This is a genomic window from Novosphingobium olei, assembly GCF_037076535.1.
In the GTDB taxonomy this organism is placed as follows: Bacteria; Pseudomonadota; Alphaproteobacteria; order Sphingomonadales; family Sphingomonadaceae; genus Novosphingobium; species Novosphingobium olei.
In genome coordinates, this window is record NZ_AP029021.1 from 1 (window position 1) to 220,114 (window position 220,114).

General features: G+C 66.6%; 221 protein-coding genes, 1 tRNA gene and 1 pseudogene (1 of these 223 cut by a window edge). 97 read left to right on the forward strand and 126 right to left on the reverse strand.

Annotation, left to right across the window (positions count from 1 at the left end; genetic code table 11):
* Positions 1-1,386 (forward strand): chromosomal replication initiator protein DnaA, encoded by a 1,386-nt coding sequence (gene dnaA / locus AACH40_RS00005; RefSeq protein ID WP_169493976.1) that lies wholly within the window; start codon positions 1-3, stop codon positions 1,384-1,386.
* Positions 1,387-2,405: 1,019 nt separating this feature from the next.
* On the opposite strand, the gene AACH40_RS00010 is transcribed toward dnaA, so the two are convergent.
* Positions 2,406-3,692 (reverse strand): glycosyltransferase family 39 protein, encoded by a 1,287-nt coding sequence (locus tag AACH40_RS00010; protein ID WP_338643692.1) that lies wholly within the window; start codon positions 3,690-3,692, stop codon positions 2,406-2,408.
* A gap of 67 nt (positions 3,693-3,759) precedes the next feature.
* On the opposite strand from AACH40_RS00010, the gene AACH40_RS00015 reads away from it, so the two are divergent.
* The 5 genes from AACH40_RS00015 to AACH40_RS00035 all read left to right on the forward strand — a co-directional run bounded on the left by AACH40_RS00015 (position 3,760) and on the right by AACH40_RS00035 (position 12,728).
* Complete coding sequence (locus AACH40_RS00015; RefSeq protein ID WP_338643693.1) at positions 3,760-4,518, forward strand: alpha/beta hydrolase; 759 nt, start codon at positions 3,760-3,762, stop codon at positions 4,516-4,518.
* Positions 4,519-4,539: 21 nt separating this feature from the next.
* A complete protein-coding gene (locus AACH40_RS00020; protein WP_338643694.1) occupies positions 4,540-5,514 on the forward strand; it encodes a tetratricopeptide repeat protein in 975 nt (324 codons plus the stop codon).
* Positions 5,511-6,503 carry an LLM class flavin-dependent oxidoreductase gene (locus tag AACH40_RS00025; RefSeq protein WP_169494514.1) on the forward strand — a complete coding sequence of 331 codons (993 nt, stop codon included), beginning with the start codon at positions 5,511-5,513 and terminating at the stop codon, positions 6,501-6,503. The genes AACH40_RS00020 and AACH40_RS00025 overlap by 4 nt, the downstream gene beginning before the upstream one ends.
* A gap of 206 nt (positions 6,504-6,709) precedes the next feature.
* Positions 6,710-11,413, forward strand: coding sequence for an NAD-glutamate dehydrogenase (locus AACH40_RS00030; protein WP_338643696.1), 4,704 nt, complete (start codon positions 6,710-6,712; stop codon positions 11,411-11,413).
* Between the two features lie 88 nt (positions 11,414-11,501).
* A complete protein-coding gene (locus tag AACH40_RS00035; protein WP_338643697.1) occupies positions 11,502-12,728 on the forward strand; it encodes an NAD(P)/FAD-dependent oxidoreductase in 1,227 nt (408 codons plus the stop codon).
* 111 nt (positions 12,729-12,839) lie between these two features.
* Here the strand turns inward: AACH40_RS00035 and queG are convergent, their stop codons facing one another.
* The gene (gene queG, locus AACH40_RS00040; protein WP_338643698.1) at positions 12,840-13,907 is read right to left on the reverse strand and encodes a tRNA epoxyqueuosine(34) reductase QueG; all 1,068 of its coding nucleotides are present in this window, start codon (positions 13,905-13,907) and stop codon (positions 12,840-12,842) included.
* Positions 13,908-13,954: 47 nt separating this feature from the next.
* Here queG and AACH40_RS00045 point away from each other — a divergent pair, with 47 nt between their 5' ends.
* The 5 genes from AACH40_RS00045 (at position 13,955) to AACH40_RS00065 (ending at position 19,508) form a co-directional block, all read left to right on the forward strand.
* Complete coding sequence (locus AACH40_RS00045) at positions 13,955-14,989, forward strand: ABC transporter ATP-binding protein (protein ID WP_338643699.1); 1,035 nt, start codon at positions 13,955-13,957, stop codon at positions 14,987-14,989.
* Positions 14,989-16,206, forward strand: coding sequence for an ABC transporter permease (locus AACH40_RS00050; protein ID WP_338643700.1), 1,218 nt, complete (start codon positions 14,989-14,991; stop codon positions 16,204-16,206). Before AACH40_RS00045 ends, AACH40_RS00050 begins: the two co-directional genes overlap by 1 nt.
* 83 nt (positions 16,207-16,289) lie before the next feature.
* Positions 16,290-17,627, forward strand: a complete 1,338-nt coding sequence (locus AACH40_RS00055) for a cytochrome P450 (RefSeq protein WP_338643701.1) — start codon at positions 16,290-16,292, stop codon at positions 17,625-17,627.
* 244 nt (positions 17,628-17,871) lie between these two features.
* The gene (msrB, locus tag AACH40_RS00060) at positions 17,872-18,378 is read left to right on the forward strand and encodes a peptide-methionine (R)-S-oxide reductase MsrB (RefSeq protein WP_338643702.1); all 507 of its coding nucleotides are present in this window, start codon (positions 17,872-17,874) and stop codon (positions 18,376-18,378) included.
* 104 nt (positions 18,379-18,482) lie between these two features.
* Complete coding sequence (locus AACH40_RS00065) at positions 18,483-19,508, forward strand: esterase-like activity of phytase family protein (protein WP_338643703.1); 1,026 nt, start codon at positions 18,483-18,485, stop codon at positions 19,506-19,508.
* A gap of 64 nt (positions 19,509-19,572) precedes the next feature.
* On the opposite strand, the gene rpmB is transcribed toward AACH40_RS00065, so the two are convergent.
* On the reverse strand, positions 19,573-19,863 hold the full coding sequence (gene rpmB / locus AACH40_RS00070) for a 50S ribosomal protein L28 (protein ID WP_169494522.1): 291 nt from the start codon (positions 19,861-19,863) through the stop codon (positions 19,573-19,575).
* 133 nt (positions 19,864-19,996) lie between these two features.
* Here rpmB and AACH40_RS00075 point away from each other — a divergent pair, with 133 nt between their 5' ends.
* The gene (locus tag AACH40_RS00075; RefSeq protein ID WP_338643705.1) at positions 19,997-20,452 is read left to right on the forward strand and encodes a nucleoside deaminase; all 456 of its coding nucleotides are present in this window, start codon (positions 19,997-19,999) and stop codon (positions 20,450-20,452) included.
* On the opposite strand, the gene AACH40_RS00080 is transcribed toward AACH40_RS00075, so the two are convergent.
* The 5 genes from AACH40_RS00080 to AACH40_RS00100 all read right to left on the reverse strand — a co-directional run bounded on the left by AACH40_RS00080 (position 20,436) and on the right by AACH40_RS00100 (position 24,585).
* On the reverse strand, positions 20,436-21,167 hold the full coding sequence (locus AACH40_RS00080) for a ribonuclease T2 (protein ID WP_338643706.1): 732 nt from the start codon (positions 21,165-21,167) through the stop codon (positions 20,436-20,438). The two genes, AACH40_RS00075 and AACH40_RS00080, sit on opposite strands and share 17 nt — an antisense overlap.
* Positions 21,149-21,535, reverse strand: a complete 387-nt coding sequence (locus tag AACH40_RS00085) for a hypothetical protein (protein ID WP_169494525.1) — start codon at positions 21,533-21,535, stop codon at positions 21,149-21,151. The genes AACH40_RS00080 and AACH40_RS00085 overlap by 19 nt, the downstream gene beginning before the upstream one ends.
* A complete protein-coding gene (nadC, locus tag AACH40_RS00090) occupies positions 21,532-22,419 on the reverse strand; it encodes a carboxylating nicotinate-nucleotide diphosphorylase (RefSeq protein WP_338643707.1) in 888 nt (295 codons plus the stop codon). The genes AACH40_RS00085 and nadC overlap by 4 nt, the downstream gene beginning before the upstream one ends.
* Positions 22,420-22,523: 104 nt before the next feature.
* Positions 22,524-23,321 carry a LytR/AlgR family response regulator transcription factor gene (locus tag AACH40_RS00095; RefSeq protein WP_169494526.1) on the reverse strand — a complete coding sequence of 266 codons (798 nt, stop codon included), beginning with the start codon at positions 23,319-23,321 and terminating at the stop codon, positions 22,524-22,526.
* Positions 23,322-23,391: 70 nt separating this feature from the next.
* The gene (locus AACH40_RS00100) at positions 23,392-24,585 is read right to left on the reverse strand and encodes a sensor histidine kinase (protein ID WP_169494527.1); all 1,194 of its coding nucleotides are present in this window, start codon (positions 24,583-24,585) and stop codon (positions 23,392-23,394) included.
* Between the two features lie 92 nt (positions 24,586-24,677).
* Here AACH40_RS00100 and AACH40_RS00105 point away from each other — a divergent pair, with 92 nt between their 5' ends.
* Positions 24,678-25,280: an HD domain-containing protein gene (locus tag AACH40_RS00105; RefSeq protein ID WP_338643708.1), complete on the forward strand. Its 603-nt coding sequence runs from the start codon at positions 24,678-24,680 to the stop codon at positions 25,278-25,280.
* A gap of 9 nt (positions 25,281-25,289) precedes the next feature.
* Here the strand turns inward: AACH40_RS00105 and AACH40_RS00110 are convergent, their stop codons facing one another.
* The 11 genes from AACH40_RS00110 to AACH40_RS00160 all read right to left on the reverse strand — a co-directional run bounded on the left by AACH40_RS00110 (position 25,290) and on the right by AACH40_RS00160 (position 38,571).
* The gene (locus AACH40_RS00110; protein ID WP_338643709.1) at positions 25,290-26,201 is read right to left on the reverse strand and encodes a PDZ domain-containing protein; all 912 of its coding nucleotides are present in this window, start codon (positions 26,199-26,201) and stop codon (positions 25,290-25,292) included.
* Between the two features lie 16 nt (positions 26,202-26,217).
* Positions 26,218-26,952 (reverse strand): DsbA family protein, encoded by a 735-nt coding sequence (locus AACH40_RS00115; RefSeq protein ID WP_169494530.1) that lies wholly within the window; start codon positions 26,950-26,952, stop codon positions 26,218-26,220.
* Positions 26,953-26,963: 11 nt separating this feature from the next.
* Entirely contained in the window at positions 26,964-28,322 is a 1,359-nt protein-coding gene (locus AACH40_RS00120) for a M48 family metalloprotease (RefSeq protein ID WP_338643710.1), read from the reverse strand.
* A 10-nt stretch (positions 28,323-28,332) separates the two neighbouring features.
* Positions 28,333-29,310 (reverse strand): alpha/beta hydrolase, encoded by a 978-nt coding sequence (locus AACH40_RS00125; RefSeq protein WP_338643711.1) that lies wholly within the window; start codon positions 29,308-29,310, stop codon positions 28,333-28,335.
* Between the two features lie 352 nt (positions 29,311-29,662).
* Positions 29,663-31,075: a hypothetical protein gene (locus AACH40_RS00130; RefSeq protein WP_338643712.1), complete on the reverse strand. Its 1,413-nt coding sequence runs from the start codon at positions 31,073-31,075 to the stop codon at positions 29,663-29,665.
* Positions 31,076-31,170: 95 nt separating this feature from the next.
* Positions 31,171-32,073: a CoA ester lyase gene (locus AACH40_RS00135; RefSeq protein ID WP_338643713.1), complete on the reverse strand. Its 903-nt coding sequence runs from the start codon at positions 32,071-32,073 to the stop codon at positions 31,171-31,173.
* Entirely contained in the window at positions 32,051-33,328 is a 1,278-nt protein-coding gene (locus AACH40_RS00140) for an MFS transporter (RefSeq protein ID WP_338643714.1), read from the reverse strand. The genes AACH40_RS00135 and AACH40_RS00140 overlap by 23 nt, the downstream gene beginning before the upstream one ends.
* Positions 33,325-33,774: a DUF2141 domain-containing protein gene (locus AACH40_RS00145; protein WP_338643716.1), complete on the reverse strand. Its 450-nt coding sequence runs from the start codon at positions 33,772-33,774 to the stop codon at positions 33,325-33,327. Before AACH40_RS00145 ends, AACH40_RS00140 begins: the two co-directional genes overlap by 4 nt.
* Positions 33,771-34,514 (reverse strand): sterol desaturase family protein, encoded by a 744-nt coding sequence (locus AACH40_RS00150; protein WP_338643717.1) that lies wholly within the window; start codon positions 34,512-34,514, stop codon positions 33,771-33,773. Before AACH40_RS00150 ends, AACH40_RS00145 begins: the two co-directional genes overlap by 4 nt.
* Before the next feature lie 64 nt (positions 34,515-34,578).
* On the reverse strand, positions 34,579-36,840 hold the full coding sequence (locus tag AACH40_RS00155; RefSeq protein WP_169494537.1) for an NADP-dependent malic enzyme: 2,262 nt from the start codon (positions 36,838-36,840) through the stop codon (positions 34,579-34,581).
* Between the two features lie 123 nt (positions 36,841-36,963).
* Positions 36,964-38,571 carry a hypothetical protein gene (locus tag AACH40_RS00160; RefSeq protein WP_338643718.1) on the reverse strand — a complete coding sequence of 536 codons (1,608 nt, stop codon included), beginning with the start codon at positions 38,569-38,571 and terminating at the stop codon, positions 36,964-36,966.
* Positions 38,572-38,722: 151 nt separating this feature from the next.
* On the opposite strand from AACH40_RS00160, the gene mutS reads away from it, so the two are divergent.
* The 3 genes from mutS (at position 38,723) to AACH40_RS00175 (ending at position 43,118) form a co-directional block, all read left to right on the forward strand.
* A complete protein-coding gene (mutS, locus tag AACH40_RS00165; RefSeq protein WP_338643719.1) occupies positions 38,723-41,293 on the forward strand; it encodes a DNA mismatch repair protein MutS in 2,571 nt (856 codons plus the stop codon).
* Between the two features lie 2 nt (positions 41,294-41,295).
* Positions 41,296-42,288 carry a hypothetical protein gene (locus tag AACH40_RS00170; RefSeq protein ID WP_338643720.1) on the forward strand — a complete coding sequence of 331 codons (993 nt, stop codon included), beginning with the start codon at positions 41,296-41,298 and terminating at the stop codon, positions 42,286-42,288.
* A gap of 74 nt (positions 42,289-42,362) precedes the next feature.
* Positions 42,363-43,118 carry a hypothetical protein gene (locus AACH40_RS00175; protein ID WP_338643721.1) on the forward strand — a complete coding sequence of 252 codons (756 nt, stop codon included), beginning with the start codon at positions 42,363-42,365 and terminating at the stop codon, positions 43,116-43,118.
* A 6-nt stretch (positions 43,119-43,124) separates the two neighbouring features.
* Here AACH40_RS00175 and AACH40_RS00180 read toward each other — a convergent pair whose 3' ends face one another.
* Complete coding sequence (locus AACH40_RS00180; protein ID WP_338643722.1) at positions 43,125-44,396, reverse strand: NupC/NupG family nucleoside CNT transporter; 1,272 nt, start codon at positions 44,394-44,396, stop codon at positions 43,125-43,127.
* A gap of 96 nt (positions 44,397-44,492) precedes the next feature.
* Between AACH40_RS00180 and AACH40_RS00185 the strand changes: the two genes are divergently transcribed.
* The 9 genes from AACH40_RS00185 (at position 44,493) to AACH40_RS00225 (ending at position 51,432) form a co-directional block, all read left to right on the forward strand.
* Positions 44,493-45,200 carry a queuosine precursor transporter gene (locus tag AACH40_RS00185; RefSeq protein ID WP_169494544.1) on the forward strand — a complete coding sequence of 236 codons (708 nt, stop codon included), beginning with the start codon at positions 44,493-44,495 and terminating at the stop codon, positions 45,198-45,200.
* A 52-nt stretch (positions 45,201-45,252) separates the two neighbouring features.
* Entirely contained in the window at positions 45,253-46,173 is a 921-nt protein-coding gene (gene argB, locus AACH40_RS00190; protein WP_338643723.1) for an acetylglutamate kinase, read from the forward strand.
* Positions 46,174-46,226: 53 nt separating this feature from the next.
* Positions 46,227-46,790: a hypothetical protein gene (locus AACH40_RS00195; RefSeq protein ID WP_338643724.1), complete on the forward strand. Its 564-nt coding sequence runs from the start codon at positions 46,227-46,229 to the stop codon at positions 46,788-46,790.
* A gap of 113 nt (positions 46,791-46,903) precedes the next feature.
* Complete coding sequence (locus AACH40_RS00200; protein WP_169494547.1) at positions 46,904-47,197, forward strand: YggT family protein; 294 nt, start codon at positions 46,904-46,906, stop codon at positions 47,195-47,197.
* 16 nt (positions 47,198-47,213) lie between these two features.
* Positions 47,214-48,107 carry a bifunctional methylenetetrahydrofolate dehydrogenase/methenyltetrahydrofolate cyclohydrolase FolD gene (folD, locus tag AACH40_RS00205; RefSeq protein WP_338643725.1) on the forward strand — a complete coding sequence of 298 codons (894 nt, stop codon included), beginning with the start codon at positions 47,214-47,216 and terminating at the stop codon, positions 48,105-48,107.
* 71 nt (positions 48,108-48,178) lie between these two features.
* Complete coding sequence (locus AACH40_RS00210; RefSeq protein ID WP_338643726.1) at positions 48,179-48,970, forward strand: hypothetical protein; 792 nt, start codon at positions 48,179-48,181, stop codon at positions 48,968-48,970.
* A gap of 4 nt (positions 48,971-48,974) precedes the next feature.
* The gene (locus tag AACH40_RS00215) at positions 48,975-49,595 is read left to right on the forward strand and encodes a MarC family protein (RefSeq protein ID WP_169494550.1); all 621 of its coding nucleotides are present in this window, start codon (positions 48,975-48,977) and stop codon (positions 49,593-49,595) included.
* Between the two features lie 111 nt (positions 49,596-49,706).
* Complete coding sequence (locus AACH40_RS00220; RefSeq protein ID WP_338643727.1) at positions 49,707-50,696, forward strand: right-handed parallel beta-helix repeat-containing protein; 990 nt, start codon at positions 49,707-49,709, stop codon at positions 50,694-50,696.
* 436 nt (positions 50,697-51,132) lie between these two features.
* Positions 51,133-51,432 (forward strand): hypothetical protein, encoded by a 300-nt coding sequence (locus AACH40_RS00225; protein WP_169494552.1) that lies wholly within the window; start codon positions 51,133-51,135, stop codon positions 51,430-51,432.
* A 39-nt stretch (positions 51,433-51,471) separates the two neighbouring features.
* Here the strand turns inward: AACH40_RS00225 and ribA are convergent, their stop codons facing one another.
* The 5 genes from ribA to ppk2 form a co-directional block, all read right to left on the reverse strand.
* Entirely contained in the window at positions 51,472-52,539 is a 1,068-nt protein-coding gene (gene ribA / locus AACH40_RS00230; RefSeq protein ID WP_338643728.1) for a GTP cyclohydrolase II, read from the reverse strand.
* A complete protein-coding gene (locus tag AACH40_RS00235; RefSeq protein WP_338643730.1) occupies positions 52,536-53,327 on the reverse strand; it encodes an exodeoxyribonuclease III in 792 nt (263 codons plus the stop codon). Before AACH40_RS00235 ends, ribA begins: the two co-directional genes overlap by 4 nt.
* Positions 53,328-53,622: 295 nt before the next feature.
* Positions 53,623-54,279 (reverse strand): outer membrane lipoprotein carrier protein LolA, encoded by a 657-nt coding sequence (locus AACH40_RS00240; protein WP_338643731.1) that lies wholly within the window; start codon positions 54,277-54,279, stop codon positions 53,623-53,625.
* Between the two features lie 133 nt (positions 54,280-54,412).
* Positions 54,413-54,580 carry a 50S ribosomal protein L33 gene (gene rpmG, locus AACH40_RS00245; protein ID WP_011446825.1) on the reverse strand — a complete coding sequence of 56 codons (168 nt, stop codon included), beginning with the start codon at positions 54,578-54,580 and terminating at the stop codon, positions 54,413-54,415.
* An 85-nt stretch (positions 54,581-54,665) separates the two neighbouring features.
* Positions 54,666-55,445 (reverse strand): polyphosphate kinase 2, encoded by a 780-nt coding sequence (gene ppk2 / locus AACH40_RS00250; protein ID WP_338643733.1) that lies wholly within the window; start codon positions 55,443-55,445, stop codon positions 54,666-54,668.
* Positions 55,446-55,509: 64 nt separating this feature from the next.
* Here ppk2 and phhA point away from each other — a divergent pair, with 64 nt between their 5' ends.
* Positions 55,510-56,499, forward strand: coding sequence for a phenylalanine 4-monooxygenase (gene phhA / locus AACH40_RS00255; RefSeq protein ID WP_338643734.1), 990 nt, complete (start codon positions 55,510-55,512; stop codon positions 56,497-56,499).
* Positions 56,500-56,562: 63 nt separating this feature from the next.
* On the opposite strand, the gene AACH40_RS00260 is transcribed toward phhA, so the two are convergent.
* The 5 genes from AACH40_RS00260 to AACH40_RS00280 form a co-directional block, all read right to left on the reverse strand.
* A complete protein-coding gene (locus AACH40_RS00260; RefSeq protein WP_169494558.1) occupies positions 56,563-56,847 on the reverse strand; it encodes a hypothetical protein in 285 nt (94 codons plus the stop codon).
* 72 nt (positions 56,848-56,919) lie between these two features.
* Positions 56,920-57,186: a GlsB/YeaQ/YmgE family stress response membrane protein gene (locus AACH40_RS00265; protein WP_169494559.1), complete on the reverse strand. Its 267-nt coding sequence runs from the start codon at positions 57,184-57,186 to the stop codon at positions 56,920-56,922.
* Positions 57,187-57,309: 123 nt separating this feature from the next.
* Entirely contained in the window at positions 57,310-58,125 is an 816-nt protein-coding gene (locus tag AACH40_RS00270) for an undecaprenyl-diphosphate phosphatase (RefSeq protein ID WP_338643735.1), read from the reverse strand.
* A gap of 77 nt (positions 58,126-58,202) precedes the next feature.
* The gene (locus tag AACH40_RS00275) at positions 58,203-60,374 is read right to left on the reverse strand and encodes a M13 family metallopeptidase (RefSeq protein WP_338643736.1); all 2,172 of its coding nucleotides are present in this window, start codon (positions 60,372-60,374) and stop codon (positions 58,203-58,205) included.
* Positions 60,375-60,507: 133 nt separating this feature from the next.
* Complete coding sequence (locus tag AACH40_RS00280) at positions 60,508-62,298, reverse strand: ABC transporter transmembrane domain-containing protein (RefSeq protein ID WP_338643737.1); 1,791 nt, start codon at positions 62,296-62,298, stop codon at positions 60,508-60,510.
* Between the two features lie 160 nt (positions 62,299-62,458).
* Between AACH40_RS00280 and AACH40_RS00285 the strand changes: the two genes are divergently transcribed.
* Positions 62,459-63,715 (forward strand): polyhydroxyalkanoate depolymerase, encoded by a 1,257-nt coding sequence (locus tag AACH40_RS00285; protein WP_338646199.1) that lies wholly within the window; start codon positions 62,459-62,461, stop codon positions 63,713-63,715.
* A gap of 127 nt (positions 63,716-63,842) precedes the next feature.
* Here the strand turns inward: AACH40_RS00285 and AACH40_RS00290 are convergent, their stop codons facing one another.
* From AACH40_RS00290 to AACH40_RS00305, 4 genes are all read right to left on the reverse strand, one after another.
* Positions 63,843-64,799, reverse strand: coding sequence for a hypothetical protein (locus tag AACH40_RS00290; RefSeq protein ID WP_338643738.1), 957 nt, complete (start codon positions 64,797-64,799; stop codon positions 63,843-63,845).
* Positions 64,800-64,889: 90 nt separating this feature from the next.
* Positions 64,890-65,351, reverse strand: coding sequence for a MaoC family dehydratase (locus AACH40_RS00295; RefSeq protein WP_338643739.1), 462 nt, complete (start codon positions 65,349-65,351; stop codon positions 64,890-64,892).
* Positions 65,352-65,432: 81 nt separating this feature from the next.
* Positions 65,433-66,794, reverse strand: coding sequence for a putative O-glycosylation ligase, exosortase A system-associated (locus AACH40_RS00300; protein WP_338646201.1), 1,362 nt, complete (start codon positions 66,792-66,794; stop codon positions 65,433-65,435).
* Between the two features lie 7 nt (positions 66,795-66,801).
* Entirely contained in the window at positions 66,802-66,957 is a 156-nt protein-coding gene (locus AACH40_RS00305; RefSeq protein ID WP_169494566.1) for a hypothetical protein, read from the reverse strand.
* 90 nt (positions 66,958-67,047) lie between these two features.
* Here AACH40_RS00305 and AACH40_RS00310 point away from each other — a divergent pair, with 90 nt between their 5' ends.
* The 5 genes from AACH40_RS00310 (at position 67,048) to AACH40_RS00330 (ending at position 77,129) form a co-directional block, all read left to right on the forward strand.
* On the forward strand, positions 67,048-68,289 hold the full coding sequence (locus AACH40_RS00310) for a TIGR04063 family PEP-CTERM/XrtA system glycosyltransferase (RefSeq protein ID WP_338643740.1): 1,242 nt from the start codon (positions 67,048-67,050) through the stop codon (positions 68,287-68,289).
* Positions 68,290-68,342: 53 nt separating this feature from the next.
* On the forward strand, positions 68,343-70,043 hold the full coding sequence (locus tag AACH40_RS00315) for a hypothetical protein (RefSeq protein WP_338643741.1): 1,701 nt from the start codon (positions 68,343-68,345) through the stop codon (positions 70,041-70,043).
* A gap of 205 nt (positions 70,044-70,248) precedes the next feature.
* Positions 70,249-74,889 carry a glutamate synthase large subunit gene (gene gltB, locus AACH40_RS00320; protein ID WP_169494569.1) on the forward strand — a complete coding sequence of 1,547 codons (4,641 nt, stop codon included), beginning with the start codon at positions 70,249-70,251 and terminating at the stop codon, positions 74,887-74,889.
* Positions 74,890-74,902: 13 nt separating this feature from the next.
* Positions 74,903-76,336, forward strand: a complete 1,434-nt coding sequence (locus tag AACH40_RS00325) for a glutamate synthase subunit beta (RefSeq protein ID WP_338643743.1) — start codon at positions 74,903-74,905, stop codon at positions 76,334-76,336.
* 97 nt (positions 76,337-76,433) lie between these two features.
* Complete coding sequence (locus AACH40_RS00330) at positions 76,434-77,129, forward strand: HAD family hydrolase (protein ID WP_338643744.1); 696 nt, start codon at positions 76,434-76,436, stop codon at positions 77,127-77,129.
* 7 nt (positions 77,130-77,136) lie between these two features.
* Here the strand turns inward: AACH40_RS00330 and ung are convergent, their stop codons facing one another.
* The gene (gene ung, locus AACH40_RS00335; protein WP_338643745.1) at positions 77,137-77,820 is read right to left on the reverse strand and encodes a uracil-DNA glycosylase; all 684 of its coding nucleotides are present in this window, start codon (positions 77,818-77,820) and stop codon (positions 77,137-77,139) included.
* A 137-nt stretch (positions 77,821-77,957) separates the two neighbouring features.
* Between ung and AACH40_RS00340 the strand changes: the two genes are divergently transcribed.
* The 4 genes from AACH40_RS00340 (at position 77,958) to AACH40_RS00355 (ending at position 81,190) form a co-directional block, all read left to right on the forward strand.
* Positions 77,958-79,262, forward strand: a complete 1,305-nt coding sequence (locus tag AACH40_RS00340) for a UDP-glucose/GDP-mannose dehydrogenase family protein (RefSeq protein ID WP_338643746.1) — start codon at positions 77,958-77,960, stop codon at positions 79,260-79,262.
* Positions 79,263-79,336: 74 nt separating this feature from the next.
* Positions 79,337-79,954: a ribonuclease D gene (locus AACH40_RS00345; RefSeq protein WP_169494574.1), complete on the forward strand. Its 618-nt coding sequence runs from the start codon at positions 79,337-79,339 to the stop codon at positions 79,952-79,954.
* A gap of 19 nt (positions 79,955-79,973) precedes the next feature.
* Positions 79,974-80,627: an LPS export ABC transporter periplasmic protein LptC gene (lptC, locus tag AACH40_RS00350; RefSeq protein ID WP_169494575.1), complete on the forward strand. Its 654-nt coding sequence runs from the start codon at positions 79,974-79,976 to the stop codon at positions 80,625-80,627.
* Entirely contained in the window at positions 80,624-81,190 is a 567-nt protein-coding gene (locus tag AACH40_RS00355; RefSeq protein WP_338643747.1) for an LptA/OstA family protein, read from the forward strand. The genes lptC and AACH40_RS00355 overlap by 4 nt, the downstream gene beginning before the upstream one ends.
* A 278-nt stretch (positions 81,191-81,468) precedes the next feature.
* On the opposite strand, the pseudogene AACH40_RS00360 reads toward AACH40_RS00355, so the two are convergent.
* Positions 81,469-82,809 (reverse strand): annotated as a pseudogene (locus AACH40_RS00360) (glycosyltransferase); the annotation flags it as partial.
* Positions 82,810-83,192: 383 nt separating this feature from the next.
* Here AACH40_RS00360 and istA point away from each other — a divergent pair.
* The 4 genes from istA to AACH40_RS00380 all read left to right on the forward strand — a co-directional run bounded on the left by istA (position 83,193) and on the right by AACH40_RS00380 (position 87,905).
* On the forward strand, positions 83,193-84,713 hold the full coding sequence (gene istA / locus AACH40_RS00365; protein ID WP_338645891.1) for an IS21 family transposase: 1,521 nt from the start codon (positions 83,193-83,195) through the stop codon (positions 84,711-84,713).
* Complete coding sequence (istB, locus tag AACH40_RS00370; RefSeq protein ID WP_136955033.1) at positions 84,703-85,470, forward strand: IS21-like element helper ATPase IstB; 768 nt, start codon at positions 84,703-84,705, stop codon at positions 85,468-85,470. The genes istA and istB overlap by 11 nt, the downstream gene beginning before the upstream one ends.
* A 126-nt stretch (positions 85,471-85,596) precedes the next feature.
* Complete coding sequence (locus tag AACH40_RS00375) at positions 85,597-86,790, forward strand: hypothetical protein (protein WP_338643748.1); 1,194 nt, start codon at positions 85,597-85,599, stop codon at positions 86,788-86,790.
* Positions 86,787-87,905, forward strand: coding sequence for a glycosyltransferase (locus AACH40_RS00380; RefSeq protein ID WP_338643749.1), 1,119 nt, complete (start codon positions 86,787-86,789; stop codon positions 87,903-87,905). Before AACH40_RS00375 ends, AACH40_RS00380 begins: the two co-directional genes overlap by 4 nt.
* A gap of 30 nt (positions 87,906-87,935) precedes the next feature.
* On the opposite strand, the gene galU is transcribed toward AACH40_RS00380, so the two are convergent.
* Positions 87,936-88,823 carry a UTP--glucose-1-phosphate uridylyltransferase GalU gene (gene galU / locus AACH40_RS00385; protein WP_169494580.1) on the reverse strand — a complete coding sequence of 296 codons (888 nt, stop codon included), beginning with the start codon at positions 88,821-88,823 and terminating at the stop codon, positions 87,936-87,938.
* A 135-nt stretch (positions 88,824-88,958) separates the two neighbouring features.
* Here galU and murA point away from each other — a divergent pair, with 135 nt between their 5' ends.
* Complete coding sequence (gene murA / locus AACH40_RS00390; RefSeq protein WP_169494581.1) at positions 88,959-90,242, forward strand: UDP-N-acetylglucosamine 1-carboxyvinyltransferase; 1,284 nt, start codon at positions 88,959-88,961, stop codon at positions 90,240-90,242.
* A 3-nt stretch (positions 90,243-90,245) separates the two neighbouring features.
* On the opposite strand, the gene AACH40_RS00395 is transcribed toward murA, so the two are convergent.
* Together AACH40_RS00395 and AACH40_RS00400 are read right to left on the reverse strand one after the other, a co-directional pair.
* Positions 90,246-90,554, reverse strand: coding sequence for a DUF1905 domain-containing protein (locus AACH40_RS00395; RefSeq protein ID WP_338643750.1), 309 nt, complete (start codon positions 90,552-90,554; stop codon positions 90,246-90,248).
* Positions 90,544-90,792 (reverse strand): ribbon-helix-helix domain-containing protein, encoded by a 249-nt coding sequence (locus AACH40_RS00400; protein WP_169494583.1) that lies wholly within the window; start codon positions 90,790-90,792, stop codon positions 90,544-90,546. Before AACH40_RS00400 ends, AACH40_RS00395 begins: the two co-directional genes overlap by 11 nt.
* 62 nt (positions 90,793-90,854) lie before the next feature.
* Between AACH40_RS00400 and AACH40_RS00405 the strand changes: the two genes are divergently transcribed.
* Positions 90,855-91,622 (forward strand): helix-turn-helix domain-containing protein, encoded by a 768-nt coding sequence (locus AACH40_RS00405; RefSeq protein ID WP_338643751.1) that lies wholly within the window; start codon positions 90,855-90,857, stop codon positions 91,620-91,622.
* A gap of 60 nt (positions 91,623-91,682) precedes the next feature.
* Here AACH40_RS00405 and phbB read toward each other — a convergent pair whose 3' ends face one another.
* A complete protein-coding gene (phbB, locus tag AACH40_RS00410) occupies positions 91,683-92,405 on the reverse strand; it encodes an acetoacetyl-CoA reductase (protein WP_169494584.1) in 723 nt (240 codons plus the stop codon).
* A gap of 153 nt (positions 92,406-92,558) precedes the next feature.
* On the opposite strand from phbB, the gene AACH40_RS00415 reads away from it, so the two are divergent.
* A complete protein-coding gene (locus AACH40_RS00415; protein WP_169494585.1) occupies positions 92,559-93,251 on the forward strand; it encodes a class I SAM-dependent methyltransferase in 693 nt (230 codons plus the stop codon).
* 37 nt (positions 93,252-93,288) lie between these two features.
* On the opposite strand, the gene AACH40_RS00420 is transcribed toward AACH40_RS00415, so the two are convergent.
* From AACH40_RS00420 to clpB, 5 genes are all read right to left on the reverse strand, one after another.
* The gene (locus AACH40_RS00420) at positions 93,289-94,074 is read right to left on the reverse strand and encodes a hypothetical protein (RefSeq protein WP_338643752.1); all 786 of its coding nucleotides are present in this window, start codon (positions 94,072-94,074) and stop codon (positions 93,289-93,291) included.
* Positions 94,075-94,258: 184 nt separating this feature from the next.
* Positions 94,259-95,302, reverse strand: coding sequence for a hypothetical protein (locus AACH40_RS00425; protein WP_338643753.1), 1,044 nt, complete (start codon positions 95,300-95,302; stop codon positions 94,259-94,261).
* Positions 95,302-96,195, reverse strand: a complete 894-nt coding sequence (locus AACH40_RS00430) for a hypothetical protein (protein WP_338643754.1) — start codon at positions 96,193-96,195, stop codon at positions 95,302-95,304. Before AACH40_RS00430 ends, AACH40_RS00425 begins: the two co-directional genes overlap by 1 nt.
* Positions 96,192-97,205, reverse strand: coding sequence for a hypothetical protein (locus tag AACH40_RS00435; protein ID WP_338643755.1), 1,014 nt, complete (start codon positions 97,203-97,205; stop codon positions 96,192-96,194). The genes AACH40_RS00430 and AACH40_RS00435 overlap by 4 nt, the downstream gene beginning before the upstream one ends.
* Before the next feature lie 123 nt (positions 97,206-97,328).
* Positions 97,329-99,908, reverse strand: coding sequence for an ATP-dependent chaperone ClpB (clpB, locus tag AACH40_RS00440; protein WP_338643756.1), 2,580 nt, complete (start codon positions 99,906-99,908; stop codon positions 97,329-97,331).
* A gap of 163 nt (positions 99,909-100,071) precedes the next feature.
* Here clpB and AACH40_RS00445 point away from each other — a divergent pair, with 163 nt between their 5' ends.
* Complete coding sequence (locus tag AACH40_RS00445) at positions 100,072-102,954, forward strand: pitrilysin family protein (protein WP_338643757.1); 2,883 nt, start codon at positions 100,072-100,074, stop codon at positions 102,952-102,954.
* Here AACH40_RS00445 and AACH40_RS00450 read toward each other — a convergent pair.
* The 4 genes from AACH40_RS00450 to gatB all read right to left on the reverse strand — a co-directional run bounded on the left by AACH40_RS00450 (position 102,938) and on the right by gatB (position 107,058).
* Complete coding sequence (locus AACH40_RS00450) at positions 102,938-103,537, reverse strand: hypothetical protein (protein ID WP_338643758.1); 600 nt, start codon at positions 103,535-103,537, stop codon at positions 102,938-102,940. The genes AACH40_RS00445 and AACH40_RS00450 overlap by 17 nt on opposite strands.
* Before the next feature lie 143 nt (positions 103,538-103,680).
* On the reverse strand, positions 103,681-104,616 hold the full coding sequence (locus tag AACH40_RS00455; RefSeq protein WP_338643759.1) for a hypothetical protein: 936 nt from the start codon (positions 104,614-104,616) through the stop codon (positions 103,681-103,683).
* A gap of 14 nt (positions 104,617-104,630) precedes the next feature.
* Positions 104,631-105,224 (reverse strand): hypothetical protein, encoded by a 594-nt coding sequence (locus AACH40_RS00460; protein WP_338643760.1) that lies wholly within the window; start codon positions 105,222-105,224, stop codon positions 104,631-104,633.
* A gap of 346 nt (positions 105,225-105,570) precedes the next feature.
* Positions 105,571-107,058, reverse strand: coding sequence for an Asp-tRNA(Asn)/Glu-tRNA(Gln) amidotransferase subunit GatB (gatB, locus tag AACH40_RS00465; protein ID WP_338643761.1), 1,488 nt, complete (start codon positions 107,056-107,058; stop codon positions 105,571-105,573).
* 149 nt (positions 107,059-107,207) lie between these two features.
* On the opposite strand from gatB, the gene AACH40_RS00470 reads away from it, so the two are divergent.
* Positions 107,208-108,254 (forward strand): glycosyltransferase, encoded by a 1,047-nt coding sequence (locus AACH40_RS00470; protein ID WP_338643762.1) that lies wholly within the window; start codon positions 107,208-107,210, stop codon positions 108,252-108,254.
* Between the two features lie 117 nt (positions 108,255-108,371).
* On the opposite strand, the gene AACH40_RS00475 is transcribed toward AACH40_RS00470, so the two are convergent.
* The 5 genes from AACH40_RS00475 to rpsU all read right to left on the reverse strand — a co-directional run bounded on the left by AACH40_RS00475 (position 108,372) and on the right by rpsU (position 112,282).
* Positions 108,372-109,280 (reverse strand): FkbM family methyltransferase, encoded by a 909-nt coding sequence (locus AACH40_RS00475; RefSeq protein ID WP_338643763.1) that lies wholly within the window; start codon positions 109,278-109,280, stop codon positions 108,372-108,374.
* A 98-nt stretch (positions 109,281-109,378) separates the two neighbouring features.
* On the reverse strand, positions 109,379-110,863 hold the full coding sequence (gatA, locus tag AACH40_RS00480; RefSeq protein WP_338643764.1) for an Asp-tRNA(Asn)/Glu-tRNA(Gln) amidotransferase subunit GatA: 1,485 nt from the start codon (positions 110,861-110,863) through the stop codon (positions 109,379-109,381).
* Positions 110,864-110,865: 2 nt separating this feature from the next.
* On the reverse strand, positions 110,866-111,168 hold the full coding sequence (gene gatC / locus AACH40_RS00485) for an Asp-tRNA(Asn)/Glu-tRNA(Gln) amidotransferase subunit GatC (RefSeq protein WP_169494597.1): 303 nt from the start codon (positions 111,166-111,168) through the stop codon (positions 110,866-110,868).
* 158 nt (positions 111,169-111,326) lie between these two features.
* On the reverse strand, positions 111,327-111,896 hold the full coding sequence (locus tag AACH40_RS00490) for an FKBP-type peptidyl-prolyl cis-trans isomerase (RefSeq protein WP_338643766.1): 570 nt from the start codon (positions 111,894-111,896) through the stop codon (positions 111,327-111,329).
* 179 nt (positions 111,897-112,075) lie between these two features.
* Positions 112,076-112,282 (reverse strand): 30S ribosomal protein S21, encoded by a 207-nt coding sequence (gene rpsU, locus AACH40_RS00495; protein WP_008070684.1) that lies wholly within the window; start codon positions 112,280-112,282, stop codon positions 112,076-112,078.
* Between the two features lie 218 nt (positions 112,283-112,500).
* Here rpsU and crcB point away from each other — a divergent pair, with 218 nt between their 5' ends.
* The 7 genes from crcB to AACH40_RS00530 all read left to right on the forward strand — a co-directional run bounded on the left by crcB (position 112,501) and on the right by AACH40_RS00530 (position 116,715).
* Positions 112,501-112,902, forward strand: coding sequence for a fluoride efflux transporter CrcB (gene crcB / locus AACH40_RS00500; RefSeq protein ID WP_169494599.1), 402 nt, complete (start codon positions 112,501-112,503; stop codon positions 112,900-112,902).
* Positions 112,899-114,182 carry an RluA family pseudouridine synthase gene (locus AACH40_RS00505; protein ID WP_338643768.1) on the forward strand — a complete coding sequence of 428 codons (1,284 nt, stop codon included), beginning with the start codon at positions 112,899-112,901 and terminating at the stop codon, positions 114,180-114,182. Before crcB ends, AACH40_RS00505 begins: the two co-directional genes overlap by 4 nt.
* The gene (locus AACH40_RS00510; RefSeq protein WP_338643769.1) at positions 114,182-114,784 is read left to right on the forward strand and encodes an FMN-binding negative transcriptional regulator; all 603 of its coding nucleotides are present in this window, start codon (positions 114,182-114,184) and stop codon (positions 114,782-114,784) included. The genes AACH40_RS00505 and AACH40_RS00510 overlap by 1 nt, the downstream gene beginning before the upstream one ends.
* Positions 114,781-115,443, forward strand: coding sequence for an HAD-IA family hydrolase (locus AACH40_RS00515; protein ID WP_338643771.1), 663 nt, complete (start codon positions 114,781-114,783; stop codon positions 115,441-115,443). Before AACH40_RS00510 ends, AACH40_RS00515 begins: the two co-directional genes overlap by 4 nt.
* Positions 115,440-115,661 carry a hypothetical protein gene (locus tag AACH40_RS00520; RefSeq protein ID WP_338643772.1) on the forward strand — a complete coding sequence of 74 codons (222 nt, stop codon included), beginning with the start codon at positions 115,440-115,442 and terminating at the stop codon, positions 115,659-115,661. The genes AACH40_RS00515 and AACH40_RS00520 overlap by 4 nt, the downstream gene beginning before the upstream one ends.
* The gene (locus tag AACH40_RS00525) at positions 115,661-116,356 is read left to right on the forward strand and encodes an ATP12 family chaperone protein (RefSeq protein WP_338643773.1); all 696 of its coding nucleotides are present in this window, start codon (positions 115,661-115,663) and stop codon (positions 116,354-116,356) included. Before AACH40_RS00520 ends, AACH40_RS00525 begins: the two co-directional genes overlap by 1 nt.
* Before the next feature lie 62 nt (positions 116,357-116,418).
* A complete protein-coding gene (locus AACH40_RS00530) occupies positions 116,419-116,715 on the forward strand; it encodes a plasmid stabilization protein (protein ID WP_169494605.1) in 297 nt (98 codons plus the stop codon).
* Here the strand turns inward: AACH40_RS00530 and AACH40_RS00535 are convergent.
* From AACH40_RS00535 to AACH40_RS00550, 4 genes are read right to left on the reverse strand one after another with little or no spacing between them, the layout of a single operon-like run.
* Positions 116,712-117,632 carry a sterol desaturase family protein gene (locus AACH40_RS00535; protein WP_338643774.1) on the reverse strand — a complete coding sequence of 307 codons (921 nt, stop codon included), beginning with the start codon at positions 117,630-117,632 and terminating at the stop codon, positions 116,712-116,714. The genes AACH40_RS00530 and AACH40_RS00535 overlap by 4 nt on opposite strands.
* Complete coding sequence (locus AACH40_RS00540) at positions 117,629-118,054, reverse strand: hypothetical protein (RefSeq protein ID WP_338643775.1); 426 nt, start codon at positions 118,052-118,054, stop codon at positions 117,629-117,631. Before AACH40_RS00540 ends, AACH40_RS00535 begins: the two co-directional genes overlap by 4 nt.
* Positions 118,055-118,074: 20 nt before the next feature.
* A complete protein-coding gene (locus tag AACH40_RS00545) occupies positions 118,075-118,506 on the reverse strand; it encodes a TIGR01244 family sulfur transferase (RefSeq protein WP_169494608.1) in 432 nt (143 codons plus the stop codon).
* A 5-nt stretch (positions 118,507-118,511) separates the two neighbouring features.
* A complete protein-coding gene (locus AACH40_RS00550) occupies positions 118,512-119,348 on the reverse strand; it encodes a TerC family protein (RefSeq protein ID WP_169494609.1) in 837 nt (278 codons plus the stop codon).
* 253 nt (positions 119,349-119,601) lie between these two features.
* Here AACH40_RS00550 and AACH40_RS00555 point away from each other — a divergent pair, with 253 nt between their 5' ends.
* The 6 genes from AACH40_RS00555 (at position 119,602) to AACH40_RS00580 (ending at position 125,885) form a co-directional block, all read left to right on the forward strand.
* Positions 119,602-120,375: a cold-shock protein gene (locus tag AACH40_RS00555; RefSeq protein WP_169494610.1), complete on the forward strand. Its 774-nt coding sequence runs from the start codon at positions 119,602-119,604 to the stop codon at positions 120,373-120,375.
* A gap of 167 nt (positions 120,376-120,542) precedes the next feature.
* Complete coding sequence (locus tag AACH40_RS00560; RefSeq protein WP_169494611.1) at positions 120,543-121,736, forward strand: aspartate aminotransferase family protein; 1,194 nt, start codon at positions 120,543-120,545, stop codon at positions 121,734-121,736.
* Positions 121,733-122,662: an ornithine carbamoyltransferase gene (argF, locus tag AACH40_RS00565; RefSeq protein WP_338643776.1), complete on the forward strand. Its 930-nt coding sequence runs from the start codon at positions 121,733-121,735 to the stop codon at positions 122,660-122,662. The genes AACH40_RS00560 and argF overlap by 4 nt, the downstream gene beginning before the upstream one ends.
* Before the next feature lie 2 nt (positions 122,663-122,664).
* Complete coding sequence (locus AACH40_RS00570; protein WP_169494613.1) at positions 122,665-123,576, forward strand: Hsp33 family molecular chaperone HslO; 912 nt, start codon at positions 122,665-122,667, stop codon at positions 123,574-123,576.
* A 70-nt stretch (positions 123,577-123,646) separates the two neighbouring features.
* Positions 123,647-124,342, forward strand: coding sequence for a 7-cyano-7-deazaguanine synthase QueC (gene queC, locus AACH40_RS00575; protein ID WP_338643777.1), 696 nt, complete (start codon positions 123,647-123,649; stop codon positions 124,340-124,342).
* Positions 124,335-125,885: an MFS transporter gene (locus tag AACH40_RS00580; RefSeq protein WP_338643778.1), complete on the forward strand. Its 1,551-nt coding sequence runs from the start codon at positions 124,335-124,337 to the stop codon at positions 125,883-125,885. Before queC ends, AACH40_RS00580 begins: the two co-directional genes overlap by 8 nt.
* On the opposite strand, the gene AACH40_RS00585 is transcribed toward AACH40_RS00580, so the two are convergent.
* The 20 genes from AACH40_RS00585 to AACH40_RS00680 all read right to left on the reverse strand — a co-directional run bounded on the left by AACH40_RS00585 (position 125,886) and on the right by AACH40_RS00680 (position 141,883).
* Complete coding sequence (locus tag AACH40_RS00585) at positions 125,886-126,413, reverse strand: superoxide dismutase family protein (protein WP_338643779.1); 528 nt, start codon at positions 126,411-126,413, stop codon at positions 125,886-125,888.
* An 89-nt stretch (positions 126,414-126,502) separates the two neighbouring features.
* Positions 126,503-127,597 carry an OmpA family protein gene (locus AACH40_RS00590; RefSeq protein WP_169494616.1) on the reverse strand — a complete coding sequence of 365 codons (1,095 nt, stop codon included), beginning with the start codon at positions 127,595-127,597 and terminating at the stop codon, positions 126,503-126,505.
* Between the two features lie 190 nt (positions 127,598-127,787).
* Positions 127,788-128,246, reverse strand: a complete 459-nt coding sequence (locus tag AACH40_RS00595; RefSeq protein WP_338643780.1) for a DUF2793 domain-containing protein — start codon at positions 128,244-128,246, stop codon at positions 127,788-127,790.
* A gap of 29 nt (positions 128,247-128,275) precedes the next feature.
* Positions 128,276-130,477 carry a phage tail baseplate protein gene (locus tag AACH40_RS00600; RefSeq protein WP_338643781.1) on the reverse strand — a complete coding sequence of 734 codons (2,202 nt, stop codon included), beginning with the start codon at positions 130,475-130,477 and terminating at the stop codon, positions 128,276-128,278.
* A gap of 9 nt (positions 130,478-130,486) precedes the next feature.
* Positions 130,487-130,876 (reverse strand): peptidoglycan endopeptidase, encoded by a 390-nt coding sequence (locus AACH40_RS00605; protein ID WP_338643782.1) that lies wholly within the window; start codon positions 130,874-130,876, stop codon positions 130,487-130,489.
* Complete coding sequence (locus tag AACH40_RS00610; protein ID WP_338643783.1) at positions 130,873-131,703, reverse strand: DUF2163 domain-containing protein; 831 nt, start codon at positions 131,701-131,703, stop codon at positions 130,873-130,875. The genes AACH40_RS00605 and AACH40_RS00610 overlap by 4 nt, the downstream gene beginning before the upstream one ends.
* Before the next feature lies 1 nt (position 131,704).
* Positions 131,705-134,041, reverse strand: a complete 2,337-nt coding sequence (locus AACH40_RS00615; RefSeq protein ID WP_338643784.1) for a DUF2460 domain-containing protein — start codon at positions 134,039-134,041, stop codon at positions 131,705-131,707.
* Positions 134,042-134,058: 17 nt separating this feature from the next.
* Complete coding sequence (locus AACH40_RS00620) at positions 134,059-134,640, reverse strand: tail tape measure protein (RefSeq protein WP_338643785.1); 582 nt, start codon at positions 134,638-134,640, stop codon at positions 134,059-134,061.
* Complete coding sequence (locus AACH40_RS00625; RefSeq protein ID WP_338643786.1) at positions 134,633-134,872, reverse strand: phage tail assembly chaperone; 240 nt, start codon at positions 134,870-134,872, stop codon at positions 134,633-134,635. The genes AACH40_RS00620 and AACH40_RS00625 overlap by 8 nt, the downstream gene beginning before the upstream one ends.
* Positions 134,869-135,183 (reverse strand): gene transfer agent family protein, encoded by a 315-nt coding sequence (locus AACH40_RS00630; protein WP_169494624.1) that lies wholly within the window; start codon positions 135,181-135,183, stop codon positions 134,869-134,871. The genes AACH40_RS00625 and AACH40_RS00630 overlap by 4 nt, the downstream gene beginning before the upstream one ends.
* Entirely contained in the window at positions 135,180-135,587 is a 408-nt protein-coding gene (locus AACH40_RS00635; RefSeq protein ID WP_338643787.1) for a phage major tail protein, TP901-1 family, read from the reverse strand. The genes AACH40_RS00630 and AACH40_RS00635 overlap by 4 nt, the downstream gene beginning before the upstream one ends.
* A 23-nt stretch (positions 135,588-135,610) precedes the next feature.
* Positions 135,611-136,006: a DUF3168 domain-containing protein gene (locus AACH40_RS00640; protein ID WP_338643788.1), complete on the reverse strand. Its 396-nt coding sequence runs from the start codon at positions 136,004-136,006 to the stop codon at positions 135,611-135,613.
* 3 nt (positions 136,007-136,009) lie between these two features.
* Complete coding sequence (locus AACH40_RS00645) at positions 136,010-136,174, reverse strand: hypothetical protein (RefSeq protein ID WP_338643789.1); 165 nt, start codon at positions 136,172-136,174, stop codon at positions 136,010-136,012.
* On the reverse strand, positions 136,171-136,725 hold the full coding sequence (locus AACH40_RS00650; RefSeq protein ID WP_338643790.1) for a head-tail connector protein: 555 nt from the start codon (positions 136,723-136,725) through the stop codon (positions 136,171-136,173). Before AACH40_RS00650 ends, AACH40_RS00645 begins: the two co-directional genes overlap by 4 nt.
* Positions 136,726-136,842: 117 nt before the next feature.
* A complete protein-coding gene (locus AACH40_RS00655) occupies positions 136,843-138,012 on the reverse strand; it encodes a phage major capsid protein (protein WP_338643791.1) in 1,170 nt (389 codons plus the stop codon).
* Positions 138,013-138,078: 66 nt separating this feature from the next.
* On the reverse strand, positions 138,079-138,513 hold the full coding sequence (locus tag AACH40_RS00660) for an HK97 family phage prohead protease (RefSeq protein ID WP_338643792.1): 435 nt from the start codon (positions 138,511-138,513) through the stop codon (positions 138,079-138,081).
* Positions 138,510-138,818, reverse strand: a complete 309-nt coding sequence (locus AACH40_RS00665) for a DUF6127 family protein (RefSeq protein WP_169494631.1) — start codon at positions 138,816-138,818, stop codon at positions 138,510-138,512. Before AACH40_RS00665 ends, AACH40_RS00660 begins: the two co-directional genes overlap by 4 nt.
* Positions 138,815-139,978, reverse strand: coding sequence for a phage portal protein (locus AACH40_RS00670; RefSeq protein ID WP_169494632.1), 1,164 nt, complete (start codon positions 139,976-139,978; stop codon positions 138,815-138,817). The genes AACH40_RS00665 and AACH40_RS00670 overlap by 4 nt, the downstream gene beginning before the upstream one ends.
* Positions 139,979-140,003: 25 nt before the next feature.
* Complete coding sequence (locus AACH40_RS00675; protein ID WP_338643793.1) at positions 140,004-141,353, reverse strand: DNA-packaging protein; 1,350 nt, start codon at positions 141,351-141,353, stop codon at positions 140,004-140,006.
* Positions 141,350-141,883, reverse strand: a complete 534-nt coding sequence (locus tag AACH40_RS00680) for a hypothetical protein (RefSeq protein WP_338643794.1) — start codon at positions 141,881-141,883, stop codon at positions 141,350-141,352. The genes AACH40_RS00675 and AACH40_RS00680 overlap by 4 nt, the downstream gene beginning before the upstream one ends.
* Positions 141,884-142,104: 221 nt before the next feature.
* On the opposite strand from AACH40_RS00680, the gene AACH40_RS00685 reads away from it, so the two are divergent.
* Positions 142,105-142,743, forward strand: coding sequence for a YqaA family protein (locus tag AACH40_RS00685; protein ID WP_338643795.1), 639 nt, complete (start codon positions 142,105-142,107; stop codon positions 142,741-142,743).
* A gap of 184 nt (positions 142,744-142,927) precedes the next feature.
* A complete protein-coding gene (locus tag AACH40_RS00690) occupies positions 142,928-143,212 on the forward strand; it encodes an usg protein (protein ID WP_338643796.1) in 285 nt (94 codons plus the stop codon).
* Positions 143,213-143,231: 19 nt separating this feature from the next.
* On the opposite strand, the gene AACH40_RS00695 is transcribed toward AACH40_RS00690, so the two are convergent.
* The gene (locus AACH40_RS00695) at positions 143,232-144,122 is read right to left on the reverse strand and encodes a MipA/OmpV family protein (protein WP_338643797.1); all 891 of its coding nucleotides are present in this window, start codon (positions 144,120-144,122) and stop codon (positions 143,232-143,234) included.
* 192 nt (positions 144,123-144,314) lie between these two features.
* Between AACH40_RS00695 and AACH40_RS00700 the strand changes: the two genes are divergently transcribed.
* A complete protein-coding gene (locus AACH40_RS00700; RefSeq protein ID WP_338643798.1) occupies positions 144,315-144,938 on the forward strand; it encodes a glutathione S-transferase in 624 nt (207 codons plus the stop codon).
* Positions 144,939-144,947: 9 nt separating this feature from the next.
* Here AACH40_RS00700 and AACH40_RS00705 read toward each other — a convergent pair whose 3' ends face one another.
* From AACH40_RS00705 to AACH40_RS00720, 4 genes are read right to left on the reverse strand one after another with little or no spacing between them, the layout of a single operon-like run.
* The gene (locus AACH40_RS00705; RefSeq protein WP_338643799.1) at positions 144,948-145,283 is read right to left on the reverse strand and encodes a DUF2322 family protein; all 336 of its coding nucleotides are present in this window, start codon (positions 145,281-145,283) and stop codon (positions 144,948-144,950) included.
* Positions 145,280-146,053: an SGNH/GDSL hydrolase family protein gene (locus AACH40_RS00710; protein WP_338643800.1), complete on the reverse strand. Its 774-nt coding sequence runs from the start codon at positions 146,051-146,053 to the stop codon at positions 145,280-145,282. Before AACH40_RS00710 ends, AACH40_RS00705 begins: the two co-directional genes overlap by 4 nt.
* A complete protein-coding gene (gene spt / locus AACH40_RS00715; RefSeq protein WP_338643801.1) occupies positions 146,053-147,252 on the reverse strand; it encodes a serine palmitoyltransferase in 1,200 nt (399 codons plus the stop codon). Before spt ends, AACH40_RS00710 begins: the two co-directional genes overlap by 1 nt.
* 14 nt (positions 147,253-147,266) lie before the next feature.
* On the reverse strand, positions 147,267-147,506 hold the full coding sequence (locus AACH40_RS00720) for an acyl carrier protein (protein WP_169494640.1): 240 nt from the start codon (positions 147,504-147,506) through the stop codon (positions 147,267-147,269).
* Positions 147,507-147,682: 176 nt separating this feature from the next.
* Here AACH40_RS00720 and AACH40_RS00725 point away from each other — a divergent pair, with 176 nt between their 5' ends.
* Positions 147,683-148,252 (forward strand): Pycsar system effector family protein, encoded by a 570-nt coding sequence (locus AACH40_RS00725; protein ID WP_206069671.1) that lies wholly within the window; start codon positions 147,683-147,685, stop codon positions 148,250-148,252.
* 105 nt (positions 148,253-148,357) lie between these two features.
* On the opposite strand, the gene AACH40_RS00730 is transcribed toward AACH40_RS00725, so the two are convergent.
* Positions 148,358-148,720 carry a response regulator gene (locus AACH40_RS00730; RefSeq protein ID WP_169494641.1) on the reverse strand — a complete coding sequence of 121 codons (363 nt, stop codon included), beginning with the start codon at positions 148,718-148,720 and terminating at the stop codon, positions 148,358-148,360.
* A 130-nt stretch (positions 148,721-148,850) separates the two neighbouring features.
* On the opposite strand from AACH40_RS00730, the gene AACH40_RS00735 reads away from it, so the two are divergent.
* The 5 genes from AACH40_RS00735 to AACH40_RS00755 are packed head-to-tail and all read left to right on the forward strand — an operon-like array spanning position 148,851 to position 152,058.
* A complete protein-coding gene (locus AACH40_RS00735) occupies positions 148,851-149,075 on the forward strand; it encodes a DUF3572 family protein (RefSeq protein ID WP_338643802.1) in 225 nt (74 codons plus the stop codon).
* Positions 149,072-149,701, forward strand: a complete 630-nt coding sequence (locus tag AACH40_RS00740) for an HAD family hydrolase (protein ID WP_169494643.1) — start codon at positions 149,072-149,074, stop codon at positions 149,699-149,701. Before AACH40_RS00735 ends, AACH40_RS00740 begins: the two co-directional genes overlap by 4 nt.
* A complete protein-coding gene (locus AACH40_RS00745; RefSeq protein ID WP_169494644.1) occupies positions 149,694-150,161 on the forward strand; it encodes a RidA family protein in 468 nt (155 codons plus the stop codon). The genes AACH40_RS00740 and AACH40_RS00745 overlap by 8 nt, the downstream gene beginning before the upstream one ends.
* Positions 150,133-150,924, forward strand: coding sequence for a glycerophosphodiester phosphodiesterase family protein (locus AACH40_RS00750; RefSeq protein ID WP_169494645.1), 792 nt, complete (start codon positions 150,133-150,135; stop codon positions 150,922-150,924). The genes AACH40_RS00745 and AACH40_RS00750 overlap by 29 nt, the downstream gene beginning before the upstream one ends.
* Positions 150,925-150,930: 6 nt before the next feature.
* On the forward strand, positions 150,931-152,058 hold the full coding sequence (locus AACH40_RS00755) for a GNAT family N-acetyltransferase (RefSeq protein ID WP_338643803.1): 1,128 nt from the start codon (positions 150,931-150,933) through the stop codon (positions 152,056-152,058).
* 294 nt (positions 152,059-152,352) lie between these two features.
* On the opposite strand, the gene rimO is transcribed toward AACH40_RS00755, so the two are convergent.
* The gene (gene rimO, locus AACH40_RS00760; protein WP_338643804.1) at positions 152,353-153,738 is read right to left on the reverse strand and encodes a 30S ribosomal protein S12 methylthiotransferase RimO; all 1,386 of its coding nucleotides are present in this window, start codon (positions 153,736-153,738) and stop codon (positions 152,353-152,355) included.
* Between the two features lie 61 nt (positions 153,739-153,799).
* Here rimO and AACH40_RS00765 point away from each other — a divergent pair, with 61 nt between their 5' ends.
* Together AACH40_RS00765 and AACH40_RS00770 are read left to right on the forward strand one after the other, a co-directional pair.
* Positions 153,800-154,303 (forward strand): hypothetical protein, encoded by a 504-nt coding sequence (locus AACH40_RS00765; protein WP_338643805.1) that lies wholly within the window; start codon positions 153,800-153,802, stop codon positions 154,301-154,303.
* Between the two features lie 91 nt (positions 154,304-154,394).
* Positions 154,395-154,808, forward strand: a complete 414-nt coding sequence (locus AACH40_RS00770) for a DUF1761 domain-containing protein (protein WP_338643806.1) — start codon at positions 154,395-154,397, stop codon at positions 154,806-154,808.
* Here the strand turns inward: AACH40_RS00770 and AACH40_RS00775 are convergent.
* The 5 genes from AACH40_RS00775 to AACH40_RS00795 all read right to left on the reverse strand — a co-directional run bounded on the left by AACH40_RS00775 (position 154,798) and on the right by AACH40_RS00795 (position 159,749).
* Entirely contained in the window at positions 154,798-155,613 is an 816-nt protein-coding gene (locus AACH40_RS00775) for a M23 family metallopeptidase (RefSeq protein ID WP_338643807.1), read from the reverse strand. The two genes, AACH40_RS00770 and AACH40_RS00775, sit on opposite strands and share 11 nt — an antisense overlap.
* A complete protein-coding gene (gene serS / locus AACH40_RS00780; protein ID WP_338643808.1) occupies positions 155,610-156,890 on the reverse strand; it encodes a serine--tRNA ligase in 1,281 nt (426 codons plus the stop codon). The genes AACH40_RS00775 and serS overlap by 4 nt, the downstream gene beginning before the upstream one ends.
* Positions 156,891-157,623: 733 nt before the next feature.
* Positions 157,624-158,022, reverse strand: coding sequence for a hypothetical protein (locus AACH40_RS00785; RefSeq protein ID WP_338643809.1), 399 nt, complete (start codon positions 158,020-158,022; stop codon positions 157,624-157,626).
* A 1-nt stretch (position 158,023) separates the two neighbouring features.
* Complete coding sequence (locus tag AACH40_RS00790; protein ID WP_338643810.1) at positions 158,024-158,485, reverse strand: hypothetical protein; 462 nt, start codon at positions 158,483-158,485, stop codon at positions 158,024-158,026.
* 208 nt (positions 158,486-158,693) lie between these two features.
* Positions 158,694-159,749: a ribonucleotide-diphosphate reductase subunit beta gene (locus AACH40_RS00795; protein ID WP_338643811.1), complete on the reverse strand. Its 1,056-nt coding sequence runs from the start codon at positions 159,747-159,749 to the stop codon at positions 158,694-158,696.
* A 606-nt stretch (positions 159,750-160,355) separates the two neighbouring features.
* Between AACH40_RS00795 and AACH40_RS00800 the strand changes: the two genes are divergently transcribed.
* Positions 160,356-160,631, forward strand: coding sequence for a DUF2171 domain-containing protein (locus AACH40_RS00800; protein ID WP_338646204.1), 276 nt, complete (start codon positions 160,356-160,358; stop codon positions 160,629-160,631).
* Between the two features lie 235 nt (positions 160,632-160,866).
* Here AACH40_RS00800 and AACH40_RS00805 read toward each other — a convergent pair whose 3' ends face one another.
* The 4 genes from AACH40_RS00805 to AACH40_RS00820 all read right to left on the reverse strand — a co-directional run bounded on the left by AACH40_RS00805 (position 160,867) and on the right by AACH40_RS00820 (position 166,046).
* Positions 160,867-161,256: a PepSY domain-containing protein gene (locus AACH40_RS00805; protein WP_338643812.1), complete on the reverse strand. Its 390-nt coding sequence runs from the start codon at positions 161,254-161,256 to the stop codon at positions 160,867-160,869.
* Between the two features lie 152 nt (positions 161,257-161,408).
* Entirely contained in the window at positions 161,409-163,337 is a 1,929-nt protein-coding gene (locus tag AACH40_RS00810) for an acyltransferase family protein (RefSeq protein WP_338643813.1), read from the reverse strand.
* Positions 163,338-163,547: 210 nt separating this feature from the next.
* A complete protein-coding gene (locus AACH40_RS00815; RefSeq protein ID WP_338643814.1) occupies positions 163,548-163,730 on the reverse strand; it encodes a hypothetical protein in 183 nt (60 codons plus the stop codon).
* A gap of 399 nt (positions 163,731-164,129) precedes the next feature.
* Positions 164,130-166,046, reverse strand: coding sequence for a ribonucleoside-diphosphate reductase subunit alpha (locus tag AACH40_RS00820; RefSeq protein WP_240959992.1), 1,917 nt, complete (start codon positions 166,044-166,046; stop codon positions 164,130-164,132).
* 671 nt (positions 166,047-166,717) lie between these two features.
* Here AACH40_RS00820 and AACH40_RS00825 point away from each other — a divergent pair.
* Positions 166,718-166,966, forward strand: coding sequence for a GlsB/YeaQ/YmgE family stress response membrane protein (locus tag AACH40_RS00825; RefSeq protein ID WP_169494770.1), 249 nt, complete (start codon positions 166,718-166,720; stop codon positions 166,964-166,966).
* A 416-nt stretch (positions 166,967-167,382) separates the two neighbouring features.
* Entirely contained in the window at positions 167,383-168,639 is a 1,257-nt protein-coding gene (locus AACH40_RS00830; protein ID WP_338643817.1) for a glycosyltransferase, read from the forward strand.
* 18 nt (positions 168,640-168,657) lie between these two features.
* On the opposite strand, the gene nadB is transcribed toward AACH40_RS00830, so the two are convergent.
* Both nadB and AACH40_RS00840 read right to left on the reverse strand, forming a co-directional pair.
* The gene (gene nadB / locus AACH40_RS00835; protein WP_338643818.1) at positions 168,658-170,241 is read right to left on the reverse strand and encodes an L-aspartate oxidase; all 1,584 of its coding nucleotides are present in this window, start codon (positions 170,239-170,241) and stop codon (positions 168,658-168,660) included.
* A 374-nt stretch (positions 170,242-170,615) separates the two neighbouring features.
* A complete protein-coding gene (locus AACH40_RS00840) occupies positions 170,616-171,554 on the reverse strand; it encodes an ABC transporter ATP-binding protein (protein WP_338643819.1) in 939 nt (312 codons plus the stop codon).
* Between the two features lie 111 nt (positions 171,555-171,665).
* On the opposite strand from AACH40_RS00840, the gene AACH40_RS00845 reads away from it, so the two are divergent.
* The 10 genes from AACH40_RS00845 to AACH40_RS00890 all read left to right on the forward strand — a co-directional run bounded on the left by AACH40_RS00845 (position 171,666) and on the right by AACH40_RS00890 (position 179,291).
* On the forward strand, positions 171,666-171,893 hold the full coding sequence (locus AACH40_RS00845) for a zinc-finger domain-containing protein (protein WP_169494766.1): 228 nt from the start codon (positions 171,666-171,668) through the stop codon (positions 171,891-171,893).
* A 76-nt stretch (positions 171,894-171,969) separates the two neighbouring features.
* Positions 171,970-173,400 (forward strand): metalloprotease TldD, encoded by a 1,431-nt coding sequence (gene tldD / locus AACH40_RS00850; RefSeq protein ID WP_338643820.1) that lies wholly within the window; start codon positions 171,970-171,972, stop codon positions 173,398-173,400.
* 25 nt (positions 173,401-173,425) lie between these two features.
* The gene (locus AACH40_RS00855; RefSeq protein WP_338643821.1) at positions 173,426-173,881 is read left to right on the forward strand and encodes a GFA family protein; all 456 of its coding nucleotides are present in this window, start codon (positions 173,426-173,428) and stop codon (positions 173,879-173,881) included.
* A gap of 91 nt (positions 173,882-173,972) precedes the next feature.
* Positions 173,973-174,398: a hypothetical protein gene (locus tag AACH40_RS00860; protein ID WP_338643822.1), complete on the forward strand. Its 426-nt coding sequence runs from the start codon at positions 173,973-173,975 to the stop codon at positions 174,396-174,398.
* Positions 174,399-174,456: 58 nt separating this feature from the next.
* The gene (locus AACH40_RS00865) at positions 174,457-175,023 is read left to right on the forward strand and encodes a GNAT family N-acetyltransferase (RefSeq protein WP_338643823.1); all 567 of its coding nucleotides are present in this window, start codon (positions 174,457-174,459) and stop codon (positions 175,021-175,023) included.
* 9 nt (positions 175,024-175,032) lie between these two features.
* A complete protein-coding gene (ispG, locus tag AACH40_RS00870) occupies positions 175,033-176,160 on the forward strand; it encodes a flavodoxin-dependent (E)-4-hydroxy-3-methylbut-2-enyl-diphosphate synthase (protein WP_169494762.1) in 1,128 nt (375 codons plus the stop codon).
* Positions 176,160-177,164, forward strand: coding sequence for an amidohydrolase family protein (locus AACH40_RS00875; RefSeq protein ID WP_338643824.1), 1,005 nt, complete (start codon positions 176,160-176,162; stop codon positions 177,162-177,164). The genes ispG and AACH40_RS00875 overlap by 1 nt, the downstream gene beginning before the upstream one ends.
* A gap of 40 nt (positions 177,165-177,204) precedes the next feature.
* The gene (locus tag AACH40_RS00880; RefSeq protein WP_338643825.1) at positions 177,205-178,125 is read left to right on the forward strand and encodes an EamA family transporter; all 921 of its coding nucleotides are present in this window, start codon (positions 177,205-177,207) and stop codon (positions 178,123-178,125) included.
* Positions 178,122-178,625 carry a GNAT family N-acetyltransferase gene (locus tag AACH40_RS00885; protein ID WP_338643826.1) on the forward strand — a complete coding sequence of 168 codons (504 nt, stop codon included), beginning with the start codon at positions 178,122-178,124 and terminating at the stop codon, positions 178,623-178,625. Before AACH40_RS00880 ends, AACH40_RS00885 begins: the two co-directional genes overlap by 4 nt.
* 48 nt (positions 178,626-178,673) lie before the next feature.
* The gene (locus AACH40_RS00890; protein ID WP_338643827.1) at positions 178,674-179,291 is read left to right on the forward strand and encodes a murein L,D-transpeptidase catalytic domain-containing protein; all 618 of its coding nucleotides are present in this window, start codon (positions 178,674-178,676) and stop codon (positions 179,289-179,291) included.
* 58 nt (positions 179,292-179,349) lie between these two features.
* Here the strand turns inward: AACH40_RS00890 and AACH40_RS00895 are convergent, their stop codons facing one another.
* A complete protein-coding gene (locus AACH40_RS00895) occupies positions 179,350-180,780 on the reverse strand; it encodes a L,D-transpeptidase family protein (protein WP_338643828.1) in 1,431 nt (476 codons plus the stop codon).
* Positions 180,781-180,997: 217 nt separating this feature from the next.
* Here AACH40_RS00895 and AACH40_RS00900 point away from each other — a divergent pair, with 217 nt between their 5' ends.
* Complete coding sequence (locus AACH40_RS00900) at positions 180,998-181,894, forward strand: DMT family transporter (RefSeq protein WP_338643829.1); 897 nt, start codon at positions 180,998-181,000, stop codon at positions 181,892-181,894.
* A gap of 31 nt (positions 181,895-181,925) precedes the next feature.
* On the opposite strand, the gene AACH40_RS00905 is transcribed toward AACH40_RS00900, so the two are convergent.
* On the reverse strand, positions 181,926-182,096 hold the full coding sequence (locus AACH40_RS00905) for a hypothetical protein (RefSeq protein ID WP_169494757.1): 171 nt from the start codon (positions 182,094-182,096) through the stop codon (positions 181,926-181,928).
* A gap of 365 nt (positions 182,097-182,461) precedes the next feature.
* Here AACH40_RS00905 and acnA point away from each other — a divergent pair, with 365 nt between their 5' ends.
* On the forward strand, positions 182,462-185,134 hold the full coding sequence (acnA, locus tag AACH40_RS00910; RefSeq protein WP_338643830.1) for an aconitate hydratase AcnA: 2,673 nt from the start codon (positions 182,462-182,464) through the stop codon (positions 185,132-185,134).
* A gap of 199 nt (positions 185,135-185,333) precedes the next feature.
* On the opposite strand, the gene AACH40_RS00915 is transcribed toward acnA, so the two are convergent.
* Positions 185,334-185,417: a hypothetical protein gene (locus AACH40_RS00915; protein WP_240959987.1), complete on the reverse strand. Its 84-nt coding sequence runs from the start codon at positions 185,415-185,417 to the stop codon at positions 185,334-185,336.
* 19 nt (positions 185,418-185,436) lie between these two features.
* Here AACH40_RS00915 and AACH40_RS00920 point away from each other — a divergent pair, with 19 nt between their 5' ends.
* Positions 185,437-186,036, forward strand: coding sequence for a hypothetical protein (locus AACH40_RS00920; RefSeq protein ID WP_338646237.1), 600 nt, complete (start codon positions 185,437-185,439; stop codon positions 186,034-186,036).
* A gap of 463 nt (positions 186,037-186,499) precedes the next feature.
* Here AACH40_RS00920 and ruvB read toward each other — a convergent pair whose 3' ends face one another.
* A complete protein-coding gene (gene ruvB / locus AACH40_RS00925) occupies positions 186,500-187,543 on the reverse strand; it encodes a Holliday junction branch migration DNA helicase RuvB (RefSeq protein ID WP_169494754.1) in 1,044 nt (347 codons plus the stop codon).
* A gap of 1 nt (position 187,544) precedes the next feature.
* Positions 187,545-188,162, reverse strand: coding sequence for a Holliday junction branch migration protein RuvA (gene ruvA / locus AACH40_RS00930; protein ID WP_338643831.1), 618 nt, complete (start codon positions 188,160-188,162; stop codon positions 187,545-187,547).
* Positions 188,163-188,298: 136 nt separating this feature from the next.
* Here ruvA and AACH40_RS00935 point away from each other — a divergent pair, with 136 nt between their 5' ends.
* A complete protein-coding gene (locus AACH40_RS00935; protein WP_338643832.1) occupies positions 188,299-189,747 on the forward strand; it encodes a hypothetical protein in 1,449 nt (482 codons plus the stop codon).
* Between the two features lie 4 nt (positions 189,748-189,751).
* Here AACH40_RS00935 and AACH40_RS00940 read toward each other — a convergent pair whose 3' ends face one another.
* The 4 genes from AACH40_RS00940 to AACH40_RS00955 form a co-directional block, all read right to left on the reverse strand.
* On the reverse strand, positions 189,752-190,306 hold the full coding sequence (locus tag AACH40_RS00940) for a DUF4337 domain-containing protein (protein ID WP_338643833.1): 555 nt from the start codon (positions 190,304-190,306) through the stop codon (positions 189,752-189,754).
* 63 nt (positions 190,307-190,369) lie between these two features.
* Positions 190,370-190,846, reverse strand: a complete 477-nt coding sequence (gene ruvC, locus AACH40_RS00945) for a crossover junction endodeoxyribonuclease RuvC (RefSeq protein ID WP_169494750.1) — start codon at positions 190,844-190,846, stop codon at positions 190,370-190,372.
* Positions 190,847-190,859: 13 nt separating this feature from the next.
* On the reverse strand, positions 190,860-191,210 hold the full coding sequence (locus tag AACH40_RS00950; protein ID WP_338643834.1) for a DUF3147 family protein: 351 nt from the start codon (positions 191,208-191,210) through the stop codon (positions 190,860-190,862).
* A 5-nt stretch (positions 191,211-191,215) separates the two neighbouring features.
* Positions 191,216-191,980 (reverse strand): YebC/PmpR family DNA-binding transcriptional regulator, encoded by a 765-nt coding sequence (locus AACH40_RS00955; protein ID WP_169494748.1) that lies wholly within the window; start codon positions 191,978-191,980, stop codon positions 191,216-191,218.
* Between the two features lie 147 nt (positions 191,981-192,127).
* Between AACH40_RS00955 and AACH40_RS00960 the strand changes: the two genes are divergently transcribed.
* The gene (locus tag AACH40_RS00960; protein WP_338643835.1) at positions 192,128-192,832 is read left to right on the forward strand and encodes a type II CAAX prenyl endopeptidase Rce1 family protein; all 705 of its coding nucleotides are present in this window, start codon (positions 192,128-192,130) and stop codon (positions 192,830-192,832) included.
* Here AACH40_RS00960 and AACH40_RS00965 read toward each other — a convergent pair.
* From AACH40_RS00965 to AACH40_RS00990, 6 genes are all read right to left on the reverse strand, one after another.
* Positions 192,827-193,318, reverse strand: coding sequence for an arsinothricin resistance N-acetyltransferase ArsN1 family B (locus tag AACH40_RS00965; protein ID WP_338643836.1), 492 nt, complete (start codon positions 193,316-193,318; stop codon positions 192,827-192,829). The two genes, AACH40_RS00960 and AACH40_RS00965, sit on opposite strands and share 6 nt — an antisense overlap.
* Positions 193,315-194,613 carry a metal-dependent hydrolase family protein gene (locus AACH40_RS00970; protein WP_338643837.1) on the reverse strand — a complete coding sequence of 433 codons (1,299 nt, stop codon included), beginning with the start codon at positions 194,611-194,613 and terminating at the stop codon, positions 193,315-193,317. Before AACH40_RS00970 ends, AACH40_RS00965 begins: the two co-directional genes overlap by 4 nt.
* A gap of 70 nt (positions 194,614-194,683) precedes the next feature.
* Positions 194,684-195,556, reverse strand: a complete 873-nt coding sequence (locus AACH40_RS00975) for an SDR family oxidoreductase (RefSeq protein WP_338643838.1) — start codon at positions 195,554-195,556, stop codon at positions 194,684-194,686.
* A gap of 88 nt (positions 195,557-195,644) precedes the next feature.
* On the reverse strand, positions 195,645-195,881 hold the full coding sequence (locus tag AACH40_RS00980; protein ID WP_169494743.1) for a DUF2312 domain-containing protein: 237 nt from the start codon (positions 195,879-195,881) through the stop codon (positions 195,645-195,647).
* Positions 195,882-195,971: 90 nt separating this feature from the next.
* A complete protein-coding gene (locus AACH40_RS00985; protein ID WP_169494742.1) occupies positions 195,972-196,670 on the reverse strand; it encodes an RlmE family RNA methyltransferase in 699 nt (232 codons plus the stop codon).
* A complete protein-coding gene (locus tag AACH40_RS00990; RefSeq protein WP_169494741.1) occupies positions 196,667-197,959 on the reverse strand; it encodes a Ppx/GppA phosphatase family protein in 1,293 nt (430 codons plus the stop codon). Before AACH40_RS00990 ends, AACH40_RS00985 begins: the two co-directional genes overlap by 4 nt.
* A gap of 160 nt (positions 197,960-198,119) precedes the next feature.
* Between AACH40_RS00990 and AACH40_RS00995 the strand changes: the two genes are divergently transcribed.
* Positions 198,120-198,193: transfer RNA gene (locus AACH40_RS00995), tRNA-Gln, on the forward strand.
* Positions 198,194-198,288: 95 nt separating this feature from the next.
* On the opposite strand, the gene AACH40_RS01000 is transcribed toward AACH40_RS00995, so the two are convergent.
* Complete coding sequence (locus tag AACH40_RS01000) at positions 198,289-198,567, reverse strand: hypothetical protein (RefSeq protein WP_338643839.1); 279 nt, start codon at positions 198,565-198,567, stop codon at positions 198,289-198,291.
* A gap of 248 nt (positions 198,568-198,815) precedes the next feature.
* On the opposite strand from AACH40_RS01000, the gene AACH40_RS01005 reads away from it, so the two are divergent.
* The 3 genes from AACH40_RS01005 (at position 198,816) to AACH40_RS01015 (ending at position 201,748) form a co-directional block, all read left to right on the forward strand.
* Positions 198,816-199,715, forward strand: coding sequence for an LOG family protein (locus tag AACH40_RS01005; protein ID WP_338643840.1), 900 nt, complete (start codon positions 198,816-198,818; stop codon positions 199,713-199,715).
* A 22-nt stretch (positions 199,716-199,737) separates the two neighbouring features.
* Entirely contained in the window at positions 199,738-200,235 is a 498-nt protein-coding gene (locus AACH40_RS01010; RefSeq protein ID WP_338643841.1) for a GNAT family N-acetyltransferase, read from the forward strand.
* A 208-nt stretch (positions 200,236-200,443) separates the two neighbouring features.
* Positions 200,444-201,748 carry an MFS transporter gene (locus AACH40_RS01015; protein ID WP_338643842.1) on the forward strand — a complete coding sequence of 435 codons (1,305 nt, stop codon included), beginning with the start codon at positions 200,444-200,446 and terminating at the stop codon, positions 201,746-201,748.
* Positions 201,749-201,752: 4 nt separating this feature from the next.
* On the opposite strand, the gene thiD is transcribed toward AACH40_RS01015, so the two are convergent.
* The 3 genes from thiD to glmM form a co-directional block, all read right to left on the reverse strand.
* Complete coding sequence (gene thiD / locus AACH40_RS01020) at positions 201,753-202,499, reverse strand: bifunctional hydroxymethylpyrimidine kinase/phosphomethylpyrimidine kinase (protein ID WP_338643843.1); 747 nt, start codon at positions 202,497-202,499, stop codon at positions 201,753-201,755.
* On the reverse strand, positions 202,496-202,726 hold the full coding sequence (locus AACH40_RS01025) for a DUF1272 domain-containing protein (protein WP_338643844.1): 231 nt from the start codon (positions 202,724-202,726) through the stop codon (positions 202,496-202,498). Before AACH40_RS01025 ends, thiD begins: the two co-directional genes overlap by 4 nt.
* A 76-nt stretch (positions 202,727-202,802) precedes the next feature.
* The gene (gene glmM, locus AACH40_RS01030; RefSeq protein ID WP_338643845.1) at positions 202,803-204,143 is read right to left on the reverse strand and encodes a phosphoglucosamine mutase; all 1,341 of its coding nucleotides are present in this window, start codon (positions 204,141-204,143) and stop codon (positions 202,803-202,805) included.
* Between the two features lie 82 nt (positions 204,144-204,225).
* Between glmM and AACH40_RS01035 the strand changes: the two genes are divergently transcribed.
* Positions 204,226-205,527 (forward strand): dicarboxylate/amino acid:cation symporter, encoded by a 1,302-nt coding sequence (locus AACH40_RS01035; protein ID WP_338643847.1) that lies wholly within the window; start codon positions 204,226-204,228, stop codon positions 205,525-205,527.
* A gap of 158 nt (positions 205,528-205,685) precedes the next feature.
* A complete protein-coding gene (locus tag AACH40_RS01040) occupies positions 205,686-206,300 on the forward strand; it encodes a superoxide dismutase (protein ID WP_338643848.1) in 615 nt (204 codons plus the stop codon).
* Here the strand turns inward: AACH40_RS01040 and AACH40_RS01045 are convergent.
* The 3 genes from AACH40_RS01045 to AACH40_RS01055 form a co-directional block, all read right to left on the reverse strand.
* Positions 206,288-207,487 carry an AI-2E family transporter gene (locus tag AACH40_RS01045; RefSeq protein WP_169494731.1) on the reverse strand — a complete coding sequence of 400 codons (1,200 nt, stop codon included), beginning with the start codon at positions 207,485-207,487 and terminating at the stop codon, positions 206,288-206,290. The genes AACH40_RS01040 and AACH40_RS01045 overlap by 13 nt on opposite strands.
* 89 nt (positions 207,488-207,576) lie before the next feature.
* Complete coding sequence (locus AACH40_RS01050; RefSeq protein WP_338643849.1) at positions 207,577-208,218, reverse strand: sigma-70 family RNA polymerase sigma factor; 642 nt, start codon at positions 208,216-208,218, stop codon at positions 207,577-207,579.
* Positions 208,211-208,369: a NepR family anti-sigma factor gene (locus AACH40_RS01055; RefSeq protein ID WP_169494730.1), complete on the reverse strand. Its 159-nt coding sequence runs from the start codon at positions 208,367-208,369 to the stop codon at positions 208,211-208,213. Before AACH40_RS01055 ends, AACH40_RS01050 begins: the two co-directional genes overlap by 8 nt.
* A gap of 375 nt (positions 208,370-208,744) precedes the next feature.
* Here AACH40_RS01055 and AACH40_RS01060 point away from each other — a divergent pair, with 375 nt between their 5' ends.
* On the forward strand, positions 208,745-210,325 hold the full coding sequence (locus AACH40_RS01060) for a CHASE domain-containing protein (RefSeq protein WP_240959963.1): 1,581 nt from the start codon (positions 208,745-208,747) through the stop codon (positions 210,323-210,325).
* A 59-nt stretch (positions 210,326-210,384) separates the two neighbouring features.
* Here the strand turns inward: AACH40_RS01060 and AACH40_RS01065 are convergent, their stop codons facing one another.
* Together AACH40_RS01065 and AACH40_RS01070 are read right to left on the reverse strand one after the other, a co-directional pair.
* On the reverse strand, positions 210,385-211,185 hold the full coding sequence (locus tag AACH40_RS01065; protein ID WP_169494728.1) for a response regulator: 801 nt from the start codon (positions 211,183-211,185) through the stop codon (positions 210,385-210,387).
* 92 nt (positions 211,186-211,277) lie between these two features.
* Positions 211,278-211,670, reverse strand: coding sequence for a response regulator (locus AACH40_RS01070; protein ID WP_338643850.1), 393 nt, complete (start codon positions 211,668-211,670; stop codon positions 211,278-211,280).
* Positions 211,671-211,809: 139 nt separating this feature from the next.
* On the opposite strand from AACH40_RS01070, the gene AACH40_RS01075 reads away from it, so the two are divergent.
* The gene (locus AACH40_RS01075) at positions 211,810-212,601 is read left to right on the forward strand and encodes a Crp/Fnr family transcriptional regulator (RefSeq protein ID WP_169494726.1); all 792 of its coding nucleotides are present in this window, start codon (positions 211,810-211,812) and stop codon (positions 212,599-212,601) included.
* 220 nt (positions 212,602-212,821) lie between these two features.
* On the opposite strand, the gene AACH40_RS01080 is transcribed toward AACH40_RS01075, so the two are convergent.
* On the reverse strand, positions 212,822-213,259 hold the full coding sequence (locus AACH40_RS01080) for a response regulator (RefSeq protein ID WP_338643851.1): 438 nt from the start codon (positions 213,257-213,259) through the stop codon (positions 212,822-212,824).
* Positions 213,260-213,339: 80 nt separating this feature from the next.
* The gene (locus tag AACH40_RS01085; RefSeq protein WP_338643852.1) at positions 213,340-214,503 is read right to left on the reverse strand and encodes an N-acetyltransferase; all 1,164 of its coding nucleotides are present in this window, start codon (positions 214,501-214,503) and stop codon (positions 213,340-213,342) included.
* Between the two features lie 148 nt (positions 214,504-214,651).
* Here AACH40_RS01085 and AACH40_RS01090 point away from each other — a divergent pair, with 148 nt between their 5' ends.
* Positions 214,652-215,746 carry a fatty acid desaturase gene (locus AACH40_RS01090; protein WP_338643853.1) on the forward strand — a complete coding sequence of 365 codons (1,095 nt, stop codon included), beginning with the start codon at positions 214,652-214,654 and terminating at the stop codon, positions 215,744-215,746.
* Between the two features lie 4 nt (positions 215,747-215,750).
* On the opposite strand, the gene lptG is transcribed toward AACH40_RS01090, so the two are convergent.
* Together lptG and lptF are read right to left on the reverse strand one after the other, a co-directional pair.
* A complete protein-coding gene (lptG, locus tag AACH40_RS01095) occupies positions 215,751-216,851 on the reverse strand; it encodes an LPS export ABC transporter permease LptG (protein WP_338643854.1) in 1,101 nt (366 codons plus the stop codon).
* Positions 216,841-218,079, reverse strand: coding sequence for an LPS export ABC transporter permease LptF (lptF, locus tag AACH40_RS01100; RefSeq protein WP_169494721.1), 1,239 nt, complete (start codon positions 218,077-218,079; stop codon positions 216,841-216,843). The genes lptG and lptF overlap by 11 nt, the downstream gene beginning before the upstream one ends.
* Positions 218,080-218,323: 244 nt before the next feature.
* On the opposite strand from lptF, the gene AACH40_RS01105 reads away from it, so the two are divergent.
* Positions 218,324-218,773 carry a hypothetical protein gene (locus AACH40_RS01105; protein WP_338643855.1) on the forward strand — a complete coding sequence of 150 codons (450 nt, stop codon included), beginning with the start codon at positions 218,324-218,326 and terminating at the stop codon, positions 218,771-218,773.
* Between the two features lie 19 nt (positions 218,774-218,792).
* On the opposite strand, the gene clpS is transcribed toward AACH40_RS01105, so the two are convergent.
* On the reverse strand, positions 218,793-219,128 hold the full coding sequence (clpS, locus tag AACH40_RS01110) for an ATP-dependent Clp protease adapter ClpS (protein WP_206069687.1): 336 nt from the start codon (positions 219,126-219,128) through the stop codon (positions 218,793-218,795).
* Positions 219,129-219,376: 248 nt separating this feature from the next.
* Positions 219,377-220,114: the 3' portion of a phasin family protein gene (locus tag AACH40_RS01115; RefSeq protein ID WP_338643856.1), read on the reverse strand. The gene runs 21 nt beyond the window's last position; the window shows 738 of its 759 coding nt (coding positions 22-759); its start codon lies beyond the right edge, outside the window — the gene reads right to left on this strand; its stop codon occupies positions 219,377-219,379.

The following is a 220,114-nucleotide window of genomic DNA, read 5'->3' on the forward strand; positions in this document are numbered from 1 at the left end:
ATGATCGAGGACCAGGAAGCCCTGGATCTGGCGGCCGATTGGGCGGACATCAGCCAGGGCCTGAAGAAGGACCTGGGTTCGCAGCTGCACAGCCAGTGGATCAAGCCGATCCAGCTTGGCAGCTTCTGCAAGGATACCGGCACGCTCGATCTGTTCCTGCCGACCGAATTCTCGGCCAACTGGGTCGCCGATCGCTTTGCCGATCGCCTCAGCCTCGCCTGGAAGATCGCCCGTTCGGAAGTGCGCCAGGTGCGCATCACGGTCCACCCCCGTCGCCGCGCCATGCCCGATCTGCGCGTGGCCGCCGCGTTCGAACCGGCGGCGCCTGCGCGGCCCGTGGCGCCCGCCATCGCCGAATCGACGCTCGCCGGGCTCGATCCCTCGCTGACCTTCGCCGATTTCGTCTCGGGCTCGGCCAACGTGCTGGCGGTGAACGCCGCGCAGCGCATGGCCGCGGTCGAAACCCCGCAGTTCTCGCCGCTCTACCTCAAGGGCTCGACCGGACAGGGCAAGACGCACCTGCTCCACGCCATCGGCCACGCCTATGCCGCCAACAAGCCGGGCGCGCGGATCTTCTACTGCTCGGCCGAACGCTTCATGATCGAGTTCGTCCAGGCGATGCGCTCGAACGAGATGATCGAGTTCAAGTCGCGCCTGCGCGGCTTCGACATGCTGCTGGTCGACGACATCCAGTTCATCATCGGCAAGGCCAGCACGCAGGAGGAATTCCTCCACACGATCGACGCGCTGATGAGCGCGGGCAAGCGCCTCGTCGTCGCCGCCGACCGTGCACCCCAGGCGCTCGATGGCGTCGAACAGCGGCTGCTTTCGCGCCTGTCGATGGGCCTGGTTGCCGATATCCAGCCGGCGGACATCGAGCTGCGCCGCAAGATCCTCGAACACCGCCTGGCCCGCTTCGGCAACGCACAGGTGCCGGGCGACGTGATCGAGTTCCTGGCCCGTACCATCAACCGCAACGTGCGCGAGCTGGTCGGCGGTCTCAATAAGCTTATCGCCTATGCCCAGCTCACCGGCCAGCCGGTCAGCCTGAGCCTTGCCGAAGAACAGCTGACCGACATCCTGTCGGCCAACCGCCGCCGCATCACCATCGACGAGATCCAGCGCACCGTCTGCCAGTTCTACCGCGTCGATCGCACCGAAATGGCCAGCAAGCGCCGCGCCCGCGCGGTCGTGCGCCCGCGCCAGGTCGCGATGTACCTCGCCAAGGTGCTCACGCCGCGCTCCTATCCCGAGATCGGCCGCAAGTTCGGCGGTCGCGATCACTCCACCGTGATCCACGCCGTCCGCCTGATCGAGGAACTGCGCGCCCGCGACGCCGACATGGACGGCGACGTCCGCACCCTGCTGCGCCAGCTCGAAGACTGAGCTGGAGGGGCCGGGACTGCCCTCCCACACGATCCTCCCCTGACAGGTGAGGGGGACCACCCGCAGGGTGGTGGAGGTGTGCGAGCGCGGCGCGCGGCCCAAAGAAAAGAACAGTCCTTCGACAAGCTCAGGACGGACGGGGTGTGGGAGCGCACAAAACGTCATCCCAGCGAAGGCTGGGATCGCTGGCCACCGAGCGCCGCCCAACAGTCCCGCAAACCGCCAGCGATGCCAGCCTACGCTGGCATGACGTTTAAGGAACGAGCACCCCCTCCCCGCCAAACCGCCTGCCCTGAGCCTGTCGAAGGGCTGCCCTTGTTCTCCCAGGCGCAACCGCCAGACAGCACGCAACGAAGCCCCAAAGCACTGACCTAAGCGCCGGAAGACGTCCCGGGAGCGCGAGGGGGTATCCCCCTCGCATCTGTCTCTTCCCCCTCAAACCTTGACAAAACGTACCATATAGGTTATACGCCATCCCCACGGACCGGGAGCGGCATGGCCGGCTTGCTCTTCGCTCCTTCGGGGTCAGCCGAAAGGTCATACTCCGACGCGACCGGCGCGGGTCGGCGCTGCGGGAGCCGGATCTCTCTCAAGGGATACGGCAGCGAGGGCGTTAAGCCCCAAGTCCCTCAGGGCAGCCCAACGCCACTGCAACGGACGGGCGGATGTGGTGCGGTGGTTCAACCGCGTGGCAGCGCCTCCCTGAAGTCACAGTGCCCCATGACCTGCCGAAGATCCGCTTCCACGCCGATCGAAGCCGTCCGGGCTGATCCTTCAGGGACTTATCGCTACGGACCGGGCCGCCTTGCGAGCCGCCGCCCGGGTTTCGAGCCCCCGTCCGAATTCAGGCTGAGCCGATCCGGGATAGCCAACGCCCCGCCGGCCACTCGCCACAGCGTTCCTCTTGCCCTCCACGCGCAAGCGCCACGCATGGCGCCCGCGCCGGTCGCGCAGGTCCGTACCTTCCCAACGGCGTTATCGTCCGGGCTCGCCGCCGGATGCGGCTCCATGTCTCGCGGTCAGTCCGCGCGTCGCCGCTCCAGCCAGAACACCATCGCGCTCGCCGCCGCCATGAACAGGAAGGGCATGGCGGGGAAGTGGAAGCGCGACTGGCCCGAAAAGACCATCGCGATCGCGCTCGGGTAGGCGGCGATGGCATAGGGCAGGCACCACCAGTCGACCGCACCCAGCCCCGCGCCCCCTCCGGCCCGTAGCCGCGCCAGCAGGGTCAGCGGAATCGCCAGCAGGGCCAGCGCCAGCACCGCCCAGTAGAGCGCCTGGTTGGCGGCGCGGATCAGCAGGAAAGCGCGCGCGTCGTAGTGCTTCGCGCCGGTTTCATAGGCCCAGACGCCTTCGCCGTCGCTGACCCACAGCTTGGCGAGCTTCAGCGGCATCAGCACGGCAAAGCGCATCGGGTGGGCCCTGATCCAGTCGAGGCCGAGCCGCTTCGCCGCGTCGTCGTAGGTCAGTTCGGTCAGGTCGCGCCGCGCATCGAGCGCGCGCACCACCGGGTCTTCGGGGGTGAAGCCGCCGCGCGCGCTGTCGTTGTTGCCGGTCAGCAGGGTGATCCCGCCGTTGGTCGACACCGCGACGAAGCGCCCCAGCTCGCGCTCGTTGCGCATCGACCAGGGCAGCACCACCGCCCCCGCCAGTGCCAGCACGGCAAGCCCGCGCCCCAGCGCGCGCGGCAGCCGGGGCAGGATCGGCCGTTCGCGCAGCAGCGCGATGCCCAGGACCAGCGGCACCACGATCAGCGTCTGCGCCTTGACCAGCGTGGCCATCCCCAGCACCAGCCCGCCCGCCAGCGTGCGCCAGGCCCCGGGCCGCGCCAGCAGCCAGCAACTCGCCAGCAGCAGCAGGGTGTAGAACACCTCGGTCAGCGCGAGCGGGGTGTAGAGCACCGCGTTGGGGTAGACCGCATAGCCCAGCAGCGCGAGGCGAGCGGCGCTTTCCGATCCGGTCACCTGCCGTGCGAGATCGAGCAGCAGCCAGCCCGACAGCGCTGCGGCGGCAAGGTTGGCAAGCCCCACCGTCCAGATCGAGGTGCCGAGCAGGCGGAAGGCGACCGACAGCGCCATCGGCCAGCCCGGCGGCCAATAGGCGGTGGCATGGCCATCATTGGCAAGATAGCCGAGCCCGGCGGCAAGGCTCGCCGCGCGCGAATAGTAGAAATCGGCGTCCGAGGTCGGCGTCACCGCCAGCGCGATCGCGCCCAGCCGCAGCAGCACGAGCAGCGCGAACGCCAAGGCGATGAAGCGCCGGTGGAGCAGCAAGCGCTGGAGCAGGGCAGGGGGCGAAGGGTTCACAAGGGTAGTGTCTCGCAGCTTGGCGTAAACATAGCGTTGTCCCGCCAAAGCCGATAGGCAAGCGGTCATGACCGCCGATGCCATTGCCCCCGTCGCCCACCATACCGGCCCTGACGGCCTGCGCCTTGCCCACCGCTTCCTTTCCGGCGCGGAGCCGGCGCTGGTGTTCCTGCCCGGCTACATGTCCGACATGGCGGGATCGAAGGCCGAAGCGGTGCTCGCCCATGCCGCGGCGCAAGGGCGCGCCTGCCTGCTGCTCGATTATTCGGGCTGCGGCCTGTCCGAAGGCGATTTTGCCGACGGCACGCTGTCGCGCTGGCGCGACGAGGTGGTCGACCTGATCGCGGCCAGGGGCATTGCCCGCGCGGTGCTGTGCGGATCGTCGATGGGCGGCTGGCTGATGCTGCTCGTCGCCCGCGCCATTCCGGACAGGACCGCCGCGCTCGTCGGCATTGCCGCCGCGCCCGACTTCACCGACTGGGGCTTCAGCGAGGCGCAGAAGGCGCAACTCGCCGCCGGGCGCACGATCTTCGAAGACAATCCCTATGGCCCCGAACCCACGCCGACCCACGCCACGTTCTGGCAGGATGGAGAGGCGCAGCGCCAGCTGGGGGACACGATCCCGTTCGATGGCCCGGTGCGCCTGATCCACGGCCAGGCCGATCCGGACGTGCCGTGGGACGTTTCGCTGCGCCATGCCGCCGCCCTGCGTTCAGCCGATGTGCAGGTCCACCTGATCAAGGACGGCGACCACCGCCTGTCGCGCGAGCAGGACATCGCCCTGCTGCTGCGCACCCTCGATGCCTTGCCCGCGGACGGGGGCTGAAATGCTCTCCGCCCGCGGCGCATGAAGGATGCTGACACGCCGATGATCCTGACCCTGCCCCTTCTCGCCGCGATGGCGACGCCTGTTCCGCTGACCCAGCCCGCCCATCTGCAGGTCGGCCCCAATCCTTCGCCGCAGCAGGCATCGCCCCTGCCGATCCCGCGCCGCCGCCGCGTGGTCGAAACCGCGCCGGGCACCGATGGCGCCGCGTCCGAGGAGAAGAAGCAGATGCCAGACCGTCTTGCCGCCTGCCTCGCCACCGGGCGACAGGACCTGACCGCCGGGCTCGCTTCGGCGCGGCTGTGGCGCGATGGTGCCAAGACCGATTTCGAACGCACCCGCGCCAACCAGTGCCTGGGGCTGCTGCTCAACGAAAGCGGCGACTATGCCGGGGCCGAAGGGGCCTTTGCCGCCGCCGTGGCGACGATCCCGCCCGAACAGGCGGCATCGTCGTTCCAGCTGCTCGGCATGGCCGGGAACGCCGCGCTGGCAGGCGGGCATGCCGACAAGGCGGTCGACTGGTTCGACCAGGCGCTGGCGTTGAAAGGCGTGGGCGACAACGCCGCGCGCGCCTCGCTCCAGACCGATCGCGCCCGCGCGCTGGTGGCCGCCGGGCGGATGGCCGAAGCCGGTGGCGCGCTCGATGAAGCGCATCGCCTTGCGCCCGAGGACGCCGAAGGCTGGCTGCTGTCGGCAACGCTCGCCCGCCGGGGTGGCGATCTCGATCGGGCCCAGCGCGATATCGAGGTGGCCGCCGCCAAGGATCCGCGCGATCCCGCCATCGGGCTCGAAGCCGGGGTCATCGCCGTGCTGGCGGGGCGCGACGTCGCCGCGATGAAATCGTGGGATTCGGTGATCAAGGCCGCGCCGAACAGCCCGGAGGCAAAGACCGCGCGCGGCTATCTTGAACAACTCGGCCCTGTTCCCACATCCTCTGCAACGGCATCGGCCCCCGCACCGGGTGGCCCCGCAGCGGAAAAGAAGGCCACGCCATGAAGCTATCCGTCCTCGATCTGGTCCCCGTGGTCGAGGGCGGCACGGTCGGCCAGGCGCTCGCCGATGCGGCGGCGCTGGCGCAGACCGCCGAAGCCTGCGGCTACAACCGCTACTGGGTGGCCGAACATCACGGCATGGAAGGCATCGCCAGCGCCGCGGTCGCGGTCACGCTGGCGCACGTCGGGCACGCCACCAAGACCATCCGCATCGGCGCGGGCGGCATCATGCTGCCCAACCACAACCCGCTGGTGATCGCCGAACAGTTCGGCACGCTGGACGCGCTGTTCCCCGGCCGCATCGACCTGGGGCTGGGCCGCGCGCCCGGTGCCGACCAGCGCATCGTCCAGGCGCTGCGCAAGGACGTGAACCGCGCGGCCGAGCATTTCGCCGACGACGTGTTCGAACTCCAGCTGCAGTTCGCCGGCGACAGCCGCCTGCATCTGCAGGCAACGCCGGGGCTGGGCTCTGCGCCGCAGATGTGGATCCTGGGATCGAGCCTGTTCGGCGCGCAACTCGCGGCGATGCTGGGGCTGCCCTATGCCTTCGCCTCGCACTTCGCGCCCGATCACCTCGATGCCGCGCTCAAGATGTATCGCGAACGGTTCACCCCGTCGGCCACGCTCGACAAGCCTTACTGCGCCGCCGCGATCAACGTGATCGCCGCGCCCACCGACGAGGAAGCGGTGCTGCTCGCCTCGTCGATGGACCAGAGCTTCGTGCGGCTGCGCAGCGGCAATCCGGGCAAGCTGCCGCCGCCGGTGCCGGGCTATCGCGATACGCTGCCGCCGCAGGCCGAAGCCATGCTGGCCCACATGCGCCAGGTTTCGGCGATCGGCAGCCCGCGCACCGTGCGCGAACGGCTCGAAGCGTTCCAGGCGCGCACCGGCGCGGACGAACTGATCGTTTCGGGTTCGACATTCGATCCGGCGCTGCGCCGCCGCTCGCTCGAACTGACGATGGAAGCGGTCTCGGGTCCTGTCCCCGCTTGAAGGCTTGGCTGCGCGACTAAGCATTCGCGCGGAACGGACTCGCCCGCACGCTGTTAACGCGGCCAAGCCTAGCGTGGATTCACGGGCGACGAGCATCTTGAAGTCGCGTAACGAAAAGAATATCACGCGTACGATTGCAACAGTGCAATGACATAAAATTATAACGACGCGACATCGCATCGCGCCGGTCCAGCGGGAAGAACGCCATGGCCACGAGTTCCATCGACCCCACCGCCGCCCCAGCCACGGGCATCGATCCGTCTGGCGCGCTGGCGACGACGCTTGCCAGCCGCTTCGCCGCTTCGCTCCTCCCCGCCGAAAAGGCCGATTTCGACAGCCAGCGCCTGGCCGAAGCGGCGCGCTTCGCGATGATCGCCGCGCACCGCCGGCGCGGCAGCGAAGCATCGATGGCGATCGAAAGCGTGGGCGGCAGCGAAACCAGCGCGCGCTACCTGCGCATCGCGGTGGTCAACGACGACATGCCGTTCCTGGTCGATTCGATCACCGCGACGATTGCCGCGCAGGGCCTGTCGATCGACCGGCTGGTCCACCCGGTGGTGGCCGTCCGGCGCGATGGCGATGGCCACCTGGTGGCGCTGCCCGATGGCGATGCGCCGGGCGAAAGCCGCGAATCGATCGTCTATCTCGAAACCGAACGCGCCGATGCCAAGGCCCGGCGCGACCTGACCAGCGCGCTCGCCGCCACGCTCGACGACGTTCACGCCGCCGTGGCCGACTGGCCGCGGATGCAGGCAGCGATGCAGGAAGATGCGCGCCGCCTGGCCGATCCCGAAGGCGCCGCGCTGCTGCGCTGGCTGGCCGATGGCATGCTGACGCAGCTGGGCCACGTCACCCGCCGCCGCGATGGCAGCGAAGGGGACAAGCTCGGCATCTGCCGCGCCAGCGACCAGACGCTGCTCGCCGCTGCATCCTACGAACGCGCCTTCGCCTGGTTCGACCACGTGGGTGCCGATGGAGCCGGCCGTGCGCCGCTGATCGTCAAGGCCAACCGCATCGCGCGCGTCCACCGCCGCGTGCCGCTCGACCTGTTCATCGTGCCGGTGATCGAACAGGGTCAGGTGGTGGCGATCTCGATCCACGCCGGGGTGTGGACCAGCGCGGCGCTGGCCGCCGCGCCCGATCGCATCCCGCGCATGCGCACCCAGCTTGCCGACCTGATGGACAAGTTCGACTTCGCGCCGCAGGGCCATGCGGGCAAGGCGCTGGTCCATGCGCTGACCGCGCTGCCGCACGACCTGCTGATCGGCTTCGACGACCACGATCTGGAACGCATCGCCACCACGATGATGAGCCTGGTCGACCGCCCGCGGCCGCGCCTCGCGCTGGTCCGCGCCCCGCTCGCCCGCCATCTCTTCGCCTTCGTGTGGCTGCCGCGCGACGTGCAGTCGACCGAGGTGCGCCTGCAGGTGAAGGCGATGCTCGAGGCCGAAACCGGCGCGCAGGTGCTCGACTGGAGCCTGCAGGTCGAAGGCAGCACGCTCGCCATGATGCGCTTCGTGCTCGACATCCGCGACGGGCAGGACGTGCCCGACGAAGCCGCGCTGGATGCGGCGTTGCAGGCGATGGTGCGCGGCTGGGCCGGCGCGGTCGAGGCCGAGCTTGCCCGCACCGAGGAGCCTTCGCGCGCCGCCGCGCTCGCCACCCGCTATGCCGAGGCGTTTCCGGTCGGCTATCGCGCCGCGCAAGGCGCGAGCGAGGCGGCGGACGACATCCGCGTGCTGCGCGGCCTCAACGGCACCAACGCCCCGCGCCGCGCCGCGCGCCTCCACCGTCTGGCCGGTGAGGAAGGGCTGCGCCTGAAGCTCTACCAGCGCGAAGGCGCCATCGTCCTGTCGGACGCGGTGCCGGTGCTGGAAAACTTCGGCTTCCGCGTGCTGGAAGAAGTGCCCACCGCGCTCGACAAGGGGCGGCTGGGCTTCATTCACGATTTCCTCGTCGGCACGCCCGTGGGCAGCAACCCGGACGACCTGCTGGCGCGCGCAGGCGCGATCGAGGCATCGCTTGCCGCCGTGCTCAACGGCCAGGCCGAAGACGATGCGTTCAACCGCCTGATCGTGGCGGTGGGCCTGTCCGCGCCCGAGGCGAACTGGCTGCGCGCGTGGTTCCGCTATCTGCGCCAGACGGGCCTTACCTTCACGATCCAGACCGTGGTCGATGCGCTGCGCAATGCGGGTGCGGTCACGCGCGGGCTCGTCGCGCTGTTCGCCGCGCGGCATGATCCGAAGTTCTCCGGCGACCGCGCCAAGGCCGAAGGCGATGCGGCCGAGGCGATCCGTGCCGGGCTTGCGGGCGTGGCCGCGATCAACGACGACCGCCTGCTGCGCGCCTTCCGCGCCGTGGTCGAAGCGGTGCTGCGCACCAATGCCTTTGCCCCGGCAGCGGAGGAAGCGCTGGCCTTCAAGATCGATTCGTCGCTGGTCCCCGGCCTGCCCCGGCCGGTGCCGTGGCGCGAGATCTTCGTCTATTCGCCACGCGTCGAAGGCATCCACCTGCGCGCCGGGCCCGTGGCGCGCGGCGGCCTGCGCTGGTCGGACCGGCGCGACGACTTCCGCACCGAAATCCTTGGCCTGATGAAGGCGCAGCGCGTGAAGAACGCGGTGATCGTGCCGACCGGGGCCAAGGGCGGGTTCTATCCCAAGCAGCTGCCCGATCCTGCGGCCGACCGCGAAGGCTGGCTGGCCGAAGGCAAGGCCAGCTACCAGGTGTTCATCCGCACGCTGCTGTCGATCACCGACAACATCGTCGAAAACAAGGTGGTCCATCCGGCCGGCGTGGTCATCCGCGATGGCGAGGATCCGTACTTCGTCGTCGCCGCCGACAAGGGCACGGCGACCTTCTCCGACGTTGCCAACGCCATCGCCGCCGAACGCGATTTCTGGCTCGACGATGCTTTCGCCAGCGGCGGCTCGAAGGGCTATGACCACAAGGCGATGGGCATCACCGCCAAGGGCGCGTGGCTGTCGGTGCGGCGCCACTTCCTGGAAATGGGCGTCGACGTGCAGTCCGAACCGGTGCGCGTGGCGGGCTGCGGCGACATGTCGGGCGACGTGTTCGGCAACGGCATGCTGCTCAGCCAGTCGATAAAGCTGGTCGCCGCCTTCGACCACCGTCACGTGTTCCTCGATCCCGATCCCGATCCGGCGGCAAGCTGGGCGGAACGCGCGCGCATGTTCGCGCTGCCGCGGTCGAGCTGGGACGATTACGACAAGAGCCTGATTTCCGAAGGCGGCGGCGTGTTCCCGCGCACGATGAAGGCAATTCCGCTCTCGCCGCAGGTCCAGGCGCTGCTCGGCGTTGCGCTCGACGAGATCGACCCCGACACGCTGATCTCGCTCACCCTGCAGAGCCCGGTGGACCTGCTGTGGTTCGGCGGCATCGGCACGTATGTGCGGGCAAGCCACCAGAACAACGTCGAGGTGGGCGATCCCGCCAACGACACTGTCCGCGTCGCCGCCAACGAAGTGCGCGCCAAGGTGATCGGCGAAGGCGCCAACCTTGGCACCACGCAGGCCGCGCGCATCGAATTCGCGCTCCACGGCGGGCGCATCAACACCGACTTCATCGACAATTCGGCCGGCGTCGATTGTTCGGACAACGAGGTCAACATCAAGATCGCGCTCGCTGCGGCCAAGCGCGCGGGCCACCTCGACGAGGACGGCCGCGTCGCGCTGCTGACCGAGATGACCGACGCGGTCGCGCACCTGGTGCTGGAAGACAACCGGCTGCAGGCGCTCGCCCTGTCGATTGCCGAACGCGGCGGCGCGGGCGCGGTGCCGGCGCAGTCGCGGGTGATCGACGTGCTCGAGGAAGGCGGCGATCTCGACCGCAAGACCGAGGGCCTCGCCAGCGCCGAGGACTATGCGCGCCGTGCGGGCGCCGGGCTGGGCCTCACCCGCCCGGAACTCGCCGTGCTGCTGTCGAGCGCCAAGCTGGTGCTGCAGCGCGCGCTGGAAGACAGCCCCGTGGTCGACGATCCGGTAATGGAAGTCGAACTTGTCGCCGCGTTCCCGCCGCAGATGCAGGAACGCTTCGAAACCGAGATCGTCCACCACCGCCTGCGCCGCGAAATCATCGCGACCAAGCTCGCCAACCGCATCATCAACCGCATGGGCCCGGTCCATCCTTTCGAACTGATGGAAGAGGAAGGCTGCACGCTGGCGCAAGTCGCAGCCGCCTTCGTCGCCGCCGAACGGCTGCTCGACCTGCCCGAAACATGGAGCCTGCTCGATGACACGGCGATGGCCGAAGACCAGCGCATCGCCATGTTCGAACGCGTGGCGCGGGGCCTGCGCGGCCATGTAGCCGATGTGCTGCGCGCCGGGCGCGGCACGCTTTCGCCCGATGCGCTGATCGAGGATCTGGCCGGCGGCGTCGGCCTGCTGTCGCACACCGCGGCCGAACTGCTGCGCGGCGAAGCGCAGGCGCAGGCGGCGCGGATGCGGCAGGACCTTGCGGCCCAGGGCGTGCCCGATGCGATCGTCGATCGCGTGGCGCACCTGTTCGATCTCGACGGCGCGATCGGGCTGGCCCACCTTGCGGGCGAGCTGAACGTCGATGCGGCGCGGCTTACGGGCGCGTTTGCCGATCTGGGCGCGGGGCTGGGGCTCGACTGGGCGCAGCAGGCGGCCAGCCGGTCCAACCCGTCGGACACGTGGGAACGGCTGCTGGTTTCGGGCCTTGCGCGCGATTTCCAGCAGATGCGCTTGGACTTCCTTGCCCGCAACGGCGGCGGCGATCCCGATGGCGGCGTCGCGCGCTGGTTCGCCGCGCACGAAGTGCCGGTGCGCCAGTTCCGCGCGCTGATCACCCGGGCGCAGGCGAATCCGGTGCCCGCGCCCGCCATGCTCGCCCAGATCGCCAGCCAGGCGCGCACGCTGCTGATGCGCTGAGTTTGGCCCAATCCGACTTTTTGACCACGATTAGTTGACGCGTCCGTCTTTTCTGCCAATTCGGCCACCAAACGTGGAGGATCGTGGCATGGATAAGGCGGACGTTGTCATTGTCGGGGCCGGGCACGGCGGGGCGCAGGCGGCGATCGCCTTGCGGCAGAACGGGTTCGAAGGCTCGATCCTGGTGCTGGGGCGCGAACCCGAGCTGCCCTATGAACGCCCGCCGCTGTCCAAGGAATACCTGGCCCGCGACAAGACCTTCGACCGCATCCTGATCCGCCCGGCGCAGTTCTGGGAAGACAAGCAGGTCACCATGGCCCTGGGCCGCGAAGTGACCAAGGTCGATGCCGTGGCCAAGGTCCTGACCCTCGCCGATGGATCGAGCGTCGAATACGGCTCGCTGATCTGGGCAGCGGGCGGCGATCCGCGCCGCCTGTCGTGCGCCGGGGCCGATCTTGCCGGCGTCCACGCCGTGCGCACGCGCGCCGATGTCGATACGCTGATGGGCCAGCTCGATGCCGGCGCGAAGACCGCGGTGGTGATCGGCGGCGGCTACATCGGGCTGGAAGCGGCGGCGGTGCTGACCAAGTTCGGCGTGCACGTGACCCTGCTCGAAGCGCTGCCGCGCGTGCTGGCGCGCGTCGCGGGCGAAGCGCTGTCGACCTTCTACCAGGACGAACACCGCGCCCACGGCGTCGATCTGCGCACCGAGGTCGCGGTCGACTGCATCGAGGGCGACGGCGCCAAGGTGACCGGCGTGAAGCTGGCCGATGGCAGCGTCCTGCCGGCCGAGATCGTGATCGTCGGCATCGGCATCATCCCCTCGGTCGGCCCGCTGCTCAGCGCGGGCGCGGCGGGTGGCAATGGCGTGGATGTGGACGAATACTGCCGCACCTCGCTGCCCGACGTCTACGCGATCGGCGATTGCGCGGCCCATGCCAACGATTTCGCCGATGGCGCGGTGATCCGCCTCGAATCGGTGCAGAACGCCAACGACCAGGGGACGACCGCGGCCAAGGCGATCTGCGGCAATCCGGTGCCGTACAAGGCAACCCCGTGGTTCTGGTCCAACCAGTATGACCTGCGCCTGCAGACCGTGGGCCTGTCGACCGGGCACGATGCCACGGTGCTGCGCGGCGATCCGGCAACGCGCTCGTTTTCGGTGATCTACCTCAAGGGCGGCAAGGTGATCGCGCTCGACTGCGTGAACATGGTCAAGGACTATGTGCAGGGCAAGAAGCTGGTCGAAACGCGCGCCGCCATCGCGCCCGAGAAGCTCGCCGATGCCGCCGTGCCGCTCAAGGAACTTGTCTAGATCCTCGCTCTGATCTCACAGTTCCGTCCGTCCTTGAGCTTGTCGAAGGACCGCTCTTGTTCGTCGCGGGTTGCGCTGCGTTGCAAGGGGAAGGACAGCCCTTCGACAAGCTCAGGGCAGGCGGGGTTGGGGTAATGCGAGCCGCGCGAGCGCCCAGCGGGCGGCTTCGGCCACCGCGGGGTCGGGGTCGTTGAGCAGGGCGGTAACGGGGCCTGCCAGCGCCACATCGCCGCTGTTGCCGGCGGCATATAGGCAGTTGCGCACCATCCGGTCGCGGCCGATGCGCTTGATCGGGGAGCCGGCGAACACCCGGCGGAAGGTCGCATCGTCGAGCGCGAGCAGTTCGGCCAGCTTGGGCGCCACGAGTTCGGCGCGGGGGAGGTAGGCGCGGTTGGCCTGCGCCGCCTTTGCGAACGAGTTCCACGGGCAGACCGCCAGGCAATCGTCGCAGCCGTAGATGCGGTTGCCGAGCCCGGCGCGTAAGGTTTCGGGCACCGGGCCCTTGTGCTCGATGGTGAGGTAGGAAACGCAGCGCCGCGCATCGAGGCGGTAGGGCGCGGGGAAGGCCTGCGTGGGGCAGGCATCCTGGCAGGCGCGGCACGATCCGCAGCGGTCCGCGTGGGGGGTGTCGAACGGCAGGTCGATCGTGGTGAACACCGCGCCCAGGAACAGCCAGCTGCCGTGGGTGCGGCTGACCATGTTGGTGTGCTTGCCCTGCCAGCCAAGGCCCGCCGCCTGTCCCAGCGGCTTTTCCATCACCGGGGCGGTATCGACGAAGACCTTGACCTCCGCCCCCGGCACTTGCGCCACCAGCCAGCGTGCCAGCGCCTTGAGCGCGCGCTTGACCACGTCGTGATAGTCGGCCCCTTGCGCATAGACCGAGATGCGGCCCCGGTCCGGCACGTCCGCCAGCGCCAGCGGATCGTGCGCGGGGGCATAGCTCATGCCCAGCGCGATCACGCTTTTCGCTTCGGGCCAGAGCGACTGCGGCCCGCGCCGGTGGTGCAGGCGGGTTTCCATCCACTCCATGGTGCCGTGGGCGCCTTCGCCCAGCCACTGTTCCAGCCGTTCGCCGCGCACCGGATCGTCGGCGGCGGGCGCAATGCCGCAGGCGGCAAAGCCCAAAGCCTCGGCCTCGGCCCTGATCCTTTGGGCAAGTGCTGCGTGCGCGTTAACCAAACTTGCTGTCCCGCTCGTTCATCGCCTAGGGTTAACGCCTCGCAGTCATGAAGATCCAGCTAGGGGAATGGGCGGTGTCGGGCAATCATGGCGATGCTGCCGCTGTTGACGCTTGCGGAGCGGAACTGGCCATCGAAGCGCGCGCGCTGGTCAAGCGGTTCGACGATTTCACCGCGGTCGACGGGGTCGACATCAGCGTTCCCAAGGGCGCGATCTACGGCATTCTCGGCCCCAACGGCGCGGGCAAGACCACCACGCTGCGCATGCTGCTGGGAATCATCGATCCCGATTCGGGCACCCGCCGCGTGCTCGGCTCCGACCGGCCGACCGAGGTTGCCCGGCGCATCGGCTACCTGCCCGAAGAGCGCGGGCTGTACCCGGCGATGAAGGCGACCGACGCCATCGCCTTCCTCGCCGCGCTGCGCGGGGTGCCGCTGGCCGAAGGGCGGCGCAAGGGGCGCGAACTGCTCGAAGCGCATGGCCTTGGCTATGCCGCCGACCGCCAGATCCGCCAGCTGTCCAAGGGCATGGCGCAGCAGGTGCAGCTGCTCGGCACGCTGGTCCACCAGCCGGATCTGGTGGTGTTCGACGAACCGTTTTCGGGCCTCGACGCGCTCAACCAGGGCAAGCTCGAACGCACGATCCGCGATCTGGCCGCGCGTGGCACCACGGTGATCTTTTCGACCCACGTGATCGCCCATGCCGAGCGGCTGTGCGACCAGGTGGCGATCATCGCCGGGGGCAAGGTGCCCTTTGCCGGGCCCGTGGACGCCGCACGCGATCGGCTGCGCCCGCAGGTGCGGCTGGAAACGCGTGTTGCAGATGGGCCGTGGCGCGCCGCACTGCCCGCCGATGCGCGGCACGAAGGCGCGTTCTGGTACTTCACCCTGCCCGAAAGCGGGATCGAGCCGCTGCTGCGCGCGCTGATCGAAGGGGAGGCGGGGATCCTCAGCCTGTCGATCGAGCGGGCCGGCCTGCACGATGCCTTCGTCGCCATCGCGGGCGAAGCGGCGGCCAGGGCGCTGGAGGAAAGCGTGGCCGACGCGGCGCAAGGGGCGCAAGTGAAAGGAGGGCGCCGCTGATGCTGCCTGAAAAACTGCGCGCGGCCTTCGTCGTCGCCCGGCGCGATTTCGTCGCGGTGATCTTTTCCAAGACCTTCATCTTCTTCCTGCTGGGGCCGCTGTTCCCGCTGGTGATCGGCGCGATGGCGGGGTCGATCGGTGCGCAAGTGCAGCGCGATCTCGACAATCCGTCGATCGGCGTTGCCATGCCCGCGCACCAGGGTGACCGGCTGGTTCGGGCGCGCAACGCCATGGCCGACCGGATGGCGGGGCAGGTGCCCGATTTCGTGGTGCTGGACCGCCTGCGCGATGGCGAGACGTTCGATGCGCGCGCCGAACTCGCCAAGGGCAGCGGCGTTGCCGCCGTGGTCACCGGCACGCTCGATGCGCCGGTGCTGACCGGCCCGCAGGGGCGCATCGGCGATTGGCAGGGCATGATCTCTACCTTCGCCGCACGCGCCCGCACGGCGAGCCCCACCGCCTTTCCAGAAGTGCGCGGCGACGTGGTGCAAACGACCGTCGCAAGCCAGCGCAACGGCCGCATCGCCACCGCGCAGGGCGGGCAGGTGCTGCTGTTCCTGCTGACCATGCTGCTGGCGGGCATGGTGCTGTCCAACCTGGTGGAGGAAAAGGGCAACAAGATCATCGAGGTGCTGGCCGCGGCCATCCCGATGGACGCACTGTTCCTGGGCAAGCTGTTCGCCATGCTGGCGGTCAGCCTTGTCGGCATCGCCGTGTGGGGCACGGCCTATGGCGCGCTGGTGATGGCCGGCATGCGATCGATGCCCGAACTGGCGACGCCGGCGGTCGGCTGGCCGGTGTTCCTGGTGCTGGGCTTCTTCTACTTCGCCATGGCCTATCTGCTGCTGGGGTCGCTGTTCCTGTCGATCGGCGGCATGGCGACGACCGTGCGCGAAGTGCAGACGCTGTCGATGCCGGTGACGATGATGCAGCTGATGGTGTTCTTCTTCGCCAGCTTCGCGCTGGCGCGGCCGGGCACCTGGATCGAATGGGCGGCCATCCTGTTCCCCGTCAGCTCGCCCTTCGCGATGATCGCGCAGGCCGCGCAGAAGCCGGCGCTGTGGCCGCATCTGCTGGCGCTCGGTTGGCAGGCCGCGTGGGTGCTGCTGATCGTGCGGATGGGCGCGCAGCTGTTCCGCCGCACCGTGCTGAAATCGGGGGCGGGTGGGCGTCCGGCGCGGCGTTCGATCTTCGCGATGTTGCGAAAACCGGCCTAATTGACACTCGTGTAGGTTGCGCGGATAGTACGCGCACAAGGCGGCCGTCGGACGGGCGAGTCGCCGCGCATGAGAGGATCCGCATGGCCACGCAACTCGCGCCCGAGGCACCTGCTTTCACCTATCGCCGTTCGCCCACCGCCAACGAAGCGTTCGAGGAATGGCTGCGCAGCAATCCGCAGGCGCTGCCGACGCACACCCACCCGTGGGACGTCAGCCGCTCCGACATCTACGTCAACGACACCTGGGGCCCGATCTTCCGCGAAATGCGCGAGAAGGCGCCCGTCAACAAGGTGACCGGCACGCCCTATGGCGATTACTGGAACGTGGCGAGCCACCAGGCGATCAGCCATGTCGAGGCGCTGCCCGAGCTGTTCTCCTCGTCGTGGCGCCATGGCGGCATCACCATCGGCGATCCGCCGGCCGACATCGATCCCGAAGTGCTCGCCGAACGGCAGCTGCCGATGTTCATCGCGATGGACCGGCCCGAGCACACCGGCCAGCGCCGCACCGTGGCGCCCGCCTTCACGCCCGCCAAGATCGTGGAGATGGAGGCGGAAATCCGCCGCCGCACCGCCACCGTGCTCGATTCGCTGCCTGTCGGCGAAAAGTTCGACTGGGTCGACAAGGTTTCGATCGAGCTGACCACGGGCATGCTCGCGATCCTGTTCGGCTTCCCGTGGGAAGACCGCCGCCTGCTGACGTTCTGGTCGGACTGGGCGGGCGATGTCGAGCTGACGCTGGCGCGCGATCTGGCCGACGACCGCCACGCGATCCTGATGGAGATGGCGCACTATTTCCAGCGCCTGTGGATGGAGCGGATGGGGGCGGCGCCCACGCCCGACCTCATCTCGATGATGATCCATTCCGAGGCGATGAGCCACATGAGCCCGCAGGAGTTCATGGGCAACCTGGTGCTGCTGATCGTGGGCGGCAACGATACCACGCGCAACACCATGTCGGGGATCGTCCACGCGCTGCACACCTTCCCGGACCAGCGCGCGATCCTGGAAGCCGATGGATCGGTGATCCCCAACGCGGTGCAGGAATGCATCCGCTTCGTGACGCCGCTTGCCCACATGCGCCGCACCGCCACCGCCGATGCCGAGCTGTTCGGCAACGAGATCAAGGCCGGCGACAAGCTGGTGATGTGGTACCTTTCGGCCAACCGCGACGAAGCGGTGTTCCCCAATGCCGACAAGCTGCTGGTGGAGCGCGAGAACGCCCGGCGGCACCTGTCGTTCGGCTATGGCATCCACCGCTGCGTGGGCGCGCGCCTTGCCGAACTGCAGCTGCGCGTGCTGCTCGAGGAAATGCGCGAACGCCGCATGCGGGTGCACGTGACGGGCGAGGTCAAGCGGGTGCGCGCGAACTTCGTCCACGGCTTCCGCAAGCTGGAAGTCGAAGTCGAACGGTACTGAACAAAGCGGCCCTGAACGCGCGCGTGATCCCGGTCATCGCGCGTTCAGGGACGAATCGCTAGCCAGACGGGGTCCGGCGGCGGTTTATCCCTCCCCCACCACAGCCGGATCGAACCGCCGGAGGCGGGCACCCAGCCCCCCCCTAGCCCGTCTCCGGCAAGGTTCCATTGCTTCCCGGCAAGCGTTTCCCATATCCGGCCGGGCCACCAGGCCAGACCTCAGGCCGAACATCAGGAAAGCTGCGATGCCCCACGCGCCCTTGTCCGCTCCCGCCAGCCGCCGCCAGATCCTTGGCGGGATCGCCGCGGTTTCGACGCTGGCGCTGGCCAGTGCCTGCGGTGCGACGCCGGTGGCGCAGGGTAACTTCCCGGTGCGCTTCAGCGATGCCGAATGGAAGAAGCGGCTCACCCCGGAACAATACTACATCCTGCGCCAGGCCGGCACGGAGCGGCCATTCACTTCGCCCCTGCTCAACGAACACCGCAAGGGCACGTTCGTCTGCGCGGCGGACGGCAATGCGCTGTTCTCCTCTGCCACCAAGTTCGACAGCGGCACCGGCTGGCCCAGCTTCTGGAAGCCGCTCGACCGCGCGGTGGCGACGACCACCGATCGCAGCTTCGGCATGAACCGAACCGAAGTGCACTGCACCCGCTGCGGCGGGCACCTGGGCCACGTGTTCGACGATGGCCCGAAGCCGACCGGGCTGCGGTATTGCATGAACGGCGATGCGATGAAGTTCCGGCCGGGCTGACGCTTCGGCCAGGCCTGCATCGTCGGGCGGCGTAGCCCTTTTAGGTTGCCGCCCCCCGGCAACGCTATCGCCGCGCGCGGCGCCGTGCCATGAGGCGCCCCGCGATGCGCCTCATCAAGCTGTTCCTGCTGTTGCCGCTGCTGGTGCTCCTGCTGGTGGCGGGCGTCATCCGCGATCGCGATCCGCTGCGCCAGCCCCGGCTCGAGCCGCAGGGCGCGCTGGGGCTCACCGATCTGCTGGGGGCATCGGGCCCGATCGCGGTCGGCCCGGACGTGCAGATCGTCGGTGCCTGGGCGATGCGGGGCGGGTTCCCCTTGTTCGGCAACTATTCGGCGCTGACCTTCCTGCCCGATGGCCGCCTGTTCGCGCTGGGGGACCGCAACAGCTATCTGGTGATGCAGACGCCCGATCGCGGTACGGGGCCGGTCGCCGTGGGGATGCCGTTCCCGGTCACCTGGCCAGACCTGCACATTTCGACCGACGCCGAATCGGTCAGCGCGATTGCCGGCACGGGGCAGCTGCTGGTGGGGCGCGAAGGCACCGATCGCCTGGCGGTGTTCGATCCCGACATGACGCGCTTCCATGAAATCCGGGTGCGCGAGTTGCGCGAATGGGGCTTCAACCAGGGGCCCGAAGCAATGCGCCAGCTGGCCGACGGGCGGCTGGTGCTGATCGCCGAGATGCGCCAGCACTGGTACGACCGCAGCCGCTATCCCGGCTTCGTCTTCCGCGGCATTCCGCAGCCGGGTGAACGTCCGGCGCGCTTCGTGCTCGACATGCCCGAAGGTTTCCGCCCGACCGAGCTGGCGCAGTTGCCCGATGGGCGGGTGCTGGTGCTGGGCCGCAAGTTCACCGTCACCGGCTTCTACAGCGTGATCGTCACCGCCGACCCCGGGGACATCCGCGCCGGGGCCGAAGTGCGCACGCAGGAAATCGCGCGGATCGGCGATTCGCGGGTGCGGGAAAACTACGAAGGGATGGCGGTGCGGCCCGAACGCGATGGATCAGCCACGATATGGCTGGTTTCGGACAGCAACACGATGGTCTGGCTGCAGCGAACGATCCTGCTCAAGCTGCATGTCCGAAAGGCGGGGGAAGCCGCCGGTCGGAGCGATCCCCGGGTGGGCTGAGCCACCCCTGGGACCGTTCGGGAAAGGCCGGCTGCGCCCGTGCGCGCCGGCCCGTTGTCCCGGATCAGGCGGCGGTGGCGACCGCCTTGACCAGCTCGCGCTTCACCTTGAGCGCGCGCGGGGAAAGCTTCGTGTCCGACTGCTTGAGCAGCCAGTTGTCGAGGCCGCCGTTGTGCTCCACCGAGCGCAGGCCATGGGTCGAGACGCGGAACTTGAAGCTGCGGTCCAGCTTCTCGCTCATCAGCGTGACGTTCTGCAGGTTGGGCAGGAACAGACGCTTGGTCTTGTTGTTGGCGTGGCTCACGTTGTGACCGACTTGGCGGCCCTTACCGGTCAGTTCGCAGATACGCGACATGGTCAAAACTCGCTTCGTGTGTTCGATAAACCTATCGGGAAGGCGCGGCCTTTATCGATTCAGGGCGCGAAGTCAAGGATTCGCGGGCGCAGATTGCGTTGCACGGGGCAAGCGGTGCCGGTAGGCCCGCAGCATGACCCGCTGGCCGCTTCCCGTACCCATGCAGGCCGCGCTGGAACAGGCGCGCTGCGCCGCCGATGAAGGCGAAGTGCCGATCGGCGCGGTGATCGTCAAGGACGGCGCGATCATCGCCCGCGCCCGCAATGCGCCGCGCGGCACGTGCGATCCCACCGCCCATGCCGAAGTGCTGGCGATTCGCGCCGCCGCCGCCACGCTGGGCCAGGAACGGCTCGAAGGCTGCGACCTGTGGGTGACGCTGGAGCCCTGCGCGATGTGTGCCGGCGCCATCGTCCATGCGCGGATCGCGCGGGTGTACTACGCCGCGTCGGACCCGAAGGGCGGCGCGGTGGAGCACGGCGGGCGGATCTTCGACCAGCCGACCTGCCTGCACCGGCCCGAAGTCTATTCCGGCATGGGCGAGGGCGCGGCGGCGGCCCTGCTGCAGGATTTCTTCAGGGCGCGGCGATAGACACGGGCGCATCGTTGCCCGGTCCGTCGCGGCCCCTGGGACACGCGACGTAGGCCTTGCTGCGGCCCAGGCAGAGGTGGACTTCCTTCAACTGCCCCTCGCGCCCCAGCAACAGGCGGATGCCGCGCATCGGCAGGCCCGGATTGGCGGCGACGAAGGCGCGGCGCAAGGTGCCGGCATCGAGCGTGGGCCGGCGGGCGAGCGCCGCCATGTCGGGCAGGCGGACGCGCGCCCAGGCTTTCTCCGCCTCGCCGAAATAGACCGCCGGGGTGGCGCTCATGCAAGCGCCGTGCTTGGCCCATTCGTGGGTCAGCAGGTCGGGGCTGGGCGTCATGCACAGATGGCGGCGCAGCGTGGCGACATCGGGCATGGTGCGCGCGGGGCACCATTGCGGCCAGCCGCCGCCGCGCGCCTCGGGCCACAGGCCGTGGAGGACGAAGCCGAAGCGCCCCATCGTGCCGCACTGCATCGATTCGCCGCCACCGGTGCGGCGCGTGCGGCAGAATTCGGGCGACCAGCTGAGCGCCAGCGTATAGCCCGCGATGGCGGTGCGCCGCATCGGGCCATCGGGCGCGGGCGCGGGCGGTTGGGCAAAGGCCGGGGGCAGGCGGCACGAGGGCGCTTCGGCCCGGGCGGCGGCCGAAGTGGCGGTGACAGCGAGCGCCAGCGCCACCAGACGGGCGCGGCGCACGGGCATCAGCGCTTGGCCAGCCATTCGCCGGTTTCGCGCCGGAACAGGAAGACGAGCGCTGCCACCTCGATCGACAGCGCGGCAAGGCTCAGCAGCGCGAAGACCGGGCTGATCGCCTTGGCCAGTGCGGGGATGCCGGCAATGCCGATCAAGTCGAGCACGGCGAGCGCGACGACGAACCAGCGCGCCAGCCCCATCCGCCCGCGCGAGACGACGAGGGCAAGCCCGGTCGAGACGGCGGCATTGGCAAAGGCACCGGTCATGATCGTGGGCGGGGCGGCCTGGGTGAAGGCGGCGAGCGCGCCCATGAAGGCGGCCACGTTGCCAAGGCGCAGCGCCTGCGCGGCAAGGAACAGGCGCTCGAACCAGGTGACCGAAACGGGGCGGTTCATGCGGCTGCTCCTGCGGTTGCTCCAAGCGGGGTGAAATCGAGCCCGATGTCGGCGGCGGGCGCCGACTGGGTGAGGCGGCCGACCGAAACGTAGTCGACACCGGTGGCGGCGATGGCGGCGATGGTGTCGAGCCGGACCCCGCCGCTCGCCTCGCACGGCACGCGCCCGGCGACGACGGCGAGCGCTTCGCGCAAGAGGTCGGGGCCCATGTTGTCGAGCAGCAGGCGGGTGGCCCCGGCGGTGAGCGCGGGCTCGATCTGGTCGATGCGGTCGACCTCGCAGATCACGTCCTTCACACCCGCCGCCAGCGCGCGGCGCACCGCTTCGGCAACGCCGCCGGCGACGAGGACGTGGTTGTCCTTGATCATCGCCGCGTCCCACAGCCCCATGCGGTGGTTGTGGCCGCCGCCGGTGCGCACGGCATACTTTTCGAGGTGGCGCAGGCCGGGGATGGTCTTGCGCGTATCGAGCAGCTTCGCCTTGGTTTCGCCCATGGCGGTGACATAGGTGCGGGTGAGCGTGGCGACGCCCGAGAGGTGCTGCACCGTGTTGAGCGCGGAGCGTTCGGCGGTGAGCATGGCGCGGGCGTTGCCTTCCAGCCGCATCAGCTCGCTGCCCGCCGGAACCTGCGCGCCTTCCTCGACAAGGATGTCGATCGTCATGTCGGGATCGAGCGCGCGGAAGAAGGCCGCCGCGATCGGCAGCCCGCAGACCGCAATCGCATCGCGGCTGTCCATCACGCCCGAAAAGCGCGCGTCGGCCGGGATCACGCTGTCGCTGGTGACGTCGACGCCGCCGCCGGGCAGGCCGTGGCCGAGGTCTTCGGCAAGCGTGGCGGCGACGAAGGCGTCGAGATCGAAACCGGTGAGGGTAAAGCTGCTCATGGCCTGCGCCATACCACCCCGGCGCACCGTGTCGAGCGGGAGTCGCCGCACGGTGCGCGGTGTCTCGACTTCGCTCGACACGAGCGGGATTTAGCGTTCAGCGATCAGTGGACGAAGCGCGCCACCACGTCGCGGTAGGAGCGGCTGACCTTCACTTCCGCGCCGCTTTCCAGCACGAGGAAGCATTCGCCGTTGGTGTGCGGGCGGACCTGGCGCACCTGATCAAGGTTGACGATCTTCGAGCGGTGGACGCGCTGGAATACGCGCGGATCGAGCCGGCGTTCGAGATCCTTCATCGTTTCGCGCAGGATCAGCGAATTGTCGCCGGTGTAGATGCACATGTAGTCGCCCGCCGCCTCGATCCGTTCGATCGAATCGACATCGACCCGGAAGATCTGGCCGCGATCCTTGATGTTGATCAGCTTTTCGAAGCGGCCGGCGGCAGGTTCGCCATCATCGACCATTTCGGGCATCGCATCGGGGGCCACTTCGGCGAGCACGTTCTTGAGCTTTTCCGCTTCTTCCAGCCCGCGCTTTTCGGCAAGGCGGGTGCGCGCGCGATCGAGCGCGTCGGCGAGGCGGTCTTCCTCCACCGGCTTGAGCAGGTAGTCGACGGCGTTGGCTTCGAACGCCTTGATCGCGTGTTCGGAAAAGGCGGTCACGAACACGAACAGGGGCGGATCGATCTCCATCACGCCCTTGACCACCGAGAAACCGTCGAAGCCGGGCATCTGGATGTCGCAGAACACGAGGTCGGGCTTTTCGGTCTTGATCTTGCGAATGGCCTCGCGCCCGTTCGAGCAGGTGTCGATCACCTCCACGTCGGGGAAGGCCTGAAGCCGAAGCTGAAGGCCCTGGATGGCGAGCTTCTCGTCATCGACGAGGATCGTACGGATGGTCATGCGCTACCCTTGTTATGTCTAGAGCAACCGCGACAGAAATGCGTGCCGGGCTCGAGGTTCCCGAACATGGTCAATTTACAGCGAGCCGCGGCGCGCCCGACGAAGCAGCCGATCGCGTGCCAACCGGCAAGGGAGCGGGTTCGCGGGCCTCGAACGGAAGTTCGATGGTCACCACGAAACCGCCCTCGGGCCGGTTGCCGATGTCGAAGCGCTGGTTTTCCCCGTAGGCCTGCGCCAGCCGGTCGCGGATGTTCGCAAGGCCGACGCCGGTCGAGACATGTCCCGACGAGATTGTGTCGCTGCTGTCGCTGGTCACGCCGAACAACTTCGACGGGTCGGTGCCCGCTGGCAACCCCGGCCCCGTATCGGACACGGTAACGCGAAGCATCGAGCCGACGAGTTGCGTCGAAATCGTTATTTCAGCACCATATTCCATCGGGCTGACCGCATACTTGATCGCGTTTTCGACCAGCGGCTGCAGCAGCAGCGAAGGCATCAGCCCGGCGCGGGTATCGTCGTCGATGCGGAATTCGGTGCGCAGCCGTTCTTCGAAGCGCATCCGCTCAATATCGAGATAGAGCTTCAGCGTCTCGATCTCCTGCGCGACGGTGACCCGCGCGGTGGGTTCGTTGACCAGCGTGTAGCGCAGGAACGAGGACAGCCGGCTGAGCATCGCGTTGGCGGGCTCGGTCTGCTTGAGCAGCACCAGCGTGGAGATCGAATTGAGCGTGTTGAACAGGAAGTGCGGATTGAGCTGGTAGCGCAGCATGGCGAGCTGCGCGCTGGTCGCCTGGTTTTCCAGCCGCATCAGCTGGTCGTTCTGTTCTTCGACCTGGATGTAGAAGTTGATCGCATAATAGAGCGCCGACCACGCGCCGAGCAGCGTCAGGTCAAGGTAGAACACGCCCAGGAACAGCTGCGCGAACCCCGCATCGCTGTTGGTGCGATAGAGGCTGATCACCCACGAATCGATGAAGGCGTACAAGCCCACCGCGATGGCGAGGACGAAGGCGGTGACGCCCCAGGTGATCAGCGGCCGCCGGTTGATCAGCGCGCGATAGATCACCGACAGGATCAGCGAGATCGAAAAGCCGGTGATCGTGGCGATCAGCACGATGATCAGGAACGACCATGGCTGGGCGTTGGCGATGCTCGACAACGCGCGCAGCGCCAGCGCGCCGCCCCAGCCGAGGAACTGAAGGCGCCAGAAAGCGCGGTTCTTGTTGCCGAAGAACGGCGCGGGAGTCAGCGGCAGCACGGCCATCGGCAGGGTTGTAGCCCCAAGCGGTCCATTGCGCAAAGCCCTGGGAAGCGTCAGGCTCTGCGCAACAACGACAACGATCGAGGAGAGGGGCCATGAGCCACGATTCGCACGCAGAGGTAGAAGACCGCGCCGTGTTCCGTTCGATGATGGAAGGCACGGCCGAGGACTGGGCGATCATTTCGCGCGATTACAACGCCTTTGCCAGCACCCTGGCGGATCGCGTGCTGACGCACTTGCGGCTGCTCGACGGCGATTTCGGCGGCTTTCCGGTCGACCGGCTGACGCACAGCCTGCAATGCGCGACGCGCGCGCACCGCGATGGCCGGGGCGAAACCTATGTGATCATGGCGCTGCTGCACGACATCGGCGACACGCTTGGCACCTACAACCACCCGGAGGTGGCGGCGGCGATCGTCAAGCCTTTCGTGACCGAGGAGGAGCACTGGATCTGCCAGAATCACGGCGCGTTCCAGGGCTATTACTATTTCCACTTCCTGGGCATGGATCGCAACATGCGCGACCGGTACCGCGACGATCCGCACTATGCCGCCTGCGCCGAATTCTGCGAGAAGTACGACCAGTCGGCGTTCGATCCGGACTACGACACGCTGCCGCTGTCGTTCTTCGAACCGATGCTGCGACGGGTGATGGCAAAGCCGCTGAAGCGCCAGCCGACCTCGGCGGTGGCGGCCTGAGGTGTCGTCTTAGGGCGTGATCTCGCGGCGGAAGCGCAGCGGCCAATTGCGGTCCGGCGCGGCGTTCAGCACGGCGATCTCGCTTTCGATATCGGCCGCGCGAGTGCGCCAGCCGCCGTGCGTGGCCGATACGAAGATGAATTGCTTGCGCGACAGCACGGTGCGGGCAAGACGGGCCTCCGCTTCCGGCGGATAGCCCGCGTTGGCGAGCAGCCAGACGGCAAGGCGATCGGCCTCGCGCTCGGTCTTGCGCACCACCGCGACCGAATCGTTGGCTTCGAGCACGCTCTGGTGATCGAGCGCGGCGTGGGCGAGTTCGTGCGCGGCGAGCGCGGCCACCAGCGTTTCGTCGCCATGTGCATCGTCGAACAGGCCACGCCCGATGCGCACGTCGTCGCGCCCGGAACTGGCGTTGCCGCCACCATCGTCGAGCATGAAGCGCACGCGGCAGGCCGGTTCGCCATGGACGGTGACGGTTCGCCCGCCGGCCAGCGTCAGCGCCACTTCGCCCTTGTTTGCCACGGTGGTTTCGAGCGTGGTCTGCAGCGCCAGCACGCGGGCCCAGCGATCCTTGCGCGCCATCGGCACGGTGGTGACGGGCGTGCCCGCGATGGCGACGATTGTGTCGTTCGCATCGAGCCCGGCCCGTGCGGCGGGGCCACTGGCGGCGACCGCGGCGATGGCGATATCGCCGGTCAGGCCATAGGCCGCGCGCGCGCCGGCCGGGTCGTCGAACGTCTGCGCATCCTGCAAGATCAACCCGATGCCCGGCGCGGCGCGGGTGCAGAAATGCGCGTTGGCGTGCGAAAGCTTCCAGCCCACCGTCTGCACCAGCGCATCGGCGCGCTGCAGATCATCGAGCGGCTTGGCGAATGCCGGCCCGCCGGCCAGCGTCAGCGCGGCGAGCAAGGTGGCTCGCATGGCTTTGGGCGCGCGTTCAGCCCTTGCGCGCGGCATCGATCGCCTGCTGCAGCCGTTCCGGCCCGACCGCGCCGGCGATCATGTCCTTGCCGATCAGCCACGCCGGGGTGCCGTTGATGCCAAGCTGCCGGGCGAAGCCCAGATTGCGCTCAAGCTCCTGCTGCACGTCGCCTCGCGCGGCGAAGGTCTGCGCGGCGGCAAGATCCACGCCGGCGGCCCTGGCTGCGGCGGCGATGCTTTCGCTGCTCGGCCGGGCGCCTGAGAACATGGCCTGGTGGAAGGCGGCGTACTTGCCCTGCGCCGCGGCGGCGAGGCCCATGCGCGCGGCAGGTTCGCTTTCGGGCGCGATGATCGGCAGTTCGCGCACCACCACGCGCAAGTCCGGATTGGCGCGGATCAGCGCGGCGACGTCGGCCACGCTCTTGCGGCAATAGGTGCAGGCGAAATCAGTGAATTCGACCAGCGTCACCTTGCCCTGCGGATTGCCGAGCACCGCGCCGGGGAAGGGGGTTTCGAGCGCGCCGCGCATCGGCGCGATACGCGCCTGGTTCTCGCGCGCCTGCAGCCGGTCCATCGCTTCGGGCAGGATTTCCGGGTGATCGAGGATGTAGTCGTGCACGACGCTTTCCATCGCCGCGCGGTCGCCGGCGCCAAGCGCGGAGCGCCCCTGCAGCCACCAGCCGGCGCCAAGGCCGATGAGCAGCGCGGGGAGCGCGAAAAGCAGGGTCGAGCGAAGGGCGGGGGACGTCATCGCTGCCAGCGCTACTTCTTCTTGCGCTGCCGCTCAATCATCGCGCGGGCGGACATGGCAATATCCTGTGCGCGCAGCCAGTCGGGCGATCCCTTGGGCAGCCCCATCTCCGCGGCTTCGGCGCTGCGCACCGCTTCGGGCAGTTGCAGTTCCATCAGCTGCTGTTCGGCGCTGGCAAGGCGGGCGCGGGCGGTATCGCCGCGCGCTTCGTAGACGACGCCCAGTTGGTACCACGCGAAGGGATTTTCGCGATCGCGCGCGACCGCGTTGCGCAGCACCTTCTCCGCCTCGGCAAAATTGGCCTTGTCCTCGGTCGCTAGCAGGGCGTGGCCGAAGGTCGTGGCGATCAGCGGCGCATTGTCGCTGAGCTGCGTCGCGCGGCGCAGGGGATCGAGCGCATCGGCCGGCTTGCCCGATTCGAGCAGGATCTGGCCCTTGAGTTCGAGCGCATAGGGATCGTTCGGCGTCTGTTGCAGCAGCGCGTCGGTTTCAGCCAGCGCCTTGTCGAGGAACGCTTCCTTGTGGAAGGCATAGGCGCGGGCGTAGTGCGCCGGGCCATCGGTCAGGTATTCGGGATAGGCGGCAAGCGTCGAGGCCGGTTCGGCAAGGTAGCCATAGAGCTTGGCCTTGACCCTGAGGAAGCGGGCCTGCAGCGCGGCGTCCTCGGGCTTGTTCCACGCCGGGTCCTTTTCGTAGGTGTCCTGCAGCGTGGTCAGGCGGTCCGACGTCATCGGGTGGGTGCTGTAGAATTCGGCATCGGCATCGCGCTTGAAGCCGTAGCGGAATTCCTGGTTCTGCAGCTTCTTGAAGAAATCGAGCGAGCCGCGGCCGGAAATGCCCGCCTTGGACAGGTACTGCGCGCCGGCGGCGTCCGCGCTCGATTCCTGCGAGCGGCTGAAGGCGAGGTACTTGCCGAGCGCGGCCTGTTGCCCCGCCATGAAGATGCCCATGCCGGCATCGCCCGCGCCCGCCACGGCGGCTGCCGCGCCCAGCAGCAGGCTGAGCAGGGTGATGTTGGTGGCAGGCTTCACCCCGGCATCGCTGATCACGTGGCCGCCGGTGATGTGGCCCAGTTCGTGCGCGATCACGCCCTGCACTTCGCTGACATGGTCGGCCGCGCCGATCAGCCCTGAATGGATATAGACCGCCTGCCCGCCGGCGACGAAGGCGTTGATCGTGCCATCGTTGAGCAGGACGATGTCGACATTCTTGGGATCGAGCCCGGCAGCGGCGATGATCGGGGCCGACATGTCGCGAAACAGCGCTTCGGTTTCGGCATCGCGCAGCACCGATTGCGCGGCGACCGGCTGGATCGTCAGCGCGACCACCGCCAGCACGGCGGCAAGACGGGACAGGAGCGAGGGCTTCACGGCCGCCACGCTATCGACCCGCCGCCTGAACCGCAGGTGAAGCGGCAGGTGCGGTGACCTTGTCGAGAAAGGCGGTGACGGCATCGAGCGGGCGGGCATCGCGGGTGAACGGGCGGGCAAAGGCCATGATCATGCCTTCGTGGCTGACGTCCTTGAGCAGCACGGCATGGGTCGGCGCTCCCACTGCCGTCAGCGCGCGGGCGAGCGCGACCGAATTGCGCGGGCGCACCCGCGTGTCGGCGCTGCCGTGGACCAGCAGCATCGGCGGCGCATCGCCACGCACATGGGCGATGGGCTGGGTGTCTTCCGGATTGGCGGCATGGCCGAAAGCATCGATCGTGGCCGAATCGTCGAAGGGGTAGAAATCGTACGGGCCCGACAGCCCGACCACGCCGCGCAGGGCATCGGCCGAAAGCCGCTGGTGCGCCAGCCAGCGCCGGTCGAGCGCGAGCATCGCGGCGTTGTAGGCCCCGGCGGAATGGCCCATCAGCACGATTCGCGCCGGATCGCCGCCGTGGGCGCGGGCATGGTCGCTGACCCAGCGCAGCGCGGCCGCGCCATCTTCCAGCATGGCGGGGTAACGGCCGTTGGCGCCAAGGCGATATCCGGCGAGGACGACGGCATAGCCCTTGGGCGCCAGCGCGCGGGCGATGAAGCGGTAGTCGTGCGGATCGCCGGTGCGCCACGCGCCGCCCGGGATGAACACCACGATCGGCAGCGGGCCCTGCGCGGCTGTGGGCACGAACATTTCGACCTTCTGGTTGTCTTGCGCGCCATAGCGCTCTGCCGCGACCAAGCGGATGCCGCCGTCCCCGCCGCGCAGCAGCCGGTCGGCGCTGTCGAGCACCGCCACCGCGTTGGTTTCCATCGCATGGCGCAGCGCGACGAAGCCGGTGAGTGCCAGCGCCAGCAGCGCCACGGCCGTCCAGCCCAGCCACCCGATCTGGGGCCAGCCGTTCTGAAGCCAGCCGACCTGCGAAATGCCCACGCGCCGCCGTTCCTGCCTGCTGCCTGCCGCCATGATGCGGAGTTAGGCGGCGTGGACAAATTCCGCAACGCCACGGTTACCCTGTAAGAGGCCCCGGCAAGGAGCGAGGCCGCAGGTGGAGCGGGCCTCCATCAAGGCTGAGCGACGCCGCAGGGGCCTCTTACAGGGCAACCCCGAAGGGGCTGGACCAAAAAGCGCCATCGCAGCGTCGGCTCGGCTCGCAATATTCCCGATATTGCTCCGCCTCGCCTCCTCGCGCTGGCACTTTTTGCCTCCAGCCGTGGCGCTGTGGAATTTGTCCACGCCGCCTGACAGGCCATTGCCGGTTGGAACAGGCGCTTGTCCGTCCGGATCAGCCGACGAGACGGCGGGCTGCCCTTTCGAACAGGGCGTGGTCTTCGGGCACTTCGCCGACCAGCGCGATTGAGCCGTCGGGCAGGCGACGCACCATCACCAGCGCGAATTCAGCGCCGTCGCCGGGCAGATCGGCCAGCGTTTCGGTCGGTAGCGCGCGCAGTTCCTCGGCGAGCAGGGCGTGCGGATCGCGCCGGTCGCGGCCGATCTCGTCGCGCCGCAGGCGGCGTTCGAGCGCGACCACGCCCTTGAGGCCGCCGGGCGCTTCGGACAGGAACCGCCCGAGTTCGCCGCGCCCCAGGCCAAGGCGCTGGGCATGGCCGAGCGCGGTGGCATATTCGGTGATCCGCGTCTTGTCGTAATCCGCGCCGAACACGAGCTTGACCAGCGGGGTCAGCGGCGCGCGTTCCTGCATGGTCAGGCCGGCTTCTTCGACCATGCGGCGATAGTCCGCAGGGCTTGCCTGCGCGGCGAGCGCGAAGTCCCACGCGCGCCCGATCGCGGTGTAGAGCGCGTTGCGGGTGCGATCCTCGCTCGAATTGGCAAGCGTTGCCATTTCGCGAGCGACGGCGAGCCAGTCGGCGAGCGAGACAGGCGCAGGCGCGGCCGCATCGGCGCCGAATGCCGGCCCGGGAAGATCCGTGCCGGGCAGCGACAGCGCATCGGCGGGGTCTGGAAAGGCGAGAATCTCCGCGCCGAAATCGGCCAGGTCGAGCGGGCCTGCATCGATCATCCCGTTGGCCGGGGCGTCATCCATGGCATCGAGCATGGAGGGGCCATCGGCCCAGTCGGCCAGCATCTGGCTCGCCCGTTTGGGCTTAGGCTTGGGCGTGGGGTCGAGCGCCTGTCCGATTTCGAGCAGGAGTTCGTCGGTCGTGGCCTGGTCGGCCACTTCCTTCCAGTTGATCGCGCCGTAGATGTAATCGATCGAGGTGCCGTTCGAGGTGAAGGGCAGCAGGATGCCGCGATAGAGGATGGTCGAGCCGCGCTGGTTGACGAATTCGGCCTCGAACCCGATCGGGGCCTGGTTGGCGATGATCTGGAGATAGTGATCGGTAATGCGCGAGAGCAGCGACCGGCCGGGGACGTCGCTCAGCCGCTTGAGCGAGGCGTGGGTGCCGCATTCTTCGGCCAGCGCGCGCCCGAGATAGGCGATCGCCGGATCGTCCATGCCGCGATCGAAGCGCAACAGCACCGAATTGGCAGCAAAATCGGGCAGCTTGCCATCGAGCAGCGTCGCCACCGACGGATAGGGACCACTGCCCAGCAGGCTCGCCCAGAAGTTGTAGGCGCGCACCTGCATGCGGCGCTCGTCCTGCCCCACGGCAAGCGGCGGCGGCTCGATCGGGTGATCGTCGTCCGCGAGGTCTAGGTCGCTGCGGTCGCTGTCGAAGCCGCGATAGGTATCCATGCGAAGGTGTCCCTGATCCAGTCAGGCACTCTTGTGGCGCAACGTGGTAAAGGAGTGTTTAAGTTGCGCCGCGACTTCTGCTTGGACAGTCCGTTTCAGCGCGCCGCGATCGCTTCGGCCTTGGCGATCAGCTTGCTGGCGATGTCGCGGTGGAGCAGCTCGGCCATCTTGCCGTTGACGCGAAGCGCGCCTTTCCCGGCGTTTTCCGGCGCATCGAAGGCAGCGACGATGGCGCGCGCCTCGGCCAGTTCTTCTTCGGACGGAGCGAACACGGCGTTGGCGGTGTCGATCTGGCTGGGGTGGATCAGCGTCTTGCCGTCCATGCCGAAATCGCGCGCCTGGGTGCATTCGGCTTCGAGTCGCGCCGGATCGTCGATCGCGTTGCACACGCCATCGAGCAGGACGAGCCCGTTGGCGCGCGCGGCCATCACCGCCTGGCTCAGCACCGGCACGAACACCGCGCGGCCGGGCGCCTGCGCCATGCCGGTTTCCTTGGCCAGATCGTTGAGGCCGAGGACGAAGCCCGCAAGCCGGGTGGTGGCGGCGCAGGCGGCGATTCGTTCGAGCGCAAGGATCGCGCGCGGGGTTTCGATCATCACCCACAACGCGACATTGGCGCCATAGCCCGCCTGATCCATCGCCTGCGACAGCGCGGCCACGTCTTGCGCATCGTCGACCTTGGGCGCGAGCAGGGCGTCGAGCGGTGCGGCGGCGAGGGCCGTGAGGTCATCATGCCCCCACGGCGTTGCCAGCGCATTGATCCGGCCGACCATGCGGCGGTGGCCGAAGCCGCCCGTGGCCAGCTCCTCGATCAGGATGGCGCGCGCCTCTTCCTTCATCTCGGGCGCGACGGCGTCTTCCAGATCGAGCGCGACCGCATCGCAATCGAGCGCGCGCGCCTTGTCGATGGCGCGGCGGTTGCTGGCTGGCATGTAGAGCAGCGAGCGCAAGGGGCGCGCATCGGCGCTGGCGGCTTCAGTTGCTGGCGAGCTTGGCATGGCCTTGCGGTTCCTCCACCGAATCGATCCGTCCTTCTTCGCGGGTCGGCATAGGGGCGAGGATGCGCAGCGCAAGAGTCGCCGCGGTCCAGGCGGCGGCAGTGCGCAGCGCGAAGGGCTGGCCCGCCATGTCGGCCAGGCTGCCCCACAGCCACGCGCCGAAGGCCATGCCGCCGAACGTGACGGCCTGATAGATCGACAGGCAGCGGCCGAGGATCGCTTCGGGCGAGCGCAGCTGCATCGCGACGTTCAGGCTGGTCATCGCCGAGACGAAGCCCGCGCCGCCGAGGAAGGCCGATGCCATCGCGTGCGGCAGGTTCTGCGCGGCTGAAATCGACAGCAGCGCCAGGGCAAAGGCGATCGTGGCGACGGTGACGACGTTTTCGCTGCCGAATCGGCGGCGCGCCTTGCTGACCCACAGTGCGGTGACGATCGAGCCGATCCCGAACGCGCCCAGCATCAGGCCATAGTCGATCTCCGTCCCGTGCAGCATGCCGCGCACCACCGTGGGCATCAGCGCCTGGAATCCGGCAACGCCAAGGCCGAAGCACAGCCCGCGCAACAACACCTTGCGGATCGGCGCCGAGCTCCAGCAGAACACCACGCCGACGCGGATCGAGGCAAGGATCGGCTGGCGCTGCGGCGGCGGCGCGCCCGGCTTCCAGCGCATCAGCACCACGATCATGCCGATGTAGCTGATCGCGTTGAGCGCGAAGGCCAGGCTGACGCTCCAGATCGACAGCAGCATTCCGCCGAGCGCAGGCCCTACGCTGCGCGCCAGGTTGAACGAGATGGAATTGAGCGAAATCGCCTGCGGCAGATCCTCGCGCCCCACCTGCAGCCGCACCGAGGCCTGCCAGGCGGGGCCGTTGAGTGCGGTGCCCATGCCGACCATCAGCGTCAGCGCCAGCAGGACGTAGGGATTGATCCACCCCGCATACGCCAGCGCGGCGAGCACCGCCGAGACCAGCAGCATGCCCGTCTGCGCGAGCAGCATCACGCGGCGCCGGTCGAAGTTGTCGGCAATGGCACCGGCAAGCACGCCCAGCAGGAGGATAGGGATCGTGGCCGAAGCCTGGATCAGCGCGACGAGCACGTGGCTCTGCGTCAGGTCGGTCATCAGCCATGCGGCGGCGACCGACTGGATCATCGAGCCGATGTTGGAGAACAGGTTGGCCGTCCAGATCGACCGGAAGGCGGGATACTGGAACGGCGCAAGCGCACTTCCTGCGCGGCGTTCCGCTGGCGCGTTCACAGCAGGTAACGCACCTTCACCGCGGTGCGCAGCTGCGTCGTCCCCACGGTGAAGGCGGCCGCACGGAAGGTCGGCGGGCCGAAGCGCACCGGGGCATCGCGCGAAAAGCCGTAGCCTTCCTTGGGGACCATCATCATCTTGTCCATCCGTCCGTTGCCGTTTTCATCGTGGAACAGCGCGACTGCATAGCGCCCCGGCATAACGTCGTGGAAGGTCAGGGTTTCCCCATCGTGCGCAGGTACGGTCAGGTGCTGCGCGGCCGGGTCCTTCTGGCAATCGGGGAAGGTGACCGGATCGGCGGTAAGGCAGGCCTGGACGAGCCCGCGGGTCGAGCGCAGGCCGTCGACTTCGACCAGCACCGAGGTCGGCGTGGGCAGGGCCGTGCCCAGCAGCAGGGGCAGCGCTGCGCCCAGCAGCAGGACGGGCGCGAAAGGCATTCGGTTCATGGCGCGCTAAGCCCCTTGTCGGTGCCGCACAGGCGATCCCAGAAGCGGAAGTACAGCCCGTAATTGCAGCGATAGAGTTCGTGATGACGGTGATGGTGGCTCGCCGTTATCAGCCATTGTCCTGCTCTGGAATGAACGAGCCAGTGCGGAAACATCTCCCACCCCATGTGATTGGTCACGCCCATCACCGTCATCACCAGCAGCACGAGGCCAAGCATGCCGACGTGGATCGGGATCACGAAGACGAGGGCAGGGATGAGCAGGCCGACGATGGCCGCTTCGACCGGGTGGAAATTCATCGCCGCCCAGGCCGTGGGCGGGCGGCTGGCGTGGTGGATCGCATGGATGGCGCGGAACACCGCCGGGCGGTGCATCCAGCGGTGCGTCCAGTAGAACCAGCTATCGTGCAGGAACAGGTAGACCAGCAGCGACAGTGGCAGCCACCACAGCGGATAGGCGCGCGGATCGGTGTAGATCTTCGTCCAGCCGTGCTGCTGCCAGCCCCAGGCGACAACGCCTGCGGGCAGGCCATAGATCAGGCAGGAGACGAGGCTCCAGCCGATCTCGCTGCGCATCTGCTTGTCGAGGCCCCGGTAATGGCCCGGCCGCACCCGGCCGGTGATCGCCGCGAACAGGCCGCTGGTCATGACGTAGCGCACCGCGACGATCGCGGTCATCGCCAGCGCGGAGAGCACGAGGCCGGTCCATCCGGCGGCGGCAGGCATGGCGTGCGCGGGCATGCCGGCCGCTATGCCAAGGCCGTGGGGACGGGCACAAGGCCTTTCGTCCCCCCGCGATCCATCGTCAGCCCGCGATGCCCGCCGCGGCGAGCACGGCCAGCGTCAGGATGTCGGGCGCGATCGAGGTCATCGGCGCGATCTGCACGGGCTTTTCCATGCCCAGCAGCATCGGCCCGATCACCGCGTTGCCGGCAAGTTCGCGCAGCAGCTTGGCCGAGATGTTGGCCGACTGCAGCCCGGGCATGATCAGCACGTTGGCCGGCCCCGACAGGCGGCTGAACGGGTAGTTGGCCATGACCTTGGGGTTGAGCGCGGCGTCGGGCGCCATTTCGCCTTCGTATTCGAAGCCGGGGTTCTGCGCATCGAGGATGGAGACCGCGCCGCGGATGCTGTCGAGCCAGCGGCCCGAAGGGTTGCCGAAAGTGGAGAACGACAGGAACGCAACGCGCGGATCGTGGCCCATGCGCTTGGCGACCGCGGCGGTTTCGGTGGCGATATGGGCCAGGTCTTCGGCCGAGGGGCGTTCGTTGACGGTCGTGTCGGCCAGGAACACGGTGTAGTTCTTGGCCACCATCATGTGGATGCCGAACGGCAGGTGGCCCGGCTTGGGATCGAGCACCTGGCGCACTTCCTTCATCGTCTGCGAGAAGGTGCGCGTCATGCCCGAGATCATCGCATCGCCATGGCCCAGCGCGACGAGCAGCGAGGCGAAGACGTTGCGATCCTGGTTGACCATGCGCTTGACGTCACGTTCCAGGAAGCCACGGCGCTGCAGGCGCTGGTAGAGGAACTCGACCATTTCGGGCACCAGCGGCGAAACGTTCGAGTTGTGGATCTCGTAGCTTTCGGGATCGGCAACGCCCAGTTCGTTGAGCTTGTCCAGCACCGGCTGGGTGCGGCCGACCAGCACCGGCGTGCCATAGCCGAAATCACGGAACTGGATCGCGGCGCGGAGCACCACTTCGTTCTCGGCTTCGGCGAACACCACCCGCTTGGGGTTTTCGCGCACCAGCGAGTAGACGTTGGCGAGCGCGGCGGTGGTGGGGTTGAGGCGCGCCTTGAGGCCCTGGCGATAGGCGTCGAAGTCCTCGATCGGCTTCTGCGCCACGCCGGTTTCCATCGCCGCGCGGGCGACGGCGGACGACACGATCTCCATCAGGCGCGGATCGAACGGCGCGGGGATGATGTAGTCGAGCCCGAAAGTGTGGTTGCGGCCATAGGCGGCGGCCACTTCCTCGGGCACCGGCTCGCGCGCCAGTTCGGCGATCGCGGTGGCGGCGGCGATCTTCATCTCTTCGTTGATCGCGGTCGCCTGCACGTCGAGCGCGCCGCGGAAGATGAAGGGGAAGCCCAGGACGTTGTTGACCTGGTTGGGATAGTCCGAACGGCCCGTGGCGACAATCGCGTCGGGGCGCACCGCCTTGGCTTCGGGCGGGGTGATTTCGGGATCGGGGTTGGCCATCGCAAAGATGATCGGCTGCGGGGCCATCGAACGCACCATGTCCTGCGTCACCGCGCCCTTGACCGACAGGCCGAGGAAGATGTCGGCACCTTCGAGCGCTTCGGCGAGCGTGCGCTTGTCGGTGGTGACGGCATGGGCCGACTTGAACTGATCGACGTTTTCGCGGCCGCGATAGATCACGCCCTTGGTATCGCACATGATCACGTTGTCATGGCGCACGCCCATCGCCTTGATCAGCGCGGTGCAGGCGATGGCCGCGGCGCCCGCGCCATTGACCACGACCTTGACGTCCTCCAGCTTGCGGCCGGTCAGGTGGCAGGCATTGAGCAGGCCGGCGGCCGAGATGATCGCGGTGCCGTGCTGGTCATCGTGCATCACCGGAATCTTGAGGCGTTCCTTGAGCGCCTGTTCGATGATGAAGCATTCGGGCGCCTTGATGTCTTCAAGGTTGATGCCCCCGAAGCTCGGCTCCATCAGCGCCACCGCGTCGATGAACGCCTGCGGATCTTCGGTGGCGAGTTCGATGTCGATCGAATCGACGTCGGCGAAGCGCTTGAACAGCACCGCCTTGCCTTCCATCACCGGCTTGGAGGCCAGCGCGCCGAGGTTGCCCATGCCGAGGATGGCGGTGCCGTTCGAGATCACCGCGACGAGGTTGCCCTTGGCAGTGTAATCATAGGCGGTTGCCGGATCGTCGGCGATGGCCCGGACCGGAACCGCGACGCCGGGGGAATAAGCGAGGCTGAGATCGCGCTGCGTCGCCATCGGCTTGCTGGCGATGATCTCGATCTTACCGGGGCGGATCGTGTTGTGGTAGAAAAGCGCCTCGCGCTCGGTGAAGCGGACGTTGCTTTCCTCGGACATGTGTCCTCCCCTTGGTGTCTGGCGGCGTAACGCTCGCGCCCTGTCCGACCTGAACCGCTACGTCAAGGCGGCGACGTTACGCATTTATCGATAGCTGGGTTGCGGTAATTGCAACTCGAAAAATCAGAAGTCCTGCGGCTTCCAGTTGGGGATGCTCAGGCGGCGGACCTGGAACAGCAGGCTGCGCCCTTCCTGCCAGACGAGCTGGAGGCGCGGGTCGGGATTGCTGGGCAGGCCGGTGTCGATCAGCCAGACATAGTCCACACGCTCGATCGGCGCCTTGCTCAGCGCGTAATCGACCGTGCGCATCCGCCGCCCGGCGCAGCGCGGCGACCAGACGAATTCCGACGGATCTGCGGCGAAATTGCGGCCCGGGCGGAAGCGCGGGATCACCATGTGCAGGCCTGGCACCGCCCAGTTGTCGTTGACCCAGGCCTGGCGATAGAGGCTCGACAGGCTGGCGAGATGGTCGCGCCGGGTGTTGCGCCACGATTCCTCGAGGCAGGAATGTTCGACGAAGGCGAGCACGCGGCTGCCTGGCTCGACATGGTGCAGCGCGGCCAGCTGCTTGCGATAATCGTCGGCGTAGTCGGCAAAGCTTGCGCCCGTCACCACAAGGCGGACGGCCAGCAGCAGCATGCCGGCGGTGGCCACGATGCGCGCGCGCTTGTCGCCCGCCTGGCTCCAGTCCTGCAGCCCGAGCGCGAGCATGGCCGCGACCGGGAGCAGGCGCACGTCGACGAAGGCGCTGCCGTTGATGTCGCTCGGGATGGCGATGAACAGCAGGAACACCAGCAGGCCGGGCAGGCCCAGCTGCCACTTCCAGCGCGCGCCGAAGGCCCAGCCGAACGCGATCAGCACGAAGCACAGGAACGTCGTGGCGCCATCGAGCAGCAGCGACTGGTCGCGCAGCGTGAGCACGAGGTACCAAGCCTTCTGGTCCCAGCGCCAGCGGTTGAGACTGCGCACCGGCTCGGGCGACAGGTACTTCCACAGCACGATGGTGATGACCGTGGCGAGCAGCGGCCAGCACAGGATCCACAGGCGCAGGGCGATCGCCTTCCAGTCCAGCTCTTTTGCAAGCTGGCGCGCGTTGGCGGGCTTCCACCAGCCGGCGGGCAGGCGGTCGATCTCTCGCCCGAAGGCATTGGCGGCGACCAGCAGCGCCAGCAGCATGCCGCCGATCGCGTGGCACAGCATCGCCACCGGCTGCGCCACGATCAGCAAAATCGCGCGGTTGCGCGGCTGCTTTTCGAGCCACACCGCAGCGGCAAAGGCGCTCAAGGAAAGGCCGGTGGCCAGGATGTAATTGAGGAAGCCCGTCAGCAGCGGGAAGCTGAACACGAACATCAGCGCCCAGGCCGCGCCATGCCCGCCCTTGGGGTTGAGCATGCGGATCGTGGCGAGCCCGCCGCCCGCGAACAGGCCGGTTGCCAGCACCGTGCTCCACCAGCCGGCGGCCAGAATGCCGAACTGCGCGCCCAGCACCTTCATCAGCACGCCGCCGCCGATGTTGAGCGTGAACACCCACTTCCAGCTGAAGTACTTTTCCAGCGGGCTGTTGGGGCCGGCAGCCTCGATCGCGGCGGCGCCCATGTGGCCGGGCACGTCGATCAGCGGCGGCACTTCGACCAGCGCGAAGGGCAGGCAGATCGCGAGCACGAGCAACACGATTCCCGGACCACTGAGCCAGGGCAGGGTGCCGGCGCGGTCCCACAGGGCACGTATCACCGACGAGAAGGTTTTGTCGCGGACTTGCATCAACGCTTGCGCGGGCCTCTGTGCGCTGGCCGGAACTTGTCGATATCCGGCGTCGGTGGTTTGAGAAACGGGCGCGTCTGGTCTAGCCACCAGCGTCGTGACCCCTCATGCCCCAACTCCGATGATGGCGCAATATCTTGCGCTTAAAGAGCAGGCTGCCGACTGCCTGCTGTTCTACCGCATGGGCGACTTCTTCGAGCTGTTCTTCGACGATGCGAAGACCGCCGCGCAGGTGCTCGACATCGCGCTGACCAGCCGGGGCGAACACGGCGGCGCGCCGATCCCGATGTGCGGCGTGCCGGTCCATTCGGCCGAGGGCTACCTCGCGCGGCTGATCAAGGCCGGATGCCGCGTCGCCATTGCCGAACAGACCGAAAGCCCCGAGGAAGCCAAGAAGCGCGGCGGATCGAAGGCGCTGGTCGCGCGCGACATCGTCCGCTTCGTCACCGCCGGCACGCTGACCGAAGAAGCGCTGCTCGAACCGCGCCGCGCCAACGTGCTCGCCGCGATCTGTCCGGTGCGCGATGGCATCGGCATTGCCGCCTGCGATATCTCGACCGGGCGCATGGAGCTGGAAGAGTGCGCGCCCGAAGCGATGGGTGCCGCGCTGGCCCGCCTTGGCGCCAGCGAAGTAGTGGCGCCCGAAGACTGGGCAGACGCGCCGTTCGAGATGGTGCCGCGCCCGGCCCGCAGCTTCGATTCCGCGCGCGGTGAAAGCCGGCTGAAAGACCTGCACGCCGTCGCCACGCTCGATGGCTTCGGACGCTTCACCCGCGCCATGCTGGCCGCGGCCTGTGGTCTCGTCGACTATCTCGACCATGCGGGGCGGGGCAAGCTGCCGTTCCTGCTGCCGCCGGTGGTGCGCGAGGCGGGCGGCCACATGGCGATGGACGAGGCGACGCGGGCGAGCCTCGAAATTCTGTCGAGCACCACCGGCGGGCGGCGCGGCAGTCTGGTCGAGGCGATCGACCGCTGCGTTACCGGGGCGGGCGCGCGCCTGCTGGCCGAGGACCTTTCAGCGCCGCTGACCGATCCTGCGGCGATTCGCGAACGGCTCGAACTGGTCAGCTGGTTCCACGACGATCCGCTGCTGCGCGGCGACGTGCGCGCGATACTGCGCGCGGCGCCCGATGTTGGCCGCGCGCTCGGCCGTGTGGTGGCGGGGCGCGGAAGCCCGCGTGATCTCGGCCAGTTGCGCGATGGCCTGTCCGAAGCGCTGCGCCTGCGCGACCTGCTGTTCGCCCGCGCCGATCGCCCCGTACTGGCCGATGGGCTGCTGCCATCGCTGGGTGGCCACGGCGCGCTGGTCGATCTGTTCGCTCGCGCGCTCGTTCCCGCGCCGCCGACCGAGCGGGGGCAGGGCGGCTTCATCGCCGAAGGATATGACGCCGCACTGGACGAACTGCGCCGCTCGGCGGGTAATTCGCGCCGCGCGATCGCCGCGCTGGAGGCGAAGTACCGCGACGAAACCGGCGTCGCGGCGCTCAAGATCCGGCATAACGGCGTGCTTGGCTATTTCATCGAAGTGCCGGCCAGGCACGCCGACCGGCTGATGCAGCCCGATTCGGGCTTCACCCACCGCCAGACGATGGCGGGGGCCGTGCGCTTCAACGCGCTCGCCCTGCACGAGGAAGCAAGCCGCATCGCCGAATCGGGCGGCCACGCGCTCGCCGCCGAGGAGGCGCATTTCGAGGATCTGGTGGGCCAAGCCGTCGCCCGGCGCGAAGCGATTGCGGCGACCGCTGCGGCGCTTGCCCGGCTCGACGTTGCCGCAGGGCAGGCGGAACGCGCGGCCGAAGGGGGCTGGAGCCTGCCCCGGGTGGTCGATGAACCCTGCCTCGATATCGTCGGCGGGCGGCACCCGGTGGTGGAAGCCGCGCTGGCCGCCAAGGGCGAGCGTTTCGTGGCCAACGACTGTGCGTTGTCCAGCCATGACCGGCTGTGGCTGATCGGCGGGCCCAACATGGGCGGCAAGTCCACCTTCCTGCGCCAGAACGCGCTGATCGTGCTGCTGGCGCAGGCGGGCGGCTTCGTCCCGGCGACGAGCGCGACGGTGGGCCTGGTCGACCGCCTGTTCAGCCGGGTCGGCGCGGCGGACAACCTCGCGCGCGGGCGCTCGACCTTCATGGTCGAGATGGTCGAGACGGCGGCGATTCTGGCGCAGGCGACCGAGCGCAGCTTCGTGATTCTCGATGAAGTGGGGCGCGGCACGTCGACCTACGACGGCCTCGCGCTCGCCTGGGCCGTGGCCGAGGCGGTGCACGAGGTGAACCGCAGCCGCTGCCTGTTCGCCACGCACTACCACGAACTCGCGCGGCTCGCAGAAACCTGCCCGGCGCTGTCGCTCCACCACGTGCGGGCGCGCGAATGGAAGGGCGATCTGGTCCTGCTGCACGAACTGGCGGAAGGGCCTGCCGACAAGAGCTACGGCCTTGCCGTGGCGCGGCTGGCCGGGGTGCCCGCGCCCGTGGTCAAGCGGGCCAAGGCAGTGCTCGACAAGCTGGAGAAAGGGCGTGCGGCGACCGGCGGGCTGGCCGCAGGGCTGGGTGAGCTGCCCCTGTTCGCCGCCGCGATCGAGGCGGCCGAGGAAAAGGTCGATGCCCTGCGGGAGAAGCTCGACGCGGTCGACATCGATTCGCTTTCCCCGCGCGCGGCGCTCGAGCTGCTGTACGAACTGAAGCGGGACATCTGACCGTGCGTGCGCTGCGCCTGATCCTGCTGGCCCTGTTTGCGGCCCTTGCGGTTCCGGCCAGCGCGGCGCCCCCTGCCACGAACGGCGTGCTGGTCGACCAGGAACTCTATCGCGCCGTCACCGAACGGGTGCGCCACGGCGAGCGCTTCTATCCCGCCACGATCACCGAACAGCGTGCGCGCAGCTACCCGGTGCGTCCGGCGCTGGCGGTGCGGCCGCCGACGCTGGCCTATGCGCTCGCGCTGCTGCCTTCGACGCCGGCCCGCACCGGGGCGCTCGTGCTGCTGCTGTTTGCGACGCTCGTCGTCCTGCGCCGCACCCTGGCCGATCGACCGGCGCCCGATGCGCTGGCGACAATCGCGCTGACGCTGACCGGGCTGTTCGGTGCCTTCTTCCCTGGTGCCGCCTATCTCCACGAACAATGGAGCGTGTTGCTGCTGTTGCTGTCGCTGTGCGCGTCGCGAAAGCCTGCGCTGATGGTCGGCCTCGCCTTCCTCGCGGTGCTGATCCGCGAAACTGCGCTCGCCTGGCTTGCGGCGATGGTGCTGGTGGCGCTGTGGCGGCGCGACTGGCGGCTGGCCGGCCTTGCCAGCGGCGCGATCGCGGCAGCGGGCGGGCTTTGGCTGGTCCATGCCCACTTCGCCGCCGCGCAGGTGACCGCCGCCGACGTCGCCTCCCCCGGCTGGGTCCGGTTCCAGGGGCTGACGCTGGTGATCGACGCGCTGCGCCGCAACCTTGCGCTCTATCCGCTTCCCGGCTGGCTGCTGCTCGGCGTGGTGGCCGCCTCGCTGCTGGCCATGCTGCGCTGGGGAGAAACGCGCGAGCGCATCGCCGCTGTCGGCAGCGCCGGCTTCATCGCTGCGCTGACCGTCTTCGGGCGCGAGGACAACGGCTACTGGGGCTTCATGATCGCTCCGTTCGTGCTGTGGGGCGTGCCGCTGATGGTGCGCTCGGCCGCGGCCCGGCTGCCGATGCCGACGCCGGATCGCGCCTGACGCCCTTTTTGGGCCGCGGTTGACGGGACAGGCGATGTGACCGACACTCGCGTGCGATTTCGGGGGGAATCGCCATGCACACCGCTATCCTGCCTCGCCGTGCCCTTCGGGCCGAGCGCGACTACTTTCTGGCTTTCGTTATCCTGGGGGTGATCGGCGTCCTGCTCGGATTTGCGCCGCCAAGCTGGCTGCGTTTCCAAGGCCAAGCCGATTATCCCGCACCGCTCGCGCTGCAGATCCACGCCGGGCTGTTCCTCGGCTGGGTCGCGCTTATCACCACGCAGGTGCTGTTCGTGCGGCAAGGCCAGATCGGGCTGCACCGGCGGTTGGGCGCGTTCGGCGCGGCATTGATCCCGGCTATGGCGATCAGCAGCGTCTTTGCCGAAACCTATAGCGAGAAGTTCGCCGCCATCCACGCACCCGGCCAACAGCGGTTCCTGATCATACCGATCTTCTCGCTGGGTCTGTTCCTCGTCTTCACGATCGCCGGCCTTGTCCTGCGACGTGACGCCGAACTGCACCGCCGTCTGATCTTTCTCGGCACCGCCCTTTTGTTCGGCGCGGCATGGTCGCGAGTGACCGGTCCCTTGCTCAAGCCGTACATGGCGTATCACGGCATGGGGTTCTTCATCCGCCGCTTCCTGATGACCGATGTCCTGCTGGTACTGCTGGCGGTCATGGACTGGCGCGTGAAGGGCAGGCTCCAGCCGGTGACCGCCATCGGCATCACGGTGATCGTTGCGGCCGAGATCGTCATCACGCCGCTTTACTTCACCGACTGGTGGCTTGGCGTTACCGACACCATCCTCGCCGCATTCCCGGGGCCTTGAGACTGGCTAGACGCTGAGGAATATCCCGGCGAGCGCGGCGCTCATCAGGTTGGACAGCGCGCCCGCGATCAGCGCGCGCATGCCGAGGCGGGCGATCACCGGGCGCTGGTTCGGCGCAAGGCCGCCGGTCACCGCCATCTGGATCGCGATCGAGCTGAAGTTGGCAAAGCCGCACAGCGCGAACGTGACGATGGCGACGGTATGCGGCGACAGCCCTTGCGCGTTGCCGAGATCGATGAAGGCGACGAATTCGTTGAGCACCAGCTTGCTGCCGAACAGGCCGCCGGCCTGCATCGCTTGCGACCAGTCGGGCGCGCCGAGCAGCAGGAACACCGGCGCGAAGACATAGCCGAGCACCTGCTGGAACGAGAGTTCCGGATGACCGAACCAGCCGCCGATCCAGCCGAACATGCCGTTGGCAAGCGCGACCAGCGCGACGAAGGCGAGCACCATCGCGCCCACCGCCACGGCCAGCCGCACGCCGGTCTGCGCGCCTTGGCTCGCGGCCATGATGATGTTGGCGGGGCGCTCTTCCTCGGGCTCGACCGCGCCGGGAAGGGCTTGCGGGGCGATCGGGTGGGGATCGGGCAGGTTGCCATCGGCGATGGCGGCGGGGGCGGGCGGTTCGTCGGGCATGACGATCTTGGCCATCAGCACGCCGCCCGGCGCGGACATGAAGGCCGCCGCGACGAGGTAGTCGATGCGGATGCCCATCGCGGCATAGGCGGCAAGGATCGTTCCGGCGACACCCGCCATGCCCACCGTCATCACGCAGAACAGCTGCGAAGGGGCGAGTCCTGCCAGATAGGGCCGGATCACCAGCGGCGCCTCGCTCTGCCCGACGAAGATGTTCGAGGCCGCGCACAGCGCTTCAACCTTGCTGATCCCGGTGATCTTCTCCAGCGCGCCGCCGATCCAGCGGATCACCAGCTGCATCACGCCGATGTAGTAGAGGATCGAGATCAGCGCCGCGAAGAACACGATCGTCGGCAGTGCCGAGATGGCGAAGCTGTGACCGCCGATTTCGGGCGCGGCGAGCGGGCCGAACAGGAACTGCACCCCGGCGCGGGCGAAGCCGAGCAGGCTTTCGACGCCATGCGCCGCACCCTGCAACGCGGCATTGCCCGGCGGGAAATAGAGCACCAGCGCGGCAAGCCCTGCCTGCAGGGCAAAGGCGGGCGCCACCACCCGCAGCCGGATGGCGCGGCGGTTGGAGGACAGGACAACGGCGATGAGCAGGATGAGGACCATCCCGGCGAGGCTGAGGATCACGCGCATCGGCGGGACGGAAGCTCCGAAGCAAAAAGGGAAACTGGTTTCACCCGGTCCTAAACGGGATTTGGCAGAGGGTCAAAACATGGGTATCGGGCAGCGATGAAGGACAACGTTTCAGGCCTCGCTGCCGCTTCGCCCGCTGTTGCTTCGGGCGTGCCCCGCTCGCTTTTCGCGTTCGCGCTGCTGTACGGCGGGCTCGTCGTGCTGGCGGGCGTGCTCGGCACCAAGATCGCCTCGCTCGGCCACTGGCCGCTGCTGGGAGACCTCGCGGTTGAATCGGGTATCTTCGCGTTCCTGCTGCTCGTTGTGCTGGCGAGCGCGGTTGCCGAACTGTTCGGACAGGATACCGCCAACCGGCTGGTGCGCTTCGGCTTCGTGCCGCTGATCCTGTCGATGTGCCTGCTGACGTTCGTCATCCGCGTCGTTCCGCCGGCGCCGTTCTGGAGCGATCAGGACGCGTTTGCCCGGCTGCTCGGGCAGGGCGCGCGGATGCAGTTTGCGGGCCTCATCTCCTATGGCACGTCGCAGACGCTCAACGTCTATGTCTTTTCCCGGCTGGCCGGCGGGCAGGGGAACCTGCTGATGGTGCGCGCCTGGATCGCCAGCATGTTGAGCCAGGTCGTCGACACGCTGATCTTCATCACCATCTCGTTCTGGGGCGTGGCCGATGCCTCGGGCCAGCCGCTGCCGCTGGGGGCGATGATGGAGGGGCAGATCATTGCCAAGCTGGTGCTTTCCACGGTGATGGTGCCACCGCTGATCTGGCTGTTCGTCCGCCTTGCCCGACGGCTCGATCGCGCATCCTGAATCACGATTCCGCTTTGATTTCGCCGCAGAGGGCGTAAGGGCGCGGGCCATTATGGCCACGAACATCGACCAGACCGACGCCTATCGCCAGTCCATGCTCGACAAGGCGGAAACGCTTATCGAAGCGCTGCCCTACCTGCAGCGATACGCCGGGCGCACCTTCGTGGTGAAGTACGGCGGCCACGCGATGGGCGATCCCGAGCTTGCCGAGGACTTCGCGCAGGACATCGTCCTGCTGAAGGCCTGCGGCATCAATCCGGTGGTGGTGCACGGTGGCGGGCCGCAGATCGGCCGGATGCTCAAGGCACTCGGCATCGAATCGCAGTTCGTCAACGGCCTGCGCGTGACCGACAAGCAGACCGCCGAAGTGGCCGAGATGGTCCTGGCCGGCGCGATCAACAAGGAACTGGTCAGCTGGATCAGCCGGGCCGGCGGCAAGGCGATCGGCATTTCGGGCAAGGACGGCGGCATGGTGCTGGCGCGCAAGGTCCAGTCCAAAGCGCCCAAGGCGATTGAAGAAGAAGGCGAACCGCTCGTCGTCGACTTGGGCTTCGTGGGCGAACCGGACCGGATCGACACCACGGTGATCGACACCGTGTGCGCTGCGGGCATGATCCCGGTGATCGCGCCGATCGGCGTTGGCCCGGATGGCGAAACCTACAACATCAACGCCGACACGATGGCCGGCGCGATTGCCGCCGCGCTGGGGGCATCGCGGCTGTTTCTGCTGACCGACGTTCCCGGCGTGCTCGACAAGGACAAGAACCTGCTCACCGACCTCAGCCCGGCCGACATTGCCACGCTGGCCGAAGACGGCACGATCCAGGGCGGCATGATCCCCAAGCTTGAAACCTGCGTCCACGCGGTGGAAGCCGGCTGCGAAGCCGCCGTGGTGCTCGATGGCCGGGTGCCGCACGCGATGCTGCTCGAAATCTTCACCTCGCGCGGCGCGGGCACGCTGATCCGCGCGTGATCGCGGCGCGGCGGCAGGCGGGAACCAATCCCCGCGCTGCTCGTCGCTGGCGCATGATCCGCGCAACCCTAGCCGCCGTCCTCGCGTCCGCGCTCGCCATCAACCTGTCGGGCTGCGATCGCCCGGTGCACGAACCGTCACCGACCGATGCGCCTGACATCGCGGCGAGCATGGCGGCCCCGCCGACAATGCCGGCAAGCGCCGCCGACGCGGCCGCGCCCGTCCCTTCGGCCACGCCCACCGCCGAGATCGCCGCCCCGGGGCAGCCTTCGGCCTCGCGCGATCCGGCCGAAGTGCTTTCGGCCTGGGCCAAGGCCGTCGAGACGCGCGACTGGGCGACGGCGCGCGCCTACTGGGGCGATCACGGCAAGGGCAGCGGCCTTTCCGACAAGGCCTTCGCGGCCAAGTGGGCCAGCCTGCTCGATCCGCGCGTGACGATCGGCAAGGGCGAGCAGGAAGGCGCTGCCGGATCGCTCTACTACACCGCGCCCGTGCGGATCATCGACGGACCCCGCACCGTGCGCGGCAATGTCGTGCTGCGCCGGGTCAACGATGTCGACGGGGCGAGCGAGGAACAGCTGCGCTGGCACATCGAAAGCACCACGCTGGCGCCCTGAGCGCTTCCGGATTTCAACTCATCCGTATTTTCCCAAAGGGCGGGTGTTTCCACGACGTGCGAAAATGCTCTAAGGGGCGCGGCATTCGCCCTGCGTGAAAGGACGCCTTGCGCATGCTGCTCTACACTCTCGTCCAGATGATCGATTATCTGGTCAACATCGTCAGCATGGTGGTGATCGTGCAGTTCGTGCTCGGCCTGCTGATCGCCTTCAACGTCGTCAACATGCAGAACAACGCGGTTGCGGCGATCTGGAAGGCGCTCAACGCTATTCTCGAACCGCTGCTCGCCCCCATCCGCCGCATGATGCCCGATACCGGGCAGATCGACTTCTCGCCGATGGTGCTGATCGTCCTGCTGAACCTGCTGTCGATCCTGCTCCGTGGCATCGCCGCGTCGGGCTACTGATACAGGAACGAAATCCATGACCGCTGCCGTCATCGACGGAAAGGCTTTTGCGGCCACCCTGCGCGCCCGCGTCGGCGAGCTTGCCCGTGCGTTCGAGCAGAAGGCCGGCCGCAAGGCAGGCCTCGCCGTGGTGCTGGTGGGTGAGGATCCCGCAAGCCAGGTCTATGTCCGTTCCAAGGGCAAGAGCACGCTCGAGGCCGGCATGGCGAGCTTCGAGCACAAGCTGCCGGCAGACACCGCCGAGGCCGACCTGCTGGCGCTCGTCGAACAGCTCAATGCCGATGCCGCGGTCGATGGCATTCTCGTGCAGCTGCCGCTGCCGCCGCACATCGACGAGCAGAAGGTGATCGCGGCGATCGCGCCGGACAAGGATGTCGATGGCTTCCACGTGATCAACGCCGGACGCCTTGCGGTGGGCCAGCCCGGCTACGTGCCGTGCACGCCGCTCGGCTGCCTGATGCTGCTCAAGGACAAGCTGGGCGATCTCTCCGGGCTCGATGCCGTGGTCATCGGCCGTTCGAACATCGTCGGCAAGCCGATGGCGCAGCTGCTGCTCGCCGAAAGCTGCACGGTGACGATCGCGCACAGCCGGACCAAGGACCTGTCCAGCGTCGTGCGCCGCGCCGATATTGTCGTGGCGGCGGTGGGCCGGCCCGAGATGGTGAAGGCTGACTGGATCAAGCCCGGCGCCACCGTAATCGACGTAGGCATCAACCGCGTTCCGGCGGCCGAGGAAGGCAAGACCCGCCTGGTCGGCGATGTCGATTATCACGGCGTTGCCGAAGTCGCCGGCGCGATCACGCCGGTGCCGGGCGGCGTGGGGCCGATGACCATCGCCGTCCTGCTGCGCAACGCGCTCGTCGCGGCCTATCGCCACGAAGGCATCGAACTCGCCGCCGACGCGATCTGAGCCGCAGAAGGGCGCTGGCGCCGGCGAAGCAGGGGTGGGCAGCGCGGTTCCTTTCGGTTAGGTTCCAGGCCATGAAGCGCCTGATCCCGCTCGCCATTCCGGCCCTCCTGCTCGTCCTTGCCGTTGCCGGTCCCGCCGATGCGCAGCGCCCTCCGCGCGGGATGATGCGGCCGCTTGCCAATCCGAGCGCGCTGATCGCGGCGGACATCGCCTTTTCGCGCCTTGCGCAGGACAAGGGCAAGGCGAAGGCCTTCGCAGAAACTGCGACCAAGGAGGCCGAGATGTTCGGGCCGCAGCGCGTTCCTGTCGCCGAATGGCTCAAGCGCAACGACGATGGCGCCGCGCTCAAGTGGCAGCCGCACGGCGCCTGGATCAGCTGCGACGGCAGCGCGGGGGTGACGCGCGGCGCGTGGCAGTCGAACACCGCCAGTGGCTGGTACACCACCATCTGGCAGCAGCAGAAGAAGGGCGACTACAAGTGGTCGCTCGACCAGGGCAGCGCCACTGCGAAGCCGGTGGAGGCGCCCGATTTCCTTGAAGGCCGCATTGCCGACTGCCCCGCGCGGTCTGCTCCGCCGGGCGCTGGCGCCATGCCCGGTGGCGAGGGTCCGCCGCGCGGCAAGCGTCCGCCGCCGGGCGATGGCAAGGATGTGCCCCTGCCGCCGCTGGCCGGCCCGATCCCCGCGCTGTCGGCGCCTGCTGGCGCGGATGCCAAGGACGGCCGGTCGCGCGATGGTACGCTCGCCTGGCGGTCCGTCGTGCTGCCGGACGGCGCGTGCGACTTCACCGTGTGGTTGTGGAAGGATGGGGCGATGACGCCGGTCATCCAGACCCATGCCGATGCGGCCAAGGCGGCGGGCTGACGCGATGCTCCAGCTGTTCGTCTCGGCCTTCGTCACGTTGTTCGTGGTGATCGATCCACCCGGCTGCGCCCCGATCTATGCCGGGCTCACCGCCAATGCGAGCGCGCGCCAGGCGTTCTCGATGGCCCTGCGCGCCTGCCTGATCGCCACGGGCATCCTGCTCGTGTTCGCGCTGTTTGGAGAGGATCTGCTCGGCGCGCTGCATATCGAGCTCGACAGCTTCCGCATCGCGGGCGGCATCATGCTGTTCCTGATCGCGCTCGACATGGTGTTCGAAAAGCGCACCGAACGCCGTGAGGAGCGGGCCGAGAAGGTGCGCACCGCCCAGCCCCATGTCGAGGACGTGTCGGTGTTTCCGATGGCCATGCCGATGCTGGCCGGGCCCGGCTCCATCGCCTCGGTCATGCTGCTGACCGCGCGCGCCAAGGGCATCGAGGAAACCGGCGTGATCCTCGCCGCGCTGGCGCTGGTCATGGTGCTGAGCTTCCTGGCGCTGGTGGCCGCGCGCCCGATCATCCGCGTGCTCGGCGCGCAGGTGGAGGCGGTGGTGACGCGCCTGCTGGGCGTTCTGCTGGCAGCGCTTGCGGCGCAGTTCGTGATCGACGGTATCCAGGCCCAGTTCTGAGCCACGCCAGCAGGTTGTCCCGTAACGGTGCAGCGCGCGGTCGGGCGCGGGAACCGGGATGACGGTTCGACCATTTGGCGATACCCCGGGGCAATGCACCGGATACTTGCCATGCTGAGCCAGATCGAATCCCGGATGAGCCGCCACCGCGCCGCGCGCGTGCAGCTGATGCTCCTTGGTGTCGCCATGCTTCTGGCGATCCCGGCGGGCGCGGTCTTCGCGCAGGCCGGGATGACGCCCTACACCCTCGTCGAAAGCGGCCAGCGCTTTGGAACGCTGCAGCAGGCGGTCAATGCCGTCGGCGAAGGGTCGGGCACCATCTCGATCGCGCCGGGCGCCTGGCGGGATTGCGCGGTGCAGACCACCGGCGACGTTGCGTACATCGCCGAAGTCCCGGGCAAGGTCGCCTTCGACGGGCAGACCTGCGAAGGCAAGGCGGCGCTGGTCATGCGCGGGCGTTCGATGCGCGTCGAAGGCGTGACCTTCCAGAACCTGCGCGTGCCCGAAGGCAATGGCGCGGGCATCCGGCTCGAACACGGCAACCTTACCGTGCGGCAGGCGTGGTTCCGCGACAGCGAGGAGGGCATTCTCTCTGCCGAGGACCCCACGGGCACCGTGCTGATCGAAAAGTCCACGTTTTCGCGCCTTGGCCGCTGCGACCGGGGCCTGTCGTGCGCGCACTCGGTCTATTTCGCCAATTACGGCAATGTCGTGATCCGCCGCAGCCGCTTCGAGGAAGGCCGCGGGGGCCACTACGTCAAGAGCCATGCGGCGCGGATCGAGGTGGTCGATTCGAGCTTCGACGACAGCCGGGGCAAGACGACCAACTACATGATCGACCTGTCGGTCGGCGCGACCGGCCTCATTACCGGCAACTGGTTCGTGCAGGGCAAGGACAAGGAAAACTACAGCGCCTTCATCGCCAACGGCGCCGAAGGGCATAACCATTCCGCCGCCGGGCTGACGATCAAGGACAACGTCGCGCGCCTCGCCCCCGGTGTGGATCGCAACACCGTGTTTTTCGCAGACTGGACCGGTGATGCGACCAAGCTTGGCGCCAATACCCTGGGGCCGGGGCTCAAGGCGTTTGAAAAGCGCTGATTGGCTTGGCCTTTGGTGGCTTCGTGCCTAGATTGACCGTGTGACCCGTCATCGTCCCTTCCGCCTGTGGGCCATCCTGCTGGTCCTCGTCGTTGCGCTGCAGGCGCTGGCGCCGATGGGCGGTGGATTGTCGCTTCGGTCAGGCTCTGCTTTCAGTGCCGACACGGTCGAGGTTGCGGTAGCGCCTGCGCGGCGGGTGGCAGAGGCTGCCGTAGCCCCGTTGCCGGCGCCCCCGCCGCCTGTCGCGGCACCGGTTGTTCCGCTTTCTCTCCTGCTCGTCGCGACCTGGCGTCCCAAGCCCCGGCAGACCGCCCCCCCGCGTCTTGATCCAGCCTTTCCGCAAAGGCTCGAACCCCGCGCACCGCCTCGCCCCTGAACGACCCTGACTGCCCCCTTCGCGGGGTGCCCCATGGACGTCTTTCAGGATACGAGACCGATGAACGAACTGAATTCGAGCGCGATCGCGCTTGCCCGGCGCGCCCATGTCGAGGCGCTGCTGGCCGCTTACCCCGATGTCACCCCCACGGAACACACGCTGCTGGTCAACTGGTTCCGCAAGGAGGCAAGCTCGCTGGACATCGGAATGGTGGCCAGCAACCCGGACATCGCGCGCGGCTATCGCCTGTTCCGCCAGCAGCATGTCGACCGCTTCACGCTGGCTGACCTGGGCAAGGGTCTGGCCTTTGCCAGCGCGATGATCGTGCTGTGCGGACTGATGCTGTTCCGCGCGTTCTGAGCGGGCCTTGGGGAGGGGCGCTTTCCTTGCGCCTTTCCCTCACTTCAGGATGTGGCCGGTCCGGTCGCGCTTGGTCGCGAGATAGCGTGCGTTATGGGGATTGGCGGGCAACTGGTGTGCCACGCGCTCGATCACGTCGACGCCGACGGCCTGCAGGGCTGCCACCTTGGCCGGGTTGTTGGTCATCAGCCGGACGCGCTCGACGCCTAGTAGTTCCAGCATGCGCGCCGCGACCGGGAAGTCGCGCGCTTCGCTCGGCAGGCCCAGCCGCTCGTTGGCGTCGACCGTGTCGAAGCCCTGGTCCTGCAGCTCATAGGCGCGCAGCTTGTTGATCAGACCGATCCCGCGCCCTTCCTGCCGCAGGTAGAGCAGCACGCCCCAGCCTTCGTTGTCGCGCGCTTCGGCGGCCATCGCGCGCAGCGCTGCATCGAGCTGCGGGCCGCAGTCGCACTTCAGGCTGCCAAGGATGTCTCCGGTCAGGCATTCGCTGTGCAGTCGCACGAGCGGCGCGCGGTCGCCGCGCTGTTCGCCGATCACCAGCGCCACGTGTTCGCGCAAGTCGTCGCGCGCGCGGAAGGCGACGATCTGGGCTTCCTCGCAGGCATCGACCGGAAGCCGTGCCCGAGCCTGGATGGTAAGGTTGAGCGGATCCTTGAACCCGGCAAGATCGGACGCGGAGACTTCCGCCGCGATTTCCGCGCCGCTGGCAATAAGGAATGCGGGCAGGATGCCCGCAAGCCGCGCCATTTCCATCGCGGCGACGGCGGCCTCGCGGGCCTCCATGGCCTCGGCACGGAAGGGGCCGCGCAAGGGGTTGGCCAGATCGCGCGCCGGATCGGCAAGCGCCCGCGCGGTGTTGAGGCTGAAGGGTTCCGCGCCGTGGATGATCACCGGTGCTTCGGGCACGGCCGCGTCACGCTGGTTGGCGAGCTTGAGCGTCGCCGCGCGCGCGGCGGAGATCAGCAGCCGTGCCGCGTAAAGCCCGGGTTGCGCAAATCCCGTCTCGGCCGGCAGCAGATCGAGCGCTCCGCCATCGCCGTGGACACGGATGGCCCAGCCGTGGCGCAGCGCATCCAGCGCGCGGGCAACGGCGCGCGCATCGTTCAAAGCGACAGCTCCGTCACCAGCGGCACGTGATCCGAAGGCTGGTCCCAGCGGCGCGTCTCCTCGACGAAGCGATGCGAAAGCGACTGTGCCGCCACGTCCGGCGAGGCCCACATGTGGTCCAGCCGCCGGCCCTGGTCCTTCTGCCGCCAGTACGAACGGTACGACCACCACGAATAGTTTCGCTCCGGCGCCGGGATATGCTTGCGGCCGAGATCGACCCAGCCGTGCGCATCGGCGAAGCGCTGCAGCGTCTCGACTTCCAGCGGAGTGTGGCTGACGACCTTGAGCAGCGCCTTGTGGTCGTAGACGTCGCTTTCCAGCGGCGCGATGTTGAAATCGCCGACGATCAGCGTCGGCTTGTCGAGCTTGTCGGCCCAGCGGGTCATGCGTTCGAGGAAATCGAGCTTCTGCCCGAACTTGGCATTCACCGTGCGGTCCGGGATGTCGCCGCCCGCCGGGATGTAGACATTCTCGAGGATCAGGCCCTGGCCCGGCCCGGTCAGCTCTACGCCGACGTGCCGCGCCTCGCCATTGTCCTGCCAGTCGTGCCGGCCGATCTCGCGAAAGGGGATGCGGCTGACCGTGGCGACGCCGTGGTAGCCCTTCTGCCCGTGCACCGCGCGATGCGTGTAGCCGAGCCTTTCGAACACATCGTGCGGAAAGAGCGATTCGGCGGTCTTGATTTCCTGCAGGCAGAGGACGTCGGGCGCTTCCTGAGTCAGGAAGCGTTCGACCTGATCGGCGCGCAGGCGGACCGAATTGATGTTCCAGGTGGCGATGGAGATCATGCGCGCGGCTTTAGGGGGGATGCTCGGCGCGCGTCAAATCGGAACGGTATCGCGCCCCAAAAGGAAAACCCTCGTCCCGGGGGCATTGGGACGAGGGTTCCATGTGCGTTCGTCACGCGGTGACAAGCGGCTGGATGGAGGCCAGGCAACAGGGGGGAAACCCGCCTCGACCGTCTTGTCGAGGACCTTTCTAGGCGGGCCCCGCTTGCTGGGGGATGAACGCAAACGTCAGGAAATTCGCAAGTTGTCGCAGATCAGCGGCAACCCACCCCGCGATCGCGACGAATCGCCGGAATCAGTGGCGAACTTGCGGGCGGGGATCGTTCCAGCGGAAGGTGCTGTCCGGCACGGCGATGCCGTACTGCTGGTTCGAAAGGCGCACGGTGGTCCGCTTGGCCTGTGAATCGAGCGCGATCCACGAATCAAGCTGCCATCCGCCCGGCGCGCCCGCATTGCGGGTCATCACCAGCGTAATCGTGCCGTATTCGGGATGCTTGGGATCCTTCACCGTCACGCTCAGCACATCGGGATGCGACGTGGGGTTAAGCGTGGCGAACCGGGCCACGTCCTTGTTCGGATCGAGCAGGGCGCCCAGCGGGCTGTTGCGGATCGGCCAGCGCTGGACCTGACGGACCTCGTAGTCGATCATGGTCAGCGCGCTGCCGTCCGACACGATCAGGAACGGCACGCCCTTCTGGTACTGGAAGCGGATGCGGCCGGGACGCTTGAGCGTCATCGTGCCCGAAATGCTCTGGCCGCCGCGGTCGGTCTGGACGAAGTCGGCACGCATCGTGCCGATCGCGCGCAGGGCGCCGACCGCCTGGTCGATCTGCGGGCTACGCGCGGCTTGCGCCAGCGCAGGGGTGGACAACGCAGAAAGGCCCGTGGCCGAAAGGGCCAGGGCCGTGCCGGCGAACGCCAGCGTGCGAAGGGATTTCAGGATCGTGTTCATCGCCGCTCCTTGCAGTGCCGGCGTTGAACTCCCCCTTAACCCCAAGGTTCCTGAACAGTGGACCCCGGGGCGTGCGGGAAAGGTGCGGGGCGCGCGCGCAGTGAATGCGCAGTCGGCTGTCCCCCGGCGCGCCTTACTTGATCTTGGCTTCCTTGAACTCGACGTGCTTGCGCACGACCGGGTCGTACTTGCGGAAGGTCATCTTCTCGGTCGTGTTGCGCGGGTTCTTCTTGGTCACGTAGAAGAAGCCGGTGTCGGCGGTCGAGACCAGACGGATCTTGACGGTGGTGGGCTTTGCCATTGCTCGAAATCCTGAAACGAAAGCGGCGGCGCGTCGCCACGCCGCCTTCACAGGGCGCGGGCGTTGGGGGAGAATCGGGGGAAAGTCAAGGGGCGGGATAGGGGCGAAGCGGCTCGATCAGGCCGAACCGTTCCTTGCTCGGCGCCTTCTCCAGCGGCGCAAGCTCTAGCGGCTGTATTGGTAGCTGCGTGTCGGGCAGACGATCCAGCAGGTCGCGGATCAACGTCAGGCGGCCGCGCCGCTGGTCGTTGAAGTCCACCAGCGTCCACGGCGCATGGGGCGTGTGCGTCGCCGCCAGCATCGCTTCGCGCGCCTTGGTATAGTCGTCGTAGTGCTTGCGCGCTTCCAGGTCGACCGGGGAGAGCTTCCAGCGCTTCATCGGATCGTCGCGCCGCTCGGCAAAGCGCTCCTCCTGCTCTTCCTGGTCGCAGCAGAGCCAGTATTTGAACAGCAGCAGGCCGTCCTCGGTCAGCAGCTTCTCGAAAACTGGTGCCTGCGACAGGAATGCGCGCACCTGCTCCTCGCTTGCGTACCCCATCACGCGCTCGACCCCGGCGCGGTTGTACCAGGAACGGTCGAACAGCACGATCTCGCCCGCGGCGGGCAGGTGGGGCACGTAGCGCTGGAAATACCATTGCCCCTGTTCGCGCTCCGTCGGCTTGGCGAGCGCGACGGTGCGCACCTGCCGTGGATTGAGCTTGGCCGACAGCGCGTTGATCACGCCGGTCTTGCCCGCGGTATCGCGCCCTTCCAGCAGGATCGCGATCCGCGCGCCCGTCCCTTGCGCCCAGCGCGCCATGGCGGACAGTTCCTCCTGAAGGTTTTCGAGAACGTCCTCATAGTCCTTGCGCTTCAGTTCGGTCATGACAGCCCTTCGCGATACGGGAAGCCCTGTTTGCACCAATCGCGTTCCGGTGTAAAAAGTTGCGATGGAAACCGGTTTGGATGCCATCGACTCCGCCCGCAATGCTGGCCCTGAAGCTGGCATCGACGTTAGCCTCGACGCGGGCTTCACGCAGTTGCCCGATCCTTCGCCCGATGTGTTCACCGCGCCGCTCAAGCGGCCCGCCCATGTCGCCGCGGACTGGATCGAGCCTGCGCAGCATGCCTATGGCGCAGACGAGAACGCGGTGTGGGACGATCTGTTTGCGCGGCAGATGAAGGTCCTGCCCGGACGCGCGGCGAGCGCGTTCATGGCCGGCTTGGACAAGCTCGACCTCGGTCGCGGCGGCGTGCCCGATTTCGGCCGCCTGTCCGCGGAACTGGGCGCGCTCACCGGATGGAGCGTGGTGCCGGTGCCGATGCTGATTCCCGACCACGTGTTCTTCTGGCACCTTGCCAACCGACGCTTTCCGGCCGGCAACTTCATCCGCAGCCGCGCAAATTTCGACTACATCGAAGAGCCGGACGTGTTCCACGACGTGTTCGGCCACGTGCCCATGCTGACCGATCCGACTTTTGCCGACTACATGCAGGCCTATGGTCGCGCCGGGTGGAAGGCGATGCGCCATAACCGGCTGAAGGCGCTCGGCGCGCTATACTGGTACACGGTCGAATTCGGCCTGGTGGAAGAAGCGGGCGGGCTTCGCGCCTATGGCGCGGGCATTCTTTCGGGCCCCAGCGAGGTGGTCTTCGCGCTCGAGGCTCAGTCGCCCAACCGCATCTACCTCAACGTCGATCGCGTGATGCGCACCGATTACGTGATCGACGATCTGCAGCCGACCTATTTCGTGATCGAAAGCCTTGCCGATCTGTATCACCAGACCGTCGAGCGCGACTTCGACCGGCTGTATCGCGGACTGGGCCCGGGCTTTACCTATGCCAATACGGCGGTGATCGATATCGACAACGTCCACACGCGCGGCACGCTCGAATATCACCTGCGCGGCGGGAGAGCGTCGGGCGCGCGTCCGGTCTGAACGCGAAAACGGCGCCCGGTTGCCCGGACGCCGCCTGCTTGCCGAAAGACAGTTGTCCCGGGATCAGCCCGGGGTCTTGTCCATCTTGTCGGCCTGGTCTTCCATCTTGTCGGCCTTCTTTTCGCCCGCGTTGCGGACGGCGTCGGCCTTGTTCTCGAGCGCGTCCTCGGCAGCGCCGGTGGTCGCATCAGCCTGCGCGTCGATCGCATCGGCAGTGGCGTCAGCCGATTCGCGCACGGCGTCGGCCTTGTCCTCTGCGGCGTTTTCCTGCTTGGAATCGCAGGCGGCGAGGCTGAGGCCCATCGCGGCAACCGACGCGATCATCGCGCCCTTGATGAAGCTCTTCATGGCATTGTCCCCTTCTTGAAGAAGGGCGGCCACTTCAGGGCCGCCCTTTTGTGGTTGATCAGGAGTGGTGGCTCAGCGAACCGCGCCGCGACGGACCAGGTTCACGATCGCGAGCAGGATCACGGCGCCGAGGAACGAAACGATCAGGCTACCGGCCGAGATGCCGTCGGTGATCGAACCGCCACCGATCAGCGGCGCAAGCAGGAAGCCGCCGAGCAGCGCGCCCACAATGCCGACGACGATGTTCAGGAAGATGCCCTGCTGCGCATCAGTGCGCATGACGATGCTGGCCAGCCAGCCGAGGATGCCGCCGACGACGAGAAGAATGATAAGGCCCATGGTGATAATCCCTTCGAAATGCTGTCTTTCCCGCAAAACCGGGATGACGGCCTTTGGTTCCGAAGGTGCGACGAACCGTTGTGATTGATGCTTGTCGCTACTTGAAGTCTACTTGGGCGGGACTCAGGCGTTGAGCAGCCAGGCACCTGCGGCGAGACCCACCAAGATGCGGTACCAGGCAAATGGCGTGAACCCCTTGCGGCTGACATAGGCGACGAACAGCTTGATCACGCCCAGTGCGACGACGAACGACACGAAGGCGCCGATCGCGATCTCGTTCCAGCCAACACCGGTGGTGCCGGCGGCAAGCGCGTGACGCTGGCCCAGCAACTCGATCGTGCTCGCGCCCAGCATCGTCGGGATGGCAAGGAAGAACGAGAATTCGGCGGCCGTGCGGCGCTCGATGCCCATCGCGAGCGCGCCCATGATCGTCGCGCCCGAACGGCTCATGCCCGGGATCATGGCAAGGCACTGAACGAAACCGACGCCGATCGCCTGGCGCAAGGGCAGCTGGCCGATACCCGAAGGCTCGCCGCCCTTGGCAAAGCGCTCGACGATCAGGATGCCGATGCCGCCGACGATCAGCGCGCCGCAGACCACAAGCGGGCTGCCGAGCAGGCCCTCGATCTGGTGCTTGAAGATCAGGCCGATCACCGCTGCCGGCATGAACGCCGCAAGCAGGTTGCGCACGAAGCGCAGGGACAGGGGCTCCAGCCGGACAAGGCCCATGCCCACGGCCCAGAACGTGCGCCAGTACTGCACTACCACGGCCAGGATCGCGCCCAGCTGGATTACCACGTTGAACAGCGCCCATTGCGCCGCGTCATATCCGAACAGCTCGGTCGCGAGGATCAGGTGGCCGGTCGACGAGACGGGCAGGAACTCGGTGAGGCCCTCGACGATGCCGAGAAGAACCGCGGTGATGGTGGTGCTGTCCATGGCGGCATGGAGTTGCCGCAGTGCAGCAAGGTGTCAAGGGCGGCAGCGCAGGCCGCCGCCCTTAAATTTCTTTCACCTTACCAGATGCGCACGCGCTCGGCGGGCGGCAGGTACAGCTTGTCGCCCGGCTTGACGCCAAAGGCCTTGTACCATTCGTCGAAGTTCCGGACGATGCCGTTGATCCGGTACTGCGCCGGCGAGTGCGGATCGACCACCAGGTACTGGCGCGCGGTTTCGTCGCGGATCGCCTGACGCCACACCTGCGCGAAGGCCATGAAGAAGCGCTGGTCGCCGGTCAGCCCGTCGATCACCGGGGCGGGCTTGCCTCCAAGCGAGAGCTTGTAGGCGCGATAGGCGACCGACAGGCCGCCAAGGTCGCCGATGTTCTCGCCCATGGTCAGCTGACCATTGACGCAGGCCTTGCCGCCGGGGCTCTTCTCATCGAACGGGCAATAGGCATCGTACTGCTTGCCAAGGCGCGCGGTCAGCGCCTCGAACGCGGCGCGGTCCTTGTCGGTCCACCAGTCGCGCATGTTGCCCTTGCCATCATAGGCCGCGCCTTGGTCGTCGAAACCGTGGCCCATTTCGTGCCCGATCACCGCCCCGATCGCGCCGTAGTTGACCGCGGGATCGGCGTGGAGGTTGAAGAACGGCGGCTGCAGGATCGCGGCCGGGAACACGATCTCGTTGTAGGTGGGGTTGTAATAGGCGTTGATCGTTTCGGGCAGCATGCCCCACTCGCTGCGATCGACTTCCTGGCCCAGGCGCGCCGCCTCGAAACGGCTTTCCCAGTCCTGCGCGGCGATCACGTTGGCGAGCGGCGTCGCGCCCGACAGCGTCAGCCCGGCATAGTCCTTGTACTTGGCCGGCATGCCGATCTTGGGGGTAAAGGCATCGAGCTTGGCTTGGGCTTCCTTGCGCGTGTCGGGGCCCATCCACTTGAGATCGACCAGGTTGGCCGCCATCGCCTTGCGCAAGTTGGCAACGAGCTGGTCCATCGCGACCTTGTTCTCGGGCGGGAAGTAGCGTTCGGCGTAGAGCTTGCCGAGCTGTTCGCCGACCTGACCCTCGACCGCGCGGATGGCACGCTTCCAGCGCGGCAGCTGTACCTTCTGCCCGGCCAGCACCGTGCCGTAGAAGGCGAAGCGGGCATCGTCGATCGGCTTGGGCAGCACCCCGGCGTACGAGGAGAAGAACTGGGTATCGAGCCAGGCCTTCCACACGTCGACCGGCTCGCTGCGGACCAGTTCCGCTAGCGCCGGAACGCCGCCGCCCAGCTTGGCAGCCATTTCGGGCGTGTACTTGGCGGCGGCGAGCTTTTCAGCCGAAGGCGGCATCTGGGCGACGACCGCGGCCTGCGCCTTGTCGAGTCCCATCTCGGTGAGCATGGTGTCAACCGGCAGGCCGGGCAGCGCCTTGGCGAAGTCGGCGCGAGACAGCTTGGTGTAGGTCAGCGAAGGATTGCGCGAAAGCGCGCGATCCCAGTGGGCGAGCGCCATCTTCTTTTCGAGCGCATAGACCGCGTCGGCCGTCTTAGCCGGATCGGCATAGCCCGCCTGGCCCAGCGCGAAGCGGAGCCATTCCATGTACTTCTGCCGGACGACCAGGTTGCGCGGATTGTCGACAAGGTAGAAGTCGCGGTCGGGCAGGCCCAGGCTGCCGGTGCCGAGGTAGAGGATGTAGTGGTCGCTGTCCTTCTCGTCCGCCGTCACGCTGAAGCTGATCGGCGAGGCAAGGCCGGGCTGCGCGAACAGTTTGGCAAGATCGTCGGGCGTCTTCGCGGCAGCGATCTTGTCCAGCCAGGGCTTGGCCGGCGCGAGGCCGGCGGCATCGATCGCGGCAGTGTCGAGATAGGCCGAATAGGCCGCAGCGATCTTGCCTTCGGGCGTCGCCGGGTCTGGCTTCTTCGCGACCAACTCGTCAAGAATGCCCTTGAGCCGTTCCTGCGAAAGATCGTCGAGCACGTTGAACGAGCCGTAACGCGTCTTGTCCGCCGGCATCACGAAGGCGTTCTGCCACTTGCCGTTCACATAGGCGTTGAAGTCGTCGCCCGGCTTCACGCTCTTGTCGACGTATTGCAGCTGGATACCAGCCCCTGGAAAATCCCGGCTCATCAGCGGCGCCGTCATCGGCGCGGGCGGAGTAGCCGTCGCACTGGCAGCCGGGGCGGCCGTGGGTTGGGCATGGAGGGCGGGGGCGAAAAGCGAAAGCGCCGACGCGGCGACGAGAAATGCGGTTTGCCTTGGCATCTGAATGCGTTCCATCCGGTTACATCTGCGACCGGATCGTCCTTAACGCCTTGCTAGGCAGTGAACAGCCCCTCCTTGAAAGGCAAGGCCGCCGCGCCTTGTCGTTGATCGACCAGGGTATGCCGTTGGTCGATCAGGCGTCCGCGCCTTCGAACTGCAGCCGCGCCAGCCGCGCATAGAGCCCGTCGAGTGCGGACAGGCTGGCGTGCGTGCCCTGTTCGGCGATCCGGCCCTGGTCCATCACGATGATCCGATCGGCCTGGCGCACCGTGGCGAAGCGGTGGGCGATGACCAGCGTCGTGCGTTCGCGCATCAGGCGTTCGAGCGCCTGCTGGACCAAACGCTCGCTTTCGGCATCCAGCGCGCTGGTGGCCTCGTCGAGCAGCAGGATCGGCGCGTCGCGCAAAAGCGCGCGGGCGATGGCGATGCGCTGGCGCTGGCCGCCGGACAGGCGCGCGCCGTCTTCACCAAGGAACGTGTCGAGCCCCTCGGGCAAGGCGCGCAGGAAATCCTCGGCGTTCGCATCGCGCGCCGCGCGCCAGATCTCGTCGTCGCTGGCATTCCAGTTGCCATAGCGCAGGTTGTCGCGCGCCGAGGCGGCAAACAGCACGCCTTCCTGCGGCACCAGCGCGATGCGGGCGCGGATTTCGGCAGGATCGGCCTGCGCCAGCGGCACGCCATCGATGCGCACCGTGCCGCCCTGCGGATCGTAGAACCGCTCGGCGAGCTGAAACAGGGTCGATTTCCCCGCACCGGAGGGGCCCACGATGGCAACAGTCTCGCCCGGTTCGACGGTCAGCGAGAAATCCTCGAGCGCCGAGACCTCGGGTCGGCTGGGATAGCGGAAGCTCACGTTCTGGAACGCGATCTGGCCGCGCGGTGGCTGCGGCAGGGTGATCGGGCGTGCCGGCGGCGCGATGTCGGGCTGCTCGAGCAGCAGTTCGTTGAGACGGCTCGCAGCGCCCGCCCCGCGCACCAGGTCGCCGTAGACTTCGGTGAGTGCGCCGAACGCCCCGGCAACGATCCCGCCGGTCAGCACGAAGGCGGCAATGGTGCCGCCGCTGATCTGACCCGCAGCGACGGCAAGCGCGCCGCGCCACATCAGCGTCGTCAGCGCGCCGAAGATCATGAAGATCACGATGGCGGTCATCACCGCGCGGATGCGGATCCGCCGCTGCGCCGCGGCGAAGGTGCGCTCGACCGCGCCGCTGAAGCGCTGCGCCTCACGCGCTTCCTGGCCAAAGGCCTGGACCACGCGCATGGCACCCAGCACTTCGGAAATCATCACGCCGATGTCCGCCACGCGGTCCTGGCTCGATCGCGAGGCCTTGCGCAGGCGCGCGCCGAAGAACACGATCGGCCCGATCACAACCGGAATGCCCACCAAAAGGCCGGCGGTCAGGCCCGGTGCAAGTGCGAAGAGGTAGATCACCCCGCCGATCGCGGTCAGGATATTGCGCAGCGCGACCGACACGCTGGTGCCCACGATCTGTTCGATGATCGCGGTGTCCGATGTCATCCGCGACGAGATTTCCTTGGGGCTGTTCGTTTCGAAGAATGACGGCGGCAGGCGCAGCAGGTTCTTCTGGACGTTGAGCCGCAGGTCCGCCACCACCCGCTCGCCGATCCACGATACGAAGTAGAAGCGCACGGCGGTACCGATCCCCAGCATGACCACGATCAGCATCAGCAGCCGGAACGAACTGTTGATCGTCGCCGCATTGGCACCGGGGCCGAAGGCCCTGTCGATGATCGCCTTGAAGCTTGCCGGGATGGCGATAGTCGATCCCGAGGTGACCAGCAGCGCGGCCAGCGCGAGCAGGACCTGCGTCGGGTAGTTGAGCGCCTGGCGCCACACCATGCGCAACGGAGTCAGGCTGCGCCGCGCGGGCGCCTGCGGTTCGCTAGGGGAAACCTCGTCCATCGCGCTCGACTAGCCGATGCGGTGCGCTGCGGAAAGGGGAACCGAGAGGCAGCCGGCTCCCTCATCTTTCTGCTGCATTGCACAATGCGCGAAAAGGGCGCATTTATGCGGCAATCGAATCCCGTCCGCCCCGCAGGGCGGAAGACGAAAGGTGCCGCAGGTGCTCTACAAGGCCTATGAAATCCAGCGCTCGCTGCTCAACGCAGGCAGCGCCTGGGCGTCGATGACTGCCGACGTGCTCAATGATCCGCGCTCGCCGTTTGCCGGCCTTGGCGCCACGCAGATGATGGCATCCGCGCTGGACGTGTTCGCCCATGCCACCGCCCCGCGCGGCAAGCCCGCGTTCGGGATCAAGACCATTCAGGTCGATGGCGGGATCCATGCCGTCAGCGAATCCACCGAACTGCAGAAGCCGTTCGGCAAGCTCAAGAAGTTCACCCACGCCGGGCTGCCCGCCGATGCGCCCCGCCTGCTGATCGTGGCGCCGATGAGCGGGCACTTCGCCACGCTGCTCCGTGGCACGGTCGAGCGCATGCTCGAACGTTGCGTGGTCTACATCACCGATTGGGCCGATGCGAAGTTCGTGCCGCTGGCCGACGGCAGCTTCGATCTCGACGACTACATCGACTACCTGATCGAATTCCTCGAACACATCGGCCCTGGCGCGCATGCGATGGCCGTTTGCCAGCCGTCGGTGCCGATGTTCGCGGCAACCGCTGTCATGGCGGCAGCCGAGCATCCCTGTCGCCCGGTCACGCTGACGATGATGGGCGGCCCGATCGATACGCGTGAAAGCCCGACCGCGGTCAACGATCACGCGATCACCAAGCCTTACGTCTGGTTCAAGCACAACGTCATCACCGAAGTGCCGAGCAACTACCCGGGCGAGGGGCGCCGCGTCTATCCGGGCTTCGTCCAGCTCACCAGCTTCATGTCGATGAACCTCGGCAGCCACATGATGAGCCACTACAAGCTGTTCCAGCACATGGTGCAAGGCGCCGATGAAAGCGCCGAGGCGACCAAGGCGTTCTACGACGAGTACCGCGCCGTCTGCGATCTTCCCGCCGAGTTCTATCTCCAGACGGTCGACGTGGTGTTCCAGCAGCACCTGCTGCCCAAGGGCGAGTTTGTTCACCGCGGCACGCCTGTCGATCTCGGCGCGATCAAGGATACCGCCATCCTGTGCATCGAAGGCGAAAAGGACGACATTTCGGGCATCGGCCAGACAAAGGCCGCGCTGAAGGTCACGCCCAACCTGCCCGAGGCGATGAAGCAGTATCACCTCGCGCCCGAAGTCGGGCACTACGGCATCTTCAACGGCACGCGCTGGCGCAGCCGAATCGCGCCGGTGGTCGACGAATGGATCGCCAAGTTCGAAAAGAAGGCCAAGGCGCGCAAGCTGACCGTCGTCGCCTGATCAAACTAAAGCGGGGCAGAGCTTGACCTGTCCCGCTTTCGCCTCGCCTCCAATCGTCAGAGGCGAGCAGCTGGCGATCCTTATTTTCCGCAACAGCCGAAGCTGTCGTCAGATCTGCTGAGAACTCTCATGCGGCTGCAATTGATTCATGCGAGCTGGAGGAAGGCAGGTTGGCTGCCATGCGCGCATGCAAATCCTCTACGCGTGCGTTGAAGCGCCGCGACTTGTCGTGCATGCTGTTGACGTTGACAAACCACATATAGACCATTGCTCGCTGACCATACCAAATCTGGTGCGAGATCATGCGAGATTCACCCAGCCACACTTCACCTGGCTCGAACGCCACATGGTGCCTCGGGCGGTCATCCTTCCAGATGTCCCGCGTCCCACCCAGAATGTCGCCAGCAATATAGCTCAACATCTCGTTTGGATCGCGTCCCGCAAATTGTGCCAAGTCATACTTCGCGTAATTTGCTTCCATGAAGTCAATGCAGCGGTCTCCGACATTCCAAATTCGCTTGCGTCTGTCCAAGTTGCAGAAAATTCGCGCTTGATGAAAATCATCATCGATCGAGTGATTATCCCAATGAAGGTTCTCGAAGACCGTTTCGGTCAAGCGTAAGCTGGATATAAGTCGGGTGGTCTCGTAAGTGGGGAAGCACAATTTAAAAATACGCGTCAATTCATCATGCGCTGTGCGCAATGCATTGGATGCGTTTGCGAACACCTTTGGGTCTGAACGGCAGAACGACGCGAAAAGTGCTTGTCGCAAGGGGGTGTCAAAGCGAAGCGACTCAACATCGCCCTTCTCATCAATTATCTTCTCAGGATCTTTTCCCGAAAAGAAGGTCGTTGCTTCCAGCTTCTTCAGCTTGCGGCGAATCTTTTGATCATCAATAGAGTCAGTTCTATCGTCCAACGCTTCCATTGCGCTGAAGTCAAACGGCAGTCGATAATTCTTGACGACAACGAGTTTTCCATCCTCGAACAAGTCCATCAAGCCGGAAGGACGCTGTGCGATTTCATCGAGCGACATCTCAAGGATGTAGTCGGCAACATTGGGGTGACGCACAATTTTAGCCACACGACCGCTCCTGATGGTCATTTTCAGCAAGTGTTAGACAACCTGCCTGGCTATCGCAATCAGCGGTTCTTCTATCGCATCACATAGTTTTCAAACGAAGAACTGGGTGATCCACTCGCAGATCAGGGCGGGCTTGTCCTGCCCTTCGATCTCGACCGTGATTTCCATTGTCTGCTGCCACTGGCCGGGGCGTTTCTCGTCCAGCTCCAGCAGCTTGAATACGCCGCGGATCCGCTTGCCCGAACGGACGGGGGAGAGGAAGCGCGTCTTGTTGCCACCATAGTTGACGCCCATCTTCACGCCTTCCGGGCGCGGGCAATCGCTTTCCATCGTCAGCAGCGGGATCAGCGACAGCGTCAGGAAGCCGTGCGCGATCGTGCCGCCGAAGGGAGTGTCCTTTGCGCGTTCCGGGTCGATGTGGATGAACTGGAAGTCACCGGTCGCTTCGGCGAACTGGTTGATCCGCTCCTGCGTCACTTCGACCCAGCTGGAGCTGCCGACCACTTGCCCGACGAGGCCCTTGATCTCTGCGGCCGGAATGAACCTGGTCATCTCGCTCTCCCATCAATTCTGGTTTGCGGACGACAATGGCGGGTCGGCGCAGCGTGGGCAAGCCCTCGCTTAATTGCTTGGTTAAGGTGCGGCGATTTCCGGCTTGCGCGCCGAGCGGAAGGGCGATGGAGCCGAGCGGCGGATCCGGCCGATATAGGCCGAAAGGCCGCATTGCAGTCCCACCAGCATGTAGCAGAACGGCTGGAACGCGATGCCGACGAAGGCGCCGCCGACAAGGTAGACGATCTGCGCCTGCTGCAGCGCATCGGCCAGCGGCGTGACCCAGGCAAAGCCTTCGGGTGGGTTCTTGGCGTACTGGCGGCGGATGATCTCCATGTGGATCACGCCCATCACGTGCAGCAGCAGCCACAGCGCCAGGCCCGGATAGCCCTGTTCGCCCAGCATCTCGAAATAGCTGGAATGATAGGCTCGGCCGCGTTCCTCGATCCGCTCGGTCTCGATCACTGCGTTGTTGTCGCCGGCGTAGTCGGCCTTTTCGGTATCGTAGGACACCGTGTTCTGGCGGAAGGCATCGAAGCCGCCGCCGAACGGGTGATCCTTGGCGAACTCGATCGTCCACTGCCATACCGCCACGCGCGTCGATGCCGACTGGTCCGCCTTGTGGTTCTTGATCGTGCTCATCCGCTCGTTGAAGCTCGACGGCAGCAGCGGAAGCGCGATCATCGCGCCGGCACCCAGCAGAGAGACGTAGAGCAGCCGCCGCTTGGTGCTCCGCAGCATCATCACCAGCAGCACGCCGAAGCAGACAAGGCCGGTGCGCGCCTGCGTCCCCACGGGCATCAACACGCAGGCAAAGCACAGGCCGATGGCATAGGCCCAGACCATCCAGTTGGGCCTGAAGATCGTCCCGTGCCGCGCCAGCCAGATCGCGAGCGGGATCACGCAGATGGCCACGGTGGAAATGATCGAGCCTTCGTAAAGGCCGGTATTGTCGTTCACCAGCAGCTTCAGTTCGCCATAGCCGCCGCCCGAGGCGAGCGTCTTGATGCCGCCGCCGATCACGATCACCGACACCGACAGCACCATGACCAGCGCCAGCGCCTCGATCCGCAAGCGCGTCCGCAGCGTCAGCGGCAGGAACAGCGCGAAGATCAGCGCCTTCCACACCCAGCCCCACTTTTCAGCGGCCTCGACCGGGAAATCGGCGGTGCGCGTGGTGAGCCCGCAATAGATCAGCAGCAGCAGCAGCACGAACTGGCGCGGGGACAGGCGGATGCCGTTCTTGTCCTCGGCCACCATCCACGCACCGAAGGCACAGCAGAACGCGATCAGCGATACGGGGACGCTCTGCAGAAAGCCCCAGGTCACCTTCTGCGGCGCCACGATGTCGATGTAGGCGTAGGCCAGCACGAACAGGAACGGGCGGCGCACCCCTGCGAGCAGGAACGCGGTGACGAACGCGGTGAGGAAGAGGTTGAGCACCGCCCGCTCAGCGCTCGCTCTTGCCCGGCCGGTGCGAACGCCGCCATGCGATGGTCTGGCGCGGCAATGCCGGGTCTTCGTCCAGGTCATCGCGGTGAAGCAGGCGCCATACCGCCAGCGCCATCAGGGCGTGGGGCAGCAGGACCGTGAAAATGTCGATCATCGTCTCGGCCCTTGTGGCTTGGTTGCCCGATTGCGCATAAGCCGACGAGGTTGACGGCCTATTAAGGCTTTTCTTGGCATCGGATCCTGCATGACCCGCGTGCTCCACGTCCTCGACCACAGCCTGCCGCTGCAGAGCGGGTACACCTTCCGCACCCGTGCGATCCTGAAGGCGCAGCAGCGCCTGGGGTTCGAGGTCGAAGGGGTAACCGGGCAACGCCACAATGTCGAGACGCGCGCGGCGCAGCCAGACGCGGTGGAAGCGGCCGACGGCATCCGTTTCCACCGCACGGCCGGCCTTCCGCAAGGACTGCCGCTGCTGCGCGAATGGGGAGAGGTGCGCGCGCTCGAAGCCCGGATCGTCGAAGTGGCGCAGGGTTTCCGGCCGGACGTGCTCCATGCGCATTCGCCGGCGCTGTGCGGTCTCGCCGCCGCGCAGGCCGCGCGGCGCCTCGGCATTCCGCTGGTCTACGAAATCCGCGCGTTCTGGGAGGATGCTGCCGTCGGCAACCTGACGGGGCGCGAAGGGTCGGCGAAATATCGCCTCACGCGGGCGCTGGAGAATCGCGCGATCGCGCGCGCCGATGCCGTGGTGACGATCTGCGAAGGACTGCGCGCCGACCTGATCACGCGCGGCGTGGCGCCGGGCAAGCTGTCGATCATGCCCAACGGAGTCGATCTCGAACTGTTCGGCGATCCCCCGCCGCGCGATCCCGCGCTGGCAGAACAACTGGGACTGGGCGAGGGGCCGGTGATCGGCTTTCTCGGCAGCTTCTACCCCTACGAGGGGCTCGACGATCTGGTGGCGGCCATGCCCGCCATCGTTTCCGCGCTGCCCGCCGCGCGATTGCTGTTGGTCGGCGGCGGACCGGCGGCGGCCGCGGTTCGCGCACAGGCTGCGGCATCGAGCGCCGCCCATGCCATCCGCTTCGTCGATCGCGTACCCCACCACGAAGTCGAGCGCTACTACGCGCTCGTCGACGTGGTCTGCTATCCGCGCAAGGCGATGCGCCTTACCGAACTGGTAACCCCTCTCAAGCCGCTGGAAGCGATGGCGCAGGGCAAGCTTGTCGCCGCAAGCGACGTCGGCGGGCACCGCGAACTGATCGCGCACGATGTCACTGGCACGCTGTTTGCGCCCGATGATCCGCAGGCGCTGGCGGCCGCGCTGATCGATCTGCTGGGGCGGCGCGACATCTGGCCGGCCCGGCGCGAGACGGCGCGCGCGTTCGTCCGCAAGGATCACGACTGGAGTTCCAACGTGGCGCGTTATCATCGCGTTTACCAAAACGCTTTAGGCCAGACGCCTGATGCTGCAGGATTGTCCGCCTGAGGACACCATCCGGCCGCACGCGAATCGATCCAGAGTTGAGACGTCAGGACATCATGAGCCGAAGCCAGCCAGCAGACCGCGCGCCTTCCCGATCGGCCCGACAGCCGGTAACGGCCCACCGCCTGTTTCCCGCGCTCGTGGCGCTATGGCTGGCCGCCCTGTTCGGGCTGGGCAGTTTTGCGGTGCCATCCTCGCTGTTCGAGCGGGCTCTGACTGCCGCCAACGTCGCGTCGGTCGTTCCTGCCGCGGCACCGCCGCTCGGCCTGACGGCGCGCCTGCTGATCGCGATGGCGATGGCGGCGGGGGGGCTGATCGTCGGCGTGTTCGTCGGGCTGCGCCTGCGTCCTCGCAGTGAACCTGTGGTCCGCCGCCGCACCGCGAGCGCCAGTTTCCACGACGTGCCCGAAGTCGTCGAGGACGAAGCCTTCGAAAGCAATGAACCGCCGGCTGTCCGCGCGTTCGACGCCCACCCCGATGCACCGCCGCGCAAGCCCTTCGACCTCAGCGAGGCGCTCGCATTCGAGCCCCCTTACGCCGAAGCCGCCGAAGCGGAGGCCGACGAGGTGCTGGACGTGGCCGGTAACCCGGAACCCTGGATGGCCGAACACCCTGCTCCGTCGGCCGATCATGACATTCTCGAAGCCGACTGGACCGAGGTCGAGCCTTTCGAAGCGGTCGATCAGACGGAGGACGCGCCCGTCGAGGCGGATGTGCCCGAATGGTCCGAGGTTGCCGAGACGGCCGAACCGCTCGATCACGCACCTGAAGTTGCGCCAGAACCTGTGTCTCAGCCTGTACTGGAAGCTGAAGAACCCGCCGCACAGATCGCGCCCGAGCCCATTGGCCACCGCGCGTCGGTCTTTGCGATGCCGCCCGTCACGCCGCGCCCGGTCGCGCCCGCGCTGGCCGTCGCTCCGCTCGAATCGCTCGGCCTGGTCCAGCTGATCGAGCGCCTCGCCCTTGCCATCGAGGGTGATCGGCGCAAGGGACCCCATGCCCACGCAATGGCCGTTGCGCCCGCTCCGGTTGCGCCCGTTCAGGTCACGGCACCGGTGCCGCTCGTCGATGAGACGCCGCCCGAGCCGGTTGCCGAGCGCCAGGTGTTCGTCTCGCCGGATCCCGCTCCCGCCGAGGCAGCGGCTGAGACCGTCGTCGAGGCTCCTCAGGTTTTCGAAGAACAGGTTTCCGAAGAACCATCCGCCGCCGCCGCCGTCTCCGAGGACGCAAGCGGCCCCGTACAACCGCCGGCGCATCCTGTGTCCACCATGCGGCCTCCGCGCCTGTTCGGTGCGCCCGAGCACGGACCGCGTGATCCTGGCGAATCCGACCGCGACACGACCATGGTGCGCCAGCCCGCTGCGATGCGCGCGCTCGAACCGAATTGGGACGAAGCGGGCGAAAGTGCCGAAGCCGACGTGGTCGTCCCGCGCTTCCTGTCCGTGCCCCCGGTAAACGCTGCACCTTCGTCGCACGCTTCGAGCGTCTCCCCCTTAGATCGTCCGCCTTTCGTATCTTCGCTTGCGGCCCGTAGCAGTGCCGCGCCGCGCCAAGAATTCATCGTCCCGCCCGCACCGGCTGATGAAGCGGAAGTCCGGCCCGTGGTCGTGTTTCCGGGCCAGGGCCCGCGCGCGGCGGGTGAGGACGAAGCGCATGTGGCTGCGCAAGCTCCCACGGAGCCATCTGGTGCCGAAGAGACCGAGCGCGCTCTGCGCGCGGCGCTGGCCACGCTCCAGCGGATGACGGCCCGGGGCTGACCCTGATCCGGCGAAGGATACCGATTTCCACCGTCTGAAGCGCCGCATCCGTATTTGCGGCCACCCTTAAGGCCGGGAATTGCCTCTCGCGGTTGCAAAATAACTTTCCTGCAGTCATGGGGGAAATTCGCGCAACTTTCGCTCTTTTCGCAAGGGCGTGATTCGCGCGCCGTTTCCACTTTATGGATGTAGGAACACCTTCGAGATGGGATTTCCGCCGGTTCAGGGCCTTTATGATCCGCGTAACGAGCATGATGCATGTGGTGTGGGCTTCATTGCCCATATCAAAGGCGTCAAAAGCCACGCGATCATTAATCAGGCTCTCGAGATTCTGCGAAATCTCGACCACCGCGGTGCGGTGGGCGCCGATCCGCTGCTGGGCGATGGCGCAGGCATCCTGATCCAGCTGCCCGATGCGCTGTTCCGCAAGTGGGCCGCAGCCGAAGGCAAGGATCTGCCGGCGCCGGGCGACTATGCCGTGGCCATGTGCTTCTTGCCGCAGGACGAGGCCAGCCGCACCTTCGTCACCGAATTCTTCGAGAAGTTCATCGCCAAGGAAGGCCAGGAACTGATCGGCTGGCGCGATGTGCCGACCACCATCGACGGCCTCGGCAAAACCGTCATCGAACAGATGCCGGTGATCCGCCAGTGCGTGATCAAGCGCGGGGCGGGCACGCCCGATCAGGACGCGTTCGAACGCAAGCTGCTGGCGATCCGCAAGCAGACCCAGAACCCGCTCGCGGCGATGGCCGAAAAGTATGACCTGCCGGGCGTGACCCAGCTCTACATGCCGAGCTTCTCGTCGCGCACGATCGTCTACAAGGGCCTGCTGCTGGCGACCCAGGTCGGCGGTTTCTACGACGACCTGCGCGATCCGGACTGCGTGTCGGCGCTGGGCCTTGTCCACCAGCGCTTCTCGACCAATACCTTCCCGAGCTGGAAGCTGGCGCACCCGTTCCGCTTCGTTGCCCACAATGGCGAGATCAACACTGTTCGCGGCAACGTGAACTGGATGAACGCGCGCCGCCGCACGATGGAATCGGAGCTGCTCGGCCCCGATCTCGACAAGATGTGGCCGCTGATCCCGCATGGCCAGTCGGATACCGCCAGCCTCGACAACGCGCTCGAACTGCTCCTCGCGGGCGGTTACTCGCTCGCCCACGCGGTGATGATGCTGATCCCGGAAGCGTGGGCCGGCAACCCGCTGATGACGCCGTCGCGCCGTGCGTTCTACGAATATCACGCCGCGCTGATGGAGCCTTGGGACGGCCCGGCCGCCGTGGCCTTCACCGACGGGCGCCAGATCGGCGCCACGCTCGATCGCAACGGCCTGCGCCCCGCGCGCTTCTCGATCACCCGCGACGACCTGATCTGCATGGCGTCGGAAAGCGGTGTGCTGCCGTTCCGCGAAGAGGATATCGTCCGCAAGTGGCGCCTCCAGCCGGGTCGCATGTTGCTGATCGACATGGAAAAGGGCCGCATCGTCGAGGACGAGGAAATCAAGGCCGAGCTGGCGAACGCCGAGCCTTACGAGGAATGGCTGGAAGCCGCACAGTACAAGCTCAAGGAGCTTGAGGTCGTCGAGCCCGAGCTCGCCGCGCTGCCGGTCGAAAGCACCTCGCTGCTCGATCGCCAGCAGGCCTTCGGCTACACGCAGGAAGACGTCACCAAGTTCCTCGAACCGATGGCGATCAACGGCGACGATCCGATCGGCTCGATGGGCACCGACACGCCCATCGCGGTGCTGTCGAAGCGCTCGCGCCTGCTCTACGATTACTTCAAGCAGAACTTCGCACAGGTCACCAACCCGCCGATCGACCCGATCCGCGAAGAGCTGGTGATGTCGCTGGTCAGCATGATCGGGCCGCGCCCGAACCTGCTTGGCCACGATGCCGGCACGCACAAGCGGCTGGAAGTCGACCAGCCGATCCTGACCAACGAGGACATCGCCAAGATCCGCTCGGTCGAGGCCGCGCTGGATGGTGCGTTCCGCACGGCGACGATCGACACGACCTGGGACGCCGCGACCGGGGCCGCCGGTCTCGAGCAGGCGGTCAAGGAAATGTGCTGGGCGGCGACCGAAGCCGTGCTGGCGGACAAGAACATCCTGATCCTGTCCGATCGCTCGCAGTGCGAAAGCCGCATCCCGATGCCCGCGCTGCTGGCGACGGCGGCGGTGCACCACCACCTTGTCCGTCAGGGCCTGCGCATGCAGACCGGCCTCGTCGTGGAAACCGGCGAAGCGCGCGAAGTGCACCACTTCTGCGTGCTTGCAGGGTACGGCGCCGAAGCGATCAACCCCTACCTCGCCTTTGAAACGCTCGAAGCGATCCGCGTCGACAAGGAGCTGCCGCTTTCGACCAAGGATGTGCAGAAGAACTACATCAAGGCGATCGGCAAGGGCATCCTCAAGGTCATGTCCAAGATGGGCATCTCGACCTACCAGTCGTACTGCGGCGCGCAGATCTTCGACGCGGTGGGCCTGTCGAGCGCTTTCATCGAGAAGTACTTCACTGGCACGGCCACAACAATCGAGGGCGTTGGCCTGGCCGAGATCGCGGAAGAGACCGTGCGTCGCCACGCGGCGGCTTATGGCGACAACCCGATCTACCGGAAGATGCTCGACGTGGGCGGCATGTACCAGCTGCGCTTGCGCGGCGAGGAGCACGCCTGGACCGCCGGCAACATCGCCAACCTGCAGCACGCGGTGCGCGGCAACATTCCTGAAAAGTACAAGGAATTCGCCGAAAGCATCAACGAGCAGTCGGAGCGGATGCTGACCATCCGCGGACTGATGGAGCTCAAGAAGGCGGACCAGCCGATCTCGATCGACGAGGTCGAGCCGGCGAGCGAGATCGTCAAGCGCTTCGCCACCGGCGCGATGAGCTACGGCTCTATCAGCTGGGAAGCGCACACCACGCTGGCGCTGGCGATGAACCGCATCGGCGGCAAGTCGAACACCGGCGAAGGCGGCGAAGATCCGGCGCGCTTCAAGCCGCTGGCGAATGGCGATTCGATGCGCTCGGCCATCAAGCAGGTCGCCTCGGGCCGCTTCGGCGTCACCGCAGAATACCTCGTCAATGCCGACGACGTGCAGATCAAGATGGCGCAGGGCGCAAAGCCCGGCGAAGGCGGCCAGCTGCCGGGTGACAAGGTCGACAAGACCATCGGCAAGACCCGTCACTCGACCCCTGGCGTCGGCCTGATCAGCCCGCCGCCGCACCACGACATCTACTCGATCGAGGACCTCGCGCAGCTCATTCACGATCTCAAGAACGTGAACACGGCAGCGCGCATCTCGGTCAAGCTTGTGTCCGAAGTGGGCGTGGGCACCGTGGCTGCGGGCGTTTCCAAGGCGCGCGCCGACCACGTCACGATCTCGGGCTACGAAGGCGGCACCGGCGCATCGCCGCTGACTTCGCTGACGCACGCGGGCTCCCCGTGGGAAATCGGCCTTGCCGAAACCCAGCAGACCCTGCTGCTCAACAACCTGCGTTCGCGCATCTGCGTGCAGGCCGATGGCGGCCTGCGCACGGGCCGTGACGTCGCAGTCGCCGCGCTGCTCGGCGCCGACGAGTTCGGCTTTGCCACCGCGCCGCTCATCGCGGCCGGCTGCATCATGATGCGCAAGTGCCATCTCAACACCTGCCCTGTGGGCGTCGCGACCCAGGACCCCGTCCTGCGCGCCCGCTTCACCGGCCAGCCTGAACACGTGATCAACTACTTCTTCTTCGTCGCCGAAGAGCTGCGGGCGATCATGGCCGAGATGGGCTTCCGCACGATCGCCGAGATGGTCGGTCGGGTTGACCGGCTCGACGTCAAGAAGGCGGTCAAGCACTGGAAGGCGCAGGGCATCGATCTGTCGAAGCTGTTGCACAAGGTCGAGCCGGTGGCCGGCACGACGCTCAACTGGAGCGGCAAGCAGGACCACGGCCTCGAAGCGGCGCTGGACAACGACTTGATCGCGGCGGCCAAGCCTGCGCTCGAAAACGGCGAGGCGGTGCGCATCGAGCGCAACGTCATCAACGTCAACCGCACCGTGGGCGCCATGCTCTCGGGCGAGGTCGCGCGTCGCTATGGCCATCGCGGCCTGCCGGACAACACCATCGCTATCTCGTTCAAGGGCGTGGCGGGCCAGTCGTTCGGCGCGTTCCTGGCGCACGGCGTGACGGTGGACCTGGTTGGTGATGCCAACGATTATGTCGGCAAGGGCCTGTCGGGCGGCCGCGTGATCGTGCGCCCGCCGGCACACGTCGAGCGCGAGGCGACCGACAACATCATCGTCGGCAACACCGTGCTCTATGGCGCGATCGCGGGCGAGGCGTACTTCAACGGCGTTGCCGGCGAACGCTTCGCGGTGCGTAATTCGGGCGCGATCGCGGTGGTCGAAGGCACCGGTGACCACGGCTGCGAGTACATGACCGGCGGCGTCGTCGCCGTTCTGGGTCGTACCGGGCGCAACTTCGCGGCCGGCATGTCGGGCGGCGTCGCCTACGTTTACGACGTGGACGGCAACTTCGCGCAGCTCGTCAACGGCGCCATGGTCGACCTCCTGCCGATTTCGGCCGAGCGCGACGAGGACGACGGCACGGGCCGTCCGCAGCAACGCGGGGTCGACGTCAACGACTACGGCATGGGCGACATGCTGCGTCACGATGCCGAGCGCCTGCGCGTGCTGGTGGAACGCCACCTGCTCCACACCGGCAGCAAGCGGGCGCGCGCCATCCTCGACAATTGGGCCGAGGAACTGCCGCGTTTCGTCAAGGTCATGCCGCGCGACTATGCGCGCGCGCTTCGCCAGATGGAGGCCGAGCGCCTCGCTGCCGCGTCGGTCGCGGCGGAATAAGGGTTAGATTACAATGGGCAAGGCAACCGGCTTTCTCGAGATCGATCGCAAGGATCGCACCTATGACGCTCCCTCCGAGCGTCTGAAGCACTACCGCGAGTTCATCGTTCCGCACGATGAGGCAGGGCTCAAGGGCCAGGCCTCGCGCTGCATGAACTGCGGCATTCCGTACTGCCACAACGGCTGTCCGGTGAACAACCAGATCCCGGACTGGAACCATCTGGTCTACGAGAACGACTGGCGCGAGGCGCTGGACAATCTCCATTCGACCAACAACTTCCCGGAATTCACCGGCCGCATCTGCCCCGCCCCGTGCGAGGCGGCGTGCACGCTCAACATCGTCGACCAGCCGGTGACCATCAAGTCGATCGAATGCGCGATCGTCGACAAGGGCTGGAAGGAAGGCTGGATCGCGCCGCAGGTTCCGGCGAAGAAGACGGGCAAGTCGGTGGCCGTGGTCGGCTCGGGCCCGGCAGGCCTTGCCGCCGCGCAGCAGCTGGCGCGCGCCGGCCATTCGGTGACGGTGTTCGAGAAGAACGACCGCGTCGGCGGGCTGCTGCGCTACGGCATCCCCGACTTCAAGATGGAGAAGCAGCTGATCAACCGCCGCGCGATGCAGATGGAGGCCGAAGGCGTCCAGTTCCGCACCAGCGTAGAGGTTGGCGTCACGGTCTCGTTCGCCTCGTTGCAGGAAAACTTCGATGCAGTGGTGCTGGCGGGCGGTGCGGAAGATCCGCGCGGGCTCACCATCCCCGGCGCAGAACTTCCCAGCGTGCGCATGGCGATGGAATTCCTGACCCAGCAGAACAAGCGCAACGCGGGCGATGACGAACTGCGCGCCGCTCCGCGCGGCTCGCTCTTCGCCACCGGCAAGCATGTCGTGGTCATCGGCGGTGGCGACACCGGTTCGGACTGTGTCGGCACCTCGAACCGCCAGGGCGCGCTCTCGGTCACCCAGCTCGAGATCATGCCCAAGCCGCCCGAAAAGGAAGACAAGGCGCTCAGCTGGCCGAACTGGCCGCTCAAGCTGCGCACTTCGTCGAGCCACGAGGAAGGCTGCGAACGCGAATTCGCCGTGCTGACCAAGCGGGTGGTCGGCGAAAACGACGTCTCCGGCCTCGAATGCGTCCGCGTCGAATGGGTCGATGGCAAGATGCAGGAAGTTGCAGGCAGCGAGTTCACCATCAAGGCGGACCTGATCCTGCTCGCCATGGGCTTCGTCGGCCCGCGCAAGCAGGGCCTGCTCGAACAGGCGGGGGTTGAGCTCGATGCGCGCGGCAACGTCAAGGGCAACGTCGTCGACTACAAGACCAGCGTCGACAACGTCTTCGCCTGCGGCGACATGCGCCGGGGCCAGAGCCTTGTCGTCTGGGCGATCCGCGAAGGCCGCCAGTGCGCGCGCGCCGTCGACGAAGCGCTGATGGGCGTGAGCGAACTGCCGCGCTGAGCGCTCGTCTGTCGATCAAGCAAAAGGGCGTCCCGCACGGGGCGCCCTTTTTGCATGGGGCTGGCGCATGTCGAGCGGTCCGCGCTAAGCGGCGGCCATGACCATCCGCCTGATCTGCCTCGATGCCGACGATACGCTCTGGCACAACATGCGCCATTTCAGGGTGGCTGAAACGGCGCTGATGCAGATGCTTCAGCCCTTTGCCGATGCCCACGTCGCCAGCGCCCGCCTTGTCGCGTGCGAGGAGCGCAACCTGCCGCTCTATGGCTATGGTGCCAAGGGCTTCACCCTTTCGATGATCGAAACCGCGCTCGAACTGGTGGGCGATCCGGTGCCGCAAGGCGTGATCTCCGAAATCCTTGCGGCGGGAAGGGCCCTGCTGGCACACCCGGTCGAGCTGTTCGACGGCGTGAGCGAAACGCTGGCCGAACTCGCAGCCATCGCCCCGCTCGTGCTGGTGACGAAGGGCGATCTGCTCCACCAGGAAAGCAAGCTCGCGGCCTCGGGTCTCGGGGATCTGTTCAGCGGGGTAGAGATCGTCAGCGACAAGCGCAGCGAGACATTCTCTCGATTGTTCGCAAAGTACGGGGTGGAGCCCGATCAGGCGGTGATGGCCGGCGATTCGATGCGGTCCGACGTTCTCCCGGCGCTCGCTGCTGGTGCCTATGCCGCCTTCATTCCGCAGGAAGGCGCCTGGGTCCACGAACATCGCGAAGAACCCGAAGGGGCGCCGCGCTATGCGCGGCTGCAATCGCTGTCGGAGCTTCCGGGGTGGATCGCTTCGTTGGGCTGATTGCCCGTCAGGCGCGCCAGTCGATCGCGCCGCGCCCGTGCGCTTCCAGAAATGCGTTCGCCTGGCTGAAGTGGCGCGATCCGAACCAGCCGGAATGCGCCGACAGCGGGCTGGGGTGCGGGGCCTTCAGCACGAGATGGCACCCTTGCGAAAGTTCAGGGATCCGCGCTGCCTTTTTCTGCGCGTGGTTGCCCCACAGCATGAACACGCTGGGGACGTCGCGTCGCGCCACGGCGGCGACCGCGGCGTCGGTAAACTCCTCCCAGCCGCGCTGCTGGTGCGATCCTGCATTGCCCGCTTCTACCGTCAGGGCATTGTTGAGCAGCAGCACGCCCTGTCGCGCCCATGCTTCCAGGTTGCCGTGGCCGGGGCGGGGCAGGCCGAGGTCGGTTTCCAGTTCCTTGTGGATATTGACGAGGCTCGGCGGCACTTTGACCCCCGGACGGACGGAGAAGGCCAGACCATGAGCCTGGCCCGGCCCGTGGTAGGGATCCTGCCCCAGGATGACGACCTTCACCGCGTCCAGCGGCGTTAGTTCCAGCGCTGAAAGCCGTTCGCCGCGCGGGGGAAAGATTGTCTTTCCGGCTTTTTCCTCCGCAGAGAGAAACCCGCCCAGGCGGCGCAGCGCGGGCGTTTCGAGGATCGGGGCGAGACTTTCACGCCAGCTTTCGGGAAGGGATGTTGCAGCCATCGCCCCCGCGGTAGCGCTCCTCAGCGCCAGGGCGCAACCTTGCAGGGTTGCTCCCCTCCGGAACAATCCCTAATGCTGCACTGCGAAGAGACTTTGTCGCGGCCCCGGGCCGCACAGCATCTGCCGAGGAACTGCGAATGAAGATCGCGATGGTTGGGTCGGGCTATGTCGGCCTCGTATCCGGGGCTTGCCTTGCCGACTTCGGCCACGACGTGGTTTGCATCGACAAGGACGCGGGCAAGATCGAGCGTCTCCATCAGGGCATCATGCCGATCTACGAGCCGGGCCTTGCCGAGCTCGTCGCCTCGAACGTCAAGGCCGGCCGCCTGTCCTTTTCGACCGACCTGTCGAGTGCGATCGACGGCGCGCAGGCGATCTTCATCGCCGTGGGCACGCCATCGCGGCGTGGCGATGGCCATGCCGATCTGACCTATGTCTATGCCGTTGCGCAGGAAGTCGCCGAAAATCTCAAGACTCCGGCTGTGGTCGTGACCAAGTCGACGGTGCCTGTCGGCACCGGGGACGAAGTGGAACGGATCATTCGCGATTCGGGCACAGCCACGCAGTTCGCAGTCGTGTCCAACCCCGAATTCCTGCGCGAAGGCGCGGCCATCGGCGATTTCAAGCGGCCGGACCGCATCGTCATCGGGGCCGAGGACGAATGGGCGCGTAGCGTGATGAGCGAAGTCTATCGCCCCCTGTTCCTCAACAAGGCGCCGATCCTGTTCACCAGCCGCCGCAGTTCGGAACTGATCAAGTACGCCGCCAACGCGTTCCTGGCCACGAAGATCACTTTCATCAACGAGATGGCTGACCTTTGCGAAAAGGTCGGCGGCGATGTGCAGGACGTGGCGCGCGGCATCGGCCTTGACGGGCGCATCGGGTCGAAGTTCCTGCACGCGGGCCCCGGGTATGGCGGCTCGTGCTTCCCCAAGGACACGCTGGCGCTGCTGAAGACCGCCGAGGACTACAACAGCCCGGTGCGGATCGTGGAAGCGGTCGTTCACGTGAACGATTCGCGCAAGCGCGCGATGGGGCGCAAGGTAATCGAGGCCTTGGGCGGGGATGCGCGCGGCAAGCGCATCGCGCTGCTGGGCCTGACCTTCAAGCCGAACACCGACGACATGCGCGATGCGCCCTCGATCGCCATTGTCCAAGCGCTGCAGGACGCGGGCGCGGATGTCGTGGCGTATGATCCGGAAGGCATGGAAATCGCCGCGCCCATGCTGCCCAACGTAACCATGGCGAAGGGCACCTACGATGCCGTCGCGGGCGCCGATGCGGTGGTGTTGGTGACCGAATGGGATGCTTTCCGCGGGATCGATCTCGATCGCGTCGGCCAGCTTGCCCGGGGCAAGGTGCTGGTCGACTTGCGCAACGTGTTCAACCCGGCCGAAGTGCGGGCAGCCGGCTTCACCTATTCGAGCGTCGGCCGCCCTTGATCCTCGTCCAGCAAGCGGGATAGGTCGGCGCGGGATACCTTGCCGACGCGGACGCTTCGGCTTAAGTGCCGGTGATGGCCGTTTATCTCCACGAAGAAGACCTTCCCGCCGATTGCCTCGCCCCCGGCGTGGTCGCTGTCGATACCGAGACGATGGGGCTGATCACCACGCGTGATCGCCTTTGCGTGGTGCAGATTTCCGACGGCCGGGGCGACGAACATCTCGTCCGCTTCCGCGTCGGCAGCAGCTACGATGCCCCCAACCTGAAGGCCGTGCTGGCGGATCCCGCGCGCATCAAGCTGTTCCATTTCGCGCGGTTCGATCTCGCGGCGATCCAGCATTATCTCGGGGTCATGGCCACGCCGGTGTTCTGCACCAAGATCGCCAGCAAGCTCGTGCGTACCTACACCGACCGGCATGGCCTCAAGGACTTGGTGCGCGAACTGCTCGGCAAGGAGATTTCCAAACAGCAGCAGTCGAGCGACTGGGGCGGGCCGGTGCTGAGCGATCCGCAGCAGGAATATGCCGCCTCGGACGTGCGCTATCTCCACGCGATGCACGCGATCCTGGTGGAACGTCTGGAACGCGAAGGCCGTACCGCGATTGCCCAGGCGTGCTTCGATTTTCTTCCGACGCGCGCGCTGCTCGATATCGCCGGGTGGGCCGACCGCGACATCTTCAGCCACGAGTGATCGTGGGCAGGGACCGGCGATGACCGTTCAGGCTGACCAGGTCCGTTCGCGCCGCCGCCTGTTCGCGGCGCCGGGCGGCTTGCACGACAAGCTCGTGCGGCTGGCTTCGCGCGGGCTGCCCATTCTGATCGGTGCCCTGCTGGCGGTGATGATCCTCGCCCCGCTCTCTCCGCGTGGCGAAATCAGCTTCTTGCTCGATCGCAACAAGGTTGCGATGGTGCAGGACCGGCTGAAGGTCATCAGCGCGATGTATCGCGGGCAGGACAACAAGGGCCGCAATTTCTCGGTCACCGCGGGCAATGCAGTGCAGCATTCGGCGCGCGACAACGTCGTCCAGATGCACGACGTAACCGCCCGGGTCATGCTCGACAACGGCCCCGCCATCCTCACCGCGAACAATGGCGGATACAACTTCGCCCGCCAGACGATCGCCGTCGATGGGCCCGTGAACTTCCAGACCTCGGACGGCTATCGCATGGTCACCGAAGGCAGCGACATCGACATCAACACCAAGCGCATGGTCAGCCGCGGGCGGGTCGAGGGCCGGATTCCGGCTGGCACATTCACCGCCGACAGGATAAGCGCCGATCTCGAAGAGCGCACCGTCACGCTCGACGGCAATGCGCGGCTGCGGATGGAGCCGGGCAAGATGAAAAGTCCAACATCGCAATGAGCACAAACGCGAACTTCGAGAAAATAGCCTCCCCTCGATCCCTCCGCCTCGTCGCGATCGGGTTTGCCGGGGCGTCGCTGGTTTTCGCCGGTGCGCGGCATCTGTCGGCGCAGGCGATCGCCTCGCACAACAGCAACGCGCCGGTGGACTATGCGGCCGACCGGATCGAGTTGCAGGACAAGCAGAAGCGCGTGGTGCTGACCGGCAATGTCGACATCACCCAGGACGAGCTGCGCCTGAAGGCCGCGCGGACGACCGTCGCCTATACCGATTCGGGCGATCTAAAGATCCAGCGGATCGATGCTACCGGCGGCGTCGTCGTCACGCGTCGCGACGAGCGCGCGAGCGGCGATGCGGCGGTCTATGACTTCAACCGCAAGATCATCACCATGGTCGGCAACGTGGCGCTGCGTCGTTCGGGCGACACGCTCAACGGCGGACGTCTGGTGATCGACCTCAACACCGGCATCTCCAGCGTGGATGGCCGCAGCGGCGCGGGTGTTTCGGGCTCGGGTAACGGCGGACGGGTCAGCGGCACCTTCAGCGTGCCTAAGAAGTCCTGACCCTGTTTACCCCCTATTGAGGGGGGGCATCGTGCGGCCTTCGTGGCCTTCACCGTGATGCAGACCGGGAACATGGGGTCGTTCGGCTCAAGCCAGGCGGCGCCGATATCCTCTTGCGCGATGCCTTGCACGAAGCAGGTCGCGGCAAAGGCGTTGCCGCAGATGTCGATGTCGACATTGCCGGTGCCGAATGCGTCTTCGAACAGCTTGCGCACAGAATGGCCGGTAAACAGCCAGTACCATTGCCAGTCGGCGTGATCGACCGGCGAGATCGCCGGGACTGTTGCCAGGATCGTGCCGCCGGGCTTGAGGGCGCGGTGGATCTGCGCAAGGGCTGAGCGCAGGTCGAAGACGTACTGCAGCGTCTGGGTGATCACCATGCAGTCGAATGCGTTGTCGGGCAGGACCCCGGGCGTGCCCAGGTCACCCACCAGCGTCGCTTCGGGCGAGGGGGCCGCGTTCAGCACGTCCTGTTGCGTCACGCCCGTTCCGAAGCGGCGGCAGTACTTGGGATCCGCCACTTCGAGCGCGCGGCCCCGGATTTCGGCGGCGTGGCGCTGGAGAAAGCGTTCGATGTAGAAGCGATCCACCGGGGTGCCGCGGCTGAAGCCGTAACCCTGGCTGACGGGACGGACACGGGCGAGATCGCCGAAATCGATACGGCCGGTGTCTGCCAGAAGCGCACGATGGCGGATGGCACGCAGGCGAGCGGCGAGCGAGCGCGGAAGGCACCGGACGGCAAGCTGTCGCAGCGCGGCCATCGACGTGGTCAGCGGGGCTTGCGACATCATTCGTCTCCGCTGGCGCCACCGGGAATTCGACGGAGCCCTCTGCTTGGCCCAGACGATGTTGGCGAAGGCGCCCAGTTGCGAGCGCATGCCTTCGTTCCAGGCGCGCCGGGCTTCCACTTCTGCCGCATCCGGCTTGTGCCGTTCAAGAACTTTGCGGTTCCATCCCAGCATTTCGACGGCATCGAGCGACATGTTCGCACCATGCATCCGGTAAAGCGCAACGATGCCGCGATGGCAGGCAATGCGCTGCGTTCGGCTCAACCGCAGGTAGAGCTCGTAGTCCTCGCAGCGCCGAAGGCCAGGATCAAAGCCGCCGGCCGCTCGCAAAAGGGCGGCGTCATAGAGCACGGTCGCATGCATGCCGATCTGATTGCCGCGTAAAAGCGCGTGCCGGCTGAGGGGGCCAAGCCGGGGAAAGACTTCGTCACCTTGCGGTTCGAGTGCCGCATTGGCGAAACGGAAGCCTCCGCAGACCATCGCCGCGCCGGGATTCGCCAGGTGGCAGGCCACGCCATCGGCAAGGGCATTTTCCAAGAGGACGTCATCGGCATCGAGAAAGACGATGAACCGGGAGCGGGCAGCTTCGAGGCCGACGTTGCGTGCCGCTGCAAGCCCTTGGTTGGCGGTGCGCAGCAGCCTGGCAGATGGATATCGCGCAACGACTGATGCCGGGTCGTCCGAAGAGCCATCATCGACGACGATGATCTCCGCAGGAAGCATGGTCTGCGCCATCGCGCTGTCGAGCGCGTCGGGCAGAAAATGGGCGTGATTATAAGTAGTAATCACGAGTGAGACGGAGAGGCTTTCGACGGGACTGACCTGCCTCATGATGAAGGATCCATGTCGCCTCGTCGCATCGCGGAAGCGTTATAGGCATGGCAACCTCTTCGCAATTGCGAAAGCACGTGTAAGCGTGCAACACGGTGAGACTTGGGTCCAAACTTTAACTAGTATTGATCTTTATGTTATCTTTAGATCGGACATAAACATTGTCTTTAGATAGCATCAGCGCGGAGATGGAAACCGCATCGGCGCGATCCCATGATTTGCTGAGGCAGCGCGGTCTTATGCGCATCCTGCGTCCGTATTGGCGCTATGTACTGTTGAGTAGCGCTGAGAATTGACCCGGGAGGGCCAGAAATTATCACTGAGAATTGACCCATGCTTTCCTCGCCTCCGGCTGACAGTCGGGAGGCATCGGAGTGATCGACATGGACCTACTCAGTGTGATCCGCCGCTGGCACTTTCGGCAAGGCATATCCATTCGCGAGATCAAGCGGCGAACGGGGTTATCGCGCAACACGATCCGCAAATATCTTCGCGCCGAGGCGGTGGAGCCGGTATTCAGGGTTCCTGATAGACCGAGCAAGCTGGACCCCTTTGCTGAGAAGTTGACGGGGTGGCTGCGGGTGGAGGCTGGCAAGTCGCGCAAACAGAAGCGGACGGCCAAGCAGCTTTACGCCGATCTCGTCGCACTCGGCTTTGACGGCTCATATGCTCGAGTGGCGGCGTTTGCGCGGGAATGGAAGCGTGGGCGCCAATATGAGCAACAGACCAGCGGACGCGGGACATTCGTGCCGCTGGTATTTCAGCCCGGTGAGGCCTTCCAGTTCGACTGGAGCGAGGACTATGCGGTTCTGGGTGGCAAGCAGGTCAAGCTGCAAGTGGCTCATACCAAGCTGTCGCATAGCCGAGCGTACATCGTTCGGGCTTATCTGCTGCAGACCCACGAGATGTTGTTCGATGCGCTGACGCAGGCGTTCCGAGTTTTGGGTGGCGTGCCGCAGCGCGGGATCTTCGACAACATGAAAACCGCAGTCGACAAGATTGGCCGCGGCAAGGCCCGACAGGTGAACGCACGCTTTGCCGCGCTTGCCAGCCACTATCTGTTCGAGACGGATTTCTGCAATCCAGCCTCAGGCTGGGAGAAGGGGCAGGTCGAGAAGAACGTCCAGGACGCTCGCCACCGCTTGTGGCAGCCAATGCCTCACTTCCCGGATCTCGCAACACTCAATGTCTGGCTTGAAGAGCAATGCATCGCACAGTGGGCCAACATCCATCACGGCGGCCTGCCCGGCACCATCGCAGATGTACACGCCGAGGAGGTGGCCAGCCTGATGCCCATGGGGCGACCCTTTGATGGCTTCGTCGAGCAAACCAAGCGTGTGTCACCCACTTGCCTGATTGCCTTCGAACGCAATCGTTACAGCGTGCCAGCCTCCTTCGCCAATCGGCCCGTCAGTCTGCGTGTGTACCCCGAACGGCTCGTCATTGTCGCGGAAGGGCAGGTCCTGTGTGAACACGAGCGGATCATTGATCGGTCCCATCATAGGTCCGGGCGTACGATCTATGACTGGCGGCACTATCTGGCCGTTGTTCAGCGCAAGCCGGGGGCCTTGCGCAATGGCGCCCCATTCCTGGAGATGCCCGAAGCCTTCCGGCAACTACAGGTAAGGCTGCTCAAGCGGCCTGGCGGAGACAAGGAAATGGTCGAGATCCTGTCCCTTGTCCTGCACCATGACGAACAGGCTGTCCTGCGCGCTGTTGAACTTGCCCTCGAGGACGGGGTCGCAACCAAAACCCATGTTCTCAATATCCTGCATCGCCTGATCGATGGGAAGGCACCACCGGCTCCCCCGATCGATGCTCCACAAGCCTTGCGCCTCGGCAAGGAGCCCAAAGCCGATGTTGGCCGCTACGACACGCTGAGGGAGTTGCGCCATGCGTCATGATCCTGCCAGCGCTGCTGTGGTCGTAATGCTCCGCGGCCTCAAGATGTATGGCATGGCCCAAGCCGTTAGCGACCTGATCGAGCAAGGGGCCCCGGCGTTCGAGGCGACCGTGCCGACACTGTCCCAGTTGCTCAAGGCAGAAATGGCCGAGCGCGAGGTCCGCTCGATCGCCTATCAGATCAAGGCTGCTCGCTTCCCGGCATACAAGGACCTGGCCGGATTCGATTTTGCCGCCAGCGAGGTCAATGAGGCATTGGTACGTCAGCTCCACCGCGGCGACTTCATGGACAGTGCCGACAATGTTGTGCTGATTGGCGGCCCTGGCACCGGCAAGAGCCACATGGCCACCGCTCTTGGCGTCCAGGCCGTCGAGCACCATCGCAGGAAAGTGCGCTTCTTTGCCACTGTCGATCTGGTCAATGCGCTTGAACAGGAAAAGGCGGCCAACAGGGCTGGCCAGATTGCCGAGCGGCTGCTCAAGCTCGATCTCATCATCCTGGATGAACTGGGATATCTGCCGTTCAGCCCGTCAGGCGGCGCCCTGCTATTCCATCTGCTCAGCAAACTCTACGAGCGCACCAGCGTCGTGATCACAACCAACCTCAGCTTCAGCGAATGGTCTGGCGTCTTCGGCGATGCCAAGATGACCACAGCTTTGCTCGATCGCCTCACCCATCATTGCCACATCCTCGAGACAGGCAATGACAGCTTCCGCTTCAGGGCCAGCTCCGCCGCACCCAAATCCAGAAAGGGATAAACCCGACTCTTGACCGTGCCCCTCTTGGGCAGCACATAACCCACACCCACCCGGGTCAATTCTCAGTGATAATCCCGGGTCAATCCTCAGCGCTACTCAACAGTCGACACCACCAGAAGGTATGCGATGCCCGGATTGATGCCCTTTCTACTGGCAGTAACTGTTTTCGTGGCAGTGGGATCCGTCAGCGGTCTGCTGAACGGTCAGCAGCCAAGCGACTTGGGCAGGATTGCGCTGCCTGCCGTGCTCTATATGGCGACGGCCTACGCGACGACCCGCGTGGTGATGACCTGCGACCCGGCAGCGCTGCGACGGCTGCTGGCAGTTGCCGCGCTCGCGTACGTGATCTCGGGTTTCGTGGTTCAGCGATTGGTCAATGGCCCGATCGATTTCGAGACTGTCCGTTTCCAGATCCTGGGCGGGGCGACAATTCCGGCTATCGGCTATCTCGAATGCATGGCGCTCTTCGGGCTCACCTTGACCGAGATCGGCGCAATGGGCTCGGCATTCGTCCTGCTCTTTCTGTCGATCACGCGCACATATCTTATGTCGGCAGCAGTGCAGCTGGCGCCGCTCGCAGCCGGCGCGAATCGTCTGATTGGCCCGCGCCTGATTGCGGCAATCGTCGTTGTCAGCATCTTTGGCGTAGGCTTCCTTGTCTACGGCGGCGAGGGCGTCACGCGCTGGACAGATCGCCTCTATACCCAGCGCACCAGCAGCGGCGAGGATTACACGCTCTACACCCGCCAGTCCGAGTGGGATTTCATGATCAAGCACTTCGAGGAAACGACCCAGACGTTGGTTTCCGGGAATGGCTTTGCCGCCGTGACGACCTATTACTACCCGCGCGAGGTAGGCGGCGGTTCGGAAAACTCGATCGGCTTCGGGCACAGCCAGCACCTCAGTCTGCTGTTCATTGCCGGGATTGCAGGCGGCGGTACGCTGCTGGCAGTTCAATTCTGGCAATTCTTCAACGCCGTCATGCTTTTGATCCGGCTCGCGAGAAGCAAGTTCGACGGGTCGGACCTGCTGTTCCTGGCGGCGTGGGGCAGCTCGATCATCATCGGATGCATCGTCGCAAACTTCTTCTCTTCGATTTTCAACAGCCGGGGCTGGTCGCTCTGGTACGGGGTGGGAACCGGACTGTTCATCGGCGCGCGCGCCCGATATCTGCGCGAGCTCGGTATGGGATTGGTCCACGTCGTCAGCACGCCGGGGCCGGTCGAGCCCGCGCGTGGCGAGTCGAGGCCAAACGTGCCACCTGCGGTTGCGCGGCGGCGTGCCTCGCTTGCGCAGTTGCAGCATTCGCCCAATCGATGAACGTTCCGCTCAAGGGCATGCGGATCGGGCTGCTCACCCCCTGGGCATCACGTGCAGGTGGCGGAGTGTTCGAGGCTGTCGTCCGTCAGGCTGACATGATCCAGGGGCTCGGCGGGGAAGCGCGCGTGTTCGCGCTCGACGATCGCCATGTGGCCGAGGACAGTTCCCGCTTTTCGCCGGGAAGGCTGTCGCTCAGTCCGACGGTCGGGCCCGGCGTCGTGGGCTTTGCACCGGATCTCGCGCAGAGCATGATCGATGCGAACCTAGACCTGCTGCACCTTCACGGTATCTGGATGTACCCATCCTCGGCGGGCGCGCGTTGGGCCAAGACGACCGGCAAACCGTACCTGATCTCGCCCCACGGCATGCTCGATCCCTGGATCACAGGGCGCGGGCGCTGGAAAAAGGCGCTGGCGCGGCTGGGCTACGAGCGTCGAAGCTGGCGTGCGGCGACGGCCTTTCATGCGCTGACGGCGCGCGAAGCCAGTGACATCGAGCGCGAAACCGCAAGCCGGCGGTCACTCGTCATTCCCAATGCGGGCCCTGTTCCGACGGCGCTGTCGCAGGGGTGTTCCGCGCCGCAGGTGACCTATATCGGGCGCATCCATTCCAAGAAGAACCTGCTTCCGCTGGTCGAAGCCTGGCGCAACCTTCCCAAGCAGGCCGATGCGCGCCTGACCCTGGCGGGTTGGGGCGATGCCGCGGATGTCGCGGCGCTGAAGGCCGCGATTGCGACAGACCCGACCATTTCCTTTATCGGCTCCATATTCGGCGCGGAAAAGGACGCGCTGGTGGCGCGCTCGCGATTTGTCGTGCTGCCATCGCTGAGCGAAGGCCTGCCGATGGCGATTCTCGAGGCCTGGGCCGCCGGCGTCCCGACCGTCATGACCGATGAGTGCAACCTGCCCGAAGGCTTTGCCGCGGGCGCTGCCCTGCCGTGCGGATACGATGCCGCCGGCATCGCCAGTACGCTGTCGCAGGCGCTTTCGCTTGACGAAGGGGCATGGCACGCAATGTCCGAAGCGGCGAGCGGGTTGGCCCGCAGCCATTTCTCGGCCGAGACCGTCGCCCAGCGCTGGGCAGACGCCTATCGCAGTCTCAGCGGCATCGCCTGACGCACCCGTGCGGGCGCTCTGGCCGAACCGTTAGTCCCCGAGCAAGCGGCGCATGATCGCGCGGACGTCGTCGGCCATGTCCGGGCGTTCGAGCGCCAGCGCTATGGTTGCCTCGACGAAGCCGGTCTTGCTGCCACAATCGAAACGGCGCCCGGCGAACGTCACCGCGTGGAACGGCTGCTCGCCGATCATCTTCGCCATCGCGTCGGTCAGCTGGATTTCGCCGCCGGCGCCCTTGCCCTGGCTTTCGAGCGTGCGCATCACTTCGGGCTGGAGAATGTAGCGGCCCGAGATGATCAGGTTCGACGGCGCATCCTCGCGCTTGGGCTTTTCCACCAGAGCGGTAACTTCGGTCAGCGTGTCCGACTTGCGCGCGCCCGGTGCGATCACCCCGTAGCTCGAAACTTCCTCTTCCGGCACCTCGAGCACCGAGATCAGGTTGCCGCCGACCTCGTTGTAGGCGTCGACCATCTGCTTCATGCAACCGGGGCTGCCGACCATCATCTCGTCGGGCAGGAAGATCGCAAAAGGCTCGTCACCCACCACCGCGCGGGCGCACCACACCGCGTGGCCAAGTCCCATCGGCACCTGCTGGCGCACGGTGACCAGGTTGCCGGGCTGGATGCGGGTGGGGTCGAGCACGGACAAGTCCTTGTTCCGGCCCGACATCGTGCTTTCCAGCTCGTAGGCGGTGTCGAAGTGTTCGACGATCGCGGTTTTGCCACGCCCGGTCACGAAGATCAGTTGCTCGATCCCCGCCTCCCTGGCTTCATCGACCGCGTACTGGATCAGCGGTCGATCGATGATCGGCAGCATCTCCTTCGGGATGGCCTTGGTGGCGGGCAGGAACCGGGTGCCCAGGCCCGCAACGGGGAAGACGGCCTTGCGGATTGGTTTGCGGGTGGTCGCGCTCGTCATGCCGGCTTCAATTCCCTGTTTATGTTGCAGTGCAGTTAAGACGGTCCGTTTCGGACAGGCAAGTCCGCTTTTCCATTCACAGCGCCAAGCGCATCGCCTTTTGCGCGATTGCGGCAAACTCGCTAAGGGGCTGCGATGGACAAGATCATCATTCGCGGCGGCAAGCGCCTTTCCGGAACTGTTCCCGTCTCTGGTGCCAAGAACGCGGCGCTGACCCTGCTGCCCTGTGCCCTTCTGACCGACGAGCCGGTCACTTTGCGCAACTTGCCCCGGCTGGCCGACATCGATGGTTTCCAGCACCTGATGAACCAGTTCGGCATCTCGACCTCGATTGCCGGCGCGCGGCCCGAAGACTTCGGCCGGGTCATGACGCTGCAGGCCACGCGCCTCACCTCGACGGTCGCGCCCTACGATCTGGTTCGCAAGATGCGCGCGTCGATCCTCGTGCTCGGCCCGCTCCTCGCACGCGCGGGCGAAGCGACCGTGTCGCTGCCCGGCGGATGCGCCATCGGCAACCGCCCGATCGATCTCCACCTCAAGGCGCTCGAAGCGTTCGGCGCGAAGATCGAACTTGCCGCCGGTTACGTCCGCGCGGTCGCGCCCGATGGCGGCCTTCCCGGCGGGCGCTACAGCTTCCCGGTGGTCTCGGTCGGCGCGACCGAGAACGCGCTGATGGCGGCCGTGCTCGCCAACGGCACCAGCACGCTCCACAACGCCGCGCGCGAGCCCGAGATCGTTGACTTGTGCAACCTGCTTGTCGCCATGGGTGCCCAGATCGAAGGCATCGGCACTTCGGACATCACCATCCACGGGGTCAATCGCCTGCACGGCGCGACCTACATGGTCATGCCCGATCGCATCGAGGCCGGCTCCTATGCCTGCGCCGCGGCGATCACCGGCGGCGAAGTGACCCTCGCCGGCGCCCGCGCCAGCGAGATGGAAGCCACGATCCAGGCGCTGCGCGATGCCGGCGTGCATGTCGAGGAAACCAAGGCCGGCCTCCACGTGGCCGCCGATGGCGAACTGCGGCCCGTTACGCTCTCGACCGCGCCCTATCCGGGCTTTGCGACCGACATGCAGGCCCAGCTCATGGCGATGCTCTGCCTTGCCAAGGGCTCGAGCGTCCTGACCGAGACGATCTTCGAAAACCGCTACATGCACGTGCCCGAACTGAACCGCATGGGCGCGCGGATCGAAACCAAGGGCCGCACCGCCATCGTTCATGGCGTGGATCGGATGCACGGCGCCGAAGTCATGGCGACCGACCTGCGCGCGTCGATGAGCCTGGTCATCGCCGGCCTTGCTGCAGAGGGTGAAACGCAGGTCCACCGCCTTTACCACCTCGACCGTGGCTATGAACGGCTGGAGGAGAAGTTTGCCCTGCTCGGCGCCGATGTCGAGCGCGTCGGCGGGGACTGAGGCTCAGGCGATCGTCAGGCGCACGTGCACGCGTGCGCCCACGGTCGCGCCCTCCGACAGCTGCACCGCGCGCTTGATCGGCACCAGGTATCCACCATCGCGCGGCATCAGGGATGTCGTGAACTGCGTCGTCCCGATTGTTGCCGCCACTGGAACGCAGCCCCAGCCATAGCTTGCGCTGCGCGCGGCGTGGGCTACTTCGCCGACGCATTCGGGCGGGATGGGCGCAAACACATACGGGGCGGGGCCGCGCCACGCGATCAGCACCGCCGTGAACGTCAGCTCGGCAAGCGGCGCGCCGTCATTCGGCATGCGCCGCACCCTGCAGCCGCGCCACCAGCCACAGCCGCACCGCGCTGGCGAGGCCGGGGGGCGTATCCGCTTGAATTCGTTCGACGTCGATCCGCGCGACCAGTGCGTTGATCGGCACGCTCTCGTCCTCTGCCGCGCTGCGCAGCATGTCCCAGAACAGCGGCTCGAGGCTGATCGAGGTCTTGTGCCCCGCGATCTCGACCGAGCGCTTGACCGGAGGGTGATAGGGCGAGCTCATCGGGGCAGGGTACGAGAAATTCGGGGTGGCCCGCAAGTTGGGCCGATCGTACATCCGGGGGCATGACCGGCAACCATCTTGCATTGAGCGAAAAGGAAAAGGAGACGCTGCGGCTGCTGTTGGCCGGCCACGATGCCAAGTCGATGGCGCGCCATTTCGGCCTGTCGGTCCACACCGTCAACGAACGCCTGCGCGAAGCGCGCCGCAAGCTCGCCGTGTCGAGCAGTCGCGAAGCGGCGCGCCTGCTGCACGAGATCGAAGGACAGACCCCCCAATCGCTTGGGGACAAGGCTTTGCGGGATGCGGCCGTGCAGGATCAGGAGCAACCGTTTGATCTACCAGCCCAACAGAGCGGCCATCGGGGCCGGCCTGGCTGGATTGCAGGAGGCATTGCCATGTTATTGAGCCTGACCCTTGCCGCAGCTCTTGCGGCCGCCGGCGGTGCCGGTCCGGTCGCGCCGTCGTCGGTGCCCGCGGCTGATGCAGCGCCGCTTACCGTCGCCGAAACCGAAGCCGTCGCCGCCGCGCGCCAGTGGCTCGAACTGGTCGATGCGCGCGACTGGAAGGCAAGCTACGATCTCACCACGCGGGCCTTCCGCACCAGCAACACGCTCGACGGCTGGACGCAGGCCGCGCTTGGCGTCCACGGCAAGTTCGGCCCGGCCAGCAGCCGCGTGCTGCTCTCGGCAGAGGAAACGCCGGCGCCGCCCGATGGCAATGTGGTGGTGAAGTTCCGCGCCCGTTACGCCAACAAGCCCGAAGGCTCCGAACTGCTGACGCTGGTGCATGAGGATGGAGTCTGGAAAGTATCGGGGATCTACATCGCCTGATCCGAAAGGCAGGTCCGCCGCAATGTTTGGGGCGGACCTGTCTGTCGTCCCGGTGGCGGATCAGTACATGTGCTGGCCGCCGTTGATGCTCATGGTCGAACCCGTCACGAAGCCACCTTCCTCCGATGTCAGGAACGACACGCCGCGCGCGATCTCGCTCGCCTGGCCCAGGCGGCCGCAGGGGATCTTGGCGACGATCTTCTCGAGCACCGGGGGCGGAACGGCGGCGACCATGTCGGTGTCGATATAGCCCGGCGCGATGGCGTTGACAGTGACGCCGAACTTGGCGCCTTCCTGCGCCAGCGCCTTGGTGAAGCCGTGGATGCCGGACTTTGCTGCGGCGTAGTTGACCTGGCCATACTGGCCTGCCTGCCCGTTGATCGAACCGATGTTGACGATGCGTCCCCAGCCGCGCTCGCGCATGCCGGGGAAAGTCGCCTTTGCCATGTTGAAGCAGCCGCCAAGGTTGATGCGCATCACTTCGTTCCAGTCATCGAAGCTCATCTTGTGCAGCACGCCGTCGCGGGTGATGCCGGCGTTGTTCACCACGATGTCGATCGGGCCGACTTCGGCGGCAACGCGCGCGCAGCCTTCCAGCGTCGCTTCATGGTCGCCCACGTCCCACTTGTAGGTCTTGATCCCGGTGGCTTCGGTGAAGGCGCGCGCCTTTTCCTCGTTGCCGGCGTAGTTGGCCACCACGGTGCGGCCTTCGGCCTGCAGGGCTAGGCTGATCGCCTCGCCGATACCGCGTGTCCCGCCCGTAACGATTGCTACTCTTGTCATCCAGATACTCCCGCCGTCGCCCTCTCGCGGTTAGGGTAGAAGCATGACTGTCCTGCGACAAGTGTTAGGTGCCGGGTATCCGCCCCGATTGACGCTGCGCTGCAGCATGGTCTAGCCTTCGGAATTGCGGTCTGCAGGATCGCGGGGAGTGACATGGATCAGCCGCCAGGCCGCCGCGCGGCAGACTTGTTCGAAGACCTGCTCCCATCCTGCGGCGCGACGGATCAACCCGGTGTCGTCGTGCTGGACGAATGGCACGTCTGGTCGCTTCACCCGACGACCGAGGACCAGCTGCGCATCGAACGCTACCTCGATGGCTTTCCCATGCGCGGTAAACGCATCCTCCACGTAGGCGCGGGCAATTCGCTTCTGGCCAAGCGCTTCTGCGCGCGCGGCGCCGAAGTCGTCGGCACCACCATCACCCGCGAAGAAGTGACCCATGGCCGCAGCCTTGCGATACCGCGCTACGACGTCCGGCTGCACAACAAGTACCTGGGGGCAGACGGCCTGGAATGGGGGCAGTTCGACTTCATCGTCGACAATAACCCGACCACATTCGCCTGCTGCCTCGATCACTACATGGCGATGCTTCGGTTCTATGCCGATGTGCTCAAGCCCGATGGGCAGTGGCTGGTCGACCGGGTCGGGCTCGGCTGGGTCGCATCCGACGACATGTCGCCCCGCTGGCGCTTCTCGCTCGACGATCTGGCCCGCTCCGCCGCGCTGGTCGGGCTGCAGGCAGCGGCGATGACGGATGATGTGATCGCGGTTTCGGCAAAGCCACCGCGCAAGCCAAGCGCTGCAAGGCGAATCGCGATGCGGCTGCTCGATAAATTGCGGCGGTGAGATTCGGTGCCGCCGCGCCATGCGTGGCGGCGTCGGATCAGAAGCGGAACTGGGTTCCGACGTAGACGGCCTGGTTGTCCTGCTTGCCGTCGGTCAGCGGGCGCAGGCGGTCACGCTCGGACGAATAGCGGATGCCCGCGATCGCGTTGAAGTTGCGCGTCAAGCGATAGCTGCCACCCAGGTCGAGCTGGTAGTCGCCCTGCGTTTCCAGCGTGCGTGGCGCGCGGCCGGTGCGTTCCTTCTCGTCGATCTGGATGCGCGGCGCGAGGCGACCGGGATTGACCGCAGTGGTCGAGCCGGCCGGCGTGAAGCTGCGCAGATCGGGAATGTCGAGGCGCTGGATCTCGCGCGGCAGCACCGTGCCGCTGCCCGCCGCAAAGCTCTGGTACCCGCGCGCCGCGCCAAGGTTGTAGACCGTGGGCGCAATGCGCACGGCGGCAAAGCCGGGTACGGTTGCCGAAGCGGGCAGAGTGCCGCGGACCGAGATCGCACGGGCATCCGCGCCATCGATGCGGATCGCGACGGTCACCGCGCGGTTCGGACGGGTTTCCGATCCGGCGGGGGTGAAGCGGAACAGCTTGCCATGCGTGGGCAGGCCGAACTGCGCGGCAAGCCGTGGATCGACCGAGGCCGGCGTGAACGAACCGAGGCCACCACGGGCCGCCAGGCTGACAGGCGTCGAGTCGATCTTGCTGACCAGCGTGCTGCCGACGGCCGGAACGGCGAAGAGCGCGACCGCGAAAAGACCCGCGCCGATCAGGGGCGCACGAAGAAAGCGGTGCTTTTCAGCCCCTTTCACTCGCTTGTCCGCCTGCTTGCGCATCTGTCTTACCTTGGCCCTCATTCGCCCGGTGTTTTCCGATCGACTCGTCTAAGCGAGATGGTCGGGACGCCGGTTCGTTCCTCGACATAAGCAAATGGTGGTTACATTTCCAGTACGCCCAAGCACGGGAATGTCCTCATCCCGTCGCTTGCTGCCAACCTGTGGCTGAATCTCCACAGCAGCGTCAGCGCGCGCGGCGCATCGCCCGCTCCATCCGCGCGCTGGCCGTCATGTGCGGCAGCAGCCGTCGCGCAATGGCCCGCGCCATGGCCTTGACGCGGAAGTAGCGCGCCAGCATCGGGTTGTTCTCCTCCGCGATCCGCCCGCTGATCAGCGCGATCCGTTCGGGCGGCGTGCCGCGCGCCAGGATCGATGCCGCGGCGATCGTCGCGAAGTGGGCGTTGTCCTGCCCCACCACGCCGCCGCAGATCGACAGCAGGTGGATGTTCTTGAACGCCACCAGCGTCTCCTGCTCGACCAGTTCGGGCTGCTCCATCAGCATCTTGTGGTTGGCGTTGTTGAACCGCTGCTCCTGCGTGTCGAAGATCAGCTCGACACCGGCCGGGCAGACGATCTCCTGCGGCGCATTGGGGCTGTCGCTTGCCAGGAAAAGCTTGGCGAAAGGCCAGGCGGCATGGATCTCGGCGATGCGTGCATTGATCACCGCCGCCGGTACGAACGCGGTCTCGACCGCCTTGTCGCCGCGCCGGAAATGCACGCCCAGCGTATCGCCATCGACCCCCAGCCGCACACGCTGCGCCTCGTTCCAGGCCACCACCTTGGGGGCAACCTTCATCCAGTTGAATGCCAGTCCTTCGAGCAGGATGCGGCTGGGGATGCTGGTGCCAAGCCGTGCGGAAGCCTTTTGCAGCAAGGTGGCGGTGAATTCCGCGCCATGCACCGACATCAGCTTGGGATCGTGCACCACGATCCTGTCCGGCTGGTCGGCGGCGATCTCGACGATCGGCGCGGCATCGAGCCCCGTCAGGTCGTGCCCTTCATCGTGGAGCGCGGCCAGCGTCTGGCCATAGGGCGGATCGGTCAGCCCGAGGAACACCGCCTTGCGGCCCAGCGCCAGCGCCATCGCCAGCGTCAGCAGCCGTCCGCTCAATTGCCCGCCCAGGCCGCAGGCGACCGGGCGGAACACCAGCAGCCGGTCGCCCGGGCCGAATTGCAGTTCGTCGAGCTTGCGCTCGAACAGGGCGGTCAGTTCGGGAGACGCGTCCATCAGGCTTCCTCGCGCGCAGGCAGGAACGGGGCGATGGCGTCGGCGATCAGCCGCGCGCCACGCGCATTGGGGTGAATGAAATCGAGATAGCAGTCATCGCCCCAGCCGGGCAGCCTGCTCGGCGCGACGAAGCCGGTGCCGGGCCGCACTTGCGCCAGACGACGGAAGAAGGGCTCGCCGTCCACATCCTCGCCCCGCTGCGCATGGGCGACGATCACGATCGGCCCCGCGATCTGCGGCGCGACCTGCGCAAAGCGGGCGAGCGCCGCCTCGCGCATCTCGGGCATGTAGGGACCGGGGCGCGACAGCATGCCCTTCACCGGCCACCAGCGCGGCTGGGTGCGATAGATGTGCCGGCGCGCCAGCCACAATGCCAGCCACAGCGGACGGCGCGTGGGGAACGAGAGCTCGCTTTCGCCTTGGCCCACCGTGTCGAAATCGCCGCTGTTGACCACCCAAACCAGCGCGGCGGCCTGCGCCCAGCCGGGCAGCGCGGTCAGCGCGCCGAGTTCGTTGTCGAGCGCCCAGCCGTGGCAGGCAACCGGGCAGATCGCCTGGCCCGTCTCGCGCTCCAGCACCGCGGCGAGCGTCTCGCTCTGATCCAGGTGCAGCCCGCCTTCGACCACGCTGTCGCCCAGCACCACGACCTTGCCGGCAAGCGTGTCGACATCCACGTCGGTGCGGATGCCGAACCGGCCATAGCGCCAGCGCGCGCGGCGGCGAAAGCGTCCCTGCTGGTCCGATGCCATGCGATAGACCGAACGTTGATCGCGCACGAACAGCGGGAAGCCGCCAATCCCCGTCACCCGCAGGCCGATCTCGACCGCCAGCAGTGCGATCAGGCCCAGGGCGCCTGCCACTGCCAGAAGATCGAGAAGCGTGCGGCCGGTCATGCGAGGCCGAGGAACCCGCGCAGCTTCGTCACGCTTTCCTCGCCCCACTGGCGCGCGCGGCGGGCGGCCAGCACCGGGTCGGTCGGCGCCGGCACGGCATCGCCATCGAAGCTCGCCACCTCGCCGTCATAGGCGACGTAAGCCAGTCCCTCTGCCCGGCACGTGCGTTCGAGCAACGAGCCCTTGCGCACGATTACCGGCAGTCCGAGCTGGATTGCCCGCCCGAACACGCCGGAGGCCTGGTCGTAGTCTAGCGCATAGCAGCACCACACCGCGTCGGCGGCGGCATAAAGGTCGAGCAGTTCGTCGTGGCTGATGTATTCGGACTTCGCCTGTCCCCCTGCGGCCACGAACGGATCGAGGCACGGCGCGACCAGCCGGTCGACCACCCGCCCGCCAAACGCGAAGAGCCAGCGCTCGCGCAAGTCCGCACGCGCCGCGTACAGCTGCGAAAACATGTCGAAGCCCTTGGCCTCGTCCTGGCGCCCCACCGCCACGACCACGCGGCGCTTCGCGGCGGCGGCGCGGATCTCCTGCGCAAAGGCCCCGATCGGCCGGTCGGCATCGACCGCGTCGGGGTAGTGCAGGTCCCAGTACTGCGGATCGTAGATCCAGCCGCTGGCAAAGCGCGCGAATCCGGGCTCCAGCTCGAAAGGCAGGATGGTCAGCGTGGCAACCCCCGGCAAGCGCTTGACCAGTCCCAGCAGCATCCGCTTGACCCGCAGCCGCAGCAGTCCGCCTTGCAGCAGAGGCAGCGGGCGGAACAGGATGCCGGCGGTGCGCCGTCCCATCGCGGCCCGCACCACGCAAAGCAGGATATACGATCCGACCGATGCCTCGATCGCGCCGTCCAGCACCGGCTGGCGTGCCCACAGCGCGCGCCACAGCGACGACGTGCGCGTGCTGCCGATCAGACGCGCCATCAGCGCGTAATATTCGCCCCGGTGCCCGTCGTTTCCGGGATAGTTGTCGTAGATCACCACGGCGGGTGAAACGGCGCGCTCTGACATGTCGCTGCTTTTCGCAGTTGCGGAAGCTACGTCAAGACCCCGCCATGGGATGCGTGCTGCACCGCAAAAAGACGGGCGCCCCGGACATGGTCCGAAGCGCCCGTCATGGCCTGTCGGCCGGCGTCAGCCGACAACGAACGTCAGCGCGCCATCGCCTTCGTCGATCGTCACCGTGCTGCCGTCGGCGATCTCGCCGGCGAGCAGCTTTTCGGCCAGCGGATCCTGCAGGTAGCGCTGCACCGCCCGCTTCAACGGACGCGCACCGTACACCGGATCGTAACCGACGCGTCCCAGCCACCGCTTGGCGGCATCGGTCAGGTCGAGCACGATCTTGCGATCCTTCAGCAGCTTGGCGACGCGCGCCACCTGGATCTCGACGATCGGCGCCATGTGGTCCTGGCCCAGACGGTGGAACAGGATGATCTCGTCCAGCCGGTTCAGGAATTCGGGGCGGAAATGCCCGCGCACCACGTCCATAACCTGCGGCTCGACCGTCTCTACGTCCTGCCCTTCCTCCAGGTTGGCAAGGTACTGGCTGCCAAGGTTGCTGGTCAGGATGATCAGCGTGTTGGTAAAGTCCACCACGCGGCCCTGGCCATCAGTCAGGCGGCCGTCGTCGAGTACCTGCAACAGCACGTTGAACACGTCCTGGTGCGCCTTCTCCACCTCGTCGAACAGCACGACCTGATAAGGCCGGCGCCGCACCGCCTCGGTCAGAACGCCGCCTTCGTCATAGCCGACATAGCCCGGAGGCGCACCGATCAGGCGCGACACGGCGTGCTTTTCCATGAACTCGCTCATGTCGATGCGCACCATCGCGTTGTCGTCGTCGAACAGGAAGCCTGCCAGAGCCTTGGTCAGTTCGGTCTTGCCCACGCCCGTGGGGCCCAGGAACAGGAAGCTGCCCAGTGGCCGGTTCGGGTCCTGAAGGCCGGCGCGCGCACGGCGAACGGCCTTGGACACGGCGATCACCGCGTCCCTCTGCCCGATCACGCGCTGGCCCAGCACTTCTTCCATTTTGAGCAGCTTCTCGCGCTCGCCTTCCATCATCCGGTCGACGGGCACGCCGGTCCACTTGCTGACCACGGCGGCGATGTCCTCGGCGGTCACCTCCTCGCGCAGCATTGCGTTCTGGCTCACGCCCTGGGCCTCGGCCAGCTGGCGCTCCAGCTCGGGAATGCGGCCATAGGCAAGCTCCCCGGCCTTCGCCAGGTCGCCATTGCGCTGCGCCACCTCCAGCTCCACGCGCGCGGCGTCGAGCTGCTCTTTCACCTTGCCTTCGGCGGCGATCTTGTCGCGCTCGTTCTGCCAGCGGGTGGTCAGTTCGGCCGACTGCTGCTCAAGGTTCGCCAGTTCCTCGCGCAGCGCGGTCAGGCGGTCCTTGGATGCGGTGTCGGTCTCCTTGCCCAGCGCCATCTCCTCGATCTTCATCTGGATGATGCGGCGGTCGAGCTTCTCGATCTCCTCGGGCTTGCTTTCCACTTCCATGCGGATGCGGCTGGCTGCCTCGTCCATCAGGTCGATCGCCTTGTCGGGCAGGAAGCGGTCCGAGATATAGCGGTTGGACAGCGTCGCCGCCGCCACGATCGCGCCATCGGCGATGCGCACGCCGTGGTGCAGCTCGTACTTGTCCTTGATCCCGCGCAGGATGCTGATCGTGTCCTCCACGGTCGGCTCGCCCACGAACACCGGCTGGAACCGCCGCTGCAGCGCGGGGTCCTTTTCGACGTACTTCTGGTATTCATCCAGGGTCGTCGCGCCGATGCAGTGCAGTTCGCCACGGGCGAGGGCGGGCTTCAGCAGGTTGCCGGCGTCCATCGCGCCTTCGCCCTTGCCCGCCCCGATCAGGGTGTGCATCTCGTCGATGAACAGGATGATCTCGCCCTCGGCGCCCTTCACCTCGTCGAGCACGGCCTTCAGGCGTTCCTCGAACTCGCCGCGATACTTCGCACCCGCGATCAGCGCGCCCATGTCGAGCGCCATCAGGCGGCGGTCTTTCAGGCTGTCGGGCACGTCGCCGTTGGCGATGCGCAGCGCGAGGCCCTCCGCGATCGCGGTCTTGCCCACGCCGGGTTCACCGATCAGCGCCGGGTTGTTCTTGGTGCGGCGGGCCAGGATCTGCACGGTGCGGCGGATTTCCTCGTCGCGGCCGATCACGGGGTCGAGCTTGCCGTCGCGCGCCGCCTCGGTCAGGTCGCGCGCGTACTTCTTCATCGCCTCATAGGCGTTCTCGGCGCTCGCGCTGTCCGCCGTGCGCCCGCCGCGCAACGCGGTGATCGCTGCCTCCAGCGCCTGCGGGGTGACGTTCGCGGCCTTCAGCGCCTGTCCCGCGGTCGTGGTGGTGGCCAGCGCCAGCGCCACGAGCATGCGTTCGACGGTGACGAAGCTGTCGCCGCTCTTGGTCGCGACCTGTTCGGCCTGGTCCAGCACGCGCACGGCATCGTTGTCGAGCCCCGGCGTTTGTTGCGCGCCCGAGCCGGAGACGGCCGGCATCTTCGCCAGCGCCTTGTCGACCTCGCTCTGCGCGAACGCGGCATTGCCGCCGGCACGGGCGATCAGCCCGCTCGCCATGCCCTCGCCGTCTTCCAGCAGGGCCTTCAGGATATGGTCGGGCGTGATCCGCTGGTGGTTCATGCGGATCGCCACGGTCTGTGCCGCCTGCAGGAAACCCTTGGCGCGGTCGGTAAACTTCTCGAGGTTCATGGGGGTCTTGTCCTCCTGATCCGCCCAGAGGTAGTGTGTCTTTTTGGCAACACAAGGATCTGGATCAAAAATGGGTCGAGCACGCCCGCAGCGCAATGTCGCCGGTCGAAAATTGCCGATGGTTCATTGGTTTTCGTGCGCGCCGCCGTTAGCATCGGCGCCCATGCGCATTGCCCCCATCGCCGTTTCGCTCCTCGCCCTGTCGCTTACCGCCTGTGCTGCCGCGCCCTCCGCGCCGCCGCAGGCGGCAGCCGCACCCGCACTGGCTGCTGCACCCGCGCCACAACCCGCCCCGCTGGCCGATCTCGTTTCCGCGGTGAAGCTGCCTTACGAACGCTTCACCCTCGCCAACGGGCTCACCGTCCTCGTCCATACGGACCGCAAGGCGCCCGTCGTCGGCGTCGCGGTGTGGTACGGCGTCGGTTCCAAGCACGAACCGCAGGGCAAGACCGGCTTTGCCCACTTGTTCGAACACCTGATGTTCTATGGCACCAAGCACGTGCCCGGCGATTTCTTCCAGCCGTTGAGCCAGGCCGGCGCCACCGACATGAACGGCACCACCTGGTTCGATCGCACCAACTATTACGAAACCGTGCCCACGCCGGCACTCGATCGCGCGCTGATGATGGAAAGCGATCGCATGGGCTACCTGCTCCAGGCGATGACGCAGAAGCGCGTCGATGCCCAGCGCGCCGTGGTGCAGAACGAAAAGCGCCAGCGCGACAACGATCCCTATGGCCTCGTCGATTACGAGATGCTCGAAACGCTCTATCCCGCCGGGCACCCCTACCGCCATTCCACGATCGGCTCGATGGCCGATCTCGACGCGGCCTCGCTCGCCGACGTGAAGGGCTGGTTCGCCGATCACTATGCGCCGAACAACGCCGTGCTGGTGCTGTCGGGCGACATCGACCTCGCCACCGCAAAGGCCAAGGCCGACAAGTGGTTCGGCCCGATCCCGGCCGGGCCGAAGGTGCGCGCCGTCGATGCCCCGGTGCCGACGCTGCCTGCACCCGTCACGCGCACTATCCATGATCAGGTCGCCACCACGCGCATTTACCGCATGTGGGCGATTCCCGGGTATGACCAGCCCGATTACCTGCCGCTGCAGGTTGCGGGCGTGATCCTCGGCGGCCTGTCCAGCTCGCGGCTCGACGATGCGCTGGTGCGCGAAAAGCAGCTCGCCGTGGCGGTCAGCGCGGGCGCGCAGATCTTTGCGCAGGGCGGCCAGTTCTCGATCCAGGCAGACGTCAAGCCCGGTGGAGACGCCGCCGCCACCGCCGCAGCGCTCGATGCCGAACTGGCGCGGCTTGCCAGCGAAGGCCCCACGGCCGACGAGATGACCCGCGCGCTCACCGTCATCGCCAGCGGCCAGATTCGCGCGCTTGAATCGGTCGGCGGGGAAGGCGGCAAGTCGCAGGCGCTCGCCGAAGGGCTGCTCTATTCGAACGATCCGGCCTATATCGAAGCCGAATTGAAGCGCGCCGCCGCGCTCACCCCGGCCGACGTGCGCGATGCCATGCGCCGCTGGCTGACCCGGCCGGCCTTCGCGCTGACCGTCGCGCCGGGCGCTCGCGAAGGCGGCGGCGAACAGCGCGGCGGCGATGGCCTGCCACCACTGCCCAAGGCCGCCCGCAAGAGCGAGCCTGCACCCAGGGTCGCCGCCTTTGCCGACCCGTCCGATCGCACCAGGCTGCCCCCCGCCGGCGCGGTCGATGCGCTGGCGTTCCCCGCGCTCGAACGCACCACCCTGTCGAACGGGATGCAGGTGATCTTCGCCCGCCGCGCCGCCGTGCCGGCCGTCTCGGTCCGGGTCAGCTTCGATGCGGGCTACGCCGCCGATGCGGTCGACGCGCTCGGCACCGGCGCGCTGCTGCTGCAGGTGATGGACGAAGGCACCACCACCCGCTCCTCGACCGAACTTGCCCGCCAGCGCGAACGGCTGGGTGCGCAGATCGCCGCCTCGGCCAGCGCGGATGCCACCTCGTTCCAGCTCGACGCGATGGCCGCCAATCTCGCGCCTTCGCTCGATCTGCTGGCCGATTACATCCGCCGCCCGGCGCTCGCCCCTGCTGAGCTGGAACGCGTCCGCGCCCAGCAGCTGGCCGCCATCGCCGCCGAACGCAGCAACCCGCAGGCGCTTGCCACCCGCGTGCTCTACCCTGCGATCTACGGGGCCGACCATCCCTATGGCCGCGCCCCTTCGGGCCTTGGTGACAGCGCCGTGGTCGGCAAACTCACGCGCGACGATCTCGCCGCCTTCCACCGCAAGTGGTTCCGCCCCGATCGCGCGCGGATCTACGTCGTCGGCGATACCACGCTGGCCGAGGTCACCCGCCTGCTCGAAGCGAGCTTCGGCAACTGGGCCGCGCCCGCCGATCCCGCGCCTGCCAAGGCGTTTCCGGCAACGCTGCCTGCCCCGCGCCCGCGCATCCTGCTGATCGATCGCCCCGGCATGCCGCAGGCGACGATCGTGGCGGGCGAACCCATCGCGCTTACCGGCAAGGACGATGCCGTCCCGCTGGAAACCGCCAACGACGTCATCGGCGGCGATTTCCTCTCGCGCCTCAATACCGATCTGCGCGAAACCAAGGGCTGGTCCTACGGCGTCTACAGCGTGCTCAACGAACGGCTGGACCGCCGCGCCTTCCTGCTCGTCGCCCCGGTTCAGGCGGACAAGGCCGGCCCGGCGCTGGCGGCCATGCGCAGCGATCTTGCCGATTACCTGCAGAAACGCGGCACCACTCCGGCCGAGCTTGACCTTGCGAGCGCCAGCAATGCGCGCAAGCTGCCCGGCATGCTCGAAACCAGCCCCGCGCTGCTCGATGCGATGGCCAAGATCGTCTCGCTCGGCCGCCCGGACGATTTCTACGCCCGTCTGCCCGAACGCTACCGCACGTTGACTGCCGCCGATCTCGACGCGGCGATCCGGGGCAAGGTCGATCCCGCCGCGCTCACCTGGGTCGTGGTCGGCGATGCCAGGTCGATCCGCCCGCAGCTTGCCGGGCTCGGCCTGCCGATCGAGGACTTCAAGCTGCCGGAATGATCCGGTCGAACAGCAGGTCCAGCGCGCGGCCGGTGATCTCGCCGGCCGTCATCGGCGCATGGCGGTCGATCCCGAACGCGATCTCCACCAGCATCGCCGGGCCAGCGCCGTCGCGCCGCCAGCGAAAGGCGTAGCGCGCCTCGCCCGACAGCGCGCCAGGGTCGCCGCCAATGCCGAAGGCGCCCCACTTGCGCGCGCAGAGCTTCACCGAAACCTCCGTCAGGTGGATCTCGATCTCGCCCCGCCCGCGCAGTCGGGCCTCGCCCGCGCGCGCCAGCGCCGCCCGGACCGTTGCCTCCAGCGCCTGATCTCCGCCGACCAGATCCACCACCCGCACCGCGCCATTGGGCAAACACAACATCCCCGCCGCCCGCGCCCCGGCTTTCGCGCTGCGCGGCAGATCGACGAGCAACGAGACATGCGCCAGCGGGGGCAGGGTGGGCGCAACGCTGGCGGAAGGCACGGCGGCTACGGCCGAGGGAACGGGCCTTGGCCGATGCGCCGCCGGCTTGGCCCCTGATGCCCCGGCTATGCAGATCGCAGCCATTGCGCCGCCCAGCACCAACCGTTCCCGCTTGCCCATCGCCCGTCCCCCATCGCGAGCGGCGATGGCACCACCACCGCGCCCGAAGCGCAACGGGCTGAATTCTCCCGGGCGTCGAAACACTTCGAAAACGGCGGCAACTCAACCCACGTGAGGGGACAGCGCCGCCGTTCGGCGGGCCGCTACAGCTTCGGCTTCTGCCGGCTGACCAGCGTCGGGCTTTCGACTTCCAGCCCGGTGCGCTCGTCCACCACCACGTCGCGGTGATAGCTCAGCACGCCGGGTACCGGGGGCAGGCGCGAGATGAAGATGGCGTAGTAGTTGTTGATCTTGGGGCTGGCGTGGAACTCCGCCTGAACCGAAGGCCAGTCCTTCAGCGACGCGGGCAGGCCGGTCTGCAGATTTCCGGCGGAAAACTGCGGATAGGGTTCCTTGCCCTCAGCCACGCGCTTGTCGTTCGCAGCCTTCAGATCCAGCCGCGCCACGTCCATTTCGGCAGACCACTGCGGCAACACCTGCAAGGCGTTGCCAAGATCGGTGACCACGCCGGGCTTCACCTCGAAGCGCACCGTGCCCATGCACATGCAGGTGCCCGACACAGGGATGCCGTTGCCGCCCATCACGTTGCCATACCAGACATAAGTGCCCGGGCGGACCTTCTCGAGATAGGTGAAGGTCGTGCCCTTGGAATAGATGAACATTGGCCCGAACGTTGCCACGTCGTGCAATTCGATCGGGGCATGTTCGAATGTCTCCAGCGTCGGTTCTACCGGCTGGGCGGGCGGCGTTGACTTGGTCTGTTTGGCGATTTCGACGTCGGCCTTCCACGATGCCAGCGCGCTTTCGTACCGCTTGTGCTCCTTGGCGAAGGCCTTTTGCCGATCGGCCTCCCACTCGGCACGCACGGCATCGTCGGGCACGCGCAGGAACATGCCGAACTGCCGGGCGGGACCCGAAACCAGGATGTAACCGGCCGTGGGGTCAAGCTTCTCCTTGCCCGCCAGCACGGCGCGCTCGTCGATCGCGGCGGCGGGGCCGGTGAATGGGCCGCTCTTGTCACCGGCGGCAAGGGCGCTTGGCGCTTGTGCCAGCGCGCAAAGGGCGACGGCGGTCGTCATCAAGTGGCGCATCGTCACAGCCCCAGCTCCTTGGTCCTGGGCTCGGGGCCGGACGCGACCAGCGCCTGCAGCGCCAGCGCATCGTTGCGCACGCCCTCCTTCTTGCGGCCGTTGCCTTCCTCGAAGTTGAATTCCGACCACAGGTCGTGGCTAAGGCCGAAGCGCTGGTAGTCCTTGAAGTGCATGCAGTTGCGCAAGTTGGCGCGGCGTTGCGCGCGGCGCGCGGCCGAACCGAAAATCGCGTCGGCCATGGCGCTGCCGATCGCCCCTCCGATGGCCCCGGCCATGCCGTACTGCATCACCGCGTTGTTCATCACGCCTTCGTTGCCGCCCAGATAGATGCTGCTGCCGCTGGCCAGCGCGTCGCATTCCTTGATATCGGCATAAGCTTGCGCGAACGTCGTGTTCGCGCGGTGGAAATAGAAATACTTGTCGTAATCGCCTTCATCCACCGGTGTCGGCGTGAATTCCAGCTTGGGCATCGTCAGCCCCTCGGGCGAAGGGATCGCCAGCGGCTCGGCCGCACCTGCGCTTTCGCTCGTCGCCAGCGTGACCGTTCCCAGCGCACACGCCACCAGCAGCGCCCGCGCGACTTTCCATCGATGCATAGAATTGCCCCCGCAACTTCCCGACGCGCGGTGAAGCACATCGCGAATCCGCTCGCAATCGGGATTATGCAGATGGACTATTGTCGAGGTGTTGTGCATGCAAGTTGTGTGCACAACAGGGCAGCACACTGCGAAACTTTCCTACAAGGCCTGCCTCGCCTAGGGTCCGGCCGATGGCACCCTTTGCAAAAATCGAACAGAACCAGCGCGCTGGCTTGTTCTGCGCGTCGCGCAGGCGGCGCCGGCGCGGCGTGGTGCCGCACCGGACGAGTTTTGCTTTAGAAGTCTGTCAACTTCGTCAACTTGGCCGATTTAGAAGATCCCATTCAGGCCCTCCCGAAGCGCCTCAGCCGAGCTTCGCCTTCAGCACCTGGTTGACCGCCTGCGGGTTGCCCTTGCCCTGCATGGCCTTCATCGTCTGCCCGACGAAGAAGCCGAACAGCGCTTCCTTGCCGCCCTTGTACTGCTCCACCTTGTCGGCATTCGCGGCCAGCACGGCATCGACTGCGGCCTCGATCGCGCCGGTGTCGGTGGTCTGCTTGTTGCTGTCGATCTCGGCGGCAAGATCGATGTCGCTGGTCAGGTGGCGCTCGAAGATTTCCTTCGCCTTGCTGCCGGAAATCGTGCCCGCTTCGGTCGCCACCACGATCGCGGTGTTCGCCTCGATCGAATTCTTGGGGCTGTCGGTCGGGATGTTCTGGGCGTTGAGGATGCCCGGCCGTTCGGACAGCAGCCAGTTGGCAACGCGCTTGGCAACGTCGGCTTCACTCTTGCCCGCGGCCTTGGCGACCGAGGCCAGCAGCGCCTCGAACTGGCGCGCGGTCTCGACGTCGGCGGTCAATGCAGCGGCGTTGTAGGGCGACAGGCCCAGCCCGGCTTCATAGCGCTGGCGCTTGGCGTCGGGCAGCTCGGGCAGGCTGGCGCGGCATTCTTCCAGGAACGCATCGTCCAGCACCAGCGGCAGCAGGTCGGGATCGGGGAAGTAGCGGTAATCGTGCGCATCTTCCTTGCTGCGCATCGAACGCGTCTCGTTCCGGTCGGGATCGTAGAGGCGGGTTTCCTGCACCACCTTCCCGCCATCCTCGATCAGCGCGACCTGGCGCTTGGCCTCCTGTTCGACCACCGCCATCACGAAGCGGACCGAATTGACGTTCTTGGTTTCGGTCCGGGTGCCGAACTCGGCACCGGGCTTGCGAACCGACACGTTGACGTCGGCGCGCATCGAGCCCTGGTCCATGTTGCCGTCGCACGATCCGACATAGCGCAGGATCTGGCGCAGCTTGGCAAGGTACGCGCCCGCTTCGGCCGGGCTGCGCATGTCGGGGCGGCTGACGATCTCCATCAGCGCCACGCCCGACCGGTTGAGGTCGACGTAGGACATCGTCGGATGCTGGTCGTGCATCAGCTTGCCCGCATCCTGTTCGACGTGGATGCGCTCGATGCCGATGGTCTTGGTCGAGGTCGGGTCCTTGTCGTCGAGCTGGATCTCCAGCGCGCCTTCGCCCACCAGCGGGTGGTAGAGCTGGCTGATCTGGTAGCCCTGCGGCAGGTCCGCGTAAAAGTAGTTCTTGCGGTCGAAGCGCGACCACTTGTTGATCTGCGCGTCGATCGCCATGCCGGTGCGCACCGCCTGGCGGATGCACTCGCGGTTGGGCACGGGCAGCATGCCCGGCATCGCCGCGTCGACCAGGCTCACTTGCGCATTGGGCTCGGCCCCGAACGCGGTCGCCGCGCCCGAAAAGAGCTTGGCGTTGGAAGTGACCTGCGCATGGACTTCGAGGCCGATCACGACCTCCCATTCGCCGGTGGCGCCTTGGATACGATGAGTGCTCATAATTCGATGTCCTCGTGGGTGACCCATTAGCTAGCCAAGCGTCATTGTGGAATAGCGATTTGGTCCATTTGTTGCACTGCAGCGCACCTGTACATTCCAGGTTTCGAGAAAGGCGAATCGCGTCTCCCCGTTTTGTGAAAAGGTACCGCATGCCCTATAATGGTGCTGTCCTCATTCCGTCGCCCGATAGGCCCGTCGCTCCGGCGATGACATGCGCGTTGGAATGTGCGCATGCGTCGCGAGAATTCCTAAATCTCGAGATCGTTGATCCACAGGCGCCCCACCGGCCCGAAAACGCCCGGTTCTGGTTCATTGCGGCCATCAGTTTTCGCCAACTTTCGGACATGCTGAAAAGCGTCAAGCATCTCATCGGACCGGATGCGATCGTCACCGGCTTCGTGTTCGATTCCTACTTTTCGGGTAGGTTGGAAGGGCTGCCGGACATCATAAAGCGCAAAACACGGTTCGTGAGCAATCTTCGCCGGTTCAACAGGATATATTGCCCTTTTCAAGCCCTGATCGCGCAACAAGCCGCCAGCTATGGGTTGAACATGGCCTACCTGCCGATAGGCGTCGATGCCATTCGCTTCGGTGCCTGTGCGAACATGGCTGCCCGGTATATCACGATCAACGGCTACGGCAGGCAACCATCGGCCCTAACTGCCGTCCTGTCCGACAGTCTCAACCGCGCAGGCGACAGCTTCTTCCATTACACCGGGCATGTCCAGATTCGCCAAGTGAGCGACCCCGTCCGGCACCGCGACCATTTCTGGCAGATGCTGCGCCATACGCGCGTCGCGCTCGCCTATTCGCCGGAATCGTGTGATCCCGACCAGCGCTTCCCCTGCTCCTTCGTCGGGCAAAGATGGTTCGAATCGCTGGCAGCCGGCTGCATCGTGGCAGGGCGGCGCCCGCAGGCGGCCGAAACCGACGAACTTCTCAACTGGCCCGACGCCACCATCGAACTGCCCGACGACCCGACCGAAGCGCTGGCCGCCTTGCGCAACCTGCTCGGCGACGTGGACCGCCTAGATGCGATCAGTCGGCGCAATTATTCTGAATGCCTGCGCCAGCACGACTGGCGCTGGCGCGCAGCGTGCATTGCTCGGGATTTTCCCGAAAGCTTTGCGGATCTGGCGCCAAGGGTGGATGCGCTTGATGCTGCGGTGCAGGCGACTATCGCTGGGATCGCCTGAGCTCGGCCATCCGACTTTGCCGTGACGCGCTGGGCCGAGGCTTGGCCGCCAAGCGAGAACCCTAGCCCGATAGGGCCCCGCGCGCCCGCTGAAAAGGGGCAAGTCGCACGGCGGCGTTCAGGGGCGCAGGTAGAACAGGCTGTGGCCCTGGACGATCATCTCCATGCCCCGGTCGGCCATGGCGCGCTGCAGGTGGCGCGAGCTGCGCCTGCCGGGGAACAGCCAGTCGTGCGGTTCGACCATGATGATCTCGAACTGGTCGATCCAGCCGGTGTCGCGGGCGAAGAGATCTTCCTCGAAGCCTTCGATATCGATCTTGCAGACGAAGGGTTCGCCGTCCTGCACCGCTTCCAGCGCCTGCCGCACGGTGATGATCGGCACCCCGCTGGCGGCGCGGGTGGTGCGCACGCCCCAGGCGAAGCCGTCGCCATCGTTGAGCAGCGCGGCGTGACCGGGCACGCTGCCGATGGCGGCTTCCAGCACGTGGGCGTTGGGCGTGCCGATCAGGTTGCGGCGCGCCATCGCCGCGTTGCCGGGATCGGGCTCGACCGCCACGAACGCGGCGCGTGGCCACAGTTCGGCCAGCGCGACGGTCGCCGCGCCGATGTTGGCGCCGCAATCGAGCACGACCGGGCGACGACCGGCGGCAAGGATCGTGCGGTAGCGGCGCTCGAGCCGGGCGGCGAGGTGGGGGTGGCGGTCGAGGGCATAGGCGCCTTCGCCGAACACTTCGCGCAGGACCGAAAGGTCGCTTTCGTGGCGGCGGATCTCGAAGCGCCCGTGCCCGCGGATCTGCACCGCGTGCTGCGGCGTGCCGGACAGGCGGGCGAAGTGGCGCAGCAGGACCGCCGGTCCCAGCTGCCGGGCATCCTTGAGGTTGAGCGCAACCGATGCGCAGAGCCGGCGCCACAGCCGGATCAAGCGCCCCGGCTCTGCTCCAGCGACATGGCTGGCACGGATCGGAGGCGGCAATCCCGCGACCGGCTGGTCAAAGGCCGGCCGGTCCATCCATTCGTGCGCAACCATGGTCACCCCATCTACGAGTTGGGGCGAAATATATATATCTTAAGTTATTATTCCAGACATATCGGTTGATTAGCTCTTTCAAATCCGGGGATTTTTTATCACCACCAGCGGGCAGGCCGAGCAGTGAATGCCGCGCGCTGCTCGATCGCGAGGCCCGCGTTGAGCACGCCCTGTTCGTCGAAAGCCTTGCCGATGACCTGCAGGCCAAGCGGCAGGCCATTGCGATCGAGCCCGGCGGGGACCGACATGGCGGGCAGTCCGGCGAGGCTGGCGGGCACCGAGAACACGTCGTTGAGGTACATCGCCAGCGGATCGTCGCTGTTTTCGCCGAGCGCGAAGGCGGCGGTCGGCGCGGTCGGCGCAAGGATCACGTCCACCTGTTCGAACGCCTGCGAGAAATCGCGGGCGATCAGTGTGCGCACCTTCTGCGCCTGGGTGTAGTAGGCATCGTAGAAGCCGGCCGAGAGCACGTAGGTGCCGATCAGGATGCGGCGCTTGACCTCGTCACCGAAGCCGGCGGCGCGGGTGGCGGCGTACATGTCCTGAAGACCGGCGCCCTGCGGCAGATCGCGCAGGCCATAGCGCACGCCATCATAGCGGGCGAGGTTGGACGACGCTTCGGCAGGCGCGATGATGTAGTAGGTGGGCAGCGCGTACTTGGTGTGCGGCAGCGAGATGTCGATGACCTCGGCGCCGGCATCCTTGAGCCAGGCGATGCCTTCGTCCCACACGCGGGCGACATCGGCGTCCATGCCATCGAGGCGGTATTCGCGCGGAATGCCCACCTTCTTGCCGCGCAGGTCCGACGAGAGCGCGGCGCTCCAGTCGGGCACGGGCAGGTCGAGGCTGGTCGAATCCTTGGGATCGAACCCGGCCATGGCTTCGAGCATGATCGCGCAGTCTGTCACGTCGCGCGCCATCGGCCCCGCCTGGTCGAGCGAGGAAGCGAAAGCGACCACGCCCCAGCGCGAGCAGCGGCCGTAAGTGGGCTTGATGCCCGAAATGCCGGTGAAGGCGGCGGGCTGGCGGATCGAGCCGCCGGTATCGGTGCCGGTGGCGGCAGGCGCGAGGCGCGCGGCGACCGCGGCCGAGGACCCGCCCGACGAGCCGCCGGGTGCGAGCGGCGCGGTGTCGTTCGGGCGACGCCACGGCGACACGACGTTGCCGAAGGCGCTGGTTTCGTTCGACGAGCCCATGGCGAACTGATCGAGGTTGAGCTTGCCGAGCATGCCGGCGCCCGCGTCCCACAGCTTCTGGCTGACGGTCGATTCGTATTCGGGCTTGAAGCCTTCGAGAATCTTCGACGCGGCGGTGGTCTGCACGCCCTGCGTGGCGAACAGATCCTTCATGCCGATCGGCACGCCGGCCATCTTGCCGAGCGGCTTGCCGGCGGCGCGGTCGGCATCGACCTTCGCGGCGGCGGCGAGCGCGACATCAGGCGTGGTGACGATGAAAGCGTTCAACGCGTCCTGCGCCTGCGCCACGGCGGCGTTGAAGGCGGTCGCCACTTCGGTGGCGGTGAAGGTGCCGGCGGCGACGCCGTCGCGGATGGCGGCAACGCCGAGATCGGTCAGGTCGGTCATGATTATTCGATCACCTTGGGCACGCCGAAGAAGCCGTGTTCGGCGGCGGGGGCATTGGCGAGCACCTTGTCGCGGATGTCGCCACCGGTCAGCGGGTCGGCGTTCACCACGTCGTCGCGCAGGCGCAGCGTGTTGGGGATGACGGCGGTCATCGGTTCGACGCCGGTCACATCGACCTCGCCGAGTTGTTCGACCCAGGCGAGGATGCCGTTGAGTTCGGGCACCATCGCCTCGATCGCGGCTTCATCGACCTTGATGCGGGCCAGCGAGGCGATCTTCGCCACGGTCGCGGTGTCTACGGACATGGAAATAGCTTTCGAAAGCCGGAAAAAGAGAACGCCGCGCGCTAGCACAGGCGCGCGGCGATCTTCAAGAAGCGGGCAACTTCAGCGAGCGGGCAGGAACCGCCTTTCGGGCCGTGGGCGGACGACGCCGAAGCGCCGGCCCGCCATGACCGGGGCGATCAGGGGCGCGGAGCGCCGGGAGCCGCGCCGCCCGGAACCTGACCAGGAACCTGACCGGGCATCTGGCCGCCCATCTGCTGCTGCATCTGCTGGATCATCTGGCGCTGGCGTTCGATTTCGGCAGCGCTCTTGAAATCGAGCAGTTCGACATCGAACACGAGGTCGCTGTTCGCCGGGATCACCACTTCGCCGGTGGCCTGGCTCTTCTGTTCGTTGGCGCCATAGGCCATCGAGGCAGGGATCTCGAGGCGGTACTTGCCGCCGCGCTGCATCTGCTGGAGGCCCTTGGCAAAGCCGGGGATCACGCCTTCGACCGGCATGACCGCCTTTTCACCGCGATCGAATTCCTTGCCGTTCGCCAGGCGGCCGACATAGTTCACCAGCACGACGTCGGCGGTGGTCGGCGAGGCGCCCTGGCCGGCCTTGAGCGTATCGACAACCAGACCATGGTAGCGCGCGGCAAAGGCCAGCGCGGCTGCAACGACCACGGCGAGAATGACGCCGAGCCAGATCTTGGTGACCGAGCCCTTGGCCACGGGCTGCAGCGGAACGCGGGTGATTTCCGACATTTCTTCCCCTCTGGGTGTCCCCGAAACAGGTGCGGCGAGCCGCTCCGATTCGCCGGCGCATCAGGCCGGACACGCGAAGGGCGCCGCTTTCGACGGCGCCCTCTTGGCCCAGCAAGGGCCGCTCGGCAAGAGGCGAGAAGGGAGAGGTTCGCCTCTCCCCGCGATCGCCCCGTTCCGCCTTACTTCGCGCCGTCGCGCTCGGCGCGCTTGCGCTCGAGCTTGCGGGCGCGGCGAACGGCGGCAGCCTTTTCACGAGCGCGCTTTTCCGAGGGCTTCTCGTAGTGGCGACGCAGCTTCATTTCGCGATAAACGCCTTCCCGCTGCAGCTTCTTCTTGAGCGCGCGGAGGGCTTGGTCGACGTTGTTATCGCGAACGAGAATCTGCATAAACCGCTATACCTCAATCAGTTTCGAGCGAGAGCCCGCTGGTCATCAAGCGCGGGAATCACCCATAAATCCGGGAAACACAAAACGGGCCGAATCCGAACGGATGCGGCTCGAACCGGCGCGCCGATAGCGATTCCCTTTGCTCAAGGCAAGCAAAGTCGTGCCACGGGCCAAGCTAAGTCGTGCATTTGGCGGCTTGAGCGGCTAAGGGCGGGCCAATGATATCGACTTCTTCCTGGCAGGCCAGCGGACTTGTCGCCTTGGGCGGCGGCACCGGTGCTCTCCTGCGCTTTCATGTTGGCCGCCTGGTCACCGCCCTTGTCGGGCCGGCCGCGGCTTTTCCCTGGGGTACCTTCCTGATCAACGTTTCGGGCTCGCTCGCGATGGGCCTGCTGGCTGGCTGGCTGACGCGGGCGAACGGGGGCGAGGCGTGGCGCCTGCTGCTGGCCGTGGGCGTGCTCGGCGGCTTCACCACGTTCTCCTCGTTCAGCCTGGAAACCGCGCTGCTGATCGAGCGCGGGGCCATCGGCCTTGCCGCGACGTATGCCGTGGGATCGGTGCTTGCGGGGTTGGCCGGACTGTTCCTGGGCCTGATCGCGATGCGGGGGGGCGTGGCATGAACAAGCCTTACGAGCCAAAGTCCTACAACCAGAAGGACGATAGCGAAGTCCGCCAGTTCACCATCCAGAAGGACGATGCCGGGGCCCGGCTCGACCGCTGGTTCAAGCGGCACCTGCCGCAGGTGGGCTTTGCCACCGTTTCGCGCTGGGCGCGCACCGGGCAGATCCGGCTCGACGGCAAGCGCGCCGATGTCGACACCCGGCTCGAGGCGGGGCAGGTGCTGCGCGTGCCGCCGGGCGGGACGACACCTGCGAGCAAGGGGCCGCGCAAGCGCAAGCCCTTGACCGAGGAGCAGATCGCGCTCGCCGAATCGATGGTGCTGGAAAAGGATCGCGCGGCGATCGTGCTCAACAAGCCGCCGGGCCTTGCAACGCAAGGCGGCAGCGGCACCTACGAGCACGTCGATGGCCTGCTCGATGCCTATGTCGGCGAGGACGAGCCGCGGCCGCGGCTCGTCCACCGGCTCGACAAGGATACCTCGGGCGTGCTGCTGATCGCGCGCACGCCAGGCAGCGCGGCGTTTTTCTCCAAGCGTTTTTCAGGCCGGTCCGCGCGCAAGATCTACTGGGCGCTGGTGATGGGCGTGCCCGATGTGAAGGACGGGCTGATCGAACTGCCGCTCGCCAAGCAGCCGGGCACCGGCGGCGAGAAGATGATGGTCGACGAAAGCGGCGAAGGTCAGGCCGCGCGCAGCCGCTATCGCGTGATCAGCCGGGCGGGCAACCGCGCCGCCTGGGTCGAGCTTCAGCCGCTGACCGGCCGCACCCACCAACTGCGCGTGCACATGGCGGCGATCGGGCATCCGATCGTGGGCGATGGCAAGTACGGCGGGCAGGGCGCGTTCCTGACCGGCACGATCAGCCGCAAGATGCACCTTCATGCGCGGCGCCTGCGGATCGAGCATCCCGAAGGCGACCTGATCGACGTGACCGCGCCGCTGCCCGACCACTTCGCGGCGAGCATGGTGAGCCTGGGCTTCCACGAGGAAGAGGGCGACATCCCGCTCGAACCGGCCAAGCTGGTGAGCGAGAAGGACGTCGCCAAGCGCGCGGCCAAGGCGCATGCCAAGGAATACCGCAAGGAACGCCGGGGCGAGCGGCGCAAGCGCGCCGATGGCGGCGGCGGCATCGCCCGCAAGCCCACCGGCAAGCGCGCTGGCGGCGCTCCGGCGGGCAAGAAGGCGGCCGATGGCAAGCCGGCCGCACGCAAGCCCGGGGCTGGCAAGCCTGCGGCGGGCAGGGCACCCGCGCCAAGGAAGCCCGCAGGTCCCAAGCGCTGATGCATCCCAACCCCGCGTTCCGGAACGACGATCGTGCTCTGCACGAGGCGCTGGTGGAGGAGATCGGCTTCGGCATGATCTTCGCCGCCACGCCCGATGGACCGCGGGTGGCGCACACCCCGCTGCTTTCGACCGGGGACGGGGCGGTGCAGTTCCACCTGGCGCGCGGCAATGCCCTGACGCGCGCGATCGAGAGCGCCACCGCGCTGATCGTGGTCAACGGCCCCGACGGCTATGTCAGCCCGCGCTGGTATGCCGACCCGGCGCAGGTGCCGACGTGGAACTACGTCGCGCTTGAACTGGAAGGGCGGGTGCGGCGGATGGAGCGCGAAGGCTTGCGCGCGCTGCTGGAGGCGCTGTCGGCCCGGCATGAGGCGCGGCTTACCGATGGCGCGCCGTGGACGATGGACAAGATGCCCGAGGCTGCGCTGTCGCGGATGATGGACGCGATCGTCGGGTTCGAGATGGAAGTGCTGGCCTGGCGCCCGACGTTCAAGCTTTCGCAGAACAAGGCGCCCGAGGAGCGCGAGCGGGTGGCCGCCGGGCTCGAGGCTGAGGGTTCGCCCGCCATCGCGCAGCTGATGCGGCGGCTGGTGCCATGAGCCTGCGGCTGGCGATCTTCGACTGCGACGGGACGCTCGTCGACAGCCAGGCCGATATCTGCGCGTCGATGGATGCCGCTTTCCTGGCGAACGGGCTGGAGCCGCCGGCGCGGCAGGCGACGCGCCGGGTGGTGGGCCTTTCGCTGCACGAGGCGATGCGGCGGCTGCACCCCAATGGCGCGCACGAGGATCACGCCGCGCTGACGCAGGCGTACAAGAATGCGTTCCGTGCCCGGCGCGAGGCGGGATCGCTGGCCGAGCCGCTGTACGAAGGGATCGCCGCGCTGATCGAGGAGCTTGTCGCGGATGGCTGGCTGCTGGGCGTCGCCACGGGCAAGAGCGACCGGGGGCTGGTGCACTGTTTGCAGACGCATGGCCTGACCGGCCATTTCCTGACGCTGCAGACCGCCGACCGGCACCCCTCCAAGCCCGATCCGAGCATGATCGAGGCCTGCCTTGCCGATACCGGCGCCGATCGCGCCCTGACCGCAATGATCGGCGATACTGCCTACGACATGGAGATGGCCGTCAACGCTCGCGTCCGCGCCTTCGGCGTCGACTGGGGCTACCACGAGCCGGAAGACCTGTTCGAGGCAGGGGCCGAGGCGGTCGCGACATCGATGACGGAGCTGCGCGCGCTGCTGCGGGGGATGGAATGAGCGAGCGGGATCCGGCCATCGCGCGCTTTGCCGTGCTGCAGGCGGTGCGTCTGTCAGGCGCGCTGATCGCGCTGGCCGGCGTGCTGGTGTCTTCGGGCAATGTCGCCTGGCTGAAGGCCGTGCCGCCCGCTGCGGGCTTTCCACTGCTGCTGGTGGGCATGGTCGACTTCTTCTTCGTGCCGCCGCTGCTGGCGCGCCGCTGGAAAAGCAAGGACTGATGAAGCGTTTCTACAAGCAAGTCGCCGTCGCCCGGGAAGGCGAAGGCTACCGCGTCACGCTCGATGGGCGGGGCATCCGCACCGTGGCCGGCCAGCCGCAGATCGTGCCGAGCGCTGCCCTGGCCGAGGCGATGGCCGCCGAATGGGACGGGCAGAGCGAGGAGATCGAGCCGGCGCGCTTCGTGTTCCGCGACATGGCGGACTATGCGCTCGATGTCGTGGCGCCGGACCGCGCGCGAGCGATCATGGAATTGCTGCCTTACGGCGAGACCGACACGCTGTGCTATCGCGCCGAACCGGACGAGCCGCTCGCCGCGCGCCAGCGCGAGGTGTGGGAGCCGCTGCTCGCCGCTGCCGAAGCGCGCCACGGCGTACGCTTCCAGCGCGTGGCCGGGATCATGCACAAGCCGCAGGCGGGCGAAACGCTGGCTGCGTTGCAGGCGGTGCTCGAAGGGCTGGACGCCTTCGCGCTGGCTGCCTTGCGCAACACCACCAGCCTTGCCGCATCGCTGGTGCTGGGGATCGAGGCGATCCTGCCCGATGCCGATCTCGACACGCTGTGGAATGCGGCCAACCTTGAAGAGGATTGGCAGGCCGAGCTGTGGGGCAAGGACGAGGAGGCCATGGCACGGCGCGATCTGCGGCGCGGGGCCTTCATCGCCGCCGCGCGCTTTGCCGCCCTTTCACGCGGTTGAGGCGGGAACCGCCGGGCAACCCCGAGCGCTTTTTCGGCAGACCAGCTGAAGGAGCAGGAGCCATGCCGCGCGGAGACAAGGACGCCTATACCGGTAAGCAGAAGCGCCAGGCCGAACATATCGAGGAAGGCTACGAAGATCGGGGCGTGAGCAAGGACGAGGCCGAGCGTCGCGCCTGGGCGACCGTCAACAAGCAGGACGGTGGCGGCAAGAAGTCCGGTTCGGGCCGGGGGCGCAAGAGCGACCACAGCCCGTCGAAGCGCGGCGGCGAAAAGGCCGGATCATCGCAAAGCCATGCCAAGCGATCGGCCGCAGCGAAGAAGGGCTGGGAAACCCGCCGGCGCAAGGCTGCGCGTTAGTTGTCCTCTGCGTACCGTTCGCGCCAGCGGGCGCGGATCGTATCCGAACTTTCCCGGCTGCCGTCATGGCTCCAGCCGGGTTCGCGCACGAGGTACGACAGCTTGTGCCGGAACGGCGCGGTGAGGAAATCGCGCAACATCGCGGTCCATTCGTGGAAGGCGGCATGCAGCAGGTGAAAGCTGCCCAACTGGCGCACGATGCCATAGCGGATGCGGCCCAGGCCCGGCACTTCGCCTTCGTCGCGCTCTGGCTGATACGTGCGGAACAGCCGATCCCACACGATCAGCACGCCGGCATAGTTGCGATCGAGATAGAGCGGATTGGTCGCGTGGTGCACGCGGTGGTGAGACGGTGTGTTGAACACCGCTTCGAACCAGCGCGGCATCCGGCCCACCGCCTCGGTGTGAATCCAGAACTGATAGATCAGGTTCACCCCGCCGACGGTGACGATCATCGCCGGTGGAAAGCCGAGCAGCGCCGGCCAGATGCGGAACACGAACGACAAGGCGATGAACCCTGTCCAGGTCTGCCGCAGCGCGGTCGACAGATTATAGTGCTGGCTGGAATGGTGATTGACGTGGCTCGCCCAGAACCAGCGCACGCGGTGGCCGGTGCGATGTGCCCAGTAGTAATTGAAATCGTCGAGCAGGAAGCAGGCGATCCAGGCCCACCATGCCCACGGCACGGTGGCGATGCGGTGCGCATAAAGCCAGGTCGCCGCCGCATAGACGACCGCGGCGGTCAGGGCCCCGGCAATCGTGCTGCCCAGCCCGAGCGCCAGGCTGGTCAGCGTATCGGCCGGTTCATAGGCATCGGGGCGGCGGCGCTGCGCCCAGAGCATTTCGAGCACGATGGCGAGGATGAAGAACGGGATCGCGAAGACGACGACCTCGATCGGGTGGTCGAGCGGCTTCATGCCGAGGCTCCAAGGCGGCGCAGGCTTGCGGCCCAGGCCTGCGCCTGCGGGCCGAGATCGAGCGTGACCGCGCCGAACCGCCGTTCGCGCGTGGCGATGGTGAGGAACTGCCGATCGAGCCGGATGCCCTGATAATCCGCGATCAGCCGTGCGGCGAAATGGCTGCCGTGGCGGCGCAGCAGCAGAACGCGTCCGTCGGCACCGCGCACCAGAGCGCCGATCCGCGCGCGATCGAGCGCGACCTCGACCGGACCGAACCCGCAGATCGCCTCTTCGGCAAGTTCGCGGGCATGGCCCTCGTCGCGCAGGCGCACGTCGCCGCCAAGCTTCATCGCCCGCGCGATCCACCAGATGGCCAGGATCGCGGCGAGCGAAAGCACGCCCTGCACCGCAAGCCCCAGCAGATTGATGCCCCCCGACATCGCCCCCGGCTTTCTTAAGCTCAGCCGTTGGCGGCGAGCATGTCGACTTGCGCGCGGATCGGGCCGATGTCGTAGCCCGCGCCAGCCGCGCTGGCGGCGATCTGATCAGGCGCCATGCCGCGCTTGGCCTGGGTCAACGCCCACAGCAGCGTCGAGCGCGTGCCGGAGCGGCAATAGGCAAGCACGGGCGCATCCCCGGCGCTGGCGAGCGCGGCATCGAGCGCTTCGACCTGCGGCAGCGAGAAGCCGGCATGGCTGACCGGAATGGCAACGTAAGCGATGCCGGCAGCCTTGGCCGCGGCTTCGATCTCTGCACCCGGAGTCTGGTCGTCGGATTCGCCTTCGGGGCGATTGTTGACGATCAGGGCGATGCCGAGCGCCTTGGCCTGCGCCACGTCGTCCACGGTGATCTGCGGGCTGGCGTAGGTCTTGTCGTCGATCTTGCGGAACATGATTCTTATCCTCTTGCCGCCGCGTCCGCGAGCCGGCGCTTTTCGCGCCGGTTGCGGCCGACGATGTTGAGCAGCTCGACGAATACCGAGAAGCCCATCGCCGCGTAGATGTATCCCTTGGGAATGTGGAGTCCGAACCCGTCTGCCAGCAGCACGAGCCCGATCATCACCAGGAACGAGAGCGCCAGCATGACGAGGCTGGGGTTCTTTTCGATGAACTTCGCCAGCGGATCGGCCGCGATCATCATCAGCGATACCGTGGTGACGACCGCGGCGATCATGATCGGGATCTCGTCGGTCATGCCGACGGCGGTGAGGATCGAATCGATCGAGAAGACCAGATCGAGCGCGATGATCTGCGCGATGGTCGAGCCGAAGTTGGCAACGACCGCCTGGCCTGCGCTGCCCCCATGTCCCGCTCCGCCGTGCCCCTTGTGGTCGAGCAACTCGCCGCTCGGCTCGGGATCGATGTTGTGGTGAATTTCCTTGGTCGCCTTCCACAGCAGGAACAGGCCGCCTGCGATCAGGATCAGGTCGCGACCCGAAAACGCCGTTTCGAACGTCGGTTCGCCATGCGCCCCGGGTTTGCCGGCGATGCCGAGGTCGATCAGCGGCGCCTGCAGGGTGACGATCCAGCCGATCAGCGTGAGCAGGCCCAGCCGCAGGCCAAGCGCGAGCAGGAGGCCGATGCGCCGCGCCTTCTGCTGCTGTTCGGGCGGCAGCTTGTTCGACAGGATGGCGATGAACACCAGGTTGTCGATGCCCAGCACGATCTCGAGCAGGACGAGCGTGACGAAGGCGGCCCAGGCGGCGGGATCGGCCAGGAGTGCGAGAATATCCATGGCTTGGGCTTGTGCCCAATGCAGCCCGCGTCGGCAAGGCGGAGCTGCGTTGTCGCAAATGTCAAAGTATTTCGCGCCGTTTTCGGCGAAAACGGTGGATTCCGTTCGCGCTGGGCGTTTTTGTAGGCTATAGTGGAAAGTGCAATGGAGTGGGCCGGCTGAAATCCGGCGCGAATCCCTTGTCGTGCCGCCGGCATTCGAGTCCGGCCAGCGGTGCCGGGAAAGCAGGGCGAACGAAGGTTTATTGGTTTTTATGGGTTTTGACAGAGGGCGGCGGGGTCGCGGACGCGACAAGCGCGACGGTTTCGGCGACGAAGGTTTTGATCCCTACGGCGGTGGCGGCGGTTTCGGCGGCGGTGGTTATGACCGCGGCGGTTTCGGCGGCGGCGGCGGCCGTGGTGGCTTCGGCGGCGGTGACCGTGGTGGCTTCGGTGGCGGCGATCGCGGCGGCTTCGGCGGCGGCGGTGGCGGCGGCTTCGGTGGCCCGCGCGGCGGCGGCGGTGGTGGCTTCGGCGGTCCGCGCGGCGGCGGCATGCCCGCCCAGGTGGTCGGCACCGGCAAGGGTGTCGTAAAGTTCTTCAACGGCCAGAAGGGCTTCGGCTTCATCCAGCGTGAAGACGGCGGCGAAGATGTGTTCGTGCACATCAGCGCGGTCGAGCGCGCGGGTCTTGAAGGTCTGGCCGAAGGGCAGCAGCTCGAATTCAACCTCGTCGATCGCGGCGGGAAGATTTCGGCCGCCGACCTTCAGGTCGTGGGCGACGTCATCCCGGTGGCGGCCAAGCCGGCTGCCCCGCAGCGCCAGCTGACGGGCGAGAAGGCCACCGGCACGGTCAAGTTCTTCAACGCGATGAAGGGCTTCGGCTTCATCACGCGTGACGACGGCCAGCCGGACGCATTCGTGCATATCAGCGCGGTTGAGCGTTCGGGCCTGCGCGAGCTGAACGAGGGCGACAAGCTCGAGTTCGATCTCGAGGTCGATCGACGAGGCAAGCACTCGGCGGTCAACCTGGTGCCGGTCCAGGGTTGATCCCGATCGCATCGCCCCTTGGTCGGTTTGACCGGGGGCCTGCAAAAGCCTAAACGTGCCCAGATGGCGGCCCTTCCGGGGCCGCCATTTGTCGTTTGCGATTCCCACCTTCCATCTGCGGCCCGCCCAGAGCGCGGAGCCGATTCGTGAATGAACAGGAGATGCCGATGTCGATCACCCCGCTGATGCCCGTCTACCCCCGGTGCGGCGTGCGTCCGGTGCGAGGCGAACATTGCCACCTGATTTCCGAGGACGGCACCCGCTATCTCGACTTCGCCAGCGGCATCGCGGTGAACCTGCTCGGCCATTCGAACGAGCACCTGATCGGCGCCATCCAGCGCCAGGCCGCCACGCTGATGCATGTCTCCAACCTCTACGGCAGCCCGCAGGGGGAACACCTTGCGCAGCGGCTGGTCGACCTGACGTTTGCCGACACGGTGTTCTTCACCAACTCGGGTGCCGAGGCGGTGGAATGCGCGATCAAGACGGCGCGCGCTTACCACCAGCACGTCGGCAATACCGACAAGTACGAACTCATCACCTTCAAGAACGCCTTCCACGGCCGCACGCTGGCGACGATCAGCGCGTCGAACCAGGAAAAGATGCACCACGGCTTCCTGCCGCTGCTCGAAGGGTTCAAGTACGTCGACTTCGACGATCTCGAAGGCGCCAAGGCAGCGATTGGCCCCAACACGGCCGGGTTCCTGGTCGAACCGATCCAGGGCGAAGGCGGCATCCGCGATGCGTCCGAGGAATTCCTCAAGGGCCTGCGCGCCTTGTGCGACGAGCACGATCTCGTGCTGATCTTCGACGAGGTGCAGTGCGGCGTCGCGCGCACCGGCACGCTTTACGCCTATGAACAGTACGGCGTGACGCCCGACGTGATGGCGACGGCCAAGGGCATCGGCGGCGGCTTCCCCGTCGGCGCGTGCCTCGCCACCGAAAAGGCGGCGCGCGGCATGGTGATCGGCACCCACGGCAGCACCTATGGCGGCAACCCGCTGGCGATGGCGGCCGGCGAAGCGGTGCTCGACGTGGTGGCCAACCCGGAATTCCTGGCGCAGGTCAACGCCACGGGCGAGCGCCTGCGCGGCCGGCTCGAACAGTTCATCGGCAACTACCCCGACATGTTCGAGCTCGTGCGCGGGCGCGGGCTGATGCTCGGCGTCAAGATGAAGATCGAACCGCGTCCGTTCGTGGCGCACATGCGCGACAATCACCAGCTGCTGACCGTGGCGGCGGGCGACATGACCGTGCGCATCCTGCCCCCGCTGGTGATCGGCGATGCCGAGATCGACGAGTTCATGGACAAGCTTTCGGCCGCCGCCGCCAGCTACAGCGTCGAAAGCCCCGCGACATGAGCAAGCGCGACTTCCTCAACCTCGTCGATGCGGGCGGAGACGGCGTTGCCGCGATCCTGGCGGACGCGATCGACCGCAAGCGCGCGCGTGTCGGCCAACCGAAGGGCCGGGTCGACGCCGACGCGCCGCTTGCCGACCATGTGCTGGCGATGGTGTTCGAGAAGAATTCGACCCGCACGCGCGTGTCGTTCGACATCGCCATCCGGCAATTGGGTGGCAGCGCGGTCATTCTCGATTCGGGGACAACCCAGCTCGGCCGTGGCGAAACCATCGCCGATACGGCGCGCGTGCTGAGCCGCATGGCCGACGCGATCATGCTGCGCACCGACGATCATGCCAAGGTCGAAGAGCTGGCGCATTATGCCAGCGTGCCGGTGATCAACGGCCTGACCGACCTGTCGCACCCCTGCCAGATCGCGGCGGACCTGCTGACCGTGATCGAGCGCGGCAAGGCGTTGCCCGGCCTTGAGGTCGCGTGGCTTGGCGATGGCAACAACGTGCTGAACTCGATCGTCGAGGCGGCCGGGCTGATGAAGTTCAACGTCCGCATCGGCGTGCCCGAAGGGTATGAGCCGGACGGCGGCTTCATGGCCCTCGCCGAGGCCGGGGGCGCGCGGATCAGCGTGCACCGCGATGCCGGCGAAGCGGTACGCGGGGCCGACGTGGTGGTGACCGACACCTGGATCTCGATGGGCCAGGCCCACGCCGAGGCGAAGCTGGCGGCCATGGCGCCCTACCAGGTCGATGAGCGCCTGATGGCGCAGGCTCGATCGGATGCCGTGTTCCTGCACTGCCTGCCGGCGCACCGGAACGAGGAAGTGACCGACGCCGTTATCGATGGACCGCATTCGGCCGTCTGGGACGAAGCAGAAAATCGGATTCACGCGCAGAAGTCGATCCTGCGCTGGGTGTTTGGACAGATCTGACGATGGCGCAGCAGGAAACGGGTGACGATCGGACCGGGTTCGATCGCATCCTGCAATTCACGATCCCCGACCGCGACACGCGCGGTCGCATGGTGCGGCTCGGCCCCGTTCTCGACACGATCCTGTCGGCGCACGCCTATCCCCTGCCGATCCGCAACCTGCTGGCCGAAGCGCTGGTGGTCACGGCGCTGCTCGGCTCGCTGCTCAAGGATGGCGAAGGCCAGCTCACCATGCAGGCGCAGTCTCAAGACGGTGTCGTCGACCTGCTCGTCTGCGATTATCGCAACGGCGAGTTGCGCGGCTATGTCCGTCATGATCGTGCCCGTCTGGACGAACTGGGGCCGAGCCCCAGCCTCCATTCGCTGTTCGGCGATGGCTATCTTGCGATCACCTTCGACCTTGCCGCGACGGGCCAGCGTTATCAGGGCATCGTGCCGCTTGAAGGCGGCAGCCTGCGCGAAGCTTGCGAGCGATATTTCTGGCAATCGGAGCAGGTGCCGACGCTGATCCGGCTTGGCATCAACTGCGAACCCGGTCACGCCTCGGCCGGTGGCTTGTTGCTCCAGCACCTTCCCGAAGGCGAGGAGGGGCGCGAGCGCTTGCATGTGCGGCTGGATCATCCGCAGTGGGAACACGTCTCGATCATGGGCGGGGCGATCACCCCGGCTGAACTGTCCGACGCATCGCTTGGCCTGGAAGACCTGCTGTGGCGCCTGTTCCACGAAGAGCGCGAGGTGCGCGTGGCACCGGGGGCAAAGATCGTGCGCGGCTGCCGCTGCACGCTGGAACACTACCGCGAACTGATCGGACGCTTCCCGGCCGACGAACAGGCGGAGATGGCGAACGAGGCAGGCGACATCGTCGTCGACTGCGCGTTTTGTTCGAAGGATTTCGTGATCAAGCCGACCGCCTGATCTTGCCACAGGCGCCGCTGGCGCGCGGCCCGGCATTGCGTCGTTCCGGCCCGAAGGCTAGCGATCAGGCATGGTCGCAAACTCCCTCGGCGCCGACGCGCCTCTCGCGGTAGTCCTCCTGTCGGGCGGGCTCGATTCCATGGTCTGCGCAGGCCTTGCCAAGGAGCAGGGCTTCCGTGTTCTGGCGCTCACCATCGATTACAACCAGCGGCATCGCGTTGAACTCGATGCCGCCAAGCGCATCGCCACCCGGGTCGGCGTGGAGCGGCACGTCATTCTTCCGCTCGATCTGCGGCAGTTCGGCGGATCGGCGCTGACCGCCGACATCGACGTGCCCAAGGACGGCGTGGGCCCGGATATCCCGATCACCTATGTGCCGGCGCGCAACCTCGTATTCCTCTCGCTGGCGCTGGCCTGGGCCGAAGCGGCGGGATCGGCCGACCTGTTCATCGGCGTCAACGCGCTCGACTATTCGGGCTATCCGGACTGCCGCCCGGAATTCGTCGCCGGCTTCGAGGGCCTTGCGCGCGTCGCCACGAGCTATGGCGCGAAGGGGGGTAAGGTGACCGTCCATGCGCCGCTGCAGCACTTGCGCAAGGCTGACATCGCGCGTGAAGCGGCAAGGCTTAAGCTTGATGCAGGGGAGAGCTGGTCGTGTTACGATCCGCTTCCCGATGGCCGTGCATGCGGTCAATGCGACAGCTGCCGTCTGCGTCGTGCCGGGTTCCAAGAGGCGGGCCTGGACGACGGGACGATATATGGATGAGGTTGCTAGGGATCCGGGCGCCATTGGCGCGCGGGTCGAAGGGTACAGCTGGTACGCGTTGGGCGTACTGGTCTTGGTCTGTCTGCTCAATTTCGTCGATCGCCAGCTGCTGACGATTCTCGCGGTCGACATCAAGCGCGATCTGGCCATCGATGACGGGCAGTTCGGCTTTCTCTACGGCACCGCGTTCGGTGTCTTCTATGCCTTGTTCGGGATCCCGCTGGGCAAGCTCGCGGATCGCTATGCCAGGACCCGGTTGTTGGCGATCGGGCTCGCGCTGTGGTCGGGAATGACCGCGCTTTCGGGGCTGTCGCGTTCGTTCGTTCAATTGGGCGCGGCCCGCATCGGCGTCGGCGTGGGCGAAGCAACGGCAGGGCCCTGTGCCTATTCGCTGCTTGCGGACTACTTTCCGCCGCGGCGCAGGGCGACGGCCATCGCGATCTATTCGGCGGGCGTTTATCTGGGCGGCGGGGTGTCGCTCTATCTCGGCACGTCCATCGCCAGCGCCTGGAACAATGCCTTTCCGATAAGCGAGCGACCGTTCGGCCTGGCTGGTTGGCAGGCGGCGTTCCTTGCCGTCGGCATTCCGGGGCTGTTGCTGTCGGCCTGGGTGCGCAGTCTGCGCGAGCCGGTTCGCGGGCGATATGAAGGAACCCCGCATCCCAACCAGTCCGGACGGCAAGCGCTTCGCGCCTTTGTCGCCGATCTAGGCACAATCGTCCCACCATTCACGCTTTTTGCCGCGGCGCGTCGTGGCCGCGCCTCGCTGGTGTCGAACCTGATCGCGTTGGCACTCGTCGCTGCGGCAGCCACCTTGGCCAGCCTGCTGCTGGGCGACCCCCTGCAATGGATCGCGCTCGGAACCGGGGTCTACGCGATCATATCATGGGCGAGCTCATTGCGGCTTTCGGATCCGGCAGCGTACCAGGTCATCTGGAAGTCGCCGACGATTGTCGGTCTCAACATCGGCTATGGCTTGCTGAGCGCGGTGTCCTACGCAAGCGCCGCGTTCGGACCGCTGTTCGCGATGCAGTATCACGCCATTTCGCCCACGGCCGTCGCGCTGGTCGTCGGCGGGTCGGCCGCTGCGGGTGGCGCCCTGGGCGTGGTGACCGGCGGGGCGCTGGGCGACCGGGTCGGTGCGAATGGAAGCAATTCGCGACGGATCCTGATCGTGATCGTGGCCTCGGCGCTTTCGCTGGTGCCCAATCTTGTGTCGCTGCTGACCGGCTCCTCGACCGTGTTCCTGCTGTCGGTCTTCCCCATGTGGTTCCTGATGAGCGCCGGGCTGGGCGGTGCCTCGGGCGCTATGGTCAACCTGGTGCCACCATCGCTGCGCGCCACGGCAACCGCAGCCTTCTTCCTCGGCGCGACTATCCTGGGGCTGGCCCTGGGGCCCTATAGCGCGGGACGGATCTCGACCGAATTCGCCAGCTTGCGGGTTGGGCTGGGCGCGATGCTTCTGCTGCTGATCCCTGCATTCGTCGCCTTGGGGATTGCCTGGCGGAGTTGCTACCGCCAGGAGCAGGCGCGCGGCGCTTGATCAGGCGGGCTTGAACACGCCACAGGCGATGCGGCTGCCGCTGTTGCCTGCTGGGTCGGTCATGTAGTCGTCCGGCCCCGCATGGACTACGATCGCCGTGCCGTCCTGGTCGAAGATGCTGGGCAGGAGGGTGTCGGCAGCGCCCTGCAGCGTAGCCGTGGCAGTTCCGGTGCCCGCGCTTCCGACCATGAGGTTGGGAAGGTCGCCAAGGTGCGCCCCTGCTGGATTGTGCATTCCATGAGCGCGTGAGGTCGGGTTCAGGTGCGGGCCGGCGGAGGTGAAGCCCGGCGCCTCGCACTTACCGACGGCATGCAGATGAAGGCCGTGCTCACCCGGTGCAAGGTTGCTGGCATCGAGCGTCAGCATCACGGATCCACCGCGCTCGGTCAGCCGGGCGGTTCCGATCGACTTGCCACTGGCGTCGAACATGTCCGCGGTGCCGAGCGTGCGCGAAGTGTCCGCCGTCGTCGCGCAGGCGGACAGGCCGAGGGCGGCCACCGTGGTCGTGAGCAGAGCAATCCGGTTCAATCGAGCCTCCCGCAGAAGTCGTGTCGTGCCACCAACGAAGAAGGGGCCGGATTGCTCCAGCCCCTTCCAAAAAACAACCTGTCGGTCGCTTACATGCCCGAGCCCGGACCGTAAGTGATCTCGACGCGGCGGTTCTGCAGTTCGCGAACGCCGTCGGCGGTCGGAACGCGCGGGTTGGCTTCACCGAACGCCTGGCTGGTGATCGCAGCCTGCGGCACGCCGTGCGAGGTGAGGTACGACTGGACCGAAGCGTTACGACGAGCCGAGAGGCCGAGGTTGTACTTCGGCGTACCCGAACGGTCGGTGTAACCGGCCAGCATGATCGGAACGTTGGCGCAGTTGCCGTAAGCCGTGACGGCGTTGTCGAGAATGGTCGCCGCTTCAGGCGTGATGTCCGACTTATCCCAGTCGAAGAACACGATGTACGGACCCTTGTTGCAAACCGGAGCCGGCGGCGGGGGCGGCGGGGGCGGCGGGGGCGGCGGCGGGGGCGGCGGCGGCGGAGCAGGCTCCGGCATCGGCTCTGCACCACCGAAGTTGTAGGCCAGGGTCGCCAGCAGCGAGTGCGAGCGGAAGCGGGTTTCGAGCGGCACGCCAGCGATCAGGCCGTTGCCGGCCAGCTTCACGTTGTTGACGTTGAAGAAACGGTACTTCAGGCCCACGTCCCAGTGCTTGTTCAGCGGGGCGCGAACGCCAGCCAGAACCTGCCAGGCGAAGTTGGTGTCCGAATCGTCGGTACCGACGTTCACCGGGGTGATGACGTGATACTTGACGTTGGCAACGCCGACACCGCCGCCGACGAAGCCCTGGAGGCCATCGTCATCGCCGAAATCGAGCAGGCCGTTGACCATGTAGCTCAGCGCACGGGCGTGGCCACGCAGGTTGCCGTCTTCGCGGTTGAAGGTCGTGCCGTTGTATTCCAGCGAGTCCGTCTTGGCGTGACGGTAGCTCACTTCCGACTCAAGGCGGAAACCGCCGAAGTCGTAACCAACGATCCCGCCGAAGTCGTAGCCCGTCTTCGTGTCGAGAGTTGCGGCGTTGGCAACGCCATCAACTTTGACTTCCGAATTCTCCAGCAGCATCGCGCCGCCATCGGCTTCGACGTACCAGGAATCATTCCGGGCCAGCGCCGGAGTCGCCATTGCTGTCGACGCCAAGGCAAAGCCAAGGACCAGTTTCCGCATTATCGTTTCCCCTTTTAGCGAAATCACGCCACGTCGTGGCAGATGTCTACCGGTTCTATTGTATTCATGCAAGCGGGCAGGCATCCAATCTGTTGCCCAAAAACAACTACTAGTGGTTGTTTCTGCAGCGAAGCATCGTGGAAAACGCCCTCATGTGCCGTCCAAATGCCACACGCATCGATTGGTTCCGCTAGGCTGCCGAAAAAATCCCTGCAGATACAAGCAGGGTTACCAACGCGGAAATGGCCGACCGTGCCTGGCTGTCCACGACCGTGCCGCCCGTGGGAAGTGCAGGAGCGACGGCGTACTGCCAGTCGGTAGTGTATCGTGCGGCGCAGTTGCGCGCCCGGTCCTGCACGATCATCCCCTGGAACGGCGTGACGAAGCGCCAGCCGCCATCGGTCCAAGCGGCGATCTGACGGGCATGTCCGGCGAACGCGCCGGTCGGCGACGCTCCCACGATCCACGCCTGGCCCGATACGGGCGCGTCCGGCGGGGTCGCCAGCGTGCCTTCGACGGATGCGTTCAGCAACAGGTCGGTCAGTACCAGCGCTTCGTTGACCGTCGTTTCCTTCTGGCTCTGCCCGGCAAACAGCAGTGGCAGGGCAAGCCGCGGCGTGACGGTCGGATAGGTGATTGTGTCGGTCATAGGGCTTCTCCGGGTGGAGGGTATGGGCTTCAGGGAAGCGGAATGGCGAGCGGCCTCGACATCGAGTTCCTGCCGATCTGGCGGACAAGGAACGTGGCCGATCCCGATCCGCCGGGCGGCAACTGGGCAGCTGGAATGGTTATCGTCGATGTCGATGCCGCCCAGCGCGCCAACGGGGTTTCGATCGTGCCCAGCACGATGTCCCAGCTCTCGCTTTCCTCGTTCAACGGAACCTCGACCTGGTCCAGCCATCGCCATGCGCCGCGCGCGCGCCGCACCCACGAAAGCCGCACGGCGCCGTCGGGAAGAACCTCGGCCTGCCCATGTACGGGGTTGAGCGGTTGCAAGGCGCTGCCCGTGCCCATGATGGTCGCAGCGGCGGGCGTCGTGTCGTTGAGGCCCACTCCGATAATCTCGTCGAACTCGCCGGCCTGCGTATCGGCTATCTGTGTCAGGCGATCGTCCAGCAGCACGAACGGTTCGCCCGCCGCACCGTGGGTGGCAATGGCCCACTCCGTGCCGCCGCGCCCGCGCAGCAGCGAGGATATCCGCCAGCGCCCGCCACCGAGCGGCGTAGCCTTGCCGAACTGGACGATCTCCGATCCGATCAGCGCGCGGTTCGCTGCGTTGGCGAGCAGGGCGGGCACGTCCGCATCGGCCAGCGCGAAGTCCATGGAAACAAGCTGGATGTCGACCGAATTGCTCTGGTCGAACACCATCGGCGATCCCGCGGCCAGCGCCCCGATGGTCTGGCCGATGACCGCGCGGCGCGCAGCGGCCGATCCCAGGCTCACGAGACCCGGCGCACCGCCAGTCTTGCGCCCGAACAGCGCTGCGCCTCTCCACCCGCCGCCGCTGCTCGACGCGGCAACGTACAACGGCGTCTGGTTGCCATCGCCGCTGCCATCCCACGGCAGTTCGAAGGCATCGAGCAGCGTCGGCGTGATGGCGAGGTCGGCGGGCGCATTGTAGCGGCCGGGATCCGTGGTCGCCGCCGTCGCGGTGGTCTGTCCCTGCAGCGCGGGCACGGCGGCAAGGTTCAGGAGGACCCCGTCCTTCTGCCATTCCCAGTCCTCGATCCGCCAGATCCCTCTGGCAACCGGCACCTCGACGAGTGGGGCGGAGAGAAGTGCCGGATCGATCTCTGCGGTGCGATAGGTGATCCGCTCCATGGCGTGCGAACGGCGCAGCGCGGCAGCATCGGCGAAGGCGCGCGCACTGTCGGAATCGATCGCGGCGGGCAGGTCGATCACCTGCAGCTCGCCGCGCTCGCTCCTGCCCTTGCCGCGCTGGAAACCGGGCTGGAAGTCGCGCGCCGGATCGTAGTAGCGGATCGCGCAATTGGCGATCTGGGGTAGCGGTTCGCGGCGCTTCGACCAGCCGGCGCTGGTCGGCGCCCTGCCGCCGTCCTCTTCGGTCGCGGAAGGTTCCGCCAGAACCGGCAGCGTGGCCGGCGGACGATCGGCGTGCGCCAGCACCAGCGTTCCCCGATCCACCCAGGCGGAAAGGGGAATGGCGGCGCCGATCGCCGTGATCGTATCGCCGGCCGCACCCTGGTCGATGCTGAAGCCATCGAACGCCTGGTCGATCCGGGAACAGTCCGCTTCGGGAAGGATCGTCTCCAGCACCTTCGCCACCGTGCAGCCGTCATCGGCAAGCACTTCGAAGGAGAGCGAGGGAATGCGGTTGCCGAAGTTGGCGAGTTCAAGGTCCTCGAAGACCGCGATGGCCACGCCGCGATGGGCTGGGCAGCGGCCGGCGGCTTCGGCCTGCGCCATAAGCGGGTCCGGTGCCTGGTCGCCGTGGCCGGTGTGGACGCGCATCGTCCCGCCGACCTTGAGGTCGCCCGCGCTGCCTCGCAGCAAGTTCCCGTCCGCCCAGACGCGTCCGATCGATCCGATCGGGCGGCTCGACAGCGCCACGGCGAACGACACAGTATACGTATAGGTCTTGACCTTCGGCCTGCCCTTGCCGCCCCCGCTCGTCTCCTCATGCTCCACCAGTTCGGTGGACCAGATCACGGTGCCCGCCGTGCGCACCGTGCCGAAATGCAGCGGCAGGGCGTCGCCATAGCTTGAGGACTGGACGTTCAGTTCCTTGAGGCGCGGCCCCTTGACCGTCCGTCCGCCAACGATCGCATTGTCGATCTGCCGGCCCGCCAGCGCGCCGATCGCGCCGCCGATGGGGCCGCCAAGGATCGTACCGACAGCGGTGAGAAGCAGCGTTGCCATCCGTGGTTCCTATTCTTCTGGAAGCTGCCATTCGCCCGCGACCGGCCAGGGCAGGGCGCCGGGCAACAAGGTCACGCGGCGCAGGCCCGCATGGGCATGGACGAAGCCTTGCGTCGTGCGGATCAGCAGGTGCGGCTGGACCGGGTTCGCCATCGCGAGCACCAGATCGCCCCGGCTTCCTACCGCGACAAAGCCGTTCGCGCGCGCCAGCCCGGTCAGCGTCGCAACATCCGCATGGCGCAGCGCGTAGCCCGTCGGAGCGACCGCGCTATACCCGGCCTCGCGCATGGCCAGCGCGACGAGGCCCACGCAGTCGACTCCGCTATCGCGATCGCGCCCGTGCAGCCGGTAGCGGGTGCCGACAAGGCCCAGCGCCGCGCGCTCCAGTCGCGCGTTCACGATCCCGGCACCGCATAGCGCGCCAGCAGGTCGATGCCGGGCAGGTAGGGCTCGCCCTGGAAGTTCACCGCATTGCCGAAACGCGCGCCGCAGGTCTCGATCGTGTGGTCGCACCCCTCGCGCAGCAGCACCGCGGTTCCAGCCGCGATGTCGGTCTCGAGCCGCCGGTCGAGCAGCAGCCAGTCGCCGCTCACGCTTTCGATCCTGCGCCACAGGCCACTGGCAGCCCCCTGCAGAATGCGCACCCGTCCGAAGGCGAGGTTCGCAAGCGGTGCCGTCGTGGCCACGCGGATCGCCGTGCCATCGGCCGAGGCGCCCAAGATTGTCCCGCGCGAGGAAAACCGCGCGGCCGAAAGCGTGCAACCCGTACCGCAGAACTCGGCCCGGCACGTCGGCGACGTTCGCGGCACCAGTTCGCGGTCGAGCAGTGTCTTCAACGACAGCAGCTCGGCCGAAAAGCCATCGCCTTCGGTGCCGACCGCGCCGATCGTGCCGCGATAGAGTTCCTGCTGCTCGAAGGTCTCCCAGTCGACCAGTCCGAGGATGATCGCGGCCCCGTCGAACCGACCGGCCGCAAGGTCCTCTTCGCGGATCGCGTCGTGGCTCAGCGCGCCCGCGATCTCGGCGCTGTCCGGTTCCAGGCTGCCGGTCTTGCGGATGGCTGACGGGGTCATGCCGGGTGCGGTGCGGTGCAGCAGCGCGCCGAACCACAAGTCGCGGTCGTGGCTGGTGAAGCCCAGCGTCACCCCGTCCAGCCGCTCGATGCGCCACCACACCGCCACCGTTTCCAGCGTTTCGCGAAACCATACGCGCGCAGGGTCGCTCATCTCAGGCATCCTCGCGCAGTTCGACCAGCGGAACCGTCGGCGCTTCGCCGGCGGCAAAGGCCGCGCCGCTGATCTCGAGCTGGTCTTCGGCAAAGCGCACCGGCACGTCGAACAGGTAGCCGGCGGCGACCACCGCAGCGGCGGCGGGGGCCGATGCGAACACGATCGTGCCGCCATCGGCCAGCGTCCAGTCGTGCCGTTCGGTCCCGTTGACGCTGACGATCACGCTCTCGGGCCGTGGCCGGGTGATGCGCCGCGTCTGCGTTTCGTCGCCCGCACCATACGACTTGATCAGGGCGAACCGCGATTTCGCGCCATCGCCGATGCCGATCACCTGATCGGCGGACGAGGGCACGCCCGTCATCCCGTTGGAGCTGTAGTCGGAGGGATCGCGCAGGCGGAAGCCGCGCGCTTGCCCGCGCCTCGCCCGGAAGAACGCGATCAGTTCCCCCAGCTCCGCTTCCGACCGCACGCCGGGGCCGACGTCGAAGCGCAGCCGCGCGTTCGACCACAGGCTGTTGCGGCGCTCGAAGCCCGATGCGGTGATCGTCACGTTGGTCGAAAACTCGGGCGTCACCGTCGCCGCCCGTCCGAGCGCGATGGGAAACAGCACGTCGTCAAAGGCCTGCATGGGCGCATCCTCACTTGTCTCTGGCAACCGGGTGAAGCCGTCGCGCGCAACTTGCGGCAGGGCCCAGATGAAGGTTTCGGCAACGCCCAGGCCAATCGCCTCGTCCGCCGCGGCGTCGATCCGGCGCCAGGGGGTGTCGTCACCCGGCGTCAGCACGAAGCCCGACAGGAAGTGCTGGCGGCTGCGCGCGTAGCCAAGCTTGGCCTCCGCCGCCGCCCGCGCCGCAGCGCGCAGCGCTTCCTTGCCCGCGACCAGCCAGTCGTAGTCCTCAAGCTGCAGGACATCGAACGCAGGGTAGGCCCAGCCGGACGGCAGGTTGGCGCGGTGCGCCTCGGGCGTTGCCGGGTCCAGCACCGTTGGCAGGAAGGCGAGAAGCAGCACTTCCGCGCCCGCGCCTCCCGCCGCCGTACGCACCGCGTTGGCAAGGTCGCTGGTTGCCGCCGCCAGGATCACGCCCGCCGCATCGAGCAGGCTGCGCTGCGTGGCGGACAGCGTGCCCGACAGTGACGGGATCGCCACCGGATTTCCGCCCAGCGCAGCCTTGGCCGCATCGTCGTACAGGCAGATCTGCTTGTCCGCCGTGACCCACCACCACGGCTCGCCGATCTGGTAGCGTACCGGAAGCACCGCCCCCTGCTGCAACGCCGCCAGCGCCAGCGCCACCTTGCGCAGCCAGGCGGTCGCGCTCGTGTTTGCGGGGGAAAGCAGCGTCGATGGCGGGCTCCACCCGGTCAACGCGGGATCACCGGCTGCTGTGCGCTGCTGCCACGCGGCCGGGCAATGCTGCGCCAGAACCTCGAACGATTGCGACAGGATCACGGTGTATCCCGCGCTCTTCGCTTCGATCAGGAACGCCCGGTGCCACGCGTCGGCCGCCGGGTTCATCGCCGCTGCGGCCGGATCGACCACGAACCCGCCTGCGCCATCGCCTTTCAGCGAGAAGAAGTGGCTCATGCCGATGTAGTGGTTGATGCTGCCACGGTAGCCGAGGCCCTGCACCGCGCGCACCAGCCGCGCAGGGCTCTGGTTGTAGCAGTCGTCGTAACCCGTCGCGATGCCCAGCTTGTGCGGCGGCACCATCACGTCGCCGATCGTCAGCATCGGCCGGTGCCCGTCGCAGCGGATGTCCGACAGTTCGGCCCAGCCGATCTGCGGCGTCGCGAACGCGGTGGTGCTCGCCGCAACATAGCCCGGCGCCACCAGCGAAACGAACATGCGGTCGATATCGGCGGGGTGGACCGGATCGGCCTCGCCCGGCAGCACGAACCCGCCGGCGAGCGACGAGAACGGCAAGGTGACCTGCGCGTCGGTCGTCGAACCCGTGGCATAGTTCCACAGCCGCACGTACCAGGTCCGCGCCGCTCCGCCCGCATCGCGCCCTTCGATCGTCAGGGTTGGGCCATTGACCGCGTCCAGCGCCAGCAGCCCACCCGATCGCCAGCGGAACGACAGCGTCGTGCGGCTGTAATCGCGGTCGGTGTCATAGGACAGTAGCGGGTGATCCCAGCGGTCCTCGCTTTCCCAGATCAGGCCGACGAGGTCGCCCTTTTGCTGGAACACCGCGTCGACCCGCAGCGCATCGGGTGCGATGGTCGTCACCGCCGCCATCGCCGGGCGCGGAAAGTCCACCGTCCAGAAGCGCGGGTCGAAGCGCTGGATCACGTCGGTCTGCTGGACCGAGCGCTGCTTGGCGAGCCAGAAGCTCATCGCTTGGGCGTCCCTTCTCAGTTGTCGCTCAGCGCGCGGCGCACCGCCTGCGCCACCTGGCGGCTCGATCGGCGCAGGCTTTCCGGACCGGAAGTGCCGGTGGGCGAGACCACGCGGATCGACACGTTGACGTTGCGCTCGCCGCCCATCGTCCCGCCCGTCTCGATGCGCCCGGCAGAGGTCGGCACGAACATCTCAGGTCCACGCTCGCCCACGACATAGGGGCGACCCGGTGCCACGGGGCCGCCCGTCGCCCGTCCGGGCAGGCCGAAGATCGCGCCGATCAGGCTGGTCAGGCCGCCCATTCCGCCCGCACCGCCGCCGTCGGTGCCCGCGCCGATGCCGAGCGAGGACAGGCCTGCGCGCAGCGCCTGGCTGGCGATCGTGTCGAGCACGCGGTTGGCCACCTTGCCCAGGTCTTCGAACCCCAGGCTGCCCTTGCGGATCGCGCTCGCCAGCGATCGTTCCAGCGTGGTGCTGCCCTTGGCGAACCCTTCGACGAGAATGCCGTCGAAACTGTCGCGCATCTTGGCGACGTCGCTGGCAAAGCCGTCGGTGCTGGCGCGCACGTCGACGACGAGGGTGTCGAGATTATCCATGTCGGTCGCGCTCCATCATCGCGCTGATCGTCGCCCGGTCGATCGCGCCAGCTCCATCGCCGCCCGCCCCGCCGCTGCCCGCCGCGCCGAGCACGGCGCGCAGTTCTTCGGGTGTCGCCTGCCAGAACCGGTCGGGCGACCAGCCCAGCAGCAGGCCGACCTGCCCGGCGATGCGCGCCGCGCCTCCGCCGAAGCTGTCGCCGAAATCGCGGGCAGCGGCCGTGTCGCTCACGCCGCGCCTTTCAGCACTTGCGCCAGCAGCGCGCGCAGCACCGGCGCGCATGCGGTCAGGCCGGCCTGCACCAGCGCGTCGCCGAACGCCTCGCGGTCGAGCGTGTCGTGCTCGCGCAAACAGTGCCAGAACAGCGTCGCCAGCTCCGCCAGCTTGAGCTCGCCCCCGCTCGCCCGTTCGACGAGGTGGAACAGCGATCCCAGCTCCTGCTCGGCGGCGACCAGCGCGCTGAACGTCGGGCGCAGCACGTGCTCCACGCCCTGCAGCACCAGCGACAGTTCGCCGCGATGGGGGTTGGCCACGGCGCTCATGCCTGCGCCACCGCGCCCGAGCTTTCGAGCGTCATCGTGTAGTTGCGCTCGCCATTGAAATCGCCCGAATAGTCGAGCCGCTGGACAAGGAACCGGCCGCGCATCTTCTCGCCCCCGTCGAACGAAAGCTCGTAGTCGGCGATCGTGCCGGCCAGTGCGTTGCCCCGGATCTGCGTCTCGGCCGCGCTGCCAAGGAAGATGCCCGCCGCGCTCACGCTCACCGACCGCGTGCCCGCGCCCGACAGCAGTTCGCGCCACCCGCCCGAATCCTTGCTGGTGATCACCACCGCCTCGCCGTTGATCGACATCTGCGTGGTGCGCAGGCCCGCCACGGTGTTGTAGGTGGGCGTCGGGGCGCCATCGCTGATCTTCAGCAGGAAGGCGCTTCCTTTCTGTGCTGCCATGTCCGTTCTCCTGGGTTGAGGGGTTACGCGGCCATCAGCCGCGCACGATATTCGAGCACCAGCGCGCGCAGCGCCTCGCCGCGCTGTTCGCCGCGCGCTTTCAGGAACATCAGGTTCACCGCGCGAAAGCCGTAGGCGCTCTGGTCGGCGGGGAAGCTTTCGACGCGTCGTTCGACAGCGGCGATCAGCGCGCTTTCCGACAGCGGATCGTCCCCGCGATAGTTCAGTTCGAAGGCCACGCGCACTTCGCGCCCGGCTTCGGTCTTGGTGCTCCAGTCGCTGCTCGCGCTGGCGGTCAGGGCAAGCCAGGGCAGCGCCGAGCGCGATGGCGCTTCCTCGGTGATCGCGTTGAGCGAGGCGGCAAGCGTCGCATCGGCGGCAAGCCAGGCCAGCATGGCGGCGCGAAAGGCGATTTCCATCGGTCAGTCCTTTGCGAACAGGGGCCACAGCAGCCGCGCCTTGCGCCAGCGCTCGGCCGGGCGGCGCAGCGTGCGGGCAAGCGCGTGTGCCTCGGCCAGCGCCCGCGCCTTGGCGATCAGGCGCTGCTCCAGCGCGGAGAAGGCGTCGCTCATGCCACCCTCGCTCACGCCAGCCTCATGCTGCGCCACGGCCGCCACAGCGCCGCGACGGCGGCGGGCGGGGCAAGGCGCTGCGTGGTGTTCTGCGCGTCACGCTGGCGGTGCTCGTGCGCGGCAAGGCGCATGATCCCATGGCGCAGCGGATCCGGCAGCGCGCTCCATGTGGCGGCAAGGCCTGCGGTGAAGGTCACCGCGATGCGCGTCTCCGCCACTGGCACCTTCAGCCGGAACCGGCCGGAGCCATCGGCGCCGATGTCGAATTCGTAGTCGCCTGGCAAAAGCGCGGTGCGCTGCCCGGTAAGGGCGATCCGGGCGGCCCCGGTCATCGCCTGGATGGGCCGGGTCCCAAGCGTCTGCCAGTCGCCCGCGGCGGCCAGCACTTCCTCGCAGCCCGCCTGAAGCGGCATGGTGCCGGTAAAGCCCTCGCACAGGTCCAGCGCCGCCATCAGCAGCGCGGTCAGCTCCGCGTCGTCTCGGCCGGTGGTGATGCCCAGCCACGCTTTGAGTTCACTCAGCGCGGCCGGTGCCAGCGAGGGCGGTGCGACGATTGCCCGCTTCATGGCAGTCTCCGGAAATGGGGATGGGGAAAAGTCGCCCGCGGCGGAAGGGGAAGGGGGGAACCGCCGCGGGCGAAGTCGGGGCGTTGCGAAGGGGACACGCAACGCCCCCTCGGGAGATCAGGTGGAGATCTTCAGGAGCTTGATCGCATCGCTGTCGAGCACCTGCCCGCCGATGCGACGGGTCGCATAGAACTGGACATAGGGCTTGTTGCTGTACGGATCGCGCAGGATGCGGGTCGCGCTGCGCTCGGCGATCAGGTAGCCGGCCTGGAAGTTGCCGAACGCGATCGGGAAGGCGCCCGCGCCGATGTCGGGCATGTCCTCGGCCTCGATCACCGGATAGCCCAGCAGGCGGTTCGGCTGGCCGTCGACCATGCCGGGCTGCCACAGGAACGAACCGTCGGTCGCCTTGAACTTGCGCACGGCGGCCAGCGTGGTCGAATTCATCATCCACACCGCGCCCTGGCGCAGGCCCGCGCGCAGCGAGAAGACCATGTCGATCAGCTTCGAATCCGGCGATGTGTCGAAGCCGGTCGCATTGCCCGAAACCAGGTGCTGCAGCGTGCCATAGGTGCGCGTCGCATCGTTCGCGGTGCTCGATCCGGTCTGCAGGAAGCCCTTGGGCTGGCTGGTGCCGGTGCCGTTGATGAAGGCCGCGCCTTCGGCCCGCGCGAACTCGCCCGCGATTTCACCGGCAAGCCAGCTTTCGACGTCGAAGGCCGAATCGTCGAGCATCGCCTGCGTGGCCGAAGGGTTGGCATAGAGCTCGCCCATCGGCGGCGCGATTTCAGCGAGCTTCGGCGTGGCCGTTTCCGGCCGCGAGGCGGTTTCGCTGACCCAGCCAGAGGTGGTGCCCCCGGTCGAGATCAGCCGCCGGAAGCCGCTGGTGCTGGTCTGCACGATCGACGAGACCGAACGGACCGGGCTGATCTTGACCAGGCGGCTGGCGATCATCTCGTCGATCTGGCGCGGCACGGCATAGCCGCCATCGGCGGGGTTCGTGCCCGAGATGGACTTCAATTCGGTGTCGCGGCCGGTGCGGATGTAGCCGTCGATGAAGTTGCGGCTGGCCGATGCCACGTCGCCACCGGCCAGCGCCGGACGGGCGCCGGTGCGATAGACGCGCTCCAGCCGGCTCTTCACTTCCTCCACTTCGCCGCGCAGCAGCGACAGCGCCGCGTCGTGGGCTTCCTGGCGGGCGGCAAGGTCGAACGAGCTTTCCAGCGCGTCGGCCTTGGTCTCGATGGCGGTCAGGTCCGCGATCGCTTCGTGGTTCTCGATGTCCATGGGGCTGAACGTCCTTTCTGCTGGGGGTGGCCACCCACGGGCGGCCCTTCGGTAATTTCGTGAAGGTCACCCGGCCGTTGGCTGCGGGCTGACCATGTGCACCCGCGCCAGCGGCTGCATCGGGCGGGAGACGAGGCTCACTTCGAACAAGTCGATCGCGCGCAGCTCGCGGCCTTCGGGGCGCCACCGGCCATCGCGGACGCGGTATCCGAACGACAGGCCGTTCACCGCGCCGCGCGCCAGCGCCTTGGCCGCGGGAGAATCCGCCGCCGTCACCTGCGCGATCACCCGCAGGCCGCGCTCGTCTTCCTGCGCGCTTTCCACCCAGCCGATCTGCTGGTCGGGGCGGTGCTGCCAGTACAGTGGCAGCCGCTGGCCCGCCGCCGCGCGCGCGGCCAGCGTCTGCGCAAAGGCGCCGGGCAGGATGGTGTCGCCGCCGCTGTCGCGCTTGCCGAACACCGCGGCATAGCCTGCGAACCGGATCGGGGCGCGCGCGGTCATTGCACCATCTCGCCAAAGCCGAAGCGCACCGCGATGGCGAACAGCAGCAGCGCCAGCACGCCGCGCACCAGCCAGCCGATCGCCGCCTTCCAGGCGCTCGCCTTGGCATCGCGCCAGGCCTGCAGCAGCTCGCGCAGCTCGGCCAGGTCCTCGTGCGCGGTCTTGTCGGCAAGGCCCATCCGCTCGAGCACGCGCAGCGCGCCAAGGTCGCTCGATTCCTCCACGATCGCGCGCAGCGTGATCAGTTCGGAACCTTCGGCTTCGGCCTGCGCCAGCAGCCGCGCCAGCATGTCCGCGCGCTTCATCGTGCCGCCTCCGCTTCAAGACCCAGGATCCGGCGCTTCTCCGCGCCCGACAGGAAGTCCGCGCCCGAAACCATGCTCCACAGCGTCTCGCGGTCATCGGCGAGCGCGGGCACGCGGTCGAGATCGACCGCCAGCGTCGCCTGCCCGAACCAGGGCGAAAGCCCTTCGGACAGCGCCGCCAGCAGCTTGCCCGCCAGCGGCAGCAGCGTCAGCCGCCACAGCGCGCGGTTCGCCTCGCGATAGTTGGCGTATGTGCTGTCGCCCGGCAGGCCGATCAGCATCGGCGGCACCCCGAAGGCGAGCGCGATGTCGCGCGCCGCCGATGCCTTCAGCGTGGCGAAGTCCATGTCCGACGGCGTCATCGCCATCGGCTGCCATTTCAGCCCGCCTTCCAGCAGCATCGGCCGCCCGGCGTTTGCGCCGCCGGCATAGGCGGCGGTCAGCTCCGCCTTGATCCGGTCGAACTGCTCGGCGGTCAGCGTCGCCCCCGGCTCGCCGGGGTCATAGACCATCGCGCCCGAAGGCCGCGCCGCGTTTTCCAGCAGCGCGATGTTCCAGCGCGATGCCGCGTTGTGCACCGCCACCGCGTCTTCGGCGGCGGTCAGGCAGCCCGCGCCATAGTGATCGTCGGTCGGGTGGAAGCCGCGGATGTGGATCACGTTGGGCCGGCCGAAGTCGTCGCTGGCGGGCAGCGTCATCACCTGTTCGCCCACGCGATAGGCAAAGGCGGACGGCCAGCCCGTGGCATCGGGCACCACGTTCACCCGGTCGGGCCGCAGGGCATAAAGCTCGGCCACCTCGTCCTCGGCATCGCGCAGGATCTGGACATAGGCATTGCCGTGCAGCAGCAGCTGGCTGGCCAGCGTTTCCATCAGCGCCTGCCCCGCGCTGGTCGCGCCGACCAGCCGGGCAAGGTCGGGGTCCGAAGCCGCGATCGGCGCGCCGCCGATCCCTTCGGCCACCAGCCGCACCGCGCGCTGCGCCACGGGATTGCGCAAGTATGCCTCGCGGCTCGCCTCGGGATAGGGCAGCGAAGCGCGCGCATCGCCGCGCCAGTCGAACGCCTCGGCCCAGGGCGAAATGAAGCTGCGGCCCAAGGGCGCGCGTGGGGTCACCGCCGCGCCTTTGAAGGCGGCGGCCAGGTTCTGGAAGAAGGACATGGATAGCCTTTCGCGGAAAGGTCGTTCAGTCGAACCAGATCTTCGGTTCGCCCGCCCGGCCGAGCATCAGTTCGGTCAGCGCCCAGACACAGGCGTCGGCGCGGTCGGGCGATCGGCCCGGCCCCTGGTAGTCACCCCCCGGCATCAGCCCGCACAGCTCGTCCTCGAGCCGGGCGAACATGCCGGCGTGCCGCACGCGGCCCGCCTCGTACAGCGCGGCGACGGGTTCGGCCCGGGCGCTCTTGCCGCGGCTCGCGTGCACCAGCCGCAGCGGCAGGGTGTGGCTGGCGGCGTGCAGCACCGCGCGCACCATGTCGCCGCCCTGGTTGGCTTCGGCCACCACCCGGTCGGCGGACCAGGCGCGGGCGGCCTCGGCAGTGGCGCGGGCCCAGCGCTCGGGCGTCGCGTTCTCCACCGATGCGTCGGCCAGCACGCGGCCCACGCCGTCGGCGCCCAGCCCGCACACCACGATGCCGCACGCATCGCCCTCGGCGCTGGCCGGCGGGTCGACGCCCACCACCACCCGCGTCACCGGCGGCGCTGCCATCTCGCGCGATCGCTCGATCGTCGCGCGCGACCACAGCGCGCCGGGCAGGTTGTCGATCAGCTCGCCCTCGATCTCCTGCCGTCCGATCAGCGTGTCGTCATAGTTGCGGTGCATCGCCTCGACGAAGCGCGCCGGCAGGTTCTGCGCGTTTTCGTACGTGCTGCCCCGCGTGATCGCGGTGCGCCCGTCGTCGGCCTCGCGCACCAGCCGCGCCAGCAGCGCCGCCGCGCGCGGGGTGGTCGTCGCCACCACGCGGGGATCATCGCCCAGCCGCAATCCCATCATCAGGTTGTCCCACGCCGCTTCGGCACGGGCGGAGGCATTGTCCCACTTGGCGATCTCGTCGCACCAGGCGTGGCTGTGCTGCGGCCCGCGCAGCGATTCCGGCTCCGCCGCCGAATAGAGCGTCGCCTGCGCCCCGTTCGGCCAGACCAGCCGCCGCAGCGAGGATTCGAACACCGGCCGCCGCTGCGGCGCGTTCACCCGCATCAGCCCGCTTTCGCCCTCGACCATCACCGCGCGCGCTTCGCCCAGATTGGCCGAAACCAGCGCGATCCGCGCCTCGGGATCACGTTCGGCAATGGCGTTGACCCATTCGGCGCCGGTGCGCGTCTTGCCAAAGCCGCGCCCGGCCAGCAGCAGCCACACCCGCCAATCGCCCGGCGGCGGCAACTGCGAAGGCCGCGCCTGCAAGCCCCAGTGCCAGGGCAGTTCCGCCACTTGCGCCTTGCTCAGCCGGCCGAGCGTCTTGCGCGTCTCGTCGGGTGCCCAGCTCAGCAGGCCGGTCAGGTCCAGCGGTTCGCCGGCCATGTCGGCGGTGCCCGTCATGCCTTGTCGCCCTGCGCCTGCGCCGCGCCTTCGGCCCTTGCGGCGGCGAGTTCGGCGTTGCGCCGGTTCTGCGCCACGTCGCGCAGCGAAGCGATCTGCGCATCGAGCGAGGCGCGGATGGTGGCGACGTCGTCGTTGTCGCGCTGCGCCCTTTCGCGCGCCACCGTCTCGCGGTGTTGCGACAGCAGCCGCATGGCGTTGGCATTGTCGAACTTGCGGTCGTCGTCCCGGCCTTCGCCAAAGCGCATCCGGCGCAGCAGCTCCATTTCCAGGTGCTCGTATCCTTCGAGCAGGGCGGCGCGCCACGCCCGGGCAAAGTCCGCATCCTGCCGCCGCGCCTTGTACGCCTTGCTGGTGTCGACCTTCGCGGCGGCGGCGGCGGCGGTCACGTTCGAACTTTCGGCCAGCGCCGCAAGGAACGGCTCCTGCCAGCGCGTGCCACGCTTCGCGCGCTTGGCCGGCCTGGGTTTCGCTTGGGCACGGGGCGTCGTCCGGCGATTGCCGGTCGAACGCCGATCCTGGTCGGCCATGAACCATCCTCGTGTTGCGGGTGCGGGTGAAATCGGGCGGGCGGGGTGGTCGTCCAGGACGACTCACCCTGTGTCGATGTTCTTGTTATGTACCTATTGGACCCGCCGAAGTCAAGAACAAAGTGCCATATCGGTTAATCGAACCGGTTGCTGGCGCTTTGTCCGCAGGTTGGCTAAGCGAAGGCCGCACTGCATTGCAGCACGGACGGGACGGGCCACGAATGCTTCGCCGACTTTACGACTGGACCATTGCCAAGGCCGCGCATCCGCAGGCCGAACTCTGGCTTGCGCTGGTCGCCTTCCTCGAAGCCAGCTTCTTCCCGGTGCCGCCGCACCCGCTGCTCGGCCTGATGTGCCTGGCCGAACCGAAGAAGGCCGTCCGCTTCGCTGCCATCGCCACGATCGGTTCGGTCTTGGGCGGCCTGCTCGGCTATGCGATCGGCCACTTTCTCTACGACAGCGTCGGCACGCAGCTCCTCGCGCTGCTGCACCTCACCGAAAGCTTCCCCAAGGCGGCGTGCTACTTGCGCGAATACGGGGTCGAAATCATCGTCATCAAGGGCGCCACGCCCATCCCGTTCAAGCTGCTGACGATCACCGCCGGCTTCATTTCGATGCCGCTGGTGCCGTTCATCCTCGCCAGCCTCGTCTCGCGCTCGATCAGCTTCATGATTGTGGGCGTGCTGTTCCGCCTGTTCGGTGCACCGATCAAGCGCTTCATCGACAAGTACCTCGGCCTCGTGACCGTGGGCTTCGTGGTGCTGGTGGTGGGCGGCTTCATCGCCGCCTCGATGCTGGGCGGCGGCGGCAGCAAGCAGGCCGACGCCAGGTGCGAACACGCCGCGCCGGTCCAGCCCTGAGCCAGGGCTGATCCGCGCCGCCTCGCGCGCCGCCAATCGTCAAGAATTCCTTTGCGCAACAAGGGCGATGGCCCGATCTTGACGCCAATCGGGTTTGTGCAATCCTGTGCCGCGACATCCAGGTTCATCAGGGCCTGACCGCGTGTCCCGGCCAGGCCCCTCGCTTGCGAAAGGAGCAGAGGGCATGGGAAGCAGCCAGTTCGGTTCAGGCGATTTTGCCCGGCAGTTGGAAGGCTTCGGCCTCACCACCATCCAGATCCACTACTACATGCCCGATCACCCCAGCCTGCTGCAGATGTTCGCCTTCCAGCAGGAAGATCTCGCCCCGCGCTTCCCCCGCCTCGAACGCTTCCTCGATCACTGGCGGCGCGAAATCGAAGCGACGCTCCATTCGATCCGCATCGCGCACAAGCACCTGATCGGCCCGCAGGAATGGCGCGCCGTCGACGGTGTGATCACGATCAACTAGGGCGCCTGAATCCCGCGCCTCACAGCCCGAACTGCAGGCCGTAGGCGAGGCCGAGCGAAACCTGCGTGCGGCGCCCGCGCTCGCGGATCAGCGCGGAACCGGCAGGCTCGCCGCCCAGCCGGTCGATCCCCGCCAGCGCCGTCACCGCGCTGCGGCGCGTCAGCGGGCGGGTCAGCGTGCCGCCAAGGCCATAGGAAACCAGCCCGCCGTCCGGGCGCGACACGGCAAGCCCGGTGCGCTGCGCCTGTGCCTCGTCCACGCCGAAGTACGTCTGGACGTAGTCCCGCCCCGCAAAAGTCGCGCGTGGCCCCACCGAATAGAGCAGCCGCCCGCTGCGTCCCGTACGCGCGATCTGCACGTCGCCGACCAGGCCCTCGTGCCCGCCGAAGCCCTGTCGCAATTCGGCCCGCGTCCGCCACGCCATGCGCGGCCCGAAGCGCTTTTCAACGAAGCCGCCCGCTTCGCCCGCCACGCCCACGTCGCCCATCCCGCGCAAGGCGTCGCTTCCGCCCGCGATCTGGAATGGCGACCCGCCGTTGCGCTCGTTGCGGCCGAAGCGGATCTTGACAAGCGGCCCCGCCTTCCAGCCGTCGCGGTTGATCGCGTTCCAGCCCAGGCCGTCGCGCACCGACAGGAACAGCGTGTCGCCCTTGTTGACGCGGATGTCCGGAAAGATCGAGAGCGCCATGTCCTTCGATCCCTGCCATGTCGGCGACAGCACCGGCGCGATCCCCACGGTAAGCCGCCAGCCTTGCGCTTGCGCTCCGGGCGGCGTGCCGCGCAGCGCGGCGGCTGGCGGACTTGCGGGCCCGCTCTGCCCGGACGGCTGATCCTCCGCCAGAGCCGTCTGCCCTGCCAGAAGCGCGATTAGCGCGAGCGAACGGGATGCGAGAGCGCTGCGACGCCGCATGAGATCCATTCCCTTGTCTGCGCCGGCTTTGCTTGCGACCCGGCGGTTGTTCCGGCCCCCCAGCGGACCTGTGCCTCGGCGCCTGCCACAGCGCGGCCGACGGCGCTTTGCTCGATCATGTCAAAGCATGAAGGCGCCCGGGTCGGCTCTTCGCGCTTGCCACGCCGCGTGTCGGCCGTAGAACTCACAGCCATGATAACACTCTACCACTGCCGCGATGCCCGCTCGTTCCGTGCCCTCTGGGCGCTCGAGGAAATGGAACTGCCCTACGAACTCCATGTCCTGCCGTTTCCGCCGCGCGCGCGGCACGAAGGGATGAAGGACATCAATCCGCTCGGCACCATCCCGGTGCTGTTCGATGGCGGCGAACGGCTCACCGAAAGCAGCGCGATCCCGCACTATCTCGCCACGCGCCACGGCCCCAGCCCGCTCGCCGTGGCGATCGACGAGCCGGGCTACGGCGCCTATCTCAATTTCCTCGTCATGGGCGAAGCGACGCTGACTTTCCCGCAGACGATCCACTTGCGTTACGCCGTGTTCGCCCCGCCAGAGGCGCGCCGGCCGGAAATTGCGCGCGACTATGCCGAATGGTTCGGCTCGCGCCTGCGCAACGCCGAAACGATGATGGATGGGGACTACGCGGCGGCTGGTCGCTTCACCATGGCCGACGTCTCGCTGGGCTATGCGATCAAGCTCGCGCTTTCGATCGGCCTTGCCGAATTCGTGACGCCGGGAATGCAGGCCTACTTCGACCGCCTCGCCGCCCGCCCCGCCTACGCCCGCGCGATGGCCGCGCAGAAGAAGGCGGAGGATTAGGCGCGCCGATCAGCCGGCGATCACCGCGATCTCCAGCGCCGGTGCCCCGTCGGCCACGTCGATCAGCCGGTCGATGTTGGGATGTGCGCCCGGCTGCGCGCGCGCATCGGCGGTGATCTCGCCGAACACGGCAAGGCCGTGTGCTGCCGCCTCAGCATCCAGCCGGCCGAACGCCTGGCGCAGGTACTGGTAGACGGCCACCGATCCCTGCTTGCCCGGCGCATTGGGAATGGTCGCCACCACGGCGCCTTGGGCATCGATCAGGTCGATCCGCGCCACGCCTGCGATCGGCGGCAACTGCTGCAGGTTGCTCTTGAACGAAGCGCCGGGCTCGATCCGGATCATCGCCGCGCGCCTTCGCCGCCACCGCGCTTTTCCGCCTCGGCGATCGCGGCCTTTGCGATCGGCTCCATTACGGCATAGCCCGCCGGTGTCGGGTGCACCCCGTCCGATGCAAGGCCCGGCTTCATCGCCCCGCCTTCGCCCACCATCGCCGCATAATAGTCGGCAAAGCCGAAGCCGCGCGCCTTGGCAAATTCGCGCAGCCAGCGGTTGAGCGCCTCGATCTGCGCCGCCGGGCGGTATTCGGGCTTCCACGGCGCGCCGCTCGTCGGCAGCACGCTGCCGATCACCACGGCGATGCCGTTGGCGCGCGCGATGTCGGTCATCGCGGTGATCGTGTTGACGTATTCCTCGGCGCTGGTCGGCCCGGTGTTGCCCAGCAGGTCGTTGGTGCCGGCCATGATGTGGACCACGCGCGGGCGCAGGCGGACCACGTCCTGGGTAAAGCGCACCAGCATCTGCGGGCTGGTCTGCCCGGCGATGCCGCGGTTGACCACGCCGCTGGCGAACAGCGCGGGGCTGCCCGCCAGCCACCATTCGGTGATCGAATCGCCGATGAACACCGCGCGCGGACGGCCCGAAATCTGCTTGTCCGCCGCCTGGTACTTGCACAGCGCGGCCCAGTCGTTGCCCGCATTGCGGGGCAGCGCGCAGGGGTTCTCGACCATGGCGCTGCTGCTGCCCGCAACCGTCTGCGCCAGCGCGCCGGGCGCGGCCGCCAGAAGGGCCCCCAGGGTTCCAACTGCCGCCAGCGCGGCGAAACCTGTCCGCATCAGATGATGCCGACGGCCTTGCCGGCGCGTTCGAACATGCCGATGATCGTCTGTACCTGTTCGGCCGAATGTTCGGCACACAGCGAGCAGCGCAGCAGAGTCATGTTGGCGGGCGTTGCCGGCGGGCGCGCCAGGTTCACGTAGAGCCCTTCGCGCAGCAGCGCTTCCCACATCATCGCGCCACGCTCCAGGTCGGGCATGATGACCGAGATGATCGCGCTCTGCGGCTCGTCGGTGCCCAGCTGGAAGCCCTTGACCTTCAGCCCCTTGTGCAGCGTGCGGCTGTTTTCCCAAAGGTGCGCGCGCTTGTTGCCCGCGTGCATCAGCTTGCGGATGCTGGTCGCGGCGGTGTGGACCACGCTCGGCGGCAGGCTGGCGGTGAAGACATAGGGGCGGCAGACCAGCCGCATGATCTCGAACTTGGGGTGGTTCGAAACGCAGAAGCCGCCGACCGTGCCGACCGACTTCGAGAACGTGCCGATGACGAAGTCCACGTCCTCCAGGCAGCCCTGTTCCTCGGCCACGCCGCGCCCGTTGGGGCCGATGAAGCCCATCGAATGCGCCTCGTCCACCAGCACCATCGCGCCGTTGTCCTTGGCAACCTTGATCATCTCCTTCAGCGGGGCGATGTCGCCCAGCATCGAATAGACGCCTTCCAGCACCACCAGCTTGCCCGCGCCTTCGGGGATGCGCTTCAGCCGCTTTTCCATGGCGACGATGTCGTTGTGCTTGAACGGCACCACTTCGGCATCGCCCATCTTGCAGCCGTCCCAGATGCTGGCATGGCTGTCGATGTCGAGCACGATGTAATCGCCCTTGCCGGCGATCGTGCTGATGATGCCAAGGTTCGCCTGGTATCCGGTGGAGAACACCATGGCATGGTCCATGCCATAGAACTCCTTCAGCGCATCCTCGCACAGCTTGTGCCCGGCATATGTGCCGTTCAGCACGCGGCTGCCGGTGGTGCCCGATCCGAATTCGTCCAGCGCCTTCTTGCCCGCTTCGATCACGTCAGGGTCGAAGGTCATGCCCATATAGTTGTAGGTGCCGAGCAGGATCGTCTCTCGCCCGTTGCAGATCGCCTGCGTCGGGGAAAGCACGCGCTCCATCACCAGGTTGAACGGATCGGTCACGCCGGTATCGAGCAGCGCGCGGCGCTGTTCGATCAGGCCATCGAACTTGCTGAACAGGTCGGTCATGCGGGTATCGTCCTTCAGCCCTGCAGCTTGGTCACCGCGTCGATCAGCTGGCCATAGGTCTCGATCTCGGCCTGCTGGTTCATGCTGATGATGATGTCGAATTCGTCCTCGATCGCCGCGACGAAGTCCATCACGGTCAGGCTGTCCCATTCGAGGTCGCCGGCAAAGGTGGTCGCATCGGTGATGGCGATGCCCTTCTTGTTGAAGGGTTCGATCACTTCGGCGATCTTCTCGGCGGTTGCGGCGCGATCCATTTGTCTTGTCTCCACTGGGCCGGCTGGGCCCGGAACTGCTTGCCATCTCGCCTGCCAGACGAATGCGGCGGAAAAGCGGCCTTGGCGAAAGCCCGAGGGGCATGCGCTTGTCAAGGATGGCTGCGCCGTGCCATCCCTGCGATCGGGCCAGACACACGAAACCTTGGGGGAAACACATGGCCGAAGGGGCAAAGCCGTCCGATCCGCAAGTGCTGGCCACGCCGTCGGTGCCGTCGCCATCGGGCTTTTCCAACCACGCGATCCACCTCGTGCGCACTTCGCAGCAGATCAACCTGACGCTCAGCCAGATGGCCGATGCCAAGGCCTCGATCCTGATGGGGGCCACGTTCCTGGTGTTCACCATCGCGGTGGGGCAGGCGAAGAACGGGTCGCTGCCCTGGCCGCTCGCGGTGCTGGCGCTGTTCGCTTTCGCCTCGGCCCTGTGCGCAGTGTTCGCGGTGCTGCCCTCGGTCGGCAATCCGGGCAAGAACCGCATCCACGGCAAGCCCAACCTGCTGTTCTTCGGCACCTTCACCCAGATGGACGAAGATGCCTGGACCGATGACGTGGTGGCGCAATTGCGCGCGGACGAAACGATCTTCCGCACGATGCTGCACGATATCTACCAGAACGGGCAGGTGCTGCAGCGCAAGAAGTACCGCTACCTTGCGCTTGCCTACAAGATCTTCATGGCCGGGCTGTGCTGCACCGTGGCCGCGTTCATCGCCGAACGTCTCGCGAGCTGACCCAAAGCATCCGGATTGGATTTATCCGGAAGGCGACCCTTCGGGGCTCGGCGTGGCCGATGAAACTTCACCGAACCGGATCTGCCGGATCCGGTCCGTTCCTCCTCAGATCAGGCTGGTGACCGCGCTCAGGAACGGCGCGATCGAAACCGGCTTGGCAAGATAGCCTTCGGCCCCTGCTTCGCGGATCCGCTCTTCGTCGCCCTTGGCGGCATAGGCGGTCACGGCCAGCACCGGAATCTGGCGCAGGCCCGCATCGCCCTTCAGCTGCTCGATCAGCGAAAGCCCGGAAACGTTGGGCAGCTGGATGTCCATGACCACCAGATTGGGCGAAAAATCGCGTGTCTTCTCAATCGCCTCGCGCCCGTCCGCCACCGGCTCGACCTCGAACCCCTTGGCGCGGAGCAGGTCGCAGAACAGCTTGCGGTTGAGGTCGTTGTCCTCGACAACCATGATTCTTTTTGTCACTGGATTGTGCCTGACCTGCTCGAGACGATTGTTGTTTTGCGAAAGACCCGAGCCACTCCCCTACGCTCTATCAGGAGATAAGGCAATCATTTGCTTAAATCCATCGCCGAGCGATTCCTACGCAGTAGCATTGCAGGCACTCGGCTGGATCCTCAGCGACCAGCAGCGCGCGGAACGTTTGCTTGCCTTGACCGGAATGACACCCGATATGCTGCGCGCCGGGCTGTCCGACCCGGCAATACTTGGCGCAGTTCTCGATTTTCTATCCAATAACGAGGCAGATCTTGTCGCGGCGGCGTCGGCACTCGACATCTCGCCCCAGGCATTGATCGCCGCACGGGAGAACCTGACATGAACCGCCCGCTGGTCATCAGCGATTGCGATGAAGTGCTGCTGCACATGGTCGCCCCCTATCGCGACTTCCTCGCCGAACAGCACGACATCGACTTCGTGATGAACTCGGCCGATTTCGGCAAGGCGATGCGCTATCGCGATGGCCGGCTGGTCGAACCGGCGGAGATCTGGCGCCTGCTCAACCTGTTCTTCGATACCGAGATGCACCGCCAGCAGGCGATCGCCGGCGCGGTCGAAGGCATCAACGCGCTGGCGCAGCATGCCGACGTGGTGATCCTGACCAACCTCAACGATCATCGCCGCGATACGCGGGCCGAACAGCTGCGCAATGTCGGCATAGATGCGCGCGTGTTCACCAATCAGGGGCCCAAGGGGCCGGCGCTCAAGGCGATCCTGGAGGAATACAACCCTTCGAAGGCGCTGTTCATCGACGATCTGCCGCAGCACCACGGCTCGGTCGCCGAAATGCTGCCCCACGTCACCCGCCTGCACTTGTGCGGCGAACCCATGATTGCCGCCCACATCGATTGCGCGCACAAGGCGGGCCACGCCCATGCCCGCATCGACGACTGGGCAACCGCGCTGCCGTGGATCATGGAACGCATTTCCGGAGACAACGATGACTGATTCTATCGTCGATCGCCTTGCCGCGCTCGGCCACACGCTGCCCCAGGCCGCCGCGCCGGTGGCCGCCTATGTGCCCACGGTCGAAGCCAACGGCCTGCTCCACGTTTCGGGCCAGCTGCCCTTCATCGATGGCAAGCTCGTCACCGGGCGGCTGGGCGAAGACGTCAGCCTCGAACAGGGCCAGGCCGCGGCGCAGGCCTGCGCGCTGATGCTGCTGGCGCAGGTCAAGGCCGCGCTCGGCTCGCTCGACCGGGTCGAACGCGTGGTCAAGCTCGGCGCCTTCATCAGCTCGACCGGCACTTTCACCGATCAGCCCAAGGTGGCCAACGGCGCGTCCGAACTGATGGTCGCGGCGTTCGGCGATGCCGGCAAGCATGCCCGCAGCGCGGTGGGCGTGCCGGTGCTGCCCCTGGGCGCGGCGGTGGAAGTCGATGCTGTCTTTGCTGTTACCGCTCGCTGATCGCTGGTTCGCGCCCGCGCCGCCCGCCGACAAGGTCGGCTGGCTGCGCGGGTGGACCTATGCCCATCGCGGGCTGCACGGGGCGGGCGTGCCCGAAAACTCGCCTTCTGCCTTTGCCCTTGCGGCAGAGCGGGGCCTTGGCATCGAATGCGATGTCCAGCGCAGCGGCGATGGCCTTGCCGTGGTGTTCCACGATTTCGATCTCGACCGGCTGACCGGCCAGCAGGGCCGCGTGGTCGATCACAGCGCTGCCCAGCTTCAGACTTTCGCGCTGACGGGGTCGCAGCATGGCGATTGCATTCCCGGCCTGCGCCAGATGCTCGATCTCGTCGCCGGGCGCGTGCCCGTGCTGATCGAGATCAAGTCGCGCCGCGAAATGCATGTGATCCCGCTGTGCCTTGCCGTGCGCCGCACGCTCGAAGGGTATCGCGGGCAAGTCGCGGTGATGAGCTTCGATCCCCGCGTCTCGCGCTGGTTCAAGCGCCATTCGCCGCATGTCGTCCACGGCCTCGTCGTCACCGAGGAAGGCCGCACCACCCTGTTCGCGCGCGCGCGCCGCCACTTCAGCCTGTGGCATGCCGAGCCCGATTTCCTCGCCTACGACGTGCGCGATCTGCCCAGCCGCTTCGCCGCCAGCCAGCGCCGCCGCGGCTTTCCGCTGCTCACCTGGACGGTCCGTTCGCCCGAGTTGGCCGAGCGCGCGGCGCAACATGCCGATGCCCCCATCGCCGAAGGCGCAGGGGTCGCCCCGGCCGATGGCTGACCGGGCGTGAGCGTTACCGCCCGCATCCACCAGAGCGTCGGCGAAATCGACGCCGCGGCGTGGGACGCGCTTTCGGACGGCAACCCGTTCACCAGCCACGCCTTCCTCACCCTGCTGGAAGAATCGGGCAGCGTGGGCGAAGGCACCGGCTGGTCCCCCCTGCCGGTGGTGATCGAGGACGAGGCCGGCCACCCCGCCGCCGCGCTTCCCGCCTATCTCAAGAGCCACAGCCAGGGCGAATATGTGTTCGACCACAGCTGGGCCGATGCCTGGCACCGCGCGGGGGGCAGCTACTATCCCAAGCTGCAAATCAGCGTGCCCTTCACGCCTGCGACGGGCCCGCGCCTGCTGACCGGCCAGCGCCCCGACCTTGCCGTGCCGCTGCTCAAGGTCGCCGAACAGCTCTGCGTCCAGAACGAGCTGTCGAGCGCGCACGCGACCTTCATCGCGCCCGAACAATTGCCGGTGTTCGAAGAGGCCGGCTGGCTGCTGCGTTCGGACATCCAGTTCCACTGGGACAATCGCGGCTATGCGAGCTTCGACGATTTCCTCGCCGCGCTGTCGTCGGAAAAGCGCAAGAACCTGCGCAAGGAACGCGCGAAGGCGCAGGACGGCGTGGATATCCGCGCCCTGACCGGCGCCGATATCAAGCCCGAGCACTGGGACGCCTTCTGGGTGTTCTACCAGGACACCGGCGCGCGCAAATGGGGCCGGCCCTACCTGACGCGCGAGGCGTTCGACCTGATGGGTGAGCGCATGGCCGACAAGGTGCTGCTGGTGCTGGCTTTCATCGACGACCAGTCGGTGGCGGGCGCGCTGAACTTCATCGGCACCCACGCGCTCTACGGCCGCTACTGGGGCGCGGTGATCGACAAGCCGTTCCTGCACTTCGAACTGTGCTACTACCAGGCGATCGATGCCGCGATCGCGCTCGGTCTGGACCGCGTGGAAGCCGGCGCGCAAGGCCAGCACAAGCTGGCGCGCGGCTATGCCCCGGTGCAGACCTGGTCCGCCCACTGGATCGCCGACAAGGGCTTCCGCCGCGCGGTGGCAGACTTCCTCGAGCGCGAACGCGCGGGCGTGGCGCAGGACCAGCTATGGCTGGGCGAGCGGACGCCGTTCAGGAAGGGGTAGGGGAAGACAGCGGGACCCCGGGTCAGGCCCGGGGTGACGGCAACCCCTACCTCTCCTGGTCACCCCGGGCTTGACCCGGGGTCCCGCTTGGGACTTGTCCATCAGGACCCGCGCGCGATGGGTGCCGAACCAAGCGCTGCGCGACTGAACGGGACAATCCTCCCTCCCCGTGTCCCTGAGCTTGTCGAAGGGCCGTTCTTTCTTCGCGAGTGCCGCGCCCCGGCTCAGAAGAAGGACAGTGCTTCGACAGGCTCAGCACAAGCGGGGAAAGGGGAAGGGCCTGCTCGGGGCCCCTTACGCAATCACCCCGAACAGGTCGTGCGCGTCGGCTTCCTCGATCAGCACGTCGGCGAAGTCGCCCGGCTGCAGCGTGGCGGGCACGTTGCGCAAGTACACCGCGCCGTCGATCTCGGGCGCGTCGGCCTGGCTGCGCGCGGTGGCGCCGATGTCGCCGTCTTCGTCCGGTTCGCCCACTTCGTCGACGATCACGCGGATCGTGCGGCCGACCTTGGCGGCGAGGCGCGCGGCGCTGATCGCCTCGGTCTTTTCCATGATGCGGCGGAAGCGGTCTTCCTTGACCTCTTCGGGCACCGGATCGGGCAGGTCGTTGGCGGCGGCGCCTTCGACGGGTTCGAAGCGGAAGGCACCGACGCGATCCAACTGCGCTTCGTCGAGCCAGTCGAGCAGGTACTGGAAGTCCGCCTCGGTCTCACCGGGGAAGCCGACGACGAAGCTCGAACGGATGGCAAGGTCGGGGCACACTGCTCGCCAGGCCTTGATGCGTTCGAGCACCTTGGCCTCGTTCGCCGGGCGCTTCATGGCGCGCAGCACGTTCGGGCTGGCGTGCTGGAACGGGATGTCGAGGTAGGGCGTGACGAGCCCTTGCGCCATCAGCGGGATCACCGCGTCGACGTGCGGGTAGGGATAGACATAGTGCAGCCGCACCCACGGCGTTTGCCCATCGGGGGTGCGCAGCTTGCCGAGTTCGCGCGCCAGGTCGGTCATGTGGGTGCGGACCGGCTCGCCCTTCCATAGGCGTTCCTCATGGCGCACGTCGACGCCATAGGCCGATGTGTCCTGGCTGATCACCAGCAGTTCGCGCGTGCCCGCCGCGACCAGCTTTTCGGCTTCGCGCAGCACGGCATCGATGCGCCGGCTGGCGAGCTTTCCGCGCAAGGACGGGATGATGCAGAAGGCGCAGGCGTGGTTGCACCCCTCTGAAATCTTCAGGTAGCTGTAGTGGCGGGGAGTGAGCTTCACATCGCCCGGCTCGGCCTGCGGGATCAGGTCGATGTACGGCCCCATGCTGGGCGGGGCGGCTTCGTGCACCGCTTCGACCACGTCTTCGTACTGGTGCGCGCCGGTGACGGCGAGGACCTGCGGGAACTTCGCGCGGATCACCTCGGCTTCGTTGCCCATGCAGCCGGTGACGATCACCCGGCCGTTTTCGGCGATGGCCTCACCAATCGCGGCAAGGCTTTCCTCCTTGGCCGAATCGAGGAAGCCGCAAGTGTTGACCAGCACCACGTCGGCGCCGGCATAGTCCGCGCTCATGGCATAGCCATCGGCGCGCAGACGCGTGAGGATGCGTTCGGAATCGACCAGCGCCTTGGGGCAGCCGAGGCTGACCATGCCGACTTTCGGCTGGTCGGGAATCGCGACAGGAGTGTTGGAAGCCATTATGGCGGCGGCCCATAGCGCCATTTGGCCGCGCCGTCACCAACCGCTATAGCGCGGCCCCATGCTGCGCATCACCATCGCCAAGGGATCGGCCGAGGATCACATCCGCATCGTGCGGGCGGATGGCTCGCAAGTCGCCACCCGCTTCCCGCACAAGGGACCGGTGCCGCACGATGCGGTGCACCTGTTCGTGGAGCGCGCGCTGGGCCTGACGCGTGGTTTCTGGGGCCTTGTCGCGCAAGGGCGGCACCCGGAGGCGCTGGTCGAACTGGCCAAGGCGGGAGGCCATGCCAGCGTTGGCCGGGCCACCGTGCCCGATGCCGAAATCGTCGAGCTGCTGCAGGCCGAGCGGATGGTCGAGGCTTACGAGGCGTTGCTGTGGAGCGGTGGCGGTAGTCTCGACGACGTGCTGGCCATGGCGCAGGTCGGTTGCGAGACCAGCTTCGTGCCCGTGCCGCCGCTGGACGAGGCGACGCATCGTGCCATCGCGGGCGCGATCGACGACTTTTCAAGAGCTTGGATCGGCGGAGCGAAAGGTCACGTCGTTGAATTGAGCTGGCCCTGATTTGCCAAGCCAGACCGCAAGGGTTAGGCACTCACGGCGAAAAGTTAACGGGGCGGGGCGCCAAGAAGTCGGGGCAAGGGAAGAACACGCAATGGGTCCTGTGAACTGGCTGGCGGTGCTGGCCGCCGTCGTGGTTGCTCTGGTGGTTTCGGCAGTGTGGTACGGCCCGCTGTTCGGCCGGGCGCGCCTTGCCGAAGTCGGCCCCGGCGGCCTTGGCGTGCGCGCGGCGCCGGGGCGGACCGTGGCGTTGACCGCAGTGCTGCTGCTCGTTTCGTCGAGCATGATGGGCCACATGTTCGCGCGCGTGGGGCAGGAAACGCTGGGCGTGAAGCCCTGGCTCTATTTCATGATGTCGGGCGGGCTGGCCGGGGCGTTCGTGGTGCCGTCGCTGTGGATCAGCTATACCCACCAGCGCATTTCGACGCGGCTGGCGCTGATCGATGCGGGCTTCTGGATCACCGCCTATCTGGCGATGGGGCTGACGTTCTTCCTGTTCAAAGCCTGACCGGAAGGTAGGCATAAGGATCGCGCGGCACGTTGTTGCGGCGCACTTCGAAATGGAGCGTGGGCGCGGCCGCCTCGCCGCTCTTGCCGATGCGCGCGATGGTCTGGCGCGCGGTGACCTGCTGCCCTTCGCGCACGCTGATCGCGCCGAGGTAGGCATAGGCGGTGGCCCAGCCGTTGCCGTGGTCGATCACGATCAGCTGGCCGAAGCGTTCGGGCTCGGTCCCGGCGAACACCACCCGCCCGGCGGCGGCGGCGTGGACGGTCATCCCGGCGAAGGCGGCAAGGTCCATACCGTTGTTGGGGCGGCCTTTGACCGGCACGCCATAGCGGCCGACGACCGCGCCCGAGGTCGGCCAGGCGAGACGCGGGGCGTCTGCCTCGCGCGCGTGGGCGGGGATCGGTTCGGGCACCGGGCGGGGCGAGGGCATCGGGCGCGGCGGCGGGGCCGGACGGCGCGGGGGTTTCGGGCTCGGGCTGGGTTTGGGTTTTGGTGATGGCGTGGCGGTTGGCGTCGCTACCGGCGTCGGCTGGGTCGTGGACTGGACCGGCGGGCGGATCGCGCCGGGCGGATCGGGGCGGCGCAGCACTTGCCCGGGCGTGACCGTCCAGGGATAGGGCAGCGCGTTGGCGGCGGCGAGGTCCTTCTGCGTCACGCCCATGCGGCGGGCGATGGTGGCGAAGGTATCGCCGGCGCGCACGACATATTGCCACGCGACGATGGGCGCTTCGCCCGGGGCGGCGAGCACGGGCTGCGGGGAAAGGGGCGCCGCCAGTGCCAGAAGCAGAGCGGCGCGCCTGATCACGGCAGCGGGACCAGCCGGGTGAGGCCGCCGGTATAGGGCAGCAGGGCTTGCGGCACGTCGACCGAGCCGTCCTCCTGCTGGTAGTTTTCCAGCACCGCCACCAGCGTGCGGCCGACGGCGAGGCCCGAACCGTTGAGCGTGTGGACGAACTCGGTGCCTTTCGCGCCCTCTGGCCGATAGCGCGCGTTCATGCGGCGGGCCTGGAAATCGCCGCAGTTGGAGCACGACGAAATCTCGCGATAGGCGCCCTGGCCCGGCAGCCAGACTTCGAGGTCATAGGTCTTGCGCGCGGTGAAGCCCATGTCGCCGGCGCAGAGCAGCATCTTGCGATAGGGCAGGCCCAATGCCTGCAGCACGCCTTCGGCGCACTGCGTCATGCGTTCGTGTTCGGCTTCGGAGTCTTCCGGGCGGCAGATCGAGACCAGCTCGACCTTTTCGAACTGGTGCTGGCGGATGAAGCCGCGCGTATCGCGCCCCGCCGAGCCCGCTTCGGAACGGAAGCAGGGGGTGAGCGCGGTCATGCGCAGGGGCAGGGCGGCATGGTCAAGGATCTGGCCCTGCACCGCATTGGTGAGCGAAACCTCGGCGGTGGGGATCAGCCAGCGGCCGTCGGTGGTCTTGAACAGGTCCTCGGCGAACTTGGGCAGCTGCCCCGTGCCGAACACGGCCTCGTCCTTCACCAGCAGCGGGGGCAGGCATTCGGTGTAGCCGTTCTCTGCCGTCTGCTGGTCGAGCATGAACTGCGCCAGCGCGCGGTGGAGGCGGGCCATCTGGCCTCTCAGGAATGTGAAGCGCGCGCCCGAGATCAGCGCGCCGGTCTCGAAATCGAGGCCCAGGGCTGGGCCGATGTCGGCGTGCTCGCGGGCGGCAAAGGCGAAATCACGCGGGGTGCCCCAGCGGCTGACTTCGACGTTGCCGTCCTCGTCCTCGCCTTCGGGCACTTCGGCGGCGGGGAGGTTGGGTAGCGCTTGCAGAATTTCGCGGAGGTCGGATGCAGCCTCGCTTTCCCGTGCTTCGAGGACCGGTAGGCTCTTCTTCAGAGCCTCTACGGTGGCCTTAGCGCTATTGGCAGCGTCGTGATTTCCGTCGGCGATAAGGCGTCCGATGGACTTCGATATGACGTTCCGCTCGGCAAGAAGGTTGTCCTTCTCGGTTTGAAGAGCGCGAACAGTCGCATCTAGGCCGAGGATCTTGTGGCCATGAGGGATGACCCCACGGCGGGCGAGCTGGGCGTCGAAGCTTTCCGGATTTTCGCGGATCAGGCGGATATCGTGCATGGGGCCGGGCTATGCCGCCGGCCCGCGCGCGATGCAAGGATTGCCAGCGCATGAGGGCGCATCCGGCGGCGAGCCCGGACGATAACGCCGTGGGGAAGGTACGGACCTGCGCGACCGGCGCGGGCGCCATGCGTGGCGCTGCGCGTGGAGGGCATGAGGAACGCTGTGGCGAGTGGCCGGCGGGGCGTTGGCTATCCCGGATCGGCTCAGCCTGAATTCAGACGGGGGCTCGAAACCCGGGCGGCGGCTCGCAAGGCGGCCCGGTCCGTAGCGATAAGTCCCGCGAGGATAAGTTCCGGGATTGGTCGCGGCCGCATGAAGGGGCCGGACCGGACTGGAACCGGACTCGCAAGAGCGCATACACGCGGTTGAACCACCGCACCACATCCGCCCGTCCGTTGCAGTGGCGTTGGGTGTGCCCGGGACTTGGGGCTTAACGCCCTCTCTGCCGTATCCCCCGAAAGGGATGCGGCTCCCGCAGCGCCGACCCGCGCCGGTCGCGTCGGGCCTTTCCCAGCGTGGAGATTGGCCCGAAGGAGCGAAGAGCAAGCCGGCCATGCCGCTCCCGGTCCGTGGGCGGGTGTATAACCTATATGGTACGTTTTGTCAAGATGGGATGGGAAGGGGGAAGAAGGAATGACAGGTGCGAGGGGGACACCCCCTCGCGCTGAAATCATCGTTTCGAGACTCAGGTAAATTTCTGAGCATAATTAAATATGAGACTTAGACTTGATTAGAAAGGAATATCGTCGTCACCAACCTTAGGTCCGCCAAGCGCCTCTATGATGTCGTCTAACACTTTGTCTGCACCTGATGAGCTTCTCTTGGCGCTATCTAGCATAGTTGACATTGCTGTGTAGTAATGGGCTACAGAAATAAATCTTGGCTTTTCGTTACCGAAAAATGTATCTGTAAAGCTATCTACTGCATCTCCAGAGGAATTATAAACAGTAATTCTAATGTCACTCTCGCCACGTTGAGTTGGCTCGCTGACAATTTCCACTCTATTAAAATTTACATCGCAATAGTAACCATCCAGATTTTCGTCCTTTGTCCATTTAATTCTGCCTTCATTAGTCGCGATATAAAGCCCCTCCACCAAGGATTGGAGCCTTTCCATCGTGGTGGGCATACTATTGCTCCTTCTGAATTTTCATCCTGATTTTGACTAACGTCCTATGGATGTCTCTGATGCTGTCGAGGGTCTTAGGTGTAGATTCTATGCCTTGATTCTTGGCGCATGCGTGGGAGAGCATTTGCACTCTGCCAATACAGTCCTCTACTATTAACCTGTCATTTTCGAGATCATCCCATCTTTCAGAAACATTAATCAACGCTGTAGCAATATCATCCAAGAAGCGTATGCAATCCCGCATGTTGTTTGCGTCTAATGATACCTTCAATTCTTTCAGAAAGGATTCGGCATTGGTGCAGTCCTGAATTATATCGTAATGACGGATGCGTATTTTCAGGTCATGTATTGCTGCCTGTGCGGCCTCAGTGGCAGTTTTCACAGCTCTAATTTGATAAATGGTAACCGCGAATCCGACGATGCCGATTATTAAACCAGCATGACCGGAAAGCGCGGAAAGCATAACGCCATTTGGTGAGCTGAACCACGGGACCAGACGACCTACTCCAGGCTAACGGTTGAGCAATTCTAACTATTGGGAGCGCGAGGGGGTAACCCCCTCGCCTCAATCCCTTTTTCTTCTGCCTTTTCTCAACCTCAAGAAGCGGGACCCCGGATCAAGTCCGGGGTGACGCGGTAGAGGGGCGCGGGCAGGGCGCGCGGGGTAGTGGTTATTCGGCCGCGATGCCGGCGGCGCCGAACATGTCGACGTCGGCTTCTTCGGTGGTGGGTTCGTTGGCGGCGATCTTGGCCTTGCGGCGGCTGTCGAAGCTCGACCAGACGTCGTTCCAGTTGCCGCGGGTGGCGGCCTTGGAATATTCGGTGGCGCGGGTTTCGAAGAAGTTGGCGTGTTCCACGCCGTTCAGCAGCGGGGCGAGCCAGGGCAGGGGGTGGTCCTCGATCATGTAGATCGGCTGGAAGCCCAGCTGGCCCAGGCGCCAGTCGGCGATGTAGCGGATGTAGCGCTTGATTTCCTTCGGGCTCATGCCCGGGACGGGGCCCTGTTCGAAGGCGAGGTCGATGAAGGCGTCTTCGAGCCGCACGGTCTTCTGGCAGCAATCGATGATGTCTTCCTTCACCGCCTTGGTCAGGCAGCCGCGTTCCTGCACGAAGGCGTGGAACAGGCGGGTGATGCCTTCGCAGTGGAGCGATTCATCGCGCACCGACCAGCTGACGATCTGGCCCATGCCCTTCATCTTGTTGAAGCGGGGGAAGTTCATCAGCATGGCGAAGCTGGCGAAGAGCTGCAGCCCTTCGGTGAAGCCGCCGAACATGGCGAGGGTGCGGGCGATGTCCTCGTCCGTTTCGACGCCGAACAGCTGCAGGTAATCGTGCTTGGCCTTCATCTCCTCGTATTCGAGGAACATGCCGTATTCGCTTTCGGGCATGCCGATGGTGTCAAGCAGGTGCGAATAGGCGGCGATGTGCACCGTCTCCATGTTGGAGAAGGCGGCGAGCATCATCTTGACCTCGGTCGGCTTGAACACGCGGCCGTACTTTTCGTGGTAGCAATCCTGCACCTCGACGTCGGCCTGGGTGAAGAAGCGGAAGATCTGCGTCAGCAGGTTGCGTTCATGCTCGCTGATCTTCTGCGCCCAGTCGCGGCAATCCTCGCCCAGCGGCACTTCTTCCGGCATCCAGTGGATCTGCTGCTGGCGCTTCCAGAATTCATAGGCCCACGGATATTCGAAGGGCTTGTAGGTCTTGCGGGCTTCGAGAAGGGGCATCGGACGGGTCCTCGTGAATCTGGCCCTCCAATGTAGGGTACGAAGGCACCTGACGGAAGCGTTTCGACACTTCCCCGGCGGGCATGGGCCGGGTTTTCCACCGCCGTGATGGAGGGCGCTGGCAGGGCCGGCGAGGGGCGGGGGCGGGCCACTCGTTTCGTCGCAGCCAGGGCGCGGGCGGGCGCAGCGCGGGGGTGTGCCCCGCTGGGCAGGGAACGCCCGGTTTTCCGCGGCATTGATGGGGCAGACGCTCGCTCGGTCCGACGATCAAGCCGGATGCGGGAAGCACCCACCAATACCCCTGAGAGGAGATTCGCCATGGGTGAATATGAACCCAACGATTCGCGCAATGTCACCGCCGCCGGAAATGGCGCGCAGCAGCCTTCGGGCGACCAGCGCTGGAATGGCGATGGTCAGCGCGGCGGGCAGGGCGGCCAGATGGACCAGCAGCAGGGCCAGTCGGGCCAGCAGGGCGACCAGATGGGCTATGGTAGCGGCCGCGAAGGCAGCGCCCAGGCCGAGCAGCAGCAGGGCGGAGCGGGCCAGATGGGCGATGGCGCCGGTTCTGGCCAGCAGAGCCAGTTCCAGAACAACGACCGTTCGCAGATGGGCGGCGGCGCCGGTGACGGCGCGGGCAACACGCAGGTCGCCCAGCAGATCCGCGAGCACATGGAAGTGATCGGCGCCGATGGCGTGCACGTCGGCACGGTCGACCATGTCGATGGCCACCGCATCAAGCTGACCAAGAAGGACAGCGGCAGCGGCAGCCATGAAGGGCACCACCACTACATCTCGCTCGGCCTCGTCGCCGGGGTAGAGGGTGACAAGGTGCGCCTGTCGGCCAATGGCGATGTCGCCTATGGCATGGAAGAGGAAAAGTAAGGGAAGACAAGGGATAAGGGCAATGCGCCCGCTTGCGAAAGCTCCGTCCCCTTCGGAGCCAGGCCCCGCCACGTCGTAAATGGCAAGGCCGGAAGGCGCCCCGTCTGCACGGCGGGGCGTTTTTCTTTGTCCGATCGCCCTGACGGCGCGGCACCGGCCCGCTCCCCCGCCCGGCCTCCCATTCAGGATGCTGTCGTGGGAGACCGGGAGGGGGGCGAGCCTTGTCGCCCAGGCCTTACTTCCAGAACCAGCCGGGCTTGAGGCTGCGCTTGGCGCGGTTGCGCCACATCTGCACGTACATCCACAGCCCCGAGAAGCTGAAGAACACCATCGCGAAGCCCGACAGCGTGGCGATCACCACGCCCAGCGGCCCAAAGCTTTCGCCCGAATGGAGGTGGTGCAGCAGGCCGACCAGCGCGCGCGGATCGCCCTGCTTGGGCTTGGGCCGGCACATGTAGTCGGGCGGGCAGGTGAAGGCGGGCTTGGCCTGCACTTGCGCGGCCTTGGGGCCATCGCCATCGGCACGGCCCAGCAGCGGGACGACCTGGCTGAGCACGCCGGTGACCGCGATCCACAGCAGGAACACCGAAAAGAACACCGAAAGCCAGCGGTGCCACTTGCGCATGAAGAGATCCCCTTTGATATTGCGAATTGATCGCAGGTCTATAAGTGCTTGCCGGGATCAGGCAAGCGGCGGGATTGTCGCGCGTTGTCGCAGGAAAGTGCAAGCCGCGAAATGTCGCAGGCGGTAACGTCGCAGCCTGGCAGGTGATCCCGTCAGCGCGTGGCGCCCCGATCGAACACATGCGCGGCAAGCGGGGCGAGGCGGCGCGCGCCGACCACGCTGAGGTGCTCGGTATCGCGGTAGAACGCGCGGCCCTGCAGCGAGCCGAGGCACTGCCCGCCCCGGCACAGCAAGGGCGCGGGATCGAGCAGGCGCAGTCCGCAGCGCCGCGATGCATCGCGCAGCATGGCATCGGCCTGGGCATTGGCGCGCTCGTGCAGGGCGAGCGGCGTGGTGATCTCCCCCGCCACGCCATCGCGCAGGCGGCGTTCGAGCGCGAGCGGGACCGGCTCGGCAAAACCGGGCACGGGCAGCAGCGCATACGTCGGGCCGGCCTGCGCCAGCTTGCAGGCGGTGTCCCGGAAGTTGCGCACCACGCTGGCGGCATCGCCGGCGGCCTCCTCGCGTCCGAACGGGCCGTAGACGACGTCGAAATAGGACTGCCAGCTGGCGATCAGCACCACGGGCATGGTGCGCGGCCGGGCGAGCGAGGGCAGCACGCGCGTGGCGAATTCGCCGCAGCGGCTGGGCACGACGGCAGTGCGCCCGCCGAACACCGGCATGCACCCGACGTAGGCGCCGAACTGGAAGGCGCGGTCCGGCCCCGCGGCAGCCTCGAACGCGGGGAAAGCGGCGGCGGCGTGGCTGTCTCCCACAAGGATCAGCTGTGGTGCGCCCTTGCCGAAGCGGCACAGCGACGGCGCTTCGCCAGGCAGCGCGAAGCAGCGCGGCGGGAACGATGGCAGGGTGCGGGCATCGCTTTCGACCTGGGCGATGGCGGGGCCGAAGCGGTTCGGCAGGCCTTCGCTGCGGGCAATCGCCCAGCCAGCAGCGGCCACCAGCGCGAGCGCCGCCACCAGCGCCAGCGCACCGCGCCGCCGCGCGCGAAACCGGCGCGGCGCCTGTTCGATGATGTGGTACGAGGCAAGGCCGAGCGCCGCCGAAAGCGCGATGGCGGCCGCGCTCCAGCGCAGGTCGGCGGGGTGGCTGGCATTGACCCACAGCGCCAGCGGCCAGTGCCAGAGGTAGATCGAATAGGAGGCAAGGCCGAGCCAGCCGGTCGCGCGTTCGACCGGATCGGGCAGGCGGGCGGGACCGGCGGCGAGGATCAGCGCGGTGCCGAGCGTGGGCAGCAGCGCGAGCACGCCCGGCCAGGCGCGATCGTCGGCCAGCGCCAGCGTCAGCGCGAGCAGCGCAGCGCCCGCCAGCCGCAGGATGCGGGCGCGGGGCGCGGCCAATTCCGGCGCGTACCAGACAAGGCCGCCCGCCAGCAGCTCCCACGCGCGCGAGGGCAGCAGGTAGAACGCGGCGATCGGCAGGTGGCGCAGCAGCCACAGCGAGATGGCGAAGGATGCCAGCGCGCCCAGCGCCAGCAATGCGGGGATCCAGCGGCGCAGGCCCAGCTTCCACACCGCCAGCAGCACGACCGGATAGAGCAGGTAGAACTGCCATTCGAGGCTGAGCGACCAGGTGTGGAGCAGCCATTCCTGCCCGATGTCGGCCCCGAAATAATCGACGTGCGCGCGCAGGTTGCTGGCAAACAGCGCCGCCATCGCCGCGTTCTTGCCGAGGATCTGGTAATCGGCGGGGATCAGCCGGAACCACCCCACGCCGAGCAGGACGGCGAGCAGCACGACCAGCGCCGGCACGATGCGCAAGGTGCGGTTGACGTAGAAATCGAGGAGCGAGAACCGCGCCGCTTCGAGCCGCGAGACGACGATGCCGGTCATCAGGAAGCCCGAGACGACGAAGAACACGTCGACCCCGGCAAAGCCGCCGGGAAAGCCGGCAAGACGGTAGTGGAAGCCCATCACCGCGACGATGGCCATCGCGCGCAGGACGTTGATGTCGGACCGGAACGCTGGCGATGCGGGCGGTGCGAGGGCGACGGCGTGCCGCCCGGTCGCAGGACTTTCCGTCATGCGCCGAAGCCGATGGCCGCAACGTGCTGGAAAGGCCGCAGGACATTGAAGGGGCAGCGAATGCGCACATTGTGAGCATTAACTGAAATTTCATAAGGCGCGAGCGCGGACCTTAGTTACTCCACAGGGAAAGTTAGATCGGTTGAAAATGAGGTTGGTGATGGCAGGAAGCAAATCTTTGGGGGGCTGAAATCAGCCCCCCAAAGGCAGTTAAGCGTAGCGGAACAGCTTCCACGTGACCGCCTTGCCATTATGCGGAGGCATGCGATTGCCCTTTGCGATGGGAGCAGTTGTGGACGGGGTATCGAGCGACTTCCAGTCCCCGGATTCAGGGCAGGTTTCGCCGGTGCGTGCGGTGGTGCCGAGCGGCTTCCGCGTATTATAGTAATTCATCTTTTCTACTCCGTCGTTGGTGCTGCCGAATGGCGGGCACCGGTTGCATTCACGCCCGGAGCGCAGATGCGCTTCGAGCACTCTTGCAAGCCGAGGTCTGGAAGATGAATGCGCTGCTGCCTCCTCAGGCAATTCACAGCTTATCCACAGTACCTTCCGCCCTGAATCCAATCGGATCAGGTTGACCAAAACGACGGTCCGTGCGAGTCAGGAGCTGCCAAGCGGGCTGCTCGTCGACACCGTCGTTCAGCTTGCCGGGGAAGGTTGTCGAAAGACTGCCTTCCCCTTTTTGCTTCTCTTCAATCGAATCGAAGCAAACACCTAAATATCTCTTGCGACAGCCGCCGACGAATCGACGGCTATCGCAAGTGGTCACTTTTCCACAGCTACAAGCCTAACTCACTGGCAGGCGAGGCATTCCTCGTAGTCGGTCGGGCCGGCGCTGAGTTCGATCTTGGGCGCTTCGGCGGTGTTGTCGGCTTCGACGCCACCGGCGAACCCTGCGCGCTGGACCGACTTCGAGCGGAGGTAGTAGAGCGACTTGATGCCCTTTTCCCACGCCTGGAAGTGGAGCATCAGCAGGTCCCACTTGTCGACGTCTGCCGGGATGTAGAGGTTGAGCGACTGCGCCTGGTCGATGAACGGGGTGCGGTCGGCCGCGAATTCGAGCAGCCAGCGCTGATCGATTTCGAAGCTGGTCTTGTAGATCGCCTTTTCTTCCGGGCTGAGGAAGTCGAGGTGCTGGACCGAGCCGCCGCGTTCGAGGATCGAGTTCCACACGTTGGTGGAATCCTTCGACTTTTCCTGCAGCAGCTTTTCGAGGTACTCGTTCTTGACCACGAACGAGCCGGACAGCGTCTTGTGCGTGTAGATGTTGGCCGGGATCGGTTCGATGCAGGCGCTGGTGCCGCCGCAAATGATCGAGATCGACGCGGTGGGCGCGATCGCCATCTTGCACGAGAAGCGCTGCATCACGCCCATGTCGGCCGCATCCGGGCAGGGGCCGCGTTCCTGCGCCAGCAGCAGCGACGCTTCATCGGCCTTGGCGGCGATGTGCTTGAACATCTTGAGGTTCCAGGCCTTGGCCATGGCGCTCTCGAAAGCGATGCCCTTCTTCTGCAGGAACGAGTGGAAGCCCATCACGCCCATGCCGACGCTGCGTTCGCGCATCGCGGAATAGCGGGCGCGGGCCATCTCTTCGGGGGCCCGGTCGATGTAGTCCTGCAGGACGTTGTCGAGGAAGCGCAGGACGTCTTCGATGAACTGCTTGTCGCCGTTCCATTCGTCCCAGGTTTCGAGGTTGAGCGACGAGAGGCAGCACACCGCAGTGCGATCGTTGCCCAAGTGGTCGCGCCCCGTAGGCAGGGTGATTTCCGAGCACAGGTTCGAGGTCGAGACCTTGAGGCCCAGATCGCGGTGATGCTTGGGCATCGTGCGGTTCACCGTGTCGTTGAACACGATGTAGGGCTCGCCCGTGGCGAGGCGGGTTTCGACCAGCTTCTGGAACAGGCTGCGCGCATCGACCTTGCCGCGCACAGAGCCGTCCTTGGGGCTGCGCAGCGCGAATTCGGCGCCATCGCGGACGGCTTCCATGAATTCGTCGGTCAGCAGCACGCCGTGGTGCAGGTTCAGCGCCTTGCGGTTGAAATCGCCCGAAGGCTTGCGGATTTCGAGGAACTCCTCGATTTCCGGGTGCGACACGTCGAGGTAGCACGCCGCCGAACCACGGCGCAGCGAACCCTGGCTGATCGCGAGGGTGAGGCTGTCCATCACGCGCACGAAGGGGATGATGCCGCTGGTCTTGCCGTTGAGGCCGACGGATTCGCCGATGCCGCGCACCTGGCCCCAGTAGGTGCCGATGCCGCCGCCGCGCGAGGCGAGCCAGACGTTTTCGTTCCAGGTGCCGACGATGCCTTCGAGGCTGTCTTCGACCGAGTTCAGGTAGCACGAGATGGGCAGGCCACGGCCCGTGCCGCCGTTCGAGAGGACGGGCGTTGCCGGCATGAACCACAGCTTCGAGATGTAGTCGTAGAGCCGCTGGGCGTGGCCCTGATCGTCGGCATAGGCATCGGCGACGCGGGCGAACAGGTCCTGGTACTTTTCACCGGGCAGCAGGTAGCGGTCGTCGAGCGTGTCCTTGCCGAACGCGGTCAGCAGCGCATCGCGAGAGGCATCGGTGGCGATCGAGAAGCGGCGCGGCTGGACGGTCTTGGAATCGACCTTGGCCGCAGGGGCCGCCGCCGCGGCAACGGTGGCCGCCATGGCCGCCGTCATGCCTGCGAGCAGGGTATCGCTGCCCTGATCCTTGGTACCCATGCCGATTGCCTGCGCCTCGTTCGGGGCTTCGGGCGCGAGCGTGGCGGTGCCGCCATCCGTGCCGCTATCGAAACCCAGTTCATCCTGTGTCGTCACGGAGCCGTCCCCAGTCCTGAAATCCACCTGCAACCCCCGCTTCGCGGGCCCGGCGCGAGAGCGCGAGGCCGTTTTCATGATCCTGCTGTCCCGAAGGCGAAGCGGCGAACCGCAAGCGCTTCTGACTGGCCCGGTCGAATCGGGGCTGGCCCGATCCTACACCGATTGGAACATAACTGGAACGAGAGTTCCGGGTTGCCCAACCGATATAGGTATCCGGCGGGGGACCTGCGACTTGTCGCGCGGAGGGCGCAGAGGGCTGCCGCGCACTTTACAGTGCCCGTCCGCTTCAAACAAGGTCTAGAGGTCCCCCACCGGTTCAACCACTATCCATAGTGCCTCAACCATCTTGAGACACAAGGGGGGGATGGCCTGAAGGGCGATTCGTTTCGTCGCAGTTACGATTCGTTTCATCGCAGTGACAGCCATTGTGCAGTGCAGCGACGCGTGGGGCGAGGCCCTGTTCAAGGGGGGATGTGGATTACGTAAAATAAATTTGCGCCCGGCACGGGACCTGTGGAAAATCGTTATGGGACGGCTCGGGCCTGGACGCCCTGCAGAAGGTGCAAGCGCAGATGCTCAATATCCTGTCGATACTCGTGACCGGCCTTGTCGTCGGCGCGCTCGCCCGGTTCGTCTATCCCGGCGCGGTCGAGATGGGGCTGCTCAAGACGATCCTGCTCGGCATCGGCGGTTCGCTGGTGGCGGGGCTGTTCGCCAGCTGGCGCGACAAGAGCACGTTCGGCGATGGCGTGAGCCGCGCCGGCTGCCTCGCTTCGGTGATCGGGGCGGTGGTGCTGATCTTCCTCGGCCGGCATCTCTGAGACCAAGGGGCGCCTGCCCCGGGGGCGGCGGGGGCCTTGTCTGCATGGTGGCGTGCCAAGCGGGTGCGTGGCGTCCACGCGCTGGCGCACGAAGACCGGCAAGCCGAGGTTCATCGCCGGTCGGCATGATCGACATGGCAATGACCAAGTTGCCGAGGCCGAGTTCAATCTAAACTATAGTCAAGTTTATCGCAGAACATTCGATAAGGAAATTATCCGCTTCGGTCCGGATAAGGCAATTGTTGCGTCTTATTTTGGAGCGAAGTGTCTCCTAAGATTCCAGTAACGTGCGACCAGCCGTGCCAACAGTTGGCAGCAAACTGTCATGAACGAAAATTAATTCTCATATAACTTTCGCGGACTTCCCATTTTAGGCTGCAAAGCTATGTCTGCTGCGGTGCGGTATGGTGAAACCAATGATGCCACGTAAGGCGCGCTTCGGCATCGTCTGGAGCCAGTTCGCGGACTATCACTGCGACCGCTGCGACGCGATCGGGCAGCGTCTCGGCGAGCGCTACGACGTGCTCGCGGTCGAAGTGGCGACGGGGTCGCAGACCTATTCCTGGCCCGCCTCGCGGCCCCTGGGCTTTGCCCGCAAGCAGACGCTGTTCCCCGGCGCAGAGCTGGAATCGCTGTCGTTCTTCAAGCGCACCAGGGCGCTGCTGGGAGCCCTGTGGGGATGCCAGACGGTGTTCATCGGCATTCCCTACAGCGACCCTTACGTGATCGTGACGTCCTGGCTGCTGCGCCTGTTCGGCCGCCGCGTGGTGATGATGACCGATTCCAAGCATGACGATGCCCAGCGCAATGTCGTGGTCGAAGTGCTCAAGCGCCTGATCCTGCTGCCCTATTCGGCGGCGATCGTTTCGGGCGGGCGGGCGCTGCACTATGTCCGGTCGCTGGGCATCGCGCGGCAGGCGGTGGTGCCGGGCTACGACGTGGTCAGCTGCGAGCGGGTCGAGCGGCAGGCCGGCGCGCTGGTGGAGACGGCGCAGGTTGCCTACGAGGACCGCCCGTTCGTGTTTGCCGGTCGCTTCGTGCCCAAGAAGAACCTGACGTCGCTGGTGCGCGCCTATGCCGGCTATGTCGCGCGGACCAAGGCGCCGGTGCGGCGGCTGGTGCTGATCGGCGCGGGGCCGAAGGAAAGCCAGCTGCGCGCGCTGATCGCCGAACTCGACATCGTGGGGCTGGTCGATTTCACCGGCTTCCTCGGCAGCGAGGAGGTGGCCCGGCGGATGAGCGGCGCGCTGGCGCTGGTGCTGGTCAGCCACATCGAGCAGTGGGGGCTGGTCGTCAACGAGGCGGCGAGCCTGGGGCTGCCCGCGATCGTTTCGAGCGCGGTGGGCGCGAGCGATGCGCTGGTGCGCAATCTCGTCAACGGCTACGTGGTCGAGGCGAGCAGCATCGAGGCGATCACCCGCGCGATGTGCGCCATGGCCGAGGACGAGGCGCGCTGGCGCGGCATGGTCGAGGAAACGCGCAAGCGGGCGACCTTTGCCGACGTGGGACGGCTGGCCGATGCGGTGCAATACCTGCTCGAGCCCGAGACGCCGGGGCTGCGCGAGCGGATCGAACTGTTCATCTGCGAATCCGCCGGCGGCACCTTTGCCGAGGACACCACGCTGCGCAGCGCGGCGCGCACGCTGGCGGGACATCGCCACGCCAACACCTGAACCCCTCCTAGGGCGCGATCAGGGCACCAGCACGGTGTCGACGGGCTTTTCGGCCGTTTCCGGATAATCGAGATTGTAGTGCAGGCCCCGGCTTTCGTGCCGCGCGCGGGCCGAGCGGACGATGAGTTCGGCGCTCTGCAGCAGGTTGCGCAGCTCGATCAGGTCGGTCGAGACGCGGAAGTGGCCGTAGTAGTCGTTCACTTCGTCGAACAGCAGCTTGATGCGATGCGCGGCGCGTTCGAGCCGCTTGTTGGTGCGCACGATGCCCACGTAGTTCCACATGAAGCGGCGGATTTCGGTCCAGTTCTGCTTGATGACGACTTCCTCGTCGGAATCGGTCACGCGGCTTTCATCCCACGGCCGCACGGCGGGCGGCGCATCGAAGCTGTCCCAGCGCGCCAGGATGTCGCGCGCGGCGGCATCGCCGAACACGAAGCATTCGAGCAGCGAATTCGATGCGAGGCGGTTGGCGCCGTGCAGCCCGCTTTCGGTGCATTCGCCCGCGGCATATAGGCCGGGCAGGTCGGTGCGGCCGGCGAGATCGATGAGGATGCCGCCGCAGGTGTAGTGCTGGGCGGGCACCACCGGGATCGGCTGGCGCGTCATGTCGATGCCAAGGCCGAGCAGGCGTTCGTAGATGTTGGGGAAGTGGCCACGCACGAAATCGGCCGGCATGTGGCTGATGTCGAGGTGAACGTAGTCGAGCCCGAACTTCTTGATTTCGGAATCGATCGCGCGGGCGACGACATCGCGCGGGGCGAGTTCGAGCCGTTCGGGATCGTAGAAGGTCATGAAGCGCTTGCCGGTGCGCGGATTGACCAGCCGCCCGCCTTCGCCGCGCACCGCCTCGGTGATGAGGAAGTTCTTGACGTCGAGGTTGTAGAGGCAGGTCGGGTGGAACTGCATCATCTCCATGTTGGAGATGCGCGCGCCCGCCCGCCAGGCCATGGCGATGCCATCGCCGGTGGCGCCGCGCGGGGCGGTGCTGAACTGATAGACGCGGCCCGCGCCGCCGGTCGCCAGGATCGTGGCGCGCGCGGTGTAGGCTTCGACCCGGCCGGTGCTTTCGTCGAGCGCGTAGACGCCCCACACGCGGCCCGAGCCCGAATAGCGCGCGGCTTCGTGGCGGCCGGTGATCAGGTCGATGCAGGCATGGCCCGGCAGCAGGGTGATGTTGGGATGATCGGTCGCCGCCTTGAGCAGCGCCTTCTGCACGGCAGCGCCGGTGGCATCGTCGACGTGGACGATGCGGCGGTGCGAATGGCCCCCTTCGCGGGTAAGGTGCAGGCTGCCCTGTTCGGCGTTGAAGGGCACGCCGAGTTCGGCGAGGCGGGCAATCGCCTGCGGGGCGTGTTCGACGACGAATTCGACCGTTTCGCGGCGGTTGAGCCCGGCGCCGGCGATCATCGTGTCGCGAATGTGGTTGTCGAAAGTATCGCCTTCGTCGAGCACGGCGGCGATGCCGCCCTGGGCCCAGTTGGTCGAGCCGCCATCGAGCGCCCCCTTGGCCAGCACGAGCACTTTGCAGCGTTCGGCGAGGACAAGGGCTGCTGTAAGGCCGGCGGCGCCGGAGCCGATGATCAGGACGTCATGTTGGGTCAAAACCGCGCGGCTCCGCTAGCAGATGGGCAGGACCTGCCCTTTGCGCCCGTGGCCGCAGTTTGAAAAGACGGTTCACAGGGGCAACATGCTTAATGTCCGAAAATCAATAAACTGCGGACATTACGTATTTTTCATTTCGCAGTCGCAGCATCCGGGGTAAGGTATGCCGACTCCAGCGCAGGTTTTGAAAAGCAATGTTCGGTAGACTGCTTTGCCTTTTCAACCGGCATCGGCCCCAGCGGGATCGGATCTCGTGGGATGGGCTGTCGTATGTCTCGCACTGCCGCCACTGCGGCGCGGGCATTCGCCGCCGCCCGCGCGGCGGCTGGCGCGCCGACAAGGAAGAAGTCAGCCCCGTTCAGTAACTTGGCCGATCACCCGGCGGTGGTGAGGCGAACGAACACATCCTCGAGATCCGCTTCGCGCGTGGACACGTCGGCAATCGCGTAGCCCTGGTCCTGCACAAGCGCGAGGACCTGCCCGGCGTTCATCCGGTCCTTGTCGTAGGTGATTTCGACCGTGCGCTCGCCAGCGACCGTGCTTTTCAGGAACGCAGGATGTTGCGGTGCAGCGGAAACGTCCCGATCGACCGTCAGAACGACGATCTTTTCGCGCGCCATATCGACCAGTTCGCGCGTCGGCTTGTTGGTGATCAGCTTGCCGTGGTTGATGATCGCGATGCGGTCGCACAGTTCCTCGGCCTCTTCGAGGTAGTGCGTGGTAAGGACGACGGTGACGCCTTCCTCGCGGTTCAGCTTGACCACGAGTTCCCACAACTGGCGGCGCAGTTCGACGTCCACGCCGGCGGTCGGCTCGTCGAGCACCAGCACCGGCGGGCTGTGGACCATCGCCTTGGCCACCAGCAGACGGCGCTTCATGCCCCCCGAAAGCGAGCGGGCATAAGCATCGGCCTTGTCGGTAAGATGCACAGCGCGCAGCAGGTCCATCGAGCGGCGCTGCGCCTTGGGCACGCCATAGAGCCCGGCCTGGATGTCGAGCACTTCCACGGGCGTGAAGAAGGGGTCGAACACGATTTCCTGCGGCACGATGCCGATCGAGGCCTTCGCGTTGCGCGAGTGGCGATCGATGTCGTGCCCCCAGATCTCGACATGGCCCGATGATTTCATCACGAGCCCGGCGAGCGTGTTGATCAGCGTGGACTTGCCTGCGCCGTTGGGGCCGAGCAGGCCGAAGATCTGGCCTTGCGGCACATCGAAGCTGACCCCGTCGAGCGCGAGCTTGCCCGGGGCCTTGCCGGTGGGGGCGTAACGCTTGACGAGATCGCGGATCTGGATGGCGGGCGGGGTGGTCATGGCGTTCTCCCTGCCTGCGCGAAAGGACAAGGTAAAGGGGCAACTAGGGTGACGGCCTAGCATCACGGGCCCGCTTGTCGCCTGCACGCGGTTTTGCTAGCGCGCGAGGCCATGATCAAGGCTCCCGAGACGATCTTCACCGACTCCACCCGCGTATGGTGCGATGGCGCGACCGACATTCGCGGCGGCAGCGCGCTGGGCCACCCGCGCGTCTACATGGAAATCGACGAGAAGGGCTTTGCCGAGTGCGGTTACTGCGACCGCCGCTTCGTGCTGAAGGGCGGCCCGGCCGAGGCCGGCATCCACGAAGTTTCGCCCGGCGACATCAATCCGGAATAAGCGTTCGGCGTGAGCCTGCGCCCGTAGTGACGCGGGTGCAGTAGCAAGGGACAGCGAACGCGCCTATATCGGGGCGATGGATACCCGCTCGCTGCTCTATCGCCCTGGCCTGCTCACCCCCGACGATGCGCTGCGCCTTGCGCGCGACACGCTCAAGGCGTGCGACGACGGCGAGCTCTATCTCCAGTTCATCGCGTCCGAAAGCTTCGGCTTCGATGACGGGCGGCTCAAGACCGCAGACTATTCGCGCGACGCGGGCTTCGGCCTGCGCGGCGTTTCGGGCGAGATGACCGGCTTTGCCCATGCCAACGAGATTTCCGCGGCCGCCATCGCGCGGGCGGGCGAGACGCTGGCGCTGCTCGATCCGGCCAAGGGGCAGGCGGCGCCGCCGCCCCGCGGGCACAACCGCCATCTCTATACCGATGCCTCGCCGCTCGATGCCGTGCCGTTCGAGGCCAAGGTCCGCCTGCTCGAGACCATCGATGCCGCCGCGCGGGCTCGCGATCCGCGCGTGGCGCAAGTGTCGGCCTCGCTTTCGGCGAGCTGGTCGGTGGTGGAGATCGTGCGCGCCGACGGTTTCGTCGCGCACGACGTGCGGCCGCTGGTGCGATTGAACGTGTCGATCGTGGCCGAGCACAACGGGCGGCGCGAGACGGGCACGTTCGGGATCGGCGGGCGGCGGCTTTACGACGACCTGTTCGCGCCCGAGACGTGGAACCGGGCCATCGACAGCGCGCTGGCGCAGGCGCTGGTGAACCTGGAATCGGTGGCGGCCCCGGCGGGCGAGATGACCGTGCTGGTCGGTCCCGGCTGGCCCGGCGTGCTGCTGCACGAAGCGGTGGGCCACGGGCTGGAAGGCGATTTCAACCGCAAGGGCACCAGCGCGTTTTCGGGCCGCATCGGCCAGCGCGTGGCCGCGCCGGGCGTGACCGTGATCGACGACGGGTCGCTGCTCGGCGTGAACGGGCAGGGGCGGCGCGGCTCGCTCTCGATCGACGACGAAGGCACGCCGACGCAGGAGAACATCCTGATCGAGGACGGCATCCTGAAAGGCTATATCCAGGATCGGCTTAACGCGCGGCTGATGGGCGTGGAGCCGACCGGCAACGGTCGCCGCGAAAGCTATGCCCACGCGCCGATGCCGCGGATGACCAACACCTTCATGCGCGGCGGCAACGACGATCCGGCCGAGCTGCTGTCCCGCGTGAAGAACGGCATCTATGCCAAGAGCTTCGGCGGCGGGCAGGTGGACATCACCAGCGGCAAGTTCGTGTTTTCCTGCACCGAGGCCTACCGCGTGGAGAACGGCAAGCTCGGCGCGCCGATCAAGGGCGCGACGCTGATCGGCGACGGGCCGACCGTGCTGACCCGCGTGACTGGGATCGGCAACGACATGGCGCTGGACGAAGGCGTCGGCATCTGCGGCAAGGGCGGGCAGTCGGTGCCGGCGGGCGTGGGGCAGCCGACGCTGCTGGTCGAAGGGCTGACCGTGGGCGGCACCGCCTGATCGGGCAGGGGTGGAGGAGGATGCCGTGGCGCAGGGGCAGGTCATCACCGGCGGATGCGGCTGCGGCGCGGTGCGCTATACCGCCATCGACGTCGGCTTGCGCCCCTATGCCTGCCACTGCACCGGCTGCCAGTCCCGGCAGGGATCGGCCTTTGCGTTGAACCAGCAGGTCGCCGCGTCCGATCTTGTCGTCGATGGCGAGACGATCTCGGGCACGGTGCTGGCGGTGAGCGGAGCGCGGGTGACGCACCATGCCTGCCCGTTCTGCCTGACGCGGCTCTACACCGTGAACGAACGCCGCCCGGAGTGGCCGACGATCCGCGCGGGCACGCGAGACGACAGTGCGGGGCTGGTCCCTGCCTTCCATGTGTGGGTGCGCGACAAGCAGCCATGGATCGCGCTGCCGGCCGGCGCAATCGCCTTCGATACGCAGCCGGCCGACGACGAATGGGCGGCGCTCGCCCGTGGCGAGGCACCATGAGGCAGGGCGCGGTGATCATCCTGCCGGTCAGCACCCGTTCAGGCGCAAGGCAATATCGATCGAAGATCGAACGCAGAAGGAAACGCGAATCATGGCGAAGACAGCACGCAATATGGGGCTTGCCCTTGCGGCAGGCGCAATGGTTCTGGCAGGCGGCGTTTCGGCCGAGGCGAAACCCCGGCTGACCGGCGAGCAGCAGCTTGCCAAGCTGCTCGAGGGGCGGGTCGCGGGCGAGCCGGTCGACTGCATCTATAACCCGGCGGTTTCCTCGGCCCGCGTGATCAACAAGACCGCGATCGTCTATGACACGGGCAGCACGCTTTACGTGCAGCGGCCGAAGACGGGCGCCGAATCGCTCGACGACGATGACATCCTCGTCACGCGACTGACCGGATCGCAGCTGTGCAGCGTCGACACCGTTCAGCTGCGCGACCGCGTGGGCGGCTTCTGGCGGGGTTTCGTCGGGCTGGACAAGTTCGTGCCGTACAAGAAGGTGAAGGTCGCGGCGGCGCAGTAAGCGCCGCATAGCGACCGTTGCGCTGGCAAGCGATCGGCAGGAGAGCTAGACGGGAGCCATGATTCTCCGTCTCGCTTCTCCAGCCGATGCCACTGCGCTCGCCGACCTTGGCCGGCGCGCGGTGACCGCCAAGTTCGTCCACCTCTACAAGCCCGAGGATTTCGCGACTTTCCTGGGCCAGGCGCACAGTGACGCCAAGGTCGCTTCCGAGATCGCCGATCACGGCATGCGCATCGCAGTGATCGAGGAAGACGGCGCACTGATCGCGTTCTGCAAGCTGGTGCTGAGCAGCACGCTGTCGGAAGGGTACAGCGATGCGGCTCGTCCGCTGGAACTGAAGCAGCTCTACACCGACCCGGCGCGGATCGGGGGCGGGCTGGGCAAGCGGCTGATGGACTGGGCCCTGGCGCAGGCGGCGCTGGAAGGCGCGGACGAAGTGCAGCTGACCGTCTACAGCGAAAACGTCGAGGCGCAGCGGTTCTACCACCGCTATGGCTTTGCCAAGATCGCGGACATCGAATTCTGGGTCGGCAATCATTGCGATCCCGAGTTTCTCTATGCCCGAAAGATGACATCCAAGATTGATGGCGCTGGCGGTAGCCTTGCCGACGCGGCGCAGGTATAGGACCAGCCCATGTCTTCGATCCGTCCCTGGCGCACGATAGAGCGTCGCAAGAGCCGCCAGATCATGGTCGGTTCGGTCCCCGTCGGCGGCGATGCCCCGATTACCGTCCAGACCATGACCAACACGCCCACCAGCGATGCGGTCGCGACGATCGACCAGATCCGTCGCTGCGAGGAGGCGGGCGCCGACATCATCCGCGTTTCGTGCCCCGACGTGGAGAGCACCGCTGCGTTCGGCAAGATCGTCAAGGCGGCCCGCGTGCCGCTGGTTGCCGACATCCACTTCCACTACAAGCGCGCGCTGGAAGCCGCCGATGCGGGCGCGGCGTGCCTGCGCATCAATCCGGGCAACATCGGTTCGAACGAGCGCGTGGCCGAAGTGGTGCGCGCGGCCAAGGCCAACGGCTGCGCCATTCGCATCGGCGTGAACGCCGGCAGCCTAGAGAAGGATCTGCTGGAAAAGTACGGCGAGCCGTGCCCCGAGGCGCTGGTGGAATCTGCGCTCGATCACATCAAGCTGCTGCAGGACCACGATTTCCACGAATACAAGGTGGCGGTGAAGGCCAGCGACGTGTTCCTGGCCGTGAGCGCCTACATGGGGCTTGCCGAAGCGGTAGACTGTCCGCTGCACCTTGGCATCACCGAGGCGGGCGGGCTGATCGGCGGCACGGTCAAGTCCTCGATCGGGATCGGCAACCTGCTGTGGGCGGGCATCGGCGACACGCTGCGCGTTTCGCTTTCGGCCGAGCCGGAAGAGGAAGTGCGCGTCGGCTTCGAGATCCTCAAGGCACTGGGGCTGCGCACCCGCGGCGTGCGCGTGGTTTCGTGCCCCAGCTGCGCGCGGCAGGGCTTCGACGTGATCCGCACGGTGGAAGCGCTGGAAAAGCGGCTGACCCATATCAAGACGCCGATCTCGCTGTCGGTGCTGGGCTGCGTGGTCAATGGTCCGGGCGAAGCGCGCGAGACCGATATCGGCGTGACCGGCGGCGGCAACGGCAAGCACATGGTCTACCTGTCGGGCGTGACCGACCACCATGTGCAGTCCGAAGAGATGCTCGACCACATCGTCGCGCTGGTGGAGGCCAAGGCCGCCGAGATCGAGGCCGCGTCCGACGCAGTGACCGAGGCGGCGGAGTGATGCTGCGCGCCGGGGCGGCCGTGCTGGCGCTGGTGGCAGTGCTGGCAGGCCGGGCCGAGGCGCGCGAGCCGATCATCGACATGCACCTGCACGCGCTGGCGGCGGACCAGCAGGGCCCGCCGCCGCTGGCGCTGTGCAGCCCCATCACCATGCCGGTGTGGGACCCGGCGCACGCCCCGATGGAGAACTTCGGCACGCTGTTCCAGGGGGCGGGGTGCAGCGATCCCATCGTTTCGCCGAAGACCGACGACGAGGTGATGACGCGCTCGATCTCGCAGCTTGAAAAGTACAATGTCATCGGGCTCGTCTCCGGTCCCAAGGCGGTTGTCGACCGGTGGCGCAAGGCCGCGCCCGCGCGGCTGATCCCCAGCCTCATCCCCGACTGGCCGCTGGCCGCTGGCTTCGAGCAGGAATTCGCCGCGCTTCATGCGCAGGGCGAGGCCATGGCGATCGGCGAGCTTGGCCTGCAGTACGATGGCGTCGCGCCGGACGATCCGCGCGCGGAGAGGATCTGGGCCTTCGCCGAAAAGGAAGACCTGCCGGTATCGATCCACGTGGGCCCTGGGCCGCCGGGCGTCGGCTACCTTCCCGGCTCGGGCTACCGTGCGCGGCTGTCGAGCCCGCTGCTGCTGGAGGAGGTGCTGCTGCGCCACCCCAAGCTGCGGCTGAACGTGATGCACGCGGGCTTTCCCATGCGCGATGACATGATCGCGCTGCTCTACAGCCATCCGCAGGTCTATGTGGATCTGGGGGTGATCGACTGGACGCAGCCGCGCGCCACCTTCCACGCCTATCTCAAGGCACTGGTCGACGCGGGCTTTGCCAAGCGGATCATGTTCGGTTCGGACCAGATGGTCTGGCCAGAAGCGATCGGCAAGGCGATCGAGGCGGTCGAAAGTGCGCCGTTCCTGACCAGGGCGCAGAAGCGCGACATCTTCTACAATAACGCCGCGCGCTTCCTGCGGCTTGACGCAGCGACGATGGCCCGCCACGCGGCGATGTAGGCCTTTGCCGGATTTCGCCGGGGGCCAACCGGACCTGCCCTTGACCCCTTCACGCCACGGCCTTCCCGCTCTTCACCTGCTGCTCGCGCTTGCCGTCATGGCGGTGTGGGGGACGAACTTCGTCGTCATCAAGCTGGCGCTCGCGCATCTGCCGCCGCTGACGCTGGCGATGCTTCGCTTCGTGCTGGTGTTCTTCCCGCTCGCGCTGGTACTGCCGCGGCCGAAGGTGCCGTGGCGCAACCTGGCGTTCTATGGCGTGCTGATCGGCGCGGGGCAGTTCGGGCTGCTGTTCACGGCGATGCGCGGGCAGATCACGCCGGGGCTCGCCAGCCTGGTGGTGCAGGTGCAGGTGTTCTTCACGATCGGCCTGTCGATGCGGCTGACCGGCGAACGCGTTGCGCTGGCGCAAGTGGCGGCGCTGCTGCTGGCGACGGCGGGCCTTGCGGTGATCCTGACCCACACCGACGGCAGCGCGACGCCGCTGGGGCTGGTGCTGGTGCTGGCCGCGGCGTTGAGCTGGTCGGGCGGCAACATGGTGGCAAGGGCGGCCGGCCAGCATGACCCGAAACTCAACATGCTTTCCTATGTCGTCTGGTCGGCGCTGTTCGCGGTGCCGCCGCTGCTCGGCTTTGCGCTTCTGCTCGAAGGGCCGGCGGCGATGGCGCGCGGGATCGCGGCGGCCGATGGCTGGACCTGGGGCGCGGTGCTGTGGCAATCGGTCGGCAACACGATGTTCGGCTACGCCGCGTGGGGCTGGCTGCTGGGCAGGCATCCGGCCGCGCAAGTCGCGCCGCTGGCGCTGCTGGTGCCGGTGTTCGGGCTTGGCGCATCGGCGCTGGTGCTGGGTGAGGCGCTGCAGACCTGGAAGCTGGTGGCCTTCGCGCTGGTCATGGCGGGGCTTGCGCTGGGCATGCTGTGGCCGCGCCTGAAAACGATGATGCAGACGGGGAAGACACGATGACGCTTTCGATACGGACGGCAACGCGCGGCGACACCGGCCTAATCGCCGAACTGATCCGCGCGCTGGCCGAGTATGAAAAGCTGGCCGGTGAAGTGCGCTTCGACGAGGCGGTTCTGGCCGAAAAGCTGTTCGGCGCGCGGCCCTTTGCCGAAGTGGTGATCGGCGAGATCGACGGGGTGGCGCAGGGCTTTGCCCTGTTCTTCCACAATTTCTCGACCTTCGAAGGCAAGCCGGGGATCTATCTCGAAGACCTGTTCGTGCGGCCCGAGGCGCGCGGCAGCGGCCTTGGCAAGGCGCTGCTTTCGCACCTTGCCGCGCTGGCGGTGGAGCGCGACTGCGCGCGGCTCGAATGGTCGGTGCTCGACTGGAACGAGCCGTCGATCGGCTTCTACAAGGCCTTGGGCGCGCGCTTCATGGACGAATGGACCGTGATGCGCGTCGACGGGGCGGCGCTGGCGCAACTGGGCGCAGGTGCGGCAACCCTTGCAGAAAAGGCCTAGGCCGCGCGTTCAGGCTGCGGCAGGATCGGCACTGCTATGGACGGGGCGATGAAGCGCGACAGACGAGACGTGTTGAAAGGCGCAGGGCTTGCCGCGCTGGCAGCGGCGCTGCCCACGCGCGTGTTCGCGCAGGCCGCAACCGCCAGCGAGCGCGACCGGCGCATCCTGGGCGTCGCCAAGGATCGGCTGGAGCAATACCGCGGCTCGCTGTGGCGAACCGATCTGGTCGGCGTGGCCGATTTCGGCCTGCCTTCCAGCATGCCGCGCTTCCATTTCGCGGACCTTGAAAAGGGTGAGGTGCGTTCGTTCCTCGTCGCCCATGGCAAGGGGTCGGACCCGGAGCACGACGGGATGCTCAAGTGGTTCTCGAACGAGCCCAACAGCCTTGCGACGTCGCGCGGGGCTTACATCACCTACGAATGGTATTACGGAAAGTACGGCACCTCAATCCGGCTGGGCGGGATGGATGCCGACAATTCGAACGTGCTCAACCGCGCGATCGTGCTGCACCCGGCGTGGTACGCCAACGCCTCGGCGATCGAGAAGTGGGGCAAGCTCGGCCGCAGCGATGGCTGCTTCGCCATGGGCGATGCCGACTTCAACGAGGCGCTGTGGCACCTGTCGGGCGGACGCCTGATCTTTGCCGACCGGCTGGGGATTTACTGAGCGCGCGGATTTCCCCGCGCGCCCACGCCATTGCTCGCCCAGCTTAGAGCGGCACCGCTCAGAGCGGATTGTCCAGCTTGATCACGGCTTCGTTGCTCTTTCGCTGGCTGGTGTGCAGTTCACGCGGCTTGGCGAAGCTGGCGATGACCGCCGGGTCGCGGCCGTAAAGATCGGCGAAGCTGCGCATCACGCCGTTCACGTCGCGCGCGACGGTGAAGTAAGTGATGTAGACCGCCCAGGGCTTGGTCATCGGCACCTTGGTGTACTTGCCCGACAAGTTGTATTCGACCGCGGTTTCGGGCGGCAGGTCGGCGCCGAGGATCGCCATGGTCATGGCGAGCTCGGTCGCGCGTTCGGCGCGGATGCAGCCGTGGCTCAGCGCGCGCTGCGGCTGGGCGAACAGCTGGCGGCTCGGCGTATCGTGGATGTAGATCGCGTGCTCGTTGGGCATGTCGAGCTTCACCCGGCCGAGCGCGTTGTTTTCGCCCGGCTGCTGGACGACGGTGATCGTGCCGTCGGCGTTCTTGGTGGCGACATAGCCTTCGCGCGCCGCCTGACGGGGATTGCCGATCAGCCGCGCGCCAAGCCCTTCGCCGACGACGATCGACTGCGGGACGGTCCACGTTGGGTTGAACACCACGTTCTTGACCTGCTCGGCAAGCTGCGGGGTGGCGGTCCGGCCCGGCTTGCCGACGATCGCGCGGTAGGTGCGGATGATCTGGTTGTTGACCGTGAGCCGCAGCTCCTGCTCGGGCACGTTGATGATCAGGTACTGCAGGCCCAGATCCTGACCCAGCCAGCGCCAGCGATCCATGTTGGCGCGGATCATCGCGATCTGCTTGGGGTCCTTGGTCTTGGACAGCATGTCCTTGAGCAGGGCATAATCGGGATGCTTGGGCGAAAGGCCGGCAAGCACGCCCTTGATGTCATGCGTCTCGGTCGCCTGCGCCAGAAGCTGGGAATTCGGGTGGTTGTCCTGATCGGGATCGACCGCGAACCACTGCACGCGCGCGGTCATCGGGGTGCGCCCGTCGCGCAGGTCCTCGGCGAGCCACACGAACAGGCGGCTGGCGAGCTGGTCGAGCGCATCGCCTTCGCCGACCTTGATCGCCGCGGCGAGGTTGGCCGGCTCGTAATCGCGGGCGAACAGGCCTTCGGCGCCGATGCCGCGAATGGTGGCGAGCAGGCTTTGCGCATCGGCCAGCGTCCAGTGCGCGACCGGCAGTGTGTCAGGCTCTTCGACCACAGGCGTGGCGGAGGTCGACGGAACCGCCAGCGGAGAAGGCGCGGCGGCGGAAGGCGCGGGCGTGGCCGGGGCAGGCTTTGTGGGCGCGGGCTTGGCGGGCGCGGGCTTCGCCGGTTGGGCCTGCGCGGTCAGGTCCACCGGGCCTTCGGGCTGGCGCGCCAGAACCGGCGTCGCGGCGAGCGAACCTGCGACGAGACTCGCACCCAGAAGGCTGGAGAGGCAGGTTCGATCGAAAAAGCGCATGTTCAGTTTCCCTGTTGTCCTGGCCCGGAGCAAGACGCGGCCCTCTTTCTGGCCGCCGGTGGCAGTCGCCCGGCGAGTCCTGCCTGATGCCTCTGCCGCAATCAAGCAGCGCGCCTGTCTGCATCCTGAATCGTTGTGCACGTGCGCAGGTTCCGGGTTGGTGCACAAGTTTCATCCGGCACTTTCTCGTCGCAGTCCGCACCGCTAAGCCCCTGCGATGCGCCGCCATGTCCATTTCCTGCCGATCCTGGTGACATTGCTGGGATTGTCGCTGTTCGGCGCGATGGACGGCGTGATGAAGGCCGCCTCGATTGCGGTCGGACCCTACGGCGCGATGTTCTGGCGCGGGCTGGTGGGATCAGCGATCATGGCGCCGCTGCGGTGGCACCAGCGGCGGCGGGCCGGCACCACCGGCTGGCCGACGCGCGCGGTGATGAAGGTCCATGTCCTGCGCGGCTTCGTCGCGGTGGTGATGGCGGTGACGTTCTTCTATGGCCTGGTGCGCACGCCGATGGCCGAGGCGATGGCGCTGTCGTTCATCGCCCCGCTGATCGCGCTCTATCTTGCGGCGCTGCTGCTGGGGGAAACGGTCAGTCGCCGGGCGGTCGGCGGGTCGGTGCTGGCATTGGCCGGGGTCGGCGTGATCGCTGCGGGCAAGTTCGGTGGCAACTACACGCACGATGGCGTGGTCGGGCTGGTGGCGATCCTCGCCTCGGCGGTGCTCTACGCCTGGAACCTGGTGCTGCAGCGGCGGCAGGCGCAGATGGCCGCGCCCGAGGAAATCGCGTTCTTCCAGGCGGCGTTCGGGTTCCTGTTCCTGGCGCCGGGCGCGGCATTCCTCGCGCCCTGGCCTTCGCTGGCCATCTGGGGTGTGATCGCGGCGGCGGCCGTGCTGGCGATGGCTTCGCTGATGCTGCTGGGCTGGGCCTATGCACGAGCCGAGGCGCAAGTGCTGGTGCCGCTGGAATACACCGCGTTCATCTGGGCAGCGCTGGTCGGGTGGATCGCCTTTGCCGAACCGGTCACGCTGCGCACGCTCGCCGGTGTCACGCTGATCGTGGCTGGGTGCCTGTTCGCCACGCGCCGTCAGGCCGTGCACATCGAACCGGTCTGATGATCGGATCAGCGGAGCCGGACGGGTGGGCTCAGTAGGGCAGCTGGCTGTGCAGCAGCGCCCACAATCCGCCCGAAATCAGGGCCGCCGTCATCGCGGCCAGAATGGCTTGCAGGGTGTTGTCGCCCGAAGCCGGCGCGCGCGATGGCGGGCTGTTCTCGCCAGCGTGCGGGCGGCGGTGTCGACCAATGTTTCCGGTCATGTCTTGCCCTTTCAATGGGCCTATCCTCTCCGGTCAGGGTAAGGCCGGAGCCGCATGATACGACAAATCCGTTACAGATAAATACAAGATCGCTACGCATGCACGAGTTCTGCTCAAGTGACCTGCAAGAAGGCACGGAGCCCCCTTTCCGGGGTGCTTGTTGCTAATGATTTGCAGCATCTTCGTTTTCGCCGTGCAAAGGCGCAATTCCGGCATTTTCCGCCCCTTGACGCAAGCGCGCTAAGCGCGCAGGGCGCTCCTCGTTTTCCGGCTGCCCTGTCCGCCGTTCGCGCTGCCTCGCTGCAGGTGGCCGTTCCCCAGCGGACGGCAGGAATGCCATCCACAACGAGGGACAACGACTCGCCATGACCCAAGTCGGACAGGACACGCTCGGCACCCGCTCCACGCTTTCCGTGGGCGGCAAGGACTTCGCCTACTATTCGCTGAAGAAGGCGGCCGCCAAGTTCGGCGACGTTTCGCGCCTGCCCTTCTCGATGAAGGTCCTGCTCGAGAACCTGCTGCGCTTCGAGGACGGCGGCTTCACCGTTTCGACCGACGACGTGAAGGCGATTGTCGACTGGCAGAAGAACCCCAGCGAATCGAGCCAGGAAATCCAGTACCGCCCCGCGCGCGTGCTGCTGCAGGACTTCACCGGCGTGCCCTGCGTGGTCGACCTGGCCGCGATGCGCGATGCGATCGCGAACCTTGGCGGCGACACCAGCAAGATCAATCCGCTGGTCCCCGTCAACCTTGTCATCGACCACTCCGTTATGGTGGACGAATTCGGTCATCCCAAGGCGTTCGAAGAGAACATGGAGATCGAATACCAGCGCAACATGGAGCGCTACGACTTCCTCAAGTGGGGCTCCAAGTCGCTCAACAACTTCTACGCCGTGCCGCCGGGCACAGGCATCTGCCACCAGGTGAACCTTGAAAACATCGCCCAGGCGGTGTGGACCAGCGTGGACCAGAACGGCCAGGCGGTCGCCTATCCCGACACCTGCGTCGGCACCGACAGCCACACCACCATGGTCAACGGTCTTGGCGTGCTCGGCTGGGGCGTCGGCGGGATCGAGGCCGAAGCGGCGATGCTCGGCCAGCCCGTTTCGATGCTGATCCCCGAAGTGGTCGGCTTCAAGTTCATTGGCCAGCTCAACGAAGGCGTTACCGCCACCGACCTCGTGCTGACCTGCACCAACCTGCTGCGCAAGCACGGCGTCGTCGGCCGCTTCGTCGAATACTACGGTCCGGGCCTTGCCGCGCTGACGCTGGCCGACCGCGCCACGCTGGCCAACATGGCGCCCGAATATGGCGCGACCTGCGGCTTCTTCGGCATCGACGACAAGACGCTCGACTACATGCGCCTGACCGGCCGCGAGGAATCGCAGATCGCGCTCGTCGAAGCCTATGCCAAGGAGCAGGGCTTCTGGATTGACCCCTCGGTCGAGCCGATCTTCTCCTCGACGCTGGAACTCGACCTGTCGACCGTAGTGCCGTCGCTGGCCGGCCCCAAGCGCCCGCAGGACCGCGTGTCGCTTCCCGAAGTCGACGACGTGTTCAACGCCGACATGGCCAACACCTACAAGAAGGCGCAGCAGCGCGTTCCGGTGGAAGGCAAGGACTTCGACATCGGTGACGGCGACGTGACCATCGCCGCGATCACCAGCTGCACCAACACCTCGAACCCGGGCGTGCTGGTTGCCGCGGGCCTCGTTGCCAAGAAGGCCAACGAGCTGGGCCTCAAGCCCAAGCCCTGGGTCAAGACCTCGCTGGCGCCGGGATCGCAGGTGGTGACCGACTACCTCAACAAGGCGGGCCTGCAGGAACACCTCGACGCGGTTGGCTTCAACCTCGTCGGCTATGGCTGCACCACCTGCATCGGCAATTCGGGGCCGCTGGCCGAACCGATCAGCAAGGCGATCAACGAGAACGGCCTTGTCGCCGCGGCGGTGATCTCGGGCAACCGCAACTTCGAAGGGCGCGTTTCGCCCGACGTTCGCGCCAACTTCCTTGCCAGCCCGCCGCTGGTCGTCGCCTACGCGCTCAAGGGCACGGTGATCGAAGACTTCGTCTCGACCCCGATCGGCAAGGGCAAGGACGGCAAGGACGTGTTCCTCAAGGACATCTGGCCGACCAACGAGGAAGTCTACACCACGATGGCCGGCTGCATGGACCGCGCCATGTTCCAGGCCCGCTATGCCGACGTCTACAAGGGTGACGCGCACTGGCAGGCGATCGACGTCACGGGTTCGGAGACCTACTCGTGGCGCGCCGGTTCGACCTACGTCGCCAACCCGCCGTACTTCGAGGGCATGACGATGACCCCGGCACCGGTCAGCGACATCATCGAGGCGAAGCCCCTGCTGATCCTCGGCGATTCGATCACCACCGACCACATCTCGCCGGCTGGTTCGATCAAGGCCGACAGCCCCGCCGGCCAGTGGCTGATGGAGCACCAGGTCGCCAAGGCGGACTTCAACTCCTACGGCGCGCGCCGCGGCCACCACGAAGTGATGATGCGTGGCACCTTCGCCAACATCCGCATCAAGAACGAGATGGTTCCAGGCATCGAAGGCGGCTTCTCGCGCTATGGCGACGAAGTCGGTGCGGTTTACGACGTTGCCATGAAGCACAAGGCCGACGGCACGCCGACGGTCGTGATCGCGGGCAAGGAATACGGCACCGGCTCTTCGCGCGACTGGGCGGCCAAGGGCACCAACCTGCTCGGCGTTCGCGCCGTGATCGTCGAGAGCTTCGAGCGCATCCACCGCTCGAACCTGGTCGGCATGGGCGTGCTGCCGCTGCAGTTCAAGGACGGCGAAAGCCGCACCTCGCAGGGCCTTACCGGTGACGACACCTATACCATCAAGGGCGTGGCCAACCTGAAGCCGCGCCAGGACGTGGAAGTCGAAGTCACCCGCAAGGATGGCTCGAAGTTCACCTTCACCGCGCTGTGCCGCATCGATACCGCGAACGAAGTCGAATACTTCATGAACGGCGGCATCCTGCACTACGTGCTGCGCAAGCTCGCCGCCTGACCGGCAGCGCCAGAGAAAGGCAAAGGGGGCGGTCCGGCAACGGGCCGCCCTTTTTCTTTTGCGGCTGGTCCAATGCCGATTTCGGGCGTCTCGTGCTCGCTTCGATCAGGGTGGAGAGCGCGCAAACAAGAAAGGGCGGCTCCCCCCGAAGCCGCCCTTTCCGAATATGCCCACTGGAGGAGGGCAGGAACTTTTGGTGTCAGGCCGATCGATAGGCCGCCCGCACGGCAAGGCGGCGACGACCGACGAGAGCCGCGGCGGCAAGGCCGAACAGGATCACCATCGAAGGTTCGGGAACTTCGGTGCCGCTGCTGGTGGGCGGCGGGGGAGGCGGAGGTGGAGGCGGCGTGACGCCGGAGCTGGTGCTGGTGCTGGCACCCGAACTCGTGCTGGACGACGTGGACGAACTGGTGCTGCTGCTGGTGCTCGACGATGTCGAAGTGCTGCCCATGTTCCCCGAGGAGGTGGACGTTGCGCCGGATGATGTCGACGTGGCGCCCGACGAGGTCGATGTTGCACCCGACGAGGTCGACGTGCTGGTCGCACCGGAAGACGTCGAAGTGGTCGTGCTCATGTTGCCCGACGAGGTCGAGGTGGAAGTGGCGCCGCCGGAGCTGGAGCTCGAGCTGGACGTCGAGGAGGAACCTGACGTCGAGCTCGAGGTAGAGCTCGATGTCGATCCGCCCGAAGTAGAGCTGGAGGTCGAACCGCCAGAGGTAGAGCTGGACGTGGAGCCGGTGCTGGTCGACGACACGACGACGCTGCCGCCACCGCCGCTCGCGCCGAAGAATCCGCCGAAGAAACCGCCGCCAAAGCCGCCGCCAGAACTGCCGCCGATTACGATCGGGACCTGTCCGCCACCGCTACCGCCAACCGCGGCGGGCGGAAGCGGGGCCATGTAGGGGACGGGGACCATCGCGGTCTGGACCGGGTCGGGCTTGACCGCGATCGACTTCACCAGCTTGCGCGGACGGTGGATCCGGCGCGGGGCAAGGCGACGCGCCTTCTTGCGGGTTGCGATCTTCTTGGTCTTGATCGGCTTGATATGGTGGATCTCGGACGCCGAGGGCGCCTCTGCAACGTGGACCGCGCCGCCGCCAAGGACAGCCCCACCGGCCGCGCAGGCCGCCAGCTTCGCCAATGCCATCCGAACAGACATGCTACACGCTTTCGCTGCAAAGTATCGGGCGTCCGGTCCGCGCCCGCCTACCGAGGTACTGAACAAATGCAAACCGCCGGGATTCGGGCAAGGCTGTTAACCAGAATAGCTGCGGTCCGAGGGGGTCTTTCGCCCCCTTTGCGCAGGCATAACTTAACTCTGTCCCGCGATGGAACTTGTTTGTTTCCGGTTGTAAGGAATCCCGACTACTCGCCGCCGTCGAACAATCCGGGTAATTGGCCGGGCACTTGTCCGGACGGCGGCGCAAGGCCAAGGTGCTGCCAGCCGCGATCGTTCAGGCACCGGCCGCGTGCGGTCCGCGCGACAAGGCCGAGCTGGATGAGGTAGGGCTCGATCACTTCCTCGATCGTGTCGCGCGGTTCGGAAAGCCCGGCGGCGAGCGTTTCGACGCCCACCGGGCCACCCTTGTAGATGTCGGCGATCATGGTGAGGTAGCGGCGATCCTGCAGATCGAGGCCGAGTGAATCCACTTCGAGCCGGGTCAGCGCATCGTCGGCAATGGCACGCGTGATCGTCTCGGCACCCGCAACCTGCGCGAAATCGCGCACGCGGCGCAGCAGGCGCCCGGCCACGCGCGGGGTGCCACGGGCGCGGCGCGCAATCTCGGTCGCGCCCCCCTTGTCGATGCCGATGCCCATGAGCCCCGCGCCCCGGCTGACCACGCGCTCAAGCTCGGGCACGCTGTAGAACTGCAGGCGGACGGGAATGCCGAAGCGATCGCGCAAGGGCGTCTGAAGCAGGCCTTGCCGCGTCGTGGCGCCGATCAGGGTAAAAGGCGGCAGGTCGATCCGCACCGAACGCGCCGAAGGTCCTTCGCCGATGATCAGGTCGAGCGCGCGATCCTCCATCGCGGGATAGAGCACTTCCTCGACCACGGGATTGAGGCGGTGGATCTCGTCGATGAACAGGACATCGCCATGTTCGAGATTGGTCAGCAGCGCGGCAAGGTCACCGGCCTTGGCAATCACCGGGCCGCTGGTGGCGCGGAAATTGACCCCGAGTTCGCGGGCGATGATCTGGGCGAGCGTCGTCTTGCCGAGGCCCGGCGGACCGAAGAAAAGGACATGATCCATCGCTTCGCGCCGCTGCTTCGCGCTTTCGATGAACACGCGCAGGTTGTCCTTGGCGGCGGCTTGCCCGGTAAAGTCGTCGAGCGACTTGGGACGCAGCGCGGCATCGGGATCTTCGACTTGGCGCTGGGCGGAAAGGAGGGGATTGTCGGTCGTCATGTCAGCCGGTCGCCCTCTTCAGCGCCACGCGCACGAGGTCGTTGAGGCCAGCATCCTCGCCCAGTTCCTCCACCGCGCGCGCCACAGCGGTGGTGGCCACGGCGGGCTTGAAGCCGAGGTTTTGTAGCGCCGAAACCGCATCCGCGCTGGCCGATCCTGCGGGCACGGCCAGGCCGATATCGCCGCCCGCACCCACCGGACCGGACAGGCCAGCAAGCCCGCCGGCCTTGTCCTTCAGTTCATTGACGATGCGGCTGGCGAGCTTCGGTCCCACGCCGTTGGCGCGTGCGACCATGGCGCTGTCGCCGTTGGCGCAAGCGCGCTGCAGTTCCTCGACCGAGAGCGCCGAGAGGATCGCCAGCGCCACCTTGGAGCCGACGCCCTGCACGGCGGTAAGCAGGCGGAACCATGCGCGCTCGCCCGCACTGGCAAAGCCGATCAGGCGCTGGTCGGTTTCGGACACCTGCATCTCTGTATGGACGACGACCTTGTCGCCCGCGATGCCCAGATGCGTGAGCGTCTTGGCCGAGCAGTGCACGAGATAGCCGACGCCGTTCACGTCGATTACGGCCCAGTCCGGGCCCGTATCGTCGAGAATGCCGGTAAGCTTTGCGATCATGCTTTGTTCCTATGCACGGCAGCGCGCGCGGCGGCAAGAGCGGTTCGCGCGCGAGTGACCTGCAGGGATGATCCCCCCGGATGACAGGCGCAAAGCCATCGCCTATCGCTGCGGGATGATGGGGGATCACCAAACAGTGCAGGCATCGCGGCTCGGCGCCGGCTGGATGGCCGCGATCTTGGGCGTGGTGCTGCTGGGCCTCGGACTGCGCCTCGCCACCTTCTCGCTGTTCGATCTGCGCTATGCCGACGAATTCATGCAGTACCTTGAACAGGGCAACCGGCTGGCCACAGGGCATGGCATCCGCCCGTGGGAATGGCGCTTCGGGTTGCGCAACGCGCTGATCCCGCAAGTGCTGTCGATCCCGTTCGCGCTGGGCCATGCACTCGCGCCGGGCACGCTGCTGGGCCTTGAACTGGCGCGCTCTCTGTTCCTGGCCCTGGCCTGTCTCGCCCTTCCGGCGGCGTGGAAGCTGGGCGGGCTTGCGGGACGGGCACAGGCGCTGGTGGCGCTGTTCGTGGCGGCGGTATGGTGGGAAAGCGTGCTCTACGCCAACCTCGTCCTTTCCGAGACGCTGGCAACGGTGCTGCTGCTGCTTTCCGCCGCGCCGCTGCTGGACGCAAGGGCGTCTGCGCGCGCGTTGTTTGTGGCAGGCCTTGCCGCCGGGCTTGGCGTGCTGGTGCGCTTCCAGTTCGGCCTGTTCGCCGCGGTGCTGGCGGGTGCAGCACTGCGCCTCGATCTGGCGCGCTGGCGGGCCTTCGCGCTCGGCGCAATGGCGGCGGGCGCAGTCGGCGCGGCGAGCGATCTTGCGGCCGGACTGGTGCCCTTCCAATGGATCTGGACCAACCTGACGATGAACGTCGGCCAGAACCGCGCCAGCGAGTTCGGAACAGCGCCGCCGCTGCAATATGTCACCGAACTGGCCCGGCATTTCTGGCCACTGCTGCCGATCGTGCTGGTGGCAGCGTGGATGGCTGGGTGGCGCTACCGTCCGCTGTTCTGGGCGGCGATCGTCAACATCGCGGCGCACAGCCTGATCGCGCACAAGGAATATCGGTTCATCTGGATCTCGGTGCTGGCGCTGCTGGTGCTTGCCGCGATCGGCTCGGTGGAAGCGGTCCTGCGCCTGCAGAGCCGGCGCGGCGCGGCGATGACGCCGCTGGCGCTGGCCCTGATCATTGCCGGATGGGCCAGCGCCAGCGGCATTGCCGCGCGGGCGAACGGCGGGGTTCTCGCCGGAAGGATCGGCGGGGCCGTGCCGCAGCTTGCCAACCGCGCAGCGAGCGATCCGGCGGTCTGCGCGATCGGGCTTGCCTACGAAAATCGCGCGCACCTTGTCCCCGCGCTGCTTGCAAGGCCCGTTCCGATCCTGCTTGCGCCCGAGCCGCTTTCACCGCTGCCGGCAGGGTTCGCCAATGGCGCCAACGCGCTGTTGCTGGAGCGCCCGCCATCCGATCCGCGCTTTGCCAGGATCGCCTGCGGAGCATTTGCCGACAGCGAATTCTGCCTGTGGCAAAGGCCGGGCGCCTGCGCCCCGGCACCGCGCTGGAGCTACCAGGCCATGCTCGAGGCGAACAACCTGTGACGGTCTAGCCGAGCAGATTGCTCAGCACGTCGGGGTGAAAGCCGAGCCCCAGGAAGCCGCACAGGCCCATGAACACGCCGAAGGCACCGATCGCCCACGCAGCCGCCAGTACGGTGGCGCTTTCCACCAGCGCAGCCACTGCGGCCATCGAGATCGCGGTGGAGATGGCTGCCTCGCTTGCGTCGAACTGGTCGTCGTGGACGTTCAGCGCGTCATAGAGATCGGCTTGCGCCTTGGCTTGCAAGGCAAGCGCCGGAGCCTCGCTACGATAGCGCGCGCTGTCGCGATCGAAGATTGCCAGCGCGGCGTTCGCCTTTCCCGCCGGGGCGAGCGCCGCGAGTTGCGCCCGCGACGTTTCCACCAGGTGCTGCTTCGTCCGGGTCGCCTGATATTCGTTCCAGAGGTCGACCGACTTCGATTGCGCGGCCTCCATCGCCTGGACGATGTTGCCGTCCTTGATGCCGCAGACGCCGGTGAACACCGACAGCGCCACCACGGTGATCGCAACCGCGCGGTTCAGGCGCTTGTCCTTGGCTTCGGCAGAGACTTCGACTTCCATGCGCGCGAGTGTGTCGCGCCTCGTCTGGCGCCGCGATGACCGCAACCCTACGGATTGGACAGGTCAGCGATGGCTGCCGAGCATGTTCGCATGCGTGATCGCCACGGCCAGCGCGTCCGACGCATCCTCGCCCGCGAGCTTCACGCCGGGCAGCAGCACCTTGAGCATGTGCTGGATCTGCTGCTTTTCGGCGCCACCGGTACCGACGAGCGCCTTCTTGATCACCTTGGTCGGGTATTCCGCGACCGGGATGCCGGCGCGCGCGACCGACAGCATCGCGACGCCTCGCGCCTGGCCGAGCTTCAACGTCGACTGCGGGTTCACGTTGACGAAGACTTCCTCCACCGCGCCGCTGTCAGGCTTGTAGAGGTCGATCACGGTGGCGAGCGCGGCGTCGAGTTCGACCAGGCGCTCGGCCATGCTCGCCTTGGCGTCGGTGCGGATCTGGCCGTTGGCGACATGGCTCAATCGGCTGCCGGCCTTGGACACGATGCCCCAGCCGGTGCAGGTAAGGCCGGGGTCGATTCCCAGGATGATCATCGCGGCGCGCGCATCACAGCTTCAGGCCGAAGCGCGGCCCGAAATGCATCATGCCAAGGTAGAGCGCGATGGTCAGCATGCACCCGGCGGCGAGCGCCAGCCAGAACGGCGTGCCATGGCGCAACAGAGCCGGGATCAGGAGGAACATCGGCAGGCTGGGCTGGACGTACCAGAAGGTCGCCTCGGCATGGACGGCCATGTTTTCGGCGTCGGGCCGGGCATGCCACAGGAAGATCATGCCCAGCACCGAAACCAGCGGCAGCGAAGCGACGAGCGCGCCCAGTGCGGGCAGGCGCTTGCCGATTTCGGCGATGGCCGCGATCAGCACGCCCGAGAGCAGCGCCTTCGCGGCCAGTTGCCACATGTCGATCAGCCCAGCGTTTCCATCACGTCGTCGGGAATGTCATAGTTCCCCCAGACTGTCTGGACGTCGTCGTCGTCCTCGAGCACGTCGATCAGCTTGAGCAGGGTCGCGGCGTTGTCCGCATCGACCGAGGTCTTCATGCTGGGCTTCCACGCGAGCTTGACGCCTTCGGCCTCGCCCAGGGTCTTTTCCAGTTCGCGCGCGACTTCGTGCAGCGATTCGACCGCGACCCAGATCTGGTGGCTGCCGGGGTTTTCGTCGCCATCGCCCGGATCGCTCTCGACGTCTTCGGCGCCCGCTTCGATCGCGGCTTCGAGGACCTTCTCCTCGTCACCCGCCTTGCCCGGGTATTCGATCAGGCCGAGCCGTTCGAAGCCGTGGCTCACCGCGCCGCTGGCGCCAAGGTTGCCGCCGTTCTTGGCGAACGCGGTGCGCACGTTGGTCGCGGTGCGGTTGCGGTTGTCGGTCAGCGCTTCGACGATGATCGCGACGCCGCCCGGGCCGTAGCCTTCGTAGCGCACTTCTTCATAGTTATCGCCTTCGCCCTTGCTCGCCTTGTCGATCGCGCGGGCGATGTTGTCCTTGGGCATCGACTGCGCCTTGGCCGCGTTGATCGCAGCGCGCAGACGCGGGTTCATGTCCGGATCGGGCATGCCCATCTTCGCCGCCACGGTGATTTCGCGGCTGAGCTTGGAGAACATCGCGGAGCGCTTCTTGTCCTGCGCGCCCTTGCGATGCATGATGTTCTTGAATTTGGAATGGCCTGCCATGGTCGTGCTTCTTGCGGCTCTTGATGGAGTGAATCTGGGGCGGCCCTAGCCGTTTCGGCGGATGCGGGCAATCTTTGGCGGCCAAACTTTGGCCGCAAGTCCCGCGTGCTAGGCCGGTATTAACGCGTAGACCGCCATACCGGCATCATGAACGGCCTGACCCCCGACGCTTTTGCAGCCTTTCGCAACTATTTGCGCCGTCCCGTGCAGCTGACGCCGTCGGGCCTGCGCGCAGCCGGGGCGGGGCGCCTGTGGCTCGGCATGGCGGCCCTGCATCTGATCGTCCTGCTGTTGGTGCTGCTGCCCTTCCTGAAGGCCTGGCAGGCGGCTTTCGCGCTGCCCGCTCCCGATGCCTATGGCAAGCTGGCGCCGCAAGTCATGGCGCCCTTGGTCGTGCTGGTGGCGCCCGTGCTGGAGGAAGCGATATTCCGGGGCTGGCTGACAGGCAGGCCGCGCGCCTTGTGGCTGCTCGGCTGCCTTGCGGCGCTTGTCACGTTGGGGATCGCCGCAACGATCGGGGCCGCGCCGCTGCTCACGAGCGTGGGGGTTCTCGTCCTGCTCGTGGCCACGCCTGCGGGCTGGTTCGCGCTGCGCCGCCGCCCGCCGCTCGCACTGTTCGACCGTGCCTTGCCGCTTTTCTTCTACGCCAGCGCCGGGATCTTCGCGCTGTCTCACCTTGCCAACTATCCGCGGTTCAGCGTTCCCGCGCTCGCGCTGGTGCTGCCGCAACTGTGGACCGGGCTGACCACCGGGTTCGTGCGGATGAGGCTGGGCCTGCCAGCGTCGATCCTGCTGCACATGACCTCCAACGCGCTGGCACTCGGCCTCGCCGCCATGTTGTCGATTCTATAGCAGGCGCTGCCACCAGCCGACGTCGCGCCACGCACCCAGCTTCCAGCCGACTTCGCGGTAGACACCGACCAGGGTGAAGCCAGCACCTTCATGCAGCGCGATACTCGCCGCGTTGGGCAGGGCAATGCCGGCGAAGGCTGCATGAAAGCCGCGACGGCTCAGCCGCGGCAGCAGTTCCGCATAGAGGTCGCGACCCACGCCTTGCCCTGCGCGATCCGCTGCGACGTAAACCGCTACGTCGCAGGACGAAGCATAGGCGGCCCGGGCGCGGTGTGCACTGCCATAGGCATACCCCGCCACCGCGCCGTCCTGCGTGGCGACCAGCCATGCATGGCTGGTCCCGTAGCTGGTGATCCGTTCGGCCATCTCAACCGCATCGGGCGCGTCCAGTTCGAAGCTCGCCCAGCTTTGTTCGACATGGGGGCGGTAGATCGCGGCGCAAGCAGCGGCATCGGCGGCCGAGGCATCGTGGATCGCGAGGGTCATGACCCGGCCTTGATCACCTTGCCGCCCTTCATCACGAAATCGACGTGCTCCAGCCGCGACACGTCGTTCAGAGGGTCGCCGCCCACCGCGATGATATCGGCCGGCATGCCCGGCGCGATCCGTCCGACCGTGTCGGTCCGCCCCAACAATTCCGCGGCGTTCGTGGTCGCTGCGACGATCGCCTGCATCGGGGTCATGCCCGCCTCGACCATAAGCGCGAATTCCTGCGCGTTCAGGCCGTGCTTCGATACGCCGGTGTCGGTGCCGAAGGCGATCTTCACGCCCGAGCGGATGGCAAGTCGATGGCTGGCTTTCATCGCCGCCGCGGCCTGTTCGGCCTTCGCGATCGAGGCCGGCGGCAAGGCACCGGCTCGCGCCTGGGCCAGGGCGGCAACCGGCGCCATCATCGTCGGCACCAGCCATGTGCCATGCGCGACCATTGCCTTGACGGTCGGCTCATCAAGGAAGGTGCCGTGCTCGATCGAATCCACGCCCTGCGCCACAGCGGCCGCCGTGCCAGCCGCGGCATGGCTGTGCGCCGCAACCTTGCGGCCGAAGCTGTGCGCGGTTTCGATCACCGCCCTCATCTCCTCGCTGGTCATCTGCTGGCCAAGCCCACCGGCGACGTTCGACAGCACGCCACCCGTCGCGGCAAACTTGATGACCTGCGCGCCAAGGCGGATCTGTTCGCGCACGGCCCGGCGACAATCGTCCGCACCATTGCACACGTTGTTGTAATCGCGGGGGTGGAAGGCGTCGAAGCTCTCTTCGTTAAGACCGTTATTGTCGCCGTGGCCGCCCGAGACCGAGATCATTTCGCCCGCATTGACGATCGTGGGCCCCTCGATGTCGCCGCGCGCGGTCGCATCGCGCAGCGCGCGAATGCCGCGTGGCGGACCGCCCAGATCGCGCACCGTGGTGAAGCCTGCTTCGAGCGTTTCCTTGGCGTGCTCGGCGGCGATGAAGGCGCCGTCCTCGCGGTCGCGCGTGGTCGCTTCGAGCCGCGCCTTCATCGGATCGCCATCGCTGAACAGGTGGACGTGAAGATCGGTCAGGCCCGGTAAAACGAACTTGTCGCCAAGCTCGACAACCTTGGCGCCTGCCGGTGCCGGCACGCTGCCATCGCGGATTTCGGTTACCTTGCCATCGGTGACGATCACGGTCGATGCGCCGCGCGGCGTTTTTCCTGGCTGGTCTAGCAGATGGCCGGCGTGGATGTAGGTGATGTCCGCCGCCTGCGCGACGACGGGTGAAAGGCTGGTGGCCAGCAAGGTGGCGGCAAGGACGCGGCGCATCGACGGTAATCTCCCCTGTAGTTGCAGCGGAGACTACCGTGCTGGTCGCGTAGGTAAAGGCTGCCAGCGCTCAGCCGTTGACGATGGTTCCGCCATTGGGATGGAGCACCTGGCCCGACATGTAGGACGAATCCTCGCAGGCGAGGAACAGGAAGGCCGGCGCGACCTCGTTGGGTTGGCCCGGCCGGCCAATCGGCGTCTTTTCGCCGAAGTGTTCGAGCTTTTCGGGGCTTGCCCCGCCACTCGGGTTCAAAGGCGTCCAGATCGGCCCCGGGGCAACCGCGTTCACCCGGATGCCATGGCCGATCAGGTTTTCCGACAGCGATCGCGTGAAGGCAGTGATTGCTCCCTTGGTGCTGGAATAGTCGAGCAGTTCGGCTTCGCCCTGGTACATCGTGACCGAGGTGCAGTTGACGATCGCCGCCCCGGCCTTCAGGTGCTCACGCGCCGCCTGCACAAGGTAGAACATCGAGAAGATGTTGGTCTGGAAGGTGCGTTGCAGCTGCGCCGCTGTAATGTCGCGGATGTCCTTGTCGGGATGCTGCTCGCCCGCATTGTTGACCAGAACGTCCAGCTGGCCCCAGGTTTCGATGACCAGATCGACCAGTGCCTGGCCCACTTCGGGATCGCCCAGGTCTCCGGCAAAAGTCAGCGCCTCGCCGCCCTCGGCTTCGCACAGGGTCCGCGTTTTGGCCGCATCGTCATCTTCGCTGAGGTAGGCGATGGCGACCTTGGCCCCTTCGCGCGCAAACAGCACGGCCACGGCGCGACCGATCCCGCTATCGGCGCCGGTGACAATCGCGACCTTGCCCTTCAGCCGCCCCGAGCCGGGAAAGCGCGGCTGCCATTCCGGCTTGGGCTCCAGCGTGGATTCATGTCCAGGCAGCCCGTCTTCGTTGATCGGCGGGCGGACATCGGCGGAAAGGGTGGCTTGTTCGGACATCGGCTGGCTCTCGCAGTAAGGGACGAGAGGCCAACCGAGGCCGGAAGGGGCGGTTCCGTCGCCAGCCGGGGGCTGCGACGGAACGGGCTCAGTCGATGCCGAGCGCGTTCTTGTAGGTTTCGAGCACGGCTTCCATCTCGCGGCGGTCGTCGGGCTTCATCTTCCGCAGGCGGACGATCTGGCGCATGATCTTGGCGTCGTAACCGGTGGCCTTGGCCTCGTTGTAGACGTCCTTGATGTCGTCGCCGATGCCCTTCTTCTCTTCTTCGAGGCGCTCGATGCGCTCGATCAGAAGGCGCAGGCGGTCGTCGGCGGATTCGGCCATCGGGATACTCCGGGAAAGGCTGAGGGAAACTGGAAGCGGGGCCTTTAGGACGCCTGCGCCGATTCGCGCAAAACCCCGCCTGTGGAAATGTCAGTCATCCTCGTCGGCCGCTTCGGCTGCCGGGGCAGAACGGCCCTTGAAGCCTTGCGCGATGACGTACCACTCGGACGAATCCTTGCGGCTCGCGGGCGGCTTGGCATGCTTCACGGTGCGGAAATTCTTCTTGAGGATCTGCAGCAGGTCGCCGTCCGTGCCGCCGGCAAACACCTTGGCGACGAAGGCACCGCCAGGCGCGAGCGTGGTGATGGCGAAGTCGACGGCCGTCTCCACCAGTCCCATCGTGCGCAAGTGGTCGGTCTGCTTGTGACCCACGGTATTGGCCGCCATGTCCGAGATCACGAGGTCGGGCGGCCCGTCGAGCGCGCCTTCCAGCGCGGCGGGCGCCTCGTCCGCCATGAAGTCCATCTCGAAGATTGTCACTCCATCGATCGGATCGGTGGGCAGCAGGTCGATGCCGACGACGGCCGCCTGCGGGGCCTTCTTGCGCACCACCTGGCTCCACCCGCCGGGCGCGATCCCCAGATCGACCACGCGCTTGGCACCTTTGAGCAGGCCGAACTTCTCGTCGAGTTCGATCAGCTTGAAAGCGGCGCGGCTGCGCCAGCCTTCGGCCTTGGCCTGCTTGACATACGGGTCGTTCAGCTGGCGGGAAAGCCAGCGGACAGAGGATTGGGTGCGGCCCTTGCCTGTCTTCAACCGCTCGCGCGGGTCACGTCCGGAACGGCTCATGCGCGCGCGCCTTTCTTGAGATTGCGCAGCGCTTCGCGGCTGCGTTCGGCGTCGTTGCCTGCGGCCATCAGGCTGCGCAGGATGCCTTCGCGGATGCCGCGATCGGCAATGCCGAGGCGGTCCGCAGGCCAGATGTCGAAGATCGATTCCAGGATAGCGCAGCCCGCGACCACCAGATCGGCGCGTTCGCGCCCGATGCAGGGCACGGCAACCCGTTCGGCCGGTGACATGCGCGAAAGCGACTGGCTGATCGCCCGCATCGATTGCGTCGGCACGATCAGGCCATCGACCGCGCGGCGATCGTATTGCGGCAGTTGAAGGTGCAGGCTGGCGAGCGTGGTCACCGTGCCGCTGGTGCCCAGCAGCCGGATCGCGCCGCGCTTCACCGCGCGTTCCCGTTCGTCGGCCACGCGCTCGGAAAACGTGGCGAAGCCTTCGTCGACCCGCCGCCGCATTTCCGCATAGGCTGCGGCGCGCGCTTCGGGACTGTCCTCGATGGGCCCCACGCCTTCGGTCAGCGAGACCACGCCCCACGGGACCGATTGCCAATCGAGAATGCGCGGCACCGCCTCGCGCGTGTCGACCAGCACCATTTCCGTGGATCCGCCGCCGATGTCGAAGATCATCGCCGGGCCATCGCCGTGTTCCAGCAGGATGTGGCAGCCGAGCACGGCAAGCCGGGCTTCTTCCTGCGCCGTGATGATGTTGAGCCGGATGCCGGTTTCTTCGTAGACCCGCTCGATGAAGGCAGCCCCGTTCGAGGCGCGCCGGCAGGCCTCCGTCGCGACCGAGCGCGCCAGATGCACATTGCGCTTCTTCAGCTTTTCCGCGCAGACGTGAAGGGCCGCCAACGCGCGGTCCATCGCCGCATCGGAAAGGCGGCCGGACTGCGCGAGGCCTTCGCCAAGGCGCACGACGCGGCTGAAGGCATCGATCACCACGAAATGGTCACCCGAAGGACGCGCGATCAGCAGACGGCAGTTGTTGGTGCCAAGGTCGATCGCGGCATAGGCTTGGCGGTGATAGGGGATCGGCTTGGTCCAGCCGTGCGCGCGGGCAGCATCGCCGATCGATGCTACCGTGCGGGCGGCCGCATCTTGTCCGCTTTCGGTCCCGCCATGGGGAGGCGGGAGGCCCTTGCCTGCGCCGGCGCTCTTCGGCTGGCTGGACGGCCCGGAACTACGGGTCGCCTCAGGGGACGCAGCCTTGGGCAAAGATGGCTTCTTGCCTTTTCTTCTGCCGCTGCGCTGCCCCCGCCGCTTCTTCGCCGGCGGATCGAAGTCCGCCATGATTGTCAAATCGCTTTATGTTCTCCCGTGCGCTGATCCGCGACGGGTACTTGACCATCATGGTAGCGATGCCGCGTGTCCGGCACAAGGCACCCTGCCGCAAAGGCTGTTGGGGCGGCTTGACACGATCTTGAGCCGCGCCTAAGTGCGCGCCTCTCGTTGCCCCGTCGTCTAAAGGTAAGACTACGGATTCTGATTCCGTCTATCGAGGTTCGAATCCTCGCGGGGCATCCATCTTCCTGAAATTCCTCAAGCGAAACGCGTCGGCGGCGACGTGCGCCGTGCCTTTCGGGCCGGCCAGCGGGGCGCTGGTGCCGGCCCGTTGTTCATCAGCCATCGCTGCAGTTGCGGTGGTGCGCGGAATGTTCGTTGGCATGTTCCCAGGCGTTTTCGATGCCATGGTTTACCGGCCAGCCTTTTTTCGGGCCGACGTCACCGGGAAGGCTGCTCGCAGGACGCCCGTTGCTGGCGCCATAGGCGACAAGGCTCACCTTCGGCAGGCTCGTGGCAGAGCGCGTTTCCTTTGCGGCGGCGGGGACGGCCAAGGAAAGCGCGGGAAGCGCGATGGCGAATGCGATCGAAGTGCTCAGGTTCTTGTAGGCAGGCATCGGGATCCCTTTCGTGGTGGTCCACCGGGATCTGACCAACTCCAGGTTGCGGAACGTTATTAGGACCGGGTTAAGCAGGATGCTTAAGATCCGGATAATTCCCGTATCGCGCTGGTAAGGTTTCGTTATCCTCCAGCCACTTCGCATTTGCGAAAAAGCGTTAATGCGCTGCACAATGGTTTGCGAAACGTGTCCGGACCGGAGGAAACGATTGCACTTCTGCATCCACGAAGCGACAGACATGGGCCATGAGCAACACTCCCCCAGAGCGCGATGACGCCGCCAACCGCGAGCTGACTCGCGCGAAGTTCTACAAGGCCGAGCAGGAAGCAGGCTTCGTCGAATCCCAGCCACGTACCACCCCGCAGCAGCAGGACCCGGCCTACCGGCTGGCATTTCGCGACACCGACTTTCTTCTACGCGAAGAGCTCCGCCCGGTGCGCTTCCAGCTTGAACTGCTGAAGCCCGATATGCTGCTCGACGAAGCGGGCATCGGTTCGACCCTGGTGATGTATGGTTCGGCGCGCATCCCTTCGCCCGAGATGGCAGAGGCCGCGCTGGCGACGGCCACCACGCCGGAAAAGAAGGCGGTCGTCGAACGGCTGGTCGCCAAGTCGAAGTATTACGAGGAGGCCCGCCGACTTGCCTTCACGGCCTCGCGTTGCGCCGTGGTCGAACAAGGAAAGCGGCAGTTCGTGGTCTGCTCGGGCGGCGGACCGTCGATCATGGAGGCGGCCAATCGCGGGGCCGAGGAGGCGGGGGCCGAATCGATCGGGCTCAACATCGTGCTGCCACACGAACAGGCGCCCAACCCGTACGTCACGCCGCACCTCTCGTTCCAGTTCCACTATTTCGCGCTGCGCAAGATGCACTTCCTGCTGCGCGCCCGCGCCGTTGCGGTGTTTCCCGGCGGCTTTGGCACCTTCGACGAGTTCTTCGAGCTTCTGACGCTGATCCAGACCGGGAAAATGAAGCCGATCCCGATCCTGCTCTTTGGCGCGGACTACTGGAACCGCGTGATCGACTTCCGCGCCATTGCAGAGGAAGGCGTGATCAATTTCGAGGATCTCGCGCTGTTCCGCATGGTCGAGACGGCCGAAGACGCGTGGAAGCACATCGTCGAATTCTACGCGCTGGACTGCGACTGACCGTCCGTATGAGGCGCGGGACATGACCACGATCCGCACCGAGCGGCTGCTGCTTCGTCCTGCCCGCGCCTCGGATCGCGATGCGCTGCACGCAATAATGCGGCAGCCGCGCGCGATGGCCTACTGGTCCACGCCGCCGCACGAAACGGCCGATGTCACGGCCGAGTGGCTCGACAACATGATCACCATCCCCCCTCACGAAGGGGAGGACTTCGTTGTCGAAAAGGACGGTGTCCTGGTCGGGAAGGCGGGATTCTACCGCTTTCCCCATCTCGGCTACCTGTTCGATCCATCGGTCTGGGGCCTGGGCCTTGCGTCGGAGGCGGTCGGGGCGCTGATCGCGCGCGCGTTCACCCATCACCGGCTGGAGCGGATTCTTGCTGACGTCGATCCGCGCAACGCGGCCTCGATCCGCCTGCTCCAACGGCTCGGCTTTCGGGAAACGCATCGCCAGGCGCGGACATGGCTGGTGGGCGATGAATGGTGCGACAGTGTCTACTTCGCGCTCGATCGGCCATAGCGAGGCGAGCACATGACGGCCGACGAGCGCCCTGAAGGTGACCGGCTCCGCCACCGCTGGCGGCTCGACGAAAACGTCGAGAAAAGAAAAGCAATCCACCACAGGATGTTACCTCGCAGCACCCTTAAAAGGGTAGCTCGGCGTTATTGACTCGTGGGAAGTTTGATAATTTCCTCGAACGACCGGATGGCGGTTCGAGGAAGTCGGGATGACTGCGAATATTGCGCAAGATCCGGTTCACGCTAGAAAAGCCGCCATCGCTGCGACGATCGGATGCGGGCTTGAATTCTATGATTTCATGACCTTTTCTTACTTTGCCATCCAGATCGGAAATTGCTTCTTCCCCTCGCATGACCGCTACACGAGCCTGATGGGTTCGCTCGCCACGTTCGGTGTCGGCTTCCTCGGTCGGCCGGTCGGAGCGCATGTCCTGGGCCGACTCGGAGATCGCATCGGTCGAAAGCCTGTGATGCTGCTGTCGATGGTGTTGATGGGTCTCGCCGTCACAACGATGGCCCTGACCCCGTCCTATGCCACCATCGGAATCGCGGCGCCGATCATCGTCGTCTTTGCCCGGCTGGTGCAGGGCTTCGCCCTTGGCGGGGAGGTGTCCTCGGCGACGGTCTATCTGGTCGAAGTGGCCCATCCGATGCGGCGGGCGACCAGTGCCAGCCTGCAGGGCGTCTGCCAGTTTGCCTCGACCAGCGTTGGCGCGCTCGTCGGCCTGCTCCTTTCGAGCCTGCTGAGCCCGGAGCAGCTGACCATCTGGGGCTGGCGCGTCGCGCTGCTGATCGGAGCGGCGGTCGTGCCCTATGCGCTTGTCCTGCGTCGCATGCTGCCCGAAACCGCCCCCAGCACCGCATCAACGAAGCCATTGGACAAGCAGGACGCATCCGCCCGTCCTTCGCGCGGCGAATTGCGCATTGCCCTCGCCGGGGCGGGGATGATCACCGCCGGCACCATGTTCACCTATGTCAGCAACTACACCACGACCTTCGGGCAAAACCAGCTGCATCTCTCTTCATCCGCCGCCATGCTTGCGCAATTGATCGGCAACGTCATCGCCGCCTTGGCCGGCGTCGCGGGCGGCATGCTCAGTGACCGTTTCGGGCGCCGGCCGCTTCTGATCCTGCCGCATGCGGCCCTCATCATCGTGATCCTCCCGCTCTATTCTTGGCTTGTCGCGCAGCCGTCGATCGTCTCGTTGACGATGGTGACCGGGATCCTGGCCGCCTTGCGCGTGCTGACAGGCGCATCGATCTATGCCGCGATCAGCGAAACGATCGCCCCGACGCGTCGGGTCCACTGGTTTGCGCTGATCTATGCCTTGCCGGTGACGCTGTTCGGCGGGGGCACGCAACTGTTCATCACCTGGCTGATGCACGCCACGGGTACGGCGATGTCGCTTGCCTGGTACCTGGTCGGCTCACAAGTGCTGGGGCTTTGTGCAGCGCTCTTCGTGACGGAGAGTGCGCCGGTGCGACGCCGGCAGCCTGAATTCGCGCTCGCCTGACGGCTTACCGTACGGCCTGATGTCCCAGCGGCCCGTGGCCTTTGCCGAGGCCTGGTGCCGCCAATAGTGCGGCGCGGACGAACTCGCGCGCGTCTTCCACCGCTTCGTCGAGCGGCAGCCCCATGCCGAGCAGGGTGGCAATCGCGCTGGACAGGGTGCAGCCCGTGCCATGCGTGCTGCTGGTCGCGATGCGAGGCGCTCCCCAGCGCCGTTCGCCCGCGCCGGGCACGACGAGGCGGTCGATCACTACCGCGCCGTCGGCATCGCCCCCCTTGGCCAGATAGGCGACGGCGCGCCCAGCCATCGCTTCGTCCCCGCCCAATGCGGCAAGTTCGGGCACGTTCGGCGTGGTCAGGGTGGCGATCGTCATCAGGCGTTCGAATGCCGCGATCGTTGCCGGATCGGCAAGGATCGAACCGCTGGTGGCCACCATCACCGGATCGAAAACGATCGGCACGCCAAGGCCCTCCAGCCTGTCCACCACGAGATGCGCGATCTCGGGCGAACCGAGCATGCCGATCTTGATCGCATCGGCGCCAATATCGTCGAGGCACGCGTCGATCTGCGCGGCAACCAGTGCCGGCTCGGTTGCGGCAACATGCGTGACACCGGTTGTGTTCTGCGCGGTGAGGGCGGTGATCGCGGTCATCGCGTATCCGCCGAGCATGGTGATCGTCTTGATGTCGGCCTGAATCCCGGCGCCGCCGGAACTGTCGGAGCCGGCAATCGAGAGGATGCGCGGCGGTGTCACGCCGCGCCCTTGAAGCGCCGTTCATCCGAAGGCGGGTTCTTGGCATGCAGCGCCTTCGCCCGCGTCGGACGGTCTGTCAGCTCGCCGCCGCAGTTGGGGCAGCGATCGTCGAGGTCTTCGCTGCATTCGGCGCAGAACGTGCATTCGAAGCTGCAGATGAACGCGCCGGGCGCTTCGGCCGGCAGGTCGGTGCCGCAACGTTCGCAATCGGGGCGCATCTCGAGCATGCTCAGGTCTCCTGGTGCGCGCTTCCGATGGTGATCGCGTGCGCGCCCGCCTTCTCTAGCGTGCTCCGGTTCCGTTTCAACCAGCGGCCTTGCGCACTGCACTGCAGATCCGGTCGACGACGGTCTCGACTTCGGCGGCATCGTCGCCTTCGGCCATCACGCGGATCACGGGCTCGGTGCCCGACGGACGGATGACCAGCCGCCCGCGCCCGGCGAGCTGCGCCTCTGCATCGGCGATGACCTTCTGGACGTCCTCGTTATCCAGCGGCTTCCCGCCGGCAAAGCGCACGTTCTTGAGCAGCTGCGGTACCGGGTCGAACAGGTGCAGGGTTTCGCTCGCCGGCTTGCCGCTGGCGACAAGCGCGGCCAGCACCTGCAGCGCCGCCACCGTGCCATCCCCTGTGGTGCCATGGTCGGTCAGGATCATGTGGCCGGACTGTTCGCCGCCCACGTTGAACCCGCCCTCACGCATCTTTTCGAGCACGTGGCGATCGCCGACTGCCGTGCGGACGAGGTCGAGGCCCCTGGAGTTGAGATAGCGTTCGAGGCCCAGGTTCGACATCACCGTCGCCACCACCCCGCCGCCGCGCAGTGCGCCCGCGTCGGCAAGCCGGGTGCCGATCAGCGCCATGATCTGGTCGCCGTCGACCGTCTGGCCCTTTTCATCGACCACGATCAGGCGGTCGGCATCGCCATCCAGCGCAATGCCGATGTCGGCGCGCACTTCGCGGACCTTGGCCTTGATCGCATCGAGATGGGTCGAACCGACGCCTGCATTGATGTTCTTGCCATTGGGCTCGACACCGATGGCAATCACCTCGGCGCCCAGTTCCCAAAGCGCCGATGGTGCCACGTGATAGGCGGCACCATTGGCGCAATCAACCACGATGCGCAGGCCATCGAGCCGGACGTTGTGCGGCAGGCTGCCCTTGACCGCGTGGATATAGCGCCCGCGTGCGTCCTCGATGCGACGGGCGCGGCCCACTTCCGCGCTCGCGGCGAGCGGCAGTTCCTGCTCGAGCATGGCTTCGATCGCCGTTTCGTCTTCGTCCGAAAGCTTGAAGCCATCGGGGCCGAACAGCTTGATGCCATTGTCCTCGAACGGGTTGTGGCTGGCCGAGATCATCACGCCGACGTCTGCGCGCATTTCACGGGTCAGCAGCGCCACCGCCGGGGTGGGCATGGGGCCCAGCAGCACCACGTCCATGCCCACGCTGGTGAAGCCCGCGGTCATTGCGTTTTCCAGCATGTATCCGGAAAGGCGGGTATCCTTGCCGATGACAACGCGATGGCGGTGCGAACCGCGCAGGAAATAGGTGCCGGCCGCCTGGCCGACCTTCATCGCCGTGGCTGCGGTCATCACGCCGGCATTGGTGCGTCCGCGAATGCCGTCGGTGCCGAAGAACTTGCGTCCCATCGCAATAATAGTCCCGTGCTGGCGCGTCCTTGATGGCACGCGAAGTTGCTATGTCGCGGCGCATAGCTAATGTCATCTCAAGATGAGCTTACCGCACCCTGAAAAGTCGTCCATCTCGCTGCCCCCGATTGCCCAGGTCTCGGCAATCTGGACATTCGCGGCCCTTGCGGCCGGCCTTCTCGGGGGGCTTGGCCTTGCCTTCGCGGCGCCGGGCGCTCTTCCGGCGGTGCTGGCGGTTTCGGAGCCGGTCGGCGATCTGTGGCTGCGCGCGTTGCAGGCAACGATCGTTCCGCTCGTCGCCGCGCTGCTGTTCACCGGTGTGGTGCAGACGATGGCGACGGCCAGCGCCGGCGCGCTCGCCCGCCGCAGCCTTGGGCTGTTCCTGCTCGTACTCGGCTTCAGCGCGGCAATGTCGCTCACGGTGACGCCGCTGATCCTCGACTTGCTGCCGATCCCGGGCAACGCCGGCGATGCGCTGCGCAGCAGCCTGGGCGGAGCGCCCTCAGGGCCGGTTCCGGGGATGGCGGACTACCTCAAGTCGATCATCCCGACCAACGTGCTCGATGCCGCGGCGAACGATCGCATGTTGCCGATGATCCTGTTCATGTCGGTCTTCGCCATTGCCAGCACGCGGCTCGAGCCTCGGCAGCGGGACCTGATCGCCACCTTCTTCGCGGCGATCGCGGCGGCGATGCTGGTGGTGATCGGCTGGGTGCTCGCCGTGGCGCCGGTCGGTGTTCTCGCGCTCAGCCTCACCGTCTCGGCCAAGACCGGCGCGGCGGCGATCGGCGCGCTGGCGCACTATGTGCTGGTCGTGGTCCTGACCGGCTCGGTCGTCTGGCTGGCGGGCTATCCTCTCGCCGCGTTGCTCGCGCGGAAGCCGCTCGGGCGCTTCGCCCGCGCCATGGTGCCGGTCCAGGTCTTCGCATTGTCGACCCAGTCCTCGCTTGCCTCGCTGCCGGCGATGCTGGGCGCGTGCCGCAAGCTCGACGTGCGCGATTCCACTTCTGAATTCGTCATGCCGCTAGCCGTGGCGCTGTTCCGCGCGACCAGCCCGGCGATGAACCTTGCCGTGGTGGTCTACGTTGCCCGCTGGTACGGCGTGCCTTTGAGCCCGGCGATGATCTTCTCGGGCTGGATCATGGCCGTGCTCGTGTCGCTGAGTTCGGTCAGCTTGCCCGGCACGATCAGCTATGTAGCCTCCGTCGGTCCCATCGCTATTGCGATGGGTGTGCCGGTGGGGCCGCTGGCGCTCCTCGTCGCGGTCGAAGTGCTGCCCGACCTGATGCGCACGCTGGGCAACGTGACGATGGATGTCGCGGTCACCGCTGCGGTCGATCGCGGGCTGGCTGCTCCTGCCAAAGGCGATGAGCCGAAAGGCTGACGCGGCAGGCCGTGCCGCGCTGCAATAATCGCTATTTCCTTTGATCCCTATTCAAAATTCTCGCTGGACCGCTGCGGTGCAGCGCTTAGGCGCTGGCCGCAACCGATGCCTTTCTGGGGCGTTGGTCCGCGAAGCAACTTTCACGATACGGAGCTGACATGGCCATTTCCCTGCTGCCGCTGCCCTATGCCGATACCGCGCTCGAGCCGGCGGTGTCCGCGACCACCCTGCAGACCCACCATGGCAAGCATCACAAGGCTTACGTCGACAAGACCAACGCCGCGATCGAAGGCACCGATCTTGCTGACAAGAGCCTTGAGGACATCGTCGCGGCCGCGCAGAGCAAGGGTGACAAGGGCCTGTTCAACAACTCGGCGCAGACCTGGAACCATGGCTTCTACTGGCACAGCCTGACGGCTGAAGCCTCGGCACCGGAAGGCGATCTCGCCGCCGCGATCGATGCCTCTTTCGGTTCGCTCGACAAGCTGAAGGCCGAACTCGCCGCACAGGGCACCGCGCACTTCGCCTCGGGCTGGGTGTGGCTGGTCGCCAAGGACGGCAAGCTGTCGGTCGAACAGACCCACGATGCGGCCACCTACAGCGACCTTTCGGGCAACCCGCTGCTCGTGATCGACCTGTGGGAACACGCTTACTACATCGATTACAAGAACCTGCGTCCCGACTATCTCAAGCAGGTGATCGACACGCGCCTCAACTGGGCCTTCGCGGCCGAGAACCTCGCGCGCGGTTCGGTCTGGGCCTACCCGGCCTGAACGGTCGTAGCCCGGTCCTGCGGCATCGTGCTGTCAGGACCGGGTTCGCCCTCGGCCGAGGGCAGGGGTAGCGGCGGCTCGAACAGCGGCTCGCCGAACAGGAACCCGACGATATTGGGCCGGCCGAGATGTTCGAGCAGTGCCGACAGGGTCAGCAGGATCGGCACGGACAGCAGTGCCCCCAGAACGCCCCAGATCCACGAGAAATAACTGATCGCGATAAGGATCGAGACCGGGTTGAGCGTAAAGCGCGCACCCAGGATCGATGGCGTGACAATGTTCGCCTCGATGGCGTGAAGCCCCAGGAACAGCAGCATCGGTACAAGGCCAAGGGCAATCGAACTGGCGGTGCCGAGCCCGACCAGTGCAAGCAAGCCCATCATCGTGAGTGGTCCCAGATAGGGCAGGAAGTTGAGCACGAAGGCCAGGCCGCCCCACATGATCGGCGCGGCAAGGCCCCAGGCCCAGGCGCCGCCTGCCACGATGCAGCCGACCGCGAAATTAACCTGCGCCACGGTCAGGATGTAGTTGGCGACCCGGTCCTGCACCGCGCGCATGATCCGTGCAATCCGCACCGACGCTCCGAAGTGCTGGCGATCAAGCAGCAGCCGCCGCTTCATGCGGATACGGGATTCGATCATGAAGAACGTCATCAGCAGGGTCAGCAGCGTTTCGAGCACGACGCTCGGCGTGGCGAAAGCGACCTGCTCGATGACCGAAGGCGTCGCCAGTACAACCTCGCGCGCGGTGCGGCCGGAAAGGCGCGCGAGCTGTCCGTTGAGGTCGCTGATCCATGCAAATTCGCCGCGCAGCTGCGCGAACCGCTGGACGACCTGGCGGGCCATTGACGGTACCTGGTCGACCATGACGAACGCGGGCTGCAGGATCAGCGAAAGCGCCATGACGATGACCGAGATCATCGCCAGGATCGCGAAGAACGAGGCCAGCATGTTGGGCATGCCCACGCGCACGAGCCGGTCGGCCAGCGGCGACAGCACGATCGTGAAGATCATCGCTGTAACGGGGGGAAGAAAAACGACCGATCCGATCGAAAGCACGAAGGGAAGGGCCAGGAACAGGCCTAGCCCCAGTACCAGCAGGATCGCGGACAACAGCCGGTTGCGCTCGTCGGGCTGGCCCTCGTCGGGGGTCGTGCTTGGAAGACTGGTAGGCTCGGCAGGATCCACGACGTCGTTCGACTTTCAGCAGGACAGGCGACGCCACCCTGCACCAGCAGGGTGGCGCGAAGCAATACCTTCGAAAGTGCGTCCGATCGTCAGGATCCCGACTGAACGGTGTGGTCCAGTTCGCCCATGATCGCGTCGTGGGCAACGGCATCGCCCGTGCTGCGACGGGGCAGTTGGCCGTTCTCGATCATCTGCGCAAGCGCGGCGCGGGCGCGCCCGACGCGGCTCTTGATCGTGCCGACCGCACACTGGCAGATCTGCGCCGCTTCCTCGTAGCTGAAGCCGCCCGCGCCGACGAGCAGGAGCGCTTCGCGACGTTCCGGGGGCAACGTCAGCAATGCGCGGTGCATGTCGGACAGGTGAAGCGGTCCTTCCTGGCCAGCTGGCGCAACCAGGATACGCTCCGCCACCGTCTCGTCGTATTCCGCACGGAAGCGGTTGCGGCGCATGTCGGTAAGATAGGCATTGCGCAGGATCACGAATGTCCACGCGCGCATCGACGTGCCCGGCTCGAACCGGTCCTGCGCCGCCCAAGCCTTGAGCAGCGTTTCCTGAACGAGATCGTCGGCAAGATCGGGGCGGCCGCAGAGCCCCCGGGCAAAAGCGCGCAGGTGAGGGATGACGCCAGTCAACTCGCGCTTGAACTCGGGGCCCGCCGTGCGCGGTTTCTCGGGTCGGGCGATGGACTGCGGGGCGCTTTCGCGCTGGGGTCTGCTGGGGGCGTCAGCCATGCGTATCGTCGTCCAGCTGATCGAGCAGGCGCGCAAAACTGTCCGGTAGCGGTTCTTCAACCACCGAATCGTACAGCCGCCTCAACCCCGTCGCCCATTCGGGCGACTTGGCCTTTGCGCCTCCACGGTGCTGGGCACCGGTCGTCTTCATTGGCTTCGTCTCTTTCGGCTTTCGATCCGGCAAAGCTTCCCCCCTAGGGTGTTTTAACAAAGAAAGCGCCACGCTCTGCGTAGCGGCTTCACGATAACCCGACATCAACGTCCCAATCCACCGTGACATGGGTACCAAGCGAGGAACGAAAATCCGCCCAAATGGTTCCCTAAAATGCTTTCGTGCCTGCATCTGGCGCGAAATATGGCGTCATGTCATAGCGGTACGTGGTACATCGGGTGCGCCGGGCTTGTCCTGTCGCGGCAGGAGGGTCAATTCGGCGTCGTGGAGAAGCTGCTCTCCCAGAAAAATTTGTCGCCACGATGGTACGAACGGTTCCCCCGCGCCGTGCCGGTGGGGATTTTCGGCCTGACTATGGCCGTAACGGTCCTGAGCGTTTTCGCGATCGAGCGCGCCGAAACCCAGCGCGAGATCGCGCAGCTGACCCAGACGGCGCAAGCGGTCGGCTCGGGCGTCGAACGCCGCGCCAATGCAAATGCCGCCTACCTGCGCTCGGGTGCCGCGCTGTTCGCCACGCAGCAGATGGTCGAAGCTCCGCTGTTCAGGACGTTCATCCACCAGTTGCAGCTTGACGGGAACTATGTCGGCTCGGACGGCATAGGTTGGGCCATGCGGGTATCGCGCGATGACGTTCCGGTCGTCGAAAGCGTCATGCGTCGCGGCGGCAATCCCGACTTCCGCATCCAGCCCGCGCCGGCGGCCGATCAGCCCTTCGTCGTCCCGATCATGTACCTCGAGCCCGATTCCGCGCGCAACCGTCGCGCCGTTGGCTACGACATGTACTCGGAACGCGTCCGTCGCGCGGCGATGGATGCGGCGATGCGCGAAAATCGGCCGGTCGCCTCAGGGCGCGTAATCCTGCGCCAGGAAGGCAATCGCGACGGCCCGCCCGGTTTTCTCATCTATATGCCGGTCTATGGCATGGACCGCGGCGAAGCGCGCAGCTTGCGCGGCTTCGTCTACAGCCCGTTCAACGGCCAGCAGTTCCTGCAATCGGCGATCAACACCGATCGCATCGGACCTGTCGGGATCAGGATCTACGACGAGGTCGAGAAGCCGGGCAACCTGCTCGCCGAACTCAAGCTCGAGGAAAGATCCGGTCGGACGGTGCGCCGCACTGTCGATCTTGCCGGTCGCCGCTGGCTGATTGAGGTGGAGGCGCCAGCCTCCAACCTGCTCAGCGTCATGTCGGTCATGACCCTGCTGTTCGGGCTGCTCGTGGCAACGCTGCTGCTGGTGCTGGCCCGATTGCTGACGCAGCAGGCCGTGGAAGATCGCATCGCGCTGGCGTGGTTCGAGCAGCAGTCGTCGATCCGCAACTCGCTGACGCGCGAGCTCAACCACCGCGTCAAGAACACGCTCGCCAACGTCCTGTCGATCATCGCATTGACGCGCCGCCGCGCGACCAGCCTGGATGACTTCGCCACAAGCCTTGAAGGTCGCATTCGCGCGCTGTCGGCAACGCACGATCTGCTGACCCAGTCTGAATGGGGCACGACCCCGGTGCGGCTGGTGCTGGAGGCGGAACTGGCGCCCTATGCGCAAGGGGCAGAGGCGCACGTCACGATGAGCGGGCCCGATGTCGAGCTTGCGCCCAACGATGCGCTGTCGCTTGGCCTTGCCATCCATGAACTCGCCACGAACGCGGCGAAGTACGGTGCGCTGAGCACGCCCGAAGGGCGCGTGCAGGTGGGCTGGGAACTGGTGGGCGAAGACCGGGCAAGGATCGACTGGCGCGAACGTGGCGGGCCCGAGCTGGACCCGGCCGCACGTCGCAAGCGCGGCTTCGGCACCGACCTCATCGAAAAGATCGTCGCCCATGAATTGCGCAACCCGGTCGAACTGCTGTTCGAACGCGAAGGGGTGCGCTGTTCGCTGGTCATTCCCGTGCGCCGCCGCGGCGACTTCGCGATCCGCGAAGCCAAGCGGACCTGATACGCAAAAAGGGCCGCTACCGGTGGGTAGCGGCCCTTTTGGAATTCGGGTCACCCCATTCAGATAAGCGGGCGGCTCGATCCGAAGAACAGCGCCTGGCTGATCGCGGCGCGTACCGTCGATTCCTGGAACGGCTTGGTGATGAGGTAGGTCGGCTCCGGACGATCGCCCGTCAGCAGGCGTTCGGGGTAGGCGGTGATGAAGATCACCGGCACGTCGGTGATCTTGAGGATGTCGTCGACCGCATCGAGACCCGAGCTGCCGTCGGCGAGCTGGATATCGGCAAGGACCAGCCCCGGCGTTTCCTGGGCAACGATCTCGCGCGCCTGGGTCCGGGTCGCGGCCATGCCGCAAACGTCGTGGCCAAGCGAGCGGACGAGATCTTCCAGCTGCATCGAGATCAGCGGCTCGTCCTCGATGATCAGCACCGACGTGGCGCTCTCGCGATCGATTTCCTCGATCGCTTCCTGCACCAGATCCTCGACCTCGTCCTCGCTGCGATCCATGATCGCCGCGGCTTCGAAGATCGAGAAATCCTCGAGCGTGGTCAACAGCAGCGCCTGCCGGTTGAGCGGGGTGATCTGCGACAGGCGTTCCTGTGCCGCCGCTTCATGAAGGCCGGCGTTGGCCGAACCGGAATAATCGTTCGTGTCGACGAACGCGCTGGACCAGACCGCATTGAAGGCGCGGTACAGTGCGACGCGGCCTTCGCCGATCTGTGAACGGAGCGCCTCGTCAGCCAGCGCGGCTTCAAGCGTGGCGCGAACAAAGGCATCGCCGGTTGCCTGGCTGCCGGTCAGGGCACGGGCATAACGACGGAGATACGGCAGATTGGCAGCGACTTTGGCACCCAGCGACATTGATACCCCTTCCCGGATACTCGATGCAGGCCGCAACGCCTTTATGCGTAAAAAGGTTCCCGGGCCAGCACTGATCCGCCCCAACCGTATGGTCAGCACGGAGCAAGCGTGTCCATCACCCATTTCGCAAGGGTCCGGGCGGGAATCGGCTTCTGGAAGCGCGGGAACTTCCCGAACCCGTCGGGAAGGGAATCGGCTTGCGAGCCGGTGACAATGGCAACCGGGCACCCCGCATCGGCCAGCCGAAGCGCGATTTCGAGCACGTGGCCATCGGGAAGGTGGCAGTCGAGCAGGGCGGCGGCAAAAGTGCGGCGGCGCATCCGCTCCTCGGCTGCGAGCAGGCTTCCTGCCAACTCGACGGTAAAGCCGCGTGCGGCCAGTTCCTCCTCGATTTCCATCGCGACGAGAATGCTTTCCTCGACGACCAGGATCCGTGACAGGGCCGGCTTTGCGCCTTCGTTACCTTCGGCGCCAGGCCCCTGCATCGCTTTCCCCTTGTTACGGGACGCGCCTAGCCGGGAACCCGAAACCGGGCAGTGTCATTTGACATCGCGCCGAAGGTTCCGGGGTCACATCCATGTGTTCTCGGCCACCCGAGATGCGCCAAGCCACACGGATATGAGAATGGCCGATTCCGACGACCCCAAATCCCTGACGATTGCATCGCGCCAGCAGCCTGCCTCCGCCGATCGCGTTCCGTGCAAGGAGTGCCCGCTCATCCATTGCCGGGGCCTTTCGGCACCCGACGAAGGCCAGCGCGCGTGGATCGAGGCGTTCAAGTCAAGCGAGGCCCGCTATGTCCGCGGCGAACAGGTGCTGCGGCAAGGGGTGCGTGCAACCCGGCTGTTCACGGTGCTGGAAGGCGTGCTGATCCGGTACCGCCTGCTTGAGGACGGACGGCGCCAGATCGTCAACTTCCTGTTCCCGGGCGATCTGGTAGGATTGCAGGCCGCGTTCGAGGCCGAACTGACGCACAGCGTCGAGGCCATGACCGACGTCAGGCTTTGCGTGTTTCCGCGCGATCGCTTCTTCGATCTGGCCGTCAGCCATCCGAAGCTGTCGTTCGATCTGACCTGGATGGCTGCCCGGGAAGAGGCGGCGCTCGAAGATCACCTCGTCTCGCTTGGGCAGCGCAACGCGCAGGAACGGCTCGCCTACCTCGCGGTGTTCCTGGTGCAGCGCGGCGCAGCGACCGGCGTTTCGCGCGAAGGCACCTTGCGCCTGACCGTGACGCAGAGCCAGATTGCCGACATGCTCGGCCTATCGCTGGTCCACACCAACCGCTCGCTACAGGCCTTGCGGCGTCTCAAGCTCGTCGACTGGACGCTCTCGACCATATCCGTGCACGACATGGAGGCCGCCCGCAGCTTCGCCCAGATGGACGGCGATCCCTATATCCCTCGCCCCTACATCTGAGGTTGCAGCGCCCTTCAAAAAATTTTCGAAAAAAGATTTGATCGGCGGAACCATTCCTTTGGGCCCTCGTTAAGGGCATGTCACCGCCGAGACCCCCCCTCCCGTCCAAGCGGCCGGTGATACGATCCCGAAAGGCCTCCGCCGGTTCAGTCCGGGGGAGGCCTTTTTTTTACGTCCGTCGACAGATTGGGTCACGCGGGCCGGAATCCGGCATGAAGGATCAGCGGGGCGCGCCGCTCCGCAGCTTGGCGAGCAGGCCTGCCGCCGGGCGCCGTTCGCTGACCAGCCGCACCAAGGCCTCGGGCGGAAACGGCTTGACCAGAACATGGCCGAGCGCCGCCGTTTCCGGAGGAATGCTTGCCGGACTGCCCGTCGAGAAGACGATGAAGGGCGGAACCGGGTTGAGCTGGTTGGCAAGCTCGGCCAGCGACCAGCCATCGTCGCGATCCGCCAGGCGGACGTCCAGGACGAGCAGGTCGGGGCAGACCTTTTCCATCTCGTGCAGCGCCGCGGCGATCGATCCGCAGACGACAACTTGTTCCGCGCCGCTGTCGGCCAGCGCTTCGGCAATGTCCATGGCGACCAGCGCGTCGTCTTCCACGATCAGGGCGCGCCCCGGCAGCACCCGGTTCCCTCGGACCATACGCTTGCTCGTCATGCCATGACCCCATCAGACGCAGGCCACCCCTGCATCGAAAGCGAACGACGGTGACCGGACCCGTGTTCCCGGCCGAAGGGTCAGCCGGTCAACGACTTGCCGTAAATTTCGTATTCCTTGTTCACGTGGCTGTTTATCGCATCGGCGATCGCCACCATCCCCTGGTTGTCTTCCAGGATCCAGCCGATCTCGCCGCGCGTTGAGCCGTAGCGCGTCACGGAATTGCGCCGGATGTACTCGATCATCATGAACGCGAGCTGGCTTGCCAGGCGCGATGCCTGAAGCTTCTTGCGCACCCCCATCAGCGGCACGCGCATCGTGCGGGGCTTGGGGTTGCGCAGCCACAGCAGAAGCTTGGCCCAGTTGAAGGGGAACAACTTCCCGTTCATCGGCTTGATCATCTCGTTCAGGTCGGGAAGCGTCATCATGAAGGCGACGGGCTCGCCCTCGTATTCGGCCACCATGATCAGGTCCTCGCGCACGATCGGCTTGAACTTCTTGCCGGCGTAGGCGATCTCGCGATCGGTGAAGGGAACGAAGCCCCAGTTGTCCGACCAGGCATCGTTCAGGATGTCCAGGATCAGCGCCGCTTCCTGGTCGAACTTGCTGCGATCCACGTTGCGGATGCGGATCTTGGCGTTCTTCTCGCCCGAGGAGACGATCCGCTGGATCAGCGGCGGGAACTCCTGGGTGATGTCCAGCTCATAAGTCTTGAGCGTCTTGGCCGGGGTATATCCGGCGGCCTTGATGTAATCGTCGTACCGCTTGGGCTGGTGGCCCATCATGATCGTAGGCGATTGGTCGAAGCCCTTGGTCAACTGGCCCGGCTCCTCCCAGATCGACATCGACAGCGGGGCAAGCACGCGGTGCATGCCCTTGTCGCGCAGCCACGCCTCGGCCTTGGCGATCAGCGCGTGGGCAACGCTCTCGTCCTCGGCTTCCAGCAGGCCCCAGTTGCCAACACCCGGACCCATGCCCTGCGCCGGGTCCATCGCGATCGCAAGGTGGTCGATGTGCGCCGAAATGCGCCCCACCACCGCGCCATTGCGCCGCGCCAGGAACAGCTGGACATCGGCGTGGTCGAAGAACGGGTTCTTGCCCGGCGTCACCAGCTCAAGCGCATCCATGCGCAGCGGCGGCACCCAGGCCGGGTCGCTGGCGTTCAAGCGATAGGCCAAGTCCACGAACGCATTGCGGTCGGCCTTGCCGGTGACGGGAGTGATCACTACTTCGGCCTGTGCCACGATGTTGCCTTTGTTTGCTTCTAGGGGGCGGGTCCCGGGCGAAGTGCGACCGGGTGCGCCGCCTTGTCAAGCCGCACCCCCACATTCGTGGCGGCAAGCCAAGAAGGCCGGCCCCAGAACGGCCCCGGGTCAGACTGGAACGAAACCGATGATTGCCTCCGATACCCTGGACCGCGCTCCGTCCGCGCCCGATGCAAAGGTGCACAAGCGCAACCTTGCGGGCATGCCCGAAGACAAGGCGATGCTGCGCGCCGCGGCCGATCTGACGCGGGATATCGCGAAGGCGCGGCCCGAAATCTACTGGCCCGACATGCTGGCCTCTGCCGCCGTCGGCTATCTTGCGCTCTATGGCGCGATCGCGACGACACAGCCGGTGGTGACGATCCTGCTCGGCGCGCTGTCGGCGGTTGCGCTCTACCGCGCGCTGCTGTTCATCCACGAACTGACCCACATCCACCGCGATGCGCTGCCGGGCTTCCGCTTCGGCTGGAACGTGTTGGTGGGCATTCCGGTGCTGATCCCTTCGTTCATGTACGAAGGCGTCCACACCCTGCATCACGCGCGCACGCGCTATGGAACGGCGGAAGATCCCGAATACCTGCCGCTGGCGCTGATGAAGCCGTGGACGCTGCCGGTGTTCGCGCTGACGGCCCTGCTGCTTCCGATCGGCCTGCTGATCCGCTCGGCGATCCTCGTGCCGCTGGGCGCGCTGGTCCCGCCGCTGCGCACCCTGGTGTGGGAACGGGCCTCGGCCCTTTCGATCAACCCGCAGTATCGCCGCCGCAAGCCCGAGGGCGATTTCGCGCGTATGGTGTTCTGGCAGGAACTGGGCGCGACTGCGTGGTCGTGGTTCGTGCTCGGCTGGTCGGCAACGCACGGCTGGCGGCCGCTGCTGGTCGCGATCGGCGTGCTGTCGGCCACAGCGCTGCTCAACCAGATCCGCACGCTCGTCGCACACCTGTGGGAGAACGAGGGCGAGGTGATGTCGGTGACCGGGCAGTACCTCGATTCGGTCAACGTGCCGCCGCCCGCGATGTTCACCGCGCTCTGGGCGCCGGTGGGCCTGCGCTATCACGCGCTGCACCACCTGCTGCCCTCGATGCCCTATCATTCGCTGGCCGAATGCCATCGCCGCATTCGCGCGCACCTCGGCGTGTCGTCCACCTACGAAGGGGCCAACTATCCCGGCCTTTTCCCGATGCTCGCCCGGCTCGCGCGCAGCTCGATGCGGCGCGGCGCCTGACCGTCTATTCCTCGGTGCGCACCAGTACGGTCTCGCCGATCAGCAGGAACAGCAGGAACGGCGCCCAGGCTGCAAGCATCGGCGGGTAGCCACCGAAGTTGCCCATCGCGAGCGCGGCATTGTCGACCACGAAATAGGCAAAGCCCAGCGCCATGCCGATGACGGCGCGGACGAACAGCTGGCCCGAACGGGCAAGGCCAAAGGCGGCGACCGCGCCCAGCAGTGGCATCAGCAGCGCCGAAAGCGGCCCCGAGATCTTGTGCCACCATTTGCCTTCCAGCTCGGTGGTCCGGTATCCGGCATCGCGGATCGCCTGGATCGATCCGGACAGGCGCGGCAGCGATTCGGCATCGGCGTCGGCCTTGCGCAGGATGATCTGCGATGGTTCGACTTGCCGCGCATAAACCTGCGTGCCTTGCGACGTGGTCCGGCGCGCGCTCTGCACGTCGAACGAGGTGGGATCGGCGAAGCGCCAGCCGGGGCGCGCATAGGTCGCCTGGGTGGAGCGGACGATCTCGGTGACCATGCCGGTGGGATCGCGCCGATACCAGCTGACGTCGACCATCCGCGTCGCATCGCCGCGCCCTTCGACGGACTTGGCGAACAGGATGTTCTGCCCGTCCTGCAGCCAGACGTTGGCCTTCACATCGCTGTCGCGCGGGATCGGGCCGTATTTCACCGCCTCCCAGGCCTTCAGCGTGGCATTCGAGCGCGTCACCACCCGCTCGTTGAAGCCGAATGTCACCACCGATACCACGGCCGCGACCAGGAACAGCGGCGCCAGGATCTGGTGGGCCGAAAGCCCCGCGGCCTTCATCGCCACCACTTCGCTGTTCTGGTTCAGCGTCATCAGCGTGATGATCGTCGACAGCAGCACCGAATAGGGCAGGAAGCGGCTGATCAGCTGGGGCATGCGCAGGCTGACATAGGTCAGCAATTGCGCCTGCCCGTTGCCCGGTGCGGCAAGGATGTCGCCGCTTTCGCTCAACAGGTCGAGCATCTGCAGGACCAGCACCAGCATCAGCAGCACCGCCACGATGCGCGTGGCGAACATCTTGGCGATGTAGAGCGTGACCGTGCGCGACGGGAAGAATTCAAGCTGCACCGGCTTCACCCTCTTCTGGTGCGTCCGCGGGGCGCTGGTGGCGCGATGCGAACACCTTCGCCACGCGCTTGCTGATCTTGGCAAAGCCCGTTTCCAGCGCGCCGATCGGCTGGCCGCCGGGGACATAGGCGATGCGCCAGTACATCCACATGATCAGCGCGGCGAAAAGCACGAACGGCCCCCACAGCGCCAGCATCGGGTCGATCTTGCCCAGGCTCGATACGTCCTGACCGTACTGGTTCACCTTGTGATAGGCGACCACCATCACGATCGACAGGAATACGCCCAGGGCCGAGCTCGATCGCTTGGGCGGCACCGCCAGCGCCACCGCCAGCAGTGGCAGCAGGAACATCATCACCACTTCGGTGATGCGATAGTTGAAGCTCGCCCAGCTCTGCGCCTTGGCGAGCGCGCTCGACTGGTCCGACCACCCCATCTTGAGCAATTCGGGCAGGAAGTACTCTCGCTCCTTGTCGCCGCGCTGGCGGAACTGCTCGATCTTGGGAAGATCGATCGGCAGGTCGTGGCTCGCAAAGCTCAGCACGCGGGGGCTGGGCACGCCCGGGCCGTCCTGCACGATCTGCCCGTCGGTCAGCCGCAGGATCACCGTGTCCGGATTCTCCTTGTTGGCGAAGAACTGTCCCTCTCGCGCCGAGATGACCAGCACCTGGCCCTCGCCGGTGGCGATGCGGGCGAAGATGCCCTGCAGGTCGCGCCCCTCGTCGCGGCTCGATTCCACGCGCAGCGCGGTGCGGTCTTGCAGCGAGTTGAACTCGCCCACCTTGATCGACGCGCCCAGCGCGCCCGAGCGCAGCTCGTAGTTGAGCTGCTCGTAATAATAGCGCGACAGCGGCTGCAGGTAGCTGACGATCAGCAGGTTCAGAGCAGCCAGCGCGATCGCGAAGATATAGGGCACGCGCAGCAGCCGGGTGTACGACAGGCCGACCGCGCGCATCACGTCGAGCTCGGACGACGTGGCAAGCTTGCGGAAGGCGAACAGGATGCCCAGCATCAGCCCCAGCGGGATCGCAAGGCTCGCGTATTCGGGCAGCAGGTTGGCCAGCATCTTGAACACGACCGTCACCGGGCCGCCCTGCGTCGCGACGAAGTCGAACAGCTTGAGCATCTTGTCGAGCACGAGCAGCGACGCCGCGATCACGAAGACCGCCAGCATCGGCGTGATGACCAGCCGGGCGATGTACTTGTCGGTGGCAGTAAGAAACTTCACGGGCGCTTCGATCGCTCTCGACTGCAGGCAGCGGGGCCATGGATGACCGAGGGGGACTAGCCCGTCCGCCCCGGCTGCGGAAGGACAAAAACGGCGAGGCTCACCCCGACTGCCCGGGGGATCATAACGAAAGTTATTGAACTTCCCTGAACGAGTGTTAGTGGGCTCGGCAAATGGCCAATATTCCAGCAGATATGATCGGACCGCGCGTTTGTTCCGTCACGCTCTGGCCGCGAGGGTCGACGTGATCGATCGGGAATACATCCTGCCGGCAGGTGTCGCCGGGCAGGCCATACGATTGACCCTTCCCCCGGCCAAACTCTCTGACCTTGCCGACCAGTGCGAATCGCTGGCAGCCGACCGGCAGCGCTGGGGACTGGCGCGCGTGCTGCAGGTCATGGGGATAGAATCGCCGGGCGGTGCAGGGGGAGAGCAGGGCGCATCGCGCCAAGGCATGTGGATCAGTCTGCTGGCCGATTCCGGTGCTTACGAAAGCGCGGCTTTCGCGCTTCTGCCGGTGGACTGCCAATATTGCGCCAGCCGGGACGATGCGGGGCTCCATTCCGCCACGGTCGTGCTGGCCGGGGGGCATTCGGCGTCGTCACAGGGCGCGGGGTCGGTGAGCATGGCCGTGTGCGCCGCTTTGCTTCGCGCGCTGGCGCACCAGCGATCCGCAACGCCTCATCTCGCCTGACGAAGGTCCGGCTGGCGGATCAGGCCTTTTCGAGCGTGCACTGCAGCGGGTGCTGGTTCTGCCGCGCGAAATCCATCACCTGATTCACCTTGGTCTCGGCAATTTCATAAGGGAAAATACCACAGACGCCGACGCCCTTCTGGTGGACGTGGAGCATGACGCGAGTCGCCTGCTCCAGGTCCATGTGGAAGAAACGCTTGAGCACCATCACCACGAATTCCATCGGGGTGTAATCGTCGTTCAGCATCAAGACCTTGAACATGCTCGGCTTCTTGGGCCGCGCACGGGTCTTGGTGGCTATTCCGACAAGATCACCGCCGCCGGGGCCGCCGGGCGAATCGTCATCACCCGCCATGATCGGCAACTCTACGCCGATGGCGCCTTCCGCCTGCAACGCGGCGGGGGTCAGGATTTCGAAGTCTGCCATGATGTGACCGCAAATATCGCATTGCACGCCCCTTGGTACAAGAGGGGCTGAGCCGACCTGACCCAAAGTCCTTGCAGAATGACAAACGGGCCGGAAGGGCGAACCCTTCCGGCCCGTCGTCTGCAGGCCACTGGCGGCGTGTGCACGCCGATTTGAACGCGCCGCCGAAGTTGGTGTCAGGCGGCCTGCTTCATCTTTTCGACCGCGAGGCTGACGCGGGTCGAAATCGGCTGGAACGCTTCGTTGGCCAGCTTCAGCATGGCTTCGCTGTTCTTCGAGCTCACCGCGACGGCCGCGTCGAACTGCTTGCGCAGCAGGGCGGTCTGCTTTTCGAAGAACTCGGTGGGCGACTTGACCGTGGTCAGGTCCTTGAGCTCGGCGGTCAGGGTTTCCATCGCCGACTTGCTTTCGGTGACGTAGCCCTTGCCCATTTCCTGGAGGCCGGTGGCGAGGATCTTGCTCGATTCGACCATGGCTTCGACGTTGCCCTTGGCGAACGCGCCCATGTCGCCGAACGCGGCCTTGGCCTTCTCGCTGGCGTCCTTGAACGAAGACTGGAACTTTTCGGTGAATTCGGTGGGGGTGGTCATCTTGAACTGTTCCTTCCTCGGCGCCGGCGACTTCGTCTTGCGCGAAGCGGCGGCAGGCTTGACGCTTTTCATCACAGGGATCGGGGCTTCCGGAATTTCGGAAACCACCGGCGCGGCCGGAACCGGTGCTGCGGCCACGATGGCCGCGGGCGCCTTCGGCTTCGCACGCTTCGCCGGCGCAGCGCCAACCTTGCCGGGCCCGCGCTTGGCAGGGGCGGCCTTGGTCGGCGCAGGCACTGGCGGCATGGCATCGACAACGCTGGATTCGGACACGGCGGCTGCCTCTGCAACGGCATCCGTCGGCACTTCAACGGAAGGTGCGTC

Excerpts from the sequence above, each read along its gene's own strand:
- dnaA (WP_169493976.1), top strand. The coding sequence starts at position 1 with ATGATCGAGGACCAGGAAGCCCTGGATCTGGCGGCCGATTGGGCGGAC.
- AACH40_RS00015 (WP_338643693.1), top strand. The coding sequence starts at position 3,760 with ATGACCGCCGATGCCATTGCCCCCGTCGCCCACCATACCGGCCCTGAC.
- AACH40_RS00020 (WP_338643694.1), top strand. The coding sequence starts at position 4,540 with ATGAAGGATGCTGACACGCCGATGATCCTGACCCTGCCCCTTCTCGCC.
- AACH40_RS00025 (WP_169494514.1), top strand. The coding sequence starts at position 5,511 with ATGAAGCTATCCGTCCTCGATCTGGTCCCCGTGGTCGAGGGCGGCACG.
- AACH40_RS00030 (WP_338643696.1), top strand. The coding sequence starts at position 6,710 with ATGGCCACGAGTTCCATCGACCCCACCGCCGCCCCAGCCACGGGCATC.
- AACH40_RS00035 (WP_338643697.1), top strand. The coding sequence starts at position 11,502 with ATGGATAAGGCGGACGTTGTCATTGTCGGGGCCGGGCACGGCGGGGCG.
- AACH40_RS00045 (WP_338643699.1), top strand. The coding sequence starts at position 13,955 with ATGAAGATCCAGCTAGGGGAATGGGCGGTGTCGGGCAATCATGGCGAT.
- AACH40_RS00050 (WP_338643700.1), top strand. The coding sequence starts at position 14,989 with ATGCTGCCTGAAAAACTGCGCGCGGCCTTCGTCGTCGCCCGGCGCGAT.
- AACH40_RS00055 (WP_338643701.1), top strand. The coding sequence starts at position 16,290 with ATGGCCACGCAACTCGCGCCCGAGGCACCTGCTTTCACCTATCGCCGT.
- msrB (WP_338643702.1), top strand. The coding sequence starts at position 17,872 with ATGCCCCACGCGCCCTTGTCCGCTCCCGCCAGCCGCCGCCAGATCCTT.
- AACH40_RS00065 (WP_338643703.1), top strand. The coding sequence starts at position 18,483 with ATGCGCCTCATCAAGCTGTTCCTGCTGTTGCCGCTGCTGGTGCTCCTG.
- rpmB (WP_169494522.1), bottom strand. The coding sequence starts at position 19,863 with ATGTCGCGTATCTGCGAACTGACCGGTAAGGGCCGCCAAGTCGGTCAC.
- AACH40_RS00075 (WP_338643705.1), top strand. The coding sequence starts at position 19,997 with ATGACCCGCTGGCCGCTTCCCGTACCCATGCAGGCCGCGCTGGAACAG.
- AACH40_RS00080 (WP_338643706.1), bottom strand. The coding sequence starts at position 21,167 with ATGGCTGGCCAAGCGCTGATGCCCGTGCGCCGCGCCCGTCTGGTGGCG.
- AACH40_RS00085 (WP_169494525.1), bottom strand. The coding sequence starts at position 21,535 with ATGAACCGCCCCGTTTCGGTCACCTGGTTCGAGCGCCTGTTCCTTGCC.
- nadC (WP_338643707.1), bottom strand. The coding sequence starts at position 22,419 with ATGAGCAGCTTTACCCTCACCGGTTTCGATCTCGACGCCTTCGTCGCC.
- AACH40_RS00095 (WP_169494526.1), bottom strand. The coding sequence starts at position 23,321 with ATGACCATCCGTACGATCCTCGTCGATGACGAGAAGCTCGCCATCCAG.
- AACH40_RS00100 (WP_169494527.1), bottom strand. The coding sequence starts at position 24,585 with ATGGCCGTGCTGCCGCTGACTCCCGCGCCGTTCTTCGGCAACAAGAAC.
- AACH40_RS00105 (WP_338643708.1), top strand. The coding sequence starts at position 24,678 with ATGAGCCACGATTCGCACGCAGAGGTAGAAGACCGCGCCGTGTTCCGT.
- AACH40_RS00110 (WP_338643709.1), bottom strand. The coding sequence starts at position 26,201 with ATGCGAGCCACCTTGCTCGCCGCGCTGACGCTGGCCGGCGGGCCGGCA.
- AACH40_RS00115 (WP_169494530.1), bottom strand. The coding sequence starts at position 26,952 with ATGACGTCCCCCGCCCTTCGCTCGACCCTGCTTTTCGCGCTCCCCGCG.
- AACH40_RS00130 (WP_338643712.1), bottom strand. The coding sequence starts at position 31,075 with ATGGATACCTATCGCGGCTTCGACAGCGACCGCAGCGACCTAGACCTC.
- AACH40_RS00135 (WP_338643713.1), bottom strand. The coding sequence starts at position 32,073 with ATGCCAAGCTCGCCAGCAACTGAAGCCGCCAGCGCCGATGCGCGCCCC.
- AACH40_RS00145 (WP_338643716.1), bottom strand. The coding sequence starts at position 33,774 with ATGAACCGAATGCCTTTCGCGCCCGTCCTGCTGCTGGGCGCAGCGCTG.
- AACH40_RS00150 (WP_338643717.1), bottom strand. The coding sequence starts at position 34,514 with ATGCCCGCGCACGCCATGCCTGCCGCCGCCGGATGGACCGGCCTCGTG.
- AACH40_RS00155 (WP_169494537.1), bottom strand. The coding sequence starts at position 36,840 with ATGTCCGAGGAAAGCAACGTCCGCTTCACCGAGCGCGAGGCGCTTTTC.
- mutS (WP_338643719.1), top strand. The coding sequence starts at position 38,723 with ATGATGGCGCAATATCTTGCGCTTAAAGAGCAGGCTGCCGACTGCCTG.
- AACH40_RS00175 (WP_338643721.1), top strand. The coding sequence starts at position 42,363 with ATGCACACCGCTATCCTGCCTCGCCGTGCCCTTCGGGCCGAGCGCGAC.
- AACH40_RS00180 (WP_338643722.1), bottom strand. The coding sequence starts at position 44,396 with ATGCGCGTGATCCTCAGCCTCGCCGGGATGGTCCTCATCCTGCTCATC.
- AACH40_RS00185 (WP_169494544.1), top strand. The coding sequence starts at position 44,493 with ATGAAGGACAACGTTTCAGGCCTCGCTGCCGCTTCGCCCGCTGTTGCT.
- argB (WP_338643723.1), top strand. The coding sequence starts at position 45,253 with ATGGCCACGAACATCGACCAGACCGACGCCTATCGCCAGTCCATGCTC.
- AACH40_RS00195 (WP_338643724.1), top strand. The coding sequence starts at position 46,227 with ATGATCCGCGCAACCCTAGCCGCCGTCCTCGCGTCCGCGCTCGCCATC.
- AACH40_RS00200 (WP_169494547.1), top strand. The coding sequence starts at position 46,904 with ATGCTGCTCTACACTCTCGTCCAGATGATCGATTATCTGGTCAACATC.
- folD (WP_338643725.1), top strand. The coding sequence starts at position 47,214 with ATGACCGCTGCCGTCATCGACGGAAAGGCTTTTGCGGCCACCCTGCGC.
- AACH40_RS00210 (WP_338643726.1), top strand. The coding sequence starts at position 48,179 with ATGAAGCGCCTGATCCCGCTCGCCATTCCGGCCCTCCTGCTCGTCCTT.
- AACH40_RS00215 (WP_169494550.1), top strand. The coding sequence starts at position 48,975 with ATGCTCCAGCTGTTCGTCTCGGCCTTCGTCACGTTGTTCGTGGTGATC.
- AACH40_RS00220 (WP_338643727.1), top strand. The coding sequence starts at position 49,707 with ATGCTGAGCCAGATCGAATCCCGGATGAGCCGCCACCGCGCCGCGCGC.
- AACH40_RS00225 (WP_169494552.1), top strand. The coding sequence starts at position 51,133 with ATGAACGAACTGAATTCGAGCGCGATCGCGCTTGCCCGGCGCGCCCAT.
- AACH40_RS00235 (WP_338643730.1), bottom strand. The coding sequence starts at position 53,327 with ATGATCTCCATCGCCACCTGGAACATCAATTCGGTCCGCCTGCGCGCC.
- AACH40_RS00240 (WP_338643731.1), bottom strand. The coding sequence starts at position 54,279 with ATGAACACGATCCTGAAATCCCTTCGCACGCTGGCGTTCGCCGGCACG.
- rpmG (WP_011446825.1), bottom strand. The coding sequence starts at position 54,580 with ATGGCAAAGCCCACCACCGTCAAGATCCGTCTGGTCTCGACCGCCGAC.
- ppk2 (WP_338643733.1), bottom strand. The coding sequence starts at position 55,445 with ATGACCGAACTGAAGCGCAAGGACTATGAGGACGTTCTCGAAAACCTT.
- phhA (WP_338643734.1), top strand. The coding sequence starts at position 55,510 with ATGGAAACCGGTTTGGATGCCATCGACTCCGCCCGCAATGCTGGCCCT.
- AACH40_RS00260 (WP_169494558.1), bottom strand. The coding sequence starts at position 56,847 with ATGAAGAGCTTCATCAAGGGCGCGATGATCGCGTCGGTTGCCGCGATG.
- AACH40_RS00265 (WP_169494559.1), bottom strand. The coding sequence starts at position 57,186 with ATGGGCCTTATCATTCTTCTCGTCGTCGGCGGCATCCTCGGCTGGCTG.
- AACH40_RS00270 (WP_338643735.1), bottom strand. The coding sequence starts at position 58,125 with ATGGACAGCACCACCATCACCGCGGTTCTTCTCGGCATCGTCGAGGGC.
- AACH40_RS00275 (WP_338643736.1), bottom strand. The coding sequence starts at position 60,374 with ATGCCAAGGCAAACCGCATTTCTCGTCGCCGCGTCGGCGCTTTCGCTT.
- AACH40_RS00280 (WP_338643737.1), bottom strand. The coding sequence starts at position 62,298 with ATGGACGAGGTTTCCCCTAGCGAACCGCAGGCGCCCGCGCGGCGCAGC.
- AACH40_RS00295 (WP_338643739.1), bottom strand. The coding sequence starts at position 65,351 with ATGACCAGGTTCATTCCGGCCGCAGAGATCAAGGGCCTCGTCGGGCAA.
- AACH40_RS00305 (WP_169494566.1), bottom strand. The coding sequence starts at position 66,957 with ATGATCGACATTTTCACGGTCCTGCTGCCCCACGCCCTGATGGCGCTG.
- AACH40_RS00310 (WP_338643740.1), top strand. The coding sequence starts at position 67,048 with ATGACCCGCGTGCTCCACGTCCTCGACCACAGCCTGCCGCTGCAGAGC.
- AACH40_RS00315 (WP_338643741.1), top strand. The coding sequence starts at position 68,343 with ATGAGCCGAAGCCAGCCAGCAGACCGCGCGCCTTCCCGATCGGCCCGA.
- gltB (WP_169494569.1), top strand. The coding sequence starts at position 70,249 with ATGGGATTTCCGCCGGTTCAGGGCCTTTATGATCCGCGTAACGAGCAT.
- AACH40_RS00325 (WP_338643743.1), top strand. The coding sequence starts at position 74,903 with ATGGGCAAGGCAACCGGCTTTCTCGAGATCGATCGCAAGGATCGCACC.
- AACH40_RS00330 (WP_338643744.1), top strand. The coding sequence starts at position 76,434 with ATGACCATCCGCCTGATCTGCCTCGATGCCGACGATACGCTCTGGCAC.
- ung (WP_338643745.1), bottom strand. The coding sequence starts at position 77,820 with ATGGCTGCAACATCCCTTCCCGAAAGCTGGCGTGAAAGTCTCGCCCCG.
- AACH40_RS00340 (WP_338643746.1), top strand. The coding sequence starts at position 77,958 with ATGAAGATCGCGATGGTTGGGTCGGGCTATGTCGGCCTCGTATCCGGG.
- AACH40_RS00345 (WP_169494574.1), top strand. The coding sequence starts at position 79,337 with ATGGCCGTTTATCTCCACGAAGAAGACCTTCCCGCCGATTGCCTCGCC.
- lptC (WP_169494575.1), top strand. The coding sequence starts at position 79,974 with ATGACCGTTCAGGCTGACCAGGTCCGTTCGCGCCGCCGCCTGTTCGCG.
- AACH40_RS00355 (WP_338643747.1), top strand. The coding sequence starts at position 80,624 with ATGAGCACAAACGCGAACTTCGAGAAAATAGCCTCCCCTCGATCCCTC.
- istA (WP_338645891.1), top strand. The coding sequence starts at position 83,193 with ATGGACCTACTCAGTGTGATCCGCCGCTGGCACTTTCGGCAAGGCATA.
- istB (WP_136955033.1), top strand. The coding sequence starts at position 84,703 with ATGCGTCATGATCCTGCCAGCGCTGCTGTGGTCGTAATGCTCCGCGGC.
- AACH40_RS00375 (WP_338643748.1), top strand. The coding sequence starts at position 85,597 with ATGCCCGGATTGATGCCCTTTCTACTGGCAGTAACTGTTTTCGTGGCA.
- AACH40_RS00380 (WP_338643749.1), top strand. The coding sequence starts at position 86,787 with ATGAACGTTCCGCTCAAGGGCATGCGGATCGGGCTGCTCACCCCCTGG.
- galU (WP_169494580.1), bottom strand. The coding sequence starts at position 88,823 with ATGACGAGCGCGACCACCCGCAAACCAATCCGCAAGGCCGTCTTCCCC.
- murA (WP_169494581.1), top strand. The coding sequence starts at position 88,959 with ATGGACAAGATCATCATTCGCGGCGGCAAGCGCCTTTCCGGAACTGTT.
- AACH40_RS00395 (WP_338643750.1), bottom strand. The coding sequence starts at position 90,554 with ATGCCGAATGACGGCGCGCCGCTTGCCGAGCTGACGTTCACGGCGGTG.
- AACH40_RS00400 (WP_169494583.1), bottom strand. The coding sequence starts at position 90,792 with ATGAGCTCGCCCTATCACCCTCCGGTCAAGCGCTCGGTCGAGATCGCG.
- AACH40_RS00405 (WP_338643751.1), top strand. The coding sequence starts at position 90,855 with ATGACCGGCAACCATCTTGCATTGAGCGAAAAGGAAAAGGAGACGCTG.
- phbB (WP_169494584.1), bottom strand. The coding sequence starts at position 92,405 with ATGACAAGAGTAGCAATCGTTACGGGCGGGACACGCGGTATCGGCGAG.
- AACH40_RS00415 (WP_169494585.1), top strand. The coding sequence starts at position 92,559 with ATGGATCAGCCGCCAGGCCGCCGCGCGGCAGACTTGTTCGAAGACCTG.
- AACH40_RS00420 (WP_338643752.1), bottom strand. The coding sequence starts at position 94,074 with ATGCGCAAGCAGGCGGACAAGCGAGTGAAAGGGGCTGAAAAGCACCGC.
- AACH40_RS00425 (WP_338643753.1), bottom strand. The coding sequence starts at position 95,302 with ATGGACGCGTCTCCCGAACTGACCGCCCTGTTCGAGCGCAAGCTCGAC.
- AACH40_RS00430 (WP_338643754.1), bottom strand. The coding sequence starts at position 96,195 with ATGACCGGCCGCACGCTTCTCGATCTTCTGGCAGTGGCAGGCGCCCTG.
- AACH40_RS00435 (WP_338643755.1), bottom strand. The coding sequence starts at position 97,205 with ATGTCAGAGCGCGCCGTTTCACCCGCCGTGGTGATCTACGACAACTAT.
- clpB (WP_338643756.1), bottom strand. The coding sequence starts at position 99,908 with ATGAACCTCGAGAAGTTTACCGACCGCGCCAAGGGTTTCCTGCAGGCG.
- AACH40_RS00445 (WP_338643757.1), top strand. The coding sequence starts at position 100,072 with ATGCGCATTGCCCCCATCGCCGTTTCGCTCCTCGCCCTGTCGCTTACC.
- AACH40_RS00450 (WP_338643758.1), bottom strand. The coding sequence starts at position 103,537 with ATGGGCAAGCGGGAACGGTTGGTGCTGGGCGGCGCAATGGCTGCGATC.
- AACH40_RS00455 (WP_338643759.1), bottom strand. The coding sequence starts at position 104,616 with ATGACGACCGCCGTCGCCCTTTGCGCGCTGGCACAAGCGCCAAGCGCC.
- AACH40_RS00460 (WP_338643760.1), bottom strand. The coding sequence starts at position 105,224 with ATGCATCGATGGAAAGTCGCGCGGGCGCTGCTGGTGGCGTGTGCGCTG.
- gatB (WP_338643761.1), bottom strand. The coding sequence starts at position 107,058 with ATGAGCACTCATCGTATCCAAGGCGCCACCGGCGAATGGGAGGTCGTG.
- AACH40_RS00470 (WP_338643762.1), top strand. The coding sequence starts at position 107,208 with ATGCCCTATAATGGTGCTGTCCTCATTCCGTCGCCCGATAGGCCCGTC.
- AACH40_RS00475 (WP_338643763.1), bottom strand. The coding sequence starts at position 109,280 with ATGGTTGCGCACGAATGGATGGACCGGCCGGCCTTTGACCAGCCGGTC.
- gatA (WP_338643764.1), bottom strand. The coding sequence starts at position 110,863 with ATGACCGACCTGACCGATCTCGGCGTTGCCGCCATCCGCGACGGCGTC.
- gatC (WP_169494597.1), bottom strand. The coding sequence starts at position 111,168 with ATGTCCGTAGACACCGCGACCGTGGCGAAGATCGCCTCGCTGGCCCGC.
- AACH40_RS00490 (WP_338643766.1), bottom strand. The coding sequence starts at position 111,896 with ATGTCGGAAATCACCCGCGTTCCGCTGCAGCCCGTGGCCAAGGGCTCG.
- rpsU (WP_008070684.1), bottom strand. The coding sequence starts at position 112,282 with ATGCAGATTCTCGTTCGCGATAACAACGTCGACCAAGCCCTCCGCGCG.
- crcB (WP_169494599.1), top strand. The coding sequence starts at position 112,501 with ATGATATCGACTTCTTCCTGGCAGGCCAGCGGACTTGTCGCCTTGGGC.
- AACH40_RS00505 (WP_338643768.1), top strand. The coding sequence starts at position 112,899 with ATGAACAAGCCTTACGAGCCAAAGTCCTACAACCAGAAGGACGATAGC.
- AACH40_RS00510 (WP_338643769.1), top strand. The coding sequence starts at position 114,182 with ATGCATCCCAACCCCGCGTTCCGGAACGACGATCGTGCTCTGCACGAG.
- AACH40_RS00515 (WP_338643771.1), top strand. The coding sequence starts at position 114,781 with ATGAGCCTGCGGCTGGCGATCTTCGACTGCGACGGGACGCTCGTCGAC.
- AACH40_RS00520 (WP_338643772.1), top strand. The coding sequence starts at position 115,440 with ATGAGCGAGCGGGATCCGGCCATCGCGCGCTTTGCCGTGCTGCAGGCG.
- AACH40_RS00525 (WP_338643773.1), top strand. The coding sequence starts at position 115,661 with ATGAAGCGTTTCTACAAGCAAGTCGCCGTCGCCCGGGAAGGCGAAGGC.
- AACH40_RS00530 (WP_169494605.1), top strand. The coding sequence starts at position 116,419 with ATGCCGCGCGGAGACAAGGACGCCTATACCGGTAAGCAGAAGCGCCAG.
- AACH40_RS00535 (WP_338643774.1), bottom strand. The coding sequence starts at position 117,632 with ATGAAGCCGCTCGACCACCCGATCGAGGTCGTCGTCTTCGCGATCCCG.
- AACH40_RS00540 (WP_338643775.1), bottom strand. The coding sequence starts at position 118,054 with ATGTCGGGGGGCATCAATCTGCTGGGGCTTGCGGTGCAGGGCGTGCTT.
- AACH40_RS00545 (WP_169494608.1), bottom strand. The coding sequence starts at position 118,506 with ATGTTCCGCAAGATCGACGACAAGACCTACGCCAGCCCGCAGATCACC.
- AACH40_RS00550 (WP_169494609.1), bottom strand. The coding sequence starts at position 119,348 with ATGGATATTCTCGCACTCCTGGCCGATCCCGCCGCCTGGGCCGCCTTC.
- AACH40_RS00555 (WP_169494610.1), top strand. The coding sequence starts at position 119,602 with ATGGGTTTTGACAGAGGGCGGCGGGGTCGCGGACGCGACAAGCGCGAC.
- AACH40_RS00560 (WP_169494611.1), top strand. The coding sequence starts at position 120,543 with ATGTCGATCACCCCGCTGATGCCCGTCTACCCCCGGTGCGGCGTGCGT.
- argF (WP_338643776.1), top strand. The coding sequence starts at position 121,733 with ATGAGCAAGCGCGACTTCCTCAACCTCGTCGATGCGGGCGGAGACGGC.
- AACH40_RS00570 (WP_169494613.1), top strand. The coding sequence starts at position 122,665 with ATGGCGCAGCAGGAAACGGGTGACGATCGGACCGGGTTCGATCGCATC.
- queC (WP_338643777.1), top strand. The coding sequence starts at position 123,647 with ATGGTCGCAAACTCCCTCGGCGCCGACGCGCCTCTCGCGGTAGTCCTC.
- AACH40_RS00580 (WP_338643778.1), top strand. The coding sequence starts at position 124,335 with ATGGATGAGGTTGCTAGGGATCCGGGCGCCATTGGCGCGCGGGTCGAA.
- AACH40_RS00590 (WP_169494616.1), bottom strand. The coding sequence starts at position 127,597 with ATGCGGAAACTGGTCCTTGGCTTTGCCTTGGCGTCGACAGCAATGGCG.
- AACH40_RS00595 (WP_338643780.1), bottom strand. The coding sequence starts at position 128,246 with ATGACCGACACAATCACCTATCCGACCGTCACGCCGCGGCTTGCCCTG.
- AACH40_RS00600 (WP_338643781.1), bottom strand. The coding sequence starts at position 130,477 with ATGGCAACGCTGCTTCTCACCGCTGTCGGTACGATCCTTGGCGGCCCC.
- AACH40_RS00610 (WP_338643783.1), bottom strand. The coding sequence starts at position 131,703 with ATGAGCGACCCTGCGCGCGTATGGTTTCGCGAAACGCTGGAAACGGTG.
- AACH40_RS00615 (WP_338643784.1), bottom strand. The coding sequence starts at position 134,041 with ATGAGCTTCTGGCTCGCCAAGCAGCGCTCGGTCCAGCAGACCGACGTG.
- AACH40_RS00620 (WP_338643785.1), bottom strand. The coding sequence starts at position 134,640 with ATGGATAATCTCGACACCCTCGTCGTCGACGTGCGCGCCAGCACCGAC.
- AACH40_RS00630 (WP_169494624.1), bottom strand. The coding sequence starts at position 135,183 with ATGAGCGCCGTGGCCAACCCCCATCGCGGCGAACTGTCGCTGGTGCTG.
- AACH40_RS00635 (WP_338643787.1), bottom strand. The coding sequence starts at position 135,587 with ATGGCAGCACAGAAAGGAAGCGCCTTCCTGCTGAAGATCAGCGATGGC.
- AACH40_RS00640 (WP_338643788.1), bottom strand. The coding sequence starts at position 136,006 with ATGGAAATCGCCTTTCGCGCCGCCATGCTGGCCTGGCTTGCCGCCGAT.
- AACH40_RS00650 (WP_338643790.1), bottom strand. The coding sequence starts at position 136,725 with ATGAAGCGGGCAATCGTCGCACCGCCCTCGCTGGCACCGGCCGCGCTG.
- AACH40_RS00655 (WP_338643791.1), bottom strand. The coding sequence starts at position 138,012 with ATGGACATCGAGAACCACGAAGCGATCGCGGACCTGACCGCCATCGAG.
- AACH40_RS00660 (WP_338643792.1), bottom strand. The coding sequence starts at position 138,513 with ATGACCGCGCGCGCCCCGATCCGGTTCGCAGGCTATGCCGCGGTGTTC.
- AACH40_RS00665 (WP_169494631.1), bottom strand. The coding sequence starts at position 138,818 with ATGAAGCGCGCGGACATGCTGGCGCGGCTGCTGGCGCAGGCCGAAGCC.
- AACH40_RS00670 (WP_169494632.1), bottom strand. The coding sequence starts at position 139,978 with ATGTCCTTCTTCCAGAACCTGGCCGCCGCCTTCAAAGGCGCGGCGGTG.
- AACH40_RS00675 (WP_338643793.1), bottom strand. The coding sequence starts at position 141,353 with ATGACGGGCACCGCCGACATGGCCGGCGAACCGCTGGACCTGACCGGC.
- AACH40_RS00680 (WP_338643794.1), bottom strand. The coding sequence starts at position 141,883 with ATGGCCGACCAGGATCGGCGTTCGACCGGCAATCGCCGGACGACGCCC.
- AACH40_RS00685 (WP_338643795.1), top strand. The coding sequence starts at position 142,105 with ATGCTTCGCCGACTTTACGACTGGACCATTGCCAAGGCCGCGCATCCG.
- AACH40_RS00690 (WP_338643796.1), top strand. The coding sequence starts at position 142,928 with ATGGGAAGCAGCCAGTTCGGTTCAGGCGATTTTGCCCGGCAGTTGGAA.
- AACH40_RS00695 (WP_338643797.1), bottom strand. The coding sequence starts at position 144,122 with ATGCGGCGTCGCAGCGCTCTCGCATCCCGTTCGCTCGCGCTAATCGCG.
- AACH40_RS00700 (WP_338643798.1), top strand. The coding sequence starts at position 144,315 with ATGATAACACTCTACCACTGCCGCGATGCCCGCTCGTTCCGTGCCCTC.
- AACH40_RS00705 (WP_338643799.1), bottom strand. The coding sequence starts at position 145,283 with ATGATCCGGATCGAGCCCGGCGCTTCGTTCAAGAGCAACCTGCAGCAG.
- AACH40_RS00710 (WP_338643800.1), bottom strand. The coding sequence starts at position 146,053 with ATGCGGACAGGTTTCGCCGCGCTGGCGGCAGTTGGAACCCTGGGGGCC.
- spt (WP_338643801.1), bottom strand. The coding sequence starts at position 147,252 with ATGACCGACCTGTTCAGCAAGTTCGATGGCCTGATCGAACAGCGCCGC.
- AACH40_RS00720 (WP_169494640.1), bottom strand. The coding sequence starts at position 147,506 with ATGGATCGCGCCGCAACCGCCGAGAAGATCGCCGAAGTGATCGAACCC.
- AACH40_RS00725 (WP_206069671.1), top strand. The coding sequence starts at position 147,683 with ATGGCCGAAGGGGCAAAGCCGTCCGATCCGCAAGTGCTGGCCACGCCG.
- AACH40_RS00740 (WP_169494643.1), top strand. The coding sequence starts at position 149,072 with ATGAACCGCCCGCTGGTCATCAGCGATTGCGATGAAGTGCTGCTGCAC.
- AACH40_RS00745 (WP_169494644.1), top strand. The coding sequence starts at position 149,694 with ATGACTGATTCTATCGTCGATCGCCTTGCCGCGCTCGGCCACACGCTG.
- AACH40_RS00750 (WP_169494645.1), top strand. The coding sequence starts at position 150,133 with ATGCTGTCTTTGCTGTTACCGCTCGCTGATCGCTGGTTCGCGCCCGCG.
- rimO (WP_338643804.1), bottom strand. The coding sequence starts at position 153,738 with ATGGCTTCCAACACTCCTGTCGCGATTCCCGACCAGCCGAAAGTCGGC.
- AACH40_RS00765 (WP_338643805.1), top strand. The coding sequence starts at position 153,800 with ATGCTGCGCATCACCATCGCCAAGGGATCGGCCGAGGATCACATCCGC.
- AACH40_RS00770 (WP_338643806.1), top strand. The coding sequence starts at position 154,395 with ATGGGTCCTGTGAACTGGCTGGCGGTGCTGGCCGCCGTCGTGGTTGCT.
- serS (WP_338643808.1), bottom strand. The coding sequence starts at position 156,890 with ATGCACGATATCCGCCTGATCCGCGAAAATCCGGAAAGCTTCGACGCC.
- AACH40_RS00785 (WP_338643809.1), bottom strand. The coding sequence starts at position 158,022 with ATGCCCACCACGATGGAAAGGCTCCAATCCTTGGTGGAGGGGCTTTAT.
- AACH40_RS00790 (WP_338643810.1), bottom strand. The coding sequence starts at position 158,485 with ATGCTTTCCGCGCTTTCCGGTCATGCTGGTTTAATAATCGGCATCGTC.
- AACH40_RS00795 (WP_338643811.1), bottom strand. The coding sequence starts at position 159,749 with ATGCCCCTTCTCGAAGCCCGCAAGACCTACAAGCCCTTCGAATATCCG.
- AACH40_RS00800 (WP_338646204.1), top strand. The coding sequence starts at position 160,356 with ATGGGCGGCGGCGCCGGTGACGGCGCGGGCAACACGCAGGTCGCCCAG.
- AACH40_RS00805 (WP_338643812.1), bottom strand. The coding sequence starts at position 161,256 with ATGCGCAAGTGGCACCGCTGGCTTTCGGTGTTCTTTTCGGTGTTCCTG.
- AACH40_RS00810 (WP_338643813.1), bottom strand. The coding sequence starts at position 163,337 with ATGACGGAAAGTCCTGCGACCGGGCGGCACGCCGTCGCCCTCGCACCG.
- AACH40_RS00815 (WP_338643814.1), bottom strand. The coding sequence starts at position 163,730 with ATGAATTACTATAATACGCGGAAGCCGCTCGGCACCACCGCACGCACC.
- AACH40_RS00820 (WP_240959992.1), bottom strand. The coding sequence starts at position 166,046 with ATGGGTACCAAGGATCAGGGCAGCGATACCCTGCTCGCAGGCATGACG.
- AACH40_RS00825 (WP_169494770.1), top strand. The coding sequence starts at position 166,718 with ATGCTCAATATCCTGTCGATACTCGTGACCGGCCTTGTCGTCGGCGCG.
- AACH40_RS00830 (WP_338643817.1), top strand. The coding sequence starts at position 167,383 with ATGATGCCACGTAAGGCGCGCTTCGGCATCGTCTGGAGCCAGTTCGCG.
- AACH40_RS00840 (WP_338643819.1), bottom strand. The coding sequence starts at position 171,554 with ATGACCACCCCGCCCGCCATCCAGATCCGCGATCTCGTCAAGCGTTAC.
- AACH40_RS00845 (WP_169494766.1), top strand. The coding sequence starts at position 171,666 with ATGATCAAGGCTCCCGAGACGATCTTCACCGACTCCACCCGCGTATGG.
- tldD (WP_338643820.1), top strand. The coding sequence starts at position 171,970 with ATGGATACCCGCTCGCTGCTCTATCGCCCTGGCCTGCTCACCCCCGAC.
- AACH40_RS00860 (WP_338643822.1), top strand. The coding sequence starts at position 173,973 with ATGGCGAAGACAGCACGCAATATGGGGCTTGCCCTTGCGGCAGGCGCA.
- AACH40_RS00865 (WP_338643823.1), top strand. The coding sequence starts at position 174,457 with ATGATTCTCCGTCTCGCTTCTCCAGCCGATGCCACTGCGCTCGCCGAC.
- ispG (WP_169494762.1), top strand. The coding sequence starts at position 175,033 with ATGTCTTCGATCCGTCCCTGGCGCACGATAGAGCGTCGCAAGAGCCGC.
- AACH40_RS00875 (WP_338643824.1), top strand. The coding sequence starts at position 176,160 with ATGCTGCGCGCCGGGGCGGCCGTGCTGGCGCTGGTGGCAGTGCTGGCA.
- AACH40_RS00885 (WP_338643826.1), top strand. The coding sequence starts at position 178,122 with ATGACGCTTTCGATACGGACGGCAACGCGCGGCGACACCGGCCTAATC.
- AACH40_RS00890 (WP_338643827.1), top strand. The coding sequence starts at position 178,674 with ATGAAGCGCGACAGACGAGACGTGTTGAAAGGCGCAGGGCTTGCCGCG.
- AACH40_RS00895 (WP_338643828.1), bottom strand. The coding sequence starts at position 180,780 with ATGCGCTTTTTCGATCGAACCTGCCTCTCCAGCCTTCTGGGTGCGAGT.
- AACH40_RS00900 (WP_338643829.1), top strand. The coding sequence starts at position 180,998 with ATGCGCCGCCATGTCCATTTCCTGCCGATCCTGGTGACATTGCTGGGA.
- AACH40_RS00905 (WP_169494757.1), bottom strand. The coding sequence starts at position 182,096 with ATGACCGGAAACATTGGTCGACACCGCCGCCCGCACGCTGGCGAGAAC.
- acnA (WP_338643830.1), top strand. The coding sequence starts at position 182,462 with ATGACCCAAGTCGGACAGGACACGCTCGGCACCCGCTCCACGCTTTCC.
- AACH40_RS00915 (WP_240959987.1), bottom strand. The coding sequence starts at position 185,417 with ATGGTGATCCTGTTCGGCCTTGCCGCCGCGGCTCTCGTCGGTCGTCGC.
- ruvB (WP_169494754.1), bottom strand. The coding sequence starts at position 187,543 with ATGACGACCGACAATCCCCTCCTTTCCGCCCAGCGCCAAGTCGAAGAT.
- ruvA (WP_338643831.1), bottom strand. The coding sequence starts at position 188,162 with ATGATCGCAAAGCTTACCGGCATTCTCGACGATACGGGCCCGGACTGG.
- AACH40_RS00940 (WP_338643833.1), bottom strand. The coding sequence starts at position 190,306 with ATGGAAGTCGAAGTCTCTGCCGAAGCCAAGGACAAGCGCCTGAACCGC.
- ruvC (WP_169494750.1), bottom strand. The coding sequence starts at position 190,846 with ATGATCATCCTGGGAATCGACCCCGGCCTTACCTGCACCGGCTGGGGC.
- AACH40_RS00950 (WP_338643834.1), bottom strand. The coding sequence starts at position 191,210 with ATGTGGCAACTGGCCGCGAAGGCGCTGCTCTCGGGCGTGCTGATCGCG.
- AACH40_RS00955 (WP_169494748.1), bottom strand. The coding sequence starts at position 191,980 with ATGGCAGGCCATTCCAAATTCAAGAACATCATGCATCGCAAGGGCGCG.
- AACH40_RS00960 (WP_338643835.1), top strand. The coding sequence starts at position 192,128 with ATGAACGGCCTGACCCCCGACGCTTTTGCAGCCTTTCGCAACTATTTG.
- AACH40_RS00965 (WP_338643836.1), bottom strand. The coding sequence starts at position 193,318 with ATGACCCTCGCGATCCACGATGCCTCGGCCGCCGATGCCGCTGCTTGC.
- AACH40_RS00970 (WP_338643837.1), bottom strand. The coding sequence starts at position 194,613 with ATGCGCCGCGTCCTTGCCGCCACCTTGCTGGCCACCAGCCTTTCACCC.
- AACH40_RS00975 (WP_338643838.1), bottom strand. The coding sequence starts at position 195,556 with ATGTCCGAACAAGCCACCCTTTCCGCCGATGTCCGCCCGCCGATCAAC.
- AACH40_RS00980 (WP_169494743.1), bottom strand. The coding sequence starts at position 195,881 with ATGGCCGAATCCGCCGACGACCGCCTGCGCCTTCTGATCGAGCGCATC.
- AACH40_RS00985 (WP_169494742.1), bottom strand. The coding sequence starts at position 196,670 with ATGAGCCGTTCCGGACGTGACCCGCGCGAGCGGTTGAAGACAGGCAAG.
- AACH40_RS00990 (WP_169494741.1), bottom strand. The coding sequence starts at position 197,959 with ATGGCGGACTTCGATCCGCCGGCGAAGAAGCGGCGGGGGCAGCGCAGC.
- AACH40_RS01000 (WP_338643839.1), bottom strand. The coding sequence starts at position 198,567 with ATGCCTGCCTACAAGAACCTGAGCACTTCGATCGCATTCGCCATCGCG.
- AACH40_RS01005 (WP_338643840.1), top strand. The coding sequence starts at position 198,816 with ATGAGCAACACTCCCCCAGAGCGCGATGACGCCGCCAACCGCGAGCTG.
- AACH40_RS01010 (WP_338643841.1), top strand. The coding sequence starts at position 199,738 with ATGACCACGATCCGCACCGAGCGGCTGCTGCTTCGTCCTGCCCGCGCC.
- AACH40_RS01015 (WP_338643842.1), top strand. The coding sequence starts at position 200,444 with ATGACTGCGAATATTGCGCAAGATCCGGTTCACGCTAGAAAAGCCGCC.
- AACH40_RS01025 (WP_338643844.1), bottom strand. The coding sequence starts at position 202,726 with ATGCTCGAGATGCGCCCCGATTGCGAACGTTGCGGCACCGACCTGCCG.
- glmM (WP_338643845.1), bottom strand. The coding sequence starts at position 204,143 with ATGGGACGCAAGTTCTTCGGCACCGACGGCATTCGCGGACGCACCAAT.
- AACH40_RS01035 (WP_338643847.1), top strand. The coding sequence starts at position 204,226 with ATGAGCTTACCGCACCCTGAAAAGTCGTCCATCTCGCTGCCCCCGATT.
- AACH40_RS01040 (WP_338643848.1), top strand. The coding sequence starts at position 205,686 with ATGGCCATTTCCCTGCTGCCGCTGCCCTATGCCGATACCGCGCTCGAG.
- AACH40_RS01050 (WP_338643849.1), bottom strand. The coding sequence starts at position 208,218 with ATGGCTGACGCCCCCAGCAGACCCCAGCGCGAAAGCGCCCCGCAGTCC.
- AACH40_RS01055 (WP_169494730.1), bottom strand. The coding sequence starts at position 208,369 with ATGAAGACGACCGGTGCCCAGCACCGTGGAGGCGCAAAGGCCAAGTCG.
- AACH40_RS01060 (WP_240959963.1), top strand. The coding sequence starts at position 208,745 with ATGGCCGTAACGGTCCTGAGCGTTTTCGCGATCGAGCGCGCCGAAACC.
- AACH40_RS01065 (WP_169494728.1), bottom strand. The coding sequence starts at position 211,185 with ATGTCGCTGGGTGCCAAAGTCGCTGCCAATCTGCCGTATCTCCGTCGT.
- AACH40_RS01070 (WP_338643850.1), bottom strand. The coding sequence starts at position 211,670 with ATGCAGGGGCCTGGCGCCGAAGGTAACGAAGGCGCAAAGCCGGCCCTG.
- AACH40_RS01075 (WP_169494726.1), top strand. The coding sequence starts at position 211,810 with ATGGCCGATTCCGACGACCCCAAATCCCTGACGATTGCATCGCGCCAG.
- AACH40_RS01080 (WP_338643851.1), bottom strand. The coding sequence starts at position 213,259 with ATGACGAGCAAGCGTATGGTCCGAGGGAACCGGGTGCTGCCGGGGCGC.
- AACH40_RS01090 (WP_338643853.1), top strand. The coding sequence starts at position 214,652 with ATGATTGCCTCCGATACCCTGGACCGCGCTCCGTCCGCGCCCGATGCA.
- clpS (WP_206069687.1), bottom strand. The coding sequence starts at position 219,128 with ATGGCGGGTGATGACGATTCGCCCGGCGGCCCCGGCGGCGGTGATCTT.